Genomic DNA, 230,686 nt, shown 5'->3' with positions numbered 1-230,686 from the left:
CACGCCCTTGGGGGCGCTGGTGGAGCCGGAGGTGTACTGCAGGAACGCCAGGTGGTCCGGGGTGAGCGCCGGGTCCCGCCAGGCGGCCGCGTCACCGACGGGGCCCTGGTCGGTGGGCAGGCAGACCACGTCCGAGAAGCCCTCGGCCGCGAGCCACGCCTCCACCTCCGGGGCGTGCTCGGCGAGGGTCAGCACGGCCCCGACCCGGGCGTCGCGGACGATGCCGGACACGCGGCGGAAGTGCTGGCCCTGCTCGGAGGGCAGCGGCGCGGGCACCGCGACGGCCCCGGCGTAGAGGCAGCCCGTGAACGCCTTCACGAAGTCCAGGCCCGAGGGGTACAGCAGCAGGACCTGACGCCCCGCCAGTCCCCGTTCCTGCAGCCAGGACGCGATGTCCTTGGCCGCACGGTCCAGGTTCCGGTACGGCAGTCGCTCCGGCACCTTGCCCCGCACGCCGTCCGCGAGGAACACGAACGCGTCCGTGTCACCCCGTTCGTCCGACCGCGTCAGCACGACCTCCGCGAATGAACCGAATTCCGCCACCGTCTTTCCCCTCGCCTCGAAGCGACTCGTATCGCGTTGACCTCGGTCGGCCCGGTCGAACCGACTGTCCGCCGGACCCGTCGTGCCGATCGTCGGGTCCGTCTCTAAAGCCCCTCTTGCGGCCGGCGTCACTCCCGCCGGCCGGGGCCATCCTCCACCCGGCCGTGCCCCCACAACTGCGCCCACAGCTCCCGTTCACGCGGGGAGAGCGGCACGTCGGGGACCAGGCGTTCGGGATGCGCGGGCGGTGGCTCGTCGAGCGGGGACGGGCTCGCGCCGCCCGGTCCCCCGGCGCCGGTGTCGTCGAGCCACCACTGCTTGGCCTGCTCCACGGACGCCGGCGGCACCATGCCGAAGATGACGGCCAGGGCGCCGAACCCGTCCACGAAGAACGTGACGACGCCCTTCCTGATCCGCCGCGCCGCAGGACGCACGGACCACCACCCCATGCCGGGCGAGACGGCCACTTCGGCCGCCTCAGGACGAGCGCCGGGTGAAGTCCGTGCTCAGACGGACGTGCGCCGGCGGCGTCGGCAGGTGTTCCTCGGTCAGGTCGTGGCGGAACGACACGGTGCCGTCGGCGTCCTCGCCCGTCTCGGCGAAGCCCATGGACGGGTACAGACCGCGCACCCGGTGGTTCTTGGCCGTCGGACGGTAGCGGGCGTACACGGCGGCCGCCCCCCGGGCCCGCGCCTCGTGCAGCACGGCGGCCAGGCACGCCTGTTCGATACCGCGGGCGAACACCCGGCAGCTCAGCAGCATGTTGTCGATGTGCCAGCCGGCCGCCCCGTCGTCCCCGGCGTCCGTGCCGGCCGCGCCGGCGCCGCTGACCAGGACCGCTCCGACCAGCCCGTTGTCCCCGAACCGGTCCGCGGAGCGGATCGCCAGCACCAGCCCGTCGGAGGACTCGTGGAGGGCCCGCACATCGGCCTGCTGGAGCCGCTCGGTGGTGAGGTTGAACTGGTTGGTGCGCAGCGTCACCTGCGAGACCCGGGGGATCTCGTGGTCCCGCGGGGGCGAGAGGGTGACCTCGACGCCCAGTTCCGCGAGGTAGTCCTCCATGGAGTCCGCGCCCTCCAGGAGGTCCTGGCGGGCCACCTCGGTGCGGTACTGCGTGGACCGGGCCCGGTCCTCGGCCGTCAGCTCCCGTACGTCGAACCAGCCGTCGGCGAGCAGCCGTTCGATGTGCAGGGCGGGTTCCTCGTCGAGCCGGACCACGGCGACGCCGGGCAGGCTGCGGGAGACCAGGCCGCACTCGAACGGCGAGTCGTCCACGAAGACGAAGCTGTCCACGCCGAGGTTGAGCCGCTGGGCGATCTCCAGCAGATTCCGGTCCTTGGGCTCCCAGTTGGCGGTGACCTGCACGAAGTCGGTCTCCCGCAGGGCCATGTCGGGGTGTTCGCGCAGCACGGCGCGGACCGGCTCGATGTCGTTCTTGGAGCACACCGCGAGCAGGACGCCCTGCGCGCCGAGCTGTCCGACGGCCTTCTGGAACCGGCCGAACGCCTCGCCCCGGTAGGTGGTGGCGGCGGCGATGCCGTCCGGGCCGTCGTCGCCGAGGATGCCGTCCCACAGGGTGTTGTCCAGGTCGACCACCAGCACCTTCTTGGTACGTCCGCGCAGCACGCGGGCCAGGTGGCCGACATCCCGGGCGTAGCAGGCGAGGACTTCCTCGCCGAACTGCACCTTGGCGTAGGCGGCGAGCCGGGGCTCGTTGACCGGGCCGCAGGAGGCGGCCAGCGGATCGAGGTCCACGACGTGGACGCGCTCGTGCACGACGGCCAGCCGCAGCAGTCCGGCGTTGAACTCGCGCCAGATCACCCCGAGCCGGGCCCGGGAGCGGGCGTCGACGAGCCGGCGCAGATGGCCCCGGAGCAGGGGCACGGTGTTGAGCACCAGGGTGCCGCCGCCGCGCGTGACATAGCGCTCCACCAGCGAGCTGATCAGGTTGAGCTTCCCGGCGGTGACGCGCTGGACGTCCTCCACCAGCCAGGGGTGCGGCAGTTCGCCGAAGACGATCTCGGCGTCGAGCACGCACAGCGCCAGATCGGCGTCGTACATCTCGCTGGCGGTGTTGTGGAGATCGCGGCGCCAGGAGTCGTAGTCGCCCTCGTGCAGCTTCGACAGCAGGCCGTGACGGGCGAGTTCGGCGGTGAGCGGGGCCGTGAGCCCGTTGAGGGTGGAGCCGCCGGTGACCGCGACGGTGATCGTCTCGGTGCCGGGGTGTTCGCGCAGCACCTCGTCGCGGTCCAGCCGGGACAGCAACTGCCCGGCGCGCGCCAGGTCCGGGGCCGGGGGCCCGGCGGGGTCCCCCGCCGCGGCCAGTTCGGACAGCAGACCGGGCACCTCGTCGTACGCGTCGGCGAGGCGTCCTTCGGCGTGGAGGGCGCGCAGCCGGTCCAGCGGTCCGGTCCGCTCGCCCACGGCGGTGTTCACAACCGTGGCCATGGTGTCTCCATTCACTGAATCGCCCGTCGCTCGGCGCCCGCGGTGTCCCGGGAGCACCGACGCGGGTCCGCGCCCCATCCCGGACACGGACCCACCACCACTGCCGGTGGCCGCACCGAGCGTGCCGAGGGCGTCTTAAGCGGCCCTTGAGCGACCGGGGTTCGGGGGGTGCGTTGTCGGGTGCGGGTCCGGTGGGGGCTTGTCGCGCAGTTCCCCGCGCCCCTGAAGACCCAGGCCCTGCGGGCCTGAAAAGCACGGGGCGCAGCCCCTGCTTTTCAGGGGCGCGGGGAACTGCGCGACCAGCCCCCACTCACCCGCACCCGACAACGCACCGGACCTCGCGCCCACGTCCCGTGACGCGCGGCAGCGCATGTGGCTGCGGGCGCCTGCACGGAGGGAAGCGGCCGCTGTGCCGCGAGTCCAGTCATGTGACTGGTTTTCACAGTGACGCAGAGCACATTGAACGTTGAAGCTGTTTGAGGCGCCACCGCACACCGGTGATGTCGCCCCGCACCTCCGCACGGCGCTCGACCCATGCACCTTTCGAGGCACGTCAGCGTTCAGTAGCCCGAGGCATCTTCTCCCCACACAGCCAGGAGGTCTGTGAAGCATGCCCCTGAGCCATCTGTCCCCTCATGACAGGGCCCTGTTCTGGCAGTTCGGCCAAGGCCCTGACATCCCCGTCCCCGACCCCCTCGTCCACCACGCCTTCGAACGGTGGGCCACCGCCGCACCGCACACGGTGGCCGCCGAGCACCAGGGCACGACGATCACGTACGGCGAACTGGACCGCCGTGCCACCCGCCTCGCGGCCGTGCTCCTGCGGGAGGGCGTACGGCCCGGCGACCACGTCGGCCTCTTCGTCCGCAGGTCCGTCCCCATGCTCGTCGGGCTGCTCGGCACGCTGAAGGCGGGCGCCGCCTACGTCCCGCAGGACATCGGCCTCACCCCCACCGCCCAGCTGCGGCACGTCATCCGCACCGCCGGAACCCGGGTCGTCCTGACCCAGTCGGAGCACACGCCGCGGGTGCCCCTGCCCGGCACCGGACACCGGCTGATCACGCTCGACGACGATCTCGCGGGCCCACCCGCGCCGGTGCCGGTCCGCCCGGAGCGGCCCGTACGCGGCGACGACGGGTGCTACGTCCTGTTCACCTCGGGCACGACCGGCAAGCCCAACGGGGTGAAGGTCACCCACCGCAACGTCGCGAACATCCTCCTCACCGCGCCCGGCGACCTGGGCATCCGTCCCGGTGACCGGGTCGCCCAGCTCCTCAACATCGCCTTCGACATGGCCGCCTGGGAGATCCTCGGCTGTCTCGCCCACGGCGGCACGCTCGTGATCCGCGGCAAGGACGTCGCGGCGGCGGCCCGTACGGCGGACGTGCTGATCGCGACGCCGACGGTGCTGTCCGGAATCGACCCGGCGGACTGCCCCCGGGTGCGGACGGTGGCCGTCGCGGGCGAGCCGTGCCCGCGCCCGCTCGCGGACGCCTGGGCCGGGCGGTCCGCCTTCCACAACTCCTGCGGGCCCACGGAGACGACGATCGTCAACACGATGCGCCGGCACCGCGTGGAGGACCCGCTGCTCACGATCGGCCGCCCCACCCCCAACAACACGGTGTACGTCCTCGACGAGCACCGGCGTGCGCTGCCCATCGGGGAGGTCGGCGAGATGTGGGCCGGGGGCGACTGCGTCTCGGCCGGCTATCTGGACAACGAGGCGCTGAACGCGGAGCGGTACGCCCCCGACCCCTTCCTCGGCGGCGGACACCGCATGTTCCGCACCCGCGACCTGGGCCGCTGGACACCGGACGGCGAACTCGAACACCTGGGCCGTACCGACGACCAGGTCAAGGTCCGCGGCTTCCGCGTGGAACTCGACTCCGTCTCCTCGGTGCTGGAGTCGGTGGCGGGCTGCTCCCGCGCCGTCACCCTGAAACGGGACGCCCGCAGTCTGGTCTCCTTCGTCTGCCCGGCCGACGTCGACCCGGACACGGCACGGCGCGCGGTGGCCGACGCCCTGCCGTACTACTGCGTGCCGGCCACGGTCCTCCCGCTGGCCGCGCTGCCGGAGACGGACCGGGGCAAGGTCGACCGGGCGGCGCTGCTGCGGCTGGCGGAGCAACGGGAGAAGGCCGCGCGGGCGGTGCCGGTCCCGGACGAGGGGGCACCCCTGCTGCCGGTGCCGGCGGTGCGAGAGGGGGCGGCCCGATGACGTCGTCCGTCGAGACCTCGTCGGCCGGGGGTTCGTCCGCCGGAGCCGTTTCCGCCGGGATGCCGTCCGCAGAGGCGGGGGGCGCCACGCCCGTACCGCCCTCGGCCCTCGCCGAACTCCCGCCGCTCACGTCCGCGCCCCGCCGCCTGCTCAAGCACCCCCGCCTGATGCACTACAACCGCCTCGCGGCCCTGGTGATCCTTGCCAATATCCTTCTGCTGGCGGCCAGTTGGGCGCCGGACGCCGGGACCGTCGGCCACGCGTCCCTCGCGAACCTCGCGCTCGCGGTGGTGGTCCGGCAGCAGTACGTCGTCAACCTCTTCTTCCGGCTGGCGACCTGGGCTCCGACGAGCTGGCCGCTGAAGGCGCGGTGGACGCTCGGGAAGGTCTACCACTTCGGCGGACTGCACGTGGGCGGGGCGCTGGCCGGAGCGGCCTGGTTCCTCGCCGGGGCGGTCGCGTCGACCGTCGACGGCGCCGACCCGGCCCTCATCGCCGTGAGCTGGACCCTGGTCGCCCTGCTCGCCGTCATCGTCGCCACCGCCCTGCCGCCGTTCCGTTCCCGCTTCCACGACCGCTTCGAGAAGATCCACCGCTTCGGCGGCTGGAGCGCCCTCGCCCTGTTCTGGACGCACACGCTGCTGGGCGGGCAGGGGCCGGTCGCCCTCGGGGTGCTGGCCGTGGTCACCTTCAGCGTCGCCCTGCCCTGGCTGCGGCTGCGCAAGGTGGACGTACGGATCGAGAGGCCCTCCCCGCACGTCGCGCTGGCCCGCTTCGACCACGGCGTGACCCCCTTCGCGGGCTCCTCCACCGCCATCAGCCGCAGCCCGCTCACCGAGTGGCACTCCTTCGCCAACGTGCCCTCACCCGGCGAACCGGGCTTCCGGCTCACCATCTCCCGCGCGGGCGACTGGACCGGCTCGTTCATCGACGACGCGCCGGCGAAGGTCTGGGTCAAGGGCATCACCACGGCCGGGGTCGCCAACATCGAGACCCTGTTCAGCAAGGTGATCTACGTGGCCACCGGCAGCGGCATCGGTCCCTGTCTGCCGCACCTGCTGGCCGCCGAGGTGCCCTCCCGGCTGGTGTGGGCGACGCGTGACCCCCGCAGGACCTACGGCGACGAGCTGGTCGACGAGATCCTCGCCGTCCAGCCGAACGCGCTGGTCTGGGACACCTCGCAGCACGGCAAGCCGGACATGGTGCGGCTCGCGTACACCGCGTACCGGGACTTCGGCGCCGAGGCGGTCATCTGCATCTCCAACAAGAAGCTGACCTGGCAGGTGGTGCACGGTCTCGAACGGCGCGGGATCCCCGCGTACGGCGCGATCTGGGACTCATGACGACCACCGGAACCGACAGGCGAGGAAGAAGGGGAGAGCCCTTGCACACCCTCAAGATCGAACGACATGACCGCGTGGTCACGGTACGACTCCATCGGCCGCACGTCCTGAACGCCCTCAGCGGAGAGCTGCTGGGCGAACTCCTGGACGTACTGCGCCCGTTGGACCGCGACCCGGAGGTGGGCTGCTTCGTCGTCACCGGTTCGGAGAAGGTCTTCGCGGCCGGTGCCGACATCAAGGAGATGGCGGGGAAGTCGGCCGAGGACATGGCGGCGGAGGACTACTTCGCGGGCTGGGAGGAGTTCGCCGGATTCCGTACGCCGAAGATCGCGGCCGTCAACGGGCATGCGCTGGGCGGCGGTTGCGAGCTGGCGATGATGTGCGACCTGATCGTGGCGGGCGAGTCGGCGGTCTTCGGCCAGCCGGAGATCAAGCTCGGTGTGATCCCCGGCATCGGCGCCACCCAGCGGCTCACCCGCCTGGTCGGCCGCGCCAAGGCCATGGACCTGATCCTCACGGGCCGCACGATGAGCGCCCGCGAGGCGGAGGCCGCGGGCCTGGTGTCGCGGGTGGTCCCGGACGACCGCGTCCTCACCGAGAGCACGGACGCCGCGGCGACCATCGCCTCCTACGGCCGCCGGGCCGTCTCGGCCGCCCGCGAGTCGGTCGACCGGGCCCTGGAGACCGGCCTGCGCGACGGGCTCCTCTTCGAACGGCGCGTGTTCCACGCCCTGTTCGCGACGGCGGACCAGAAGGAGGGCATGAGCGCGTTCCTGGAGAAGAGGACACCCGTCTTCCAGGGCCGCTGACGACGGATCCGCCCGACCCGGCGACCGGGGCGGCGGACGGGGCCCCCTCGGACGGGCTCCCGGTCCGCCGCCCTCGTCGTGCGCGCGGCGCTGCCGGTGGTCGCCACACCGGGCGAGGAGCCGGACGAGGAGCCGGAATGTGACGGTCGCCGGCCGTCCCGTCGGCATCTCGGCCCTCGCGCCTTCCGGCAGCAGCGGGCCGCACCGCGGCGCGGACGCCGCGAAGCCGGTGACGCGGCGGGAGGGCCGCGTCACCGGCGGGGCAGGTCGCCCGTACGACGGGCCGGGCCGCTACGCGGACGTGACCTTGTCCGGCCGGGCGTTCCGGGCCCGCCGCTCGCGGACGAGGGCGAAGGCCACCACGGCCACGGCGAGCAGGGTGGACAGGACGACCTGGTCGCGGCCGCCACCGTCGGCGGTGTCGGTCAGCATGTAGACCAGGACGAAGGTGATCATCGCGATGGTGGCCCAGGTCAGGTAGGGGTAGAGCCACATCCTGACGACCAGCTTGTCCGGCGACTCACGCTGGATGATCTTGCGCATCCGCAGCTGGGAGAAGCAGATCACCAGCCAGACGAAGAGGGCGATCGCGCCGGAGGAGTTCAGCAGGAACTGGAAGACCGTGTCCGGCCAGAGGTAGTTGAAGGCGACCGCGACGAAGCCGAAGACCACCGAGGCCAGGATGGCCGACTGGGGGACGCCGCGCCCGGTGGTGCGGGCGAAGGCGGCCGGGGCGTCGCTGCGACGGCCGAGCGAGAACGCCATCCGGGAGGCGGTGTAGAGGCCGGAGTTGAGGCAGGACAGCACGGAGGTGAGCACGATGGCGTTCATGATCTCGCCGGCGTGCGGGATGCCGATGGAGTTCAGCGCGGCGACGTACGAGCCGTCCTTGAGGATCGCCGGGTCGTCCCAGCGCAGCAGCGACACCACGATCAGGATCGAGCCCAGGTAGAACACCGCGATCCGCCAGATCACGCTGTTGGTGGCCTTGGTGACCGCGGCCCGCGGGTTCTCGGTCTCACCGGCGGCCAGTGTGACGATCTCGCTGCCCATGAAGGAGAAGACCACCATCAGGATGCCGGTGAGGATCGCCCCCGGCCCGTTGGGCAGGAAGCCGCCGTGGTCGGTCAGATGCGAGAAGCCGGACGCCGGGTGGTCCGACCCGGGCAGCAGGCCGAAGATCGCGAGTCCGCCGACCACGATGAACGCGGCGATCGCGACGACCTTGATGCCGGCGAACCAGAACTCGAACTCGCCGTAGGAGCCGACGGAGACGAGGTTGGTGGCGGTGAGGACCACCATGACGAGCAGGGCCCAGCCCCACTGCGGGACCGCGGGGATCCACCCGGCCAGGATCTTGGCACCGGCGGTCGCCTCGACGGCGAGCACGACGACCCAGAAGAACCAGTACAGCCAGCCGATGGTGAAGCCGGCCCAGCGGCCCAGCGCACGGTCCGCGTAGGCGGAGAACGAGCCGGAGGAGGGATTGGCCGCGGCCATCTCGCCGAGCATCCGCATGACGAGGACCACGAGGGTGCCGACGAGGAGGTACGAGATCAGGATGCCGGGACCGGCGGCCGCGATGCCGGAACCGGAGCCGACGAACAGGCCCGCACCGATGACACCCCCGATCGCGATCATCGACAGATGACGGTTCTTCAGCCCGGCTTGCAGGCCGGATCCTCCTGAGGGGCTCTCGGTGGTGATCACCGGATCGGGCGCGGGACGAGGTGTCTGTGTGGTCATCTCGGCATCCAGGAAGCAGGCGGGGACGAGGGAAGGTTCCGGCGGGGCCGGGCGGCCGGCGGCGGGGAGGCCGTCGGGCATGAGGGGTGCGGGCGTGCCGGGTGAACGTGCGGGTGGCGATCACGGCCGCAGGGAGGGCATGGTGGACCGTGGCCTCCGGGCCGGTCCCCGTCGGACCGGTCGCCCCGGTGGCGTTCAGGAAAATAGTTCAGGACGATCGAATAAAACAAGGGGTCCGTCCGCCCCGCCCTGGAGCCGGCACGCCGTCCCGCCGGGCCACGCACACCCCGCACCCGCCCGGCCCGCGCCCTCACCGACGCCCGCACAACCCTCCCGCCAGGGCGCGAATCCCCTGGTCAGGGCAGCGCCGGACCGACCTCCACGTGCGCCCCGCCCGCGCCTTCCGGCCCGCCCACGGCGGGGTCTTGTTTAACTGTTCACCTTGCTCTAATTTTTCCTGCAGCGCGACCCGCTCCTCCCGTCGCGACACCCGTGCCGTGCCGTGCCGCGCGGTGCCAGGCCGTCCCATGCCGTCCCATGCCGCGCCTGCCGCCCGTGCCCGCGCCCGTCGCGGGCCGGATCACCACCTCTTCGGGAGCCCCCATGCACCACACCGCGGTGTCGTCGCGGGAACCACCGGCGGGCCCGTCCGCCCCGCACCGGGCACGCGCCCGCCTCCGACGCCGGTCCGGGGCACCACGCGACGGCCGTCACGGACCGCGACCGCGCTCAGCGGGCCGTTAGGGTGGCGCCGTGGCGAATGCAGCGGGCAAGTTCGGGCCCTACAACCCGCCCGGCCCGGCCCAGACGACGGCGGTCACCGGCGTCGGACACGCCCGCGCCCTGCCCGGCGGGGGCCAGAGCGGATCCGATCTCGTCCGGTCCCGGATCGCCCTGCGGGTACGTCTGCGTTCCGTACGGCCCGGGGACCGGCTGCCGGACGCCGGGGTCCTCGCCGAGGAGCTCGGCATCGGCGAGATCACCGTGCGCCGCGCGCTGGAGGGCATGTGCCAGGACGGCCTGCTCGACCGCCGGCGCGGACGCGCGGGCGGAACCTTCGTCGCACAGGAGTGGGACACCGTCGTGGCCCTGACCCACGACCCCGAGGAGGCGGCCTCGCTGGAAGCCTTCCGGCTCCTGCTCGAATGCGGCCTCGTGGCGCACGCTTCGGGAGAGGTCCCGCCCGCACGGCTGGACGGACTCCGGCCGCTGGTCGAGGAGATGGAGGAGACGGACGACCCGGCCCGCCTGGCCGAGCTGGAGACCCGGTTCCACCTGGACCTCGCGGTGGCGCTCGGCGGCGCCGGGATCCGTGAGTTCGCCGCCGACCTGCTCGGCCGGCTGTGCCTGCTGCTGCCCGTACCGGACCCCGCGGTCGTCCGGGCGCAGAACCACTGCCACGCCGAGCTGCTCGCAGAACTCGGGCGGGGCGCGACCGACGCGGCCGTACAGGCGGTGAAGGCACACCATCGCGCCGGGCACCGCTGACTCCCGGTCCGGGCCGGCCCGGCCGTCGTACATCCGCGTATCCACCCCACCGCCCACCACATGAGGAGTTGCCGCCATGCCCCACCCCGGAGCCGGCTCGCCGTCTTCGCCGGGCCCCGCCGGCGGCGCGCCGCAGCGGCTGCGCGGCGGCGTCCTCGGTATGGCGGACATCGCCGCCGCCACGATGGCCAACGTCGGCCCGGCCATGAGCTTCTTCTTCGGTTTCGCCTTCCTCGCCACCACCGCGGGCGTGGCCTCACCGCTGACCATCCTCGCCGCGGGTGTCGCGGTGGCGCTGCTCGGCAACACGCTGGCGGAGTTCTCCCGGGCCCACCCCTCGGCGGGCAGCTTCATCACCTTCGTCGGCAAGACCTTCGGGCCCGTCAGCGCGGTGACGACGGCACTGCTGGCGGCGCTGGGCTACATCATCGCGATGGCCGGCGTCATCTCGATCTCCGGCGGATTCGTGCAGATCACCCTGTACCACTACACCGGGGTGGACCTGCCGTGGATCATCTGGACGCTGCTGCTCACCGGGCTGGCCGTGGCGCTGATGCTGCGCGGGGTGGTCGTCTCCACCAAGTGGGCCGGCTACTTCTTCGGCGCGGAGATGCTGGTGCTGGTCGTGGTGTCGGTCGCGGCGCTGGTGGAACACCGCGGCGAGCTGTCCTTCGACCCGTTCCTGCCCAGCCACATCAGCGACGGCTTCAGGGGGCTGGCGGCGGGCTTCCCGCTGGCGGTGTACCTGTTCATCGGCTGGGAGAACTCCGCCGCGCTCGCCGAGGAGACGGAGAACCCGCGCCACAACGTCGGCCGCGCGGTGTTCTCCTCCGTCGCGATCATGACGGTGAGCTACATCCTCTTCGCCTACGCCACGGTGACCGGCTTCGGCTACGACGTGACCCGGCTCGGCGCCTCCCGCATCCCCTTCGTGGAGGTGGCCGAGAACACCCTCGGCGTGCTGGCGTTCCTCGCCTACCTCGGTGGACTGACCTCCACCCTCGGTGTGCTGATCGCCGGCATCAACTCCCAGGCCCGCCTGGTGTTCAACGCCGGACGCGAGGGGCTGCTCCCCTCCTTCTTCGGCTATGTGCACCCCATCCGCCGCACACCGAACAAGGCGATCGTCACCTTCACCCTCACCGCTCTGCTGATCATCGGCGGCTGGGGCCTGGGCCACCTGCTGGGCTCCTCCGGCGGCTCGATGAACCCCGTGGTCTTCTTCACCGAGTCCTCGACGCTCGGCGCCATCCTGATCCTGCTGGTCTACCTCGCCTCCAACATCGCCCTGCCGCTGTACTACCGCCGGTACCGTCCGCAGGAGTTCCGGCCGGTCCGGCACCTCGTCCTGCCCGTGATCGGGACGGTGGCCATCCTGATCCCGCTCTACTACCTGGCCAAGCCCGGCCAGCCCGCGCCCTACAACTGGTTCCCGTACGTGGCGGTCGCCGCCCTGCTCGCCGCCGTCTGCTACGCGGCCCTCCTGGTCCGGCGCGACCCGACCCTGGCCGAACGCGTCGGCTCCATCGTGGCCGACGCGGACTGACCCTCGCCTGGCCCACCCCCACTGGGCGGCTGAGGAAGATCGCCGCCCGGCCGCATCGGTGCGCGCCGGACCGGTCGCCGCACTCTGCCGGTCGGCGGGGCGGTGCCCGCCGACCGGCGGGGGCATCACCGCAGCCTGCCGGATGGCCCCCCGACCGGCGGCGACGCGAGAGTCGTCCCATGCCACAGACACCCACCACACCGCTGGACACGTCAGTCCCGCAGGAGAACCCGCCCCCGCAGTCCCGGACCTCCCCCGAGGCCACGGTGCCGATCTCGCCCGGCCCCTCGATGGGACGGCTCGTCGGGGTGGACCTCGCCCGCGCGCTGGCGGTGTTCGGCATGTACATCGTGCACATCGGCCCCCCGCTGTCCGCCACGAGCGGCGTCGCCGGCTGGATCCGGTACATGGCGGACGGCCACTCCTCGGTCCTCTTCGCCACCCTGGCCGGGTTCTCGCTGATGCTGATCGCCGGGCGCCGCGAGCCGAAGACCGGCCTGGCCGGCCGGCAGGCGCGGGCCCGCATCGCGATCCGCGCCGTGATCCTGCTGGCCCTGGGCACCGTGCTGGCGATGGAGTACGGAGGAGTGATCATCCTCGGCTTCTACGGCGTCTACTTCCTCCTCGCCCTGCCTCTGGTACGCCTGAGCGCCAGGACCCTCGCGATCATCGCGGCCGCGTTCGCCCTCGTCACCCCGCAGCTGGCGTTCGCCCTGAACGCGCTGCTGACGCCGTCGGTCCAGGAGAGCGTCAACGCCTACGACCCGCTGCGCCGGCTCAGCGAGGTGGGCGTCCTCGACCTGCTGCTCACCGGCTTCTACCCGGCCCTGACCTGGATGTCGTTCGTGCTCGCGGGCATGGCCCTGGGCCGCCTCGACCTGTCCTCCACCACCGTCCTCAAGCGCCTGGCCGCGCTCGGCGCCGCCCTCACCGCGGCCGCCTACGGCATGTCCCTGCTCCTGGCCGGATCGGGCGCCCTGCGCAGCATGGCGGAAGACGGGCCGTCGTCCGGCGGCTCCGGTTCGATGCCGCCCGACAGCGCCTCGATGCCCTCCGGCGGCGGCTCGTTCCCCGACCTGCCGGCCTCGACGCTGCTGACGGCCGGGCCGCACAGCGGCACCACGTTCGACATCATCGGCAGCGTCGGCGTCGCCATCCTGGTGGTCGTGGGCGCGACGGTCCTGATGGACCGCCTGCCGCGACTGCGCCGCCTGGCCACACCGGTCATCGCCGTGGGCACCATGTCCCTGACCGCCTACGTCGGCCACTTCCTCGCCCAGTCCGCGTTCTCCACGCCCGCCGGAACCGGCACCCAGCAGTCCTGGATACCCGTACTCACCTACATCCTGGGTGCGATCGCGTTCGCCGCGCTGTGGTCCCGCTTCTTCCGCCGCGGCCCCCTGGAGTACCTCCTGAACGCCGCCACCAAGCCGGCGCAGCGCATCCGGTGAGCACCGGCGGATCGGCTCGCCCGCGCTGTCGCGGACAGGTGGCGCTCCTGCTCTGGCGAGGCCCGGGAGACCGCGGTGTCCGTGGGCGGGGAAGGCCGGGCTCATAGGGGGGACAAGCTCTACCTCCCTGATCGGCTGGGCCGCGCTTACGGTGGAGTGCATGGACCAGCAAGGTGACCGTCGGGCCGACATCCGGGACTTCCTCGTCAGCCGACGGGGCAGGGTGACCCCGGAGCAGGCCGGGCTGCCCAGCGGTCCCCGCCGCCGCGTCTCCGGGCTGCGGCGCGAGGAGGTCGCGGTGCTGGCCGGGGTCAGCACCGAGTGGTACATCCGGCTGGAGAAGGGCCACATCAGCGGCGTGTCCGAGGAGGTCCTCGACGCCGTCGCCCGCGCGCTGCGCCTGGACGAGGACGAGCGCACGTACCTGTTCGACCTGGCCCGGGCCGCACGGCCGGTCCGCCGCCCGCTCCGGCGCCGCCAGGCCGCGGACCTCCCGCCCCGTGTCCAGTGGCTGCTCGACTCCATGACACTGTCCGCGGCCTTCGTCACCAACGGCCGCCTCGACATCGTGGCCGGCAACGCCCTCACCCGCGCCCTGTTCGCTCCCCTCCACGCCAGCCCCACCGTGGACGGGCACGGCCGTCCCAACTTCGCCCGGTACTTCTTCCTCGACACCGCCTCGCACCGCTTCTTCGACGACTGGGAGGGTGGCGCCAAGGCCACCACCGCCCTCCTGCGGGCCGAGGCCGGCCGCGACCCGCACGACAGGGACCTGCGCGAGCTCATCGGGGAGCTGTCCACCATGAGCACCGACTTCCGCACCCTGTGGGGCACCCACGACGTACGGATCCACCACGGCGGCGCCAAGCGCTTCCACCACCCCGAGGTCGGCTCCCTGGAACTCACCTACCAGCCGCTGGACCTCCCGCTCTCCACCAACGAGTCGCACGCCCTGACGATCTACACCGCCGAGCCCGGCACCCCCGACGCGGACCGGCTCCACCTGCTGGCCAGCTGGGCCGCCACCGACACCGACGCCGACACCGACACCGGACAGCCGAGCGACACCGGCAGCCGGCCCCCTCCTCCATGACGCTCACCGATGCCCCGGCACTCACCTTGATGCCCGGCGCTCAGGACCGGGCGGGCGCGCCCTCCGTACCGGCGTCGTCGCCCCCGGTACGGTCGGCCCCGGTACGGTCGGCCCCGCTCTCCCCGTGCCGGAGCTTCCGGCGCATGACGAGCAGGGTGGCCGTGGCACCGGTGGCCACGGGGATGAGCGGCCAGAACCGGGGATGTTCGGTGCCGAGGGCCGCGGGTACCAGGGCCAGCGGGACGATCGTGGCAGCTCCGACGATGATGCCGAACAGAATCTCGAAGACGAAGTCGACCGGGTCGCCCACCCGGGCGCCGCCCCGGCGCGCCCTCCAGACACGTGCCGTCACCGTCAGGGTGATCAGGTAGCACATGGCCAGGGGGTAGAACGCGATGAGGATGTTGCCTCCGAGGCCGCTGTGCCACCCTTGCCACACAGAGGAGCCGTCGAGCTCGATGACGTGCCCGTGCCACAGGCCGACCTGGACACGGTCGCCCACGTCGCCGCCGGCCTCCACCCACTGCAGCTCGCCGTTCACCCGCAGTTCGACCGTGACCCTGTCCCAGTAGACCCAGTCCGCATAGCGGTCCTGGCCTGTGCCCCTGGGCGCCTTCCCATGTTCTTCCGTCCGATCGACGACGACGGCGTCCGCCGGTTCCAGGGTCCCCGAGGAACGGGCGTGGGCGATGGCCACCTCCTCATACGTCCGCCAGGCGAACAGCACGATCACCACCGCCATGACCAGACGGAACACCGCCAGACCGATACGGGCCCGTCTCGACCGGCCCTTGCGTGCGCCCTGCATGCCCGCCCCCCGCGTACCTCGCCGCTACTCCGTCACGGAGATCATTGCCCCGCAGGAGGTCGATCGCAGCGTCGCGGCCCCAAGTCCCGTGCCGATGTGCGTGGTTTCACGTGGACCTCGGCGGCGAGTGACCGCGGTCGTGAGGCCGACTTGTCGGCCTCGTCCCCGCCCGTCGTCAGAAGCCGGGCGGCAGGTTGCTGGAGCTCCAGCCGTCGACAGTGTCGCCCTGATCGTGGAAGTGGCCCGCGCTCGCGTTCATCACCCGCCTCATCCGGTGCCCGAACCCCGGGGCGCGGCCGGGGCCCGTTCGATCACGGCCAGGTAGACGGCGTGCACCGTGAGCACGTGTTCGATCTCGTCGATGATCGGCGCGAAGAACCGCTGTCGATGGTCCGCGTCCGTCATCGAGGTGACCGCGAAGTACATGCTGCCGAACGCGGCCAGGAGCGTGGCGTTCCGCAACATCGCGACGGGGATCACGGGGAGAAGGGCAGACATCTGCGGTTTCTCGCCGATCCACTGTTCCGCTGTCCCGGGCGTGACCACCAGCACGCCCAGGGCGAGGAAGAAGGTGAACAGTGCCAGGCCGACCACCGCCGCCTGCACGAGCTGGCGGCTGGCCAGCATCAGCAGCAGGTTGCGTTCCTGCCGTGCGGTCAACGGCATCGCGGGCAGTTGACCGTCGGGCGCCAGCTGCTCGACCGGCACCTCGGCCAAGGGAGTGTCCCGGCACGCCGCCGCGAGCGTGGGACGACTGAGGTCCTGCTCGACCCGGCCGATCTCGTCGCGCAGGCGGGCAGCGGCGGCGAGCACGGTGATCGCGGCGAACAGCACGACGACGAGCACGACCCGCCACCACGCCAGCCGGTTCATCGCCTGCCACAACTCGCCGGTGAAGAACAGGAAGAGCGTGACGAAGAGCAACGCGGGCAGCGCCCGGCCCAGCAGGTGCACGCTGTTGCGCAGGTCGAAGACCGAGTGGCGGACCGCCCGACGGAGCAGCGTGCCCAGACCGTACGTGGTGGCCAGAAGTGTGGCGACGAAGGCCGCGGCGAAGAAGATCACGAAACCCAGCAGCCCGACCACGTTCCCGCCCGGCGGCGTGACGGCTCCGTCGACGGCGAGCTGCAACAGAGGTACGGCGACGGGCATCGTGGCGTACGCGACGAGGATCGCGATGGCGGTCCTGCGCGAGAAACGGCGAAGCCGCCGGACGAGAACGGTACTTGCGCCCCACGCGGCCAGCGTCACCACGGCGACGCCACCGAGGAGGATCCATCCGTGCGAGCCTGCGGATCTGAGCGGGACGAGCCAGGCCAGGCTGGCCAGCGCGACGAAGGCCAGCGACGGCAGCATCCGGGGGAGCGCGTGATCGACGAAGCCGTACCCCTCGATCATCGTGGGTGCGCCTCGCCGGACAAGCCAACGTTCGGTTCGGCGGATCACCGCCTGAGGCACCGTGAACGGCATGATCGATCTGCCCTTTGAGCACTATGGATGAACGGTCCGAACATCGACTCGACCGCACCTTATGCCAAGACCCGTCATCACCTGGGACGGGCACCGGTTCCGGTGCCTCTCCACGTCTGGGTCGACACAGGCATGAACTTGTCTCACATGAACCCGGCGGACAGCTGCGGTGCTGCGGGTTCGTCACTTCCAGATGGACCCCGGCCGCCACGCCCGCAGCGGAGGATCGGGTAGGTGATCACAGCTTCGGAGAGCGTGCGGCACGCCGCGTACGCGACGAAGGTCAGGGCCCGGGCGGTGGGTGGTTGCACATGCCGTAGCGGCATGTGGTGTCGTCGAAGGCACCACAGCACGAAAGGCCCTGTCTGCGATGTACCCCTCCCCCACGCCTCCCCGCGAGGTCAAGATCGGCGATGCCGCCGCCTTCGCCGGAACCACCCCGCGCGCCATTCGTCACTATCACCAGATCGGCCTGCTGCCCGAGCCCGAGCGAGGCGGAGACGGACGCCGCCGCTACGGCTACGACGACATGATCCGCCTGCTGTGGATCCGCAAGATGTCCGAGGCCGGCATCGGCCTGGACGACATGCGGGCCGCCTTCGACGAAGCCCGGGACGTCGAGGACGTCCTGGGCCGGCTGGAGGAGACCCTGGCCGCCCGGGAGGCCGACATCAGGCGTCAGCGCGCGGCAGTTCAGCGCCTGCGAGCCGTGGGCAGCCCACTGGGCCTGCTCTCCTCGTTGGTCACGGACCGGCTCGGCCACCTGCCCTCGGGCGCACTGCGCCCCTCCGACCTGGACGCCCTGCTGGTCACGGAACGGATCTTCGGGCCGCTGGGAGCCGCAATCCAGGCCAGTGTGTTCATCACCCTGGCGACCCATCCCGACCTGCGGGCCGAGGCAGACCGCCTCGACGCGGCCGACGCCGCCCTCGACGACACCGTCGACCCCCACGACCCGCAGGTCGAGGAACTCGCCGCGCAGCACCACGCGCACCACAAGGCCCTGCACCAGGCCATCGAAGCGGCCGGACTGGACGAGGCCGAGGAAAAGCTCTTCGACATCTACGACGCCGAGGCGAGCGGCGAGGAGGAGGTCCGGATGAGCGCGTTCGAAGCGATCACCAAGATGCCCTACGGCTTCTCCGCGGCCCGGACACGGTGCATAGAACTGACAGGACAGCTCCTCGCCGCAGACCTCTCCACAGACAGCTGATCGCCGGTGTGGGCGTGGGTGAGGATCCCGGACCGGGGCGCGCAAAGCAGGATTCGCCGCACCGAACGCGGCGTTCACTGCACGCCGCACACCCTCGGAAGCTCACGCCTCAACAGGTCAGAACGGTTCTTCTCGCGTAGCGAGTGGTGGGGCGGGTGGGACTCGAACCCACGGCCGACGGATTATGAGTCCTTTGAGGATCTTGGCGGCCCTTGCCGATCAACGCTCATCTTTGACGTTTTCGCAGGTCAGATGCGGTTATCCATGTTGGGGCTAGTCAGCCCTTGTCAGTCTGTTCCTGTCCTTGCGGCCTCAACTCGGCCTCAATGAGGCCCGACAGGACCCCGCCGAAGGCATGAAGGGCGATCGCGCCAGCTCAAGGACGGCCTTCGAACCCGCCCGCAGCGGATTTTCATTCCAACGCGCAGAGGCTCCGCCCCTCTGCCCGGGGCGGAGCCTCTGTGGCCTTTTCCGCAGGCCAGACGTTGTTTCGTCAGCCTATCCGGCTCAGCCGCCTTCTTCCAGAGTGAGCTGAAGCGATCGGGCGGGCTGCGGCTTCGGGCGCGCCGTGTGGAGGACGAACCCCCCGCCGGGCGCTCGCCCAGCTTCGTGTCGGTCGAAGGGCGGATCAGCGTACAGGCGGAGCGGCCCGCCGGCGTCGAACCATCCCTCGGGGTACGTCGCGGCCAGATGGAGCGACCAGGTCTTTGAGCCTCTTCGGCTCCGCGCCGGATCGAGGATCGGCAAGGTGCGCCATACGGGGTGGGTGTGGTCGTGGGCGTCCTCGATGGCGGGGTCGCGGCGCGATCGATCGGGACCTTCCCAGGGGCAGGCGAGGCAGGCGCCGCGGTGTATCCATCTGGCGTCGGTGACGATCTTGACGATGGACGTTGCCGTGTGATGGAGGCTGGGTTCTGGAGGGGTTCCGAACTGGGTGGTGAACCCCGGGTCCGCGTATCCGATGGACCAGGTCTGGCGAAGGACTTCTCTGTCCACGTTCCGGAGGGTGGTGTAGTGGCGCTGGCGGGCGATGGCTCCGGTGTCGTTGCTCATGGCGCTCCAGAGGGAGCGCGGCGCGGGCCGCGCTCCCTGGTCGGGTCGTACGTGGTCAGGTGGAGCTGGTCTTCGGGCGGCGGTTGCGGGGGCGTTGTTTCGTGCTGGGGCTGGTCTCAGTTGCCGGTTGAGCATCCACTTCGTCACCGCTCTCGCCGGAGTGCCTCGGCTCCGAGGCGAGGTCGGTTTCGGGCTCGGAACTCGGGGACTGCGCAACTTCGAGGTCGGGTTCCTCGACGGGTGACGGGCCTTCCTCCTGGACCTCTTCAGCTACGGGCGTGTCGGTCTGCTGGTCACCGTCGGGCGCCGAGGTTGGATCAGTCTCGATCGCCGGGTCGCTGTCGGCGACGGTGCCAGATTCGGTGTCGGCCGTGGGCTCGGCGCCTTCACCGACGTCGGGTGGTGTGGTGTGAGCTTCCGGGCCGCAGTCGCGCAGCGAAGTGCCCGTGGCCGGCGGGGCTTCATCCATGACTTGTGAGAGTGCTTTGTCGAACAGATCTATCCAGGGCCGGTGGCCGACGTACCGGGGCTTGTAGTCGAAGGCGGGAAGGAGGTCATCTTCGAGGGTGCGCAGGATGATGAGTTCCGGATCTTCGTCGGCTTCGGTGACGAGGGTGGTCGCCTTGTTGTAACGGTGCCCTTCGGCCAGGCGTGCGGTGAGTTGCGCTTCACGGAGGGCGTGGTCGGCCAGGGTGGCGTCGTCGGGGAGCGGGGGTACGCCGCTGCCGGTGATCCAGAGCTGGACGGTGGTTCCGCCGAAGATTGGGCGGAAGCTGATGCCTCGCCCGTCGCTGTAGACGAGGTGCGCTGCGCCGTCGGCGGGCGCCGTGGTGTCGATCACCCAGTCTCCGCCGAGACTTTGAGCGAGGGTGGCCGCGGCTTCTTGGACTGCGGCGTCGGTGATGAGCATCTGTGGTTCTCCAAGAGGTCTGCGGGTGAAGCGGGGGCCCGCCCCTGCCGGGGCGGGCCTGGTGGCGCTATGCGGGGCGTACTTCGTCGCCGTCATCGAGGAGCATCGAGAGGGTGGAGCCGCTGTCCCAGTCCACGGAGAGGATGGAGAGGTTGGCGTCGAACCGGTGGACGGTGCCTTCGTCGCCGGGCTTGAGTCCGGTGTGCGAGTCGGTGGTGTGCACGAGGGCGATGCGGTCGCCCCTCTTGTAGGCCATCTGCGCTCCAGTCGTGATGTGTGTAAGTCGTGGTGGGCCGGCTGCTAGGCGTCGTGGTCGCACACCTCCGTGGGGCAGGCCCCGCAGTCGAAGCAGTGGTCACAGGCGCAGGCGTCGCAGCCCGGCTCCTGGCACCGGACGTCGTGGCTGCGGCAGTACGGGAATGTGAACGGTGGCTCTTCCATGACTCCCCTCCCCTTCTGGTTCTATTCTATATGCATACAAGGGAGGGTTCAAGATCGACTACGGAAATTCCCGCAGGTCAGGCCGCTATATCGTGCATCAGAGCTTCGACCTTCTGGATGGCCGCGAGGAAGACGGCCTGCGAGTGCAGCCGATCACGGCGTTCCAGGGACTCCAGCGCCTCTCGGGCGGCCCTGGCGTATACGTTGCCCTCATGCAGGGTGTCGCCGCACCCGATGAGCACGTGCGGGCCGAGGTCCCAGAGGATCGCGTTGACGGCGGCGCCCGCCGCCGCAAGGGGGTCGATGTCCGTCAGCGACCAGCCGAACTGGTGCGGATCGATGCCGCGTTCGCGCATGACCTGTACGGCGGCGCGGTACATGCCGCCGGTCCCGCCCGCGGGCTCGTCGAACTTCATGCCGGGCTCCAGTGGCATGCCATCGAGCAGCATCCTGGCCATCATGTAGGCGACGTCCGGCGGCGTGTGTATCTCCGCGAGTGCGTCGTGGGCGCCCTCGGAGCGCATGACGGCAAGCAGCGTTCCGATCACGTCGGTGGTGGAGCGGAGATCGGGGTCATTGCTGGTGGTCAGGTGCAGGAGCCCGTTGGTGATCGCTGCCTCGACGACGGCTCGCACAGCGGCGGCTCGCCGAGCATCAGGCTTCTCGTCGTCGACCCACTTGTGGAAGGGCGTGGCCCGGTCTATGAGGTCGGGTCGCATGATCCACATGCGTGCCCAGCACTCACGGAAGGCGGCCAGCAGCTCGGCATCGTCGAGGCTGAGCCACCAATCGGCGGCGAGGCACGCGTCAGGGCCGCGCAGGGGCCACAGGGCGAGCGCGGCGACCGTACCGATGGGGATTTCGATACTGCTCCCCCCATGCGCGTGGTGCCAGGCGGAGCTGACGGCCTCCGCCAGGTCGAAGGCGTGGGCGTGCGGGTTCCTCTGTGACGGGCGGTAGTGGCCCAGCGTGCGCTTGACCGCAGCGAGCGCGGGGCGGGGCTGGGTGGCGATCGTGACGGGTTGGGGCGCTGGCGGCAGATCGGTGAGGAATCTGCGGGGCGGTGCTGCGGGGGCAGCTGGGGCGGGCTGCTCTTCGGGCTCGCCGGCGTCGGCAAACAGGTCGAGTTGGCTCATGTGGTCTCCTGCATTCGGTTCGATCGAGGCATCCCGTGGCGGCCCTTGGGCCGCCACGGGGGAAGGCCAGCGCGCTGCGCGCTACATGCGCCGGAACGTGGCCTCGGCCTCTTCCGTGTGACCCGTCGCCGAGCGCGCGGCGTGCCACAACAGCTCGGTCAGCTCCTCGGTGGTGACCTGGGCGAGCAGGTCCGTGAGGCTGAGATGCCGTTGATCAGCGAGGCGGTAGGGGTATCCAAAAGCCAGGGTGAGCACGACGCCGGAGACGAGCTGGTCCGTGCATTCACCGCAGAGGCCGAGCTGACGACCGATGCGGTGGATAGCGTCGGCGTCGGCGAGGAGGGCCGTCTTCGGTATGGCCTCGTGGGCAAGCCGGGCCGCTTCCTGCTCCCGCTGTACGAACGCCTCCCAGTTCAGGCGGGCGTCGGCTTCTCTGCCTTCGGCCTTGAGTGCGGCGCTCGCGAGGGTGGCCTCGAAGCGGGGGGTCGAGAGGGACAACAGGACGTACCGATCGGGCGTAAGTCCGATGTTGGCCACGGCGGGGTTGCGGGATTCACCGCTGAAGTGGTGAAGGGTGACCAGTAGCGCGGCCTCGACCGTGGTGGGTCGGAGGCTCAAGCGGGTCACGACGCTCGCGCACAGGTCCTTCAACATGTCGGGGTTCATGTCATTCTCCAATGGGGTTAGCTGGGCGGCTGGTTGGCGGCGATGTACGCCTCAGCGGTTGCGTGGCGCGCCGGGTTGGTGATGAGCTCTTCGGCCCAGATCCGGCCGGCGATCTCTGCGGCAGCGTCTTGGTCGGGCGCGGCGATGACATAGGCGAGCTGGCCGGATGCCTCCAGTTCGGCGCACCGCTTGTCGTGGGCGGCGTCGTCGCTGGGAGGCAGCTCGACAGCGGTGATCGTCATCTCAATGGGGGTCGGTTCGTGGTAGATGACCCACCACTGCGGGTCGGGTGGACTGGTCACGGTTCTCCTTCGGGGTACTGCGCGGGCCAACAGGCGCGTCATGCCTGGGGGTTCGGGGAGGGGTAGCGAGCCTGGACTTCCGCCATCACCCCGGCGATGTAGTCCATGAGGGTTCGGATCTGCTTCCTGTCGCCGCCCAGGAACAGGGCCAGGTCGAAGACTTCGGAGGCGGCGATGTAGTCGAGGAGCTGCCGGTACTGCTCGACGGTGAGGGTGATCAGCTCCTCCGGGCGCAGCGCCCAGGCGGCGACGGCGGCGTTCTCGGCGAGGCTCAGCGCAGCGCGCAACGTGTCGCCGTCCGGCGAGCGGGTCACGAGGATCAGGAACATGGCGCCGAAGTGGTGTTCGGGCGTGTTGAGCGTCGGTATCGAGGGGCGGGCGGACATGGGTGCCTCCGATTGAGAATGCGAACCGCCCCCGAATGCTTCTTTTCTATATGCATTCCGGGTAGGGGGCGGCCACTTTTCGGACAGAGAGGGGGAGGGTCAGGCCTGAACGATGTCCACGACGAGCGCCGTGGCGTTGTCGGCGGATTCGACCGCGCTGGCGGCTATCGCGTCGTCGACAACCAGGACGGCGGCGTCCTTCGCGTCGTCGGCAAGGTCGAGGATTCCGCCGACGTCTTGGCCTCGTTCCTCAAGCGGCGCGTACGCGCCGTCGGTGCACAACAGCAGTCGGCGAGTGTGACCTCTCTCGGTGGTGACCGTGCCGATGTCGCCGTTCATCAGGCAGGAGGTGATGAAGTTCCGGTCGTACGGCCCGGGGGTGCGCCCTCGTCTGCGCAGGTCCTGGGCGTAGTTGTGATCGTGAGTGAGGAGCTGGGATATGCCGATCGGGGCCAGTCGGTAGGCCCGCGCGTCGCCGCACCAGGCGATGTGAATGAGGGGCGACCGATGGTCGGCCACGGCAACGACGGCGACGGCGCTCGGGTCGGTGCGGGGGTCGAAGTCCCACCGCAGTTCGTTGCGGGCCTGTACTCGCGCCGCCGCGAGGGCGCGGGCGGGGCTGCCATGCTGGGCCGCCTCCCGGGCGATGAGGGGAGCAAACCGTCGGGCGAAGTTGCGGACTTGGGGCCCGTCACCGATTCCGTCGAGGACGGCGAAGGCCCATCGGCCCGTGTTCTTGTTCCGTTTGATCGCGTAGGCGTCGCACTGGCAGTTCCGGCCGCCGCGGTGCTGGACCGCGCTCACCTTGAAGCCGATGGCCGTCGCCCCGGAGAGCAGACCTGCTGCACGCTGGATTGCCTCGGCACTGAGTTGGGGCAGCGGCGTGAGGTCGCCGGCATGGTTGGTCGCGCCGGTGATCACGACGGGGCCCCGCAGGAGGGGCGGTCGGCTTCCCCCGGTGATGCTCATCCACGCCTGCCGGGCGACGTCGTTCACCGACTCGGCGCCGTGTCCGGCATGGACGACTGCCCGGCGGCCAAGCCGGTGCGCATGAGGGGCCTGGATGTAGAAGCCGATGCCGTGGAGCTGATCGGCATGCCGCGAGTCGAGCAGCAGTTCTTCGACTTCGCCGTTCGAGGAGACCAGCAGGGCGGGCGTTGTGGCGATCACCTGAGGGGTCCAATCGTGCGAGGGGGGAGGCCCCGGGGGTTGACAGGAAGGGGAACTGCAATGTCACGCGGGTCGGGCAGCGGGTGAACGTAGTAGTAGCCGGGCGGATGCGTCTTCAGGTCGGCGAGCTGAGCGAGGAGGGACACGTCGGCGGTGAGCCTGTCCCAGACGGGGTCCGGCTGCTTGAGCAGGTCATATCGAAGAAGGAGGCGCCCGCCGGTGCCGTGCAGGAGCCGCAGGTCGTAGCCGAGATCTCGACGGGTGGCAACGAGTGTGCCAATGCGGGGCTCGATCTTGATCGCCTCCAAGCGGATACGCCGGAGTAGCGCGAGTGCAAGGCGGCGAGTAGCCGTGCACACTTGCTGATCTGCGGGCGGACAGGGGTCTGGAATTCTCACGTATGGCTCCTTGGCGTAGGTCCGCCCGGCGGCCGGGATGTGCTGATCACCGGCCGCCGGGCGAAATCGTTGGGCTAGTTGGCTCCGCCCATGGCCCAGTGGACGCCCCGCTTCTCGTCCGCCTCCTGGCGGCGGTGCAGCGCAAGGCGAGCGTCGCGCTCCTCGGCGCTCTCCTGCCACATGCGGATGTCGGCGATGTCCACGTGCCGGTACTGATCGGCGACGATCGCGGCGGCAGCCTCCGCGCCGAGGGCTTCCTCGCCGTTGTTCAGGAAGGTTCCCGACCCTCCCGCGTGACGGCCGGGAACCTTGGTCCAGTAGCACTGGGGGTCGCAGGTGCAGCGATAGGTGTAGCTGATCTTCCAACGGCGACTGTTCAGTTGCTCTTCGCGGTTCACAGGAGACCTCCTCTCTCAGCCGACGGGGATGGTGGAGTTCTGCAGGTCCAGGAAGATGCAGGCGGCTGCGGCTGTGGGCATGTGGTCGGCCACGATCTGACCGTCCTCGCCCCACGTGAGGAGTTGGATCACGACGTCGAGCAGGGGTTCGGGGAGCATCTGCCGCCAGTCGTCGTAGTCCCTGCCGGGGAACCACTCCTTGCAGGTCCGCCTGAGCGAGCCCGCGATCGCCTCGGCCAGCCGGTCCGCCTGGGCGGGGCTGATCTGCTCGGCGCTCAGGCGCTGGCGGATTCCCTCGGGGCTGAAGGGGTCTGTCACGGTCTCTCCTGACGGTTGAAGAAGGGGGCCGCTCCCCCTTCCTTCTGGTTCTATTCTATATGCATTTGGAAGGGGGGCAAGATTTTCGGCCGATTTTCTTGATCATCCGAGGGTTTTATTTCCGCAGGTCAGCAGCCATGTCCGCAGGCGTGAGGTCGCGTATGTGGAGGACTAGCCGCGATCCTGCGACCACGTGACCCATGCGCATGTCCGGGCCGACGACGCGCGTGTGGTCGTCGTCGGCCAGGACGCCTTGGTCCACCAGCCCGTCGACGCACGCCTTGAAGCTGGGGTACCAGTTGGCCGGGTCTCTCCTCTGCCTGTCCTCGGGGTGCAGGACGCCGATGATGTGGACCCGTTCCAGATGCGGCACCGCACGCGAGGCGGCCCAGGCCGCGCGCCTCAACACCCTGGTGATCTCCGCGCGTTTGTGGTGGTGGAGCCGCTGGTTGGCGTTCAGGAGCGTCAGTCGGGGCGGCAGCGCGACCCTGAACTGGCGTCCGGGCATCCCCTCGAACCAGTCCGGTTCCCCCTCGCCCGGAACGCCGACCGGGGGAACTGCTGTGCGCGGTGCCGACTCTGTTGTTTCAGGGGCGTATCCGCTCCGGCGGAGCACGCCGGCGTGGGTGAAGGCCGACGCGTGCAAGGCGGAGATCAGCACGAGGCGGCGCCTCCGGCCGGTCGTGGCGTCTGCGACCAGGGCGCGCATGTCCCCCGGCTTGTACTGCTCGATCCGTATGCGGATGCTGTCCCGTGGGTCACAGGCCGCGAAGATCCGTCCGGGCTTGATATGGGTCACCTGCGGCCTCGGTCGACGAGGTCCGACAGGGTCTTCGCCGCCACCGCCGCCGGCCACGCGACGATGACCACTGCGAGGTACAAGGCAACGGCGCCCGGCCGCAGTTGACAGAGCAGCCGCAGGATCGGGTCGTCGGCGAGCAGCCTCCGGAAGGCGTCCGCCAGGATCACGGCCCCCGCTACCCACGCGAGCAGGACAAGCTGGGCGAGCACGCTGGTCACGACTCCACCTTTCTGGTGTCGACGTGAACCCAGACGGTACGAAGGACGCGGGCTCGGGCCAGGCGCAGGGCGAGGGAAGCGGTACGACCGTTCCGGTGCGCGGCGAAGCCCGCGCAGATGGCGGGGGTATCGGTGCCGAGTGTGGCGTGGCAGACGATGTGCCCCTCCTGCGCGATGGCGTTGGCGATCATCTCTGCCACGCGCCCCTCTTCCAAGTGCATCAGGTTGCCCGGCCGGAAGATGCACGTGCCGCATCGCCCCGCGCAGATCCGGACGCTCCATGTCGCCGGGTCAGCAACGTCGTGGCGCAATCCGTCGGACGAGTAGGTAGCAGAGCTGGTCATCGATCAGCCCCCGGAGTGGCGGCGCGCACTGCCTCACCGGTGGTCGCCAACAGCATCTCCAGGCAGTGGGACAGCAGTTCGGGATCTGGTGCGGTGAAAGCGGCTCCGTAGAGGGCGAGCGTGGTCGCGGTGTCCCCGTTGGCGAACGCGGTGATGAAGCGTGCTGCGAAGAGGTGTGGCTGCGGGAGGATGTCCTCGGGACGTCTGCCGTCGGTAGTCAGAATGATCCAGGACGCCGTGTCCGCATCGAGTCCCTGCATCTTCGCCAAGGCTTCTTTCGCCATGAGCGCGAGTCCCGTCGCGACGCCGTACAGCAGCGAGGGGGTCCCGTTCCGTGCAAGGTCCGCGAGGACATCCTGAGCCTGGTCGTGGCGTCCCTCTGTCCAGTGGGAGACCGCCTCGACGAGACGCTCGGCGACCATCGTCTGCGTATCTGGGGTGTCCCCGTTCGTGGGTATGACCGGAACGCACCACGTTCCGTGCTGGCCCGGGACCTCTCTCCAGCCGTTCACCGCGTCCGGGGTTCGGGCGTCGGGTCGGATCATGTAGCCGTGCTCGATCAGCCGGTGACCGGCGCTGGCCGGGCGGAAGCTGTCCCAGTCGAAGAAGAGGTGTACCAAGTAGACGTCGTGGTCCTCGTCCAGAACTCGAATCCGGTAGCCGTCCGGGGTGCCGGTGCATGTGGCGGTCAGGTGCTTCACTGCGATTCCTCTCGGTTGGTCAGGGAGCGTCGGGGAGTTCGAGCTGCTGCGCGGCCTGTTCCTCCGCGTCCAGTGGGTTCGGTCCGGGGCGGTAGTGGGGCAGGCACCGGGGGCACTGCTGCTCTACGGCCCGGCGGTGAGCGCGCGATCCGGCGGCCGTGCCGCACGATTTGCGGATGACCGGGACTGGCAGCTCGGTGGGGTCGGCGTCCGGCAGCTCATGGATGATCACGCCGTTGAGCCAGATCCGGCCGCCGCAGATACCGGTGAACAGGCTTTTGGCTGGGACGACTTGCCGGATGCAGGCGGCCCGGTAGGGGCAGCCGCCGCAGACGTAGAGGACGGGTTCACAGATGGCGACCAGTTCGAGGCCGTTCTTCCATCTGTCGTCGGCAACGGCGAAGTCCTCGTCGCCGAAGCACGGGGCGTGGGAGGTGACGTGGGTGCTGATCAGGGTTCGTGATCCGGTCACAGGACGGGCTCCAATCGCTGGCCTATCCACCGGGCGACGTTGACCGAGACCGCGTTGCCTGCCTGCGCGGTCTGCTCGGCCTGGTTGCCGTAGACGACGTACTTCTTGGGGAACCGCTGCCCTTCGAGCTGTTCGCGAGGCTTGAGCATCCGGAAGTAGCAGTCGTTGATGTCCGGGGCGTTTTGCACCAGAGCGGCTGAGTCGCGGGTGGAGAGGGTGTGGACGGGTTCGGCGGCCGTCTTCACCGCGGCCTTGCGGTACGGCACGACGAGGGTGTTCCGCGCGCGGTCGGGCACTGTGCCGGCGTGCGTGACGAGGCCGTGGTGGTTGCCCTGGGCGGTGACGACGCTGAGCGGGTCGCTCGCGGGGCTGGCGGTGGCGTGGTTTCGGTACTCGATGATGAACGGGTCCATCGTCAGCAGGGCTTCGCTCTCGCGGGTGGTGCGAGTACGCATCGGCACGTCGAGGGGGACGGCGTCGGTGTTCCACGAGCCGCCTGTCGGCACCAGAAGTGCATCACCCTGCTTCACCGTCCGGACGGGCATCGGCCGGTCCTCGACGGCGTACGCCCTGTCCCCGCCGTCTTTGCCGTGGGTGAGCGAGATCGAGTACGGGCGCCAGGGGAACTTCCGGCGGCCTGCGCGGATGCGGTCCATGGTGGTGTCCGCGAGGGGCTTCTTGCGGTCGCCGATCCGCTTCCCGAGGTCGCTGAAGTCGATGACGTCGCTGGCCGGGCGAACGTACGGCTCGACCATGGCGTGGCGGCAACGGGTGTTGGGGCAGCGGTAGATGTAGTCGCGCCGGTACTTCCCGATGCGCAGGCCATCGGTCTTGGTCCACGACTGGACGGCGTGCACGTCCTCACCGCAGTCGACGCAGGGAGCCAGCGGCCTGGGCTCCAGGTCGGGCTTGCGCATGGTCTTGAGGGTGAAGACCACGTACATCCGATCACGCCACTGCGGAGCACGCAGGTTAACCTCGTCACCGACGTGGGCGCTGCTGACGCACACGATCTGGTACTGGTATCCGAGCAATTCCATGGCTTGGAGCCAGGTCGCGAACAGGATCCAGTCCAGGCCGAATTCGACGACGTTCTCGACGACGATGGCCTTGAACCGCTTCGCTTCAGCGGCTCGCACCACACACCAGGCGGTTACCCGGGTCGCCTCGAAGGCGTCCTTGGTCAGGGACTCCCACTCGTCGCGTTCCTCTTCGAGCAGGTCAAGGAGATCAAGTTGGTTGGTCTCTCGGGCCCTGCCGCCCGCGGGGCTGATCTCGGTGCAGATGACGGATGCCCACAGGGCGTCGGCCTTGGGCAGCATGCGCATGGGGAAGCCGTCGCTGAGCGTCATGACGGCGTGTTCACAGTTGGGATGGTTGGCGGCGTGCGTCTCGATCGCCAGCCGCCAGTGATTGATGCCGAGCAACAGCTCGTGCCCGGCTTCGACAAGTCCAGTGCTGCTGCCGCCCGCGCCACACAAAAGGTCAATCCAGGTGGCCATGTAGGTAGTTGTTCTCCAAGAGGTCCTGCGCGCCCGGCCCCGTATCGCGGGGCCGGGCAACGGCCGAGATCAGTGAGTGCGGAATCCGCCGTGAGCCTGCGCGTGGCGCAGGAAGTCGATCCAGATCCGCCATGTCGGGTCACCCACGGGCATCTCTGCGATGGCCACGCCCGGGTGAGCGTCGTAGGTGGCGAGGGCGGCGGTGATCTCGGCGACCGTCACAAGGAAGCCGTCGTTCGAGTCGATCTTGTACCTGGGTATGCCGGTCGGCACGGTCTCGGAGGTGTCCTTGACGGCCTGGTAGGCGGCCCGAAATTCGGCGACGCGGTTCGTCGTGCTCGTGTCGCGCTTGGTGCCGGGCCGGAGGTCTGCGCCCGCCAGCCCATAGGCGGACAGCTCCGGGTACGGCGGGGCGGGCAGCTCGACGAGCATCCCGAAGTTCTTCATCGCGTCGAGGGTGCGCGGCAGCGCGGTGAAGGCGAACCGGAAGTAGGTCCCGCTTCCTTCGGCTCTCCTGCCGTCAGAGGTCTGGATGTAGACGTCGTTTCCCAAGGGGTGTTCTCCAAGAGGTCTGCGGCTGCCCGGCCCGGAGTCGGGCCGGGCAGCGCGATCAGCGGTAGGCGGCGTGGCGGCGGTGGACTTCGCCGTACGTCATGCGGCGCGGGACCCGGCTGCGGGCCTCCCAGCGGCGCTCTTCGATGACGATCACAGCGAGGCCGGCACCGACGCCGAGGGCGAGCACGAGCAGCGCGTACAGCACGATCACCGCTCCACCACCTCGTAGCGAGCCGGGCAGGGCTGAAGGAGCTGCATGCACGCGACGAACACCCCGTGGGCGTCGTTGGTCGCGAGTCCGTTGTCCAACGCGGCCTGGGCTCGGGCTCGTTCGGCCTCGTCCTGCGGATGGGCGATGACGCAGGCGCAGCGGCGCTTGCCGGTCTCCTCCGCCGGATTCGGCGGGACCGCTTCGGTGCCCGGCATCAGACGATCACCTGCCCGGCGGACGCGAGGTAGAGGATGCCGACCTCGTCGTTCAGCTCCCACACGGTGAGCGGCCAGTCCGTGCCGCCTTGCGCGTGGACGCACGTCCAGCCCTTCGCCGCCATGGCGCGCACGGCGTTGCCGTACTCCTTGATGGCCGCGTCGTTGTCAGTGAGAGGGCCGTGGAACACCTTGGACAGCGGCAGACGCTGCGATGTCACACCCCGAAGCCGGACGGAGACCAGGTCGATAACGCGTGGCGCGAGACGCCGCTCGGTGACGAAGGTCGTGATGGCCTGGATGAGTGGGACGGTGTTATTGCCGTGTTCCGACTGCTCTCCGTTCTCCGTGGAGTCGTAGAGCACCTCGTCGATGTTCGGGTTGTCGTCGTGGCGGCGCTTGACGTGGAAGCCCTCCAGCGCGGCCGGGTCCATGGGCAGGTCCTCGACCGAGGAGATCCACAGATGCGAGCCGTCGGTGAGCTCGGCGGTGATGGCGAACATGTTCCCGGACTCGACGTTGGTCACGAGCGGGATGCGGCGCAGCGCGGTGATGACCGGCTCGTACGCGCTCCACAGGGCGAGCCAGAGCGGGTCTTCGGTGTTGTTGTGCACGGGCATCGGGGCCAGCGGCGCCGGGTCGTTACTCACAGTTCCTTCTCCAAGAGGTCGTGTGCAAGCCAACAGTACAGAGTTGGGATCTATCTCAGGGTAAATTGATGCACGTGGACGCGCTCACCACAGGTGGGTGACGAACACCAGGCGGGGGGCCTTGCGCCGTTCCTCTCGCGCCTGCCGGGCGAGGGCGGTCGAAGCCTCCAACTCGTCGGCGCGCTGAATGGCGACATCGGCGATGTCCAGCGCCTGGTGGGCGAGATCGCGGGTCCGCATGAGCGCCTGGTGGTTCTCACGGTGATCGAAGTGGATTTCGGCGCCGCCGACATCGTCGAGAAGTTCACCGACGATCTCGTCTCGCACCAGCTTGGCGCGACCGAGACCGCCGAGGTGGCGCTCACAGTCGACCAGGTCCTTCAGGTCGGCGATCCGGATGAGCATGTCGCCGACACCCTCGGGGTCCTGGCGGTAGAGGTCGGCGAGGCCGTGGATCAACTCGCGGGCGGCAGCGCCGTTGTCGAGCACGAGCGCGCCCTTGTGGCAGCGACGAAGGGTGGGCAGGTAGTTCATGTCGTCCTTCCGATCAAGAGGGGGCCCCTCCCCCTCTTTCTGGTTCTATTCTATATGCATTGCTAGGGATGTCCATATTCCTGGTGAAATTTTCTTTCGGGTGCCTAAGTTTTTCGCTGGCTGTCGCCCTTCCGTGCCCGTACGGCCTCGCGCGCAGCTCTGCGCGCCTCTTCGATCGCTTCCGGGTTCTCCTCGGCCCGTTGGCGGCGCCTGGCGGCGTCCTCGCGCCACTCATCCCAGAAGCGCCCGTGCTCCCGGTGCTCCTCGTCCTTGGCCTCCTCCTGCTCCCTCCGGCGTCCTGCGCGCGGGTTGGTGCCGCACCCACGGCAGGAGGCAGCGGGACGCCCCCGGTGCTTCGTGCAGCCCCTAGGCGGCTCCCCGCGCTCCGGGGCGGAGTCGTCTGGCGGAGTGGACGCGGGCTCCCCTGCGGCGTCAGCCGTGGGGGTAGGGGGGAAAGGAAGGACAGAGGAAGAACCAGGAAAGGAAGGGGTTCCACCGCTGGAACCCAGTGGGTTCCCCCCGTGAAACTCACCGGGTTCCACGGGTGGAACCCGGATGTCCTGCCCGTCTGGGTTCCCCCCGTGGAACCCTGCCTCTCCGTCTGGGTTCCCCACGTGGAACCCTGCTTCGACCTGCGGTGATTCGGCCTTCTCTCGGCGAGCGGCCTCGCGGTCTTCGACGTCCTGATAGGTCATCGCAGGCTTTGCGGGGGCCGAACGTGTGACTCCGGAGCGGGCCTTGTTGGCGTTCTTGGGAGCAGCCTTTCGGGCCTCCAGGCGCTCCTTGAGCTCCGGCGTCGTCGGTGTGGGCGGCACGCCGAGGGGGAAGACCCGGTAGACCGCCGAGCGTCCCGCTTTGCCGGTCTCCACGCGCTCGACAAGCCCTTTGGCTATCAGCTCGGTGACGATGGTGATGGCGCGCTTGTCGGTCACGCCGACCCAGGCCGCGAGGCGGGTAAGGCCGGGGCGCGCGAGACGCGTCTCATCGTCGGCGCTGTCCGCGATCTTCATGAGCGCGAGCTTCTGGCTCTGGCTGAGCACGTCGGGCGGCAAGTACGCCGCAGCGATCATCAGTTGGATGGACACGGTTCCCCTTGGGCGGTACAGGTACAGCGGCAGGACGGGGTGCCCCGCCCGGTCGCTTCCGGGCGGGGCTGGGACTCATGGGGTCCGGTCAGGCCGGCGCGATGCTGATGACCGCGGGCGTCTTCTTGCCGGTCTTCCGCCGGGGAATCGGCAGTCCTGCGTCCTTGAGGTTCTTGACCATGCGGTTGACGTCCGGCGTCATCGGGACCGGGATTCCGGCGACCTCATGCAGGTCGACCATCGCCTCCACGTCGTCCTTCTCCTCGTCGTTGCCCCCACCCCAGGACAGCTTGTTGGGGCCGTAGATCCCCTCCGGGGACCGGTCGAGCTTCTTGCGTGCGAACTTCTTGATCCGGTCGCCCTCGCTGTAGAGCTTGTGTCCGTTCACGTAGTCGATGAGCGCCTGTTCGCGGTCGGCGTCGTTGCGGATGAGCGCCGTCTGCTCGGGCACGCCCGGAGCCGTCCCGGGCCAGCACAGGGAGCGGAACGGGCAGTAGTCGCAGATGGCGTCCAGACCAGGACCGTTGAAGTCACGGGGCATCTCTTCGGGGTTCCCGGTCTCGCGCACACGCTCCACCCACCACTGGGCCTCTGCCGCCCGCTGGGGATCGAAGTCGATCTCCTGGACGTGCTCCGCGCCGGAGTCCCGGTTGATGAACCGAAAGCGAATGCGACCGATGTCCAGTGGCCCCAGGCGGGACAAGTACCGCTGGCCGGGAACGTCCTCGAACCCGACCTCGAACAGCGCGCCCGCATACAACTGGACCTGCCGCAGTTCGGCGGCCGTGGCCCCGTAGCGAAGAACGCGGTCCCACAGGTACGTGGACTTGGTCTTCACGTCCTCCACGGTGAGGACGTCGGCGGGTATCGCTGGTCTGTGACGAGCGGGCAGACGAGCGGCGGTCGCCGCGTCGAGCTGTACGACGTCGACGTGTCCCCGGATCAGGGAGTCCTGGACGCTGCGTTCAACCAGCCATCCGTACTCCGTGCGTGCTGACTCCAGCAGCCCGTGGTGAATGAACGTTCCGAGGATCGCCGCTCGCTTGTCGGGGTGATCGGTCGGCGTGACGCCGTGCAGGATGTAGGCGGCGCGTCGGCCGCATACGGTGTCGGACGCGCCCAGTTGGGTCTGACGAGAGCGGGGGCGGCGGGCGTCCACGTCGTGTGCGGCATCCCAGATGGAAGGTGCGATGCCGTCGACGGTGGCTACGGACATAGGGGGTTCTCCAAGAGGTCAGCGTGGGCGGTCACTGCTCGGCGTCCGCGTCCTGCTCGTCGGCCTTGCGCTGGGCGGCGGCACGGAGCTTGTCGGCGTCGGACAGTGGGCCCTCCCCCATCTCCCGCCGAGGGCTGTCGAGTTCGGCGGCGCGCTGCTCGGCGGCGGCCCGGATGGTGAGGATCTCGTCGTGACTGAGGCGGTTCACCGGATCTGGGACGGCCCGCCACAGCGCCTCAAGGAGCTTCTTGTCCGTCAGGCCAGCGATGCGGGCGAGCCAGGGCTGTACGAGATCGCCAACGAGCGCGGGCATGATGCGCGGCTGGGACTCGACGGAACAGCCCAGCTTGTTGAAGACCAGGTCCTCGATGCTGAAGTCCCGCAGTGGCAGCGGCTTGTTCCGCTCAACGCGCATCCGCAGTGATCGGACCTTGATGACCTGCGGGTCGGCGTTGCGCTTCATGCGCACCCAGCATGACGAGTCGAAGCCAAGGTCCTTCTGGGCCGAGACCTTCCACTCGCTCTTGTTCTGGATCGGCTGGCCGTTGTCGTCCGTGGCGCTGACCTGCTTGCCGCGGGCCAGCACGATGGCGATACCGGGCAGTGTGCGCAGCAGGTAGATGATCCTGTTCCACCGCTCCGTGGCGTCGTTCCACAGATTCCGACCGATGTCGAACGCGGCGTCCGGGTCCTCCTGGAGAAGGGCCCGGTTCTTGCGCGTCCGGCGACCGCGTTCGTAGGTCCAGTTAGTGAGCATCCGCCACAGGGCGGATCCCGAGTCGATCGTCAGGACGACGGGGGGCTCTCCGGCTGCCGCCGCGCGCCTGGCCTCGGCATGCACGGCCTCAACTTGTTCGAGAATGTCTCGGTAGGTGCCGTCGTGCTCGATGATCAGGTAGTTGGTTCCCTCGATGGCCGCGTACTCGTCGGCCGATCCCTCGTCGAGGTCGATCCAGTACATCTGACCGATGCGGTCGCTACTGGAGAACTGTGCCGCCGAGTAGGTCTTGCCCGCGCCCTCCTCGCCCTCGATAAGGAGGAGTGGCCAGGGGACAATTCCCGTCGGCTTGCGTGTCTTGAGTTGGACTGCGGGCGGCATTGCGGTGCCCGCTGGTGCATTCACGATCTGTCTCCAAGAGGTCGTGGTCAGTCCGTGCGCAGAGCCCGGACTTCAAAGAGAGCTGTCCACTCCGGGTGTTCGGCCAGCAGGAGCCGTACGTACCGGGAGCGGTAGTCGTTGTTCAGCGCGAACTCGTCGCCTCGGGTCGCCGCGCCGTACTGGTAGCGCAGGAGCTCGAAGAGCATCCCGATGCCGATGCGGCCGAACCCCTTCTCCGCGCAGTCGGCGGTCATCCGGATCAGCGCCCTGAGAACCCAGGGGTTGAGCGCGTGGAACGCCTCGAATCGCTGCTGGATGGTCAGGCTGCCGACATCGGCGGGGTGGCGAACGGGCTGGATGGTGCCGAACAACGGCGGCTGTTCGATCAGCAAGGCTCCCCCCTCAGAGATAGACCTAACACGCCTGGAGTGTTGGAATCTATCTTTGGATGGAAGGATTGTCGATCGACAACACCACCGACCACCCCCGGCGGCCCCCTGGATCGCTGCATGAACCCCCCCCTGAACGAATGAAGCGCACCCCTTTGGATGCGCTTCCATTCTATATGCATTTAGGGGTTAGATCAAGGCGCTCAAGCCTCTGACCTGGCCTTATTCGGCGGTCTTGTTCGCCGCCTTACCGCGCGGCACGATCCTGGATCCGGGACCGTCATAACTGCCGTCACGCAGGGCCGCCAAGACTTCCTTGTCGATCCCCCAGTCCACTCCGCGCGCACCCGCCTGTAGCGCGGGTGCGTCTGCAACGACCGGTTCCAGAAGCCAGATCGGCGATCCGGACAGGTTGTAGTCGGCGGGCCGGAACCGGCCCGTACTCATGGCCTTCCGCAGGAGCGCGCCGGACGGAAGCCGGAACAGCGTCACCAACTCGGCCTGACCTACCAACGGGGGGAGTTGCTCAACCTCCCTCACCCAGTAGCCCGGATCCTGCTCCTTGGTCAGCCGCTCAAGCTCCGTGTGATTGAGGTGCTTCGGGCGCGGAGTCGTCTCTCCGAAGCCCTTCACGAACTGGAGGAGCCAGTACGGCGACCCGCTGATGATCCTGGCGGCGCGGTAATCGAGGGTGTGATCCCGGCTAATCCACTGGCTGACCTGGAGTGGCCTCACGTCGTACAACGCGGCGAACTCGACCCTGCCGGCCAGGTACGGCTTCCTTCCCGCCGGCGCCTTGTCCTCTGCCACTCCATCGCCTCCAGCTCACGTCACGTCTGCATATAGATTGTAACCAACGTGGAAGCGGAGTCCGAACCCTGCACACAGGCGATAAGGTGGAGTCTCCAAGAGGTCGAAGACCCCCCGTCGCGAGACGGGGGGTCTTCTTCCATCCTGGGCTCTCGGGCCGCTCGACGTCACCTCATCGTGGCTTAGGTACCCGGCAGGGTGAGCGACGTGCTCTCGTACTTCGGCGGACGTGCGTAGCCGAGCAGCCAGCCGAACCGAGGCGACAGGTGCTCCTCGGCGAGTCGGAACACGCCGTAGTAGGCAAAGGTGGCGACCGGGGTCAGGACCCCCGTGACGGCCGTGGCGTCGAGATCGAGTCCGTGCCGAAGGGCGACCGCGACGAGCCAGCCGACCGCAGCCGGGACTCCCGTACGCAGCAGCGAGGCGTAGAGGTTCATGGGGATGTGCTCCTTGAGCTGTTGAGGGAGGTCAGGCGAAGAGACGGCGCCAGGTCTCCGGCCCGGGGTAGCCGTCTGCGTCGGAGCCGCTCCACTTCTGGGCGTGCTGGAAGTCGACGACGTTGAGGCGGTCCGCCTCACCCCAGTCGCGGGACGGACCGACGCGGTAGTGCTTGCTGTAGCCCTTGCGCACGAGTTGCTGGCCCAGCAGGAGAATCGAGGCGTTCGACTTGCCGAGTCCGAAGGCGCTGCGGCCGGGAAACGCCGGCGGGCCGGGCTTCGGCGTCGTCGTGGTCGGCCACTTCGGCATCGGACCCGGGTCCGTGTGCGTGTTCTCGGGCGTCTGGCCGTGGCCGTAGTGCCCGCCCTCCGTCTCCCAGATGTGCTCGCTTCGGTTCGCCTTCCAGGTCGGGGCGCCCATCGGCCAGACGTCCGGCACCCCCCAACTCCGCGCCCAGGCCAGGATCTTGTCGAGTCCCTTGGCCGGGGTGTCCCGGACGGTCGCGTACGACGTCCCGTTCACGCGGCAGTACGGGAAGAACAGCGTCTCGACTTGGAGACACACCTTCCCGGTGCGGTTGGTCCGGGTGCCGCCGGCGGTGTCGACGACCGACTTGGACCGGCTGTTCGCCGGGTAGAACTGGGCGGTCCTGCCTGTGAAGGGATCCCAGAGGAGATGCGGTGCGGCTCCCTTGCCGCCACTGGTGAAGTACTGCACGAGCTTGTCGAACGCGACGAGATCGGCGGGCTTGGTCGCCGTGGCGTTCTTGTCCCACGTGATGTGCCAGATGACGCGTGGGTCGTACTGCGAGTCGGTGGGTGCGATGTCGCTGAGCGGGTGCCGCTCAGCGCCAGGCAGCCAGAGATCAGGCATGGCGCGTTCCTTGTTCTCCCCCGCGCCTGCTGTTCTGAGCCTACAGTCCGAGCTTGCCGGTCACGATCGCGACGATCACTCCCACCACGACCGGCGCCACGAGGGCGGTGAGAGCCAACCGTCGTACGCCGCGGGCCTCTTGGCGCTCCGTCTCGCGCTCGCGCTGCATCTGGGCGATGTCGTCCTCGACGGCTTTGATCCGTACCTCGTCAGTCCGCCGGTCGGCGTCGTACTGGATCTTCGTGACCATCTCGGCGAGCCGTGCGCTGAAGGCAGCGAAGTCGGCGCGTAGGTCGTCGCGCATCTGCTGCATGGCCCGCAGCAGTTCCCACGGCGTGGGGTCCTGTCCCGGCGGCGCGGTCACGGCACTCCCTTCGGCAGCCCCGCGCCGCTGAGGATCAGCCTACGCGTTCCTTCCCTTGTGTTTGCAGCAGTCCTACTCGGATTTCTCGGAACCCTCCTCGCTCGCTCCCGAGATCCCGCCGCCGACGAATACCACGCTCAGCGCGAGGGCGGCTACACCGACGGCTGCCACTGCCCCCATCCCCGCCCAGAGGAAATGCTTGTTCTCGCGGTCCTTCTCGCCTACCCGCCGCACGTTTTCGTCGTAGCGGTCGTGGAGGGACTCCCGCTGTACCCAGCTGAGGTCATCACGACCGAGGTCGGCTCGCAGTGCGTCCCTCTGGTCCTGCGAAGCCTTGAAGAAGTGGTTCTGACTGTTCTCGTTGGCCGCGAGAGTAGACTTGTGGGCCTCTTTGACCGCATCGATATTGTCCTTGCCCAGGTCCTTGAAGGCAGGGAACTGCTCAATGATCTTGAGCCGCACTTTAGTGGGCATCTCGGGCATCGATGCCACGAAATTGAGCACCTTGTCCTTGGACAGGTTCCGCCAGTTCGAGATACCCAACTTCCGTTTGACTACTGCTTCGTCCACGTCGCCCTTTCCCTGACTTCGCCCATCGTCCTGTGAGGCATCCCGGATAGTAGCGGTTCCCACCGACAGGCCGGGGATCGTGTCGGTTGAGCTGCGGGATCACTTGGAACCTGTTACCGCAGCGCCAGCGGCGCTTCCGCAAATCCAGGTCGCCAGCCGTTGTAGGACCGGGATGTGTCTTGTACTTGCTGCACGTGAGGATCGGACGGAAGCATCTGCCGCGCGGCCCCGGTTCAGGCTCGGGCATGACATGGCGGCGCCGACAGCGCATGCCGTGGACCCCGTGACGCTGCCTCAACTCGAACTAGACGACATCCCTCAGATGGCGTAGGCGCAGCCCTACTTCCTGACCCGCACTCGCGCCCCGACAGCCGCCTGACCTGGGAAGTTCGCATACGTCCACCCGAACGGGTGAGTGGTGCGAAAGAACACAAACCCCTGGCCCTCCTGGGACTTTCGACCACGGATAGGCCAAGATCCCTCTAACGACAAGCCCTCGCCACCACGGTGAGGCGATCCGGGCGGACGCCGAATCCTGCCGCCGCCCGGATGACCGGTCGACAGATATATGCATCGGCAGGAGTGGAGGACCCAGCGTGACGGGTCGCCGGGACGGTCACACCATGACCGGACCGAGCAGCCCTTGGGATGAAGCCGCGTGTATGCGGCCGGGCAACTTCGCCAGCCCGAATCCGACAGGTCATCCTCCACAGGCGGCTGACGCGAAGGTACAGCCGTCATGTCAACGACGCAGAACAACCCCCAGCCCTCCGGAACCAGCTCCAACGGAGACGGGGGTGATGGGTCCAAGATCCGCAAGTTTGAAGCCGCAGTCATTGTCCTTGTGGGAATCATCGGTGGTTTCTCCGCAGCGACAGGACGACGGATCATGGACCACGTCTCGAATTTCGAGGCGATTTACACAGGCTGCCTAGCAGCAGCCGGATTGTGCGGCTTCATCATCCTGATGTTGAGGTTCATCCGGGGGCAATCTTGACCCGTTAGCACAGCAGGAGGGGCCTTGGCATCTGGCCAAGGCCCTCTTCCTGCACCCCTCTTGACATGAGGTCATAGCACCGAATTCACGCGGCTATGGCCGATTCAAGATATCGTGGGCGCCACTTGAGATCGGGACAGCTCCGAGTTGCCATGATCGAGCCAGTCAGGTGATCGCCTGGCCGATGTAGTCGTCGGCCGAGCCGCAGTCCTCTACCAACAGATAGGCGACGTTGCTGCTGCTGGCGGCGAGCGTCCATGTCTGTGCGACTCCTCCTTGAGCCCCGGTCCAGCACAGTGCGGCCGTGACGTCGCTGCCTGTCGTGTTGGTCAGGATGGTCTGGACGGAAACGGCTGCGTTCGCTGTGGAGGCTTGCAGATTGTTGACCCGTATCTGGTCCTTGTAAATCGTTCCGGACACGCTGTTCTTGCGGATTCGGTATAGCGCGTAGCTGTCACTGGCCGCACTATGCAGTGCCCAGAGGGAGACGCGGTAGGCGCGGCCGGCCTTGAACGTGATGCTGCCGGTGGCGATGAGGGGCGTCTCCGCGCTGGAGAAGGTGACGTTCGCGGTCAGTGTCTTCTGCGCGACAAATCCGCGCCCCTGGGATTTGCCGTAGACGCTGAGGTCTCGGTCGATCGCGAATCCGCTGGATGTGAGCTTGGCAGTGGCCTGGGCGGATGCGGACGGCGCATCGCGGACGTGCAGTTCGATGGATGATCCGGCGTCCGATGTATCGGCGCCGTAGCCGCTGATGTAGGCAACTCCGTTCCCGCTCAGATCGTTTGCGTAGAGGTTGAAGACTCCTCCCGAATAGCCCGGCACGTGGCTTTGCAGGAACACCCCTGTTTCCTGGATCGAACCAGTCACCTTGGGGGCGCTGAGCGAAACGCTCGGAACTTCGTAGGTGGCGGAGGAATCCGAGGCGTACGCGATGGCGGTATTGAGTTCTGCCGGTGCTGACTCATCGGCGCTGCCGGAATAGAACTCAATCGATCCGGTCTCCGGATTGGTGTTTCCGGGGCTGATGACAACTCGCTGCCCGTTCGCGGCAGTTTGGAGGGTGCTGCCGGTGAGGACGGCTCCGTTGATCGTCCTGCCGTTGATGGCATCGGCGTCGAGCTTGTCCGCCGTGATGGCCCCGGCCTTGATGTGGGTTGCTTCGATCGCGCCCGCCGAGATCTTCGTTGCCGTCACGGCGTTGGCCGCGATCTTGTCCGCCGTGACGGAGAGCGCGTTCAGCTTGTCCGTGGTGATGGACAACGCCGCGACCTTCTCAGCCGTGACAGCCAGGGCCGCGATCTTCTCGGCGGTCACCGCTCCCGCGAGGATCTTGGGCGCGGTGACGGCGCCGTCGGCGATCTGTACACCCGGGACCACCGGTCGGACGACTGCGTTGTCCCACAGCACGGCCCCGGCGGTCGACTGGTATGTCTCGACCCAGACCGTGGCCGCGGTGGTGTTGGCCGGCGCAGTGACCGTAGCGGCAAGGCGCTGCCACGAGCCGCGGGCCGGGACGTCCACCTGGGCGACGCCGAAGCCGACGGTAGCGCCCGCGCCGTCCTGCCACCGGGCGTAGAACTTGAGCGCACCTCCCGCCCAGTCGGTGGACGCGTTGGCGTCGATGGCGAGGTAGAGCTGCTCTCCGCTCAGGATCGGCATCGACGTGAGATTCAGGGACCGTGTCGTGGCGGCCGTCGCCGTGGCGTCGACGCGGAGTGCCTTCGCAGAGCCGTTGCCGCCGGAGACGACGGACCATACGTTCGTGGCGATCGCCGCGGTGTAGGCGCCCTCGAACGAAGGGTCGCCGAGCACGTTGGTGCCGCCCGCGACAACCAGCTTGTCCGTGGAGATCGAGGCCGCCGCGATCTCGGTCGCCGTGACCGAATTCGCGGCGATCTCACGGCCCGTGATCGCATCGGCCGCTACCTTCCCGGCGATCACCGAGTCGGCTGCGAGCGCGGCGGCGGTCACCGAACCGCTCACGAGGTTGGTCGCGTCGACGATCCCGGTCTTCAGCGCCTCGATGGCAACGGCGTCGACCTGCATGACGGCCGGGGAGCCGGAGACGCCCATCGAGGCGTAGTTGAGCCACAAGTAGGGGGTGATGAAGCGGACGGCGTCGTGCACGGTGCCGGGCGAGCGCGGGTCGTTGTTAGGACCGGCGGAGCCTGCGGATGCGCGGTCCTTGAGGTAGCCGACGACTGTGACCCAGCCGTCCGTGGTCGGCAGCGATCGGTACGACGCCGCGACGTAGTAGTGGCTGTTCGGGGCGTTCGCCCCGGCGCGGTTGACCAGGGTGGTCTGGTCTGCGCCCACGCCGAGTACGCCGACGTAGAACGCGTCCGCGCCAACGGCGAGTTGGGCTGTAGCCCTGATCCGGGCACTGATCCGGTATAGGACACCGGGCTCGTAGGGGACGAGGGTCGTGCCACGGAGGCGGACGAAGCCGCGGGCCTCGCCGACGTTCCGGCCGGTGGGAGCGTCCGGTACGCCGGTGAGGTGCGCCCACGTGGCGCCGCTTCCCTGGTCGGTGGTCTGCCAGGCGGCGGCCTCGCCCATGGTGTCGACGAGGCGCTGGCTGGTGGCGTCCGCGAGCGCGCCACCGAGCGAGCTGAGGGTGATCGCGCCGCTCGCGACCTTGCCCAGCGTCACAGAGTTGGCGGCGAGCTTCTCTGCAAGCACCGCGCCGTCCGCGAGCGCGGTGGAGTTGACGGCCCCGAGGGCGAGCGCCGCCTCGGTGACCGCGTTACGGGCGAGTTTGGTTTCGTCGATGATCGCGTTGACGAGGTCGTCGGGGACGGCCTTGCGGGCCTGGCCCTGCGCAGCCGACGAGGGCTGTCCGGCCGTGCCGGAGGTGTTGACCGCGATCAGGCGCACCCAGAGCGGGGTGTAGGTGTCGACGGCGAGGGTGATGCTTCCGCTGGCGGCCATGTGGAAGGCGGCCACCGGGCTGCTGGTGTCCGGTTCGGCGTCGGCGGTCGCCGTCAGGTGGACCTGGACTTCGGCCAGATCGAGCGGGGCGGTCTCGGCGTCCGTCCACGTTCCAGGCCAGGTCACGGTGAGCCCGGACAGCGCGGACTCGACCACGGGCGGCGTCGGGGTGGGAGGCGGCGGCCCGTTGTGGGCGACGAAACCCACGGTGCCGTCGTCTTGGAAGCCCATGCTGCCGCGCAGGGTGCCGTCCTGGTCATAGACCTCGATCGCGCCGTGCTCGACGGACGAGTACGCCATGCGGGCGGTGCGGGTGGTGCGGGCCAACTGCCGTTCCAGGACGGCGACTCGGGCGGCCAGGCGGGCGATGTCGCTGCTCACGCGGTGCCTCCCCCGTAGGTGAAGCGGTCTGCGCGCTGGAGCTGGATGACGGCCTGCTCGGGGGTGTCACCAGAGGCGGGCTGGATCTGCCAGCCGACGATGCGGGACCAGGCGTCGAACTCGGTCCACTGGTCGTGGATGCGGGCCCGTACGTCGTCGCCGATCTGCCAGGAACCGAAGCGGGCCGCAGGGTGGTCGCGGATGGTGATCTCGGTGACCTCGCCGATTACCTGCCGGGAGATGCGCTCCGTTCGCGCCCGGCTGGCGAGCCGGTCATTCGCCTTCTCCTCGGGCACTTCGAGCAGGTGCTCCAGGCGCAGCCGACCGTCCCGTACGGCGTCGACGGCGCGGCGCCGGTTGCGGCCCTCGCCGGCGCCGAGCGCGATGACGACCTGAGCAAGGTTGTCGGCGTCGTACTCGACCGGGACTGCCTTGACGACGTTCACGCCGGACTCGAAGTGGATGTCCATGCGACGGCGGCCGAGGCGCGGCCAGCCGATTCGGACGCGGCCCTGCGGCGTGCCGTTGTGCCAGGTGGCTTCTTCGGTCCACTCGGGCCCGCCCTCGACGGCGACCATGTCGCTGATGACGTCGCCGAGTGAGGGCGTATCCCACCAGTCGATCCGGTAAGGGTCCTCTGGAGTGCCGACGGTGGCCTTGGATGTGGTGTTGTCGACCTGGATGCCGAGCTGGCCGTCCGGCTGCTCCTGGCAGTACGCCCACACGTCTCGGATGACCCTGCACGGGTCGGCGTAGGTGTAGGGGCCGCGCGCGTTCAGCTGGCCGTGGAGGTCGTAGCGCCGGTAGGGGTAGGAACCCCAGCCCGATGCCTCGATGTTCAGCTGCTGGCCCTCAGGGTCGGCTCTCCAGATCAGGCCGCCCCACAGCAGTCGCCCGTCGCGCTCGGCGTAGAGCTTGGTATTGCCCGGGTCGAGCTGGGAGCGGACCAGGTGGGCCAGTCGCGGTTCGACGGCCCCGGTAAGGCTGCCGGTCGCAGACAGCGCGGGGCCGAACTCTACGCCGGACAAGGGCAGGTCCCAGGCGAGGACCTTGTTGGTGAGTGCGTCGGTGGTGAGGTAGCGGTATGACGGCGACGCCATCGGGCGCGTCCTTGCTCTCCCCCGCGCCAGGATGGATTTGCGTTGGTGTTGGTGTCAGAGGACGCCTTCGCTGAACTCGACGTCGGCGATGATCGAGGTCGAGCCGTCCACCGACAGGTCGCCGGTCTCTGCCTTGGACATGTAGGTCTGCAATGAAAGCTTCTGGGTGGTGCCGCGCTGCGCCGCGCTGATCGTGATGTTGTCGGCGACGACGACTGTTTGGCGGCGGACGACCGCACCCTGGTTGTCGTCGATGACCGTGTTCTGGCCGAGGTCGGAGCCGAATTTCGTCTGCATGGAAGCGAACACGTCGGCCCTGGCCATGCGCAGCCCGGCGATGGTCACGACAACCTTGGCCGCGACAGCCCAGGCCGGAATCGGGACCGGCCAGCTCGCCGCTGTCGGCCAGCTGTGCCACTTGTTGTCCTGGTACTTCAACTCGCTCAGGGCGGATGGGTAAGCCGTGTACAGCTTTCGGTCGCGCCGGGGGTTCGCGATCTGCCGCAGGTCCGTGATCATGGCGCTGGTGATCGTGGCCGTGTTCGCCGGGAGGTCGAGCCTGGCCAGCGGGATCGCCGTCATGCCGGACGGAACGGTTTTCGCCGAGGCGGAGACGCCGGAAACGACATGGAAGTATCCGACGTCGTCGGAGGTCGGCTCCCGGTTGCCTTCGTACTCCGGGTCCTCCACCCGCAGGCAGACCAGGTCCGAGCGGGCCGAGGATCCCGTGGGAGCGATCGGTACAAGGGAGTCACCCACGTTGTACTGGGTGTAGGAGCCCTGTCCCCAAGCGGCCCCTGTCACAACGGCCGAGCCGTCACCGACGCGGACGCCGGCACCGGGAGTGGCCCACTGTCGAACCTTGAGGTCGTTGCCCTCGGTCACGCCCTGGTTCCCGGAGGCGAGGTCGCGGATCATCATCCGGAAGGCTCGCGCGGGATGGGTGCCGCCATGGGTCAGCATGGGCGGCTGGATCAGTGCCATCTGGTGGTGCTCTCCTTACAAGGCGGTGTGGGCGTCGCGCCACGACACCGTGAGGCGGGTCGAGCTGGTGTAGTCCGCGCCGGTCCAGCGGACTTCGCTGGTGCCGGGCGGGATCTGGAACAGGTCCAGGCGGGAGGCGGCGGACAGAGCAGAAGAAGCGTTGCCGCCGTTGCGCAGCACCCATCGGGTGCCAGGGCGCGTGTCGATCTGAAGGACATCCCTCTCACCGAGCGTCAGTCCAAGGTCTAGGACGCGCCCGGTCTCCGTGATCCAGATACGTGGATTCACCACCGGGCCGGTGACAGTCAGCGAGGGCCAGGCAGGCAGGTCCCCTGCGTTGACAACCCATCCACGGCGCTCTTCGGGGTCAGCGACGCCAGTCGTAACGGGGGCTGTCACTGGGGCTTTGAAGCCGCTGTTGCCCGTGTAGGCGAGCGGCAGGATGGACTGCTGTTCCGGCTCGCCGTGCCAGCGCGGGTCGGTGGCCGCGAACTCCAGCGTCACCGGAATCCACCCGAAGACGGCCTGCGCCATGGACACGGCTTCCACCCGACGCACCCGCCCGTACAGCCGCTTGATGCCATCGCGGCCGGGCCAGCGCAGGCGAAGGGTCTGGAGTGCTCCTGCTGTCTTCCTCGTCGCCGGATCGGCTGCGGCCTCGTGCAGTGCCGCGAGTGCGTCAACCGCAGCGTGGGCGTCGCCCGGCGTGCGGATTCCTGCTTCTATGGTCACGGTCCGAGGGCTGTAGAGATCGACGCCAGGGAACGCGCCGTCGTCCGTGGGGAGGTCCACGTCCTGCGCGCGGACATCGGGAGTGCCCAGCCCGGTGATCTCGCCGACCGGGTACGCCGTGCCGGGCCCCATGAGGACTCCGGCGAAGTCGAGTTGGTAGTCCTGCGTAATCGTGGCCATCAGATACGGCCTCCTCGCTGGGCGTTGCGCAGCCGCCGCATGATCTCCGTACCGACCTGGCCGGCAGCCTTGGCGTCGGCAGCGCCGTTGACGGTCACGGGCATGGATCCGACGAGCGCGGCGGGCCGCTCCTCGCGGACGACGACGACTTGTACGGGAGCGGGCCGGGCGTCGACGAGTCGTACGAGTCCGTTGTCGCCCGCCGGGGTGAGCCGGTACCCGAACCTGTTCGCCACGTCCGCCAGGACGGTCGTCGCCGATCTCCGCTTGTTGACCCCGAGCGGTAGGTACGCCTCCCCTCCAGTGGAGGGCTCGGCGAAGCGGATGATCCCGTTGTTGGTGGAATACAGACCGGCGCGGATACCGCCGTCCTCGTACGCGAGCTGCTTGTTGGCCTTGTCCAGGTCGGACAGAAAGCGCGTGGCCTTCTTTCCCCGCGCGTCCTTGATACGGGTCCGGCCGAGCGTGGCGATCTCGATGATTCGGTCCTCGTCGAGTTCTGTCTTCTCGGAGACGTCGTGGATGCCGGTCTGGTTGGAGGTGATGGCGGAGATGATCGCCACGAGGTCCGGGAGGTCGTCGTCGGGGATGGCCTTCGAGGCGGCCTTGGCCTGGGTGTTGGCCTTCTTGGCCTTGCTCGGGGATTTGGCGGCTTCGGCGGCGATGTCCTCCGCGTCCTCGTCGCCCTGCTCGGCGAGCATCGTCGCCAGGTCGCCGTAGCCCATGGCCGCGAGCTTGGAAAGGTTCTTCTCGAACGCGGCCTGGTCCTTGATCGCCTGCTTGAGCTGGGCGGTGTAGTCGGACAGCGTGGCCCGCGCGACCACGCCCAGCTTCTCTAGGTCCTTGGTCATCTCCGTGACGTACTTGGAGCTGCCGGTGGCCATCTTGTGGGTGAGCTCCACGCCGTCCTCACCCATGTCCTCCAAGGCGTCGGCGACATCCTGGCCAGCGCGGCGAGCGACGGTGGCGAGGTCCTTGCGCCACCGCCGAGCGCGCTTCACCGCCTTGTCGAGGTTCTTCTCGAAGAGCTTCAGGTCGAAGACCTCGGTCTCCTTGCCGCCCTTCTTCACCGTCCGCATGGAGTCCGAGCGGATCGACGAGATCGAGACCAGCTCTGTCGAGCCGGAGGAATTGTAGGACCAGCCGGTCAGCCCTCCGTCGGCGTACCAGTCGACGCTCTTCCCACCGAGACGCCGGACGACCTCCTCGGTGATCGCCCGTGACCGGGTTCGCTTGTTGTGGGCGAGCGGAATGTACGCCTCGGGGCCTGCGGCTTCTTCGGCCCATACCCGCCATGTTCCCTGCCGCGCGATCTGCGCCACGTGGTTCTCGCGGACACCTCCGGTGGCGTAGAACTCGACAACGGAGCCGTTGGCTTGCTTGCTCGGCGCCTGGATGGAGTCGGGGACACCGTTGGCATCGCGGTCCCAAGATGTGGCCTGCCGTTTGATCAGGAGCGGGACGACGACGGGCGGCGGCTGGTTCGTGGACACGTTGACGGTGACCGACTTGGTGCCGGGGATGTTCTGGACCGACAACCCGATGGCGTCGAGCTGCACCTTGACTGCGGCCATATCGCCGGACAGCAAGGCTGACGTCAGCGCCGTTGCGGCCTCGGTGCCCTTGGTGGCGGCGACCTGTCGGATAAGGTCCAGCGCCCCGGACCATTCGGCGTTCGCGTCCTTTCCGGCCTTGGAGAACGCGGCCACGACCTCCGAGAGTTCGGGGGCCCCGATCGGTACGTCCGCTCCCCAGATGCTCTTCAGGGAGTCCATGGCTCGCTCGGTGTCGCCTGACAGAAGAGCGTCCTGGAAGGCTGCGGCGGCGTCCTTTCCCTTCCTCTTGGCGACCTCTGCGAGGAGACCCATGCCACGGTCGAACTCGCTGCGCGCGTCGCCGACGGACTTCTTCACGGCCTTCCGCAGGTCGACCATGGCCATCTGCTCGGTGACCTTCTGGAAGGCGGCCGGGTCGTTACGCTCCGATGCCTTGGCCCAGGCTCGGCCGATCTCCTGGCCGTACTTCTCGGTGATCTCGGCGGTCTTCTGCAAGCCGAGCCGGTACGCCTCTGTGGACCGTTCCGCGTCCTCGGTCACGATGTCGCGCAGCTCGTCGGCGACCTTCGTCTTGCCCTTCTTCAGCTGCCCGACGAGTTCGTTGAGCATCGGCGCGGCGTCCACGCCAAGTTCCGCGAAGTGGTCGGCCAGGTCGTCGTAGCCGAACACCGCGAGTTCGGACAGGTTTCCCTGGAAGTCGCGTTGTGCCTGAAGCTGCTTGTGCAGCTCCTTCATGTAGTCGGACAGCTTCACCTTGGCGGTGTCGGCGTCCTTTCCGGCTTTGCGCATCGCCTCGGCCGCGGCGGCCTGTGCGTCCCTGAAGGCTCGCGACGGGTCGACGGCGTCGCCGACGGCCTCAGCCAGTGCCTTCATCTCGTCGGTGATCTCGGGCGCACCGGTGCGGTCGATGTTCGCGAGGGAGAACAGGTCGAAGATGCCGCCGCTCGACTTGGCCTGCTGCTTGATCTTCGCCTCGACGATCGCCTTCTGCTCGGCGATCTCCGCTTCCTTCTTGACCGCCTCGGACCACATCTTGTGGCGCTCGTCGAGGGTCTTCTCCGCCTCGGAGTACTTGGTGATGCTCTCGTAGTCGCCGGGCACCTCACCGGCTTTGGCCTTGCCGGCGTACTCGTAAGAGTCCTGCTGAAGGCGGTTCTGGAGGACGGCGAGCTTCGCCCCGCCGGAGGTGATGGCGTCGATGGCCTCTGTCGTGCCGATGCCGACCTTCTCAAGATCCTTCAGGGCGCCGTCGGCGGTGAGCTGGTCGTACAGCTTGTTGATGCTCGGGCCGGTCGTCGCCTGCTCGCGTTCCTGTTGCAAGGCTTGGACGAGCTCGTTGGTGGCGTCCTTCGCCTTCTGCTTGGAGGCGGTGTAAGCGGCGTATCCGGCGATGCCGAGGGTGAGGACGGCGGCGAGGCCGGTGACCGCGAGGCTGCTGCCGGCCAGCACGGCGGGCATCACAGCACCTCCGGCCTGGGTGGCGGCCAGGGCGGTACGGAACGCGGCGACCTGTACGGTGACCTTCGTGTAGGCAGCTCGGAGCAGGAGCAGTCCCGCAACGGACGCGGCGACCATCGTGAGGACGGACTTCATCGGTCCGGGGAGGTCCTCGATGGTGCCGACGAAGGTGTGGACGGCGGACCCGACGGTCTTCAATACCGGCAGCAGGGCTCGGCCAACATCGATGGCGAGAGCGCGGGCCTGGTTGGAGGCCAGCTGCCACTGGCCGGTGACGGTGTCGGTCTGGAGGGCGTACGCCTTCTGCGTGGCTTCGGCGCGTGCCACTTCGTTGGCGATGCCCGAGTAGGTGTTGGCGTAGTTCTGTCCCCCGGCGGAGGCCAAGGCAAGGGCTGCCCGGGTGGCGCGGATGTCCTTCCACATGTTCGCGATGCCCTCGGCGGTGTTGCCCGCCGCCCCGTTGAGCTTGTTCACGACCACGTACAGGCCGTCTTGTTCGACGGCGGAGGCGGCCGACTCGTAGCCCAGGTCCTTGACGGCCTGCTTGAGATCCTGCGTCGGCTTCATAACGCGGGTGAGGAGCATGTTCAGGGCGGTCACGGCTTCGGCCGCGGGGATACCAGTGAGGGTGATTGCGGCAAGCGCGGCGCTCATGTCGTCGAACTCGACGCCGGCGGCGGCAGCCATCGGTACGACGTCGCCGAGTTGCTGCGCGAGTTCCTCGAAGGAGATGACGCCGTAGTTGACGGTCTGGAACATCACGTCCATGACGTCGCTGGCGTCGGACGCCGACAATCCGTACGCGTTCAGCACTCCGAGAAGGGCGCGGGCCGAGGTCTCCGACGTGGTCAGGCCCGCTGCCGCACCCTGAGCCGCGACTTCGAGGATCTCCATGGCGTCCGCGCCGTCGAAGCCGGACGAGACGATCTGATACAGGCCGTCGCCGAGCTGGTCGGCGGTCTGCGGCAGGCGGGTGGACAGTTCGACGATCTGATCGGTGAAGGCTCCGACGTTCTCGGACGTGATCTGCTGGGAGATCGTCAGGACGTTGGCCATCGCCCGCTCCAGCGAGATCGCCTGAGCGACGCCGACGCCGAGTGCGGCACCGATGAGCAGGCCGTTCTTGGCAGTCCGGGCAGCCTGGGCGTTCCGTGCGGCGGCCAACTGGGACTCGGCCCGTGCGACTTGTTGTGCCTGCCGCTGCGTATTGCGCGCGGCGGTGGTCTGTGCCTCGTCCCGCATCCGCACTGCGGACACGGCACGAGCTTGGGCCGACGCGGCGAGTCCGGTGGCGCGCGTCGCCGTAGCCTGGGCCGCTGCCGCCCGCCGCTGGGCTTCGGTGTGCTCCTGGGCGGAACGGGCGGCAGCCGTCTGGGCCGCAGCGGCGGTACGCGTGGCGGCTGCCGCACCGGCGCCAGCTGTGGCCTGGGCGCGCGCGTTCATCGTCTGTGCCAGGGCCTGCGCGCGTGCGGCTCGCTCTCCCGTCGCCGCTACGGCAGCCTGTTCCGCTGCCGCGCGGCGAGCCGCTGTTGCCGCCACAGCCTGCGCACGACCGGCGCGTTCCTGGAGCACAGTGGTCCGCTGCACAGCTTGAGCCACCTGCGCCTGGGAACGAACCATCTGCGCCGACGCGGCAGCTTGAGCGCGGGCCAGGTTGTCGCTGGCCACGCGTACCTGGTTCAGCCGTGTGGCCGTTCCATCCAACTGGCCGTCAAATGCTCGGAGTTGAGTGGCGCCCTGCCGTAGACCGGTGGACAGCCCGCCGGTTGACGCGAGCAGGTTGACGTACAAGGTGTAGGCACCAGCCACGTCAGGATGCCTCTCTGGGCTTCAGCCCGATCTTGAGCCCCCGCGCATCTGGTCCATCAGGAATGTGTTCGCGCTCCATCTCGATGACCTCGCAGCCCACGCAGCGGTAGGGCTCGGCCACGTACGCGAAGCGGTCGCCGCCCTGGCTCTCGTCCCACTCCGCCGACCGGGTCCCGCAGGTCTCGCAGACGCTGCGCTGGTACGCGAGGTAGGCCATCGCCTTCGCCCGATCCAAAGCCGTCCACCGGCCGTCCCCCGCACCCGTGAACTGCGAGTGCGGGAGTCCGTAGGCGTGGCACAGCTCCATCTCGGCCCTGAACTGGGCGTCGGCGATCAGCCTTTTCCCAGGTCGGCCCTCATGGTCTGGTTGACCAGCAGCGCGGCCGTGAACAGGGCCTTGGCGTCCGCGTCGCTCCAGCTGTCGAGGAGTTCCTGTGCCTCCGCCTCGTTCATGCCGTCCACCGAGGAGGCCGAGATGAGTGCGGCGGGGAAGGTCTCGACGTTGTACTCGTGGCCGAGATCCGCCTGTTCCTCCGTGGGAGCGTGCTCGCGAAGCAGTTGCTCCCAGGCGGGTCGCGGCAGAGCCCGGAAGGTGAGCGTGAGAGTCCCGGCCGCCAGGGCCCGCCGGGCCTCGTTCAACGCGGCCTGGGCAGCCAGCACGTCCGGCTGTGCGAGTGCCCAGTTCTCACGCTGGTCGGCTGGCATCTCCAGGTCGGAGGCCCGTCCAACGGCGCTGGTGCGGGCCTTGGCCATGTCGAGCGCCGCATCGGTCACGCTCTGCTTCAGGTCCTGGTCGTCGAGGAAGGACACCGCGCGCTCGGGAAGTCGACGGGCCCGAAGACGGGCCATCTTGGCCGCCCAGTGCGGATCGCGGGCGACGGCATCGGCCGGCGGTTCAACGAAGGTCGTAGTCATGCAGCACCTCCGCCGATCAGGCCGCGGCCGGGACGGCTACGTCCTGGACGGGCTTGCCGGTCACGTTGAAGCTGACCTTGAACTTCGCAGGTTCGGAGGCGGTCGTGTACGTGCTCGACCGGGAGCCGACGCGCACCGGGAAGATGTCCATGGACTGCGACGCCGGGATGTCGCCCTTGCGGAGGATGACCACGTAGCCCTCGGTCCCCTTGGCGAGGAGCGTCTCCAGGGCGTTGTCGACCTTGTCCTCGTAGAAGGTGAGGCTGGAGTTGTCGGCCTTGTCCTCACCGGGGATGTTGCCGGTGAACTCGGTGGCCAAGTCCGGTGTGTCGATGGGGGTGTTCTCGACGGCGAAGCCCTCGATGTCGCTGATGGCCGGGGACAGGTCGGTCCCGTTGGTGCCGCCGAGCTCCGGACGGACCGGGATCAGTTCCTTGGAGACGATGTCTTTCAGGAAGAAGAACTTCGTGGTGCCGCGACGGGTGAACCGCTGCTGTGACACTGATTCTCGCTCTCCGGGAACCGGTGTTCCGGAGCGCGCACACGCCGGGCCGGTCCCCATGAAGGGGGAATCGGCCCGTGCCGGGTGGCCGGGCGTCCGCGAGATGCCTCCGCGGTGAGGTAGCTGGAACGTCAGGACCCGAGAGTGGTCACGGTGAGGACGTACCGCTGCACATAACTGTATACGCCACCGCTGACAGACATCCCTTCCTCCTTGTCCAGTTCTCGGTCGATCACGATGTAGCCGGTGATGGTGATGGTGTTGACGTAGGTCCCGCTCAAGCGCGCGAGGAGCGCGGTGCGGACCTTGTCCGCCATCCACTCGACCTGTTCGGCGGTTGAGGCGACCGAGGTGACCTGGACGAGCACACGGGCGTCAGCGTCGCCGTCACCGTAGGGCGGGCCGCTGGTAGTCACGCCCAGCGGGTAGAGGACGCTGTAGGGGATCGTGGCGCCGGTGGGCGTACTTGATGCCGTGGGGGCGGTCCCGTATCCGCAGCTTCGGGCGGTTGTTGTGGCCAGTGTCTTCTGGATCGCGAGGGACACTTCTCTGCCGGAAACGGGCACTACTCCTCCTCTTCTCCTTCGGGGGCGGTGGTCTGCCGCCCGGCGGCATGGCGGTCACTCACGAGTCGTCGTCGATCGTGTCGCCGAGCGCGGCGATGAACAGCGGCCGGATCTCCTCGACGGCTGGCCCGACATGCGGGTAGGGCGGCTGGTTGTAGACGCGCCCCAGGCTGTCGGCGCCAACGAAGCCATACTCCAGGCGTCGCGCCTGGGGCTTGTTCGTGCCGACAACCGCCGTGACGGAGAACCCGTCCGTGGACACCTCGTGCGTCCAGGAGCGCCTGTAGTCGCCCGTGGGCGCGTTGGGGCCCGGCCTGCCGCTGGCCTTGGCCTTGATCCTGGTCTCCAGCAGCATCGCGTAGTGCTGGACGGTGGCCGTGACCTCGGGCAGAGTGCGCGCAGCCCTGGCGTCGAGCTGCGCGGCGATCTGGAACGCATTGGAGTAGGCGCCCGCCAGAGGGTGGGCGTTGGGGTGCGGATTCAGCGAGGACGCCACTGGCTCACTGCCCGTCTTCCGGTTCCGGCTCGCCCCACTGGCCAAGGGCCCATTCCCGCAACAGGGCGAGCATGGCGCGGGTCAGCTCGTGCGGGCGGCCGTCCATCAGGTCGTGACGGTCGAGCGCAGCCTTCTCCAGCTCGGCGGGACTGATCGCGGAGAGGAAGGCAGCCGCTGCCGGGCCAGGTTCCGGCGGGTCGCCGATGACGACGTGCGCCAGGCCCTCGAACACACCGGTCGCCGTGGATCTCGGGGAGAGTTCGATGACCATCTGCGGTACGTCGCCCGCGCGGTGAGCCAGTGAATAGGCAGCGAGGTCCCGGGAGACGTCGTGACCGCCGATCTCCACGACGGCGGTATGCCCCTGCCCGGTGACGCGCACCGGCAGGGGCTCACCCTCGGAAAAGATAGATTTTGAATTCTGATGTGTTGGCATCTATCTGAGGTTACGGGTATCTGGTGACAGCCCAGCTCGCCAGCCGTCTATGGAGGGGTGATCTCGTCAAGACGGGTCACCCGAACGATCTCGACCGTGGACGCCTCCGACGGATCGAGGACCTGCCACACCCGATTCGCTGTCGCCGCGTGCTCGCCAGCTGCGGCCACGACCTCCACGCGGTCGTACCGCACGGGAACGGGGGCCGAAATCGGCGTGAGGAGCCGATACCAGCTGACCGTGTCGTCCAGCCATTCCCGCCCGAGAACGTGCTGCGCGGTGACCTGGCCATGGCCGGACAAGACAGCCCCCGGTCCCTCGTAGACCGACTCCGCCGGCACTGACCCCAAGAGTCCGGTCGAGGGGTCGAGTTGGGGAGTTCCCGTTGGGCGGGTGATCCGTACCGTGTCCACCAGCAACGTCGACTCCAGCTTCTCCCGCTCCGCCTCGGTGTCGATCGGCGTGCTCACGAAATGGCGCCTGAAGTGCTGGACTGCGTGTTCTGGTCCAGGAACGTCGTGCGGACCACGGCCAGAGTGGAGGTCTGCCCGACATCGAGGACGCGCCACGTACGGCCGATCGCTGCCGGGTCGGCGGCGTTGACGACGCTCACCATGTCCTCGCGCGAAGCCACCGGGGCGTCCAGAGGCGTGATCAGCTTGTACTTCGACGCGGAGTCGTCGACGTACGCCTGACCTTCCAGGTGCAGCACGATCCCGGGATCTCCATTCGGGAAGACCCCGCCGTGCCCTTCGTAGATGATGACGGGCGGGCCGGGCTCGTACTGGCCTGTGTCCGGGTTGAAGACCGGCTCGCCCGCTCTGCTGATACGTACGATGTCGGTGAGGATCTTGCGTTCGATCAGGGCGCTGACGGCCCCGAGGGTCAATCCTTCAGTGAGAGTGCTCATATGTTCGAGCGTAGTCGCGCCTGCCGAAAGCCCAGACTCCTCCTGTCTCGTGTCCGGTGACACTGAACCTTGACCGTTTTCCACTGAAGTTTGACCGGTGCTCGATTACGACGGACCGAGCCGGCTGGTCGTGCGGATGCTGCTGGCCTGCCGTTCCTTGGGGTATCGCCGCGATACGGGTCAAGGGGCAATGATGCCTACTCCTCGTCGTCCTCGTATGGGATGGGCACCAGGGGGAACCGGTCCTTGATGGTCGCCCATGCTTGGCTGCTCATCTCCGCCTTGAGTACGTCAGCGTCACGGGGAGAGTCGTCGAGGTGCGGGCAGTCGATGAGCCGGTACTGCTGGGAGAAGTGCTGCCAGCAGTAGGCCGCTCCGGCAGCGAAAATGTGCTTACCGAGGGGTTGCATGCAGTCTGGGCAGATGGCGACAGGCCCGAGGTACTCGTGGATGTCGAGGGCATCGTCCCCACAGCCGGTGTACTCCATGAGCCCATAGGGCATGGCCATGGTTTGCTCCGTCTCCCGCAGTTCCAGCGTCCGCAGGGTCTCGGTTGCCTTCACAGGCTCGCTGGCCGCCGTGGACGCGAAATTGTCAAGAGCTGCAAGCCACTCCTCGCCGCTTGCGTACGGTTCACGGTTGCGGACGTCGAACCAGAGATCAGCGAAACACCCGACGACAGCTTCGGGCCGATCGAGCAGCGGCGTGAGCGTGATGCAGGAGCCGTCGGTCTCGCCGCAGTTCGGGCAAGTGTCAGGTATCGCCACACCGGTGCAGTGTACGTTGGCGCTCCGTGCTGCCCGTTGCCGTCGCATTCCGGCGGCAAGCTGTAGGCCCGTCCCTCCAGTGTCGCCGCGGTCGCCGGGCACGTCGCCGAACGCGACCCCGCCGCCCGCCGTCGAATTGAACCGGGCACTCAAGGCTTCAAGGTGTCCCGTGGCCCCTTTGTGCTTATCTCGGCGATCTCCCCTCCAAGCCGCCGAGTCCCACGCGGTCAAACTTCAGTGGCAAACGGTCAAGGTCTAGTGTCACCGGACAACTCGCCTGCCACAGCGATCTAGTGACTGCGCCGGGTGGTGAGAAGTCTGCCGTCCCGGAGATGGTGGGCAAGGTCGAGGCCGCTGTCGAGCATCGCGAGGACATCGAGGTGTCTGTCGGCCGGCACGGTGCCCAGGCGCCGCTTGTTGCGACCGACACGGATCAGAGGGTTCGTTGCGCTTGGTGGAGCGATCGCGACCGGCCCGTCAGATGCGCTGGGCGTTAGACGGACCAGGGGGGTGATCACGGTGCGGTCGTCGAGCAGCTTGTTGACCAGGTTCGAGGGTGAACGGACGTAGTCGAGGAGGTCTTCGATCTCGTATTCGTTCGCCTGGTAGTGATTCGTCCACCCGTCGATGTGCAGCTCTGCGAGCCAGCGGCGTAGGTCCGCTGGCCGACGCAAGTGGGCGGCGGCCTCTCGACCGGCGAGGTGGGCCAGGCGGCGGGAGGTGATGCCGGAGGTGAGCAGTGAAAGGGCCTGCTCGGTGTCGACGCCGTGCCGGATGTGCCAGGCAGTGTAGGCGTTCAGCCGCGGCGTGGTGGGGGACAGCAGGGGGCTGTTGTTGACAAGATTGATCAGGGCGCCGGTGACCCAGCTGAAGGCGTGCTCGAAGCCGCTGCTGATGTTGCGCACTGCTTGCTCGAGTGCCCATTCGGCGGGCACATCGGGCAGCCATGAGCGAGCCAGGCCGGGGATGCCGCTGCCGGAGATCCAGTCCTGAATCGCGGTGGCGAGCGGGACGTCCACCGCTGTGCCCTTAACCTCTTGGGTGGTGAAGCGCCAGGTACCAGCGACCTCTGGCAGTTCCAGGAGGCGCTCGAAGATTTGCTGTTCGGCGAGAAAGGCAAGGGTTCGCTCCAGCGTCCACTCCTCTGGTTGCGGTTGGACGAACCACACCTGCTCGGCCGGGTTGTCGTCGTCAGCTGTCTGCTGGGCAAGTTGGCGGGCCAGGTACTGGGCGAGCTGGTCCAGGTCGCGCGCTGACCCGAGGCTGGTGCCGGTGCTGGACCAGCGGCCAGCAAGGTCCCTTTCAGTGGCTTCATGCACCTCTGCCACCCGTCCTGCGAGGCCGAGCCAACGGTTGGTAACCCGCTCGTCGTCGGCCTGGTCCATCGCGAAAAGCGACCGGACGGCGTCGAGACGGTCCCCGTCCAGGACGGGCGTCGTGGCCTGGGTCTGCAGGACCAGCCACACAAAGGCAGCGAAGTCCGCAGCGATGCTGTCCGCTAGGGCGAAGACACCGTCGGCCTGCTCACGCATCTTGTCCTCGGCGTCGGCGAGGGCGGTCAGGGCCTCGTTGGTCAGCAACGCGGAAACGACCTTGAGCTGCTCCGTATCAGGATTGAGGGTATCGAATTCGGCTGGCTTGGGTGGATAGGGGCGGGTCAGGAGGATCCATCCCTCGCTTTCCCGTCCGGCACGCCCCGCGCGGCCGACTGCGTTGACGAGTTCGGCCGGACTCAGGCTGCGCTGGTTCTCGTAGACAAGATGATCCCCCTGGACCTTGCTGTGCACGATGACCGTACGCACCGGCAGGTTCACCCCGTCGGTGAGGGTGCTTGTGCTGGCGATCGCTACGAGTTGGTCGTTCCGCAGGGCGTTTTCGACGGCTTGGAGAACGTCGTCGGGGAGGTCGCCGTGGTGGTAGGCGACGCCGCGACGGGTGCAGCGGACCAGCGGGTGCTCAGGCCCGAGGGTGTCTGCCAGGTACTCGGAGAGCGCGGCGGCCGCGGGGCGGTCTCCGAGATGTTCGGCGATGGCGAGTGCGGTGTTGCGGGCCTCCTTCTTGGTGCCGACGACCATCAGGACGCTGCCGGCCGAGGTGAGCGACGCGGCGCCGGCCGCGAAGACCTTGTAGTCCGCGATGCCTCCGGACAGGCGGGTCTTGGAGTTCCACTCGTTCCGGTAAGCGGAGGCGAACCGCCGCTTGCCCACCTCACCGGTGGTCAGCCGTGCGATCGTGGACGTGGCAGTCGGCCGGACATCCAGGCGGACTTCGACCGGCACAGTGGCACGCCATCGGGAAAGTTGATTGGCTGACGGCGACCGAGGCTCCAGCTCGGCCTCATCGGAGATCAGCTGCGGGTAGAGAAGCCCGTGCAACCGACGAGGGCCTCGCCAGGTGTCGGTGAAATACACCTCGCTCGCTGGACGCTCCGGATCGAGCCACGAGGCGATGTCGCCCCGGTTGCCGACCGCCGCCGACAGCAGCACCAGCCGGACGTTGCTCGTACTCGCCCGCAGGAGCCCAAGCAGACTCTCCAGGATGAAGCCCCGCCGCCCCTGCGCGAGATGGTGCGCTTCATCCACCACGATCAGCCCGACGCCGTCCAGCGCAGCCTCCGGGTCACTGCGGATCATGTGCATGAGCCGCTCCGGCGTCACGATCTCCACATCGCTGCCCTCCGACTCCCGCTCGGAGGACAACGGGAAGTCCGGCTGCTCCGCCGCCAAACGCCGCTCCAGCATGCGCAGTCGGCCCCGCAGGGCCGAGCGCATCTCCCGCCCGAGGCTGCGCATCGGCGACACGTACAGCACGCGCCCAGATCGCTGCGCCAGATGCGAGCAGATCACTAGCTGAGCCATCAGCGTCTTGCCCGCGCTGGTCGGCACACTGATCAGACTGCGCGGCGTCGAAGGGTCGACCGGGTTCCCTCGCTCCAACCTCAGCAGCTGGCGCTGCGGAGGCCACAAGGTCATCACCGGCGGTTGGGACAGCGCGAAACTCCGGGCAACCGCCGGGGGCGTCCCCGGAGGCAGCAGCGAGTACAGGCTGCTGGCCTCCATTTCCGGACACAGGTCAAGGAGATGCGCAGCCACCCACCTTGCCAGCCGGTCACCGTGCCCTGCCCGCTCGTGCATCACGTCCTCGAGCAGGCGCTGTGCCGCCGTAAGGTTCTGCTCCTCCCCAAAGGTCAGAAACTGGTACAGGCGGAAGACTGCGTCTACGACCGCCTCGGCCGGGCCGTACATGGTGCCCGCCAGAGACTCGCGGCGCATCACCTGCCGTAGCTCCCTGAACTGCCGCCGCCAAACGCGCAGCGTTCGACCCAATGTCGGCCGGTCGAAGCCGAGGAAGACCACCCCGGCCCCCACCGCCAGGGTGCCGATATGAGAGCGGAGCGCGCCGCTGTAGTCCACAAGGCCCCGCACCTGACGGTAGACCGCGGTGGCGTTCGGGTCCTGCTCGCTCCGCCGGTAGCCCGCCTGAGCGGCGAAAGCAATCTGAAGTCTGTCGGCAGGGGACCGCCGGTCGTCACCCAGCGCGAGGTCCAGCAGGTGCGCGCTGACCGCGAAGGCCTGCCGGATGCGCCCTGCGTCGAATCCAGGAACCTCCGGATCGAGCGCCGCCAGCCCATGCAGATACCACGCCGTACCGAGCACCTCGTCCGTGATCCCGCGCTCGTCGCGGAACGCGGCGACCTCCATCTCGGTCATCGTCGCCAGAAGATCCTGCGCGCTGGGGAGCACACCACCTGGCCGGTAGTCACCAAGCGCCGACGCGAGCACAGCTGGATCTAGAGTGCGCTCCACACGTACTCCCTCACGTCCTTGGCGAAGTTTTCAAGATCGTCGACCGCTACCACCATGCCTTGCAGTGCCCCGCTATGGGCGTGGGTCGTGAAATGCATGTGAGACCGCTCGAACGCCGTCTCGGGGACGTCCGTGGCATTCAGCGCCAGGCTGACACCACCGCTGCTCGACTCTTGCGCGTACACCCACTGCCGCGTCAGCGAGCTGACGAACGCCTGGGTGTCCGGAGCAAGGCACCGGCCGCCCCAAGACATCTGGCTCAGGTATTTCGCTCCGTTGTTGTTCAGCTGCTGCCAGGCGCCGCGGATGGTGTCGCTCGGCTTGGCAGCGGTGCCGGTGAATTTCTTCATCTCCCACAACCTGAAGACGAAGCCCATCGCGCCATCCTCTACGCGGTGGATGATCAGCCCGTCCGGACCGCTGTCAGTCACCGTCGAAGAAGGCGGATCAAGGATCTCCACGCGTCGTCCGGGCTCCAGGGTGAGGTCCCGTGTCAGCAGGTACCAGAGCCACTCACCTATGTAACCGGTGACGCCAGTGATGTCGTTGGCTTCGAATACCGGAGCCGCGACGTTCAGGATGTACTCTCGGTCCTTGTCGACAAGCTTCACGCCTGTTATGGCAGCCTCACGCCACAACTCAAAGGCGAGCGTGTCCAGATCGGCCCGGGCGAGCATGATCTCATCCGCGATAACCCAGGCCGCCGCTGCTCGGTCTATAGGTTCCTGACCAATGGTCATCACTAGGTCCCACGGGCACACCTGATCCCGGCCCCGCGGCTCGCGTCGCGTCAAATCTATGAGGCGGCCCCCGACCGATTCGGCGCGCTTCATTGCCCGCCCTGCAGAAATTCGCAACTCGCCCTCACCCCCGTCCCCCGGCCCGGTGCCAGGCCGCGAGGGCAAGACACTGTCCACACGATCACCCTACCTACCCGTGAAAGCTCCTTCATCTACTGTCGTGAACACCTGCAGAGGTAAGCGTGGGGCAAACCTTCGGGGCCTCAGGCACGTGGCTATCAAGATGAGCAAGGCGCGGCTGCTGCGGCAGATAGGGCCGGCGCCGCCGCCGGTCGCTGGCGGGGCGCCGACGGGGTGGGCGTCGGAATTACTGAGGTTGAACTCGTGGTGTCGACTGGGGCAGTGCGAATCGGGACGTTCGGATCACCGATCCTTGGCCAGGGAGACGAGCTCAGCGAACAGGCCGTCGGCATGCACCAAGTCCTCGTACCCGCCTTGTTCGATCACCCGTCCTTTGTCCATGACCAGGATGCGGTCGGCGAGCCGTGTGTTCTCGAGTTGGTGTGTGACGACGATCGTCATGCGCTCGGCGGCGATCCGTTTGATCTCCAAGAAGATGGCGTGCTCACCGCGGGCATCCATCTGTGAGGTCGGTTCATCCAGGATCAGGAGCGGGGTCTGCCGGTAGAGCGCGCGGCCGCACACGAGTCGCTGCCACTGCCCTCCGGACAGTTCGGCGCCGCCGAACAGCTCCTTGGCGAGGAGGGTGTCGAGCTGGTGGGGCAGCTTCTCGATCGCCTCGCGCATGCCGATGGCATCGACGACGTCCCACACCGGCCCGTCGTCGTACGTCTTGGGCTGGCCGAGGGTGATGTTCTCGCGGGCGCGTAGGGGCCAGCACGCGAACCCCTGGGGGACGAGCGCGGTGCGTTTCCACACGGAGTCGGGGGTGGCCTGGGCAAGGTCGATGCTGTCCCACAGGACGCGGCCCTTGTCGGCGAGGAGAATGCCGGTGAGGAGCTTGGCCAGGGTTGACTTGCCCGAGCCGTTCTCGCCGACGATGGCCAGGATCTCGCCGCGGCGGAGCGTGAGTGAGACCCCCGCGACGGCTGGTTCCTCCTTGCCGGGGTACTGGTACACGACCTCGTCGAGGCGGATCTCGTCCACACGATCCGGGATGGTCAATTCCCCGCGCTTGGGGGCGCGTTCGGTGGCCATGTCCAGGAAGGACCTCATGTCGGCCAGGTAGAGGGAGGTGTGGAACATCGCGGCGCCGTGGATGACGAACTGGGCGAGCGAGGCCAGTGTGGTCTGGACAGCGACCAGGGCGGTGGCCGCGACCGGCAAGGCGACCCGGCCGGTGGTGGCCAGCCAGGCGAGCGTGGCCCAGGTGCCCAGCTGGAAGATCCCGCCCAGCGCGCTGGTGGCCAGGACGATGCGGAGCATCCGTGGGGCTGCGGTCAGGGTGCGCTGGTCGATCCGGTCGGACAGCGCGCGATACCAGTAGATGAGGTAATCGGTCATGCCGTTGGCGCGGACCTCGTCGCCGTAGCGGGAGTACGTGGCCCACCAGCGCATCATCGAGCGCACGTTGCGGTCGCCGACGTTGAGGTAGTGGGTCTCGTAGTCGACGCGTGCGGACAGCACCGCCCCGGCGCCGGCCGGGAGCACGGCCAGCAGGAGCAAGGGCAACATCAGTGGGTGCAGCGCGGTGATGACCCCGCTCGCGGCGATCATGCGGATCAGGGCGGACAGGAACCGCTGGGCATCCTGCACCATCATCCGGGTCCGGGTGACGCCGACTTCGGCCGCCTCCTGCCGGTCGGCGAATCCGTCCTCGCCGTACGCGGCTGACTCCACGCGGCACACGGCGGCGACGAGGGCAACGTCCGCCTCGGTCATCAGCAGAGGTGTGATCCGCCCGTCCGCGTACGAGGACAGGGCTCCACTGATGCGGCCAATGCCCGCAGCTGTCGTCACCACAACCAGGGCCGGCAATGCGGCGTGCAGACGTCCGGAAACCGTCCCGGTGGCGAGGAGGTGGGTCATCGCCTGGGCGGTGAAGGCGAGGACGACACCGGCCGCGATGCCGGTGAGCAACTGGCAGACCAGGAGCAGTACGACGCCGGTCCTGTCGACGGCCCACGCCATCCGCGCGGTGTGCCCGAGCACGGAGGGAAGGCGTCGGCACATTGCTCCGAAACTGGCATCTGCCAGCGGGTTCTTCCCGTACTTGCCCTCGAAGGTGATGCTGGCCGGGGGTGGAGGGGGCGGCGTCTCCTCGTTTGCAGTCGAGGCGTCAGTCACAGTCACCTGTATCCCTCCTTGGGGGCCGTGCCGCACCTGGTGGCTCGGCATGCACGGCATAACGACATGCCGCGGGATTCGAACGCGCTCGCTTTCGGACGTGCAGGGGCCCTTGAACCGCAAGGGGTGAACCTGTGACCGCCATACCGGGGCGGCCCATGGCCGGTGCAGATATGACCGAATCGCCGATGGCTGTGGCACCTGTGACGCATGAGGTTTCGGGCGGTGATCGGCTCGCGATGACACCAAGGGACTCGACAAACCAAGATCATCCTTACCCAATTGGGCAAGGATGATCTTGGAGGGCAACGCTTTCCCGGATTGTGTGATCGCTGGTACGCACCGCATGGTCCAGTTGGTCACGCAGCTCATCGGGGATGGTTCCTGCTCCGAGTGCGCAGGCGGTGAGGAGAGTTCGGCAGTCCTGTGCCTCTCGATCCGTGGCGAGGGCGGCACACTGGGGGTGTGCCAGGATCTCTCGCGCGGCATAGCCGTCGGAGGTCTTGATCGCCCTTCGGTGCAACTCCTCGACCGCGAGGCGTGCTTCAGGCCCTTCGGGCAAGGTGAACAGGTCCAGCGTGGCGAGCCCGAGCCGCGTGTTGAACACGGTCAGGTCGTCCCCGTCTAGAGCCCCGAGGTGCTTGGTCACCAGGTTCTGCAGGGTGTGTTGCCAAGGCAGTCCTGCCGTTCGGTGGCACACGATGCTCAGGCAGTCGGTCACGGCGACTTCCCAAGGTTCGCCAGGCTTCGTGTCGGCCAGGAGGCTGTTGGCGCGGACGGTGTCTCCGGCGGTGAGAGCGGCGAGGACGGCGACCTGGCGGCCGTCGAGCATGCGCTGTCCGACTCCGTGGTGTGCTTCGACGTGGGCGAGTGCTTCAGTCCAGCGGCCGGCAGTGGTCAGGGCGCGCGTTCCGTCAGCGAGTAGAACTCGCCATAGCCAGGCTCGGACCTCTTGGCGGTCTCGGGCTGTTGAGGTGAGGCCGGATGGCACGGCCACGTCCTCGAACAAGGTGGTAGGGGCGTTGGTGCTGACCGCATCGAACAGCTGGAGGAGCGTACGGCGGCCGTCGTCGTGTTGCCCGGCGCGGATGGCGAGGCGGGCAAGGTTGATGATGGGTTCTAGGGCTCGGATCGCGGCCTTGCCGGGCAAGGGAGCGGCGTCTAGGTAGGCGGCTGCGTGCTGGTGGCACAGCGTCTGGGCCATGTCCGGCACACCGGTGTCGGAGGCGATCAGCGCGGCCTGGTTGTAGACCGTGGAGGCCATGCTCGGGTCGCCCGTCTTTGCCGCGCTGTCGGCGAGTTCGGCGAGCGCACGAACACGCTGGGGCAGGGGGAGGCAGGCCGGGCGGGGGCGAGCGATGAGGGGGAAGCGCCGGGCCAGGGCGTCAGGGAGTATCCACACGGTCCGCGACGCTCCTTTCCGTGGTGGGGTCCGGGCCGAAGACAACGGTTTTCGCGGCGGCGGCAAGGGCGGCCTGGGTGGCGTAGGGCAGGCCGATGCGGTTCCAGGCAAAAAGCGTGTGATGGGCGAGCACGGCGCGCAGCCCGCGGTGAAGCAACCCCAGCTCCATGAGGTGGGCCAGATCCCGCCCGGCGTCGCGATAGGCGCGGGCCCAGTCCGCGAGGTGGGCCAGCGGCCCACCTGTACGCATCAACTCGTCCCCGTTCACGGAGATCAACCGGTGTACGGCAGCTTGGAGTTGCTCGCGGCTCTCCGGTGTGGCACCTGGGGGCGTCTCGCGGTGGGCGCCGACGCGGGCCCAGACGTCGCCTTGTTCGTACCAGTCCAGCCCGGCGGAACGCATCAGGATGCTGCACAGCATCAGGGACGTCTCGCGCCGGTGCGGGCCGCCCTTGCGCTGAAGGTGTTCGAGCAGACTGCGGCTGTCCTGGTGGAAGAGGCGGTGCGCGCTGGCCATGGCTTTGGTGCCACCGAATGCATGCTCTTCGGGTTCGTAGACGATCTCTGTCCACGCAGTGATGGCTCCCTCGGCAACCAGCGTGTCGAAACCCTGGGCTATGTGCTCCGCTCCTCCGGCGGCGGGCAGGTAGCGCACCCGCCAGCACGGGTGCTTGCGGATGATGAACCACCGGGCCAGGGCGCCTTCGTCCTCGCCCACGCGCAGCATGGGGGCGAGTCGGGACACAGCGATGGTCTCGGCGTTCTCCCATTCCGGGAACACGAGATTGGCCTGGCGCCAGGCCGGCAGGGTCATCGGAGGGCCTCCGCAGTGTGTGCAGCGGCCAGAGGCAGTGTCAGCACGCGCTCGAGGCGCACCCGGTAGAAACGCAGGATCAGCAGGGAGTGGTCGGAGGCTTCTCTGGTGTCGTCGTTGTCGACGACTTCGACGCTGTGCAGAGCGGAGGCGAGGCCGCCTGTCCCGTAGGCGCGGTCAATGCGCTGGGGACCGCCTTGGTCGGGCTTGCACTGTCCAGCGGTGGCGTTGAGGGCCTCGGGCTGGCCGAGATGGTCGGCGGCATAGCGGGCGAGGTCGAGGTAGCCGGCGTCGGTCAGGGCGGCGTCGGGGCGGGTGTCGCTGCGGCGGTGTCCGTCGGCGTCGAGGTAGGTCCGGTGGACCATGTGTGCTCGATCGGTCACCGTGGCCCAGTCGGGCAGGGCGAGGCGTTCGGGATTGCGCGGGTAGCTGTTGGTATCCCCGGCGGCGAGAGTGACTGCTCCTGCGTGCATGGCCGTCCAACACGCCTCCGTTAAACGCTGGTTGGCGTCGAAGCAGCACATGTGGAGGGAGACGAGGTTGAGTGGCACCGGACATGTGCCGAGCCGCGCGACCACGTGGCAGGGGTGCAGCCACCACGGCTTGGCGCGGGGGCGTGCTTCGACGACGTCGAACATCGTGGGGCGGAGGTAGACAGCGGTCGCGACGTCGGCGTCCGCGTACGGGTTGGGCGCGGAGAGGAAGCCTCGCAGGCTCAGCCGCTTCTCCGTGGCGTGCAGGAGTTCGCTGCCCCGCTCGCGGCTGAACTTGGCCTCCTGTTGGAGGAAGATGTCCGGCTCGTACTCGGTGAGGACGTCGAGTGCGAGATGCCGGCGTTCGCCGTTGCGGCCGCCGTCACCGTCGATGTTCCACACGGCAGCGGTCACGAGGTCTGTCACTTCAGACCTTTCGGTATCGGTACGGATTGGCGCGGTATCACGCCAGAGCGAGGAAGGTGTCCCAGTGCGGGGCGGGCGCACGGCCCGTGCCCACGGTGTGCAGAGCGAGTGCTGCTCCGGCTGTTCCATCGAGGAGTTCCGGGTTGGGGTCGCTCTGGCTGAGCGCGGTGATCAGGCGGTCGGTCAGCCGCGGCAGCTCGGCGCTGATCTCGGGGTTGTCCGTCTCGGTGGCCATCCGCCATGCCGCGTGCAGGAGTCCCGCCATGCCGTGGCACAGCCCGGTCTCGGGGAGCGTGTCCAGTTGGAGGGGGTCTTGCAGGGCGGCAAGAATGGCGTTCTCGGCCATCGCGACGCGTGCCGCGTCTCCGAGGGCGAGTCCGGCCAGTTGCTGGGCACGGGCGGTGCCGCTGACGCCGTAGCACCAGGACGGCCGGGGCCGAAGCGAGGAATGGACCTGGTCGTCGGTCACCTGCTGGATCGAGAGGTGTCCCGGCCACCAAGGCGCGGCCTCGTCGCCTTGCCGCCACTGGTCCGTCCAGGAGCAGATCGTCGCGATCGCGTCGACCGTGCCCGGCACGGTCAGTCCGCCGAGCAGGGCCTGCGAGAGGACGGCGAGGGTGGAGCCGATGCCGTGGGCGAGCCCGATGTTGCCGTGCCCGCCGGGGTAGTCGGGGTGAAGGACCCCGCTGGGGGCGACGTCTGTCCACCACGGCGGCAGCCCGGCCGGGTCGGGGATGTGCTCGGTCAGGCGTACCAGGTAGGCGATGACGTCCGAGGTGATTGCGTGGTGCGGGTGGCGGCTGAGGTGATAGGCGCCCAGGCCGGACAGGCCGCGGATCAGGTCGAACTCTTCCATGAGGGGGCGCTCGGCACGGGTGATGCGCTGGTGGGCGGCGGCCAGCCGGTTGCGGGTGAGGGTGAGAGTGGCGGTGTCCAGACGGGCAAGGACTGGCAGGTAGCCGCTCGATGTGCTGACCGCCCGATGCATCACGTACGCGAGGGCGGGAGCGCCGAAATACAGATTCGCGTTGGCTGCGGCGCTGACTTCACCGTGCACGGCCGCCGTCAACCAGGCGTGTGCGGTGGACCAGTCTCCGTGCCCGGTCCGGGCGCGCTCGATGTGCAACAGGGCGATGCCCGAGGCTCCTCCGGCCAGCGACTGGGGCCAGGACCGGCCACCGTAGGGACGTCCGCCGGGCCACGTGGTGGTCGGGTCGGCCAGCGCGGCGGCCAGACGGTCGACGGTTTCCAGTGCAGTGAGAGCGGGAGCGGTGGTGATCACGGTGTACTCCTTGCGCGGGCAGTCCAGCTGAGGGCAGCGGCTCTGGCCAGGTGAAGGTGGGTGCGTTCCTCGGGCAGTCCCGGCCCGCGCATCCGGACGTGGTGGAGGTGCAGCAGGTCCGGCAGCAGTTCGTCCGGACGGAAGGCCGTGTCCGTGAGCGCGCGGCGGTAGTCGGCAAGTGCCCCACGCCGCGCTGACCAGGCAGCGGTGACGTGCTCGCTCAGGCCGGCCGAGGGCATGTTCACCAAGTCGACGGCTTGGCGGTAGACGGTGCGGGGCGGGGCGTCCGGCTCGGTGCGCGTGTGCTCGATCAGCCAATGCATCGCCGCGGTGCTGTCGCCGAGCACGCCCACGGCGATGTCCACCATGCTCGCGGCGGTCACCGCGTGAAGGTCGGGGACCTCCGTTCCGGTCTGGGCAGCGAGCTGGGCTACGGCGGCGGCGGAGTCGGCGGCGAAGTACCGTTCGGCCGCGTCGAGGGCGGTGGGGCCGCCGAATCGGGCGGTCTCCGGGTGGTAGGTCTCCACACCGGCGTGCGTGATCAGACCGCCTTGCCGCAGGCGGCGCGTCCACTCGCCGATCGACTCGAAGGCGGCGCCGAGGGTCCCGGGCTGGTAGGTCAGGCGGAGGCGAAGGTGGTCGTCAGGGTCGCGATAGCGGATAAACCACCATGGAGGATCGCCCAGTTCGTCCAGCAGGGCCGCCAGGTGCCGGGTCAGGATGGGGTTCTGCCGGTCGCGATGGCCGTGGAGGTGAAGGGAGATGCGGTTCTCGCATCCGGGCAGGTGACCGTGCTCTCGATTGACCGCGCAGCCCGCCACGCGGACGGGGATGATGTTCTGCTCGGTGCTCAGGGGGATGACGACTTCGTGGGCACGGCCTCCGGTCCAGCCCAGGTCCTTCGCACGTGGTGCCGGGCACAGCGTCACAGTGCCGTCGCGGTCCAGGTGGACGCGCAGCAGGGCCCGGTGGGACGGCTCCGCCAGGTCCAGGGCCATGCGCTGGTCGTCCTCGCTCAGGTACACCCGCTCAGGCAGGTGGACCTCGCGGCGCCATCGGGTCAGGGCCTCGTCCCACTGCGGCCATGGTGCGGATGCGGGAGGCAGGTCCTCTCGCGTCAGGAGCCAGCGGGCCGGGGACAGGATCGTCCGGCCGTAGCGCAACGCGGGCAGGAACGGCAGGCTGGACGCGGCCGTCCCCCACCTGAATCCGGTGCACGGGACGGCCAACGCAGCGGGCGCCTCCGTCAGGAACCGGCACAGCGGGTGGGAGTGGTGGCCCAGGTCCACGGCGTTGAGCAGCAGCGTGTGGACGGGACGGCGGTGGGACAGCGAGACAAGGTGCAGCTGTTCGGCATCGGCGGTGACCGCGAGGTCTGTGACGGGAACGAGGCGGGTGTCCGGGCTGTGGTAGTCGCCGAGCGAGATCACCCACTCGGTCGCCTGCGGGGCGCGGGCGACATTCTCGGTTGGCGCCGACAGAGGGGTGGAGCTGATCTGCGCGCTGAGCGCGCCTTGATGCACTGGGGGTAAAGCGCCGTAGGTCTCGGTCATGCGGCGGCGGTCTTCGTCGTCGAGCAGATGCAGAAAGCGTCCGGTGGTCGCTCCGGCCGAGCGCGCCACCCCGACCACGTGCAGGGTGAACTCCCCCTGGTGGAGATCGGCGACGCTCTCGGCATCAATACGGACGGTCAGCTCCGCGCTCGGCTGGACGGGACGGCCCGGATCGACGGTGGACAGGTCCTCGATCGCCGCATCGTCGAGCTGGATTTCAAGGCGGCGCTGCATGCCGGCGGTGTGCGCGAGTTTGATGAGGCGGCCGACACGGTCGGGCAGCGGGGAAGCCGTCGGCGCGGTGGTGGCACCGAGGAACCCGGGCGGATAGCCGAGTACGTCGATCGCGTCCAGGACAGGGACGGCCGCCCGCGGCCCGTACCGGTCCAGGAAGCGGCGATGCCACTCGGCCCAACCGGTCAAGGACGCTTGTGGTGCGAGGCGGATGAGCGCCTTCGCTGCCGCTGCCGCCTCCTGCACGACGGCCGTAGGTACGGTCAGGTCCCAGTCCACCCGCAGGTCGCGCGCGGACCTGGGGGTGGACCGGATCTCTGCTGCCTCCGTGGGCGGGAGGTGGGCTGCCTGTTCGACGAGAGCGGTGAGCGGGTCGGCGACCGTCATCGCCGGGCGGAGACTCGTGAGCAGGACCCGTTGCCTGACCAGGTCTGCGATAAGGCGGTCGATCACGGAGGGCGGCGCGCTCGGGAAGCTGGTCGACAGCTTCACAGCGAGGTCGCTCCACAAGACCGGAGTCTGTGCCCCGCCCAGGGCCTCGCGGACCGGTGCGGTCAAGCGGACCTGCACGTGGTCTGGACGTCGATCGAGGGTTCCGCTCGGGCGGTGCTCGATCACCACGTACCCGTCGCGTTCGACGAGGAGGCTGGAGGCGAGCAGCATCAGGCGGGGCCGCAGCGCCGGGTGCTGCTCGAAGTAGTCGATGAGGGCCGTACTGTGTGCCGCCTCTGCTCTGGCGGTGGCGCGGTGATCGGTGCCGACGCGGAGCGCGGGCACCGTACCTATTCGTACGGCCGCAATGCCGGCGAACAGGCCGAACGGAGTTGCCCGAGTGCGAGCACGCAGCAGATAGCGCAGCACGGCGACAACCGTGCGCCGCACGGCAGGGACCGGGACCAGCTGGCCCGCGCAGATCTGCTCCACCCGGGTCGCAAGGTCGGGGCTGGCTGCCCTGACGGCGGCCGCGAAGTCGGTGTCGTTCCAGGTTCGTTGGAGCCATGCCTGCCAGGACGTCGGGTCCGCGAACGCGCCGGTAAGGTCCGGCCATACCGTCGGGCGGTCGGGATGCCATGCAGATGCCCGGACCAGTGCCGCATCAACGTGGCGATACATACGCCCCTCCTGGGACTGCGCGGTGCCCGGCCGCGCTCATGGTGCGGCCGGGCACCGCGGTGGACGCGGTCGGTGTTACGCCGGGCAGCTCGTGCACGCGGTCGCGCACGTGGAGTTGCAGCCGTCGTCCGTCATCCTGATGAGCTGGTCCGCGGAGGGACCGCCCTCGACGATGGAGATGTCCAGGGCGAAGTCAGCGAACTCCTTCGCTTCGGCGACCGGTTGCGTGGATATGGCCGGTCGCTCCAGTTGAACGGTCATGTGTGTCTCCTTGAGGTAATGGGGGATGGTGCAAAGGTCCCGGAGCCCTCGCTGGGCCCCGGAGTCTCAGGTCCAGGACGCGGTGACGATCCCGTGCCGCCGCAGTACGGCGTCCTGCGGCAGAGGCGACGGAGCGGGGCCCGGCAGGTACCGGAACGTCGCAGCTCCCCGCCGACGGTGGTGTTCGGCCCAGCGGCGCAGCAGCTCCGCGTACTGGTCGGCGAGGGCTTCGGCCTGCGGACCGTGGGCAATGACGCCGCTCTCGAAGCCGCCGGTGGCCTCGTTGTCGCGGCGGGTGCGGTAGGCGATGCTGTCCTCGCTGACCAGGGCGGGCACCCCGAACTGGACCGCCGGTGTCACCAGCCCTCGCTCGACCACGTCCTTGGCCGCGTGCAGCCGCACCGCACGCGGCAGGTTGAGCGTGAGGTACAGGTCCAGCTCGTCTGGCAGGTCCCATGCCGCACCCGACCAGCGCACCAGCTGGGGGGTGTCCAGGGCATGGTTCAGCGCCTGCGCGTTGAGGGGCACCCGCACGTCATCGGTCTGCACGACGACGCCCTCCCGCAGCAACACCTTGCGTTCCTCGGCGGCGCCCTCGCCCTGCATCGGCACGAAGTGCGCCAGACGGTAGGAGCGGCTGAGCAGGCCCGCACCGTCACGGTCGAAGGCGATCGAGCGGGTCGTGCCGCACACCGTCAGCGGAACGACGAGCCTGCCCTTCTCCGTGAGCCCGTCGATCCACGACGGGGGGATGTCCCACGCCGCCGCGGTGACGATGATCCGGTCGTAGGGCGCTCCGTCGGGGACACCCCTCTCGCCATCGGCGAGCACCGTCTTCACCTGCCAGTATCCGGCCTCGTCCAGGCACAGGCGGGCACGGTCCACGATGTCGCGGTCGATGTCGACCGTGGTGACCTCACCGTCGCTGCCCACGAGTTCCTGGAGGTAGGCGGCATTGACGCCCCCCGAGCCGATCTCCAGGACCTTCATCCCGGGCGCGATGTCGGCCTGCTCCAGCATCACACCCTGAAGGTGGGCAGCGGACATGACGCTGACGTTCAGGCCGCTTTCGTCCTTCTTGACCGGCACAATCCGGTGGAGATCGTAAACGACCTCCAGGGACGCCTCCGGCGCGAACCGGTGCCGGGGCACGGCGGCGAAGGCCGCAGCAACCGGGGCGGACGTGATCGCGTCCTGGTCACGAAGGGCGCGGACCATGTCCGCACGCCACGCGCCGGGATCGCGATCGGTCGAGTCATCGATAACAGGCATCCGTTTACCTATTTCTGTTGAGGGGTGTTGCTGGCGATGGCACAGATGGGCCCGGTGGTCAGCGAGGACGCTAACGAGGACGCCGTCGCTGGGGGCGGTTACGCGCCGGTCACTCACGCACGGTCGAACCACCGTTCCCGCTCGACGTCGGTGACTTGTCTGCGGTGTTCGGCGATCTCGGCCTCGGCTGCGATGGCGTAGTGCCGCACTACCTCGGCTCCGAGCGCGCTCGTCGCGAAGTTGCTGCCGCCGAAGTACGCCAGCGCCTCGGCGAGGTCACGTAGAACAGGCACCGCCTGCCGGTCTGCGTAGGCGTCGCCCCGGCAGGGTGCGGGCGGGTTCAGCTTCTCGGTCAGGCCGTGCACGATCGCAGCGATCGAGGCAGCTGTCAACGGCCATTTCGTTCTCCCCGTAGGCGGCCAGAAGTTCGCCCCGCTGGCGGCCATCGAGATGTCCCCGGTGGCGGCCAGATAATTCCCCGCCCTCGGGTCGGTCGGGTCAGCTGAAGGGCTTCACCCCCTGTCCGCTGGTGGCCTGGGTGAGCCGGTAACTGTCACCCTGAGTGACGACGATGTGAGCGTGGTGCATGAGCCGGTCGACCGTCGCGGTGGCCAGGGTCTTGGGCATGATCTCGTCGAATCCGGAGGGGTGAAGGTTGCTGCTGACGGCGACCGACCGGCGTTCGTAGGCGGCATCGACCAGGCGGTAGAAGCCTTCGGCAGCGTCCGGCGAGACCGGCAGGAGGCCGATGTCGTCGACGATGATCAGGTCCGAGCGGATGATCTTCGCGAGGGCTCGGGCGATCGAGTCGTCCGCGCGGTGCCGACGGACCAGGGCTCCGAGGTCCTCGATGGTGAACCAGGAGACGGTCAGCCCGGCCTCGATGGCGGTCTGGCCGAGGGCCTCGGTGAAGTGGCTCTTGCCGGTGCCGGAGGGCCCGCAGATGCAGAAGTTCTCCCGCCGGCCGATCCATTCCAGGGACTTGAGGGCGTCCTGGGTGGGGCGGGGGATGGCGGACTTGGTCTCGTCCCAGTCGCCGAAGGTCTTGCCGGTGGGGAAGCCGGCCCGCTTGCGGCGGGTGTGGAGGTTGGCCCGGTCGCGGCCGGCGGCCTCCTCGGCCAGCAGGACGCGGACGACCTCGGCCGGGTCCCAGCGTTGGGCCTTGGCGGTGGGGATCAGGTCGGCCAATACCCGACGCAGGTGCGGGAGTTTGAGCCGCCGGGTCAGCTCGATGGCCTCGGCGAGCGGGTCGCCGTTGGTGCCGGGAACGGTGCGAAGTGGGGTGGCCATCAGGCGGGATCGCTTTCGTCGTGCTCGGAGACGTCGGAGGCGGGCTGGGCGGGCAGGCCGAAAGAGGACCAGGCGGAGGTGCCAGGCTGCAGGGAGTGTTCCTCGCTGCGGCGGACGGGTTCGGTGTGCTCGCGGGTGGCCTGGTAGTCGACGATGGACAGCAGGTCCTTGTCCGCGAACCGGCCGGTGACCGCGGCGGTGCCCAGGGCTCGGTCGACCTCGGCCACCGAGTAGAGCTTGGACAGGGCGACGGCCTCGGCCATCTTCGCCTTGATGCGGCGGACCCCGCTGGCCCCGGCTTCAACCAGCCAGGACGCGGCCCCGGGACCGAGCTGGAGGAAGGCAGCCTCCTCAGCCGAAGTGGCCTTCGGGGTGCGGTCGTTGTCCTTGTTCTCCCGCGGCGGGTAGTGGGCGTCGTCCAGGACCGGGGTGCCCGGCTGCCCGCGGCGGTGGCGGGCGGCCTCGAGGGCCGAGCCGTCCTCGCCGACCGCGGTGACGATCAGCTCGTCGCCGTGGAACCGGGCCCAGACCCGGTTGTCGATCAGTTCGTGCGGAACCGAGTAGCGGACCCCTTCGACCGAGATAGTGGACTCCCAGTTCACCCGCCGGGTGGTGCCGAACGCGGCGGTGAACGGCCTCCTCGGCAGTGGGTGCAGCCGCTGTCGTTCCTCGGCGAGCCGCTCGATGGGCTTGCGCCGAGTCGCCCGGTGGGTGCGGGAGTTGACCTCGTCGCAGAACGCGCGGCAGGCCGCCTCCAGCTCGCCGAAGGTCTTGTAGTGGTCGCGCAGGTTGACGTCCTTCGGCACCAGGTCGGCCTTCGCGATCCGGACCGTCGCCTCGGAACCGCCCTTCGTCTCTGGGTCCGCGGGCAGGCAGGTGCGTATGGTCGTGCCGTAGTGCCGGGCGACCTCGACGATCTCCGGGTTGCGGACGGCGATCCCGGCAACGTGGTCGGTGGTGACCGTCTTCTCGTTGTCCGTCAGGACGTAGGGCCGGCACCCCGCCGATCCGGCGGAACGTCGCGTCCAGACACGAGGTGACCGTCGGCAGCGTCTTGTCCCAGATCGGGATCACGATGCGGAAGCGGGACCAGGCCAGCCAGGCGCACCACAAAATGGTCTTGCGGCCGGCGATGGTCGGTCCGTCGCCGAAGTCGTACTGAATCCACAGCCCCGGCTCGGTCACCCACGGTCGATAGACCCGCCGCCGACCAGCCCTGAACTGGGCTTTCGCCTCGGCAACGGTGCGGCGGGTGGTGCGTTCCCCGCCGGTGAAGCCCATCGCGACGATCCTCTTGTGCACCACGTCCGCGCGGATCTTGCCGTGCGAGCGGACCACCAGTTCCTCGATCTTCGGCAGATAGTCGTCGATCGCGCGGGCCCGGTGACGGCGCTGGTCCGGGTGCTGGCCGGCGGCCCGCATCTTCACATAGCGGGCCACCGTGTGGTGGTCGACGCCGGTCAGTTCGGCCGCAGCGCGGTAACTGCCCGTGAGGTCGTACGCCTCAAGGATCTCCATGATCTCCCTGCTGTTCTTCACCCGCCCGAGCCTCGCTGAGCGGGATGCGTCCAATGCGAGCGGGGAGATATCTGGCCGTACGTGGGGAATCCCGTGGCCATCAGTGGGGCGGTAAATGACCGCCTATGGGGAGCTTGTCATGGCCGCCGTCAGGCAGCCAGCGCGAGGTAGGGGTTGGCGTCGGCGCCAGGTAGGCGGATCTCCAGGTGGGTGCCCTCGCCGTGACCGGTGACCCGGACGGCGCACCCACGGTTGTCGTGGCCCCAGTTCATGTACTGGGGTGCGAAGGAGTGCGCCGTCGCGTACCGCTTGTAGGAGTTGGGGTTGGGCGCATACAGCGGGGCGAGGTGCGGCATTCCGGAGAGCAGTCCGGCGATGCTGTGGCGCATCGTCTCGGGCAGCTCCTCGCCGGGGACCGCGTCGAAGGCTGGGGCGCCGTCCTTCCAGAGGGACAGGTGCAGGTGCAGCCCGCTGCCCACGCCGGTGAACGGTGCGCTCATGAACGTGGCCGACAGAGCCTGGCGTCTGGCCAGGTGCTGCACGGTCTGCTTGTAGACGGTGTAGGCGTCGCAGGCTCGAAGCGCCGGGCCATAGGGGAACGTGATCTCCACCTGGCCGGGAGCGCCCTCTGTCTTGGTCGCCTCGATCGGTACGCCGGCCTCGGGCAGAGCGTCTTCCAGGTACCGGAAGAAGTCGCTCAGCGCCGGCGGATGGTCGAGGGCGTAGTCGAGGTTGTGCTGCACCATGGGCTGAAGGCCGTTGCAGAGAACGAACTCACTCTCCAGACCCACGCGCGCCTCGAAGCCGAGCTCCCCCAGCCGATCGAGCTGAGTGCGGAGCATGCGGCGCGGAGCGATCTCCAGGGGCGTCCCGTCAGGTTGGACGGCCTCGCAGTGAACCAGCGCCAGGCCGGGCATGTAGGGCAGGACACGCAGCGTGTCTAGGTCGGCGACCATGCCGAGGTCCTGAAAGCCTTTGTCCCAGCCCGTGAGGTCGAAGCCGCCAAGAGGGTCCATGCCCACGTTGGTGGCCAGAATGTAAGCGCAGGCTTCCGACACGTTGAGCCCGTCGGCGATCCGGTCGAGAAACACCCGGGCGCTGAGGCGCTTGCCTTTGAGACGCCCCATCATGTCGGGGACGCAAACCATGACGGTGGTGACGTCCTCACGATCCACCGCGGTCCGGAAGTCCTCGGCGGAGATGTGACCGGCGAGCTGGGACATCTCGTAGTTCGGGTCAGTGTGCTGGCTGCTCATCAGACCACGTCCTCCGCCAGAGAGGCGTGCGTGGCGGTGTTGCCCAGGGCGGGGATGCGGTAGTTGCGGCGGCCCTGAGTGGTCCACAGGATCCAGGCCAGCGTGAGCACGGCGATCAGGGCGACACCCGCGTAGTTGAACGATGAGGTGGTGATCGGGGAAACCTGCGGCAGGCAGAACAGGACGGTTACGAACCCGACCCAGGCGACGGCCGTCCAGCCGATGGGCTTGCTCCACCGGCCAAGGTTCCACGGTCCGGGCTTGAAGTGGTCCCCCGCGCGCAGCCGCAGGTAGACGGGGATGGCGTAGGCGGGGGTGATGCCGATGACGTTGATGGCCGTGACTGCGGCGTACGCGGTCGGCGAGTACAGCGACGGTGCCGCCAGGACGAGCGCGACTCCTACCGACAGCCACACGGCGGCAACCGGTGTCTTGGTGCGGGTGCTGACGCGGCGCCAGGTGGCGGCGAACGGAACCGCGCCGTCGCGGGAGAACGCGAACACCATGCGGGAGGCAGCGGCGGTCTCTGCGTTGCCGCAGAACAGTTGGGCCACGATCACGATCAGCAGCAGGGCCTTGGCACCGGAAAGGCCAACGACGTCAAGGAAGATCTGTGCAGGCGGCACGCCGGTGGCACTGCTCTGCGTGCCCGCGTAGTCCTGGATGGAGAACGTGAGCCCGGCCAGCAGGACGAACCCGGCTATCCACGAGACCCAGATCGAGCGGACGATCCCCCTCGGCGCCGATATCTGGGCCTGAGTGGTCTCCTCGGACAGGTGGGAGGAGGCGTCGTAGCCGCAGAAGGTGTACTGCGCCAGCAGCAGCCCGAGCGCGGTCACGTACAGGCCGTTGCTGAAGCCGGTGTCGTTGTTGAACGTGGTGAACACGAAGTTGGCGCTCTGGTGATCGGCCGAAGCGAGGATCAGAACGCCGACGATGACTGCGACGCCGACGAGGTGCCACCACACCGAGACCGAGTTCAAGAGGCTGACCAGACGGACGCCAACCACGTTCAGCAGGGCGTGCAGCAGCAGGATCCCGGCGAAGATCATCATGGTCTTCTCGGGTGTCGGCGTGAAGCCCCACTGGAGGTTGGCGAACGCGCCGACGAACGTGGCGGCACCGTAGTCGATGCCGGCGATGGCGCCGAGCAGCCCGAGCAGGTTCAGCCAGCCGGTCACCCAGGCCCAGCGGGGCCCGCCGAGCCGGTGCGCCATGTAGTACAGGCCGCCCGAGGTGGGGTAGGCAGAGGTGACCTCGGCTAACGACATACCGAGCAGCAGGACCATCAGACCGACGCCGACCCAGCCCCACATGATCACGGCCGGTCCGCCGGTGTTCAGGCCGAAGCCGTAGAGAGTCATACATCCGGACAGGATGCTGATGACGGAAAAGGAGATCGCGAAGTTGCCGAACGGGCCCATGCGGCGCGCCAGTACGGTCTGGTAGCCGAGCCCTGTCAGGACGGCATCGTCGTCGACCAGCCGGTGGGCGGCACTTCTCGGAGACACCGAAAGAATCCTCTGGGTCGAAAGGAAAACAGGGATGGGGTGGTGCTGGGAACCGCCTCGCGGTGGGGGTGCTCGACTTCTCATCTGCCGTGCCGCTCGTGCTTCATCGCGTAGTTGCGCGCCTGTAGGAAGTCGTCCTGCCACCACCGGCTTTCGCTGACGTGCTGCCAGGGCGCGGGGGTGGCGAAGGGGCCGATCGCCGTGAACACCTCTGCGGCGCCGGGCAGGCCACAGGCGGTCAGCGTGTAGGCCAGATGGTTCAGATCCAGCAGGGAGCAGGTGCTCATGTCGGTGACGTAGGTGAACCATCCGTCTCTCGCCAGCTCGACGTAGTGCCGGACCTGGTCGTTGGTCCAGAACCCGAGTGTGCTCGCGACCTGTCCGCCTGCCGTCCGCATCCGGTAGTCCTCGACGTAGGCGTACAAGGGCAGGTTCAGCAGTACGGCTCCCGGCTTCGCCTGGGAGGCCACCCACCGCGTGAAGTCCACGGCTCCGCTGCCGCGGGCCTGAAAGCACTGGAGCATCCGGTGATACGCCTCCCTGTTGGACCAGTCCCGCCGGTCTACCTGCCACAGCAGCGGCCACGGTCCCCGCGGCAGCATGGCCTCCGGCGGATTCGCCCAGTGGTCAACGGAGTGCCACTGCCTGTGGTCGACGTCCAACTGAGCGAGTGCCAACAGGCACACCCAGGGAACGGGGTCAGCCGGCCAGCGGCGTGCGGCGTCCCCGCATGCCGCACGAGCGGCGCTGACCCTGGGGAGCAGGGTGTGACGGTCTGCCGTGCTGCGGTGAGCCGCTAGAACCCGGTGGGTCATGACGCGGGCCCGCATCATCAGGGCGTTCGCGTTTCCGGGTTCCTCTGCGCACCAGGCCGTGACGGCGTCACCTTTGGCGGCGCCAGCCGCCAGGACCTGACTGCGGGATGTGCGCAGCGCCCAACTGCGGGTGTGGGCGAGCAGAGCCTTGGTGGAGAGCCACCGGTCGAGCAGGAGGTCTTCCAGAGCCAGGCGCAAGTCTTCGTCGTATCCCGCAGGATGAGGAGTCAGGGGCATGTCAGTGTTCACCATCGGAGCACCCCGCGTTGTGGAGCTGGTGGTGAGCAGGGTGAAGAGCAGGCGTGCCTTGAGCACGTAAGAGGGACATCAACGCCTCGTGTGGGGGTTGGAAGACCGCCGGGCGGCAGTCGGGCACAGACCTTGGGGAGGTAGGCGGCTGCGGCCCGGCGGCCGCTCAGGGGGCCTCGACGGTCGGGAACGTCGGGCTGTGCTCGCCGGGCTGCATTCGGACCCGGATGGTCTTGCCGCTGCCGGACTCTGCGGGGAACCAGACGACCTCGCCGCCCAGTTGTCGCACGAGCCACAACCCCGTCCCGTCGCTTCCGGCAAGGGCTTCGTCGAGGCCATCGCGCCCGGGGCGCGGGTCTGTCACGTCAAGGAGCAGCACGTCGTCCTCGTCAACGTGCATGGTCAAGGTGACCATGCCTCTGCCGACGTGCTGGACAGCGTTCTGGACGATCTCCGTGATGACCCGTACGGCGGCCTCTTGTGTCCCCGACCAGCCCATCATGCCCAGGCGGGTACGGGCGTGCAGGCGAGCAAGCCTGGGGACGCAAGACTCCATGGCCCAACTGTGCGTCCAGATCTGCGGACGGACAGGGGCCGGCTGCGCGTCAGAAACACGTGCCCGACCACGCTCTCGCTCGGCGTTGAAGGACTGAGCCTCGGTTGTGCGTGCGTCCGCTGGGGGAAAGGCGAGAGCGGCGCTCACCATCTGCGCGTTCACGGGGACCTCTGTTTCCACGATTGTGCTCGCTCGGGCACTCTCTGCGAGGGCTGGTACGAGCGTTGCAGCCGTGGCCTTGCGGATCCATCCCCGTCTGCCTCTCGGATCTTGGTACAGCGGCGACCTGGCTTCTCGCCTGTTTCTCGGATCCTTCTCGGATTAGCTAAGTACCGTCTGTACTGGGCAAGTTGTTGGGGTGGAGCACTTACCTTCGTGCTTGAGACGTGCTGAATGAAGCGGATGGGAGGCACCAGGTGGTCACGTTCTTCCAGCATTGGCTCAACGAGCGCGAACTGCGTGACTGCAAGGACTTCCTCCCCCCGTTCAGCAAGGCGGCCGAGGGGCTGGGGCTGAAGGGCCTGGAGCCCGCCCAGTCGACCTTTTTGGCCTGGTACTACGGGAAGCGGAAACCTCAAGGCGACTTCCGCAGGGTGATCGTCGCCATGACCAACTACAGCATCGACACGCTGTGGACGGAGGTCCCCGAGGGAACCACGCCGGACTTCGCCCCGCTGGCTGGCACGTCGTCCACTGCACATGCCAAACCCGGCATGGACCTGAGAGACATGAAAAGGAGCGGCGAGATGGCCGTTCGACGTGCGAGGCAGTACGTTCTCCACACGGATCGGGACAGGCTGGGAGAGAACACGCTCCCCTTGCTTCACGACCAGGTGGCGCAGCTCGTTACCGACTACCCCCGGGTACCTCTCTCGGAGATCTGGGACTCCCTCCTGGACGTGCAAGACGAGATCATCTGCAACCTGGAGACCGGTAAGCACCGGCCGTCTCAACTCCGCGACCTCAACTTCATGGCCGCTATCACGGCGTTCCTCGTGGCCAAGGGCTTCAACGACATGGAGGACCGCGATCAGGCGCGGACGATGAGTCTCCTGGCTGCGGCATTCGCCAAGGACGCCGAACACACGGGACTCATGGCCCTCGTCAGTGGACTGCAGTCCCTCATCGAATACTGGGCGGACCGGCCCGGCGACGCCCTGTTCTACGCCCAGAAGGGCGCGGCCCTTGCCACGGACCTCAGAAGCACGGTCGGCCTGTGGCTCCATGGCCTCCAGGCTCGCGCGGCAGCCGTCCTCGGCGACAACGAGACGGTCCAGGCGTCGAACCGAACGGCTGACGACCTACGAGAGCACGTCATACCCGACGAGCTCGATCAACTCGGCGGCCTCCTCACCTACTCTCTGGAGAAGCAGCGGTACTACGCCGTGGAAGCCTCGGCCCTCCTCGGCGACGGCAACGCGGACCTCACCGCCCAAGCGGAGCTGGCCGTGCAAGGCTTCCGCAACCCTGAGAACCCCAACTGGGCGTTCGGCGATCTGGCCGGCGCGCAGTGCAACCTGGCCCTCATCCACATCCACAGCGGCGACGTCGACGGAGCCGCGCAGGCCATCCGCCCCGTGCTGGACCTCCCTGCCAGTTTCCGGAACAACGGCATCGTCGTCTCGGCCCTGCGCGTCCGCCAAGCCCTGACGACGAGCGGCGCGCGCACCGCTCTCACGGCCCGTGACCTGCGAGAAGAGCTCGCGGTTTACCCGCCCCGACGACCAGCACTCCCCGGCGGAACACAGCGGTAGGGTTCCTGCCATGTACCCGGTCCAGCGTTCCAGCCAGCGTCTCGGCCTCCGCGAACTCACCATGGATGATGTGGACGGGGTCTTCGCGATCTACGGCAATCAGGAAGCGACGGAGCACCTGTCGTTCGAGCCGCGGACCCTCGAACAGGTTGGCAACATCGTGGCCCGCTCTATCGGTGCCGCAACCGAAGAGCCGCGCGGCGAGTACGCGCTCGCCGTAGTCGAGCGAGCCGCGAACGACCTGATCGGGTTCGGCAGGATCGCAACAGACCCCCACCAGCAGCGCGCAGCCATCATGGGGTTCGCGCTGCGCCCGGATGCCTGGGGCGTTGGCTACGGCCTGGAAACCGTGCGACTACTCCTCGGTCTCGGGTTCGAGGACCTCGGCCTACACCGCATCTGGGGCGCCCGCTCCCCGCTCAACGAGGCCTCAGCGAAGACCATGACAGCCGCAGGCATGATCAAAGAAGGCACCATCCGCGAGCACATCTACAAGGCCGGACAGTGGCGTGACTCAGTCGTGCACGCGATGCTCGATCACGAATGGCTTGATCTTCATGCCAGTCGACCCGTTAACACGTTCTGAATTCCAACGGATAAGGCTCCGGGTCAGGGTTCGGCCGTCACTCATGGAGGGTTAGGCAGTTTGCTTTACTCGGCCAACCTGGCACCGGCCGCATTCGGGTCGAAATTATCCGGCCACCTTGTCGAGCTGTCATAAATTGCATTCGAAATATCGGTCGCAATTAGATGCGCTCCGGTCAGATCAGTGTCGCGAAGATCAGCCCCTCTCAGGGACACCTGACTCAGAGTTGAGTGCTCAAGGTGCGCGTCCTTGAGGCTGGCATTCGCAAGATCGGCATGTGATATAGCCACCCCGTGAAGATCGGCGGAACTCAAGTCAATACGAGGTGGACTGACTACGTCAGTTACGTTGCTGAGAGCAGAGACAATCGCTTGCGCCACTGGAGAACGTACCGCTGCCGCTGCCTCACCAGAACTCAGGGATCGAGCTGCGACACCGAGCAGGTCGACAACGGCCGCAACCCGTGACCCTGCCTCTTCGGCGATGCGGTTGAGAGTGTGGATGGCGCTAATCTTTGCCATTACTTCGCCACTCCTGAGTTGATCCGCTGCAGCTGTAACACTCGCTGGCACATTTGCCTGTTTCAGGGTTATAGCGCGCATGAATTCCAGTGCAGATTCCACCGGCCGGATAAGCGGGATGCGAGTCGCCGGATTTGGGGATCGCTCACTGAAAGGGAGACTCCCCCAGGAAGCGAAGGCGTATGCATTAAGTCCTCTGAGTACTTCGTACGTCTTCTCAGGGGAGGAGGACGTGTCGCCGAGCAAGGCACGCACTATGTCTACTTCTACCCTATCTTGAAGTTGGATCCGTAGGTGGTCCGTTGCGGCGCCCGGGCGGTGGAATTCTGCGACTTCCCTGGGCTTACACCAGATGCCGTACCCTAGGAAGGGAAGTTCAGTGAGCGCATCGAGTCCCGATTTCGTGAACTCGTCGAAGGAGAATGAGAAATCGTAGGAGGATGGAGAGTCAGACCTAAGCATGATCTCCAGCTCGGCGAACTCGCCCGCGAAACCGTCGTCCGAGAGTACGTCGCGCCTTAGACAAGCCACTCCGCGGCCACGAGAAGTGATTACCTCCTGGCCGCACTCCCATTGCAGGTCACTGTAGGCGACTCTACCTCTCAATCGTGGCGTAACTGCATAAACGGCATCGAAGAACGGGCGCACATATGTGACGTTAGGACTCATTGGAGCTCCGATCCAGCACCTGGGTCATGCAATGGTTGGATCCAAACCCATTTCGAATGTTGGTAAAGTTCACAGCCCGATAAGAGATTCCGAAGTTTGCGAATATCTCTTCATACTTCTCGCGCTGCTTCTGGCCTTGCTTCCCAGAATAGGAGCCGATCACATGACCGTTGGCCACGCATAGCACATTACAGCCGTAAGCGAACTGATCTTCGAGAGTTAGAGGAAGGGCAATCATGCCCAGATCGCGTGAGATAAATTCACCGAAAGGGATGTCGCGCCTCTCCAGCTCGTAAGAGTCATCTATTTTCTTGCGGTAAACGGTGACCCTTGGTTGACGATTCTCTGGAGCCCTGCCGTACTTCTCATCGGGGACGCTCTCCAGATAGATACCATCTCGCAACCTGCTGGCTTCAACGATACATGTGTCGTGGCGCACCACCATAAAGTATGTATCGAGATGCATCTCCTGTTGCTGCCAGAGCTGCTCCTTCTCTGACGGGTCATCAATTGCACCCATCGGGTCTTTAACTACTGCGAGGTGCTTATAACCAAGACTCTTGGCTCCTGGGAGTGTGAGGAGTTCCGCTACCGCCAATTCGTTTGTTCTGGGTCCCACACCGATGAGGGCCCAGTCGCCCACTGGTATAAAGTCACCTCCCTCCAGGACGGCTCCTGGTTGCTTTAGCTCGTAGGCTGGTTCTACTCCGAGAACTGCGAGCGCCAACTTGACGACCGTCTGTTCATCTTCCCGGACCTTGCGCCGAAAACGGCCGACGACGACGCCCCGATCGGTTGTAATGACTTGGTCTCGCAGGAAATAGAGGTTGGGGAGCGCCCGCGTCTTCAACTCGACAATCGATTCTCCTTGCTCAAAGCCCATAGTCGTCAGCGTGGGCCGTTCAAGCAATATACGAACGAGATCCGAGTTGCCTAGCCCTTCAAGGGTGGCTTGGAGCTCATCAACGGGCGGAACCTCGGTGAAGGTCAAAGATTCCTTAGCCTCTTCGAGGAGGCGACCGTGACCTTTCAAAAGTTCACTCAGGTGCAGAACATTGAGACCTGCATCCTCTAGCATCTTGCAGAACTCTTGATGCTCACTTCGCGCTGCAGCGGAGTCGTAACTACGTTCAAACGAGGATGCCGTCGGCGATAGCAGAGCACCGAAGATCTCGGGGCCTGGCTCGTGGACTAGTACCGTCCGCGCAATGTCATACTCGGCGCGGACTCTGGGGACGATTCCACTCTGTGCCATTCTTCGACGGTACGCTGGCGGGTCCAATCGCTCCACTTGACCTGCGGGCCCTATCTCCGCCCGCGACTTACCGTCTGGGAACGCTTTGCTGGGAAGACACTGAGCTGTCGCCGGCGCGGCCAGCCCCCGGCGCCCGAGCGCGTTTGGCGACGGATCCGCCACCGGGTCAGACCGAGATGCGCATACACGCCCTCGAGAAGCCCGACGAGTGGTCTGAGGTCGTCGTGCCACGGCTCGAACTACAGGCCCGCATAAGTACGGTTGTCAGACCGTACGGTCCTACTTCGGTTGGGTCCGCGAGGTACTCAGGTAGCCAGGAAGCTGTCCACCTCCAGCTCGGCTCGCAGACGCGAGATGAGCCGTTCACGGGTGCGTTTCTCGACCTCCAAGTGCCGCGTGTATTCGGGGTCGTCACTCGTCTCCGGAATGATTACCCTGCCATAGAACTGCTCAGCGTGACCACCTTCGAAGGTCTCAGCAGCGAGGTGCAGCGCCGCGTCTGCTGCCCTGCCCCACAGGTCACGGATCTCCTCCGAGGCGAACAGGGCAACGCGGGCCCCCAGCTCTTGGCGCAGCTGATAGTCCTCCGCGGTCTTAGGCCCGTACCCGATGAGGAACTGATCAGAGTCTGCCGCGAAGGAGACTCGGCCACTCAGGTGGGCTAGCAAGTCGAGGTAGAGGCTGACTCGTCGATCCCAAAGATCCTTGTCGCGGGCCTGTTTGCGCTGGTGCCGTGCTTGGAGAGAGACCGCACCGACACTACCGACAAGCGTGAGCACGCCACCAAGTAGTACTCCCAGCAACTCGTTCACCACGCCTCCAAAGGGATTGCCTGCGAATGTAGCTGGGCAGGTGACAGCGCCCTCAGAAGCCACGCCTAAGGCGCAGCTAGAGCCCGCCACGTCGACATCGGTGGAGCCGGCCGTTCCCCACACGCACCGGGACCGAACAGACTTCCGGACACGTCAGATCGAGTTCAGATCTGGCCGTGGGCCGAACCCCCGCCGACAGCGCGGATGGGAGATCGGCCACTCCGCAGCATCCTCAATGGTCCGCACTGTGCGGTTGGCCTTGTCGGTGTCCTGATGGGTGGTCCAGCCGCAGTCGAGCCCATCGAAGACTTCGACCCTCGTGACGCCCGCCTGGCGGGTCCGGTTGAGGGTGCCGGCGTTGTAGGCGACGGCTGACTTGGCGAGGGTGGCGGCCTCGGCCCAGGCGCGGACTGGGACGCGAGCGCCGTTGCGGTAGACGACGTGGGTCAGGTTGTGCTCGGCGGCGAGTCTGACCGCCAGATTCTTCGCGGCCTGTTTCGCTGTCATGTTGCCCGCCGCGAGCAACGGGACCTCTCGGCGGGCCGCCTCTCGTGCCGCCCGATAGAACTGGTTCGCCATTCGCTCTGCTTCCTGGGAGCGGCGCAGGAAGTCGGCGTAGGAGTCGGACGCGAGCGACTGTAGGGCCTCGCGGTGGAAGGTGGTCCAGGTGAAGGTCACGTCGAGGGCCTCGGAGGCGGCTTGAGCGCCGGCGGCGTAAAGGTGGGGTAGCTGCCGTTGGACGAACTGCCGGGCCTCTTGGTCGACGCGCTGGCGGAAGGCGTGAATCGCCTGCTTGAACTCGTGCAGTGTCGCGACGGTGTGCAGCGTCCTTGGATTGTCGGCGGCGAACTGGGTGAGGACAGCGCGCTGTTTGGCGGCAAGCCGCTGCCAGGCGTCCTCGAGCACCGCTGCGACGCGGCGCGCGATCTCGTCAGGATCTCCGGGCACCAACGGTGACCACTCGTACGGCATGCCGGTCTACCGGCCCCGACGAGCGCGTATCAGCGGCGCGGTCACCAGGTCGGTTCTTTCCTCTCCCTCGGCCAGTTCGTCCGGCGCGACCAGGTCCACGAGCGCCATGATCTGGCGTTCGAGCCCTACGAGGTTGTTGCTCTGGTCGATGGTGACCACGCCGTCCACGGTCATGCGGAGCGGTTCGGCGAGCAGCTGCGCGCGCCGTTCGGCCAAGACCTCGTTCGCGACAGCACGAGCGGAGGCGAGCCGCGCGTAGCGTGCGTCGAGGTCTGAGGTGTCAGTGGTCGGACCGAGCTGAGCCAGCAACCAGGCGCGAACAGCGACGTCCATCCGATGCTCCTGTCGTACGAGGGGAGGCTCGACACCGTGGCGGTGCCGAGCCTCCTGGTAATGGGCCGCTACCTACGCACCCGCGCCGACTGCCTTCGGGGCACGCCGTCTCGGACCCTTGGCCGGCTCCGGCTCCGGCTCCGGCTCCGGCTCCGGCTCCGGCTCCGGCTCCGGCTCCGGCTCCGGCTCCGGCTCCGGCTCCGGCTCCGGCTCCGGCTCCGGCTCCGGCTCCGGCTCCGGCTCCGAGGCAGGATCCGTCACGGTCGGCGGCTCGCCCGCCTCACCGTCCCCGCCGATCGGGTTCGGGATGATCTCCTCTACAGAGGGAGCCTCCCCTGATGACCACGCGGCCGGGTTCGAGATGAGCAGGGCCAGTCGCTCGGGAACCTCCTCCCCTGCTTCCAGCCGGATCGGGCCCTGCTCGGGGTCTCGTACGAATACCGTGCGCGCCAACTTCGCCATGACCAGCCCCCTTTAGAAGACCGTCGCGGCGATGTGGATGTCCGGCACGTACAGCACGGGCATCGCAGCAGCAGCGGAGATCGTGGACAGCTGGACTGGGGTACGCGTCTGCACGTGGGTGGTGATCACGATGCCGGGAGCCTCCTCGGCAGTGATGACTCCCTTGCCGCGGAGCTCGATCGCCTCGGCGGTCAGACCGTACTGCGTCTCGCCCCACTGTTCGCGGCGGGGCGGGATCATCGCCCACAGCGACTCCGGGGTCGTGCGCACCAGGTTGTCACTGCTGTCGTACGCCTGCACGTCGTAGGTTGTCACGGGCGGCAGGTTGTACTTGGCGCGGACCCGGTTGACCTCCTCCGGAGCGAGCATTCCGCTCGGGATCTGCTCGGTGGAAGGCGAGTTGTGGAAGGCGGCCCGGTACTCCGCTGTGGACCCGAGTAGCGACAGTGCCTTCTCCGAGCTGATAACCCGCTCAGGGCGCGGCGCGCCGATGCTCTTCAGGTACTGGATCCACGCCAGCTCGTCAGTGATCGGGGTGGCCACATCCGACTGGGACCACGGCACCGCCACCATCGGCCGGTTGGCGGCCGGCACCTTCCAGTCCACGTCGAGGGCGACCCCGGGCAGGGACACCACACCGGTGGACAGCATCTGTCCGGCAGCGATCTCCATGGCGGCCTTCGTGGCTTCCACGTGCTGTTCGAGGTCGTCGTAGAGCAGGTCGAGGAACTCGCTGGTGTCCTGACCGCGGTCGACAGCAGCCAGGATGATCTGAAGCTCGGAGAAGGGCAGTTCCTGGCCGACCCAGGGCAGCATGCCTTCGTTGATGACCTGCTCGGCACGCCGCCTGGCGAGAGTCGGCGCGGCTTCCCACGCTCGGAACTTCGCCGCGTTGACGCGTCGCTTGCTGCTCTTCGTACGGAACTTGACGTTGTCGATGCTCCGCTCGGCGAACACTTCGCGCGTGAGGAGGTAGTCCTCCGGCGTGGTGATCGCTCGGATGAAGGCCTGGATGTCCTCGGGGACGATCGCCTCGAGAAGCTTCTCAAGAGCCATAGGGGGCCTGCCTCCTTACCGGTAATGGATGAACGCCGTCGTGTTCGCGGCGGTGGGGGGCGCGAAGGCGACGGGCAGCTTCGACGCGTACACCTCGCCACGCCACAGCAGTGCGCCTGCGGTCTTCGCGGAGCCGGGGGTGAACGTGGTCTCGGCAACCAGGAATCCGGCGAGGACCTGAGTGCCGTCGCTCGCTGTGGAGTTGTACGGGGCATACAGACCAGACGCGGTGATCTTGCCGAGCGGGATGCCGGACTTGATGATGTGGCGAGACTGATTCTGCGTGCCCGCCGTGTAGTGGGTGCCTGCCGTCAGCTTGCTGATGTCGATGGTGATCGTCTGGGCTTCGTGGACACCGTCCAGCGAAGCGAGCCATGTCCGGTCGTCGGTGATCGTCGTGGCGGTGGTGAGGACCTGGTAGTCGCTCACGGTGTCTCCCTCGTGGGTGCGGATCGGATTCCTCCCGCACCCGCGCGCAGCAGGGGGCGGTGTCCACGAAACGACGACGGCCGAGCCGCGCCAGGGCGTGGTCCCTGATCGGCCCGGCCGGGTTCCGGAAGGGCGTCCACGGTTGGCAGGGCGTGGTCCCAGGGCCTTGTCTCGTCGGCGTGGTCAGTCGCTGATGAGCCCTCGCCGCCGGGCCATTTCGAGACCCGCCGCTCCGCGCCGGGGTGGAATGCCTCCGCGCTTCGGCGGGCCGCCGGCGGGAGATCCGCCCGGAGCGGGCGGCACGGTCTCCCGGGCCTGGCCGAACAACTCCGGCCGCCGTTCCTTCAGCTGCTCAGCGGCAGCGATGACAGCCTGCTCGTCGGCGTCGGCCTGGTCGTGAAGGGCACGGTCGATCAGAAGCACCGCGTCATCAAGGTCTTCCCCGGTGGCCCCGAGACCTCCGAGGGCGGCACGCCGGATGGCGGCATGCTCCCTGGCCAGGGCCTGCGCCTCGCGTGCCTCGGCTGACCTCAGCTTCTCCTCGGCGGCCTGCTCGCGGCGTTCGACCTCGGTCAGCGCGGCCTGGTCGGCGTCGCGCCTCGTGGTGATGAATTCGGTCAGCGCGTCGGCGTTGTCGAAGCCTAGGTCGCTGAGCATCTTCTTCACGGCCGCCCGGCCGCCCTGGGTCTTCTCTCGGGCAAGCAGCCGCGACAGGTCTTCCTGCGTGACGCTGCTGGTCGGGGCGTCGCCCTCGTCGCCGGGCTTGTTGGAGTCGTCGTCGGGCGAGGCCCCGCGGATCGGATAGATCGGCCGCCCGTCACGGCGGTGCCCGACCGGTTCGAGCGGGTTGGGGAGCGAGGGGCGCATCATGCGTGAACCATCCACAGGTCTTCAGCGCCCCCGCGCCAGTGAACAGTGTAGCGATCAGCCGGACTGGCCCGTTTCCTTATGGGGCCATACCGCCATCCGACGAAGACGGCGTACATCTGACTTCGCCGGTCGACCGGGGTCGCCCCGACAGCAGGGGGTCGGTGACTCACGGGGCCGGTGATGCCTGAAACACCAACGGGTCTGGAGCCGGATATCTCTCCCGGCTCCAAGGCACTTGGGGATGGACCGTGGTTAGCCGGAAAGAAGCTGCCTACGGTACGAATCTCTCAGCTCTGCAAGCGTGGTCGTGGCGCCGTTGACGTTGAGCGTCCAGAAAGTCCAGCCGTCGATATCCTCTCGCCCAGTTACGGCCCGAGCAGCTGATGTTGGCGTGGACCAGACTCGCGCGTCACAGCTGATTCGTCCATCAACTAGCACCTCCGCCGTGCGGAGGTCACCGTCATGCTCCGCCGTGAGTATGAATCCGGGTTTCAGAACTTGGGCCGAGACCAGGAAGTCTAGGTCGGTTAGATCTATTTCACGTCCTGAGGCAGGGGCGAGTGGCGCTGGATTCTGTGGGGACGAAACAGGAGGTATAAGTCTCTCCGCGGCTTGAGGATGCATGTGAAGGGCTTCCAATGCTGCGGTGCTCCAGTCGGATCGAATCCCAATCTTGCGTTCGATCATTTCCCGCGCCACCGGCGCAGCCGCGGCAATAGTGAGGAGAGGTGCGAGGCCACTGATGTTATCCATCGTGGTCTTCCTGTCGTCTACTAGGAGTTCTCGATTCAGATCGAGGATGCGAATCGTCTCGTCCGCGCGGCATATAGATCGGCTGACCTCGGCCGCAGATCGGGGAACTCCTGAACGTCGGCGAGCATAGCCCTTTATGTCGAAGCCGATCAGGCGCGCATCTCGGCCATCTGCTGGGTCGAGGAGGACCCGCTGCTCCTTGGCGCAGTCGGACAGCTCTTTTGTGGCCCGAGTTGATTCGTCCAGCAGGGGGAAGTGGTTGCTCTTAGTACGCCGACCACGCTGCCCGTTGGTCTGCGCACCGCCGCTGTTGCAGAAGCCACACGCCAGACGGTAGTTCGACGGAGCATAGGCGAGCCACCAGTAGCCGGGGCCCTTGACGCCAATGATGGCAGACTTTGGCCGGAAGTGGTCCACGTCAGGGTTATTGCCATGGACTGGAGTCTCGCAATACCAGCACTTAGGGCCCACGAGATCAACAAGAGCCTGCCTGAGCTGGGGGTCCGTCCAGTGACTCGGAAATTCCGGCTTCTCGCCTGAGGAGATCGCCTCCCGAACAGCCTTGACTGTGTTGGCAATCTTTGTGTTCCACGTGGCGGGAACCACCAAGGAGTTCATGTCAACGTGGCGCATAAGCCCTCACAGTCCGCGCGAGAAGCGTTCGTCGAAGAGGAGACGAACCATCTCAGCAACTTCGTGCGGATCGGGCGGTGTGTCGCTTCCAGCTGCCTCGATCAGGTTGCGACGTCGGCGGGCCAATTCGGCCAGGAAGAGGGCGACTGTGTGATCACGACGAGCCGTGGCGAAGCCAAAGCCGTCCAGCGTGAATGTGATTCTCTCCAACTCGGCTCGTGCGCCCTCGTCTTCCTCGGCGAGAGGCAGCAACTCGTACTGTCTGTCGATCAACAGCTGAGTCTGCCGGTCCAACTGAGTTTCGAGGCCGTAGAGTTCACTAGTCAGCAGGTCACCAATACTATGGCCGCGTGGATCGGTCTCCGGCGCATGCGCAGTCGTCCGGCCAGCGGAGGTTTTCCGTACGATCCTAATCTGCTCTCGGGGCACATTGGCCACAAGCGTAGGGTCGTGGGTGGCGGCGATGAATTGCGATCGCTGCCCGTCATCGAGCATCTCTCGGACGGACTCATACCATCCCTGACTCCATGCGGGGTGGAAGTGCGCAGCCGGCTCGTCGAGAAGGAACAGTGACTCACCTCCGCGCTGCAGCCGGAGGAGCCCAAGCACAGTCAGTATCTGCTGTTCTCCGGCGCTGAGATCGGCAGGAGACAGGTTTGCCCCGCCTACGGTGGCAAGCTGAACGTCAGCAGTCAGCACCCCCAGGGTCTGGAGACGCTCCAGCGCAGCAAACATGCTCAAGTCTGACTCGAAGAGACTGCAAAAAGCATCGACATCTTGGCCAGCGATGGAGATCCGGAAGCTTGCGTAGCGTCCAGGCACGGCGCCATCGGGAACGGGACCGAACCTGCCTCTCGAGGCGATGCGCTCAAACAGATCAGCCGTCGCGCCGGTTAGTCCCCAATACGGAGGCCACTGCCTGTCTCGGAGGTACCGGTTCGTTGCCCATCCTGGACGCCGGATCACGAGCTCCGCGCTGGCGATTCTCAGTACCCCCGCTGTCTCTGCGGCAAAGGGCCCGAACTTCTCCGCCCACTGGGGCACCAAGGCCAGCAGGATCAAGGGGAGTTGATCGACACGCGACTGGACGAGGGGACGAAGCTGAAACCCCTCCGTGTTGTCCTCTGCACGGAGGATCTCAGCATCGCTCACGACGTGCTGCTGGAACATTGAGTCCCAGGGGGATGCGTAGATCGCCTGGTATCCAAAGAGGTGATCGGGGAGGTAACCGGGCCAATCGGCCTTGCGAACCCGAACCTCACGAGATCCATCGGAAGCTGTCACGGCTGCGGCGCGCCCTCCCACCGACTGGGAGACCGTTACAACGCTCCCTCGGAGCTCGTAGCGGAGGCGGAAGGCAAAGTCTGCGGGCTTGCCGAGCCTGAGATTACCGAAGATCTCTACGAGGGAGTGAAGGACCCGGGACTTACCCGCGCCGTTGCGTCCGATGAGCACCGTTACGGGATGCTGGGGCTCATGCAGTCCGCCGGTCAGGTTCAGTCCAAAGTCGCGGAGTCCCCGGTAGTCCGGAAGATCAAGCTCCAGTAGCTCCATGGAACCCCCCTCTGCCGCCGGCCTGTCACCCCGTCACCCAGCACGTGATCGAACAAGGAGCGTAGCGGATCACTCGTTATTCACACCGGGTTCGGTGACGGGTCCCTTGGGGCGGAGTGCCTCGGCTACCGAAGCGAACTCAGAGAGGGCTGCTTCGAGCTCGTCGACGATCTGGCGAGCGAGGGCATGCGGCTCCACGTTCAGATCGGTGACTTCGAGGGTGTTGTCCTTTAGGTCTGCGAAGAGGTCGAGGCTGACCTTGTCGCGACTCAGTAGTTCTTCAACCGGGTACGGCTTGAAGGAGGGGGTTCTCCTCCGCTGGTCTCGTGGCTCACCAGGCCTGTACGCCTTGACGAAGTCGTTGAGAGCGTGACGATGAAGGGGGTTCTGCTTAAGGGTGAAGCGTTGATTGGTCCGGAAATCGTACACCCAGAGAGTTTTCGTGAGGGGCTTTCCGTCCTGGCGCGGAGGGGGTTTCTCAAAGAACAGGACATTGGCTTTGACACCACCGGCATAGAAGATGCCTGTAGGTAGTCGCAGCAGAGTATGAACATCGCATTGCTGCAACAGACGCCTACGAACTGTCTCCCCAACTCCGCCCTCAAACAGAACATTATCCGGGACGACAACTGCTGCTCGTCCATATGTTTCGAGCAGGGTGTAGATGTGCTGAACAAAATTCAGCTGCTTATTTGTTGTGGTTGCCCAGAAATCACGGCGAGAGTAGGTAAGTTCCTTGCGCTCAAAGTCGTCTTCTTCATCGCTGATGATAGTGACAGACGACTTCTTACCGAAAGGGGGATTCGCGAGAACCAGCGAGGCGTGCTGCTTGGGCGGTTCAGCCAGGGCATCACCCACCGTGATGGGTGATGTCTTGGCACTCGACGGTGCGATGCCGTGGAGCACCATGTTCATTGCAGCAAGTCGAGCGGTCGCGTCAACGAGTTCATTGCCCAGGATCGCACCCGAGGTAAGACGGTCCTTCTCTTCCTGCGAGGCGTCTACAGGGAGGTGATGCTGGATGTATTCAAATGCTTTGAGGAGGAACCCGCCTGTGCCGCACGCCGGATCCATTACCGTGTCGTGGATAGTCGGCTGACTGCAGTCGACCATCGTCTCGATCAGGGCGCGCGGCGTGAAGTACTGGCCCGCCCCTGACTTGACGTCCTCGGCGCCCTTGGCGAGCAGCTCCTCGTAGGCATCGCCCTTGACGTCGGTATTGGTCCCGGCCCAGACCTCTTTGCCGATGAGCTCTCGGATGAGCCGCTTGAGCTTCGCCGGGTCCTGGATCCGGTTCTGTGATTTCTTGAAGATCCGCCCGAGAACTCCTGGGCGTCCCGCTAGTTCGCCGAGAATCTCCGTGTACCGGACTTCCAGCTCCACACCTTCGAGATCTAGCAGTTCCTGCCAAGCATCAAAGCCGAGGATGTCAATGGGCATAATGCGCCGGTGCATCTGTTCGTGTGCCATTTTCAGGAACACGAGGAAAGTGAGTTGCTCGATATAGTCGAGCGCGGAGACGCCGTCGTCGCGCAACACATTGCAGTAAGACCACAGCTTGTTGACCAGTGCCCTGGCGTCGTTGGACGCCGGCACCAGCGGAGCTGGCGGTGATTGAGGCATTGCCTCCTTAGACGCGGTCACAGCAAACTCTCCTGTACTGCATAGGGCGCATTCAAGCTCGATCGGTTTCTCTGTCGTGGGCGCTTCGTCCCGAGATCGCGTCGCGCATGGTTCAACAGTTCCTCGGCCGGAGCATCGCTGGGATCCTGCTCGGTGAGCTGACCCTTGAACGCTGCTGACAGCACGACGAGACGAAGATGTTCAGCACGCTTCTTAGCCATCTTGGCTGCCTCACTGAGGCGGAGTGCATCCTGTCGCCACTGGATGATTTCCTCTACCAGTTCCACTTGCCTCTGCATCGGAGGAAGTGGGATGGGACAGCGACGCGCATCGGCGAGATTGAGGGTCTTGCGCGCCACCTCATTAGAAGCCCGCTCGAGGTGCTGGCGGAAGGTCCCGCTCTGCAGGACAGTCAACACCCATCGAGGATCAACACGATCCGCGTCAAGGGGGAACACCCCAATGGCCCGGGCCACGTTGGCTCCCGCGAGGTGTTCAGTCGCGAGAGCTGCGCGACCGATTGTTCCCACCAGTGAGAGGAGCAACTCCCCACCTGAAAGGGTGGTGCGCGGGTAACGCCGTGCCACATCCGTCTGGATATGCTTCAGACCGTCCTGATTGACGCGGCCGTCTACAAGGTCTCCGACGCGTACAAATGGCACCCCATCAATGGTGTCTGGACCTGGAACAAGAACCCCGTAGGCGGGCTTCCGTCCAACAGTTACGAGTTGATCCAGAGTGGCAGAATACCAGCCTGCGGGAAGCTCATATCCTTCGACCTTGTGCTCGGACTCAACGGAGAAGAGGGTGTCACTCGTCGCCAAATCGAGGGTGTCAGGAATAGACGTAGAGAGAGGAAGATCTCGTAGGGCGCGTTCCACGTTTAGACGCTCAAGGCGCTCCAGGATTTGCTGGCTCTTCCGAATTGATTGAGCTCCAGAGTCCAGCCGCGAAAGATGCTCTTCGAGCGTGCTCACGATGCGCAGTTGCTCGTCCAGCGGAGGGAGCAGGATCGGATACTCGGAGATCTGCTGCCACTTTACGCGTGGACGATCTCCAGCATTAAGACTGATAGCGAAACTAACGAAATCCGGTGCCAGCAGGCGGTACATCAAAAACCGTGGCGCGAGCCAAGGATGCGGGGGCAACGTGATGAATTCCCCTGAGCACAGTCCGCTGAAATTGGCCTCGGTCACTTTGTTGAGATTCGGGCGGAGTCGGCCGTAGAGCGTATAGCCCGGCCCGACCACGGGAGAGGCACTGGTGATGCCGCTCGACTCCGACAAGCCCGTCACACGCCCGGTGCCTGACTGGACGTTCTCCATGCCCAGGTAAGGGCGCTCGTCACCAGGAGCCGGCACCTGCCGCTCAGAGCTGGGCTGCGTAATCTCCCCGAGAGTGGTGTGTACCCATCCCGGCGGGATATCGGTCATGCGGTCAGTTCCCGATCCAGTCGTTCAAGAAGGTCCACGGCGCGATCATCACCGAAGGTGCGAAGGAATCCATCAATCCCGCCACGCTCGGTGAAGGGTACTCGCTCGAGATCCTCAGCATCGAACCGCACGCTGACCGCCATCGTGTCGACGATGCGCTCCAGCCACCACAGCTCATCAGGTGTGAACGTCACACCGGCCTGAGACTGGCGGGCGATGAAGTTGGCGAACCGATCTTCCACCGCAGAGCGGTATGGGCGGAGCTCCCCATCCAGTCCCAGCTCGTAACGGATGATCGAGACCAAGTCGGGAGGGCCATGCATCGCGCCGGGCGCAGCTGTCGCCTTGCCTAGTTGCTCGTAGGCGCGCCACAGACGGGCGATGGTCCATTGGTGTGGGGGCCGGGCGATTCGCGAAGCTAGATCCTTCAACTGCTGGTACGCCTCGCGAGGCGTGATGTCCCGGCCGGTGTCCCCTGTCAGGGCGATCTGCAGCGCCGTGATCTCGTCTCGGTGATCCTGGATGTACTGCTGCCAGTCGTTGACCACTGCAGGCGCGTTCTCCACGTGTGACGCAGAGATCAGAGTGTCTTGGCTGACCTCGTCGTAGACGATCCTCTGTTCGGTACGAATGTTGATCAGGAGTGATCGCAGATCTCGATTTGACGCGAGTGGTGCAACGGCGTCTTGCACTGCCCAATAGACGGCATGGTCTGGGTCATCGCCGGCGGCTTCTGCTTCACCGCGCATGGCGACTACCCGGTCTACATCAACAGTTCGCATGATCTGGCCGGCGATGCTGTCCAAGCTTTTACCATCGGCCAGGCGTGCAATTTCTTCTTGATCGTCTTGCGTCAGTTTTCGGGAAAGCCGAGTGAGCCGGAGCGCAAGTTCTTCGGCCTCATCCTCTGTGACCCCGTCTCCAGCAGTTTTCTCCAAGAGTTTGCGCAGTGCAAGGCGCTTGACGTCGCGCTCGTCGGTGATAGATCGAGTCTCACGCTTGTGGGACTCGGTGACTCCAATGGCGTCGACGACGATGAAACGTGTTTTCTCTTCTACATCCGGTGTCACGGCCCGGAGTTCATTGGAGTCGATTACGCGCGACCCTCGGCCGCGCATCTGTTCAAAGTACGACCAGGATCGGATATCTCGCAAGAAGAAGACGCACTCGATAGCGCGGACATCAGTCCCTGTCGCGATCATGTCGACAGTGACGGCAATGCGCAGTTCGGGCGTATTTCTGAATTCCGACAGAAGCCTATCTGGGGCCTTCGCTTTTCCGGTGATTTTCTTACTGAAGTCGTCGCCCTTACCGAAAATGGTCCGGGTCATTTCTACTACTTCGTCAGCGTGATTGTCATCTTTGGCGAAGATGAGAGTTTTGGGCACCATGGGGGTACTGTTAGGCCTGGATACCCGGTCCGGGAAGATGACGGATAGGTTGTCACGGAATGCCGCGAGCGCGACTCGAAGCTGATCGGTGCTGATCACCTTGGATCCGATTTGCTGTCCGGTATACGTGAAATCGTCGTCTAGCTCTTCGTAACGTGTACGCCGCGTGCGTCGATTCTTAATCGGCACGAACGTATCAACAGGGATTACAGAGCCTTGCTCTGCAATCTCTGTCCTAATCCGGTATGTGAGGTAGTCGACAGCGACCCCGTCGGCCACGGCTTGCTCGTAGGTGTACTCGCTGACAAGACCTTCCTCACCGCCGAAAAAGGCGAACGTCTGCGCGACGGGAGTGGCAGTGAGTCCAAGGAGGTGGGCGTCGAAGTACTCGAGAACAGAGCGCCACTTTCCGTAGATTGATCGATGACACTCGTCGATGATGATCAAGTCAAAGGACTCTGGAGCTAGCCGCCGATTATATGACACGCCAATCGGCCGGTCCTCATCCTCCCCCTTCTCCTCGGACTCGAAAGCGGAAGGTTCGGTGTAGTCGCGTGCGTCGACGTTTTCCTGTCCGGATAGAATCCTGGAAAGTCGCTGGATCGTTGACACGACGATCTTCGACGACGCAAGCATTCCCGTACCGGTAAGTTGGTCAACATTATACAGCTCGGTGAATTTCCGCCCATCATCCGGTGTGGTGTAGCTCGAAAACTCCGATAGAGCTTGATTTCCCAAGTTATTGCGGTCGACGAGGAATAGGATCCGTTCAGCTTTCGCGTATTTTAGTAGTCGATAGCAGGCTGTGACAGCAGCGTAGGTCTTGCCGGCACCCGTGGCCATTTGGATCAGTGAACGAGTCCTGTTGCGGCGCAGTGCCGCTTCCAGCCCGTTGACTGCGTCAAACTGTGCGGGGCGCAGCCGACCGGATGCTACTTCAGCAGGGTCAAGCGCAGGTAGCTCCGATCGCAAGCGCGCACGGTATGTGGGGGCTTCCCGGTTGGCTTCCGCTTCACGCATCCAACGAGCCACTGTTTCTGGCCGCGGGAAGCTGAAGATGTTACGCGTGCGGGAATCGGGGTCTTGAGTGTTGCGAAATAGAACCCGGTTACCGTCGCTTACGTAGCGGTACGGCAGAGGAGTGCGCCAAGCACGCATCGTCTGGGTGTTGGTCAGGCCTTCTGCATAGCGGTCAGCCTGCTCCTGAGCGGCTGTGAGGTCGGCCCCTTCTTGCTTCGCCTCGATAACTCCGACGAGCTTCCGATCCACGTACAGCAAGTAGTCTGCACGTCCGGCAGCAGTGGTGACTTCGCGGACCGCAACACCTCGTGAGGCGAACAGGTCTTGCTGTCCCTTAGCGTCCTGGACCACCCAGCCGGCGTCGTTGAGCATCTCGTCGATCCGCTCGCGGACCTTGACCTCGCTCAGGGGCTCTTGCGCGGCCAGTCGGGCACGGGAGACGAGTTTCTCGCGCTGCGTTGCGGTGGTTCGCTTTGGCGGCTTCCGTGCCTCAAACCCTGATTGGAGGAGCTCTAGTTCCGCGTCGAGCGCGCTGGCCTGTGAGACCAGCTTCGGCTGTATCTCAGTAGCCCGCTGCAATTCGATGGCAGCCGTCCGACGTGCTCTCTCCTCGGCGGCTGCACGATCTCGCTCACGATCTGCAAACGAGAGCCGAGCTTGTTCCAGGGCGCGCCGGGACCGCTCCACCGCGGCAAGAACCGTCGGTCCGACAGTGGACGGCGGCTGCGGAGGGATGAACGGGATCTGTTCTCTGTCACCTGTGCGAAGGCGGAAGAACCAGACCCCGAGCTGGAAGCAAGTGTGAACGGCCTGGAAGGCGGCATGTTCGATGTCGTCGTGTTCGGCGGCCGGTGTGCTGCTGAGTCGTCGCAGGTGCTCGAACAAGCCACGGATCCGTGGGTCGAGCACGCCAGCTCGCGTGAGGAGGTGGAGGCGGCTCGCCTGCTCTCCGCCGTGGAGGCTCATCCCTGCCAGGCGTGTGAGCTCTGTGGCGAGCACGTCACCAAACTGCCTAGCCTTGTTGCAGGCTGCGCGAGGGTCGATGTACAGGTTGGCCTCGGCGCCGGCCCCGAACAGCACGAGCAACGGTTCGATTGGCTCCAAGAACCCGAAGTTCGCTGAGCTGGCAGCCAGGTCCTTGATACGCGCCTGCGTTTCGCCGCGTACCTGGCTCACGTGACCCTCCGCATCTGTTCCCTCGACATCCGAAAGCTACCTGGCCTTGCTCGTTTCTTGCCACCCGTCTCATCAGAGTGGCCCAGGTATGTGAGTGTGCAGCACCCGTCTCCGGCGGAGTGAGCGACGAGCCGGGGCGATTGAGGTACGTGAGATCGGATGGCTGCTTGAGCGTCACCACACTGCTACGCATCGTCCTCCGGCTGGGCCGAGACCTCGATCAGGGGCACCGAGGTGAAATCCGACTTCACTGCAGGAAGGCCCAGGTACTCGCGGACGGCGGCGTTGTCGCCGGTGGCGTCAGCAAGACGGGCTGCGGCTTCGAAGGCACGGGCCTGGATTCGCTCGATCTCCACTTGGGCGTCGTCGATGGGGTAACCGGCGTCAATGAGCATCCGGACCCCGGTCTCGACGGAGATCACACCGGCGCCCACCCCCTTGACTACTTCATCGAGGACGGCGGCTCGGTCGGTCGGGGTGTGCGGTCCCCACATCAGCCGTGCGGGAAACGACTCCCCCGCGGGCCAGCCTTCGGCCTGTCCAGCTTGGTGAAGGCGCTGCACCATGCGCAGAAGAACGACGTACTTGTGGTTGCGGGCCAAGCGCATGGCGGCGACAAGCGAGTCGAGCGGGCCGAGTGCGAGCTGTAGCGCATAGCCGGACGGTAGGGCGGTCGGGTCTAGTGTGCCGAGACCGGCGGCGGTGAGGCGGCTGTTCGCGGCGATGCGGTCGAGGATGTGGTCGACGCGGGCACGGAGTTCGGCGAGTTGGGCTGAGGTGTCGAGCACGTCCATGCGCCCGTTGTCGTTGAGCTGCCATACCGTCCCGGCCCGTACCTTGATCGGGAGGGGTTGACCGGTGGCGCGGTCGATGGGCAGTCGGGCCCCGGCTAGACCGATGATCGGCGAGCCGGTGGTAGCCGAAGCGCCGGAGCTGTCCGTGTCTGTGGCAGACAGTTCGTCGAGGGCCTGGAGGACGGTGGCCACGGTGGGCTTGCCCCAGTGCTCTCCGCTGGCAGGGATGCTGTTCGTGATGTGGATGACGGGTATGAAGTCCGCCATCAGGTCGAGCCTGTCGAGGACTTCCCCGTCCGAGCGGACCCGGTACCTGGCTTTGTGCATCGGCAGGTCGTACAGCAGGTCGGCGTACTTAAGGTCGTCTAGGTCCCATTCCGCGTCGGTCAGGTAGCACGTCCACGGGGAGGGCCGGGTGGATGCCCACGGATAGGTACGGCTGATGAGTCCTGTGTCGGCGTTGCGCGCGTCGCCCGTGACGAGGACCGGATCGCCGCTGTCGGTGTACAGGTACTCACGTGTCGGGCTTCCGTCCTTGGCTCCGCCGCGCCGACTGGCCGGTCCGATCGCTCCGAGTTCGTAGGTGACCCGCCGAAGCCTTGCTTTGAGCCCGCGCCGTTTGTCTTCGGGCAGTTCCCACGCCAGGTGAACGCGGAGTGGGAACTCGGCACCGTCCTGCTCGCCGTCCTCCGGCCACTCCGGGAAGTACAGGCCCGGGTCCCAAGTGCGCAGAAGAACCCGGCCCTTCCCCGGGTCCCAGGCCAGGGTGTAGACGGCGTCGCCCAGCAGGATCGCGGTTCGCTCGGCCTGCTGAAGACGCAGCGGCAGCATTTCCTTCTCCGCCCAGGCCCTCAGCCTGTCCTGGACGGCCAGCGCCGCGACTGCCTCGGCGGTGGGCTCGTCGTCTGTGCGCTCCGCCCCCGCGACGCTGATGACCTGCTGGGAGCCGAGGAGGTAGCCGAGCGCGGTGTCGACCAGCTTGGAGGCATCGCCCAGTTCCCTCCGTTCGATGCCCGCCTCGTCGTCGCCTGTCACGGCGGCGACCTGGCCGGCCTGGTTGGAGTCGTACGCGGCCAGCAGCCGGTAGGCAGCCAGGCGTCGCAGGTCCTCGTCGGGCACCCAGGATCGGGTCAGTTCCGCCCAGGTGTTACGGCCCGGTCGACGCGGGTCGGCCATGGCTGGCTTGTAGTCCAGCCAGCTCCAGACGTCGGTGATCAGCTCGCGCAGGCCCACAGTGCTCCTCCGGCAGTCGGCCCCGCGCCGCGCCTCCAGCCTACGAGACGTCTTCTACGTCGGACTTCCGCAGTTCCTAGCGCCTCGGGATCCGGAATTTCCGAGCAGCCGAAGCCTCCGGGGTCGAAGATTCCGTCATGAACAGCAACCTGCCGGATGATTGGTCCCCAGCGGACAATCCGTACTCGATCGCGCTCTCGGAATCGAGCTGGCTGCGTGCCACGGTCGCCTTGACCGTGGCACGCATGCACGGTGACGACGTCCAAGTCGGCTGGTTCAGCTCCCGGCAGATCGACGCACGGACACTGGTCGTCGCCCTGCGCCAGCTCCTCGCCGCGGTCAAGCTCGAACGGATCGCCCTCACAGACCTCGGCGTGGATCCCGCGGTGATCACTGCACTCGATGACGCCGAGCAGGTCTTCCTTGACGCCCTGCCGAACATCAAGCACGTCCGCGACGGCCTCACTCACTTCGAGGACTGGGCCCGCGGCAGGGGCAGCGGGCCGCAGAAAGACGCCCGCAAGACCGCTGACCCACGCGACGTAGCCCGCGACTTTTGGAGCTTCGGCTACGACCCGCTCACCGACACCGTCACCATGGGGCCGTTCACCATCTCCGTCAGCGCGGCAGTCCCCGCCGCCAATGCACTGTGCGATGCGATCTACGCCGCGACACGCGAGGTCGACCAGCGCAGCACGGCCGAACTACGGGACCAAGTCGTCCAGGCGCTGACCGACGCGACGATTCCCTGTACTCCCCCACAGGACCCGGTCCTCGTCTCGCAGGGCCACGACATGCGGGTCTGGCTCTCCTTCAATCTCAGCAGCGTTCCGGGCGGAGAACACAAGGAACTGGCAGAGCGCGTTGCCACGGTAGCGGCCCACGCCGGGCTGCGGCTGACGTCGTCGGCGTTCCCGGAGGCACAGAACATCGCTGAACGCCTGGTCGCTGGCGAGCCGCTGCGCGTGGAGAGGAACAGCCCGTAGATCAGCAGCCCCAGGCAGACCACCACGGGCCATATCCTCATGGGCCGTTTCCTCTTGGGGCAGTTTCCGGTCGTACGTACTGCCCTCGCCAGTTCAGCGGCGGCCGTCGAAACGGTCGTCGTCGGTATCGGTGGGCAGGGTGTCGAGCTGGTCGGGGTCGGCCAGTTCCGTCAGTCCGTGCACGGCAGCGTCCATGCGGTCGGGGCTGTCCATTCCCTCGACCCAAGTGACCATCTGGCCTTCCAAGTCGGGGTATTCGCCGACATGGTGCACGAGCTGCTGTTCGTAGAGCTGGGCCACGGGAGCGGCGCGCAGGCGTTTGCCGACCTTGGCGGTGACCTCCAGGATCATGGGCATGAGGAGCCCCTTGGTGACGTCCTCGCGGCGCAGCTGCTCCCACGCCTGGGTGACGATCTGTCGCGCCATGTCTCCGCCGTAGTTCTTCTCGACCACAATCGCGTCGGCCTTGAGTTCGAGGGCGAGACGGCATGCGGCCAGGCCCCAGTCGTTGGCGCCCATGGATCCGGATCGGTCGGCCAGGACGTACAGCTGCCGGTCGAAGTCGCGGCCAACGCCGATGACGCCCGTCTCGTCGCCGATGGTGGACTCTCCGCCGGCGGGGTCGACGGCGACGACGATGCGCGCCATGTCGAGGCCGGAGAACTGGACGGCGTTGATACGGGCGGTCTCGATCCACTCCCGCCTCCAGACTCCTCCCTCCGGCGGCCGGGGCTTCTGCAAGTACAGGGCGGCCCAGACGCGTTCACCGACTCGCTTGCGGGTCTTGGCGTGATGGGTGACGTCGAAGCGTTCGGGCCACAGCGCCTCACCAGGAGCGCGGCCGAGCGGGTCGTCGAGACTGTCGGCGATGGCGGGCAGGTCGATGACCCGCCAGGCGTCGCGCTCGGTGGCGAGAATGCGTCCGGCGAGGTCGTCTTCGTGCCACCGGGTCTGAATGAGGCAGATGGCGCCGACGGGCTCGAGTCGGGTCTGCAGTACCGAGGTCCACCAGTCCCAGGCGCGCTTGCGCATGGTGGGGCTGTCGGCGTCGGCCATGTCCTTGACCGGGTCGTCGACGATGGCGATGTGTGCGCCGCGTCCGGTGAGGCCGCCGCCGATACCGGCCGCGAGGAGGCCTCCTTCGCCGCCGACGATGTCGAAGCGGTTGGCGGCCTGGCTGCCTGCCTTGAGTTGGATGCCGAGGTCGTTGCCCCAGGTGTTGATGGCGTCCCTGATCCACCGGCCGTGGTCGTCGGCCAGGTCGGCGGAGTAGCTGGCGATCATCATGCGGTGGCCGGGGTTGCGACGCAGGTACCAGAGGGGCGCCCAGCGGGAGGCGCGTCGGCTCTTGCCATGCCGCGGGGGCATGGTCAACATCACGCGGTCGCACCGGCCTGCGGCCATGTCGATGAACGCCTGGTCGATGAGATCCAGGTGCGGGGCCTGCATCTCGCGCCCGCCAGTGAGGACGGCGGCGAGCGCGCCTGGCGAGCGGTCCATGGCGAGTTGGCGCTCGACGCAAGCCAACTCCGCGCGCAGAGCAGGAGACGCGGACCGTGCGATGGTGCGGCGCTGTGCTGGCGAAAGGGTCTTGTAGTGGGCGATGACGCTTTCGTGGTCTCGCGGAGTCATGCGCCGTCCGGATCGGTGAGCGCGATCAGGGCGTCGAGTTCGTCGACGGTCGCGTTCTCGACCTGGACCGGTCCGCCGTCCAGGCCGGTCAGTTCCGTGCGGACGGGCATGTCGAGGCCGAGCAGTCTGGCTCGGCGCTCCATGATCCGCAGGGTGCGGTCGATGGCGGCGAGGTCCTGGTCCCGGACGGCCTTCTTGTAGGCGACGAAGAACAGCCGGTCGAGGCGGTCGGCTTCCAGCGCGCGCAACTCATCTACGTCGTCGTTGAGTTCGGCGCGGCGGTCAGCGAGTGCTGTGCGGACGTCCCGGCACGCGGCGTGGATCATGGCCTCGTTGGTGGGCGGCTCCTGGTTCTTGCGGTACCGCTCGACTCCGTAACCCTGCGGGTAGGCGATGCCGTCAGAGTTGACGGTCGGGTCGGCGGCGAGCTTGCGGGCGATCGTCAGCCAGTCCACGCCGGCGAGGCGTAGGTCGATGGCGTCCGAGCGGCGGCGCGCGATGGCCGCACGCGCGGCTTTGTCGGGGCGGCCCACGGCGGGGATCCTTCACAGCTCGGGTGCGCCCCCGCGCCCGGGTCCATGATCGCACCGTCGGTGGGAGCCAGTGCTCCGCCTCTTCGTCTGATCCCCAGACAGCGACCCTGCGGCCTACTACCCTGTCGGCTGGAAGTCTGGGAAGCGCCCCTAAGTGTTGAAGGGCGTGCACTCCCGGGTGCTCCGAGAAGTCCGGGCGGATCCAGCGACCTGCCTGACTCGTCACGGTGCACGGACGAGCGACCACTTTCGCAACGCCACGAGAAGCCAGAAAAGCCTGAACGTCCTGAGTTTCTATCGCTGGTACGGAACTCAGTTCAGCCACGAGTTGTGGCCGAGCTGAGTATGCGTGCCCGCATTCAGTTCGGCCCTGTACAGAAAGGGACCGAACGGTGGACTCGACCGTCATCCTGTGGATCTTGGCCTGGGCCGGAGTGCTCTCCGTCGTCATCTTCGTGGCCAAAGGGCTCCTCGACCAGCTACCGCCTCTCGTCGATTCATGGCGGGCGCTGGTTCGTACCGTGCGCGGCGAGGAGACGACCAGAGCGGCAGATGAGGCCAGGCGGGTCCAGGAGACGGCAGTGGGGCCAGACGACGTTCACCCAGCCCCACCAGCATCACATCAGTGACATCTGCTCGCCCTCACTGGGCCGCTTGGGCGACACGTACTCGGGTGGCGCGTCGGGCGCGTTGCGCTCGGTCCGCAGCCACCAGGCGAACTGATAGTTGCGGCAGGTTCGGAAGCGCACCGACTTCCGGCGCGGCTCGTTCTCGGGGATGTTGTGCTCGCCCCATCCGGTGATGGGGCGAGCGTTCTCCAGATGCACATACAGGCCCGGCACCAGGGCGGGCCCCTCCCACCGCTCTCCAGGTGCACCCTCAAAGGCAAGGTGCGCGTTGTCGCTCCACTTCCACGGATTGGGCAGCGCGCACAGATACCAGGCCAAGGGCGGTTTGCCCTCGGGGAGTTCGATCGTCTGGTGCCGGCGGCTCACGTCCAGCCGGGGGCGGTCGGGCTGGCCGAAGCTGCGCAGGCAGTGCTGGTCGAGGGCTACGTGCCGCACGCCTGCCAGCCACATGATGTGGTATCGAGTTCGTGATTCAATTTGGACCTGTATTCGCTGCGACATCCGCTCCCCATTTACCCGTTTTAATTGGCGAGAGATTCATTTCTCTCTACTACCAATTTTATCAAATTTCCCACCAATTCCAGATGCCTGTCATGACGGAAGCCATTCGGGTAAGGCATATTGAATTCCTCTTCAAACGCCTTCTCGTATTCCTCTTTGGGGAGCGCGATGGGGCGTCGGCAGGTGGCCTTGATGTTGGAGCCGCTGAGGTCGGTGACTTGCACGTCCTTGAAGTAGCGGCGGAGCAGCGGCTCCAAGGTCTCGGGGGTGTGGAAACGCAGCTTCTGCCACTTCCCCTTGACGAAGTTCATCTCTACGTTGTCCTCGTCGAGGAAGCTCATCTTCGTGGTGGCGGTCTGGGAGGTGACCCGCTTGGCCTGCTCGTCCCGGAGTTCGCGGGCGAGGTTGCGGGTGCCGAGGCACACGACCCCGTCCGCCGAGCAGAGGGCGTTGACGGTGGTCATCACCCAGTGCTGGTAGTCGAGGGTGGTGGTGGCGTTGATGACGGAGTCGAGGACCACCACGTCGTACAGGCCGTTGGTCTGGATGTCCTTGTCGATGTCGCGGATCATGCCGACGACGGTACGGATGTCGACGGCGTACGAGCCGTCCCGGCAGCGGTAGGGCTCGTAGTCGTGGATGTTGAAGCCCTTGGCGCGCAGGTGCTTGGCGTAGTCGCCGTACCCGGCGCCGAAGTCCACGACCCGGTGGGTGGGCTTGAGCCAGGGCGTGACCAACTGGTCCCAGGTCTCGGAACCGTAGGCGAGCTTTCCGGCCTTGGCCTTGGAGGAGAACTTGCGGAGCCTCTTGGGCTGCACGATGTGCTGGTTCCACACCGGCGCCTTGCTCTCGATGGCGGTCCAGTCGTAGACGCCGTACTCGCCGGTGAGGTCGGCGTGGAGTTGGGCGGCATCGGCAGAAGTGACGGTCCAGGCGAGGAGGTCGAAGCGGTTGATGGAGGCGACAACGGCGTATTCGGCGTTGAGGACGATGCGGCCCTGGTCGTCGATGACGACGCTCCCCCACGGGCCGTGGCCGGCGGTCATGTGCCCGATCGCGTTGACGAAGGAGAGGTTCCTTCGTTCCGCCACCCGGATTGACTGCCATGGAATCCACGACCAGGCGCCGATGACGCCGGCCTCGGCGTAGACGACGCTGGCCTCGGTCTCGACTCGGTTGTGCAGCAGGTTGAACTGAATCTCGTCCTGCAACCTGACCTTCGTGCCCAGCATGACCGCGGGCGTGTGCGTCAGGCCGATGGCCTGTAGGCCCTTGGTTCTCTGGTGGCCTGCGACCAGCGTGCCGTCGGCGTTGAGGATGACGGGCTTCACGACACCGTGGCGGCGCAGTGACGCCTGAAGCCTGATGAACGCCTCCTCGCTGAGGCGGCGCGGGTTGTAGTCGGCGGGGCGAAGCTGATCGAGAGGGTACGCCTCGTAGAACGTCGTGGTGGGCGCGCTGCTCATGCCACCTCGCCCTCCTCGTGGGCCTGCTGCAAGACGTGCCAGCCGAAGCCGAGGTCGCTGTTGGTGTCGTCCACGAACTTCGTGTAGATGGCGTTGAGGGCTTCGACCTCTTCGGAGGTGATCCGGACCCGCTTGGACTCCCACTGGAGGTAGCCCCACTGGAGGTAGTCGACAGTGGCTGCGGCGCCGGTGCCTGCGCCGTCGGAGGTGAGTTCCAGCGTCTCGGGAAGGGAGGTGTCGTCGAGGAGCCGGTCTACGCTCTCGCGGTCGTAGCCGGTGCCGGCCAGGTCCGGGATCTCGGAGAGGATCTCGGCCAGGAGCACGCTGTCGTATCCGGCGAGGTCGTTGGTCCGGTTGTCGACGATGACGATGCGGGCTGCCGCGTCGTCATCGACGTCGACCCAGGTGACGGCGATCTGGTCCCAGCCGAGCTGCTGGGCAGCCGCGTACGTGTGGTTGCCCGCCAGGATCTCGTTGCGGCGGCCTGTGTGGGTGCCCTTGTTGACGACGATCGCGCGGTACTGGCCGTTGACGGTCAGTGATTCGGCGATCGAGGGGAGGTCACCGTTGCGGGGGTTCCGGTAGTACGGAACGAGGTCCTCGGTGGGGACGGCGAGCGGCAAGAGCAGTTCGGGGATGTTGGCGGGGGGCGGGGTCGGGGTCACTGGGCGTCCCTTGTGTAGGCCGTTCCCCGCGCCCTACAGCTAGTTCAGACTAGACGATCACGCCGGGCCGCTGCCGTCGCCAGGGTGAGGGTTCGGCTGGTGCGTCAGCCGCCGACTGCACGCCCATCGCTGAACGTGGTGGATGGCGTCGGCGAGTAGCCCGCAGGCAGGGAAGGCCAAGAGGCTGGCAAGAAGGACACCGCCGCCGCCGAGTTGTACAACGACCCAGACGACAACGGCGATGACCGCCATGAGCACGACGGCCATCACGTCGGCGACCAGGCACAGAAAGGCGTGCATCACCGGTTGTTGCAGCCGCAGATGCCGGTTGGCAGGCACCAGGAGTCGCAGGATCGGCACCACACCGCACCGGGGACGGGAGGTGTCCGGTGCTCCGGCTCTACGGGCGATGTCTGCTTGGCGGTCATGCTTCATGTCGCTTTCGTCGTCGGGGAGTTGTGGCTGCATCAAGGCCCGCGGGGTGCCGGGTCGCGTCTGGATCGGGGTCTGCCGGTACTTCGAGGCCCGGGTCACGTTCCGCGAGGGCCCTGATCGGCGTCCCGTCCCGCTCGACGAGGAGACGTTCGTACAGCTCGCGATCCTCTGGGTGCCCGGCGAAGTCCTCTGTGTTCATGGCGCTCCTGAGTGCACGGGGACCCGCCCCCGGCGTGAGGCGGGGACGGGTCCGGTCGTGATCGTGGATCTTGGCGGCGCTCCGGTGGCTCCGCTCAGGTGCGGGGCCGGTGCCTGGCGGGTAGGGCGCGGGGGATTGGCCACCCGCCAGGCACCGAAGGGGAGTGCCGCATGCCACGGCACGTTGGTGAGCCGGTTCCTCGGCTAAGGCCGCACTCACCAACGAGATAGAACGTATCACGCATCAGTGTTGGGATCTATCTCTAGCCATGGTGCAGCCCCGTACTCGAACCCGTCGAAGGGCGCAGTGCCGTGCGCCGTCGGCGCGTCCGTGAAGAACAGACCCTGCTGGGCCGCCGCAGGCCTCGTGGTGAAGTCCTCGGGCCTGGGCGCCCGGGGGTTGAAGCGTGGAGGCGGCGCGGCCTCCCGGGCCGGGATGACGGCAATCACCGTACGCACACCCACATCCGGGAAGGCGTCGTCAGGCAGGTCCGTGATGGTCCCGCGCGCCTCCTGCACACGGGTCCTGAAGTCCTTCGTCAGACGGTCGGTCCGGAAGGAGAGGCTGCCCAGCATGACCGCGACGACCAGGCCGCCCGGCTGAACGAAGCGCAGTGCCCGTTCAACGTGCCGGATGTCCTGCCGGTCAGCGAACGGCGGGTTCATGATGACCCTCTGGTAGCGGCGCTCCACCTTCACGCTGAGGAAGTCGGCGTTCGTGACCTCACGGGCGTAGCCGTCGGCGCGGATGTGCTCGGCGCGAGCGGTGTCGAGTTCGATGCAGTCGACCACAACACCACGAGCAGCTGCGGCCTTGGCGATGGCACCGCGTCCGGCCGACGGCTCCAACACCTCGCAACCGGCTTCGAGTTCCGCCAGGTCCAGAAGCTGTTCGACAAGGGGTTTCGGTGTGGGGAAGTACCCGCGGTCGACGTCGGTGATCACCTCGCCAGTGGCGAGCAGTCCCGCGATGGCGTCGGCAGCGGCGAAGGGGAAGATGTGAGCGCGCTGGTAACGGTTCCAGGTGCCACCGACCGCCTGAAGGGCCAGTTTGACCCGGTCGTACAGTTTGCGGTCGAGCGTGCCGTTGAGACGGAGCGTCAGGCCGTCGACCGTGGCGGAGCGGATGACCTTGAGAACGTCGGTATCTATCTTCACGGTCGTTTCCTCACTCGCTGGCAGTCTTGGCCTCGGCGGCGAGCAGGGCCGCTTCGAGCTCGACCAGGCGGGCAGTGACCATGAGGTGGGTACGCACGTACACCGAACTACCGGCGCCCTTCATGAGGTCGGAGGCGGCGATCAGGGTGAGGTTGTATGCCTCGTTCAGGGCGGCTCCGTCGTTGTCGCGGCGCGCCTTGAACAGGTGCCTCGCAGCCTCGCGCACGAGTTCGGCCACGTCGGAGTCGTACTCCTCAAGGGCATTGGCCGAGGCTGGCACGTCGAACAGGTTGCGGTTGATGTTGCGCATGGTCGGGATGGCGTTCATCACTGTGGGGCTCCATCGAGATGGGGGCGGCCCTCTTGGGCCGCCCCGGGACGGACGGGTCAGGCAGCGACGGCGACCGGCTCGGCCGCCGCCTCAACCTCGGCGCCGTCCTCCTCCGGCTCCGCCGGGCTCTCGGTCTCCGCGTCGGCATCGGCCGGGGCGACCTCCGACTCCGGGCCGGGCTCGGCCTGCGCCTCCGACTCGGCGTCGCCCGCAGCCGGGTCCACCTGGGCGAGTACGGCCTCGGCCTCGGCCACCAGGTCGGGCGCTGCGGCGTCGGGGTTGACCATGATCTCGCTGGCGTCGGCGTGCGCCTTCGCCTGACGGAGCTGGAAGCGGGCCTTCTGCAAGACGTCCGAGACTCGGTCCATCTGCTCAAGCCGCTTGCCGACCTCCCCCGCCAGGGTGCGGGCCAGTTCCATGGGGTCCGCCTTGCCGATGCTGTCCAGCAGCTCCCACATCCCCTCGATCGCGTCGAGGTCGCTCTTGGTCTTGGCCTGTGCGCGACTCCGCTCGGCCTTCTCCTCGGGGGTCATCTCTTCGACGTCGACCATGGAGTCCTGCTTGGCCGCCTTCTCCTGCTTGCGCATGGCGTAGGCGATGTGGACGAGCTGGTTGTCGCTCTTGTCGCCCTTCTTCCAGTCCTGGAAGACCGCCTTCTGGTTGTCCTTCGAGAGCGCGGCGATCTGGACGGCGGCCTGAGTGCCGATGTGCCCGAGGTCGACGGCCGCCTGGATCTCCGGGCGCAGGGCGAGCAGGGTCAGGCGCTGGTTGACGAACTGGACCGACTTGGAAAAGGTCTTGGCGACTTTGGCGACGCAGGCAGGGTCTCCGTCGTACTTCTCGTCCAGGACCTTCTTGAAGCCGCGCGCCTCTTCCAGCGGGAGCATGTCCTCGCGGTTGAGATTCTCGGCCATGGCCTTCTCGAAGGAGTCCATGTCGCTGATCTCGGACTCACCGTCGGGCAGCAGGATCTTCGCCTCGATGGTGATGTTGTCCGCGAGTTCGTTAGCGCGGAAGCGGCGCTCGCCGGCCACGAGCTCGTAGCCCTCCGCCACCTTCCGGACGACGATCGGCTGGAGCAGGCCGTGCTGCTTGATCGACTCGGCCAGCTCGTTCAGCGCGTCCTCGTCGAAGGTCTTGCGGGGCTGGTTCGGGTTGCGGTGGATCTGGCGCATCTTCAGGGTGGCGAACTTCTGCGACATTTTGATCTCCAAGAGGTCGACGGGGGTTTCTTCTTTCCCCCTCCTTCTGGTTCTATTCTATATGCATTCAGGTGGGAGGTCCACAATTTTCGGGAAGTTTTTGCAGGTCAGACGCGCAGGAGCGGGCCCCCACGGGACCCGCTCTCGACTACTCGCGTAGATCAACTCGCAGCAGCGTCGCTCGCACACTCCACGCCACAGCCGACCCGTGTCGGGTCGACGATCGCTAAGGCCCCCAGTGCGGCGAACGCAGCCTCGTCATCCAGGATGACGTTCTCTGCGCCGCCCGACTCCTTCAGTCGGGCTAGCACTCGATCCAGCTCGATCCCCACCCGTACCCTCCCGCGTTGCAGCGTTCCGCCTCCGTAACGAGCCCGGCCCACTTAGATCCCCACACAGGCGAGTTAGCGGCACACATCGAGGCCCAGATGGATGCCCGTCATGATCCTGCACCCAAGGAGGCGGTAGAGGGGTGGAGGCCCCGCATGCCGAGCACGCGCTTACTACGCCTGACGTTCTAGATCTTGCTTCGAGCGTTACCTATTGTCAACCAACATAGACATTGCGCTGTCTCGCCAGCCACTCACGCCCCTCGGTGATACTGAGTGCGCACCACGTCCATCGTCCCGCGCCAGGTCGGGCCTGCCGCACCACTAGGAGTAGCCAGCACCATGCCGTTCGGCCCGGACATCCCCCTCTCCAGCAAACTGGCTGTCCTTGTCAGCAGGAAGCGCAGAGCTGACGGGAAGACCCCGAGCACGCGCGACATCGCTGCCGCCACGGCCGAGTCCCCTGGCGGCAAGCCCGCGATGACGCACCAAGTCGTGAACGAGCTCCTGAACGGCGTCAAGTCGAACCCCACGAGCGCCCAACTTGGCGGCCTCGCAAGGGCGTTGAACTCTCCGGTAGCTTACCTACTCCCCGGTTACAACGGATTGACGTCCCTGTCGGTCTATGAGGAGTACCAAGACGCACGCGAGGCACTTCGACTCATCCATGATCTGGGTGACACCGGAGCTGCCGAACTTCTGGAGGCCGCACGTGAGATCCGTCTGCGACACGGGCACAGTGATCTCGCCGTCCCAGAGGTGCCCGAGCCTCTTCCGCCTGCCCCGGAACCACCGCGGCCTGGCCGGCGGAGGCGCCTCAGCTTCGCCGAAGCGGCTGAGCGTGCCGTCTCTGACTTGGAAGGAACCTGAACCAAATGGACGGCCTAGTCTTCGGCCTGTGCGCTCTGATCGGCCTGGTGGGCACCGTGCTCTCCGCTCGGGAAGCCTGGCGTCAGCGTGACCGAAGCGACTACCGCGTAGCCCGTTTCACCCGAGCTGTGGCCATCGGCATCTGCACGGTGGGTGTCACCTTCGCCGTCCCTGCCATAGAGGACGCGATCGAGTCTGCGACGGGGATGAACAACGCCGCCAAGCTCGGAGCGCATATCTGCGCAGTCGTGTGGTGCGGCAGTCTTCAGCTGATGATGGTGGACTGGTCCTACAACCACGAGGTGTTGAAGGCCAGCCTGTACGCACGCATCGCATTGGCGGTGTGCGTCCTGACGGCGATGCTGCCGCTGTTCGTCAACACCACCGATGAGAGCGTGGAGTTCACGACCGAATTCGCCGTCGTGCCAGGCGTCACCGTCTACCTCATGATCTACCTCGGCTATGTAGCGATCACCTGCGGCGAGATCGCGTTCCTCTGCACCGGGATGGCTCTCGTTGCCCGACGCGCCGGACACGCCTGGTCAGCCCGGGGTCTCGGCCTGTCGTCGATCTCCGCACTCCTCGGCGTGGCCTACGCCGCCAGCAAGGGGTCATACCTGGTGACCCACTACTTGGGCCACCCGTGGCCGCTACGGTACGAGGAGATCGTCTCCCCACTCCTGGCCGGACTCGCCGTGATCTCACTGATCACAGGGCTGACCATGGCGATGGTAGGCAGGCGGCTCGCATCGCGCGTGACAGCCTCAGCCGGCTGACATGCCGGACAGCTTGCGCCAGTGGAGGACAACCCGCCCCGGCTCGATTGTCCGGACGCCGCGGGCACTCGCGGGGAACACCTCGATCTTCTCCAAGAGGAGCAGCGTAATGGCCTTCTTCGACGCGGTGGGTGCAGAGTGCCACCACTTCACCAGATCCTTGGCATGGCCGAGTGAGAAGTTCGCCATCTGTTCCGCGTACCGGAGGCGCGAACGGATGTCCTTGAGATTGGCCGCGATCTCGCGCTCTCCGGCCACCAGCGCCTCGCTACTGATCTCGCGGTTGCCGTAGAGCCTCCCCAGCTCCGACTGGCGGCCTTCCAGGTCCTCGATGTCCTGCTTGAGGTTCTCAACCTGCTTGCACACGGCGGCCTGGGCCTTGGCGATCTGGGCTCGGATGCCGGGCTTGAGGAGTTCCGCCACGACGTTCTCTCCGACGTGATCCTCCAACAGCTCAGCATCAATCCGGACCTCACCGCAGCCTCCGTGCCCGCTCTTGCCCTTCGGGCGACAGCGGTATCCGGGCGTACCCGAATTCGTGCGGGCCCCTCCGAGGTCCTGTGTGCACTTGCCGCAGGTGCAGCCCCCGCCAATCAGGAGATAGTCGTACGCGGGCTCTGCATCCTTCGTACTGCGAGCCTTCTCCCGTTCCAGGAGGGCTTCGAACTCCTCGCGCGTGATAGCTCCGGGGTGACCCGCGTCGACGAGTTCGCCGTCATCGTCGTAGCGCAGCCCAGCGATCGCTGGGTTGCGAAACAGACGTCCAACCGACGCGTCCTTCCACTCCCCGCCAAGCGTTCCCCGGTAGCCCTCACCGTTCGCCCAGACCGCAACGTCCGCGTTGGACACAGACAGGTCTGCCAGCGCCCGGCTCACCATCTGGCGGAGCGGGTCCACTTCGTCGTCACGTAGCCGACGACGTGAGGCGTCATCGAAACCGTAGAGCCGTGGCATGCGGTGGTCCGTTCTCGTCTCGTGCGCCCGTAGCCGCCTGATCCTAGGCCACAGCACATGTCCGAACTATGCCCCAGCGAGACCGGCAGACTCAGGGCTCCACAGATCACTGCACCAGGGGCGTCACCCCAAGCACTTGCCAGAGTGCAGCGGTAGGGACTCTCACCGTGCCGCCCAGAGGGAGCGTCTGCACGGGGAAAGTCCCCTCCTTGATCAAGTTGTAAGCCTTGTGCGTGCCGATCCCCAGCGCCCGCGCAGCCGTCACGACGTTCACGGTCGGCGGCAGCGCGAGTAGTTCCTCCAGGGTCATCGAACTGACCCCGGCGTCCGTAGCTACAGATGCGTCCTTCGTTGTCATTCCCGTTGTCGCGTTCTCCCCCACGCCAACGTGCCATAAGAATACTCCAACACTGGAGTGTTGGGGCAAGATAGACATCGGTTCGACAAGGACCGACACAGAAGGTCCACAACCGAAGGCCACGAAGGGGAGATACGTGTTCAACCCCACCTATTACCGGCGCTGCGCGTGCCAGGAACCAGCCGTCAATACCGACGGCACTCCGAAGCTCGACGACGCCGGCGCTCCGAAGCTGCGCATGCTCGGAGCAAGCTGCCCGAAACTCCGGCGAAAGGGGCACGGCACCTGGTACTTCACCATGGAACTCGAAGCGGGCGAGGGCGGAGAGCGTCAGCGCGTGCGGCGCGGGGGATTCGCCACGAAAGACAGGGCGGAGACCAAGGCGGCTGAGGTCTACCGTGATCTGATCGGTGGCGCCGACGTCCTCAGCAACGCCACGGTCGGTGAGGACCTGGGCGCGTGGCTCAAGCGTAAGAAGGGTCTGGCCCGTACGACGCGCCATGGGTACGAGGAGCACGTGAGGCTCTACCTCAAACCTCACCTCGGCCACATCAAGCGGCGCGACCTCAAGCTGCGCCACGTCGAGGCCATGTACGACGCGATCGAGCGGGAGAACGCCGAGCGGCTCATCCACCACGCGAGGGTGATCGAGCTGCAGGAGGCTCGCGACGCCGCCTACACAGCCTGGGTACGTGCCGCGGGGAGGAAGCAGGAGCGCCGCGTCGCGCGTCAGGCCTACCTCGACGCCAACGCTGCCTTCCGCGAGGGCCGCAAGGGCAAGGAGAAGATCACCAGCGCCCCGACGATGCACCGCATCAACGCCACCCTCAGCTCGTTTCTGGGCAGCGGGATCAAACGCGGCGAGTATGCGACCAACCTGGCCGCGCTCGTCGAGCTGCCGGCGGTCAAGCGCCCCAAGGCTCTGGTCTGGACAGCGGAGCGGGTCGAAGAGTGGAAGCGGACAGGCAAGAAGCCCAGCCCTGTCATGGTCTGGACGCCGGAGCAGACAGGCGAGTTCCTCGATTTCGTGAATGACGACCGCCTCTGCGCCATGTGGCACGCGTTCATCTTCCGTGGCCCTCGGCGCGGCGAGATGTGCGCTCTGCCCTGGCCGGAGGTGAGTCTCACCGGCTCGTGGTTCCGCATCTCCGCGCAGATCGTTGAGATTGCTTACCAGCAGTACGACGAGGCTCCGAAGCAGGACAGCGTGCGCACCGTCACCCTCGACTCTCAGACGAACAGGCTGTGGGCAAGATGGCGAGTCACCCAGGCCACGGAGCGCGAGCAGTGGTCCGGGGAGCTGGCGTGGGTCGAGAGCAACCGGGTCTGGACGCACGAAGACGGCGAGCCCCTGCACCCCGACTGGATAAGTCGTCGGTTCAACCGACTCGTCGAGCTGTCCGGCCTCCCTCCGATTCGCCTGCACGACACCCGGCACCTGTCGGCAACGCTGGCTCTGCTGGGCAAGGCAGACATCAAGGTCGTCCAGGAGCGGCTGGGCCACAGCTCCCGTCAGATCACCTCGGACACGTATACGAGCGTCCTGCCTCAGCTCATGACCGCCGAGGCGGAATCCACGAATGCAGTCGTGCCTCGGTCACGGAAGCAAGATCCCAAACAGGGTGAGCCCTCCGAGCTGAAGGACCAGCGCGACACCTCGGAGAGCGACCCCGATGTCGATGACGATGGCCCAGATGAGGGAATGCGCGCCGCCGCGTGACCTCCGGCCTCAATCCGGCCTCAGGATCATGAATCCATGATCAACTAGGGCCGCCAAGATCCCCCAACTCGCCCGACCTGCCAGCAAAGTTGCTGGTCAGATCGATTCTCCACGGGTATTGCAGGGTGGGGCGGGTGGGACTCGAACCCACGGCCGACGGATTATGAGTCCGCTGCTCTAACCGGCTGAGCTACCGCCCCGTACGGCGTGTCGCGTACATGTGTGCGCGCCGTCTGCCGCAGCATAGCCGCTCATACGATCTCCTGCTTCGGATGGTCGGCCTTCGCATGCGCTTCTTGACCTTGAGGACTTCGGCGGCGCGCACGCGGTTCCCCCGGACATGAAAAAGGACCCCGACGGGGTCCTTCCTCACTGCTCTCCCGACTGGACTCGAACCAGTAACCTGCCGGTTAACAGCCGGCTGCTCTGCCAATTGAGCTACGGAAGATCGAAGCTCCCCCGACTGGACTCGAACCAGTAACCTGCCGGTTAACAGCCGGCTGCTCTGCCAATTGAGCTACGGAGGATTGCCTCGCTGCATCGAACGTACCTCCCTGGGTATTCGCCAGGGGGCGTGCGCTCGCTGCGACACATACATTAGCGCAAGCAGGGGGGTGCTCCGCCAATCGGTATCCCCCGCGCCCGTCGCCCGCGCAGGGCACGCAAGGGACCGACGCAGACGTAAGGGAAGGGTGGCCGCCATGCGCTATCGGCTCACGTTCTTTGCCGGACTGGCCCTGGGCTACGTACTGGGCACCAAGGCCGGACGCGAACGCTACGAGCAGTTGAAGAAGTCCGCGCGCCAGGTCGCGCAGAACCCCGCGGTGCGCAACACCGCCGAGTCGGCCGCCCAGCAGGGGCGCGTCTACGCGGGCAAGGCGTACCACGTGGTCAGCGAGAAGGTCGGGGACCGGATGCCCGACCTGGTCGCCGAGCGGGTGCGCTCGCTGCGGGAACGCAACGCCAACGGCTCCGCCGCGGACGACTGGGGAACGAGCAATACCTAGGGACCGGATCGAGTCGGCCGGACCGTCTCGCGGCGCCCCCACCCCTTCCGGTGCGGCAGAATTTCTGCCATGGGGATAGTCGCCGGGCTGGACAGTTCGCCCGATTTTACGCGCATTGTCGTCTGTGACTCGGACACAGGGGCCGTGCTCAGGCAGGGGTATGCCCCGCACCCGTTGGAGCCGGCGGAGCACGGGGGGCGTCCGGCGGACGTCGACCCGCAGGCCTGGCTGCTGTCCCTGGGCGAGGCGGCCGGCGGCGGGCTGCTGGAGGGGGTGCAGGCCATCGGGGTCTCGTCCCAGCAGAACGGGCTGATCGCGCTGGACGCCCAGGGCAACAGCGTGCGCCCGGCGATGGTCGGCGGCGACAAGCGGACCCAGGTCGCGGCGGCCGACCTCGTCGACGCGCTCGGCGGGCGCGGCGCGTGGGCGGAGGCGGTGGGCTGCGTGCCGGGGGCGGCGCAGCCGGTGACGAAGCTGCGCTGGATGAGCCGTACGGAACCGGACGCCGCGATGCGGACGGCCGTCCTGCTGCAGGCGCACGACTGGCTGGTCTGGCAGTTGCTGGGGCGGCCTGTCAGGAGGACCACCGACCGGGGCGGGGCGTCCGGGACCGGGTACTGGAACGCGGCGACCGGGCAGTACCGGACCGATCTGGTCGAGATGGCGCTCGGGCATCAGGTCATGCTTCCCGAGGTGCTGGGCCCCTCGGACGCCGCCGGGACGACGCCGGAGGGGCTCCTCATCTCCGCCGGCACCGGGGAGACCATGGCCGCCGCGTTCGGGCTCGGCATCGGGCTCGGGGACGCGGTGGTGTCGCTGGGGGCCTCCGGGTCCGTCATGGCCGTGCACACGCAGGCGCTCGTCGACTCCTCCGGGATGATCACCTCGCTGGCCGACGCCACGGGGATGCATCTGCCGGTCGTCACCACGCTCAACGCCGTACGGACGTTGCGCGGGGCCACCGAGCTGCTGGGCGTGCCCGATCTGGAGGCGCTGTCCGATCTGGCGATGAAGTCGACGCCGGGGGCGCACGGGCTGGTGATGCTGCCCTACCTGGAGGGTGAGCGGACGCCGAATCTGCCGCACACGGCGGGAACGCTGGCCGGCCTGCGGCGGGAGTCGATGAAGCCGGAGCACTTCGCGCGGGCCGCGTTCGAGGGCATGCTGTGCGGGCTCGCGGACGCGCTGGACGTGCTGCGCGGCCGGGGCGTCGACGTACGGCGGATCTTCCTGCTGGGCGCGGCGGCGGAGTTGCCGGCCGTGCAGGCGGCGGCGCCGGCGCTGTTCGGGGTGCAGGTGGTGGTGCCGCAGCCGGCGGACTACGCGGCGGTGGGCGCCGCGCGTCAGGCCGCCTGGGCGCTCGGGGTCTCGCAGGGAGCGCTCGATCCGCGTACACCACCGATGTGGCCGGGAGCGGCGGCGCAGGTGCTGGATCCCGGGGACGAGTTGGCGGTGGGGCAGGCGGTGCGGCAGCAGTACGTGGCGGTGCGCGAGCAGACCCACCCCGGGGCGTTCAGGGCCTGAGCCAGGGGCAGTCAGGGCCTGAGGACGTGGTCGCGGCGATGGCCCGCGGCCGCTGCGCGCTTCGGTCATCAAAGCGTCAAGGCTTCACCGTCGGGTTAATTCGGTTGAGGTAACGCGGGGGGAGTGTCCGACGATGGGGGGTGGTGCGTCCCGAACCCCTTCCTCGACCCCGAGAGATCTCGCGTGCTCATACGATTGCTGAGAAGTCATCTCCGTCCTTACCGGACACCGATCACCCTGCTGGTGCTGCTGCAGTTCGTGCAGACGTGCGCCACGCTCTACCTGCCCACGCTGAACGCGGACATCATCGACAAGGGCGTGGTGGAGGGGGACACGGGCTACATCCTGTCCTTCGGCGCGCTGATGATCGGTATCTCGCTGGTGCAGGTCGTCTGCAACATCGGTGCCGTGTACTACGGCGCCCGCACCGCCTCGGCGGTGGGCCGGGACATCCGGGCGGCCGTGTTCGACCGGGTCCAGTCGTTCTCGGCGCGTGAGGTCGGTCACTTCGGGGCCCCGTCGCTGATCACGCGGACGACGAACGACGTCCAGCAGGTGCAGATGCTGGTGCTCATGACATTCACGCTGGTGGTGTCGGCGCCGATCATGTGCGTCGGCGGCATCGTGCTGGCGCTCGGGCTGGACGTGCCGCTGTCGGGGGTGCTGCTCGCCGTCGTACCGGTGCTCGGCATCTCGGTCAGCCTGATCGTGCGGCGGCTGCGTCCCCTGTTCCGTGCCATGCAGGAGCGGCTGGACACCGTGAACCGGGTGCTGCGGGAGCAGATCACCGGCAACCGGGTGATCCGCGCGTTCGTGCGGGACGACTACGAGAAGGACCGGTTCCGGAAGGCGAACGTCGAGCTGACGGAGGTGTCCCTCGGTACCGGGCGGATGCTGGCGCTGATGTTCCCGATCGTGATGACCGTCATCAACCTGTCGTCGATCGCGGTGGTGTGGTTCGGTGCCCATCGCATCGACAGCGGCGGGATGGAGATCGGCGCGCTCACCGCGTTCCTCGCCTATCTGATGCAGATCGTGATGGCCGTGATGATGGCCACCTTCATGTTCATGATGATGCCGCGCGCGGAGGTGTGCGCCGAGCGCATCCAGGAGGTGCTCGACACCGACACCAGTGTGGTGCCGCCGGTCGCACCCGTCCGGGAGCTGCGCAGGCACGGGTTCCTGGAGGTGCGGGGCGCGGGCTTCCGCTATCCGGGTGCCGAGGAGCCGGTGCTCCGGTCGATCGAGGTCGTCGCCCGGCCCGGTGAGACGACCGCCGTCATCGGGTCGACGGGCAGCGGGAAGTCGACGCTGCTCGGGCTGGTGCCCCGGCTGTTCGACGTCACCGAGGGCGAGGTGCTGGTGGACGGCGTCGACGTACGGACGCTCGATCCGCGGCTGCTGGCCAGGACCGTGGGGCTGGTGCCGCAGAAGCCGTACCTCTTCTCGGGGACCGTGGCGACGAACCTGCGGTACGGCAATCCGGACGCCACCGACGAGGAGCTGTGGCACGCGCTGGAGGTGGCGCAGGCCAAGGAGTTCGTCGAGGGGCTGGAGAACGGGCTCGACTCCCCCATCGCACAGGGCGGGACGAACGTGTCCGGCGGCCAGCGGCAGCGGCTCGCGATCGCGCGGACGCTGGTGCAGCGGCCGGAGATCTATCTGTTCGACGACTCCTTCTCCGCGCTGGACTACGCGACCGACGCCGCCCTGCGCGCGGCGCTGGGGCGGGAGACCGCCGACGCGACCGTGGTGATCGTGGCCCAGCGGGTGGCGACCATCCGGGACGCCGACCGCATCGTGGTCCTCGACGAGGGCCGGGTCGTCGGCACCGGACGCCACCACGAGCTGATGGCCGACAACGAGACGTACCGGGAGATCGTCCTCTCCCAGCTCACGGAAGCGGAGGCAGCCTGATGGCCGGGCCGTTGGCACGGATGGCGGGGGCCGGGGCCCCCGACCAGCACTCCATGGACTTCAAGGGGTCCGGGAAACGGCTGCTCGCGCAGTTCAGGCCCGAGCGCCTCACCATGTACGCGATGATCGTGTGCGCGGTGCTCAGCGTCGGTCTGTCGGTGCTGGGGCCGTACATTCTGGGCCGGGCGACCGACCTCGTCTTCGCGGGTGTCGTCGGGCGGGAGATGCCGGCGGGCGCGACGAAGGCGGAAGTGCTGGCCTCCATGCGCGAGCGCGGGGACGGCGCGGTCGCGGACATGCTGTCGGGCACGGACTTCACCCCGGGCAAGGGCATCGACTTCGACGCCGTCGGCACGGTACTGCTGGTTGCCCTCGGCATCTTCCTGGTGGCGGGGCTGCTGATGGCGGCGGCGACCCGGCTCTCCAACCGGGCGATCAACCGGACCGTCTACCACATGCGCGAGGAGCTGCAGGCGAAGCTGTCGCGGCTGCCGCTGTCGTACTTCGACAAGCGCCAGCGCGGCGAGGTGCTGAGCCGGGCGACCAACGACATCGACAACATCGGCCAGACGCTCCAGCAGTCGATGGGGCAGCTGGTCAACTCGCTGCTCACCATCATCGGCGTGCTGGTGATGATGTTCTGGGTGTCACCGCTGCTGGCGCTGGTCGCGCTGGTGACCGTGCCGGTGTCGTTCCTGGTGGCCACGCGGGTCGGCAAGCGGTCGCAGCCGCACTTCGTGGCGCAGTGGCGGGTGACGGGCAAGCTCAACGCGCACATCGAGGAGATGTACACCGGGCACACGCTCGTGAAGGTGTTCGGGCGTCAGGAGGAGTCGGCGCAGCAGTTCGCCGAGGAGAACGAGCGGCTGTACGAGGCCGGGTTCAAGGCCCAGTTCAACAGCGGGATCATGCAGCCGCTGATGTTTTTCGTGTCGAACATCAACTATGTGCTGGTCGCGGTGGTGGGCGGACTGCGGGTGGCCTCGGGTGCCCTGTCCATCGGTGACGTGCAGGCGTTCATCCAGTACTCGCGGCAGTTCTCGATGCCGCTGACGCAGGTCGCCTCGATGGCGAACCTGGTGCAGTCCGGGGTCGCCTCCGCCGAGCGGATCTTCGAACTGCTCGACGCGGAGGAGCAGGAGGCCGACGCGGTGCCCGGCGTGCGCCCGGAGGAGCTGCGGGGGCGGGTCGCGCTGGAGAACGTCTCCTTCCGGTACGAGGCCGACAAGCCGCTGATCGAGGATCTGTCACTGACGGTCGAGCCGGGGCACACGGTCGCGATCGTGGGGCCGACGGGCGCGGGGAAGACCACGCTGGTCAACCTGTTGATGCGGTTCTACGAGGTCACCGGGGGGCGGATCACGCTCGACGGCGTCGACATCGCGTCCATGTCGCGGGACGAACTGCGGGACGGCATAGGGATGGTGCTCCAGGACACCTGGCTGTTCGGCGGGACCATCGCGGAGAACATCGCGTACGGGGCGTCCGCGTCGCGGAAGGTGACGCGCGGGGAGATCGAGGAGGCGGCCCGGGCCGCGCACGCGGACCGGTTCGTGCGCACGTTGCCGGACGGGTACGACACCGTGATCGACGACGAGGGGACCGGGGTGAGCGCGGGTGAGAAGCAGCTCATCACGATCGCTCGGGCGTTCCTGTCGGACCCGGTGATCCTGGTGCTGGACGAGGCGACGTCCTCGGTGGACACGCGTACGGAGGTGCTGATCCAGAAGGCGATGGCCAAGTTGGCGCACGGGCGGACCTCGTTCGTGATCGCGCACCGGCTGTCGACGATCCGGGACGCGGACACGATTCTGGTGATGGAGAACGGGGCGATCGTGGAGCAGGGGGCGCACGAGGAGTTGCTGGCCTCAGGTGGGGCCTATGCGCGGCTGTACAAGGCGCAGTTCGCGGAGGCGGTCGCCGAGGTGGACTGAGGGGGTGGGCGGAGAGGTGCGTCGTCGGGCGCGGGTGGGTGGGGGCTGGTCGCGCAGTTCCCCGCGCCCCCAAGGACACGGGCCCTGCGGGCCCGTGGAAAGGCAGGGGCGCGGCCCCGCTTTTTCAGGGGCGCGGGGAACTGCGCGGGAAGCCCCACCGGGCCCGCGCCCGACGACGACACCCCTCAGTCCAGGTAACCCCGCAGCTGGTCCGCGAAGGCGTGGTCGCGGAGTTTGTTGAGGGTCTTGGACTCGATCTGCCTGATGCGTTCGCGGGTGACGCCGAAGATGCGGCCTATCTCCTCCAGCGTGCGGGGGCGGCCGTCGGCGAGGCCGTAGCGGAGCTGGACCACCTTGCGTTCGCGCTCACCGAGGGTGGACAGGACGGCCTCCAGGTGCTCCCGGAGCAGCAGGAACGCCGCCGACTCCACGGGGCTCGCCGCGTCGCCGTCCTCGATGAGGTCGCCCAGGGCCACGTCGTCCTCCTCGCCCACGGGGGCGTGCAGGGAGACCGGTTCCTGGGCGAGGCGCAGTACCTCGCTGACCCGCTCGGGGGCGAGGTCGAGGTGGGCGGCCACCTCGTCCGGCGTGGGCTCGTACCCGCGTTCCTGGAGCATGCGGCGCTGCACGCGCACGACCCGGTTGATCAGCTCGACGACGTGGACGGGGACGCGGATCGTGCGGGCCTGGTCGGCGAGGGCGCGGGACATGGCCTGGCGGATCCACCAGGTCGCGTACGTCGAGAACTTGTAGCCGCGCGCGTAGTCGAACTTCTCGACGGCCCGGATGAGGCCCAGGTTCCCCTCCTGGACCAGGTCGAGCATGGTCAGGCCGCGGCCGACGTACCGCTTGGCCACCGACACGACGAGCCGCAGGTTCGCCTCGATGAGGCGGCGTTTGGCCATGCGGCCCATGACGACGAGCCGGTCGAGGTCGAGGGCGAGCCGGGTGTCGAGGTCGGAGGCGGTGCCGAGCCGCTCCTCGGCGAAGAGGCCGGCCTCGACGCGGCGGGCCAGCTCCACCTCCTCCACGGCCGTCAGCAGGGGGATGCGGCCGATCTCGCGCAGGTACTGGCGGAACAGGTCCGAGGACGGGCCGCTGGTGTCCGGGCGCACGCGCGGCAGTTCCACCGGGTCCGGCTCGGCGACGTCGGCCGGCCCGACGGCCTCCGGCCCGGCGGACGGCGGCCCGTCGAGCTCGGGCGGGTCGTCCGGGGTCGCCTCGGGGTGGTGCGCGGCGCGGCTCTGGGCGGGCACCGCGGTGATCACATCGGTCTCCGGGTCCGGCTCCGCGCCGCCGGTACCGATGGCCGTACCGGTGTCGTTCTGTACGAGGGTCTGGGTCTGCACGGGGGCGACCTCCAGGAATGTCGCTGCCCGGACGTGCGGCAGCGGTACGTCTGGGATGGCGCGGGCGGCCTCTCCGCCGTCCATCCCCAACTCATCGAGCGGAACCGCGGGGATCTCGGACCCATGGGGGACGGGTCGGCCGCGCTCCGAGGACTCAGGCACCGGAACCCAGTGTGGAGTACGACACACAGCCGAAACGAGGGGCGTGCGGTGACTTTTTGCGTCCGGTCCGTGACCGCACGGTTACCGTGCCGTAGGAGTGCGCTGCTGAGAGGGCCGTACGCCGCTCGTGGGCCGGACGGGCGGGGGTGGCTCCGGCGCGGATTGGCATGTGCTGCGGGGACGTGCCCGGCCCGGGGCGCGTGCCGGCCGGGCTCAGAGCGCCTCCGCGCCCCGCTCCCGCAACGCCTGGTCGTACTGCTGGAGCACCCACAACTCGTTCTGCACGGCGGCCAGCTGGGCGGGGTCGCCCTGGGCGGCCGCGCGGGCCAGGCTGCCCTGGACGTCGCGCACCCGGCGCTCCACGGCCCGGCGGCGCACGGTGACCAGTTGTGCGCCCGCGTACACCTCGTCGACCGTCTTGCGCATGATCGCCTCGACGGCCAGCTCGGTCACCATGGCCCGCACGGTGTCGTCCGGCGCCGCCTCGCGGACCTTGACCAGGTACTCCTGGGGGTCCTCGGCGCCGTACTCGACCCCGCCGGCCTCGATGATCGCCACGCGGACGGCCGCGTAGGGGGCGGCGGTGAACTCGTCGACCCCGTAGGCGTCGAAGGCGGGGGCGACCAGCTCCGGGCGCTGCAGGGCGAGCTTGAGGAGTTCGCGTTCGGTGGCGAAGACCGGGTTGCGCAGGGTGAGGGCCGGGCCGGAGGGGGGCCGGGCGGTGGACTCGTACGGCTGGGCCGTGTGCCGGGCGGCGGGTGCGGGGCCTTGGCCGCCCCGGTCGCGGGCCCAGCGGGCGAGCTGGGCGACGCGCTTGACGACGAACTGGGTGTCGAGGATGCCGAGCATGCCGGCGAGCTGCACGGCGACCTCGTGCTGCGCGCCGCTGTTCTTGATGCGGGCCACCACGGGCGCCGCCTCGTCGAGGGCGGCCGCGCGGCCCGCCGGGGTCTCCAGGTCGTAGCGGGCCACGATCTGGCGGAGCGCGAACTCGAAGAGTGGGGTGCGGGGTTCGGTCAGCTCGACCACCGCGTCGTCGCCCTTCGCCAGACGCAGCTCGCAGGGGTCCATGCCGTCCGGGGCGATCGCGATGTACGTCTCGGCGGCGAACTTCTGGTCGTCCTCGAAGGCGCGCAGGGCGGCCTTCTGGCCGGCCGCGTCGCCGTCGAAGGTGAAGATCACGCGGGCCGAGCCGTTGTCCATGAGCAGCCGGCGCAGGATCTTGATGTGGTCGCCGCCGAAGGCCGTGCCGCAGGTGGCGATGGCCGTGGTGACCCCGGCGAGGTGGCAGGCCATGACGTCCGTGTAGCCCTCGACCACGACGGCCCGGCTGGCCTTGGCGATGTCCTTCTTGGCGAGGTCGATGCCGTAGAGGACCTGGGACTTGCGGTAGATCGCGGTGTCCGGCGTGTTCAGGTACTTCGGTCCGTTGTCCGACTCGTAGAGCTTGCGGGCGCCGAAGCCGACCACGTCGCCGCCGATGTCGCGGATGGGCCACATCAGCCGGCCCCGGAAGCGGTCGATCGGGCCCCGGCGGCCCTCCTGGGACAGCCCGGACAGCAGCAGCTCCTTGTCGGCGAAGCCCTTGCCGCGCAGGAAGCGGGTGAGGTGGTCCCAGCCCTGAGGGCTGTAGCCGACGCCGAAGTGGACGGCCGCGGCCTGGTCGAAGCCGCGCTCGGCGAGGAAGATCCGGCCGGTGTCGGCCTCGGGGCTGGTGGCGAGCTGCTGCGCGTACCACTCGGCGGCGAGCTTGTGGGCCTCGACCAGGCGGATGCGCTCACCGCGCTGGTGGGTGGGGTTGTACCCGCCCTCCTCGTAGCGCAGGGTGATGCCGGCCTGGCCGGCGAGGCGCTCGACCGCCTCGGAGAAGGAGAGGTGGTCCACCTTCATCACGAAGGTGATGGTGTCGCCGCCCTCCTGGCAGCCGAAGCAGTGGAAGAGTCCCTTGCTGGGGCTGACCTGGAACGACGGCGACTTCTCGTCGTGGAAGGGGCACAGGCCCTTCAGGTTTCCGCCGCCCGCGTTGCGCAGCTGGAGGTACTCGGACACCACGGCGTCGATCGGGACCGCGTCCCGAACCGCCTTCACGTCCTCGTCGTTGATCCGTCCTGCCACGCGGAGATTCTACGGTGGCCCACCGACAGGGCTGTGCTGCGGAAGGGGCGCGGGGGACCGCGCGACCGGACCTCGGCGGCCCGCGGTCGCCCCGCGCCGCACATCCGGCAGACGCTAGGCGACCAGGGTCTCCAGGGGCACCTGGGGATTCGACAGCGCCTCGGCGTCCACCCGCGCCCGGGTCCTGATCAGCTGCTGGATCGGCTCGGTGACATCCCACACGTTCACGTTCATCCCGGCCAGCACCCGCCCCTCCTTCAGCCAGAACGCGATGAACTCCCGCTTCCCCGCGTCGCCCCGGATCACCACCTGGTCGTACGACCCCGGCGGCGCCCACCCCGAGTACTCCATCCCCATGTCGTACTGGTCCGAGAAGAAGTACGGCACCCGGTCGTACGTGACGTCCTGCCCGAGCATCGAGCGGGCGGCGGCCGGTCCGCCGTTGAGCGCGTTGGCCCAGTGCTCCACCCGCAGCCGGGTGTCGAACAGGGCGTGCGGGAAGGAGACGACGTCTCCGGCGGCGTAGACGGAGGGGTCGGACGTGCGGAGCCCCGCGTCGACGACGATGCCGCCGCCGTGCGCGCGGTCGGCGATCTCCAGGCCGGCCGCTTCGGCGAGACCGATGCGCGGGGCGGCGCCGATGGCCGCGAGGACGTCGTGGGCCGGGTGCTCCTCCCCCGTGTCGGTGCGGGCCGCGAGGACCATGCCGTCCTGGCCGACGATCTCGGTGAGCCGCGCGCCGAAGTGGAAGCGGACGCCGCGCTCGCGGTGCAGCTCGGCGAAGAGGTTGCCCAGCTCGGGTCCGAGCACGCCGTGCAGCGGGGTGGGTTCCGGTTCCACGACGGTGACCTCCGCGCCGTACTCGCGGGCCGCGGCCGCCACCTCCAGGCCGATCCAGCCGGCGCCGGCGACGACGAGGTGGCCGTTGTCCCGGCCGAGGGCGGCGAGGACGCCCTTGAGGCGTTCGGCGTGGGCGAGGCGGCGCAGATGGTGGACGCCCGCGAGGTCCGTGCCCGGGATGTCCAGGCGGCGGGGCTCGGCGCCGGTGGCGATCAGCAGCTTGTCGTAGTGGACGAGGGTGCCGTCGTCACCGAAGCGGACGGTTCTGGCCGTGCGGTCGATCGCGTCGACGGTCTGGCCGAGGTGCAGCTCGATGTCGTGGCGCGCGTACCAGGAGGGTTCGTGGACGAAGACGCTGTCGCGCTCCTCCTTGCCGAGGAGGTAGCCCTTGGACAGCGGCGGGCGCTCGTAGGGGTGGTCCCGTTCGTCGCAGATCAGTATCACGCGGCCGGTGAAGCCCTCCGCTCTGAGCGTCTCGGCCGCCTTCGCGCCGGCGAGACCGCCACCGACGATGACGAATGTCTGATCCGCGTCGACCACTTGATGCCTCCTGCCAGGGGGTCTGGGGACGGACCCCAGATGAACCTTGCGGATGTCGCCCTTGCGAGCGTCCCGCACGGAGCGTGATGCGGGAAGAGGGAGTGACCCGATCGGGCCACAGCGGGTCACATCCGGGGGACTCCCGCCGAGAGCAGACGGTGACGAGGAGCCCGAGGCGCAGAACGCGGAGGGACCACCGCCGGAGGGGTCGGTTCCGTGTCGCCGGACCGGCCAAGTGGCCCCGCCCGCAAGGAACATGCGGGGCCAAATCGGCGAAACCGAACACGAGTTGCACGAAAACCCTTCTGGTGATCCCTGCGGCTCGCTAGCGTCCCTTGCACCTCGTTCGCACATCCCTGGGGAAGGACCTCTGTGAACGCATCACCCAAGGCATCGTCTCGCTCGCGCAGACCCGTCGCGGCCATCGCCGCCCTCGCGCTCGCGGCACCGCTGCTGATCGTCTCCGCCGGAACGGCCGACGCCGACAGCAACGACAGCAAGCCGGCCAAGGACGCCAAGAAGCTCTCCCGGAAGCTGGTCAGGGAGTCGTCCACGAAGGACGCGTACAAGCACCTGAAGGCGCTGCAGGCGATAGCCGACGCCAACGGCGGCAACCGCGCGGCCGGTACGCCGGGCCACGACAAGTCCGCCGAGTACGTCTACAACGTGCTGAAGAAGGCCGGCTACAAGGTCTCGTACGACACGTTCGAGTTCGCCTACATCGAGACCCTCGCGGAAAAGGCGTCCGTTCTCTCGCCGACACCGCGCGGTCTCGGCATCGCGGCGATGACGTACACCAAGTCGACGCCGGTGGGCGGCATCACGGCCCCGCTGGCGGCCGCCGCGGTGGACGCCACCTCGGGCTGTGAGGCCGGTGACTACGCGGCCGGTGCCTTCACCGGCAAGATCGCCCTGATCAAGCGGGGTGGCTGCACCTTCGCGCAGAAGCAGCTCGTCGCCTCCGAGGCGGGAGCCGTCGGCGCGATCATCTACAACAACACCGCGGGTGCCCTCGCCGGCACCCTCGGCGACCCGGCGAGCGCGAAGATCCCGACCGCCGGACTCAGCCAGGCCGAGGGCGAGGCCCTCGCCGCCGACGTCGCGGCGGGCGTGGTCACGGTCGGCTTCGAGGTCCGCCAGCTCCAGGAGAACCGCACCTCGAAGAACGTCATGGCGGAGACCCCCGGCGGTGACGCGGACAGCACCGTGATGGTCGGCGCCCACCTCGACTCGGTCACCGCGGGCCCCGGCATCAACGACAACGGTTCCGGCTCGGCCGGCATCCTCGAGGTCGCCGAGGAACTCGCCGAGAACCTCAAGCCGGGCAAGCAGCAGCCCAACAAGGTGAAGTTCGCCTTCTGGTCGGCCGAGGAGCTCGGCCTGGTCGGCTCCGAGTCGTACGTCGAGCGGCTCACCGAACAGCAGCGCGAGCAGATCAAGCTCTATCTGAACTTCGACATGATCGCCTCCCCGAACCACGCCCAGTTCGTGTACGACGGCGACGACTCGGACGGTGTGGGCGCGGGCCCCGGCCCCGAGGGCTCGGCCCAGCTCGAACGTGACATCAACCGGTTCCTCGACTCCAAGGGCGAGCCGCACGAGGGCACCGACTTCTCCGGCCGCTCCGACTACGGGCCGTTCATCGCGGTCGGTATCCCCTCCGGCGGCACCTTCACGGGCGCCGAAGGCATCAAGACCGCGAACCAGGCCGCGGTGTTCGGCGGCACCGCCGGCGTCGCCTACGACGCGTGCTACCACGCCGCGTGCGACAACCTGAAGAACATCAGCATGAAGGCGTTCGGCATCAACATCGGTGTCATCGCCAACGCGGTGGGCACCTACACCCACGACCTCAGCTCGCTCGCCGAGCCGGTCGTGTCCAAGCCCACCACGGGCGGCGACACCAGCGGCGGCGGCCTCCACTCCGACCACGACGAGGTCGCGGAGTAACCACCCGCACACACGCCGGCCCGGACATCCCGCTGTGGATGTCCGGGCCGGAACCCTTCAGGCGTGCCCCGTCAGGCGCCTGTGCAGGGAGCGGGCCGAGGCGTCGGTGAGCGAGGCGATCTGGTCGACGATCACGCGCTTGCGGGCACGGTCGTCCGGTGCCGCGTCGAACAGCGCTCGGAACTGGGGTTCGAGCCCCTCCGGCGCGCGGGCGGTGAGCGCCTCGGCCAGTTCGGCGACGACGATCCGCTGGTCGGCGCGGAGCCGTTCCTGTTCGGCGCGCTGCATCACGTACCGGTCGGCGACGGCCTTGAGGACCGCGCACTCCAGCCGCGTCCCGTGCGGGACGACGAGTTCGGCGGCGTACCGGGTGAGGGGGCCGCCGCCGTACGCCTGCCGGGTGGCGCCCTCGGCGGCGAGGCAGAAGCGGCCGATGAGCTGGCTGGTGGCGTCCTTCAGCCGGGCCTGGGCGACGGCCGTCCCGTCGTAGCCGTGCGGCCACCACTCCTGGTCGAGGAGGCGGTCGAGGGCCGCGGCGAGTTCGGCCGGGTCGGTGCCGGCGGGGACGTACCGGCCGCGCGCGACCTCGAACACCGCCTGCCGTTCGGGCTCGGCGTGCAGGCAGTTGGGGTCGATGTGGCCGGCGTGCAGGCCGTCCTCGACGTCGTGGACGGAGTACGCCACGTCGTCGGACCAGTCCATGACCTGGGCCTCGAAGGTCGTGCTGGTGCCGGGGGCGTCCTTGCGGACCCAGTCGAACACCGGACGGTCGTCGTCGTAGACGCCGAACTTGGGGGAGGCCGGGTCGGTGGGGTGGGCGCCGCGCGGCCAGGGGTACTTGGTGGCCGCGTCCAGGGCGGCACGGGTGAGGTTGAGGCCGACGCTGACGAGGTCGCCGGTGGTGTCCGAGGGGACGAAGCGTTTGGGTTCGATCCTCGTCAGCAGGCGCAGGGACTGGGCGTTGCCCTCGAAGCCGCCGCAGTCCTCCGCGAACTCGTTCAGCGCCTGTTCGCCGTTGTGTCCGAACGGGGGGTGGCCGAGGTCGTGGGAGAGGCAGGCCGCCTCCACGAGGTCCGGGTCGCAGCCGAGGGCCGCGCCCAGCTCGCGGCCGACCTGAGCGCACTCCAGGGAGTGGGTCAGCCGGGTGCGGGGGCTGGCGTCCCAGGCGAGGTTGCGGGTGCCGGGGGTGACGACCTGGGTCTTGCCGGCGAGTCTGCGCAGGGCCGCGGAGTGCAGGACGCGGGCCCGGTCGCGCTGGAAGGCGGTGCGGCCGGGGCGCTTGTCGGGCTCGGGGGCGTAGCGCTCCGCGGAGGGCGGGTCGTAGGCGGCCGGGGTGTCATGGCCGGGGTGGTGGGCGTCGGGGGGTGTGGTGCCTTCCATGATTCGACAGTACGGGGAGGGTGTGACAAATGGGTGCCTACACGTCTGCCGGGGGCGGTTCGTGGGCGAGTGCGGGCGCGCCGTGGCTCGCCGCGCAGTTCCCCGCGCCCCTGAAGGGGCGCTGCTGCGGCCCGGGGGCTTCCACGGCCCTCTATGCCGTCGCCAGCGCCGGCAGGGGCCTCGTCCCGCTCGTCAGGGACTCGTCGTAACGGTGAAGGAGCAGGGTTGCCATGGCCGGGTGGGCGCCCAGGGGGGCCGCGGTGATCCAGGGAGCCGCTTCGGCGCATTCTCGGGCGAAGCGGCCGGGGGCCGTGAAGTAGGAGGCCACGGCGATGCGGGTGCGGCCCGCGGCGGTCAGGGCGCGGACGGCCTCGGCGACGGTGGGGGCCGCGGCGGAGGCGTAGGCGGGGACCACCGGGACGCCCAGGCGGTCGGCGAGGAGCCGGGCCGTGCGGGCGGTGTCCTCGGCGGCCTCGGGGTCGCGGGAGCCCGCGGCGGCGAGCACCACGGCGCCGGTGCGGCGGGCGGCGGCGTTCGTCCGGGCGGGCCAGCCGGCCTCCACGAGGCGGGCGTGCAGGGTGTCCACGAGGAGGGGGTGCGGGCCGAGGGGGGCGGCGAGGCGGGTACGGGCCCCGGCGGCGGCCGCCGTCTCGGGGATGTCCCGCTTGACGTGGTAGCCGCGGCTGAGGAGCAGGGGCACGAGGACCGCCTCCCGGTCGCCGAGGTCGGCGAGGGTGTCGGGGAGCAGGGGCTCGTTCAGCTCGATGTGGCCGAGGCGCACGGACAGGCCGGGGCGCTGCTCGCGGACGCGGTCCATGAGGGTGCGCACGGTCGCCAGGGCGCGCGGGTCACGGCTGCCGTGGGCCACGAGGACCAGGGCGGGCGGTGCGGGACGCCGGGTTCCGTCGCGGGAGACGCGGCTGAGCTGGGCGGCCAGCTGGTCGGTGATCAGGTTCATGATGTGCGCCGTACTGTCGAGGTCCGCGTTCGACTTGTTCGTCGTCGCCGTCATGGGTCCATGGTGCCGGGGGGAGGTTGCCTCCCCGTTGCGTGGTGGTCACAGGGGTTTTCCGGCGCTTCACCGTGCGGAGGGAGGGCCTGTGAACCGACGTGACCTGCCTTTTCTCCTCGTACGAGTGAACCTTGTCACGCCTGGCGGTGAACCGGAGCGCAGCGGATGACGTCTTCGTTGGTCGGAAGGACGGGCGCGGTGGGGTGCGTCCGAAACAAGCAGGACACAAACGAGCAGGACACGGTGCGGGACGCCTTCGGGGGTCCGGGATACGGGGGTGGGCCGCCGTGAGGCGTGTCGGGCGGATGGTGCGGCTGCCGCGTACGCGGACGGGCCGACGGCGGACCGTGCAGGCGGTGATGCTGCTGTGTGTGCTGGCACTGCTGCCCTCGACCTGGATGTTCACGGCGGCGGACGACCGGCTGCGGACCACGGGCGACGTGCCGCGCACCGACGTCGCGATGGTCTTCGGCGCGGGGCTGTGGAAGGGCGAGCCCTCCCCGTACCTCGCGCGCCGGCTGGACGCGGCGGCCGAGCTGTACCGGTCGGGGCGGATCAAGGTGGTGCTGGTCACCGGCGACAACAGCCGTGTGGAGTACGACGAGCCGGACGCGATGCGCGGCTATCTCACCGAGCACGGCGTGCCCGACGACCGCATCGTCAGCGACTACGCCGGGTTCGACACCTGGGACTCCTGCGTCCGCGCCAGGAAGATCTTCGGGGTGGACCGGGCGGTGCTGATCAGCCAGGGCTTCCACATACGCCGGGCGGTCGCGCTGTGCCAGGAGGCGGGCGTCGAGTCGTACGGCGTCGGGGTGCAGGACCGGCACGACGCGACCTGGTACTACGGGGCCACCCGCGAGCTGTTCGCGGCGGGCAAGGCGTCCCTGGACGCGCTGTTCGACCCGGACCCCCATTTCCTCGGTCCGGAGGAAACGGGGGTCTCGAAGGCGCTGGCGTCAGCGGGTTAGCGCGCGGGGTCGGTGCGCGCCGGGCCGGTGCGCGGCCCGTCAGTGCTGGACGGTGCCCCAGGTGCCCTGGTCCACGGCGCAGCCCCACTTCTTGCCGTCCGTGGTCTTGCCGTGGACGGCGAACTTCACCTCGTAGAGGTCGGTGCGCAGCATGCGGGTGCTGACCTTGAAGGCGGCGCTCTTGCCGGGCTTCAGGGTCTTGGCGGAGATCTTGACGATCTGGTTCGTCTTCTGGGTGATCTTGGTGCCCTTGGTCGTGACCGTCGCCCTGCCGAAGCGCAGGCTCTTGGTGTTGGTCACCTTGAGGCTGACGTCCTTGAAGGTCACCTTCTTGCTGGAGTTCTTGAGACCGAACCGGAGACCGCCGTTGGTCACCCAGTTGTTGTTGTCCACATAGAACTTCTTCAGGTAGGTGATCTTGATCGGGCAGCTCGCGGCGACCTGCGTCCCGACGCTGGGCCGCGAGTCGGTGGACGCGGCGGACGCGGCACCGGCGAGGCCCAGCTGAGCGGCGGTGAGGGCGCCTGCGGCCCCGAGGACGGCGACGGTGGTACGCATACGGTTCACGGTGGTTCCTCTTCCCCCTACGGCCCTCGATCGGGCCCTGTGACAGGACGTACGCCACCCGGGGTGCACGGCACGGCCCCCGTCGTCTGTGGCGCCTGTAGTTCTTAGCACGCACGGGCCGAACACGTGGACGGTAAGTGCTTGTACCGCCGCCTACGGTGACAGAACCGGGACATCGGCGCGCCGTCCGTTCACCCCTGCGGGGCCCCGGAGCCCGGCCCTCACGCCCGGCCCGTGGGCGCCGGGAGGTTGCCGTGCCGGTCGCGTAACGGGGGGCGCCCCGGCGCGTAACACGTCCGACGCACGCTGGGCGGTATGCCGAACTCCGCGACGCCCACCCACTGCCCGTACTGCGCCCTGCAGTGCGGAATGAACCTGACGCCCGGTGCGGACGGGACCGAAGGGGTCGTAGTGGTCACGGAGCGCGCGGACTTCCCGGTGAACCGGGGAGCGCTGTGCGGCAAGGGCCGTACGGCCCCGGCGGTGCTCTCGTCCCGGGTCAGGCTGACCGGTCCCTTGGTCAGGCGGGCGGGCGTCCTGGAACCCGCCTCCTGGGACGAGGCACTCGACCGGATCGCCGAGGAGCTCACCCGCACGCGTACGGAGCATGGCCCGGACGCGTGCGGTGTGTTCGGCGGCGGCGGACTCACCAACGAGAAGGCGTACGCGCTCGGCAAGTTCGCGCGGGTGGTGCTCGGCACCTCGCAGATCGACTACAACGGCCGTTTCTGCATGTCCTCGGCGGCGGCCGCCGGGATGAAGGCGTTCGGGCTCGACCGGGGGCTGCCGTTCCCGCTGGAGGACATCCCGAGAACCGGGTGTGTCGTCCTCGTGGGCTCCAACCTCGCGGAGACCATGCCGCCGGCGCTGCGCTACCTCACCGAGCTGAAGGAGAACGGGGGCACGCTGATCGTCATCGATCCGCGCCGCACCCGTACGGCCGAACAGGCCGACCTGCACCTGTCCCCGCGCCCCGGTACCGATCTGGCCCTGGCCCTCGGCCTGCTGCACCTGATCGTGGCCGAGGGGCGCACGGACGAGGAGTACATCCGCGAGCGGACCGGCGGCTGGGAGGAGGCCCGGGCGGCCGCCATGGCGCACTGGCCGGAGTACGTGGAACGGATCACGGGGGTGTCCGTTCCCGAACTCCGCGAGGCGGTACGGCTGTTCTGCGAGCCGGAGCACGCGATGGTGCTCACCGCGCGCGGCCCCGAGCAGCAGTCCAAGGGGACGGACACCGTGGGCGCGTGGATCAACCTCACGCTGGCGACGGGCCGGGCCGGCCGGCCGCTGTCCGGGTACGGCTGCCTCACCGGGCAGGGCAACGGGCAGGGCGGGCGCGAACACGGACAGAAGGCCGACCAGTTGCCCGGCTACCGCAAGCTGGCCGACCCCGAGGCGCGGCGGCACGTGGCCGAGGTCTGGGGCGTGGACCCCGACAGCCTGCCCGGACCGGGCCGCAGCGCCTACGAGCTGCTGGACGCGCTCGGCGGCGACATCAAGTCGCTGCTGCTGATGGGCTCCAACCCGGTGGTGTCGGCGCCGCGCGCCGCGCACATCGAGGACCGGATCCGGTCGCTGGACTTCCTGGCCGTGTGCGACGTGGTGCTGTCCGAGACGGCGGCGCTCGCGGACGTCGTGCTGCCGGTGACGCAGTGGGCGGAGGAGACCGGCACGACGACGAACCTGGAGGGCCGGGTGCTGCTGCGGCGGCGCGCGATCAGCCCGCCCGACGGGGTCCGCAGCGACCTGGAGGTCATGCGCGAACTGGCCGACCGGCTGGGCGTGGAGAAGGGCTTCCCGACCGACCCCGAGGAGGTCTTCGAGGAGCTGCGCCGGGCGAGCGCGGGCGGCGCCGCCGACTACTCGGGGATCACCTACCGGCGGCTGGCGGAGGAGGACGGGGTCTTCTGGCCCTGCCCCGCGCCGGCGGCCGAGGCGGGGGCCGCGTCCTCCGCCGAGGTGCACCCCGGCACACCGCGCCTCTTCCTCGACCGGTTCGCCACGGAGGACGGCCGGGCCCGGTTCGCGCCCGTCTCGCACCGGGCCGCTGCCGAGGAACCGGACGCCGAGTACCCGGTGCTGCTCACCACCGGGCGCGTGGTCGCCCAGTACCAGTCGGGCGCCCAGACCCGGCGGGTCGAGGAGCTGAACGCCGCCGCGCCCGGCCCGTTCGTGGAACTGCACCCGCGGCTGGCCGAGCGGCTCGGCGCGGCGGAGGGCGATCCGCTGGCCGTGGTCTCCCGCCGGGGCCGGGCCGTGGCCCCGGCGCGCATCACGACCGCCATCCGCCCCGACACGGTCTTCATGCCGTTCCACTGGCCCGGCGAGGGCCGCGCCAACACCCTCACCAACCCCGCCCTCGACCCCACCTCCCGCATGCCGGAGTTCAAGACCTGCGCCGTGCGGGTGGAGACCGTGGGCGAGGCGTAGCAGCCGTCGGGCGTGTCCGCGCCCCGGCCGCCGGTTCCCTACGCGGACGGCGGCAGGCGGCGCGCCAGCCAGTCGCCGTCCTCTATCCGCGTGCCCCGGGCGCGCAGTCCGGCGGCGACGGCCGGGGCGGCGACGTACACCCAGGCCCGTACGGTCGTGCCGTCGTCGAGGGTCGCCGGGCGCTCCACCCGTTCGTACAGGTTCGCGGGGTCCCCCGGGGCGTACTCCTCCAGTTCGTCCAGCAGGCGCAGGAGTTCGGCGTACGCCTCCGGCCGGGCGGTGACGAGGTCACCGGTCACCGCGCCCCCTCCCCCGTGGTCCTCGCCGGTCTCCTCGACCGCGTAGGGGTATCCGGGGCCGTCGTACAGGGTCAGGCCGGGCATGCGAGCCCGCTGCTCGGCGCGGGTGCGGCCGCGCAGGAAGAGGTCGTGGTTGACCTCGCCGGGGCGGAGGGTGCCGTAGACGAAGAAGGGGAGCACGGTGTCTCGTCTCCAGAGGTGCGGAGGCGCCGGACGAAGGGGCGTGGGCGGTCAGGAGGCCGGGAGGGGGAGGCCGTCCGTGTAGTCGTTGTAGGGGCGGGGGACCTTCTTGATGCCATGGGCGTCGAGGGCCGCCGCGGCGGAGCCGGTTCCGAGGGTGCCGGCCCGGTGCCAGGTGCCGGTGAGGGTGACCCAGGTGTCGGCGGGCGGGGCCGGGGTGTCGTGGACGCGCACCTTCACGAACTGGGCGTCGGCGGCGCAGCAGCTGAAGATGACACGGGTGAGGTACCAGCCGCCGTCCCCCTTCCCGCCCGCGGTCGCCTTGTCCGGGGTGACGAAGCCGGTCAGCTGGACGGTGCGGCCGTCGATGGACCGGGCTCGGTCCTGCTGCACCCGGCGGGTGAAGTCGGTGAGGGTCATCGGGAGCGGTGACGTCCTGGGCAGGGGGTCGAAGTCGCCCTGTTCGGTGACCGTCACCGCCTTGGGGGGCTCACGCGAGGCGGTGTACGCGCCGATGGCGGGCGGGGCGTAGAGCAGCAGGCTCAGGGCCGGGAGGAACAGGAGCCAGGCGACCCGGGGCGGGGCGGAGTGGTCGTGGCCGTGGTCGTCGTCGTGGCTGTCGTGGCCGTGGTCGCTGTCGTGGCCGTGGCCGTGGTCGCTGTCGTGGCCGTGGTCGCTGTCGCTGTCGTGGCCGTGGTCGCTGTCGTGGCCGTGGCCGTGCTCGTCGGTCTCGCCACGGAGGTCGTGGTGCTCCCGGTCGCCGGTGCCGCGCTGCCTCCACAGCGACCATGCCTCGGCCGCGGCCAGCACGAGCAGCAGCGCGCCCGAGGCCACGAGGAGGGGGTACATGCCCTTCCTGACGTAGCGGAGGTAGTGGTCGGTCAGGAGGGTGGCGTGCAGGAGGCCGAGGCCGCTGAGGAGGAGAAGGAGCGCCTGCAGGGGTCGTTTCACAGCAGGACGGCTCCGATCAGGGCACTGCACAGGATCGCGACGACGACCGTCGCGGTGGAGAAGCGGACCGCGAAGGCCCGGCCGAAGGTGCCCGTCTGCAGGGCGATCAGCTTCAGGTCGACCATGGGCCCGACCACCATGAACGTCAACCGCGCGGTGGGTGAGAAGCCGGTGAGGGACGCGGCGACGAAGGCGTCGGCCTCCGAGCACACCGACAGGAGGATGGCGAGCGCGGCGAGGAACAGCACCGACAGCCAGGGCGAGTCGGCGAAGGCGTCGAGCACGGTCCGCGGGACGAGGACGTTGAAGGTCGCCGCGGCCATCGCGCCGACGACGAGGAAGCCGCCCGCGTGCAGGAAGTCGTGCTGGAAGCCGGTGCGGAACTCGTTCCAGCGGCTCTGTCCGGGCCGGTGTCCCGTGTGCCGGGCGACCGGCTTGAGCCATTCCGCGCGCCCCAGCCAGAGCCACAGCCAGCCCATTCCGGCGGCCGTGACGAGGGAGGCCAGCAGCCGGGCCAGCACCATCTCGGGACTGCCGGGGAAGGCGATGGCCGTGGCGGTCAGGACGATCGGGTTGACGGCGGGGGCGGAGAGGAGGAACGCGAAGGCGGCGGCCGGGTCGACCCCCCGGCGGATCAGGCTCTGCGCGACCGGCACCGACGCGCACTCGCAGCCGGGCAGGATCACCCCGGCGGCACCGGCGACCGGGACCGCGAGCGCGGGCCTGCGGGGCAGCACCCGGGTGAACACCCGCGCCGGCACGAAGGCGTTGATGGCACCCGACAGGGCCGTTCCCAGCAGCAGGAACGGCAGGGCCTGGACCGCGATGGAGAGGCAGACGGTCCGCCACGCCTGTACCGCCGGGTCCTCCATCCACCTCACCGCGGCGAACAGGGCGAGGCCGGGGACGACGGCCGCGCCGAGGAGCAGCAGGGGCCAGTGGCGGGGCCAGGGCCGGTCGGCGGGGGCGTCGGCGGTCCCGTCGGGTGTCAACGCCCCGGCGGCCGGCTGTTCCGGCTCGGCCGTCACCGCCTCTTCGGCCGTTTCATCTGTCTTCTGCATGCCCACTCCGCACATCCGGACGCTCGGGTCGAACATAGCGGGCCGCTCCGAGCCGCCCGTCTCAGACCCCGTCCAGCAGGGACGCGAGGCCGTCGTCGAACGCCGGACCCAGGTCCTCGCCGCCGAGGGGGACGACACCGTACGAGCGGCGCAGGAAGCGGCGGAGAGTGGGGGTGTCGAAGCGGATCATGGCCATGCCGTGCGGTGAACGGAGCTCCACGACGGTGTGGGCCGGGCCGCAGGGCCACAGGTGCACGTCTCCGATACCGGCGGCCGCGGTCAGTCCCTCCGCGAGGAGGGCGCGGGCGAAGGCCCAGGTCACGCTCACGTCACCGGCGGAGACCCCGGCCGGGAAGTCGATGTGGACGGCGAGGGGGTCGGCCGGCGTGTAGCGCAGGGTGGTGCGGACCGGGACCTCCTCGTAGGCGGGCGTGATGAGGCAGGCGCGGGCGCGCTGCTCCAGGGCGGGGGGTGTCGGCATGGTGGGCTGGGCGGGGTGCATGAGCGGTCTCCAGTTCGAGCGCGGCTGCGCTTCGGGGCCCTTCGGGTGCTTCGACTTCTTCGCGGGGCCCGGGCGCTTCGGATGCCCGGAGGGCGCGGGTTCGTGTGTTCGTCGGTTGGTCCTTCCGGTGACGCGCGGGTCCGGATCGCGCCAAGACCCCCTGTATTACGCCGCCTTCGAAGTAACCCGCTGTGATGCACATCACTTTGTGTGATTACTTGAGATTTTTGTCATCGCTACATACAAAATCAGCCACACCCCATCAGCAGGTGACTGGAGAGCGTTCCTGCCATGACCGACGGCCCGACCTCGTCCGCGTCCGCCGCGACCGCCGCGACCGCCGCGTACACCCGGATCTTCGAGGAGCAGCACCCGCGCCTCGTCGCCTACGCGCGCTCCCTCACCAGGAACTCCTGGACCGCCGAGGACCTCGTCGCGGAGGCGCACTTCCGCGTGTGGCGACGGCTGTCGGCGGGGCACGAGATCGACAACGTCCCGGCGTACCTGACGACGACGGTGCGGCACCTCGCGACGGCCGAGGGCACCGCCGCCGCGCGGGAGACGCCGCTGGACCCGACGGCTCCCGAACGGGTCGAGGCCGGCGGACGCGGGGGCGACGTACGGGGGGCCGGCGCCGCCGACCCCGCCGAACAGGTTTCCTCCGTCGACCTGTTGGTGCGCGTACTGGGCCAGCTGCCCGAGCGGTGGGTACGGGCGCTGTGGCTGGCCGAGGCCGAGGGGCAGCCGCTGGAGACGGTCGGCCGGCGCATCGGCGCCAAGCAGGGCGCGACTGCGGTGCTGTTGCACCGGGCGCGCGAGGGGATGCGCCAGGCTTTTCTGCGCGAGCAGCCCGGGGCGCCGGTCGATCCGGCGTGCCAGGTGCGGTGGGGGCGCATGCCGGCGTACGTGCGCGGTACGGCGACGGCGCGGCAGTCGGAGCAGCTGCTCAGCCATGTGGACGCGTGCGACGACTGCCGGGCACGGCTCGCGGTGCTGATGCGCACCAACGACCGGCTGCCCGCGCTCGCCGGTCCGGCGCTCCTGGTGTTCGTGGCGGGCGGGGGCGGCGGGAAGCTGCTGCTCTCCCTCACGGCGGGCTCCGCGGGTACCGCCGGGCTGGGCGGGGCGGGTGGGGTGGGCGGGGTGAAGGTCCCCGCGGTCGCCGCCGTGGGGGTGGCCACCGCGGCCGTCGTCGTGGCCGGGCTCGTCCTCGCGCCGCTCGACTCGGACGCGGTGCCGGCCCGGCGGGCGCCGGTCGCGCAGGCTCCGGCGCCCCATCGGCCCGAGGGGCGCTCGCCGGAGGTCGTCGAGCGCCGGGGTGGGGTGGCGGGGGCGGTGGTCTCGCGTCAGGTGGTGGCGTGGGAGGTGGGCGGTGGGGGGCCGCGGGGTGAGCGGGTGCCGCCCGGGGAGGGGGTGCCGCCGGTGGAGGAGGCTCCGCCGGTGAAGGACGCGCCTACGGTGCAGACGCCGCCTGCTCCGGAGGCGCCGCCGGTGGAGGAGGCCCCTCCCGCGCGCGAGGTGCCGCCTGCCCCGGAGGCGCCGCCGGCGGAGGAAGCGCCACCCGCGCAGGAAGCACCGCCTGCTCCCGAGGCGCCGCCGGCGGAGGAAGCGCCACCCGCGCAGGAAGCACCGCCTGCTCCCGAGGCACCGCCGGCGGAGGAAGCGCCACCCGCGCAGGAAGCACCGCCTGCTCCCGAGGCACCGCCAGTGGAGGAAGCACCTCCCACAGAGGAGGCACCGCCTGCTCCCGAGGCACCGCCGGTGGAGGAAGCGCCGCCGGTGCAGGAAGCGCCGCCGGTGCAGGAGGAGCCGCCCGCTCAGGAGGCGCCGCCGGTGGAGGAAGCGCCTCCCATCGAGACGGCGCCACCCGTGGAGGAAGTGCCTGGGGGGCCTGGGGGCGGTTGCTGAGACCGGGGCGGGGGGCGGTGTCGGGTTGGTGGGGGGTGCGCCCTGCGGATTCTCGCCCCCGCCGCCCCTACCCATCCCTCCCCCAGGGGCTGCGCCCCTTCGACCCCCATGCGTCCGCCCGGTGGGGGCTTCTCGCGCAGTTCCCCGCGCCCCTGAAAGGCAAGGGCTACCGCCCCCGTCCACCCCCCCACCGGCCCGACGGAACACCTCACACAGTCCCCCCGCAGCCCTGAAAAGCAGGCGCCACGCCCCCTCGACCCCCACGCGCGGGTCCCGTGGGGCTTCTCGCGCAGTTCCCCGCGCCCCTGAAAGGCAAGGGCTACCGCCCCCGTCCACCCCCCCACCGGCCCGACGGAACACCTCGCGCAGTCCCCCCGCAGCCCTGAAAAGCAGGGGCTAACGCCCCCCATCCACCCCCACCCACCAGCCCGACGGAGCACCTCGCACAGTCCCCGCAGCCCTGAAGCGCGTCGAGCCCGTCTCACCCCCCGTACGGGCGGCGTTTCTTCGCCTCGCGGAGGGCTTGGGCCCACCAGGACAGTTGGTCCAGCATCACCCGGGCCGCTGCGTCCGGTGCTGACGGGTCCTTGAGGTGGCCGGTCTCGTCGAAGGCGGCGTGTGCCTGGTGGAAGGAGACCGTGTCGCGGACGGTGACGGCGTGGAGTTCGGCGAAGACCTGCCGGAGGTGTTCGGCCGCGCGGAGACCCCCGGACATGCCGCCGTAGGAGACGAGCGCGACCGGCTTGGCGCGCCATTCGTGGTAGTGCCAGTCGATGAGGTTCTTGAGGGCCGCCGGATAGGAGTGGTTGTACTCGGGCGTGAGCACGATGAACGCCTCCGCCGCCGCCAGCTTCGGCGTGATCCCCGCCAGCCGTGCCGTGCTCTCGGGGGTCGTCGCCAACGTGGTCGGGAGGAGGTCGGCTTCGGCGACGTCCACCACCTCGACCTCGAAGCCGTCGTGCCGGCGCACCCTGTCCAGCATCCACTCGGCGATCACCGGGCCGAAACGGCCGGTGCGGTTGCTGCCGATGAGCAGCGTCACCCGGACCGGGGTGGCGGAGGAGGAGCCGGGCGTCGGGTCGGTCGTCGTGCGTGTGCGCGTGTTCGTTGTGGTCTGCATGGGGAACACCCTCGTACCTCGACTTCGCTTGAGGTCAAGCCGCCGCTTCCCCCGGCCGGTCACCCGTTCACACCTCCGGGCGCCCCTCATCGCGTTCTTCTCCGCCGCACCCCCACCCCACCCCGGTGACCTGCCCGAACGCCCCTCCATCCGCCCTCTTCCCCCACTCCCCTGACACCCGTTCACCTCATTTCTGACGGATCATCAGCAAGCGCGCGGGCCACTGTGCCACTTATCTCGGAGGGGCACGGAGGACTTCTCGGAGGAGCCAGCACGATGCGACGTACCGCCCGGCCGCTGACCGCAACCGCGCTCGCCGTCGCCTTCGCGGCGCTGGCCGCGGCACCCGCGTACGGCGGCCCGTACGACGGTGGAGGCTCCGGCCGGCTCGTCGTCTCGCCGGCCGGTGTCGTCCCCGGCGACGAGGTCACCGTCCGCACGACGGCCTGCGGGCCGGACGGTACGGCGACGGGGGACGCCGGAGCGGTCGGCGCCGGGTCCTTCTCGCTGGCGTCCGGCGCCGGGGAGCAGCGGCTCGGCGGACGGTTCGAGGTACCGCCGAGCGCGCAGCCGGGGACGTACGAGATCGTCGCGACCTGCGCCGACGACGGACGCCGGGTCACCGGCGACCTGGTGGTCTCGCTCACCGGCACGCGTACCGCGCCGCCGGCGTATCCGAGGGGAAGTGTGAAGACGGGGGTCGGTGGCGCACTCGGTCCCGACCCCGTGCAGACCGCGGCGGGCGTGGCGGCTCTGGCCGTCGCCGCCGCGGGCGGTACCTGGCTCCTGCATCGCCGGGCGAGAGGCGACGGGATCTGACGGACACCCTCCGCCGTCCGTCCGCCGGTACCGCCGTCCCCCTCCCCTCCGGGTCCGATGCCCCTCGGCCCGGAGGGGAGGAACAAGGGACGTCCCACAGGAGAGGAAACAGGGGCCCGTTCCGAACGCCCGTACGGCCGTGAGGAGATCCTCGTGCGACGGCTCCCCGACTCCGCCATAGCCGGGGTCACCCTGGTGGCCCTCTTCTGCGGCGTGTGGCTGCTGCGCAGCGGCACCGCCTCGCACCCGCCTCCCCAGCCGTCGGCCGCGCAGGCCCACCTCCGGCCCGGGACGCCGGGTGTCCCCCCGGAGCCGGGCGGCGCGTCCGGAACCCCCGCGGCCCTCCCGCTGCCGCCCTCCCCGCCCGACCGCATCCGCATCCCCTCCCTCCACGTGGACGCGCCGCTGACGGGTCTCGGTCTCACGGCCGCCGGCAGCCTGGACGTGCCGCCGGCCGCGCGGGCGAACCTCGCGGGCTGGTACGAGGCCGGGACCAGCCCGGGGGAACGGGGGACCTCGATCGTCGCCGGGCACGTGGACAACGCCGAGGGGCCCGCCGTCTTCTTCCGCCTCGGCGCGCTGAAGCGGGGCGCCGTCGTCGAGGTGGACCGGCGGGACGGCGGGACGGCCGTGTTCACCGTGGACGCGGTGGAGGTGTACGACGCGCGGGACTTCCCCGACGCGAAGGTGTACGGGGCGGCGACGAGGCCCGAGTTGAGGGTCATCACCTGCGGCGGAGGGTACTCGCGGGCGACCGGCTACCGGGGGAACGTGGTCGTCTTCGCCCATCTCACGGGCAGTCGGCCGAGCTGATCACCCGCGTCCGCGTGCCCGGCACCGGGGGACGGCCGCGCCGGCACGCCTCTCGCCCCCGCTCACGCCACCCACTGTTCGTACCCCATCTTCGCCACCAGCGTGAACACCACCGTCAGCAGGACGATCCGGACGAAGCCGCTGCCCTTCTTGAGGGCGGTGCGGGCGCCGACGGTGCCGCCGACGAGGTTGAAGACCGCCATCAGGGCCGCCAGCTGCCAGTACACCGTGCCCTTCCAGGCGAACATGGCGAGGGCGCCCGCGTTGGTGCAGCAGTTGACGATCTTCGCGGTGGCGGAGGCGGTGACCAGGTCGAGGTGGAGCAGGGCGGTCAGGGCGAGGACCAGGAACGTGCCGGTGCCGGGGCCGATGAGACCGTCGTAGAAGCCGATGCCGACGCCCGCGAGACCGACCGCCGCGAGGACGCGCCGCGCGGAGACGGGGCCCGTGCCGGGGGCCGTGGTGCCGAAGGAGGGGCGCAGGATCACGAACGCGCCGACGGCGAGCAGGACGACCATGACCACCGGCTTCAGGGTCTCGGTGCTCAGTCCGGCGGCCACGAGGGCTCCGGCCGTCGAGCCCGCCAGCGCGGCCAGGCCGATCCGTACGGCGATCCGCACGTCGACGGGCGTGCGGCGGGCGTAGGTGACGGCCGCGCCCGTGGTGCCGACGATGGCGACCGCCTTGTTGGTGCCGAGCGCGTACTGCGCGGCCGAGGCGCCGTTCGGCAGGCCCAGGAGGAGGGCGGGGAGGAGCAGAAGTCCGCCGCCGCCCACCACGGCGTCGATCCAGCCGGCGGCGAGGGCGGCGAGGCAGAGGACGACGACCATGGTCAGCGATATGTCGGGCACGGACGCGACCCTATGCGGTGGGATAGGTGTGCCGTCCATCGACCTGAGGATCATCTGAGGTTCGCCGCCCCGGGCCTCCGCCCGGCCCTCGTCCGGCCCCGTCCGGCCCTCGTCCCGACACGCCCGGCCCCTCCGCGCATGTTTCGCCGTGGTGCCCGCCCGGCGTGACCTACGGCACCGCGCTCCGCCGCGCCCCCGTCTCCCCGCGCCCCGCCCGGCCCTCCCGTATACGCCCGCCCGGCCCTCGTATCGGCAGGTCAGCAGCGTGATCGCGGGGGTCCTCACACCCCACCGCGCCCTTCCGGAAACCCCTCACACCCCGCGCGGGGCCACGGGGAGGGCAGCGTTCCTCGTGGGAAACAGACGCGATGCGGTCGGGTAACACCGGCACCGCAGGCTCAAGGACATGACCTCGAATGAGCGTGTGGTGGTGATCGGCTCCGGCCTCGCGGGCGTACGTCTCGCCCGGCGGCTCGGAGAGCTGGGCATGCCCGCCACGCTGGTCGGCGAGGAGGAGCACACACCGTACAACCGGGTGCTGCTCGCCGAGGTGCTGGCCGGGCGGTACGCCCCCGAGGTCATCGCGCTGCCCGCCCCCGCCGAGCCCACGCGGACGGTGAACGGCCGGGTGGTCCGCATCGACCGCGAGGTGCGAGCCGTACACCTCGCGGACGGTACGGAGATCCCGTACGACAGGCTGGTCCTCGCGACCGGCTCCAACCCGGTGCTGCCGCCGCTGCGCGGCCTCTGGGACCCGGAGCGGCACGAATTCCCCGACGGGGTGCACGCCTTCCGGACCATGGACGACTGCCTGCGGCTGTCCGAGGCCGTACGGCCCGGGGCGCGGGCCGTCGTCATCGGGGGCGGGCTCCTCGGGGTCTCCGCCGCCCGCGCGCTCGCCCTGCGCGGCGCCCAGGTCGTCCTCGCCCAGCAGGGCGAGCGGCTGATGGAGCGTCAACTCGACCCGTCCGCCTCGAAGCTGGTCCGCCGCCACCTCACCGACCTCGGGGTCGAGGTGCACACCGAGACGCGCGTCCGTGCCGTGCGCAGCGTCGGCGGGACCGTACGGTCGGTGTCGATGGCGGACGGCTACACGCTCGACGCGGACCTCGTCGTCATCGCCTGCGGGGTCCACCCCCGAGTGGGTCTCGCCCAGGAGGCGGGGATCGCCGTGCACAAGGGCGTCATCGTCGACGAGGAACTGCGCAGCTCCGACCCCCGTGTCCACGCGATCGGCGACTGCGCCCAGTTCGAGGGCACGGTCTACGGCCTTGCCACCCCGGCGCTCGAACAGGCCGACGTGCTGGCCGAGTTGATCGCCGGGGACGCCGCGTCCCCGGCCGCCCGCTACACCGGCACCCGGGCCCTGACCCGGCTGACGCTCGCCGGAGCCGACTTCCTCGACCTCGCCGCGTTCGGCGAGCCCGAGCCGCTGCCCGGTGACGACGTCATCCAGCTGGCGGACGCCACCCGCGGCACGTACCGCAAGGTCGTCGTCCGCGACGACCGCCTGGTCGGCGGGGTGCTCGTCGGCGAACTCGGCACCGTGGGCGCGCTCGCCCGCGCCTGGGAGGGAGCAGAGCCGCTCCCCGCGGACGGCGCTCCCCTGCTCCACCTGCTCACCAACGATGGAGGCTCCTGAATGTCCGCCACCCTGGGGCCCACCCCCACGATCGTGCTCGTCGGCCACGGCATGGTCGGCCAGCGCTTCCTGGAGGCGCTCGCCGAGCGCGGCCTGACCGCCACGCACCGCGTGGTCGTGCTGTGCGAGGAGCCGCGCCCGGCGTACGACCGGGTGGCGCTCACCTCGTACTTCGCGGGCAAGACGCCCGAGGACCTGTCGATGACCGACATGGGGTTCATCGAGACGCACGGCATCGAGCTGTTCGTCGGTGACCCGGCCGAGACGGTCGACCGCGAGGCGAAGAAGGTCACCGCCCGCTCCGGGCAGGTCTTCGAGTACGACATCCTCGTCCTGGCCACCGGCTCCTTCCCCTTCGTGCCGCCGGTCCCGAACAAGGACGCCACCGGCTGCTTCGTGTACCGCACGATCGAGGACCTGCTCGCGATCGAGGAGTACGCGAGGACGGCCGAGGTCGGCGCCGTGGTCGGCGGCGGTCTGCTCGGCCTGGAGGCGGCCGGCGCGCTGAAGGGTCTCGGACTCACCTCCCACATCGTGGAGTTCGCGCCCCGGCTGATGCCCGTGCAGGTGGACGACGGCGGTGGCGCCGCGCTGCTGCGCACGATCGAGAACATGGGCCTGAGCGTGCACACCGGTGTCGGCACGCAGGAGATCGTGGTCGACGCGCAGGGTGCCGTCACCGGGATGAAGCTGTCCGACGGCAGCGAACTCGCCACCGACATGGTCGTGTTCAGCGCCGGTGTCCGCCCCCGCGACCAGCTCGCCCGCGACTGCGGTCTGACGGTCGGCGAGCGCGGCGGCATCAGCGTCGACGAGCAGTGCCGGACGGTGAACGACCCGCACGTGTTCGCGATCGGCGAGTGCGCGCTGGCCGCCGACGGCCGGGTGTACGGCCTGGTCGCCCCCGGTTACGAGCAGGCCGAGACGGCCGCCGCGACGATCGCCGCCGACGAGGCCGCGTTCACCGGCGCGGACCTGTCCACCAAGCTGAAGCTGCTCGGCGTGGACGTCGCCTCCTTCGGTGACGCGCACGGCGCGAGCGCCGACTGCCTGGACGTCGTGTACTCCGACTCCCGTTCGGGTGTCTACAAGAAGCTGGTCATCGGCCGGGGCGGCGAACTGCTCGGCGGCATCCTGGTCGGCGACGCGGAGGCGTACGGCACGCTGAAGGCGTTCACCGGGTCCGTCCCGCCGGTCTCGCCCGAGTCGCTGGTGCTGCCGGCCGGCGCCGGGGAGTCCGTGCAGCTCGGCCCGACCGCGCTGCCGGACGACGCGATCATCTGCTCCTGCAACAACGTCCGCAAGGGCACGATCCGCGCCGCGGTCACCGAGCACCGCTGCACCACCGTGCCCGAGGTGAAGAAGTGCACCAAGGCCGGTACGACCTGCGGCAGTTGCGTCAAGGTCCTCGGTCAGTTGGTCACCGCCGAACTGGAGGCGTCCGGCGTCGAGGTCGACAAGGGCCTGTGCGGCTGCTTCTCGCAGACCCGCGAGGAGCTGTACGAGATCGTCCTCGCCCTGCGCATCAACACCTACCAGCAGCTGCTGGACCGCTACGGCCGCGACGAGGCCCGGGGAGGCGACGGCTGCGAGGTCTGCAAGCCCACGGTCGGTTCGATCATCGCCTCCCTCGCCCCGACGATCGGCGCCAGCGGCTACGTCCTGGAGGGCGAGCAGGCGGCCCTGCAGGACAGCAACGACCACTTCCTGGCCAACCTCCAGAAGAACGGCTCGTACTCCGTCGTCCCGCGCATCCCCGGCGGTGAGATCACTCCCGAGGGCCTGATCGTGATCGGCGAGATCGCCCGCGACTTCGGTCTCTACACGAAGATCACCGGTGGTCAGCGGATCGACATGTTCGGCGCCCGTGTCGAGCAACTCCCCATCATCTGGGCCCGGTTGGTGGACGCCGGCTTCGAGTCCGGCCACGCCTACGGCAAGTCCCTGCGCACGGTGAAGTCCTGTGTCGGGCAGACCTGGTGCCGCTACGGCGTCCAGGACTCGGTCCGCATGGCGATCGACCTGGAGCTGCGCTACCGGGGCCTGAGGTCGCCCCACAAGCTGAAGTCGGCGGTCTCCGGCTGCGCCCGCGAGTGCGCCGAGGCCCAGTCGAAGGACTTCGGCATCATCGCCACCTCGGGCGGCTGGAACCTGTACGTCGGCGGAAACGGCGGCGCCACCCCCCGCCACGCCGACCTGCTGGCCCAGGACCTCGACGACGCCCAGCTGATCCGGCTGATCGACCGGTTCCTGATGTTCTACATCCGCACCGCGGACCGTCTGGAGCGGACCTCGACCTGGCTGGAGCGGATCCCCGGCGGCCTGGACCACGTGCGGGACGTCGTCGTGGAGGACTCCCTCGGCATCTGCGAGGAGCTGGAGTCCCTGATGGCCGACCACGTCTCGGCCTACGCGGACGAGTGGGCCTCCACCATCAACGACCCCGAGAAGCTCGCCCGGTTCGTGTCCTTCGTCAACGCCCCGGACACCCCGGACCCGGTCGTCGGCTTCGTCCCCGAGCGCGACCAGATCAAGCCCGACCTGCCGCTGCTGTCCATCGGCCTGCGGCCCGCCGATGTCCTGGAAGGAAGCGCCCAGCGATGACGATCGCCCCCGAGAAAACCGATGTGAAGGTCCAGCTGCGGCTGGCGGACGGCTGGTTCACGGTCTGCGACCTGACCCTGCTGACCCCGGGCCGCGGCGTGGCCGCCCTGCTCCCCGACGGCAGCCAGGCCGCGCTGTTCCTCGACCGCGCGGGCAGGCTGTACGCCATCGACAACCGGGACCCGTTCGGCGGTGCCGCCGTCCTCTCCCGCGGCCTCACCGGCAGCCACCAGGGCCGCCCGTTCGTGGCCTCACCCCTCCTGAAGCAGCGCTTCGACCTGGCGAACGGGCAGTGCCTGGACGACGAGACGGTACGGATCACGGCGTACGAGGTGCGTGCGGCGTAGCCGGACCTCCCCGTCCGTCACGCCTTCAACTCCGAGCACCTGACGCCGGTCAGGTGCTCGGAGGCGTTCCAGAGGCGTTCGCCCGCCCGGTCGTCGAGGGTCCAGGGCGCCCGGGGTGACGGACGCGGGGCGCCCCACATCCCGAAGGCCGGGCCGATGAAGGAGTCGGGGCGTACGGCGGGGGCGGTCGCCGCGTACAGCGTGGGCAGGGCGCCTCCTTCGGGGGACTGGGCGAAGAAGCGGTTGCCGACGCGCATGAACCGTTCGACGCCCTTGCGGCCCTCGGCGCTCGGCCCGGCCGTCTGGAGGTTGGTGGACGCGTATCCGGGGTGCGCGGCGGCGGCCACGACCTCCGAGCCGTTCGCCGCCAGCCGCCGAGCCAGTTCGTGGGTGAAGAGCAGGTTGGCGGTCTTGGAGCGCCCGTAGGCGAGCCAACGGCCGTAACTGCGCTCGGTGTTGAGATCGTCGATGTCGATGTTCGCCCGCAGGTGCATAAAGCTGGAGACGGTCACGACGCGGGCGCCGGGCGTGGCCAGGAGCGTCGGCAGCAGCAGGCCGGTCAGCGCGAAGTGGCCGAGGTGGTTGGTGCCGAACTGCGTCTCGAAGCCGTCGGCCGTACGGCCCTCGGCGACGGCCATCACGCCCGCGTTGTTGACGAGCAGATCCAGGCGGTCACGTGCGCGTGCGTACGCCGCCGCGAACTCCCTTACGGAACCGAGGTCCCCGAGGTCGAGCCGGATCAACTCCACACTGCCGTGCGGGACTTCGGTGGTCATCCGCTCCAGTGCGGCGGCTCCGCGCTGCTCGCTGCGGCAGGCGAGGACGACGTGCGCGCCGCGGCGGGCGAGTTCGCGGGCTGCGGCGTACCCGATGCCGCTGTTGGCGCCGGTGACCACCGCGGTACGGCCGCGCTGATCGGGAATGTCGTGCACGTTCCAGCCGCTGGTCATGACGCCGCCTTCCCGGAGCGCTCCTGATCGAATTCCACCCTAGTCTCGCCGAGGGGGGGTGCGGGAGGTGGTGGTGGGTTTCGGTGCGTTGTCGGGTGCGGGTGCGTGGGGCTTCTCGCGCAGTTCCCCGCGCCCCTGAAAAGCCGGGGCTGATGCTTTTAGGGGCGCGGGGAACTGCGCGATCAGCCCCCACGCACCCGCAGGCGTCCTACGGGCCCGGCGGTCCGAGGGGGCGGGTGTCCAGGTAGAACCACTCGGCGTCCGGGCCGGGGCCGGCGCCGGGCGGCAGTGGGCCGGTGCCTCCGACCGCCGCCGAACCGACCGTCGCGTAGTCCCACACCCCCGCCGGATCCTCCGGCACGTCCACCCCCCGCCCGACCGCCGCAGGCACCCCGGTGAGGTCCGGCATGAGCAGTTCCACCCGCACCCCCGCCCCCCGCTGCTGGGCCACGAACTCCTCGATCTGGCTGCGGCACGCATGGTCGAGGTGGGTCACCCCGAGCAGGTCGAGCCGGATGCGCGGCTTGCCGGAGGCGGCCGCGCCCTCCAGCGCGTCGATCAGCCTCGGCAGCCGCAGGAACGTCGCGTTGCCCGCCATCACGACCTTCGCCGTGTCGTCCTCGACGTGCTGCCGGACGACGGTCCGCGACATGCGCAGCGCGGCCAGCACCACACCCGCCGCCAGCCCGAACAGCACCCCTTCGAGCAGCGCGGTCACCGTGATGACCAGCGTCGTCAGCGTCATCACCGCGAACTCGCCCCGGTCCTGCCGCCACATCTTCGGGAACTCGTCCGGCGCGAACAGCTTCCACCCGCTGTGCACGAGGACACCCGCGAGCACCGAGATCGGGATCAGTGCCAGCACCTGCGGCAGGAGCAGCGCGAAGGCCAGCAGCCACAGACCGTGCAGGGTCCGGGAGAGCCGGGTCTTCGCTCCGGCCTGGACGTTCGCCGAGCTGCGCGCGACGACCGCGGTGACGGGCAGCGCGCCGAGCAGGCCGGCGATCGTGTTGCCCGCGCCCTGCGCGACCAGCTCGGTGTTGTAGCGGGTCCGCGGCCCGTTGTGCATCCGGTCCACGGCGGCGGCGGTGAACAGGCTCTCCGCCGACGCGATCACGGTGAACGTGAGGATCGCCGTGATCACCCCGGCACTGGCCAGCCCGGACAGCTGCTCCGGCCCCGGCACGTCCACGGACGCCGCCAGATCGCCGACCTGGAGCGTCTTCACCCCGACGCCCGGCAGGGCGGCGACCGCGATCCCGATCCCGACGGCCACCAGCGCGGCCGGCACCTTCCTGACCGGCCCCGGCACCCGCTTCCACAGGAAGCTCAGCACGATCGTGACGATGCCGAGCCCCGCGGCGACGAGGGCCTGCGGGTCGGTGACGGTGCCGGCGATCAGCCCGGGGACGCCGGCCATGTTCTCCAGGGGGGTGCCCGGCGCCCTGGCGTCGGACATCGGGTAGAGCTGGCTGAACATCAGGGGCAGACCGATGCCGGCGAGCATGCCCTGGACGACGGCGAGGGAGATCGCCTGGAACATCCGGCCCAGCTTCACCAGGCCCAGCACGATCTGGAGGATGCCGGAGAAGAGGACGATCACGCCGAGCATCGCGACGCCGAACTCCATGACCGTCTCCGCGACCAGGGCCGCGAGACCGGCGGCCGGCCCACTCACCTGGAGCGTGCTGCCCCGCGCCGCCCCGACCACCAGACCGCCGATCACACCGGAGATGATCCCCAGCTCGGCCGGCACACCGGAGGCCACGGCCACACCGATGCAGAGCGGCAGCGCCACGAGGAACACGACGAGGGACGCGGTGATCTCCGTACCCAGGTCGATACGGCCACGAGGGGGCGCGGTGCGGTCGGCCGGGGGGCTGTCGGGCTTCGGCGGGACAGCACCCGGACGCCGTCCGTGCGCGCCGCTCATGAGTCGTGCACCTGGAAGTCCCCGTGGGCATCCAGTTCGTGGACCCTGCCGGTGTCGATCTCGTAGTACCAGCCGTGCAACCGGAGGCGTCCGGCGTCCAGTTGCCGCCGCGCGCCCGGATAGTCCCGCAGGACGGCGAGCTGGTTGCGGATGTTGAGCTGAACGACCTCGCGCAGGGCGGGGCCCTCGGACGACGGGACGGCGCCCCCGCCGCCGTCGGTGCCGCGTTCGCCGAGGACCGGTTCGAGCGCGGGGCGGGCGTAATCGAGCCAGGCGTCCACGCTGGGCAGGCCGGAGAGGTCGGCGCCGTACGTCAGGGCGCCCATCGCGCCGCAGTGGGAATGGCCACACACCACGATGTCCTGAACGCCGAGCGCCTCCAGCGCGTACTCGATGGTGGCGGCCTCACCGGAGGCGGCCCCGTACGCGTCGTGCGGCGGCACGATGTTGCCCGCATTCCGCAGCTCGAATATCTCGCCGGGCCGCGCCCCGGTGATCAGGGCGGGAATGACCCGCGAGTCCGAGCAGGTAATGAACAGCGCCTCGGGAAATTGCCCGACGGCGAGTTTCCGGTATTCGTCGCTCTCGAAGTCGACCCGGCGCCTGAACGACCGGGCGCGATCCAGCAGCGCCTTCATCCTGCCTCCCTGAAACGGTTCCGACCAGCACGTACGACCGTAGGGCGGCGATGACCAGAGAAAGGTTAAGCGAACACTAAAACGCCGCCAGGTTTTCCACAGATTTCGGCCACGCGCCTCTTCTCCGCAGGTCGGGACGTCGAATACGAGCAGTTTCTGAGGGTCATTTCACAATGCTTCTCATTCCCTGCACGTTCTTGTTCGGTGTCTTGTAGCGTGGCGCCCCACAGCACGGGCCCCGTGCTGTCCCGACTTTCTGGAGAGACAGGCGGCCATGGGCGTACGCGTGCTGCTCATCGAGGACGACGAGACGATCGCCGAGCCGCTCGCCGACGGGCTGCGGCACTTCGGCCTGACGGTCCACCACGTGGCCACCGGCGCGGACGGGTTGAGAGGTCCGTACGGCGATGTCGTCCTGCTGGATCTCGGCCTGCCCGACATGGACGGCATCGACGTCTGCCGCGGCATCCGCCGCACCTCCGACGTCCCCCTCATCATCCTCAGCGCCCGCGGCGAGGAGGCCGACCGCGTCCTGGGCCTGGAACTGGGCGCCGACGACTACCTGGCGAAACCGTTCAGCATCCGCGAACTGGTCGCCCGCATCCGGGCGGTGTCACGTCGTCACCAGCAGCCGGGAGGGGGCACCGCGCCCGACGTGGTCGCGGGGGTCGTGGTGGCCGAGGCGGGGGTGGGGAAGGGGACCGGCTTCGGGGCCGAGAACGACTTCACCGCCCCGAGCGCCTTCGAGGCGGGCAACGGCCCCGGGAGCGGCGACACGAGCCGTGCCGGGGACGAGGAGCCGGGCCGGGGCGGCGCCGGGTACGCGGGCCGTGCGGCAGATCCCGGCGACAGGAGCGCGGGCCGCCACAGGGCCGGTCCCGGCGTGGGGGCGCACTGGGCGCAGTACGACTGGTCGGCCGAGGACGAGACACCGGCGCAGGAAGCGGGAGCCGGCCGGGGGTACGGAAGCGGGGCGTACGGAGGCCCAGGGAACGGCGGCGCGGGGAACGGCGGCCCGGGGTACGAAAGCCGGGCGTACGGAGGCCCAGGAAACGGCGGCCCAGGGTACGGAGGCCGAGCGTACGGAAGCCGGGCGTACGACGCGTCCGGCTACCGGACCCCGCCCCACGGCACGCCCGCCGTCACGAACCCGGCCTACGGCACTCCGGTTCACGGCACTCCGGCGCACGGCAACCCCGTCTACGAACCCCCCGCCTACGAGCCTTCCGTCCACGAGCCCTTGGCCTACGCACCCTCCGCCCCCCAGCCCCCGGCGTACGAACCTCCCGTGTACGAGCAGGCCCCGCCCGAGCCTCGGCCCCCCTCCGGGCCGGCCTCCGGCGACGACGGCGCCGGCGATGGCGACGGCTCGGCTCAGCCGCCGCCCGGTCCGCTGGTCGTGGACCGGCGGACCCGGCAGGTCTGGGTCGGCGAGGTGCCCGTCGCGCTGACGCCGAAGGAGTTCGAACTGCTGGCCCTGCTCACCGAGGACCCCGGCGCGGTCTACTCCCGGCAGCAGATCCTCAACCGCGTCTGGGACGACCACTACCAGGGCCCGACCAAGACCCTGGACGTCCATGTCGCCACCCTGCGCCGCAAGTTGGGCGACCCGGCCTGGATCCAGACGCTGCGCGGTGTCGGCTTCCGGCTGGCCGTACGCACCCCCGGGCAGGCGTCGGGTCCGGGCCGGGGCAGGCCGCCGACTCACGAGCAGGGCACCGGCCGTGGGCGGGGCGCTGGTTCCGGGAGGCATCGCACGCCCGAGGCCAGGGCGTCATGACCCGCCGCCTGCTGCTGAGCTACCTCAGCCTCGCCGCCCTGGTCCTGCTGGGCCTGGAGATCCCGCTGGGCTTCGTCTACTCACGGGCCGAACGCGAGCGGATCGTCAACGCGGCCAACGACGAGGCCGAGTCGGTGGCCGCGTACACCGCCCTCTCCCTCGCCGCCGGCCGCCAGGACGAACTCGCCGAGCGGGCCCGGCACTGCGCCGCGCGCATCGGCGGGAAAGTCGTCATCGTCGACGGGGACGGCCGGCTGCTGGCGTCCTCCCACTCCCTGTCCGACGACGAGGAGGAGACCCTCCCCACCCAGCCCGAGATCTCCGCCGCGCTCCGCGGCCGCGCCACCACGGACGTCCGTACGACGACGACCGGCGGCGTCCACTACCTGGCCGTGGCGGCTCCGGTGGGCCACCCGACCCCGGACCCCGGTCCCGGCCGGGGCGCCGACCGCGCCCCCGGCGCCGGCTCGGTCACGATCGCCGACTCGGCCCCGAGCACGACCTCGGCCACGGCCGCCGGCACGGCCGCCGGAGCGACCACCGTCACCGCGCAGGGCGCCGTACGCATCACCCTCCCGACGACCATGGTCCACGCCCGGGTGTTCGCGGTCTGGCTGCTGCTGGCGCTGGTCGGGCTGGCGGTGCTCACCGGCGTGGCCGCGGTGGCGTTCGCGTTCGCGCGCTGGACGGGGCGCCCCATCCGGCAGTTGGAGGAGGCCACGCACCGGCTGGCCGAGGGCGGCAGGGCCACCAGCGTGGTGGTCACCTCGGGCCCGCCGGAGGTACGCAGCCTCGCGGCGGCCTTCAACACGACCGCGGCCCGGCTCGAACACCTGCTGGCCTCCCAGCGGGCGTTCGCCGGCGAGGCCTCGCACCAGCTGAAGACCCCGCTGGCGGCGCTCCGGCTGCGGCTGGAGAACCTGGAGCCGGACATCGCCCGCCGCGCCCGGCCCAGCCTCGACGCCGCCGTCACGGAGACGGACCGGCTGGCCCGCATGGTCGAGGGCCTGCTGGCGATGGCCCGTCTGGAGGAGGCCGCGGCCATCCCGGCCCAGGTCGACCTGGGCGCGATCTGCGCGGAGCGGCACCGTACGTGGGGGCCGCTGTTCGAGCGCGGCGGGGTCTCGCTGGTCCTCTTCGCCGGAGTGGTCGGCCCGGTGACGGCCGTCCCGGGAGCCGTGGAGCAGATCCTCGACAACCTCCTCTCCAACGCGCTGCGCGCCTCCCCCGCGCACAGCACGGTCACCATGGAGCTACGGCTCCACGTCCCCGCCCGCCGGGCACTGCGCGAGGCCCGGCCCCACTGGGTCGACCTCCATGTCACCGACGAGGGCCCCGGGATGACGCCCGAGCAGCGCGCCCGCGCGTTCGACCGCTTCTGGCGCGCCCCCGGCGCCCCCAAGGGCGGTACCGGTCTCGGTCTCTCCCTCGTCCAGCGCCTCGCGCACGCCAGCGGCGGAGAGGTGACGCTGAGGGAGGCGGCCACGGGCGGCCTGGACGCGGTGGTGCGCCTTCCGTCGGCGGAGCACTCCGGCCAGGCCCCCGGCAACGGGAACGGTCAGGGACAGGGGCACGGTCAGGGACAGGGGCACGGTCAGGGACACGGGCACGGACACGGACACGGGCACGGCTTCGGAGGGCGGCCGGGGCAGCGCCGCCGAGAGGCACCGCCACTGCCGGCCTGAGCACGCCACACGCCACGCACCACGCACCCGCCATCGCCATCGCCATCGCCATCGCCATCGCCATCGCCAGGCGGGGAACGCCGCCGTAGAGTCACGAGTTGTCCATGCTCTGTCAATCAGAGTGTCCTAAGGTCCATCAGCGCGCGACCCCGCCGCCGACCGGCAGGCGGGCCGTTCGAGGTACCCCTTGGAGCGACAGTGGAACGTCGTACTCTCCTGCGCGCGGCCGTGCTCGGCGGCACGTCGGCCGCCTTCGGCGGAACTCTCTGGCGGGGCGCGGCGTACGCGGCGCCCGCCCAGCCCGGCGCGGGCCCGTACGGGGCACTCGGTGCGGCCGACGCGAACGGCGTCAGGCTCCCGAGCGGCTTCACCAGCCGGGTGATCGCCCGCTCCGGGCAGACGGTCCCCGGCACCTCCTACACCTGGCACAACGCGCCCGACAGCGGCGCCTGTTACGCGGACGGCACCGGCTGGATCTACGTCTCCAACTCGGAGATCAACCCCTCCGGCGGCGCGAGCGCGGTGCGGTTCTCCTCGACCGGCGCGGTCACGTCGGCGTACCGCGTCCTGTCCGGCACCCGGCAGAACTGCGCGGGCGGCAGGACCCCGTGGAACACCTGGCTGTCCTGCGAGGAGGTGGACCGCGGCTACGTCTACGAGACCGACCCGTGGGGCGTGAACGCCGCCGTCCGCCGGGACGCGATGGGCCGCTTCAAGCACGAGGCGGCGGCGGCCGATCCGGTCCGCCGGGTGGTCTATCTGACCGAGGACGAGTCGAACGGACGCTTCTACCGCTTCGTCCCCACGACCTGGGGCGACCTGTCCGCGGGCACCCTCCAGGTCATGGTCGCCGGCACCGCAGCCTCCGGCTCCTACACCTGGGTGAACGTCCCCGACCCGGACGGCTCCCCCACCAGCACCCGCACCCAGGTCTCGGGGTCGAAGTCCTTCAACGGGGGCGAGGGCTGCTACTACGCCGACGACACGGTCTGGTTCACCACCAAGGGCGACAACCGTGTCTGGCAGCTCAACCTCACCGCCGGCACCTACGAGTTGGCGTACGACGACTCCCTGGTCACCTCCGGCACGGCTCCCCTCACCGGCGTCGACAACATCACCGGCACCTCCTCCGGCGACCTCTACGTCGCCGAGGACGGGGGCACCATGGAGATCTGCCTCATCACCCCGGACGACGTCGTCGCCCCCTTCCTCCGCGTCGAGGGCCAGTCCGGCTCCGAGATCACCGGACCCGCCTTCTCCCCCGACGGCCGCCGCCTCTACTTCTCCAGCCAGCGCGGCACGAGCGGCAGTTCGTCGGGCGGCATCACGTACGAGGTGACGGGACCGTTCCGAAGCTGACCGTCACCCCCGTCGCCCGGCCCCGTGAATGACCGGTGCGGAATTCATCGAACTCATTATCACGCACAACTCGTTCGAATTCACTTCTGCTAGGTTCAGCGCGTGGTCATGCCCAAAGAATCGGGGTCGGAAAGCCTCGGAGCCGGTGCTCGCCCGCGCAAGGTTCTCCTGGCGGCATGCGGTACTCGCGGGGACGTGCAACCCTTTCTCGCACTGGCCGTGGCGTTGCGACGCCACGGCCATCACCCTTTATTGGCGGCTCCTTTCGCATACGCGTCCGACGCCGCCGCGTACGGGGTGGAATTCGCCGCCATCGACGACGGCCCGACCAGGATCCTGGACGAGCCGGCGACCCGCGGAATCATCGACGACGGTCTGACAGGGGTGCGCGGCGGCGTCACGGCCGCCCGGACCGTCGCCCGCCTCAAACACCTGCTGATCGCTCCGCTGCGCGATGTGGCGGCCATCGCCCACGACCACGGCGACCTGGCGGCGGTGGTGCATTCGGCGGCGTTCCCCGCCCAGTACGTGGCCGACATGCTGGACGTGCCCGCGGTCGTCGTGGCGCTGCAGCCGGGCTGGATCCCGTCCGGCTCGTTCCCCTGCCGGCTCGTCCCGCTCCCCCGCGTGCCGCGCCTGCTCAACCGGAGCACCTACGCCCTGGTCACCGCCGCGCAGCGGTCCCGCGAGGTGGAGCGCTGGCGCACGTCCGAACTGGGTCTGGCCCCGCGCCGCCCCGGGGCCCGGCGGTGGCTGCGGGACCCCGGGGGCAGACGGCGTCCGGTCCTGCAGCCGTTCAGCCGGCACATCACTCCGGTCGACCCGGCGTGGGGCGGCGCCGTGCGCACCACGGGGTTCTGGTACCTGCCGGCCCGCCCCGACTGGACGCCCCCGAGGGAGCTGGCCCGCTTCCTCGACGAGGGTCCGCCCCCGGTCTACATCGGCTTCGGCAGCATGGCCGGCACCCACGCCCACCGCAACAACGCGCTGGTCACCGAGGCGGTCCGGCTCACCCGCGTACGGGCGGTGGTCGCGACCGGCTGGGGCGGCATCGGCGCGGTGACGGGCGGCTCCGGCTCCTCGTCCCCCGACATCCTGGCGATCGAACAGGCCCCGCACGACTGGCTCTTCCCCCGTACGGCCGCGATCGTCCACCACGGCGGCGCCGGCACCGTCGGCGCGGCACTCGCCGCGGGCCGCCCCCAGGTCCTGTGTCCCCACATGGGCGACCAGACCCACTGGGCGGCCCGCATGCGGGCCCTGGGCGTGGCCCCCGCCCCCCTCACCGCCCGGACCCTCACGGCACACGGACTCGCGGAGGCGATCACCGCGGCGGTGAGGGACCGGCGCCTACGGCACCGGGCGGACCAGATCGCCCCGCTGGTCCGTGCCGAGAACGGTGTCGACACGGCGGTGAATTCCCTTGCGCTCCACCTCACTTGAACGCGCTCGGCCCCGCCCGTCTTCTCTCCATCGGCAGCTTGCCCCTCCTCCCCTCCAGGGGGAATTCACGAACCGACAACCCACGAACCCGTAATCGTCACTTCAGCAATTCACGAACAGAAAGCACCCGCGTGCTGCAGATTCCTTTCTCCGACGCCGCCGTCGCACCCGGGACCGTCATCTCCTGGTCCCTGCGCACGAAGAACTCCCCCCGTGACGGAAAGGATTCCTCTCCCGAACCGTCCTCCTGCCCTTCCCCCACGTCCTCTCCGGCCCCCCTCACATCGGCGTCCTTCAACCAGGACAAGCACCACTCGTCGTCCGAGGCGGCGCGCAGTACGAGCGACGGGATCGCCAGCTCGATCACGGTGACCTTCGAGATCACCGGCACCCTGGACACCGGGGCCCTCGAATCGGCGCTGCTGCTCCTCGTACGGCGGCACGAGGTGCTCCGCAGCGAGTTCCGGCGCCTGGCCGGTGATCTGAACTGCACGGCACTGGCGCCCGAATCCATCGTCCTGGAGGCGGAGCGGGTCGGCGACTTCCCCACCGGGGACGAACTGCACACCCATCTCGACAAGACGTTCAAGAGCATCGACACGCTGTCCTGGCCGCTGTTCCTCATGGGCGCGGTGGTCCGGGAGACGGGCGCGACCGTCTACCTCTGCTTCGACCACATCGTCTGCGACGGCCTGTCCATGCCGGTCGTCGTGAACGAACTCCAGACCGCCTACGCCGATTTCACCGGCGGACGGACTCCCCGGCTCCCCCCGGCGGGCAGCTATCTGACCTTCGGCGACGACCAGCGCCGCCGCTACACCTCCCTCGGCGCCGACGATGAACGCCTCACCTACTGGAAGGACTTCATCCGCGGGAACGGCGGCTTCTTCCCCCGGTTCCCCTTCGACCTGGGTGTGCCGGAGGACCACCTCTACCCCCTGGTCAACCGGGCCCTCCCCCTGCTGGACGCCGCTCGCACCGAGGCGCTCGCGGCGGGCGCCCGCGCGTCGGGAGGCAGTGTCTTCACCGCCGTACTGGCCGCCGCGGCGACGGCTCAGCACCGCTTCGGCGGGCCGGGGGTCTACCGGGGCCTGCTGCCCATCAGCGAACGGGCGGACGAGGGCGACGGGACGTACCAGCACTCCATCGGCTGGTTCGTGAACACGATGCCGATCGAGTTCCGCGTCACGGAGGGCGGGGCCGACCACGCGGCCACGATCGCGCGGGCCCGCACGGCCTACGGAGAGCTGCAGCGGCACGCCGACATCCCCTTCGTACGGGCATGGGAGCTGCTGGCCCCCGAGTCGTTCACCCTCCACCACTGGCCGTTCCCGGTGAACTTCTTCTCCTACATCGACTTCCGCCGGACCCCCGGAGGGCACCGGCACCCGCTCTGGAAGCCGATGCTGCACGTCTGGGCCGCTCGCGGCAACGGCATCAGCCACTGGTTCCACCGCACCGCCACGGGCCTCCACGTCAACATGCTGCACGTCGACACCCCCCAAGCACATGAGATCAGCGACGCCCTCCACGACGAGCTGGTCCGGGTCCTGCTGGAGATCGCGGGCGACCGTGACGCGGGCCGTCGGCCGGTGTCCATTCCCAGGCCGTCCCGCACGGCGACGACCGTGAGCGGCTGACCCCGGCGACGAGGTACCGAGGGCCCGGCGGGCGGCGGGCGGCATCCCGCCGCCCGCCGCCGCGCGGGCTCATCGGAACTCGTGCACGACCTCGATCGCGCCGACCATGTGCGCGTTGAACTCCTCCAGCTCCTCCGCCGGGACCCACAGCTCGAGAATGGTCCGGCCGCCGGCCTGCCGTACCGGGTACCGGCGCAGGAACCCGGACTCGACCTCGAACCGGGTGACGAACCCCGCCCCGTCGTGCTTCACGTTCCAGTCCCGCGCGATCCGCACCGCGTACGCCTCGTCGAGCACCGGGTAGAAGATCGGCTGCTCGGGCAGCCGGGGCGGCCAGGCCCGCCACCCCGACTCGCGCACCAGGTCCAGCTCCACGGGACCGGTGGGGCGCCACAGGGTCGTCGTCCCTCGCTGCGCGTTCACGGCTTCCTTCGCTCTCCGGGCCTACGGCGACCGCGGGTTCGGCCGGCCGGGGTCACCGACGGTATCCAGGGACCCGGTGCACCGGCCACAGGATTTGCCCGGCGAGCGCGCTGCCGTGCCGCTCAGTCCCGCCGGATCAGCTCCGGGTCGATCCGGCGCCCGACGAGGGGCAGCGCCCCGGCAGCGGCCACCGCCACCGCCCCGACCGCGCAGGCCAGCAGCAGGGGGATTCCTTCGCCGTCCCAGTAGACGGCACCGCCCCCGGTCACGAGATAGCTGGACTCGGCGAGCTTGCCCAGCACCACGGCCAGGACGAGACCCACGGCCAAGGGAACGACCACCTGGGCGACCTGGACGGCACGCAGCGTACGCGGCCGGGCGCCGAGCAACGACAGAGCGGTGACCTGGGGCTTCCGCTCGACGGCACGGTCGGTGGCGGCGACGAGGTAGGCGGCCACGCCGATGATCAGCCCCAGGACCATGCCGATGCCCAGGAGACTCTTGACCACGGTGATCTGCTGAAGAGACGTGACGACCACCCCCGGCGTCCCGACCTCGGTGGTGGGGTCCACACCGCCGATGCCGTCGAGGACCTGGCGGACGGTGTCGGGGGCTGAGCTGCTGAGGAGGGTGAGGGTGGCGGAGTCGGGACGGAAGCCTTCCGGCAGGGCTGAGGGCGGCATCAGCACGTCGCCGCTGTTGAAGATCGGCCAGCCCGGGTACCCGCTGAACCGTACTTTCTCTCGCGGCACCTCCACCTTCATGGCGTGCCGTCGTTCTTCTCCTCGGGAATCGAAGAGGAAGGTAGCTCCGGGCTTGCTCTCCTCGTTGTACAGCTGGTCCGGATCCCAGAGCCGGGCCGGGCGGCCGTCCACGCAGCTGTCCACTCTCGTCAGGATTCCGCGCAGTTGGTCGCATGTGGCCACCACGGCACGGATGGTGGGCATCATGTGGTCGATGTCTCCGCTGTCCCGCGAACCCATGACCACCGCGTGCGCGCGGACACCCCTCACCCGCTGGAAGGCCCGCTGCTTCTCGTCGGTGACGCCCTTGAGTGGAATGGTGTACTCCTGAACGGGCAGGGTGTTCTTGCTCACCTGGTCCAGTTCGATCAGCACTCCCTGTACCAGCGACGCTGCGAAGACCAGGATCACCAGTCCGGTCGCCACCCGCAACGCGCCCCCGGCTTCGACCTCGTTGCGCCGCATGGCGAGGCCCAGGGAGACCGAGCGGGTGGCACATGCCACCTTCTGGGCAAGGGTTCGCGAGAAGACCGGCAGCAGCATCACCAGCCCGATGCCGACCAGAACGACGGCAAGGGGCATGAGGATCGAGGAAAGTCCCGTTTCCCGAGGTGCGTTGTCCGTAGCACCGGCCACGCAGTAACCGATCACAATGCCCAGCCCCGGAACGAGCGGGAGCAGACCCCACTTCCCGGGCGCCCTCTCGACCGCGCTGCGGCGGACAGCCAGCGGATTCTCCGCCGCCTTCCTCGCACTGGCCCGGCCCACGAACCACGCGAGGGTCGGACAGCCGAGGAGGCAGACCAGGGCCGTGGACGGGGACAACGATCCGTCCGACGGGTACCACTTGAAGCCCGGCACTCCCACGCGTGAGACGAGTTGGTTGGCGACCTCGTAGATGCCGAGACCGAGCACGGCGCCCAGCGAGGCTGCCGCGACCGTCTCGGCGGCGTTGACCCGCTGAGTGCCTTTCCTACTGAGTCCCAGGAGTCGCAACGCGGCAAGTCTCCTGGTGCGAGCGGCTGCAGAGAGCCGTGCGCACACGGAGAGGAACACGGCCAAGGGCAGGAGGACAACGCCGGCCAAGGTGAAACGGACGATGTCGAGAGTAGAAGGGTCCACCGTGGGCGAGTCGGCGTACTCGCTACCGAAGAACCCCACGGGATCGCCGCCGCCCTCCAGTTCGTCCCGGGTGACGCCGACATACGCGTACAGCTCATCGGGATGAGCGAGCCCTTCGGCTCCGATGACACCTCGCTGCTCGCCGGGCAGCAGTTGAGCCAGGCCAGGTTCCCGCCGCAGAATCTCACTCAGCCGCGGAGAGACGAACAGTTCGCCCGGACCGGGAAGTTCGAACAGGCCCGGCGGTGGCTCGACAGGCTTCTCCCCTCGGTCCAGAAAGACCCGGGTGAGGGGTTCCCCAGCGTAGGGGTCGATCCTGGTGAGCAGGGAGGAACCGCCCGCAGGTACGACGCAGGCGAATCGGTACGGGTCAGTGACGCAATCCCGCTCGCGTGCCGCCTTGCGTCCGTCCTGTGCGGCCAGAATTCCCGGGATCGTGAGAACCATGGCCAGACAGCTCACCCCGATGGCACTCCCCGCGACCATGAGCAGGAAGCGCACTCGGCTGCCGCGCCCCCCTCCCATCAACAGCCGCACTCCCAGAAGGAGTTCCCTCACGACACCTCCCGCACCTGAGCCGAGAGGGTGCCGTCACGCATCGCGTAGCGGCTGTCCGCCCGGTCCGCGACCTCGGAGTCGTGAGTCACCAGCACCACCGCGGTCCCCTGCGAGCGAGCGAGGGTCAGGAACTCGTCGAGAACGGCTGTGGCATTGGAACTGTCGAGCGAACCCGTCGGCTCGTCCGCGAAGACCACGGCGGGGCGGTGCACCAGCGCGCGAGCCACAGCGATCCGCTGGCTCTGCCCCCCGGAGACCTGGGAAGGCCGTCGCTCGCGCAGATCAGCGAGTCCGAGTCGGCCGAGCACCTCCCCGGCGGCGGCATGGGCTTCCTTCTTGCGCTGTCCGGCGAGTCGCAAGGGCAGCGCGGTGTTCTCCTCCACCGTCAGCTCGGGCAGAAGCTCGCCGTACTGGAAGACGAACCCGAACCGTTCCCGCCGTAGTTCGCTCAACTCCTCGTCGTCGAGATCGGCGAGCAAGCGGCCCTCGAACCTGACCTCGCCACGGGCCACCGGCAACACCCCGGCCAGGCAGTACAGCAGGGAGGACTTCCCCGAACCGCTCTGCCCAGTGATCGCTACGACCTCCCCGCGACTCAGGGTGATCTCGGCGTTCCTGACTGCGGGGGTCTCACCGTAGAGAAGGTCGACTCCCGTGGCACACAGGACTTCTGATGTCTTGATCTCATTCCCCTAAGAAGAGCACGAGCCCAGGCGACGGCGCCTGGGCTGTGGATGCCGGCTGACTCAGCGGAGCTTGTACGAGAAGTACTTGGTGGGCGAGCAGTTGTCGGGCCGCAGGGAACCCCGGTCACGGCACACCCGGAACTTCGCGTTGTCCGTGTACTGCTGCGCTCCGCTCCAGTCCGAGTGGCGCATGCTCACCGTGCTGCGCTGCCGCCCGTAGTACCGGGCCCATCCGTGCCCTTCGACAGCGACCTGCACGTACACGTTGTGGCCGTCTCGCGGATACGCGTCCGTGAGCTTGCCGGCCCACTCGAATGAGCCGTGATCGGTACCAGGAGGGTTGAACTTGTACTTCCCGGCCGCGAATTCGACACCGTCCGACCTGAGCTGTGGGATCGACCCCTTCTGCGCCGCGAGCGCGGCCCCCGCACCCGAGAGGATCAGTCCGGCCGCCACCAACCCGGCCATCGCCTTCTTCATACGCACCTCCGTGATCATCAGCAGCTCACCAGCCACCAGTAACCACGGACTGTAACGTCGCAACTTCGCACAGAAACGATCGATCTACCCAATCACCACTGAATCAGGTGATCTTGGAGCACGCCCCCGCGCAAGCCGAAAGGGCGGCACCCCCCGCACGGGGTGCCGCCCTCTCTTCGTGGTCCGGAACCGCCGCCCATCGGTGAGGGTCGGTCGGGGACGAGCTGCGGTTCCGGGGTCTGGGCCCGGCGGGGCTCAGCGGTGGTCGCTGCCGATCGACTGCGACGCCGCGCGCCCGGCCTCCAGGCGGGCCACGGGGATGCGGAAGGGCGAGCAGGAGACGTAGTCGAGGCCCACCTCGTGGAAGAAGTGGACGGACTCCGGGTCACCGCCGTGCTCACCGCAGACGCCGAGCTTGAGGTCGGGGCGGGTCGCCCGGCCCGCCTCCGCCGCCAGCTTCACCAGGGAGCCCACCCCGTCCTTGTCGATCGTCTCGAACGGGCTGACGCCGAAGATGCCCTTCTCCAGGTACGCCGTGAAGAAGGACGCCTCCACGTCGTCGCGGCTGAAGCCCCACACCGTCTGCGTCAGGTCGTTCGTGCCGAAGGAGAAGAACTCCGCCGCCTCCGCGATCTGACCGGCCGTGAGGGCGGCGCGCGGCAGTTCGATCATCGTGCCGATCGACAGCTTCAGGGACACGCCCGTCGCCGCCTCGACCTCCGCGATCACCGCATCCGCCTCCTCGCGGACGATCTCCAGCTCCTGGACCGTGCCGACGAGCGGGATCATGATCTCGGCGCGCGGGTCGCCCTTGGCGTTCTTGCGCTCGGCGGCCGCCTCCGCGATGGCGCGGACCTGCATCGTGAACAGGCCGGGGATCACCAGGCCGAGACGTACGCCGCGCAGACCCAGCATCGGGTTCTGCTCGTGCAGGCGGTGGACGGCCTGCAACAACCGCAACTCGTTCTCGTGGGGCTCCTGGCGGGACTCCGCGAGAGCCACGCGGACCGACAGTTCCGTGATGTCGGGGAGGAACTCGTGCAGCGGCGGGTCCAGGAGACGGACCGTGACCGGGAGGCCGTCCATCGCGGAGAAGAGTTCGACGAAGTCCTGCTTCTGCAGCGGCAGCAGCGCCTTCAGGGACTCCTCGCGCACCGCCTCCGTGTCGGCCAGGATCAGCCGCTCGACCAGCTCGCGGCGGTCACCGAGGAACATGTGCTCCGTACGGCACAGGCCGATGCCCTGGGCGCCGAAACGGCGGGCGCGCAGCGCGTCCTCGGCGTTGTCGGCGTTGGCCCGCACCCGCAGGCGGCGCTTGCGGTCCGCGAAGGCCATGATCCGGTGGACGGCCTCGACCAGTTCGTCGGCGTCGTTGGCGCCGGCGTGCATCCGGCCCTCGAAGTACTCGACGACCGGGGAGGGGACGACCGGGACCTCGCCCAGGTAGACCTTGCCGGACGAGCCGTCGATGGAGATGAGGTCGCCCTCCTCCACCACGTGGCCGCCGGGAACCGTCATGCGCCGGCGCTTGGTGTCGACCTCCAGCTCCTCCGCACCGCAGACACAGGTCTTGCCCATGCCGCGCGCGACCACGGCCGCGTGGGAGGTCTTGCCGCCGCGCGAGGTGAGGATGCCCTCGGCCGCGATCATGCCGTCGAGGTCGTCGGGGTTGGTCTCCCGGCGGACCAGGATGACCTTCTCGCCCGAACGCGACCACTTCACGGCCGTGTACGAGTCGAAGACCGCCTTGCCGACCGCCGCGCCCGGGGAGGCGGCGATGCCGCGTCCGACCTGGGCGACCTTCGCGTCCTCGTCGAAGCGGGGGAACATCAGCTGCGCGAGCTGGGCGCCGGTGACCCGCTGGAGGGCCTCCGCCTCGTCGATCAGGCCCTGGTCCACCAGCTGGGTCGCGATACGGAAGGCCGCCCCGGCCGTGCGCTTGCCCACCCGCGTCTGCAGCATCCACAGCTGGCCGCGCTCGATGGTGAACTCGATGTCGCAGAGATCCTTGTAGTGGTTCTCCAGGGTCTCCATGATCTGCATCAGCTGGTCGTACGACTTCTTGTCGATGGCCTCCAGCTCCGCCAGCGGGACGGTGTTGCGGATGCCCGCCACCACGTCCTCGCCCTGCGCGTTCTGCAGGTAGTCGCCGTAGACGCCCTGGTGGCCGGAGGCGGGGTCGCGGGTGAAGGCGACGCCAGTGCCGGAGTCGGGCCCCAGGTTGCCGAAGACCATCGAACAGACGTTGACGGCCGTGCCGAGGTCGCCGGGGATGCGCTCCTGGCGGCGGTAGAGCTTGGCGCGGTCGGTGTTCCAGGAGTCGAAGACCGCGTGGATGGCGAGGTCCATCTGCTCGCGCGGGTCCTGCGGGAAGTCCCGGCCGGCCTCGGTCTTGACGATCTTCTTGAACTTGGTGACGAGCTTCTTGAGGTCGGCCGCCTCCAGTTCCGTGTCGACCGTGACCTTCTTGGCCGCTTTGGCCGCCTCCAGCGCCTCCTCGAAGAGGTCGCCGTCGACGCCGAGCACCGTCTTGCCGAACATCTGGATGAGGCGGCGGTAGGAGTCCCAGGCGAAGCGGTCGTCGCCGGCCTGCTTGGCCAGGCCCTGGACCGACTTGTCGGAGAGACCGATGTTGAGGACCGTGTCCATCATTCCGGGCATCGAGAACTTCGCGCCGGAACGGACCGAGACGAGGAGCGGGTCGTCGGCCTGGCCGAGCTTCTTGCCCATCCTCGCTTCGAGGGCCGCGAGGTGGGCGGTGACCTCGTCACGGAGTGCCGGGGGCTCGTCGCCGCTGTCCAGGTAGACCTTGCATGCCTCGGTGGTGATGGTGAAGCCGGGAGGCACGGGGAGACCGAGGTTGGTCATCTCGGCGAGGTTCGCGCCCTTGCCGCCGAGGAGGTCCTTGAGGTCCTTGTTGCCTTCGGTGAAGTCATAAACAAACTTCACGCCCTCAACGCTCTGAGCTACGTGGCCTACGTGGGGATCTTTGTTTTCCGACACAGGTCCCAACTCCTTGAGGACGCGGTGGCTGCCCTGACGGCCAGGAACATACCCAGATCGAAGGCACCTGGGTACGTCCACTTGCGCGTCATGCGCCCGTAACCACCCGTCCGCCAGGAGATCGAAAGTCAAGGCTTGGCAAGGAACCGCGCGGGAATGTGTTCACCTCTTGAACGCTCCCCTGCCCACCAGGCCCCCTAGCCGCTCAGATGAGCGGCATTCCACACGCCTGAGTTCGCTCGATGAACGATCAAAGGGTGGCACCGAGTGCCACCCTTTGAAGTCGCGGAACCGCTCATGATTCGCTCATCTGAGCGCAAGCCCTATCAGGGGTGGCGAGAATCACGCCCTCCGGGGAGCCCGGATTTCACGATGCGGACCGAAGACCGGGACGGAAACACGCTCGTCATACGGGCGCGAGGCGCACCCCCGGCCCGCTCGGACGAGCGGCACCGACGCCTCACCGCTCGACGGCACCCGACGCCTCACACGCCCGGCACCTCACACGCCCGGCACCTCACACCCCCAGCGCCGCCAGCCGCTCCTCCGCGCGCTCCGGCGCGTACAGGTGCTCGACGACCTGCGCGCCCGCCCCGATCAGGCCCGCCCGCTCCCCCAGTCTGGAGGTCACCACGTCCAGGTGGGCGGTGGAGCGGGGCAGGGCCCGCTGGTAGAGCAGTTCGCGGACGCCCGTGAGGAAGGGGGTTCCGGCCAGATCTCCCGCGATCATCAGGACGCCCGGGTTCAGCAGGGTCACCACCGTCGCCAGCACGTCCCCGACGGCCCGGCCCGCCTCCCGCGCGAGCGCCGTCGCGCCCGGGTGTCCGGCGGCCAGCAGCTCCCGTACGTCCGAGCCGGAGGCCGCGGGCACCCCCGCCTCCGCCAGCCGTCGGGCCACGGCGCCGCCGCTCGCGACCGCGGCGAGACAGCCGTACGAGCCGCACTTGCACAGCGCGTCCGCTCCCTGCGGGATCCGGATGTGGCCGATGTCGCCGGCGCCGCCGTCGACGCCCCGGTATATCGAGCCCCCGACCACCACGCCCGCGCCGATACCGGTGGACACCTTGACCAGCGCGAAGGCCGAGCAGTCGGCGTACCCGGTGCGCTGTTCGCCGTACGCCATGAGGTTGGCGTCGTTGTCGACGAGGACCGGGACCTCGGCCGGCCCGGACGCGTGTTCGGCGAAGGCGCGGGCCAGGCGTGCTCTTATGTCGTAGCCGTCCCAGCCGGGCATGATCGGCGGCTGGACGACCCGGCCGGTCTCGCTGTCGACGGGGCCGGGCACGGCGAGGCCGATGCCGCAGACCGCGTGCGCCGGGCGCCCCTCCTTCGCCAGCAACTCGGCGAACCAGCGGCCGAGTTCGTCCAGTACGGCGTCGGGGCCGTCCTCGATGACCAGGGTGCCGGTGTGCTCGGCCTGGATCTCGCCGGTGAGGGAGAGGACGGCGGCACGGGCGTGGCGGGTGTCGAGGTCGGCGGCGAGGACGAGGGCGTGCGCGTCGTCGAACTCCAGGGTGATGGACGGGCGTCCGCCGAGCGGGGAGCCGACGGGTCCGCCGGCGCCCTCGCGGAGCCAGCCCGCGCGGAAGAGACGGTCCAGACGCTGGCCCACGGTCGCCCGGGACAGGCCGGTGGCCTGCTGGAGCGCGCCACGGGTGGTCGCCCGGCCGCTGCGGACCAGCTCCAGCAGATCTCCGGCACCGGCATGACTGCCCACCCTCACACCCCTTCCGCTCATGCCGCCATTGTCGCGGCTTCTTCCGCATTCACTCCCGCGTACCCTCTTGCGTTCACCAACTCTGCATTACATATTGGGTTTTGCATGTTAAGTAGACGTAACCCTACGGTAGCTACTGCCGAACCGGTCGGCACCTTGTCCTCAGGGAGCCCTGCGTGGATCGCACTACCCAGCTCACCGCCCGTCGGTCCGGGACGGACGCGCACGTCGGCGGCGATGTATACGATCCGGTCGCGCCGACCGCGGTGACCGGCTCCGCCGCCTGTGCGGGCTCGCTGCATCGGGCCGCGGCGCGGGTGCTGGCCGACAACTGGACGGGGCGGTCCACGGTGCCGTCGCGCACGCTCTACCCCCACCAGTGGTCGTGGGACTCGGCGTTCATCGCGATCGGACTGCGCCATCTGTCGCCGCTGCGGGCGCAGACCGAGCTGGAGACGCTCCTCGGCGCGCAGTGGGGCGACGGACGGATCCCGCACATCGTGTTCAACGCCGCCGTGCCGCTGGACGCGTACTTCCCGAGCCCCGACTTCTGGCGCTCCTCGACCGCGGGACGCGCCGCGGGTGCCCCGCACTCCCCGCAGACCTCGGGGATCGTGCAGCCGCCGGTGCACGCGCTGGCGGCGTGGCTGGTGCACCGGGCGGACCCCGGGCTCTCACGGGCGCGCGGTTTCCTGGCCCGGGCGTACCCGCGGCTGGCGGCCTGGCACCGCTATCTGCTGCACCGCCGGGACCTGGGCGGCGGCGGCCTGGTGTCGGTCGTCCACCCCTGGGAGCAGGGCATGGACAACAGCCCGGCCTGGGACGCGCCGCTCGCCCGGATCGCCCCCGCCCCGGCCCGCTCCTTCCGGCGCGCCGACCTCGACCACGGCGCGGCCGAGGACCGGCCGACGGATCTGGACTACGGGCGGTACGTGCGGCTGGCGGCGGACTACCGGGACGCCGGGTATGCCGACGGCCAGGGCGAGTTCGCCGTCGAGGACCCGGCCTTCAACGCCCTCCTCATCGCCTCCGAGCACGCCCTCGCCCGCATCGCCAGGGAGCTGGGCGCGCCGGCCACCGCCCGGCACGCGCGGGCCGAGCGCCTGACGGCGGCGCTGGTGGAGCGGCTGTGGGACCCGGCCGAGGAGATGTTCCTCTGCCGGGACGTCACCACGGACGCCCTCGTTCCGGAGCGCTGCGTCTCCGGCCTGCTCCCCCTGCTGCTCCCCGGCCTCCCCCGCGACCTCACGGCCGCGCTCGTCCGGACGGTCCACGGGCCGCGCTTCGGACTGGGCGCGACCACCCGGCTCGTGCCGTCGTACGACCTGACCGGGGACGCCTTCGATCCGCACCGGTACTGGCGCGGGCCCGCCTGGTTCAACACCAACTGGCTGCTGGAGCGGGGGCTGCGGCTGCACGGGGAGCAGGACCGGGCCGACGCGCTGCGGGCGGCGCTGCTGGAGACCGCGGGTGCCTCCGGGTTCGCCGAGTACGTGGACCCGTACACCGGCGAGGCGTGCGGGGCGCTCGGCTTCGGCTGGACCGCCGCGCTCACCCTCGACCTGCTGCACCGGGGCGGCGGGCACACCGGCCGGCACCACGATCGTGACCAGGGCCACGAGCAGGGCCACGAGCAGGACCACGAGCAAGACCACGACCATGACCGCGGGCCGCACCACGGTCCGTACGGCGAACGGCAGCACGACGACGAGGTCGTGTTCGGCATGAGTGACCAGGGAGGGGACCGGGGATGACGGACCGGCAGCACCTGCTCGTGCGCGGCGGGACGTTCGCCGCCGTGGGCGACGGCGGTGACATCAGCGGAGTACGGGGCGGCAGCGCGCCGGACGGACTGTTCGTGCGGGACGCCCGGCATCTGAGCCGGTGGCAGCTGACCGTCGACGGCGCGGTCCCCGAGACGCTCACACCGGTCGCCGGCGGTGACACGGCCCGCTGTGTGCTCGTGCCCCGGGGCGGGCGCCGGGAGCCGCCCGCGTACACGCTCTTCCGTGAACAGGCCGTCTCCGACAGCGCGTTCGTGGAGACACTGCGGATCACGAGCAACCGTCCGGAGACGACGACCGTACGGATCGCCATCACCGCGGACGCCGACTTCACCGACCAGTTCGAGCTGCGCTCCGACTTCCGCACCTACGCCAAGAGCGGTGTCGTCCGGAAACGTGAAGTCCTCGACGACGGGGTGGAGTTCACCTACCGACGGGGCGAGTGGCGGTCGTGCACGACCGTGACGGCCGAGCCCGCGCCGGACGGTGTGGAGGAGACCGGCACGGGGGCGCGGCGCCTGGTCTGGACCCTCGATGTCGCGCCGCACGGCTCGGCGGAGCTGACCTGCCGGGTGATGGCGCGGCCGCACGGTGACCGGCGGGCCCTGCGGGTGCCGCGCTCGCCGGGCGCCGTGCGGGACCGGCTCCTCGCGGCGGAGGGCGAGTTCATGGAGGGCGTGGCCTTCCCCACCGGCTGGCCGGAGCTGGCCGCCGCGTGCGCGCGCGGGCTCGCCGATCTGGCCGCGCTCCAGGTCCCGGCGACCGGGCCGGAGGGGGAGAACCTGCGGGTGCCCGCCGCCGGAGCGCCCTGGTTCCTCACGCTCCTGGGCCGGGACGCCCTGCTGACCTCCCTCTTCGCGCTCCCCTACCGCCCGGAGCCGGCCGCCGCCACGCTGCTCGCGCTGGCCGCGGCGCAGGCGACGGAGGTCGGCGTCGGCTCGGTGGCCCAGCCCGGCAAGATCGTGCACGAGGTGCGGCACGGTGAGCTGGCGCACTTCGGGCAGGTGCCGTACGGGCGTTACTACGGCTCGGTGGACGCGACCCCGCTGTTCCTGGTGCTGCTCGGCGCGTACGTGGAGCAGACCGGGGACGTCACCCTGGCCCGCCGCCTCGAAGCCCAGGCGCGGGCGGCGGTCGGCTGGATGCTCGACCACGGCGGCCTCACCTCCCGCGGGTATCTGGTCTACCGCGCCGACCAGGGCGGTCTCGCCAACCAGAACTGGAAGGACTCCCCCGGCTCGATCTGCTCCGCCGACGGCAGCCGGCCCGCCGCCGGGCCGGTGATGGCGGCGGGCGCGCAGGGGTACGCCTACGACGCGCTGCGCCGCACCGCCGTGCTGGCCCGCACGGTCTGGGAGGACGAGGTGTACGCGGCGCTGCTCGAACAGGCCGCGGGTGATCTCCGGGACCGTTTCCAGCGGGACTTCTGGATGCCCGGGCACGGGTTTCCCGCGCTGGCGCTGGACAGCGAGGGGCGGCAGGTCGACGCGCTCGCCTCGGACGCGGGGCATCTGCTGTGGTCGGGGCTGCTGGACAAGGAGTACGGGAAGCAGGTGGGCCGACGGCTCCTGGAGCCGGACTTCTTCTCCGGCTGGGGGGTGCGGACGCTGGCCGCCGGGCAGCCCGCGTACCACCCGCTGTCGTACCACCGGGGGTCGGTGTGGCCGCACGACAACGCGCTGATCACGCTGGGGCTGGCGCGGTACGGGCTGCACGACGAGGCACGGGCGGTGGCCTCCGGCATGGTGGACGCGGCGACGGCGACGGGGCACCGGCTGCCGGAGGTGCTGGCCGGGTACGGGCGGGACACGCATCCGGAGCCGGTGCCGTATCCGCACGCGTGTGTCCGGGAGTCGCGCTCGGCGGCGGCGCCGTTGGCGTTGTTGACCGCGGTAGGCGGCGTCTAGTAGCTCGGGAGTGGGGGTTCGTCGGCGGGTGCGGGTCCGGTGGGGCTTCTCGCGCAGTTCCCCGCGCCCCTGGAAAGCAGGGGCTGCGCCCCTTGCTTTCCGGCCCGCACGCCCTCCGGCAGGCTTCCCGCCACCCTCTCGGGGGCCCTAGCCCCCGGACGTGTCCAGTTCGGCTTCCTCACCCACGCCTGCGCAGTCGTAGGGGTCCTTGAGCCAGCCGTCCGGGAGGACCACGCGGTTGTTGCCGGAGGTGCGGCCGCGTGGGCCGTCGGCTCCCGTCGGCCAGGGCTGGTCCAGGTCCAGCTCGTCCAGCCCGGCGCGGAGTTCGGCGAGGGAGGAGGTGACCGCGAGGCGCTTACGCATCTCGGAGCCCACCGCGAAGCCCTTGAGGTACCAGGCCACGTGCTTGCGGAAGTCGACGACACCCTTGGCCTCGTCGCCGCTCCACTCACCGAGCAGGGTGGCGTGCCGGACCATGACGTCGGCGACCTCCCGGAGCGCGGGCCGCGCGAGATCCTCCGTGCGCCCCTCGAACGCGGCCACCAGGTCCGCGAACAGCCACGGCCGCCCGAGGCACCCGCGCCCGACGACCACCCCGTCGCAGCCGGTCTCGCGGACCATCCGCAGCGCGTCCTCGGCCGACCAGATGTCGCCGTTGCCGAGGACGGGGATCTCGGGGACGTGCTCCTTGAGGCGGGCGATGGCGTCCCAGTCGGCCGTGCCGCCGTAGTGCTGGGCGGCGGTGCGGCCGTGCAGGGCGATCGCGGTGACGCCCTCCTCCACGGCGATACGGCCGGCGTCGAGGTAGGTGATGTGGTCGTCGTCGATGCCCTTGCGCATCTTCATGGTGACCGGCAGGTCACCCGCCCCGCTCACCGCCTCGCGGAGGATCGCGCGCAGCAGGTTCCGCTTGAACGGGAGGGCCGAGCCGCCGCCCTTGCGGGTCACCTTGGGGACCGGGCAGCCGAAGTTGAGGTCGATGTGGTCGGCCAGACCCTCCTCCGCGATCATGCGGACGGCCTTGCCGACGGTCGCCGGGTCCACGCCGTACAGCTGGATCGAGCGCGGCGTCTCGGTCGCGTCGAAGCGGATCAGCTGCATGGTCTTCTCGTTGCGCTCGACCAGCGCCCGCGTGGTGATCATCTCGCTGACGAACAGGCCCTTGCCGCCGCTGAACTCCCGGCACAGGGTGCGGAAGGGCGCGTTCGTGATGCCGGCCATGGGGGCCAGGACGACGGGCGGGGTGACGGTGTGCGGGCCGATCCGCAGGGGGGCGGGCGCGAGGGACACGGGCGTGGACATTCCCCCATTGTCACGCACGGGGACACCTGCCCGCGATTCATTAGTTAGGCGCACTACAGACTCGGGCGTACGATGGGCCGCATGCCCGAGCTGAGCCGCCGCCACCGTCTGCTCGTGCTCGCGATCTGCTGCACCAGCCTGCTGATCGTGAGCCTGGACAACACCGTCCTGAACGTCGCCCTGCCCTCGATGCAGCGCGACCTGGACGCGAGCCTCGCGGGCCTGCAGTGGACCATCGACGCCTACACCCTGGTCCTGGCGGCCCTGCTGATGCTGGCGGGCTCCACCGCGGACCGGATCGGCCGCAGGCGGGTCTTCATGGCGGGCCTGGTCGTCTTCGCCGCCGGTTCCCTGCTGTGCTCCCTCGCGCCGAACCTGGAGTCCCTGGTCGTCTTCCGCATGGTGCAGGCCGTCGGCGGTTCGATGCTCAACCCGGTGGCCATGTCGATCATCACCAACACGTTCACGGACCCCCGCGAGCGGGCCCGGGCGATCGGCGCCTGGGGCGCGGTCGTGGGCATCTCGATGGCCGCCGGACCGATCATCGGCGGGCTGCTGGTGGAGTCGGTCGGCTGGCGCTCGATCTTCTGGATCAACCTGCCGGTCGGCCTGGCCGCACTCCTGCTGACCTGGCGGTACGTCCCCGAGTCCCGCGCCCCGAAGGCCCGCAGGCCCGACCCGGTCGGCCAGCTCCTCGTCATCGCGCTGCTCGGCTCCCTCACCTACGCGATCATCGAGGCGCCGACCGCGCCGCTCCCTGGGACCCTCGCCCTCGGCGCGGTCGCCCTCGCCGCGCTGCTCGGCCTGCTGCGCTACGAGCCCCGCCGTGCGGAACCCCTCATCGACCTGCGCTTCTTCCGCTCGGCCCCGTTCAGCGGGGCGACGGTGATAGCGGTCAGCGCGTTCGCCGGGCTCGGCGGCTTCCTGTTCCTGTCGACGCTCTACCTGCAGAACGTGCGCGGCCTGGACGCCCTGCACGCCGGCCTGTGGATGCTGCCGATGGCGGTCCTGTGCTTCGTCTGCGCGCCCGTCGCCGGCCGGCTGGTCGGCAGCCGGGGGCCGCGGCTGCCGCTGCTGATCGCCGGGATCTCCATGACCGCGAGCGGGGTGCTGTTCGCGGCGTTCGAGGCCGAGACCGGGAACGTCACCCTCGTCATCGGCTACGTCCTGTTCGGCCTCGGCTTCGGCTTCGTCAACGCGCCCATCACCAACACGGCCGTGTCCGGGATGCCGCGCGCCCAGGCCGGGGTGGCCGCGGCGGTCGCCTCCACCAGCCGCCAGATCGGCCAGACGCTGGGGGTCGCGGTGATCGGAGCGGTCCTGGCGGCGGGCATCGGCGCGTCCTCGTACGCCGACGCGTTCGTGTCGGCCGCCCGTCCCGCCTGGTGGATCGTCGCGGTGTGCGGCTTCGCCGTCCTGGTGCTGGGCGCGGTCACCACGGGCGCGTGGGCGCGGGAGACCGCCGCGCGGACGGCGCGGCGGCTGGAGTCGCCGGAGGTACGGGACGCGGCGGGCGTGGGGTCGTAGGGCAGCGGGGTCGTAGGGCAGCGGGGTCGTAGGGCAGCGGGGGCTTGGGGCGCGTCGGCGGAGTGCCGGTACGGGTGTGTCGGCGGGTGCGGGTACGTCGTGGTCGCTCGCGCAGTTCCCCGCGCCCCTGAAGGCAACGGCCCCTGCGGGCCGCACCCTCACCTTGTCCCCTAGTGGTCCCCGGCCCTCCCCCGCTCCTGCTCCAGGGCCCTGGCGTGCAGTTTCTCCAGCCGCCTGCGGGTCTCCTCGTCGGCCGGTACGTACGTCACCATGCGCGGGCCGGGGCGGGGGCCGAGCCAGAGGTCGGTGTGGTCGACGTCGAGGAGGCCGACGTGGGCGTTGCGGTACTGCTTGCGCTTGTTGAAGTTCTCGACGACCTCGTGCCGCTCCCAGGCCGCGCGGAACTCGGCGGACTCGGTGCGCAGCCGCTTGAGCAGCGTCTTCCAGGCCGGGTCGGCGAGGTGGTCGGCCATCGCGGCGCGCAGCTTGCCCGCGAGGAAACGGGTGGTCTCCTCCAACTGGACCATGGAGGCACGCCATTGGGGGTGGGTGTAGGCGAGGATCATGCAGTTCATGTCCTCGGGCGGCACCTCGGAGAGGTCGCAGAAGAGCAGTCCGAAGGTGCGGTTGTGGGCCAGGATGTCGTAGCGGCTGTTCTGGATGGACGCCGGGATGGGCTCCAGCTGTTCCAGCAGGGCGTACTGCGCGTCGGTGATCGTGTGGCACCGCGCCCCCGGCGCCGGGTCGGCGGCCCCGGCCAGGTTGAAGAGGTGGGCGCGCTCGCCGGGGTCCAGCAGCAGGGCGCGGGCCAGGGCGTCGAGGACCTGGCCGGAGACATGGATGTCGCGGGCCTGCTCCAGCCAGGTGTACCAGGTGACGCCCACCGCGGAGAGCTGTGCGACCTCCTCGCGGCGCAGTCCCGGCGTGCGCCGGCGGCGGCCCCGGGGCAGGCCGACCTGCTCGGGGGCGATGTGCTCACGGCGGTGGCGCAGGAAGGCGGCGAGTTCGTGCCGCCGGATCACCGACTCGGGTGCGGCGGGCGGGCGTTCGAGCACCCCGGCCCCGGGGCGGGCGAGTGTCTCCGGTGCGGACGTGGTCGTCATGCCTCCAGGGTGCCGCCCCGCGCATCCTGTTGCCAGGTACCGCCAGTACCAGGATGAAGAGACTCTGGTACCCGTCTGAGCGACGCGCGAACCTGGCTCCTGTGACCGAGAGCCTTACACCACCGACAACGGCACCGTCCGCCGCCCGCTCCCCCGTCTCCCCCGCCGCCCTGGGCGATCTCGGGCTCTTCACCGTCCTGCTCGGCGCGGCGCTGCCCCTCATCGACTTCTTCATCGTCAACGTCGCCCTGCCGACGATCGGCCGCGACCTCGCCGCGAGCGAGGCCGTGCTGGAGCTGGTCGTCGCCGGGTACGGCGTCTCGTACGCCGTCCTGCTCGTGCTCGGCGGGCGGCTGGGCGATCTGTTCGGCCGGCGGCGGCTGTTCCTGTGGGGCATGGCCGCCTTCGGGGTGACCTCGCTGGCGTGCGGGCTGGCGCCGGACGCCTGGAGTCTCGTCGCCGCGCGGGTCGCGCAGGGCGCCGCGTCCGCCGCGATGCTCCCGCAGGTGCTCGCCACCATCCAGTCGGCGACGGCCGGAGCCCGCCGGGCCCGTGCGATGAGCCTGTACGGCGCCACGGCCGGACTCTCCATGGTCGCCGGCCAGATCCTGGGCGGGGTGCTCGTGTCGGCCGACCTCGCCGGCACCGGCTGGCGCTCCGTCTTCCTGGTCAACGTGCCGGTGGTCGTCCTCGGGCTGCTCCTGACCGTCCGCTCGGTGCCGGAGACCCGCTCGGCCCGCCCCGAACCGGTGGACGGGCCCGGCACGGTCCTGCTGGCGGCCTCCCTGCTGACCCTGCTGGTCCCGCTGACCGAGGGCCGGGCGGCGGGCTGGCCGCTGTGGACCTGGCTGGGGCTGGCCGCGTTCCCCTTCGCCGCGACCGCCTTCTATCTCGTCGAGCGGCGTGCCGACCGTGCCGGCCGTACGCCCCTGGTGCCGCCGAGCCTGTTCCGGCTGCTCTCGCTGCGGCGGGGGCTGGTGATGATCCTGCCGTTCTCGATCGGGTTCAGCGGGTTCATGTTCGTCATCGCGGTGGCGCTGCAGGAGGGTGCCCGGCTCGGGCCGACGGCGGCGGGCCTCGCGCTCTCCCCGATGGCGGTGGTGTTCTTCGTGGTCTCGCTGGCCGGGCCGCGTCTGGTGACCCGGTACGGCTCCCGCGTGGTGACGGCCGGCGGCCTGGTCCAGGGCGTGGGTCTCGCCCTCGTCGCCCTCGCCGTAGGGCGGGCCTGGCCCGAGCCGCACTGGCCGCTGCTGCTCACCGGGGTGGCGGTCGCGGGCGGTGGTCAGGCGCTCCAACTCCCCATCGTCTTCCGGATCATCCTCTCCGAGGTCCCGCCGGCGCGGGCCGGTGTCGGCAGCGGCGTGATGATCACCACCCAGCAGTCGGCGCTGGCGCTGGGCGTGGCCACGCTCGGTTCGCTGTTCCTGGGGCTGGTACCGGGGATGGGGATGCGGGACGCGCTGGTGACGACCCTGCTGGCGCAGCTGGCCGGAGTGGCCCTGACGGTGGGCCTGAGTCTGCGGCTGCCGCGCGCGGTGGTGTGACTCCTGGTCCGGGACCGCGCCCGAGGTAACACCTGGGTCAACTCCTGGGACGATCGACCCTGTTGACGCGGGTCCTGCCGGACACTCCTCATGGACCTCATGGACCTCATGGACCTCATGGATCGCACGGACGGCACGGACGGCACCGGACCGTACGGACGGCACGGACCAACGGACCCTACGGCTGGAGACGTCATGCAGCGGATCGACACGAGCAAGGTGACCCGCTGGGACCAGCACGGCCGGGAGCACACGGTGCGGGTCCGGCGTTCGGGAGTGCAGCGCACGATCAGCTGCGAGACGTGCGGCTGGCGCAGGGGCGCGCAGTTCCTGCCGTGGCTGAAGGCCGGGGAACACCTCGCCGAGGTCCATCAGGCGACGGTGGACCCGGCGGGCCGGTGACCGCGCCCGGCCCTCAGGTCTGCCGGTCCAGCGCCTCCACGACCTGCCGCATCACCCGCCGCCAGTGCGCCCGTTGGCGCTCCCGCTCCTCGGGGCCTGCCATGCGCTCCTGATGGAAGACGAGCACCGACCGGCCGCCCCCGGCGGCCGACACGGCGACCTGGACGGTCGTGTCGCCGTAGGTGACGCGGATACGGTCACCGGGGCGGTAGCCGCGCACCTCGCCCGTGGCACCCGTGTCGGTCTCGTATCCGGCGCCGCGCTCGGGGGTGAGCCGCGCCCCGGCCCCGAGCCACAGTGCCAGCCCGCGCGGCCCGCTGATGAACTCCCATACGGTGGCGGGCGATTGGCGCAGGGTGCGGGAGACTCCGACCTGCCATCCGGCGTCCCTGGTGAGTCCGGTGGATCGAGCCGACATGGGGATCACCCTTTCTTCAGGACCTTCTTCAGGACTTCTTCAGGACTTCTGGCGTACCCGGTGGGCGCGGACCTTGTGGCGGTTGCCGCAGTGCTCCATCGAGCACCAGCGGCGGCGGCCGGGGCGTGAGGTGTCGACGTACAGGAGGTGGCAGCGGTCTCCGGCGCACATCCGGATCCGCTGTGCGTACGGCCCGGTGAGGAGGTCGACGGCGTCCCGGGCGACCGTGGAGAGGAGCCGGGTGCCGGTCGCCGTGCCGGGGGCCCAGCCGCGAGTGCCGTCCGCACGGATTGCCGGAGCCAGCGGGGGGTGGGCCGCGGCCTCGTTGACGAGGTCCAGGTCGGCGGTGTCCGCCGGGTCGATGCCCAGCTCGGGGAGCCCGGCGCCGCCGACGACATGGGAGACGACCGTACGGGTCAGCGCGTCGCGCAGCCGCCGGGCGTACGCCACCTCGTCGTCCGTGACCGACAGGGCGGGCGGCGTGGGGGTGAGCCGGGACTGCTCGGCCCAGGCGACCAGGTCACCGGGGGTGTGCAGCACCTCGTAGCGGATCAGGGCGCCGGGGCCGCCGGTGACGAGCAGTTCCAGGCAGAGGGCGCCCGGATCGAACCGGAAGGCGTTCCCGGAGTAGGAGCGCAGCCGGATGCCCGACACTCCCGGGGCCTCCCCGGAAGCCGATGCCCTGGACGACGTACCCATGTAACCAATATAACCGGTTACATGACAGCCGCACTGCACTGGAAACTGGTCATCGACTCCCGGGACGCCCAGCACCTGGCGGACTTCTGGGCCGCGGCGCTGGGCTACGTGGTGGAGGATCCCAGCACGCTGATCAGCCAGCTCCTGACCAGCGGGAATCTGCCCGAGGCCGCCGTCGCCGAGCACGACGGCCACCACGTCTTCCGCGGCTACGCCGCCGTCCGCCACCCCGACGACCCGTACGACCCCTTCACCGGCATCGGCAAGGGCCGCCGGCTGCTGTTCCAGGACGTCCCGGAACCCAAGTCGGGGAAGAACCGCCTGCACATCGACGTCCACGCCGGTGCGGAGGGACTGGAGGCCCTGGCGGTCCGCATGGAGACGCTGGGGGCCACCCGCGTCGAGGAGTTCGACCGGGGCCCGGCCGGGCACTGGTGGGTGATGCGGGACCCGGAGGGCAACGAGTTCTGCGTGGCGTAGCCGCGGGGCCTCCCGCGTCAGGCCCGCAGGCCCCGGACCACCAGCGCCACGACCGCCTCGAACTGGGCCTCGATGTCCGGCTGCCGCCAGACGGGGGCGTAGGAGGGGTCGTGGAAGCGGGCGGTGGCGTGGAACACCGCGCGCGCGGTGGCGGCGGGGTCGGCGGCGGCGAAGACACCGGTGTCGGCGCCGGCGCGGACGATGTCGGCCAACTGGCCGGTCAGGTCGGCGATGTGGGCGCCGACGGCCTCACCGTTCTCGTCCGTCAGCACCCGGTACGTGGCGAACAGTTCGGGGTCGTCCCCGGCCTTGCGGCGCTTGGCCTCGAAGAGGGCGGACAGCCAGGCGCGCAGCCGGGCCTCCGGGTCGCGGTCCCCGGCTGCGATCGCGGTCAGGACCGCCGTCGTACGGTCCAGCCAGCGCTTGGTCACCGCCTCCCGCAGCACCGCCTTCGTACGGAAGTGGCGGTAGACGCTGCCGTGGCTGACGCCGAGCGCGCGGGCCACGTCGACCACGGTGGCCTTGGCGGGCCCGTGGCGGCGCAGGACCTCCTCGGTCGCTTCGAGGATGCGCTCGGCGGTCAGGGTCTCGGAGGTCGGTGACATGGGGGGAACCGTACCGGGCCCGCGGATCAGCGCTCGCTGTCGAGGTGTGCCATCTGGGCGGCGGGGTAGCGCTCGCCGGCCGCGGCGCCGGCGGGGACGGCGCCCTCGATCGCCGCGAGGTCGGCCGCGTCCAGGGTCACCTCCAGCGCGCCCAGCGCCTCGGCCAGCCGGTCCCGGCGGCGGGCCCCCACCAGCGGTACGACGTCCTCGCCCCGCGACAGCACCCAGGCGATCGCGATCTGCGCGACCGACGCCCCCTTGCGCTCCGCGATCTTCCGCAGCGCCTCCACCAGGTCCAGGTTGCGCCGCAGGTTCTCGCCCTGGAAGCGGGGCGAGAAGGCCCGGAAGTCCGCCGCCGCCAGCTGCCGGTCAGGGGTGAAGTGGCCCGAGATCAGGCCGCGCGAGAGGACCCCGTACGCCGTGATCGCGATGCCCAGCTCGCGCGTGGTCGGCAGGATCTCGTCCTCGATGCCGCGGGAGAGGAGGGAGTACTCGATCTGGAGGTCCGCGATCGGGGCGGTGGCGGCGGCGCGGCGGATCGTGGCCGCGCCGACCTCGCTCAGGCCGATGTGCCGGACGTACCCCTTCTCGACCAGTTCGGCGATGGCGCCGACCGTCTCCTCGATCGGCACGTCGGGGTCGATCCGCGCGATCCGGTAGACGTCGATGTGGTCGGTGCCGAGGCGCTGGAGGGAGTACGCGGCGAAGTTCCTGACCGCCGCCGGGCGGCCGTCGTACCCGGACCAGGCTCCGTCCGGGTCCCGCAGGGCCCCGAACTTGACGCTGACCAGCGCCTGTTCCCGGTGCGCGGCGGGCGCGGTGCGCAGGGCCTCGCCGATCAGCAGCTCGTTGTGGCCCATGCCGTAGAAGTCGCCCGTGTCCAGCAGGGTCACACCGGCTTCGAGGGCCGCGTGGATCGTCGCCAGGGACTCGGCCCGGTCGGCGCCGCCGTACAGCGCGGACATGCCCATGCAGCCGAGGCTGAGGGCGGAGACCTGGGGGCCGGTGGAGCCGAGGGTTCGGGTTCGCATCGTCATGCGGATCAGCCTCGCATGACAGCTGACAGATTTCAATATCTGTCAGCTGTCATTCTCTTATCTGTCATGCACCCTCCGCCGGGTCGACGAGTCGCGCACACCGAGGACAATGAGAGATGTCGGTGCGCAGTCACCTCGGCGGCGCCTGCGGCCGACCGAGCGGCCCTTCGCGCCGCCATGGAGGCTGCCATGAGCATCCGCATCGCCACGTTCAACATGGAGAACCTGTTCCGCCGACCCACGGCCTTCCGCATCGAGGATCCGGCGAAGCGCAAGGAGATCCTGGACGACTTCGCCGCACTGGTCGCCCTCCTCGACCTGAAGGAGTACGGGGACGGGGACAAGACGAAGATCGAGCAGATCATCAAGAAGCACCGGGCGTACGACACCGACCCGGACAAGCCGCCGCCGATCTTCGTCAACCAGCCCCGTTTCAGCGAGGAGTCCAGGCTGTTCAACAAGTCCGGGTCGGGGAAGAACGTCACCATCAAGGTCATCGCCGCCGGCCGCGCCGCGTGGGCGGGCTGGGCCGAACTGGGGCGTGACGACCTCGACCTGGACGTGGTGCACAACACCGGCCGGGTGGTCTCGGAGGTCGACGCCGACATCATGCTCACCGTGGAGGTCGAGGACCGTCTCACTCTGGAGCGCTTCAACACGCAGGTGCTCGGCGGGGCGCTGGGCAGGCGGCCGTACCCCTACGTCCTGCTGATCGACGGCAACGACCCCCGGGGCATCGACGTCGGAATCCTCAGCCGACACCCGATCACGTCCGTCCGGACCCACGTCTTCGACACCCATCCGGCCCGCCCCAGCCAACGCCTCTTCAGCCGCGACTGCCCCGAGTTCGAGATCCAGCTCAACGGCACACCCCTGGTGATCCTCGGCAACCACCTGAAGAGCAAGTCCCAGGACGACCCGGAGTTGCGGCTGGCCCAGGCGAAGCGGGTCGCGGAGATCTACCGGGCCGCGCTGGAACGCACCCCGCACGTCATCGTGGCCGGGGACCTCAACGACCACCCGGACAGCGACGGGGTCGCGCTCCTCCGGGACGCCGATCTGCGAGACGTGATGAGCCACCGCTCCTACCGCGGCCTGCCCGGCACGTACGGCGAGTGCAAGAGCGAGCAGAACAAGATCGACTACCTCCTGCTGTCGCCGACGCTGTGGCCGGAGGTGCAGCACGTCGGCCTGGAGACCCGTGGCATCTCGGCGGACGGCATCAAGCCCTTCGACACCGTGACCTCGCCGGTGAACGCGGCCTCCGACCACGCGGCGCTCTACACGGACGTCGACCTGTAGGCACGTACCGGGACCGGTCCGGTCCTGACGCGACGCCGCGGCCGGTCGGCGGCGGCCGGGAGTGGCAGGCCGATCCGGCGGGGCTGCGGCCGGCGACCGCCGATGAGCGGCTGAGCGCGGGGGCGGGCGGCGAACCGGCGGGCCCGGACCGACGCGCCGTTCATGGTCGGCATCGGCACGCCCCGGCCGCCCGTGCCGGAGCCGGGTCGTGCCGAGCGTGAGGACCCGGCGTCACGACGGGAGAGAGCCCGCGCCGCGCACGACCGGAGCGCGGAGACGGACGCCGATGTGCCGGCGCGGCCACCGGCGGCGGGAGCACGGGAACGCGGGAACGACGGGTGCCGGGCCCCCGAAAGGGACCCGGCACCCGTGCGTACCGAAGAGGAGACGCGAGGTCAGCAGCCGATCAGACGGCCGGCGAGGTACCCCTCGATCTGGTCCAGCGACACCCGCTCCTGCTTCATCGAGTCGCGCTCGCGCACGGTGACCGCGTTGTCGTCGAGCGTGTCGAAGTCGACGGTGACGCAGTACGGCGTACCGATCTCGTCCTGGCGACGGTAACGGCGGCCGATGGCACCGGCGTCGTCGAAGTCGATGTTCCAGTTCTGCCGGAGCGCCGTGGCGAGCCCCTTCGCCTTCGGGGACAGCTCGGGGTTGCGGGAGAGCGGGAGCACCGCGACCTTCACCGGCGCGATGCGGTGGTCCAGGCGCAGCACCGCGCGCTTCTCCAGCTTGCCCTTGGCGTTGGGCGCCTCGTCCTCGGTGTAGGCGTCGAGCAGGAACGCCAGCATCGTGCGGCCGACACCGGCGGCCGGCTCGATGACGTACGGCGTGTAGCGCTCGCTGGACTCCTGGTCGTAGTACGACAGGTCCTGGCCGGAGGCCTTGGAGTGGGCGGAGAGGTCGAAGTCGGTGCGGTTGGCGACGCCCTCCAGCTCACCCCACTCGTTGCCGCCGAACTGGAAGCGGTACTCGATGTCGGCGGTGCGCTTGGAGTAGTGGGAGAGCTTCTCCTTGGGGTGGTCGTACCACCGCATGTTCTCCTCGCGCAGGCCCAGGCCGGTGTACCAGTTCCACCGCTCCTGCATCCAGTACTCCTGCCACTTCTCGTCCTCGCCCGGCTTGACGAAGAACTCCATCTCCATCTGCTCGAACTCGCGGGTGCGGAAGATGAAGTTGCCGGGCGTGATCTCGTTGCGGAAGGACTTGCCCATCTGGGCGATGCCGAACGGGGGCTTGCGGCGCGAAGTGGTCTGCACCTGGGCGAAGTTGGTGAAGATGCCCTGGGCGGTCTCGGGGCGCAGGTAGGCGACGGAGCCGGTGTCCTGCGTGGGGCCGAGGTGCGTGGAGAGCAGACCCGAGAACTGCTTGGGCTCGGTGAACTGGCCCTTGGTGCCGCAGTTGGGGCAGTTGACGTCCGCGAGGCCGTTCTCCGGCAGGCGGCCCTTCTTCGCCTCGTACGCCTCCTCCAGGTGGTCCGCGCGGAACCGCTTGTGGCAGGAGGTGCACTCGGTGAGCGGGTCGGAGAAGGTGGCGACGTGGCCGGAGGCGACCCAGACCTCGGGGGCCAGGATGACGGACGAGTCGATGCCGACCACGTCCTCGCGCGACGTCACCATGTAGCGCCACCACTGACGCTTGATGTTCTCCTTGAGCTCGACACCCAGCGGTCCGTAGTCCCAGGCGGCACGCTGACCGCCGTAGATCTCGCTGCACGGGAATACGAAGCCACGGCGCTTGCTCAGGCTGACGATGGTGTCGATCTTGTCGGCGGCCACGGTGCTCTCTTCATTACGACGACGGGCGACGAAGCGATGCGCCCCTGGAGGGAAGCGAACGCGCTTCAGAGCGAATGCTTCAGATTACCGGCGCAGGCCGCCCTGCAATCAAATCGGTTCGGTGCCAGACCGGACATAGGCCTTACCAAGGGCTTACCACCAGGCTTGTTGACAATCGTTTCCAGATAAGATGAAAATGACTGTCATGAACGTAGTACGACGACGACTTCTGATACCCGCGGCGGCGACCGCGGCGGCCGCTCTCGGTCTCACCACTCTCACGGCCTGCGGCGGCGACAGCGCGGCCGCGGGCAACACCGGCAAGTTCGACGTCGTCGCGTCGTTCTATCCGATGGCCTTCCTCGCCGAGCAGATCGGCGGGAAGTACGTGAACGTCACCAGTCTCACCGAACCCGGCCAGGAGCCGCACGACCTGGAGATCAGCGCCAAGCAGACGGCCGCGCTCCAGGAGTCGGACGCCGTGCTCTACCTCAAGGGCCTGCAGCCCTCCGTCGACGACGCGGTCGCGCAGTCCGAGGTGAAGACGAAGATCGACGCGGCCGGCCTGACGTCGATGGAGCACCACGGCAACGAGGTGGGCGGCCACTCCGCCGAGCACGACGACCACGAGAACGAGGAGCTGGAGGGCAAGGACCCGCACATCTGGCTCGACCCCGTGAAGTACGCGGAGGTCGCCAAGGGTGTGGGCGCCGCCTTCGAGAAGGCCGACCCCGACCACGCCTCCACGTACAAGACCAACACCGAGGCCCTGGTCATGAAACTGGGCGCGCTCAACGACCAGTTCGAGAACGGACTGAAGAACACCGACACCAAGGTCTTCATCACCACGCACGCCGCCTTCGGCTACCTCGCCGAGCGCTACGGTCTCACCGAGGAGGCCATCTCGGGCCTCGACCCCGAGTCCGAGCCGAGTGCCGCGCGGGTCAAGGCGCTGGAGAACATGGCGAAGGCCGACGGCGTGACCACCGTGTTCTACGAGACACTGGTCAGCGACAAGACCGCGAAGACCATCGCCGCCGACGCGAACCTGAAGACCGACGTCCTCGACCCGATCGAGGGCATCACCTCCAAGTCGCGCGGCAAGGACTACTTCGCGGTGCAGGAAGCCAATCTGAAGGCCCTCCGGGCAGCCCTGGGAGCCAAGTGACCTCGTCGACCGTCCGGAGGCAGCAGGCATGACCGAGCCCGTCATCTCGTTGCGCGGCGTCCGTGCCGAACTGGGCTCGCGCACCGTGCTGCGCGGCATCGACCTCACCGTGCACCGCGGTGAGGTCGTCGCGCTGCTCGGCGCCAACGGCTCCGGCAAGTCCACCGCCGTACGCGCGGTGATCGGGCAGGTGCCCGTCAGCGACGGGGAGATCGAGCTGTTCGGCACCCCGCGCCGCCGCTTCCGCGACTGGCGGCGCGTCGGGTACGTCCCGCAGCGCACCACGGCCGCGGGCGGTGTCCCGGCGACGGTGACGGAGATCGTGGCCTCGGGACGGCTCTCCCGCACCCGTCTCGGCATCCTGCGCAAGGCCGACCACGAGGCGATCCGGCGCGCCCTGGACCTGGTGGGCATGACGGACCGCGCCAAGGACTCGGTGAACGCCCTCTCCGGCGGCCAGCACCAGCGCGTCCTCATCGCCCGCGCCCTCGCCTGCGAACCCGAACTGCTGATCATGGACGAGCCGATGGCGGGCGTCGACCTGGCCAGCCAGGAGGTCCTGGCCGCGACCCTGCGCGAACAGGTCGCCAAGGGCACGACCGTGCTGCTCGTCCTGCACGAACTGGGCCCGCTGGAGCCGCTGATCGACCGCGCGGTGGTCCTGCGCGACGGCTGCGTCACCCACGACGGCCCGCCCCCGGAGGCCGTCGGCCAGCACGCGCTGCCCGGCCACGACCACGTCCACCCGCACGCGGCCCCCGGCATCGAACCGGTCCGCACCGGCCTGCTGAGCTGAGAAGGCACCCACGATGGAAATCCTCGACTACGCCTTCATGCAGCGGGCCCTGCTCGCCGCCGTCCTCGTCGGCGTCACCGCCCCCGCCATCGGCGTCTACCTCGTCCAGCGCCGCCAGGCCCTCATGGGCGACGGCATCGGCCATGTGGCGATGACCGGCGTCGGTCTCGGGTTCATGCTGTCGTGGTCCCCGGTCTGGATGGCGACGCTCGTGTCCGTGGTCGGCGCCGTCCTGATGGAGCTGATCCGCTGGTACGGGAAGACACGCGGCGACATCGCCCTCGCCATGCTCTTCTACGGCGGCATGGCGGGCGGTGTGATGCTCATCAACCTCGCGCCCGGCGGCACCAACGCCAACCTGATGTCGTTCCTCTTCGGCTCCCTGTCGACCGTGTCACAGGAGGACATCACCGCGATCTGCGTCCTGGCCGCGTTCGTGATCGTGATGACGCTGGCCCTGCGGCGGCAGCTGTTCGCGGTCAGCCAGGACGAGGAGTTCGCGCGGGTCACCGGCCTGCCGGTGCGTGCGCTGAACCTCCTGACGGCGGTCACGGCGGCCGTCACGGTGACGGTCGCCATGCGCGTCGTCGGCCTGCTGCTGGTCTCCGCGCTCATGGTCGTCCCCGTCGCCGCCGCCCAGCAGCTCACCCGCAGCTTCGCGGCCACCTTCGCCGTCGCCGTCGCCATCGGCGTCACCGTGACCATCGGCGGCACGGTCACCTCGTACTACCAGGACGTACCGCCCGGCGCGACGATCGTGCTGCTCGCCATCGCCGCGTTCATGCTGCTCACCGCGCTGGCGACCCCGCTGGCCCGGCGCCGCGCCAGGGCGCTGGAGGCTCTGGCCGGCGACCCCGCGGAGTGCGTGATCCCGAAGCCCGGCGAGGCCGCCGGGCCCGTCGCCGGGGCGGGAAAGCCCCGGGACACGGTGCCGGCCAGCCGGGGCTCCGCCGAGGGGTCCCGGGGCTGACCGGTGTCCGCCGCAGCCCGGCGGGCCCGCGCGGGCTGGCACAATGGCCCGGCAGGACCGCTACGTGAGGAGGCAACGGTGACGACCGCCGGACCCGTACGAGGTCGTTCCACCCGGCAGCGGGCGGCCGTGGCCGCGGCACTCGACGAGGTCGACGAGTTCCGCAGCGCGCAGGAACTCCACGACATGCTCAAGCACAAGGGCGACTCGGTCGGGCTGACCACCGTGTACCGCACGCTCCAGTCCCTCGCCGACGCGGGCGAGGTCGACGTCCTGCGCACCTCCGACGGCGAGTCCGTGTACCGCCGCTGCTCCACCGGGGATCACCACCACCATCTCGTCTGCCGCGTCTGCGGCAAGGCGGTGGAGGTGGAGGGCCCGGCGGTCGAGAAGTGGGCCGACGCGATCGCGGCGGAACACGGCTTCGTGAACGTCGCCCACACGGTGGAGATCTTCGGCACCTGCGCGGAGTGCGCGGCGAAGACGTCGTAGGGCGCCACGGGCCCACCGGCCCGTCTGCCTCCCCCTCCCCTCCCCCTACAGCCGTGTCAGGCCCTCGCGGGTCAGGACGGCGCGGAGCCGGTCGGCGTCGGCGGGGGTCGCCAGGCCGCGCTTCGGGAGCACCGTGAGACGGGGCGCGTGGGCGCCGCCGAGCAGGACGAAGGTGTGCGGCGTCTCCGCGTACCGGGAGACCTGGGACCAGCGAGCCGGACGCTCGGTGCCCCGGTCGTGCGCGACCGTCACGCCCCACGGGTCCAGTACGGCGCGGTGCAGCCCGAGGGCCGCCGCCCGCCGGTGCAGGAGGCGGGCCTGGAGCCGGGGCAGCAGGACGAGCCCGCCCGCCGCCGCCACCGGCATCACCAGGGCCCGCGCGTCGGGCACGGCACCCAGGGCGAGCGTCACGGCCGTGACGAACAGGCCCGCCCCGGCGGCGAACAGCAGCAGACCCCGGCCCCACCGGCCGACGGGAGAGGCACGCGTGGACGCGCGGACCGCCTCGCGGAAGTCCCCGGCCGTCGCCCGGTACACCAGCTCCACGTTCTCCCCGCCGGCCTGGGCCAAGGCTCAGTCCTCCGTCCGGCCCTCCATGGCCAGCAACTCCTCGTTCGGGATCGCTCCGCCGAAGCGGCGGTCGCGGGAGGCGAACTCCACGCAGGCGCGCCACAGGTCACGGCGGTCGAAGTCGGGCCACAGCACGTCCTGGAAGACCATCTCGGCGTACGCGCTCTGCCAGAGCAGGTAGTTGGAGGTGCGCTGCTCGCCGCTGGGGCGCAGGAACAGGTCGACGTCCGGCATGTCCGGGTAGTACAGGTACTTCGCGAAGGTCTTCTCGGTGACCTTGGAGGGGTCGAGGCGGCCCGCGCGGACGTCCTCGGCGAGGGCCTGGGCGGCGTCGGCGATCTCGGCGCGGCCGCCGTAGTTCATGCAGAAGTACAGCGTGAGGCGGTCGTTGTCCTTGGTCTGCTCCTGGGCGACCTGGAGTTCCTTGGCGACCGACTTCCACAGCTTGGGCATCCGGCCCACCCAGCGGACCCGGATGCCGAGCGCGTCGAGCTGGTCGCGGGTCTTGCGGATGAAGTCGCGGTTGAAGTTCATCAGGAAGCGGACCTCGTCGGGCGAGCGCTTCCAGTTCTCGGTGGAGAAGGCGTACAGGGAGATGTTGCGCACGCCGATCTCGACCGAGCCCTGGAGGACGTCCAGCACGCGCTCGGCGCCGACCTTGTGGCCCTCGGTGCGCGGCAGCCCGCGCTCCTTGGCCCAGCGGCCGTTGCCGTCCATGACGATCGCCACGTGCTTGGGGACCAGCTCGCCCGGGAGCTTGGGCGCGCGGGCGCCGGACGGATGCGGCGTCGGCGCCTCGTACTCGCGGCGCTGACGCCCCAGGAACCCGCGTACCACCATGTGCTTCTCGTCTCCTCTGTGCTGCTCTGTGGTGCTCGACTCTGACTGCTCTGTGGTGCTCGACTCTGTGGTGCTGTGTGGTGCTGCGACGCCGGTGGTGCCGGCTCCGCCGCGCGAGGGCCGTGCGCCCGCCTACGACTTCTCCACGTACCGAAGAGAGCGCAGGCCGCGCTCCAGGTGCCAGTGCAGATAGGCGGACACCAGCCCGCTGCCCTCCCGCACGTGCCGCGGCTCGCTCGTGTCCGCGGTCTCCCAGTCTCCCGTGAGAAGCGCGGCGAGCAGCCGCAGCGTCTGCGGTGAGGGTACGACGCTGCCGGGCACCCGGCAGTCCACGCAGACGGACCCTCCGGCGGCGACGGAGAAGAAGCGGTTCGGGCCGGGCATGCCGCACTTGGCGCAGTCGCCGAAGCTGGGGGCGTAGCCGTTGACCGCGAGCGAGCGCAGCAGGAAGGCGTCGAGGACGAGGTGGGGCGCGTGCTCGCCGCGGGCGAGGGTGCGCAGGGCGCCGACCAGCAGCAGGTACTGCTGCACGGCGGGCTCGCCCTCGTGGTCGGTGAACCGTTCGGCCGTCTCCAGCATGGCCGTCCCGGCGGTGTAGCGGGCGTAGTCGCTGACGATGCCGCCGCCGTACGGGGCGATGGTCTCGCTCTGGGTGCACAGGGGCAGCCCGCGCCCGAGCAGTTCACTGCCCCGCGCGAAGAACTGCACGTCCACGTGCGAGAAGGGTTCGAGCCGCGCGCCGAACTTGGACTTGGTCCGGCGCACCCCCCGGGCCACCGCGCGCACCCGCCCGTGCCCCCGGGTGAGCAGGGTGATGATGCGGTCCGCCTCACCCAGCTTCTGGGTGCGCAGCACCACACCGTCGTCCCGGAACAGACTCACCACGCACCCCCGCGGCCTGTCCGCTGCGGGAGGCACGAGGGGCCTCGCCCGGAGGGCGGCGGCAGCGCGTCCGCCGCACCCGGCGTCCGGGTGCGCGGGACGACGCCGTCGTCGCGGAACAGGCTCATGCCGCCCATTCTCGCCTACCGTCACCCCTTCAAGGGACCTCGCCCCGGCTGCGGGCGTTCTCGTACGCGGTGGCCGCGCGGAGCCGTTCTATCGTCGTGGCGGCCCGGACGGTCTCGGGGGCGCAGTCCCACTCCCTCCCGCCGCCGACCGGCCGCAGCTGGACGTAGGGACCCTCGTGGCCCATCACCCGGCCGACCCGGCCCGTGCGGGTGTCGACCGCGTAGGTACCGACCGCCGGCTTCTTCCCGTGACCGCTCACCGCAGAGCCGCCGCCCAATTACCCGGCACCGGAAGAACAATTCCCGCTTTTCCGGCTTTCCGCCGCAATTCCTCCACCGCATCCTCCGCCTCTTCGGCACACCCGCCGGATCCCGCCCGCCGGGCCTTCTCGCACCGCCTCCACGGTGCTCCCCCGCATCGTCGGGTTTCACTCTTCGCATCCCCCCGGTGACCTGCGGTGTCTACACTCGGCTGGAGTCTGTCCCGGGCGATCGCGGGGCGGCGCGAAAGCGCTGCGCCGGGGCGCCGAGACCGAGGGAACCGGGCGTGGAAACCGAGGGACCGGGGCATCGAAACAGCTGGAGCGGAAAGGCCGCGGGCGAGAAGCGGCGCAGTCCTCACAGCATCGTCACAGGTGGTCCTCACACAGGTGGGGAATCTCCGCGTTGTCCACCTAAGATTCCCTTTGGTTCCCCCGTTTTCCGGCAACTCCTCGACGCATCACGCGTCATGGGAAACCACCCGGCGTACATGAGCGTCGAACGTTGCGTGAGCAACCGCTGTCCCGGCGGTCCGACAGCACGGAAGATGGGGACCCGTGGAGCTGGAATTCCGACTGCTCGGTCCGGTCGAGGCGTGGCACGGTGACAGACCCCTGCGGCTGGGCGGGCCGAAACCGCGGGCCCTGCTGGCCGTGCTGCTCCTGCGGGCCGGCCAGGTGGTGCCCGCGGACGCGCTGGTGGACGTGATCTGGGGCGACGAGCCTCCGGACACCGCGCGGGCACTGGTGCAGACGTACGTGTCGGCGCTGCGGCGGGCCCTGCCCGGCGAGGCGGCGGAGGCGATCGAGACCCGGCCGCCGGGATATGTGATGCGGCCCGGGACCGGCCGGGTCGATCTGCTGGAGTTCGAGGCGGGCACGGCACACGCGCGCCGGGCCGCCGCCGAAGGGGACCACACGGGGGCCGCCCGGCTGCTGCGGGAGGCGCTGGAGCTGTGGCGCGGCCCCGCGCTCGGCGGCGTCGGGGACGCGCTGCGCGGTGAGGCCGGCCGGCTGGAGGAGGCCCGGCAGGCGGCGCTGGAGGAGCGGATCGCCGCCGAGCTGGAGACCGGCGGGCACGAGGCGGAGCTGGTGACGGAGCTGACCTCGCTGGTCGAGGCCCGGCCGACCCGGGAGCGGCCGCGCGGCCAGCTGATGCTGGGGCTGTACCGGCTGGGCCGGCAGGCCGACGCGCTGGCCGTCTACGCGGAGGGCCGGGCGGTGCTCGCCGACGAGCTGGGGCTCGACCCGGGCCCGGAACTGACCAAGCTGTACGAGGCCATCCTGCGGGCCGACCCGGCGCTGCTCACCTCCACCACGGCCGCCGCCCCGCAGCCCGTCACCGCACCCCGGCCCGTGTCGCTCCTGCCGCCCGCGATCGGGGACTTCACCGGACGGGAGGAGGAACTGGGGCGGGTGGTCGGGGCGTTGACCGGCGAGCGGGAGGCGATGCCCGTCGTCGTGGTGTCGGGGGCGGCCGGGGTCGGCAAGTCGGCGCTGGCGGTGCAGGCCGCGCACCGGGTGGCCGGCGCGTACCCCGACGGGCAGCTCTACGCCGAACTGCACGGCTTCAGCGAGCCCGTACCGCCCGCCGAGGTGCTGGGCCGGCTGCTGCGGGCGCTCGGCGCGGACCCGCCCGAGGACACGGCCGAACGCGGCGACCTGTTCCGCAGCCTCGTCGCCGGACGGCGGATCCTGCTGGTCCTGGACGACGCGGGCGGCGAGGCCCAGGTACGGCCGCTGCTGCCGGGCAGCGCCACCTGCGGGGTGCTGGTGACCTCCCGGGCCCGGCTCGGGGGGCTCGTCGGGGCCCGGCGCACCGACCTGGACGTCCTGGACGACGCGCGCGGCCTGGAACTGCTCACCCGGGTCACCGGCCCGGAACGCACCCCGGACGACCCGCGCGAACAGGCCGCGGCGCGGCGCATCGTGGAGCTGTGCGGCGGGCTGCCGCTGGCCCTGCGGATCGCGGGGGCCCGGCTGGCGACCCGGCGCCACTGGACACCCAGCGTGCTCGCCGAGCGCCTCGCCGACGAGCACCGCCGCCTGGACGAGCTGTCCGTGGGCGACCTGGAGGTACGGGCCGGTCTCGGCCTCAGCTACCGGGCGCTCGACGCGTGCGCCCGCCGGGTGCTGCGCCGGATCGCCACCCTCGGCCCGGCGGACGTCGCCGTGTGGACGGTGGCCGCGCTCTCCGGCATGCCCGAGGACGAGGCGGAGGAGGTCCTCGAACGGCTCCTGGACGCCCAGCTGATCAACTGCCCCGGCACCGACCAGGTCGGCCAGCCCCGCTACCGGCTGCACGACCTGGTCCGGGTCTACACCGCCGAACGCGCCGAGGCGGAGGACCCGGTGGAGGACCGTACGGCGGCGGTGGGCAGGGCGTTGGGCGCGGGCCTGTGGCTGATGGACCGGGTGACGGAGAAGTCCCCTTCGGGCGCGGTGACCCTGCGGCAGGGCTTCGCCCGGAAGGGGCACGGGCAGCCACGGCGGACCGGAGGCCGCGCACCGGCGGACGCCCCCGCCCCGGTGGGCGCACGCACCACGCGCCGGGCCCTGGAGGACCCCTTCGCCTGGTTCGACGCGGAGGCGGACACCCTGACCGCCGCGGTCGAACGGGCGGCGGCCCTCGGCCTGCACACCCTCGCCTGCGAAGCGGCGGCGGCCCTGTGCTCCTCCTCGTTCGCCATCAAGAACCGCTTCGACGCCTGGTGGCGCAGCCACGACGCCGCCCTCGCCGCGGCCCGTCGCGCCGAGGACCGCTCGGGCGAGGCCCTGCTCATCATCGGCCTGGGCCAGCTCCGCTACGAGCAGGACCGTATCGCCGAATCCCAGGAGTACTTCCGCACCGCGGAGCGCGTCTGCACCGAGCTGGGTGACGTGCTCGGCCGGTCCGCCGCCCTCGCCGGCCTCGGCAGCGCCTGCCGCGAGGTCGGCGAACTGCGCGAGGCGGAACGGGCCCTGACCGACGCGGCCGAGGGCTTCCGGCGCGTCGGCGACGACACCGGGGTCGGGGTGGCCTGCCGGTACGGCGGTTCCGTACGTCTCGAACTCGGTGACCAGAAGGGCGCGTTCCCGCTGCTCGACGAGTCGCTGCGGGCGTACCGGCGGCTCGGCAGCCGGCGCGGCGAGGCCCTGGCGCTGCGCACGCTCAGCCTGGTGCACCGCTCGCTCGGCGCCTACGAGGAGGCCGCGCGCGTGGCCGAGCAGGCGCTGGAGATCCTGCGGGAGATCGGCGACCCGCACATGGCGGCGTACGCTCTGCGGGCCCGCGCCAAGGCGCGGCTGCGGCTCGGGCACGTCCGGGAGGCGGAGGCGGAGCTGCGCGAGATCCTGGAGGTCTGCCGGGCCCACGAGGACCGCTTCGGGGAGGCCCTGACGCTGCGCACGCTCGGCGAGTGCGCGCTGGCCGGCGGACGGCCGGCGGACGCGGAGGGGCTGCTGACGGCGTCCGCCGCCCTCTGGGGGGTCCTCGCGCTGCCGCTGCCCCGGGCGCGCGCCCTGCGCAACCTGTCCGTCGTACGGGCCGCACGGGGCGACCGGGCGGGCGGGGAGGCGCTGCGGGCCGAGGCCATGGCGGTGTTCGACGCCTGCGAGGCCCGCGAGCGGGACGAGCCCTGGCCCTGGGTGTGATCCCGGCCAGGCCGAAACCCGCTTGCGGCGGACTTGCAGAGAACTTCCAGCGGGGTGCGCCATTCTCGGTGCTCTCGGGGGAACAACGGATCGGCCGGGCGACCACCGCCCGGCCGGTCGGCCCACCGGAGCGCACAGGGGACGGACCGGTGGGAACGTGACGACAGTGGGTTCGGAACAGCAGGACGGACTGGGGGACCACCCCGGCCCGGACCGCAGACCACCACTCAAGGGGGGAAGCCCCCGGGGAGGGACATCAGGGGATCAGGTCCCTCCCCGGGGTGCTGCCGCACCCTCCTCCGCCGCACACCCGCCGCCCGGTGGAAGACGACCCATGCCTTCGATCATCCTCATGAGCGACCCCCGGGTCGCCGGTGTCCCGGTGCAGGAGTGCGGTGAGCCCCTCGTCGATCTGAGGGAGCTGCCGTTCGTGGTGGTCGACTCCCGTCAGGCCGACGCCGAGGGGTCGTACGCGCATCTGCGCGAGGGTGTCGCCTGGCGTCTGGCGCGGGCCGCCCGGCTGCTCCCCGAGGGGCTGCGGCTGCTGGTCACCGAGGGGTACCGGCCGCTGGCCCTGCAGATCGAGTACTTCGAGGCGTACGCCGCCGAGCTGCGGCTCGCCCACCCGGAGTGGACCGAGGAGCACCTCCGTGTCCAGGCCAGCCGTTCCCTCTCGCCGCCGGAGATCGGGCCGCACGTGGCGGGCGCCGCGGTCGACCTCACCCTGTGCACCACCGCGGGGGAGGAACTCGACATGGGCACCCGTCTCGACGCGAGCCCCGAGGAGAGCGACGACGCCTGCTACACGGACGCGCCGAACATCTCCGACGCCGCCCGCCGCAACCGCCGCATCCTGAGCGCGGCCCTCACCACGGCCGGGCTGGTCAACTACCCCACCGAGTGGTGGCACTGGTCGTACGGGGACCGGTACTGGGCGCTGATGACGGGCGCCGCGAACGCCCTGTACGGGCCCGCCAGGACCGCCGGCTAGCCGGGCCGGCCGGAGCCGGTCAGGTCCCGAAGCGCCGTACGTACCGCCGCTGCCAGGGGGTCTCCACGGCGTGCCGGTCGTAGTGCCGGCGCACGTACGTCACGGCCTCCTGCGGCGGTACGCCGTCCAGCACCGCCAGGCAGGCCAGCGCGGTGCCGGTACGGCCCCGGCCGCCGCCGCACGCCAGCTCGACCCGCTCGCCGGCCGCCCGGTCGAAGGCGTCCCGCAGCACCCGGGCGGCCTCCGTCCGGTCGGCGGGCAGCCGGAAGTCGGGCCAGCGCAGCCAGCGGGACGCCCAGGGAACCGCGGGCGGGTCCTGGCCGAGGCAGTACACGGCGTAGGTGGGGACGGGGCCGTCCGGGAGCGGACGGCGCAGCCCCCGGCCGCGCACCAGCCGCCCCGAGGGCAGGCGCAGGACACCGGGCGCGGCCGGGTCCCAGGGTTCGGTCGTCTCCGCGGGCATGCGCCGCATCGTACGCGCGTCCGGACACGCGCCGCAGGGCGACGGAACGGTTCGCGGCGCGGAGACCCCACGGGTGTTCTCGGCCGAGTCGGCCCCCGGCCGCCGCCGCGGCTGCCACCATCCTGTGCGGGAGCAGGAGTGACGTGTGACCGGGCCCGGCCGGGCGCCGGGCCGCGTCCGCGCCGGGCTCCGTACGCGATGCACAGCGCCGAAGGAGCCGCCATGCCCGTGCCCGCCCCGCTGACCGGTGTCGTCCCGCCCGTCTGCACCCCGCTGACGCCGGACCGCGAGGTGGACGTCCCCTCGCTGACGCGGCTCGTCGACCACCTGGTGGCGGCCGGTGTGGACGCGCTGTTCGTGCTCGGCTCGTCGTCGGAGGCGGCGTTCCTGACGGACGCGCAGCGGCGGCGGGTCGTGGAGACGGTCGTCGGGCATGTCGGCGGCGGGCTCCCCGTGCTCGCCGGGGCGATCGACATGACCACGCCCCGGGTGCTGGACCACGTCCGGGCCGTGACCGCCGCCGGCGCGGAGGCCGTGGTGGCGACGGCTCCCTTCTACACCCGGACCCACCCGGCGGAGATGGCCCGGCACTTCCGGCTGCTGGCCGCCGGCTCCCCCGTCCCCGTCCTCGCCTACGACATCCCGTCCGCCGTGCACACGAAGCTGCCCGCCGACGTGGTCCTGGAACTGGCGGCCGAGGGGGTCATCGCCGGTCTCAAGGACTCCAGCGGCGACCTGGCCGCCTTCCGCACGGTGGTCACGGGCGCCCGTACGGACCCCGCGATCAGCGGCTTCGGCGTCCTCACCGGTTCCGAACTCGTCGTCGACTCCGCCCTCGCCCTGGGCGCGGACGGCGCGGTGCCGGGGCTGGCGAACGTCGACCCGGCCGGGTACGTCCGTCTCGACCGCCTCTTCCGGGCCGGCGACCGGGACGGGGCCCGTGCCGAGCAGGAGCGCCTGTGCGCCCTCTTCGGGCTGACCGGTGTCGGCTCCTCCGCCCGCATGGGCGGCGGCTCCTCCGCCCTCGGTGCCTTCAAGGCGGCTCTCCACCTGCGCGGTGTGATCGCCTGCCCGGCGACCGCGGAGCCGCAGGTCCCGCTGTCGCCGGCGGAGGTGGAGCGCGTCGGGACGTACCTGGCGGCGGCGGGGCTGCTGTAGGCGGCCGCGGGCCGCGCGCGGGCTACGAGGGCGTGCGCGCCGCCGCCAGCAGGCGGGTCACGTCGTCCGAGCAGATCGTCAGGGCCGCCCCGACCGTGGCGAGCGCGTCCCGTTCCGCCGGGGTGTACGGGCCGTCGGCCAGGGCGATCCGGGCGCCCTGGAGGAGGATCGCCTCACGGCCGGTGGCGGCGAGGTGAGGGGCCAGCGGGTCGAGGGCCTCGTGGAGCTCTATGGCGAGGCCCGGGCCGCAGGGCTCGCTGTGGACGCGGCCGGTGTCGGCGGCCAGGGCCTCGACCAGGGCGTCCAGCTGGTCCTCGGTGCAGTCGTCGAAGCCGGCGGAGCGGACGGCGGAGGCGGCGACGGACAGGGAGGTGCGGGAGCGGCTGCCGCCGGCCGCGAGGACGGCCAGGGCGACGGTGTGGACGGCGTCGCGGAGCATCGCGGAGAAGCGGGTGGTGGTGGGGTGGTCGAGGACGTCCGTGGCGTAGTGGTGGCGGCAGGCCGCGCACTCCACCACGGGGCCGGTCTCGCCGCGCGGCAGGACCGGGACACCGAGGAGGGTGAAGCGGCGGCGGCCGGTGAGGCGTTGGTAGTTGCGGTCGCCTCCGCAGCCGGGACAGAAGAACTCGCCGTCACCGACGCCCGTCCACGCGATCCGCGTACCCATCACCCGCGACAGACCGGTGGCACGGCTGGTGCACCCGGCGCGGGCGGACGCGGCGGCGTCGCCGATCGGGTCCCGTCCTGGCAGCACGCGGCACCTCCGTAACTCCCCCACACACGGCCCTCTTGGGCGCGGGAAGTGCCCCCTCGGCAACATTGCCGCGCTTGGTGATGTTAGCCACATCCGTGAGGCGCAGTCAGTACTCCGGACGAGCCCTACCCGCGACCTGCACAGGGTTTGGCCGGTAAACGACGGGCCCCGTCCGCCGGATTTCCGGTGAACGGGGCCCTTCGAACCGCCGGTCGGGCTGGTCAGCGAGCCGCTCGGTTGACGGCGGAGACGACCGCCTTCAGCGACGCACGCGTCGTGTTCGCGTCGATACCGATGCCCCACAGGACCTTGTCCTCGATGGCGACCTCGATGTACGAGGCGGCCTGCGCGGAGGCGCCCTCGCTCATCGTGTGCTCCTGGTAGTCCAGCAGCCGGGCGTCGATGCCGACGCCCTGCAGCGCGTGGAAGAACGCGGAGATCGGGCCGTTGCCGGTGCCGACCAGGGTGGTCGGGGCGCCGTCGACCTCGGCCTCCACGGTCAGGGTGTCCACGCCGTCCTTGTCGGTGGTCGACTGGTTGTTGCGGACCTGGACCCGGCCCCACGGGTTGTCGGGGTTCGGCAGGTACTCGTCCTGGAAGACGGCCCAGATGTCGGAGCCGGTGACCTCGCCGCCCTCGGCGTCGGTCTTGGCCTGGATCAGCTTCGAGAACTCGATCTGCATCCGGCGCGGCAGGTCCAGCTTGTGGTCGTTCTTCAGGACGTAGGCGATACCGCCCTTGCCGGACTGCGAGTTGACCCGGATGACGGCCTCGTAGGAGCGGCCGACGTCCTTGGGGTCGATCGGCAGGTACGGGACGGCCCACTCGATGTCGTCGACCGTCCTGCCCTGCTCCTTCGCGGACGCCTCCATGGCGTCGAAGCCCTTCTTGATGGCGTCCTGGTGGGAGCCGGAGAAGGACGTGTAGACCAGGTCGCCCACGTACGGGTGGCGCGGGTGGACCTCCATCTGGTTGCAGTACTCCCACGTGCGACGGATCTCGTCGATGTCGGAGAAGTCGATCTGCGGGTCGACGCCCTGCGAGAACAGGTTCATGCCCAGGGTGACCAGGTCGACGTTGCCGGTGCGCTCGCCCTGGCCGAACAGGCAGCCCTCGACGCGGTCGGCGCCGGCCATCAGGGCCAGTTCGGCGGCGGCGACGGCGGTGCCGCGGTCGTTGTGCGGGTGGATCGACAGCACCACGTGCTCGCGGCGGGAGATGTTGCGCCCCATCCACTCGAAGCGGTCCGCGTGCGTGGACGGGGTCGAACGCTCCACCGTGGCGGGCAGGTTGAGGATGATCTCGCGGCCCGGTCCGGGCTGGTAGACGTCCATCACCGCCTCGCAGACCTCCAGCGCGAAGTCCAGCTCGGTGTCGGTGAAGATCTCCGGGCTGTACTGGTACCCGAACTCCGTCTCGGGGCCCAGCAGCTTCTCCGCGTACTCCATCACCAGCCGCGTACCGTCCACGGCGATCTGCTTGATGTCGTCCTTGGAGCCCCGGAAGACGACCCGGCGGAAGACGGGGGCGGTGGCGTTGTACAGGTGGACGGTCGCGCGCCTGGCGCCCTTCAGCGACTCCACGGTCCGCTCGATCAGGTCCTCACGGGCCTGGGTCAGTACGGAGATGGTGACGTCGTCCGGGATCGCGCCCGGCTCCTCGATGATCGACCGTACGAAGTCGAAGTCCGTCTGACCGGAGGCGGGGAAGCCGACCTCGATCTCCTTGTAGCCCATCTTGACCAGCTGGTCGAACATCCGGCGCTTGCGCTCGGGCGACATCGGGTCGATCAGGGACTGGTTGCCGTCGCGCAGGTCGGTGGAGAGCCAGCGGGGGGCGACGGTGATCCGGTTGTCCGGCCACGTGCGGTCCGGGATGTCGACCTGGTCGTACTGCCCGTACTTGTGGATCGGCATGGACGTGGGCTGCTGGTGGTTCGCCATGATGCGTGGGCTCCTCGATGGTCCGGAAAGGACGGCCGACGACGCAACGCCAAAGCACCGCGGGGAGGGGGTCGGCCTCGACTACAGGCCCTCGCCGCGGCAGCTAAGGAGAAGCAGCCCGAAACGCATGATGCGGAGCAGCCTAGCCGAGCCGTCCCTGCCGCGCGGGGTCGTATCAGTATGCGGGACAGTGACGCCAATAGGGACAAAAGGTGCGCAAGACCACACCGGGTGCGGGCAGCGCCCCGTCAGGGGCGCGGGGAACTGCGCGAGAACCCCCACTCACGGACAGCCCGATTCCCACCCTCCGTAACACGGCGATGACGTTCCACAACCCATACGGCGACATTTCACCAATCATGGTGGCCCCTAGTGACACGCCCCTAACGGAGTGCGATCGTGCGGAACATGACGACCAACGGGGGCCACGAGCCCGTCTTCTGCACCGTCGTACCACCCCACGTCCTCGACAAGCTCTCCCGAGCCGAGGACCCCGTGCTCGCCGGCGCCGCGCGCAAGACCCTGGAGCGCGACGCCTTCGAGCGCACCCACCGCCGGCTGACCACGGTCGTCGGCGCCCCGAGCATCGCCGCGCCCGTCGGCGCCGAGGCGGGCCGGCCGCACCGCACGATCCACGACGCCCGCCACGGCACGGACCTGCCCGGCAGGAAGGTGCGCGGCGAGGGCGACGAGCCCGGCAAGGACGCCACGGTCAACCGCGCGTACGCGGGCCTGGGTGCCACGTACGAGCTGTTCTGGCAGTCCTTCGCGCGCGACTCGATCGACGGCAACGGCCTGCCGCTGGACGCGACCGTGCACTACGACCGCGACTACAACAACGCCTTCTGGAACGGCGAGCAGATGGTGTTCGGCGACGGCGACGGCGAGATCTTCCTCGACTTCACCATCCCGATCGACGTCATCGGCCACGAACTGAGTCACGGCGTCACCCAGTACACGGCGAACCTCACGTACTTCGGGCAGCCGGGCGCGCTCAACGAGTCCATGTCGGACGTCTTCGGCGCGCTCATCAAGCAGTACACGCTCGGCCAGACCGCCGCCGAGGCGGACTGGCTGATCGGCGCGGGCCTGCTCGCCCCGCGGGTCACCGGCACCGCCCTGCGCTCGATGAAGGCCCCGGGCACGGCGTACGACGACGACGTCCTCGGCAAGGACCCGCAGCCGGCGACCATGGACGGCTACGTCCGCACGGGCCGCGACAACGGCGGCGTCCACATCAACTCCGGCATCCCCAACCACGCGTTCTACCTGGTGGCCACCGCGCTCGGCGGTCACGCCTGGGAGCGCGCCGGGCAGATCTGGTACGACGTCCTCACCGGGGGCGAGCTGAGCAAGCAGGCCCTCTTCGTCGACTTCGCCACGCTCACGGTGAAGGCGGCGAAGGACCGCTACGGGCAGGGCGACGAACTGACGGCCGTGCTGAAGGGCTGGGAGCAGGTGGGCGTGCGGACGCTGTGAGGGCCGGGTCCGGCCACGCGGTGCTGCGGCCGGGCCCCGATCCGTACTAGACATGACCCATGCGTATCGAAGTGCGGCGCACGGGCGGTTTCGCGGGCATCGAGCGGCACGCGGTGGTGGACACCGCCGGACGGCCCGATGCCGAGGAGTGGAGGGCCCTGGCCGCGTGCGCGCTCGCCGCCGGCCGGGACTCACCGCCGTTCGGGGTGCCGGACGGCTTCCGTTACGAGATCACGGTGGACGGGAGGACCGTGCACTGCGCGGATCCCGGACTGACCGAGGAGCAGCGGGAGCTGATCAGGAGGGTGCTGAAGGAGGGGGCGTGAGCGGCCCCGCCGGGGCGCCGGGGGTGCGTAACGGGCACTTCACCCTGGGGCGTTGACTTCCGTTACCCGTGGTACGGATGATCCGCCCATGGCGACGATTCCGACGAACCCGATACCCCAGTTCCCGGCAGGCTTCCTGTGGGGCGTCTCGACCTCCGCGCACCAGATCGAGGGGGCCGCGGCCGAGCGCGAGCCGTCCGTGTGGGACGCCTTCACGGCCGGGGCGGGGCACGTCAAGGACGGCTCGACGGCGGAGGTGGCCTGCGACCACTTCCACCGCTACCCCGAGGACGTGGGCCTCCTGCGCGACCTGGGCGTGGGCGCGTACCGCTTCTCGGTCTCCTGGACCCGGGTGAACTCGCCCGGCGGGCTCGACTTCTACGACCGCCTGGTGGACGAGCTGGTGGGCGCGGGCGTACGCCCCGTGCCGACCCTCTTCCACTGGGACCTGCCGTCGTCGCTGGAGGAGGCGGGCGGCTGGCTGAACCGGGACACCGCCGAGCGGTTCGCCGAGTACGCCGCCGTCGTGGCCGCCCGGCTCGCCGACCGCGTCACCAAGTGGATCACCATCAACGAGCCCGCCGAGCACACCCTGCTGGGCCACGCCCTCGGCACCCACGCGCCGGGCAAGCAGCTGATGTTCGACGCGCTCCCGGCCGCCCACCACCAGCTGCTGGGCCACGGCCTGGCCGTCCGGGCCCTGCGCGCGGCCGGGATCACCGACATCGGCATCGCCAACTCGCACGGGCCGACCTGGGCGGCCTCGCGGGAACAGGCCGACGTCGAGGCGGCCGGCTTCTACGACCTGCTCCTCAACCGCCTCTTCGCGGAGCCGATCATCCTCGGTGAGTACCCGGAGGGGCTGGGCGAGATGATGCCGGGGACGGACGTCGGCTCCGATCTGAAGACCATCTCCGAGCCCCTGGACTGGTACGGCGTCAACTACTACGCGCCGACCCGGGTCGGCGCGCCCGAGGGCGAGGACATCGAGTTCGGCGGCATCACGATCCCGGCCGAACTCCCGTTCACGGTCAAGGAGGTCGAGGGCGCCCCGACGACCGACTTCGGCTGGCCGGTGGTCCCCGCGGGCCTCACCGAACTCCTCACCACGTTCCGCGAGCGCTACGGCGACCGGCTGCCCCCGATCGTCATCACCGAGAACGGCTGCTCCTACGAGGGCCTCGACGACCAGGAGCGCATCGCCTACCTGGACGGCCATGTGCGGGCCCTGCACGAGGCGGTCGCGGCGGGCGTCGACGTCCGCGGCTACTTCGTGTGGTCCCTGCTCGACAACTTCGAGTGGGCCGAGGGGTACGCGCGCCGGTTCGGTCTGGTCCACGTGGACTTCGAGACGCAGGAGCGGACCCCGAAGGCGTCGTACGCCTGGTACCGGGACCTGCTGCGGGCCCAGAGCAGAGCATGACGACCACACGGCCGACGGAGGCCCTCGCCGAGCCCGTCGAGCGGGTCGGCGGGGGCTGGACCTCCGCGCTGGCGCTGGCCAACGGGGCGATCTGGGTGGGCTGGTACGGCCCGCTGCAGATCCTGCTGGCCTCCCAGGCGGAGGACTTCGCGCCCGGCGCCGGCATGTCCAAGGAGACGATGCTGGCGTGGGTGACCGGCGCCGGGGCGGTCGTCTCGCTGCTGGCCACCCCGCTGTTCGGGGCGCTGTCGGACCGGACGACGTCCCGCTGGGGCCGCCGGACGCCCTGGATCGTGGCCGGGTCGGCGGGCGGGGCGGTGTCGCTGCTGCTGCTCGCGGGCGCGGGCGGGCTGTGGACCATGGCGGTCGGCTGGTGTCTGGTGCAGCTGACGCTGAACGCGTCCTGGGCGGCGGTCACGGCGGCGGTCCCGGACCGGGTGCCCCGGCTGCAACGCGGCGCGGTGGGCGGCTGGCTGGGGGCGGCGCAGATCGTGGGCGTGGTCGGCGGCACCGGGCTGGCGACGCTCGGCGGGGGCGTCGGCGCGGGGTACGCGGCGTGCGCGGTGTTCACCCTGGCGGGCGTGCTGCCGTACGTCCTGGGACACCGGGACCAGCGGCTGCCCGTGGCGGCGCGCCCGGTGTGGTCGTGGCGGGCGTTCCTGCGGGGCTTCTGGCTGAGCCCGCGGCGGTACCCGGACTTCGCGTGGGCCTGGCTGACGCGCTTCCTGATCAACCTGAGCAACAGCCTCGGTCTGCTCTACCTGCTGTTCTATCTGCGGGACCGGGTCGGGTACCCGGACCCGGAGGAGGGCGTGCTCATCCTCACGGTGGTGAACGCCTCGACGCTGCTGGCGACGGTGGTGGTCTCCGGGGTGTGGTCGGACCGGGTGGGGCGGCGCAAGCCGTTCGTGTACTGGTCGGGGATGCTGATGGCGGGCGCGACCGGGCTCATCGCCCTGTGGCCGACCTGGCCGGGCGCGCTCGTCGCCTCGGCCCTGCTCGGCCTGGGCTTCGGGGTGTTCACCTCGGTCGACTTCGCCCTGATGACCGACGTGCTGCCCAAGGCCCTCGACCGGGGCAAGGACCTCGGCGTCATCAACGTGGCCAACTCCCTTCCACAGGTGGCCGCCCCGGTGCTGGCCGCGCCGATCGTGACGTATCTGGGCGGCTACCGGGTGCTGTACGTGGTGGCGGCGGTGATCGGGCTGGCGGGGGCGGTGTTCGTGGGGCGGATCCGCGCGGTGGAGTAGACCCCGCCGACGGGGTGCGAGGGCTCGCGCGGGCGGAGTGCGGAAGATCACCTGTTTCACAGGGGGTGCACAGACAACGGATCCGCCCGTTCCCCCGTCTTCCGTGCTGACCACGCTCGCCGCCGAAGGGACGCTCTGTGCCTACGCGTTCAACCAGACCACTCCGAACCCGCCCCGCACGGCAGGCGATAGCCGTGCTGGCGGTGTCCGGCACGCTGCTCGCGACGCCCTCGCTGGCGGCGCCCTCGGCGTTCGCGGACGGGGCGCCCCCGACCGATCTGCGCGTGGACACCAACCGGGACGGGACCGTCGACGTCACCGGTACCACCGACACCGCCGGCGAGAACGGCTGGACCGTCGCCCGGGGCGCGCTGATGCTGCCCAACATCGACGACGACACCAAGCGCTGCCCGGTCACCGGCCCGAACGGCAAGCCCCTCTCGAACGCCAAGCTGGCCGCCTGCAACGACGCCTCCGACACCAAGGTGAACGGCACCGCCGACGCCGCCGACCTGGCCCGTGTGCGGTCCGTGCCGATGGCGGGCGTCCCCGCCGGGGCGCAGGGCACCGTGAAGGTCACGGCGGGCGCCGCGCAGACCCGGGTGTTCGTCAAGCGGGGCACCAAGTGGGAGCCGGTCACGGCCAAGACCCGGCTGTCGCGGGCCGAGCTGAAGGCCGGCGTCGAGTTCGGCGTCGAGGCCCGTGACGTGATCCGGGACACCGCGAAGTGGGACGGCACGGCCCGGGTCCGGCTGACCGTGACGTCCTCCAAGGGCACCACCGCCGACTCCGTCACCCTGCGCGTGGCCCCGCTGCTGACCCACCACCACCTGCAGAACGCCCAGCAGATGCTGGTCACCAAGATCTCCGGCAGCGACCACGGCGGCTACGCGAAACTCAACCGCGTGTTCCGCGAGGGCCTGGACAAGGCCGCCAAGAGCGCCGGCATCACCAAGCCGACGGTGAACTTCACCAAGTACGGCGACATCTGGGCCCAGGACTTCGTCGAGCCGGCGTACGTCAGCATGACCGGCGCGGACGGCAAGCGGCAGGCCATGCGGGTGATGCTCCGCTCCGCCCAGCTGGACCGGGAGGCCGGCCGGGAGCTGTTCGAGAAGATGCGCGGTCCGAACATCGGTGCCGTGCAGGTGACGGGCGCCAAGGACTCGGAGGAGTGGACGCTCAACTCCATGGGCAACCTGGAGACCATTCCGCCCTACGCGCAGGGCGACCGCTCCTACCCGGCGGGCCGGATCATCATGGGCCAGCGCCCGGACACCGGCTCCAAGCCGGCGAAGGTGATGCGGACGTTCCTGAAGTCGCAGGGGCTGCAGGACCCGCTGTTCCTCGATACGTCCTGGCTGCACGTCGGCCACGTCGACGAGTTCGTGCAGTTCCTGCCCGCCGACACCCCGCGCGGCTGGAAGATCGCGATCGCCGACCCCGCGGCGGGCCTGAAGCTGCTGCGTGACGCGAAGGCGGCGGGCCACGGCTCGACGTCGATGTTCTCGCTGCCGGACGTCCCGTGGGAGAGCATCTCCGAGGCGCTCGGCTCCAAGCACCTGGTCTCCGACAACAACCTCGCCACGCGCCGCATCGAGGAGAACCTCGCGGTGCTCCAGCGCGAGACGGGCGTCACCGACGCCGAGGTCGTCCGCGTCCCGGCCCTCTACACCCGGGGCCGGGAGATGGCCGGCGAGTCGCAGTCGGGCGGTGACGAGAAGATCCGTCTGCCCCGGCTGACCCGCCTCGGCGCCGGAGCCGAACTCCCGGAAGCGGCACGGGACTACGGCCAGCAGCGCCGGCTCGACGACCAGGCGGACAAGGGCGCCCTGACGCCCGACAGCACGGCGGCGGCCTCCCCGGCGGCCCCCGCGCCCTCCGTCATGACCAGCGCCTACGTCCCCGGCGCCGTCAACGGCATCGTCCTGAGCCGTACCCACTACCTCGCCCCGCGCCAGTGGGGTCCGGTCATCGGCGGCAAGGACATCTTCACCGAGGCGGTGACGGCCGCGTACACGAGCGCCGGCATGAAGGTGTCGTACCTCGACGACTGGGAGACGTACCACCTGGGCATGGGCGAGATCCACTGCGGTACGAACACGCTGCGCAGCACCTCGGCGGCCTGGTGGACGCGCTAGCCCCCACCCCCGCCCGACCCGTGTGAGACACCCGCCGCCGCCCCGGAGTACCGGGGCGGCGGCTCTTCTCACACCGGGCCCCGCCCCCGCAGGTCCTCCAGCCGCGCCAGCGCGTCCTGGACGGTGTCCCGCTGCCCGGCGGTGAGCGGGACCGCCCCGGCCCGTTCGAGCACGGCGGCGGCCGTCCCCTCGTCGCCGAGCCGGACCGCGATGTCGCCCCGCAGCACGAGCAGCCGCAGCAGCAGGGGTGCGGCCGGCAGGTCGTCGAGCGCCAGCACCCGGTCGATGACGCGTGCCGCGGCCGCCGGGTCGTCCTTGGAGTCCGCCAGCAGGGACGCGTGGTGCAGGGCCCGCGCGAAGGTCTCCTTCGGGGCGGGCCGGTGGCTCTGGTCCGTACTCGTCGGCTGTCCGACGCGGACGCAGTTGCCGCCCGGGTCGGTCATCAGGAACTGCCGCATGCCGTACGACATGTCCTTCAGCGGCCCGAGCCGGGGCAGCCCCCGGGTCGGGATCCGCCCGTACGTCTGCCTGAGCCCGGCCCTGAAGGCCGCGTACAGGCCGTCGACGTCGTCCGTGACCACATAGCACGTGCTGAACGACCGCGCGGGATCGAACGACTTCAGCCCGAAGAACTGCAGCTCCACCCCACCTCGTTCCACCACCGCGTACGGGTTGGGACTGCGCTGTTGCAGGGTCACCTCGAAGCCGAGGGCCTCGTAGAACTCCAGCACGGGCTGGAGGGTCCGGCAGGGAAGGATCGGGATCGTCTTCTCGCCCATCCCTTCACTCTAGTCAAATTTGACCAGCAGGGGGAAGAGCAGGGGCGCCGGTTTCGCCACGGCGCCCCTACGCGTCCACGTTCCGTCAGAAGCCGAGCTTGCGCAGCTGGCGCGGGTCCCGCTGCCAGTCCTTGGCCACCTTCACATGGAGGTCCAGGAACACCGGAGTGCCGAGCAGCGCCTCGATCTGCTTGCGGGACTTGATGCCGACCTCCTTCAGGCGCTTGCCCTTGGGGCCGATGATGATGCCCTTCTGGCTGGGGCGCTCGATGTAGACGAAGGCGTGGATGTCCAGCAGCGGCCGGTCGGCCGGGCGGTCCTCGCGGGGCAGCATCTCCTCGACGACCACGGCGATGGAGTGCGGCAGCTCGTCGCGGACACCCTCCAGGGCCGCCTCGCGGATGAGCTCGGCGATCATGACCTGCTCGGGCTCGTCGGTGAGGTCGCCCTCGGGGTAGAGCGCGGGTCCCTCCGGCAGCAGCGGGACGAGCAGGTCGGCCAGCAGGTCCACCTGCTTGTCGGCGACCGCCGAGACGGGCACGATCTCGGCCCACTCGAAGCCCAGCTCCTTGCCGAGCTGGTCGATGGCGATCAGCTGCTCGGCGAGCTGCTTGCTCTCCACGAGGTCGGTCTTCGTGACGATCGCGATCTTCGGCGTCTTCTTGATGGACGCCAGTTCCTTCGCGATGAAGCGGTCGCCGGGGCCGAGCTTCTCGTTCGCCGGCAGGCAGAAACCGATCACGTCGACCTCGGCCCACGTCGTGCGGACCACGTCGTTGAGGCGCTGGCCCAGCAGCGTGCGCGGCTTGTGCAGGCCGGGGGTGTCGACCAGGATCAACTGGGCGTCCGGCCGGTGCACGATGCCCCGGACCGTGTGCCGCGTGGTCTGCGGCTGATCGGCGGTGATCGCCACCTTCTGGCCGACCAGAGCGTTCGTGAGGGTGGACTTGCCCGCGTTGGGGCGGCCCACGAAGCAGGCGAAGCCGGCGCGGTGGGCGGCCTCGGCCGGCTGCTCGGATGACTGGGTACGGACGCTCATGGCGCCCATTCTCCCTGATCCACGAAGCCCCGCGGCACCCGGCACCGACGGTGAGCTTTCCGAAACCCCCACGCAACGAAACGTCACCGAAACACACCTGTACGCGTCCGGAAACGCACGCCGATCACCCTCTGACGAGCCCCCGCCCGCCCGAGAAAGGTCCTGCCGACCGTGACCCTCGCCGCGCCCCTCGCCGTGCCGCTCGCCGCGCCGGCCATCGCCGCGCCGTCCGTCGACACCGGCGACACCGCCTGGCTGCTCGCCGCCACCGCCCTCGTCCTGCTGATGACCCCGGGCCTGGCCCTCTTCTACGGCGGCATGGTGCGGACGAAGAGCGTCCTCAACATGCTGATGATGAGCTTCGTGTCGATCGCGCTGGTCACCGTGGTGTGGCTGGCCGCCGGTTACTCGCTCGCCTTCGGGGACGACGCCTTCGGCGGACTGGTCGGCGGCCTCGACCATCTCGGCATGGCCGACCTCGGCCCCGCCGACGTCCACGGCACCGTCCCGACCCTCCTCTTCGCCACCTTCCAGCTCACCTTCGCGGTCATCACGGCCGCGCTGATCAGCGGCGCGATCGCGGACCGGGCGAAGTTCGGGGCCTGGCTGGTCTTCGTGCCGGTGTGGACGCTGCTCGTATACGTTCCGGTCGCCCACTGGGTGTGGGGGCCGGGTGGCTGGATCCTCGACGGTCTCGGCGCCCTCGACTTCGCGGGCGGCCTGCCGGTCGAGGTCACCTCCGGCGCCTCGGGACTGGCCCTCTGCCTGGTCCTCGGGCCGCGGCTCGGCTTCAAGAAAGATGCCATGCGCCCGCACAACCTGCCCATGGTCATGCTGGGCGCGGGCCTGCTCTGGTTCGGCTGGTTCGGCTTCAACGCCGGCTCGGCGCTCGGCGCCAACGGTCTGGCCGCCGCCGCGTTCCTCAACACCCTCGCCGCCGGCTGCACCGGTCTGCTCGGCTGGCTCTTCGTCGAGCAGAAGCGCGACGGCCACCCGACGACGCTGGGCGCGGCCTCCGGCGCGGTCGCGGGCCTGGTCGCCATCACCCCGTCCTGCGGCTCGGTCTCGCTGCTGGGCGCGCTGGTCATCGGCCTGGCCGCCGGTGTCGTCTGCTCCTACGCGGTGGGCTGGAAGTTCCGGCTGAACTACGACGACTCGCTCGACGTCGTCGGTGTCCACCTCGTCGGCGGGATCATCGGCACGGTCCTGATCGGTGTCTTCGCCGCCCGGTCGATGACCGGCGGGGCCGAAGGGCTGCTCTACGGCGGCGGGTTCGGCCAGCTCGGCAGGCAGCTGGTGGCCGTGGCCGCCGTCGGGGCGTACGCGTTCGCCGTGACATACGGCATCGGGAAGCTGATCGACAAGGTGCTGGGCTTCCGTGCGGAGGAGGAGCACGAGCACACCGGTCTCGACCTTACGGTGCACGCCGAGACGGCATACGATCACGGCGTCCTGGGCCACGGCGCCCCGGTCGGCGCGTCCGTCTCCTCGCCGTCGTCCACGTCCTCCACTCATAAGGCCAAGGCATGAGACTCATCACCGCGATCGTCAAGCCGTACCGCCTCGACGCGGTCAAGACCGCCCTCCAGGAGATGGGCGTCCACGGTCTGACCGTCAGCGAGGCCAGCGGCTACGGCCGGCAGCGCGGCCACACCGAGGTGTACCGGGGAGCCGAGTACCAGGTGGACCTCGTCCCCAAGGTCCGGATCGAGATCGTCGTCGAGGACGCCGACTCGGACGCCGTGATCGACGCGATCGTGAAGGCCGCCCAGACCGGGAAGATCGGCGACGGCAAGGTGTGGGCGCTGCCGGTGGAGACGGTCGTACGGGTGCGGACGGGCGAGCGGGGTCCCGACGCGCTCTGAGCGCACGGAACGGATCGAGGGGTGGTGCCGCCGACGGGCGGCACCACCCCTCACCCGTCGCCCGGGGTGTGCGGGCGGATCAGTCGAAGACGAACGGTCCCGGCGACTGGGCCGCGCCCGCGGTGCACGTCACGGGGAACCCGAAGATCACCATCTGCAGCGAGCCGCCGAAGGCGTCCAGGGAGTCCCCGGGGGCGACGGTGCCGGTGAGGGGCCCGACCTGCACGCCGTCCCCGGCGGCCAGCGCCGGGTTCTCGGTGCCGGTGAAGGCGACGGTGCCGCCGCTCGCGTTCACCAGGGTGAGCGTGGACTGGATGGAGTCCTCGGCGAGGGCGATCGGAGCGGTGATGTCCTCGGAGGTGACGGTGACGGTGGCGGAGGTGACGGTGACGGTGGCGGAGGTGCCGTCCTGGGTGGCCGTGAGCGTGGCCACTCCGGAACCGCCGATCGTGCAGGTGGCGTTGATCGTCGCGACGTCAGGAGTGACGGCCGCGGCGGTGGGGGCGAGCGCGAGGCCGCCGACGGCCAGCGTCCCCGCGAGGAGCGCCGAGCCGGCTCCGAGTCGTATGCGTCTCATCGAGCGAAGTCCCTTCCCTGGTACGGGAGGCGCGCGGGGGCATGGGGGAGCCCCCGTACGTCCCGGTACGGGCGTTGCCATGTGGGGGCGGTGCACTGCGCGGCCGCACAGCGGAATATGACGGTCCGTCAGGAGAACGGCTCCATTGAGACGCGGGCGGCTCAATATTGCAAGGGGCGCTCCGCCGCTCGTGCCGGGGCGGGTGAAAGTGGCCGAACCCGTTCGCCGACGGCCCCGGCCACGCGCCCGAGGCCCGGCGCCGGCGCGCCGATCTGTCCCGTCCCGCGCACTTTCGCCGACGCCCCGGCGGGGAGGTCCACTCGCCCGCGCACGGTTTTCGAACAGCCCGAAGGGCCGTTACCGGCCGTAACACGCTACGGCGAACGCCCCGACCTCACCCACCGGCCAGGACCGGACTCCCCGTGCCGGCCCCGCCGGGCGTGCGGTCGCCGTTCCCGCCACCTGCCGGACCAGGAGGGGCAGCCGGTGGAGGGGGTGCCGCGGTGTACCGCGGCGACCGGTACACGTTCATGGCGCGGCTCAGGCGCCCGAAGGACCGGTCCCGACACGGCACCCGCGGCCGACCGCTCGGGCCCGCGCCTCGCGGCAGCAGCCGCTCGGGCCCGCCCGCGTCACGGGTGGCTCCTCGCCCCGCTCGTCCCGCCGACGGGGTCCGGGCGGGCGCACCGGCCGGCCGCGGTCACCGTTCCCGCCACCTGCCGGACCAGGAGGGGCAGCCGGTGGAGGGGGTGCCGCGGTGTACCGCGGCGACCGGTCCACGTTCGCGGCGCGGCTCAGGCGCCCGAAGGACCGGTCCCGGCACGGCACCCGCGGCCGACCGCTCGGCCCGCGCCTCGCGGCAGCGGCCGCTCGGGCCCGCCCGCGTCACGGGTGGCGCCTCGCCCCGCTCGTCCCGCCGACGGGGTCCGGGCGGGCGCACCGGCCGGCCGTCGAAGAAAGCGGGCCCGCACGGCCCGGCGGCGGTCCCCCGGTGGCGTTCAGCCCGCCCGGAGCGTCGTCCGGACGGATCCGTCGGGGCCGGCCAGGAGGACCGGGGTCTGCGGGCCGCCGAGGTCCCGTACGGCGGCACGGTCCTCGTCGGAGACGGTGTCGGCGGCGGTCACCACGGCCGCCGCCTCCAGGGACGTGGCGCCGGAGGCGACCGCCATGGCGACGGCCGTGCGCAGCGCGCTCAGCCGCAGGGAGTCGAGGGCCACGGTCCCGGCGACATACGTACGGCCCGTCTCGTCCCGGACGGCCGCCCCCTCGGGCACCGCGTTGCGGGCCCGCGCGGAACGGGCCAGGGTGACGATCTTGCGGTCCTCGGGGTCGAGGTCGAGCGCGCTGCTGTCGGTCATGAGCCGAGCATACGGTTCACGCCCGGTCGAGCCGGAGCCGGTCCGCGCGGGGCAGTCCGGCCACCACCAGGTCGTACGAGTCCTCGATCAGCTCCCGGGCCAGCCCGTCGGGCAGGCCCGCGTCGAGGGTCACCGTGTTCCAGTGGCGCTTGTTCATGTGATAGCCGGGGGCGATCAGGCCGGGGTGCGCGGTGCGCTGCCGGATCGCGTCCTCGGGGTCGCACTTGAGGTTGACCTTGAGGGGACGCTGGTCGATCCAGCTGAGGGCGAACATCTTGCCGAGGACCTTGAAGACGGAGATCTCGGGACGGAAGGGGAAGTCCTCGACGGCCTCGTCGAAGGAGAGGCAGAAGCTCCTCAACTCCTCGGGAGTCACTCGGACTTCGCCTCCTCCGGCGGCCCGGCGGGGCCGATCGGCTCCACCAGCACCGTGACGATCTTGTTCCGGCGGCCGGCCGCGGCCTCCGCCGTCAGACGCAGTTCCCGCTCGTCGGGCAGCGCGACGACCGAGGAGGCCCCGGCGATGGGGACGCGGCCCAGGGCCTTGGCGAGGAGGCCGCCCACGGTCTCCACGTCCTCGTCGTCGTAGGCCTCCAGGCCGTACAGCTCGCCGAGGTCGGTGATGTCGAGGCGGGCGGTGACGCGGTAGCGGTCCTCGCCGAGTTCCTCGACGGGCGGGAGTTCACGGTCGTACTCGTCGGTGATCTCGCCGACGATCTCCTCCAGGATGTCCTCGATGGTGACGATCCCGGCGGTGCCGCCGTACTCGTCGATGACGACGGCGACGTGGTTGCGCTCCTGCTGCATCTCGCGGAGCAGGTCGCCGGCGTTCTTGGTGTCGGGGACGAAGACGGCGGGGCGCATGGCCGTGGAGACCAGTTCGCTCTCGGCGTCCCGGCTGATGTGCGTCTTGCGGGCCAGGTCCTTCAGGTACACGATCCCGACGATGTCGTCCTCGTTCTCGCCGGTGACGGGTATGCGGGAGAAACCGGAGCGCAGGGCGAGGGTGAGGGCCTGACGGATCGTCTTGTAGCGCTCGATGGCGACCAGGTCGGTGCGCGGGACCATCACCTCGCGGACGAGGGTGTCGCCCAGCTCGAAGACCGAGTGCACCATGCGGCGCTCCTCCGCCTCGATCAGCGACTCCTTCTCGGCCAGGTCGACGAGCGCGCGCAGCTCCGCCTCGGAGGCGAACGGGCCGCGCCGGAAGCCCTTGCCGGGGGTGAGCGCGTTACCGATGAGGATCAGCAGGTTCGGGATCGGGCCCATGATCCTGGCCAGCGGCAGCAGCACGTACGCCGCCGCCGTGGCCGTGTTCAGGGGGTGCTGGCGGCCGATGGTGCGCGGGGAGACGCCGACGGCCACGTAACTCACGAGGACCATCACGCCGATCGCGACGACCAGCGCCTCCCAGGTCGCGTCGAACTCCTGGAGGCAGGCGTACGTGACGAGCGCCGCGGCGGCCATCTCACAGGCCACGCGGAGCAGCAGCGCGACGTTCAGATAGCGGGTCGGGTCGGCCGTGATCTGGGCGAGGCCGGCGCTGCCGCGCCGCCCGGACCGTACGGCCTCCTCGGCGCGGAAGCTGGAGACGCGCGCGAGGCCCGCCTCCGCGCAGGCGGCGAGCCAGGCGACGACGACCAGGGCGACGGCACCCCCGATGAGAGTCGCGCTCATGACACGGTCGGTGCCGGGGAGGGGCCGGTGAAGCCCTTCTCCGCGCGCCAGCCGTCCACGATGGCGGCCTGGAGGCCGAACATCTCGGCCTTCTCGTCCGGCTCCTCGTGGTCGTAGCCGAGCAGGTGCAGCACCCCGTGGACGGTGAGGAGCTGGAGCTCCTCGTCCATGGAGTGCTGCGTCTCGGCGTCCTTGCCCTGCTTCTCGGCGACCTCGGGGCAGAGCACGATGTCGCCGAGCAGGCCCTGCGGCGGCTCGTCGTCGTCCTTCGACGGCGGCCGCAGCTCGTCCATCGGGAAGGACATCACATCGGTCGGACCGGGGAGGTCCATCCACTGGATGTGCAGCTGCTCCATGGCGTCCGCGTCCACCACGATCACCGACAGCTCGGAGAGGGGGTGGATGCGCATCCGTGTCAGCGCGTAGCGGGCGATGTCGAGGATCGCCTGCTCGTCGACCTCGGTTCCGGACTCGTTGTTGACGTCGATCGACATGGTGCGGTGTCTGTCTACTTCCCCTTGGGCCCGGACTGCCTGCCCCGGCCGCCCTGGTGACCGCCGTTCTCGGTGCCGTGCTCGCTGTCGTACTTCTCGTACGCGTCGACGATACGGCCGACGAGCTTGTGCCGGACGACATCCTGCGACGACAGCCGGGAGAAGTGCACGTCGTCCAGCCCCTCCAGGATGTCCTGGACCTGGCGCAGACCGGACTTCGTGCCGTTCGGCAGGTCGACCTGGGTCACGTCACCGGTGATGACGATCTTCGAGTCGAAGCCGAGGCGGGTGAGGAACATCTTCATCTGCTCGGGCGAGGTGTTCTGGGCCTCGTCGAGGATGATGAAGGCGTCGTTGAGCGTCCGGCCGCGCATGTACGCCAGGGGTGCGACCTCGATGGTCCCGGCGGCCATCAGCCGCGGGATCGAGTCCGGGTCGAGCATGTCGTGCAGCGCGTCGTACAGGGGGCGCAGATAGGGGTCGATCTTCTCGTAGAGGGTGCCCGGGAGGAAGCCCAGGCGCTCGCCGGCCTCGACCGCCGGGCGGGTCAGGATGATCCGGTTGACCTGCTTGGACTGCAGGGCCTGGACGGCCTTGGCCATGGCCAGGTAGGTCTTGCCGGTGCCGGCGGGGCCGATGCCGAAGACGACGGTGTGCTTGTCGATGGCGTCGACGTACCGCTTCTGGTTGAGCGTCTTGGGGCGGATCGTGCGGCCGCGCGAGGACAGGATGTTCTGCGTCAGCACCTCGGCCGGGGTCTCCTGGCCGTCGCTCTTCCCGTTCTCGCTCGCTCTCAGCATGGCGATCGAGCGTTCCACTGCGTCCTCCGTCATCGGCTGTCCGGTGCGGAGCACCAGCATCATCTCGTCGAACACGCGCTGGACGAGAGTGACTTCGGGGGCCTCGCCGACCGCGCTGATCTCATTGCCCCGGACATGGATGTCGACCGCCGGGAAGGCCTTCTCGATCACGCGCAGGAGGGAGTCGCCGGAACCCAGCACGGTCACCATGGGGTGCGCCGCGGGGACGGTGAACTGCGCTCTCGCCTTGCCCTGCGCGGAGGTGTGAGCTGTGCGTGTCTGAGTCATGGGCCGGCTCTGTAGGCCGCGGTTCCTCCTCTTGGCCGTGGGGCTCGTGTTGCCCTTCCCAGGGTACGACGCGGCGGTGACAGTGCCGTAGGGCTTTTACCGGGAACGGCTGGGGCCACGCCCCGGGACCCTTCCGGCCGCGGGCCCGGCCGCTCAGCGCCAGACCGGCGCTCCCGCCCCTCCCGGGACGGCCGCCTCGATCTTCGCGCGGATCTCCCGCATCACCTCCACGATGCGGCGCTCGTGCTCCGGGGTCAGCCGGGCGACCGGGACCGAGCAGCTGACGGCGTCCTCGGCCGGGGTGTCGGTGCGCAGGGCGAAGCCGAAGCCGACGATGCCGGTGACGCCCTCCTCGCGGTCGACGGCGTAGCCGCGGGCGCGGACGGCGGCGAGGTCGGCGGCGAGGGCCTCGCGGGTGGTGCGGGTGTTCGGGGTGAGCGCCCGGTAGGGACCCTCGGGGAGGTCCGTGTCGGGGCGTTCGGCCAGGAGGGCCTTGCCGAGGGCGCCGGCGTGGGCGGGCAGGCGGCGGCCGACGCGGCTGATCGTGCGCAGGTACTCGTGGGACTCGCGGGTGGCCAGGTAGGCGACGTCCGTGCCGTCGAGACGGGCGAGGTGGATGGTCTCGCCGAGGGCCTCGGACGCCTCGTCGAGATACGGCCGTACGGCACGCACGCGCGGGTCGGAGTCCAGGTAGCCGGTGCCGGTGAGCAGGGCGCGGATGCCGATGCCGTAGAGGGAGCCCGTGGTGTCGGTGCGGACCCAGCCGCGGCCGATCAGGGTCTGCAGCAGCGCGTACATCGAGCTGCGCGGGACCCCCAGCTCGTCCGCCAGCTCCTGGAGGCGTGCGGGGCGGTCGCCGCGCGCGGCCAGCAGTTCCAGCAGGTCGACCGTGCGGGCCGCCGACTTCACCTCGCGGACGCCCCCGGCGCCGTCTGTCTCCGCCATGGGCCGATCGTATGCGGGCCGCCGACCCCGCCCGCGGGCCTCTTGACGCTCCTCGTTCAGTTACCTAATCTCCATTCTCATACATGAATGACGTCTCCATAGGAAGATGATGCGTGTGGGCATCGACACGGACTCAGACCCGGACCCGGCGACCCGAGCGGCGGCCGGCCCGGTCACGGACCCCTTCCCGGACACGGTCCGGCGGCTGCGGCACGGCATGGCGGAGGGCGTCCTGTCGTTCCCGCTCACCAGCTTCCGCGCCGACGGCTCCCTCGACCCCGACGGCTTCCGCGCGCACCTCGACGCGCAGGTGGCCACCGCTCCCGGCGCCGTCTTCCCCGCCTGCGGCACCGGCGAGTTCTTCTCGCTCGACGAGGACGAGTACCGGCAGGTCGTGACCGCCGCCGTGGAGGTCACCGCGGGCCGGGTGCCCGTCGTCGCGGGCATCGGCTACGGCTGGGCGCAGGCCGTACGGTTCGCGCGGATCGCCGAGGAGGCGGGCGCCGACGCCCTGCTCGTGCTGCCGCACTACCTCGTCGCCGCCCCGCAGGAGGGCCTGGTCCGGCAGTTGGAGGAGATCGCCGCCCGCACCCGGCTGCCGCTCGTCGCCTACCAGCGCGGTCAGGTCGCCTTCACCGCCGCGTCGCTGCGGCGGATCGCCCGGATCCCGCACGTCGTCGGCCTCAAGGACGGCCACAGCGACCTCGACCGGCTGCAGCGCCTCACGCTCGCCGCGCCCGAGGGCTTCCTCTTCTTCAACGGCGCCGCCACCGCCGAGATCCAGGCCCGCGCGTACGCCGCCGTCGGCGTCCCCGCCTACTCCTCCGCCGTGCACGCCTTCGCGCCCGAGATCGCCGGCGCCTTCTTCGACGCGCTGCGCGGCGGCGACGACGCGACGGTGGACCGGCTGCTGCGCGGCTTCTACGTGCCGTTCGTCGAGCTGCGCGACCGCCGCCCCGGATACGCGGTCTCGCTGGTCAAGGCGGCGGCCCGGCTGCGCGGACGCCCCGTCGGCCCCGTACGCGCCCCGCTCACCGATCCCTCGCCGGCCGACCTCGCGGACCTGGAGAAGCTGCTCGCCGACGGCCTCGGCCTGGTCGGCCCGCCCGCCTCCGGCCCCGCCCGCACCGTGTCCGCCGCACCGACCGCCGGAGCCGCCCTGTGACCCGCGACCTGACCGTCACCGACGTCCGGCTGACCCCGATCCTGGTCGCCGACCCGCCACTGCTGAACACGCAGGGCGTGCACCAGCCGTACACCCCGCGGCTCGTCGTGGAGGTCGTCACCGCCGACGGCACCACGGGGGTCGGCGAGACGTACGGCGACACCAAGTACCTGGAGCTGGCCCGGCCGTTCGCGCGGAAGCTGGTGGGCCGCCGGGTCGGCGAGCTGAACGCGCTGCCCGTCCTCGCCGACGAGGTGGCGGTCGACGGGGCACGGGTCTCGCGGCAGGTCGACGTGGGCGGGCTGCGGGGTGTGCAGACCGCCGACAAGCTGCGGCTGTCGGTCGTCTCGGCGTTCGAGGTCGCCTGTCTCGACGCGCTCGGCAAGGCGCTGGGGCTGCCCGTGCACGCCCTGCTCGGCGGGAAGCTCCGGGACACCGTCGAGTACAGCGCGTACCTCTTCTACAAGTGGGCGGAGCATCCCGCGGGGGTCGCCTGCCAGAAGGACGACTGGGGAGCGGCGGTCGACCCGGCCGGGGTCGTCGCGCAGGCCCGGAGGTTCAAGGACCGGTACGGGTTCAGGTCGTTCAAGCTCAAGGGAGGTGTCTTCCCGCCGGACGAGGAGATCGCGGCGGTCCGCGCGCTGGCCGAGGCGTTCCCCGGTCACCCGCTGCGGCTGGACCCGAACGGGGCGTGGACCGTCGCGACCTCCCTGCGGGTCGCCGACGCGCTGGCGGACGTGCTGGAGTACCTGGAGGACCCGGCGCTCGGGACGCCCGCGATGGCCGAGGTGGCGGCGGGGACGTCCGTGCCGCTCGCCACCAACATGTGCGTGACGACCTTCGCGGAGATCGAGGAGGCGTTCACGAAGGGGGCCGTGCAGGTCGTCCTCTCCGACCACCACTACTGGGGCGGTCTGCGCAACACGCGTGAACTGGCCGCGATCTGCCGGACGTTCGGTGTGGGGGTCTCCATGCACTCCAACACCCACCTGGGGATCAGTCTGGCGGCGATGACCCAGGTGGCCTCGACCGTGCCGAATCTGCACCACGCCTGCGACTCCCACTATCCGTGGCAGTCGGAGGACGTCCTCACCTCGCGGCTCACGTTCGAGGACGGGGCGGTCCGGGTGTCGGACGCGCCGGGCCTCGGGGTCGAACTCGACCGGGACAAGCTGGAGTTCCTGCACCAGCGGTGGCTGTCGGACGACGGTTCCCTGCGGGAGCGGGACGACGCGGCCGCGATGCGCGCGGCCGACCCCGGCTGGGTGACACCGCGGATGCCGCGCTGGTAGCCGCCGGGTGCGTTGTCGGGTGTGTTGTCGGGTGCGTCTTCGGATGCGTCTTCGGGTGCGGGTGCGTGGGGGCTGGTCGCGCAGTTCCCCGCGCCCCTAAAAGCACCGGCCCCGCGCCCCTAGAAGCACCGGCCCCGCGGGCCTGAAAAGCACGGGGCGCAGCCCCTGCTTTTCAGGGGCGCGGGGAACTGCGCGAGAAGCCCCACGCACCCGCACCCGACAACACACCCGAGCCCCCCACCACCCCGACCCCGCCCCCGAGCGGAGCGCCGTGGTGCAGACTGGCTGGATCCGCACCACGCCAGGGAGCACATCGTGACCGCGTTCAAGGGAGAGCGACCGCACCGGCCCCAGGTCGACCCGCTGAGGGCCCTGCGCGCACCGGACGACCCGCCCTGGGACGTCTACCTGACGGGCACCGTCTTCCTCGACATCATCTTCACCGGCCTCGACTCCGCCCCGGTGCGCGGGACGGAGTCCTGGGCGCGCGGCATGGGATCGAGCCCCGGCGGTGTGGCCAACATGGCCACGGCCCTGGCCCGGCTGGGCCTGAGGACCTCCCTCGCGGCGGCCTTCGGCGACGACCACTACGGCGAGTACTGCTGGGACGCCCTGGAACAGGGCGAGGGCATCGACCTCTCCGCCTCCCGCACGGTCGCCGGCTGGCACTCTCCGGTCACGGTCTCCATGGCCTACGAGGGCGAACGCACGATGGTGTCCCACGGCCACGCGGCACCCCCGGAGCAGTCCGAGCCGGAGTACCCGCCCCACGCCCGCGCCGCCGTCGCCTCCCTCACACCCGGCGTACGCGCCCCCTGGATCGCGCGCGCCGCGAGCGCGGGCACCCGGATCTTCGCGGACGTCGGCTGGGACGAGACCGGCGCCTGGGACCTGGCGGGCCTGCCCGACCTCGCCCACTGCGAGGCGTTCCTGCCCAACGCGGCCGAGGCGATGCGCTACACCGGCGCCGAGTGCCCCCGGGCCGCCGCCCGCGCCCTGACCGACCACGTCCCGGTGGCCGTGGTGACCCTGGGCGCGGAGGGCGCGTACGCCGTGGACGGCCGGACCGGTGAGACGGCGGAGGTCCCGGCCATCGCCGTGGAGGCCCTGGACCCCACCGGCGCGGGTGACGTGTTCGTGGCCGGCTTCGTCACCGGCACCCTGGCGGACTGGCCCCTCGCGGACCGGCTGGCCTTCGCCGGCCTGACCGCCGCGCTGTCGGTGCAGGAGTTCGGCGGATCGCTGTCCGCTCCCGGCTGGTCGGAGCTGGCCGCGTGGTGGCGCCGGGTGCGGTCGCTGGAGGACCAGGACCCCGAGGCGCTGCGCCGGTACGCCTTCCTGGCGGACCTGCTGCCGACGGACCACGTCAGCCCCTGGCCGCTGCGCCGGGCGGTCCCCACGATCGGCTTCCGCCGCTCGGCCTGACGTTCCCCGCCGGGCACGTCCCCCGCCGGGCACGGCCCCCGTCTCAGCCGAACTCGTACGCGTCCACCTCGGCCAGATACCGGGCCCGCCGCTCCTCGTCGTCCTCCAGGAAGGACGCGGTGAAGGAGTTGCGGGCCAGTTCGCGCAGCCGCTCCTCGCTCAGGCCGAGCGTGCGCCGCACGGCGTCGAAGTTGTCACCGACGTATCCGCCGAAGTAGGCCGGGTCGTCGGAGTTGACCGTGCACAGCAGGCCCGCGTCGAGCATGGCGGGCAGGGGGTGGTCGGCGAGGGTGTCGACGGCCCGCAGCCGGACGTTCGACAGCGGGCACAGCGTCAGCGGGATCCGGTCCCGCACCAGCCGCTCGACGAGGGCCGGGTCCTCCACGCACCGCAGCCCGTGGTCGACGCGTTCGACACCGAGGACGTCGAGGGCCTCGGTGATGTACTCCGGCGGCCCCTCCTCCCCCGCGTGCGCGACCCGCCGCAGGCCCAGCGCGGCGGCCGCCTCGTACACCTCGCGGAACTTCACCGGTGGATGCCCGACCTCGGCGGAGTCCAGTCCGATCCCGGTGATCCGGTCGAGATACGGCCGCGCGGCCTCCAGGGTGGCGAAGGCCGACTCGGCGGACTCGTCGCGCAGGAAACACATGATCAGCCGCGTGGAGACGCCGTGCGTCTCCACGCTCCTGCCCAGCGCCCGCCACAGTCCCTCGACGACCGTCCCCATCCCCACACCGCGCGCGAGGTGGGCCTGCGGATCGAAGAAGATCTCCGCGTGCCGTACGCCCTGGGCGGCGGCGCGGGCCAGGTAGGCGTCGGCGAGGTCGGCGAAGTCCCGCTCGGTGCGCAGGACGGCCATCAGCTCGTAGTACAGGTTCAGGAACGACTGCAGGTCCTCGAACTCGTACGCTTTGCGAAGCGCGTCCGTGTCCGCGTACGGCAGCGCCACCCCGTTGCGGGCGGCCAGCGCGAACGCCAGCTCCGGCTCCAGGGTGCCTTCGATGTGCAGGTGCAGTTCAGCTTTGGGGAGGGGCATCAAAGCATCGTACGGCCGCTCTACCGCCGTTTCGGAAGCGCCACCCGCATGAGGTCGTGTGCCACAGTCAGCTCCCCCTCGAACCCGGCGGCGCGTGCCTGCCGTTCGAACTCGGCGGGCTCGGTGTACCGCTGGCTGAAGTGGGTGAGCACGAGGTGCCGTACGCCGCAGTCGCGGGCCACCGAGGCGGCCTGTCCGGCCGTCAGATGCCCGTGGTCCACGGCGAGTTGCACGTCCTCGTCGAGGAACGTGGACTCGATGACGAGCATGTCGGCCGCGTCGGCGAGGGCGTAGACCCCGTCGCACAGCCGGGTGTCCATGACGAACGCGAACCGCTGTCCGCGCCGCGGCTCGCTCACGTCGTCCAGCGTGACGTCGCCGACCGCGCCCTCCCGCTGGATCCGTCCGATGTCGGGCCCGGCGATCCCGCGCTCGGCGAGCCGCTCGGGCAGCATCCGGCGCCCGTCGGGCTCGACGAGCCGGTAGCCGTAGGACTCGACGGGGTGCGAGAGCCTGCGCGCGTCGAGGGTGTACGAGGAGTCGGCGGCCAGCGTCCCGCCCTCCCCGTCGACCGGCGCCTGGACCAGTTGGACCGTCTCGCGGTACGCGGTGGCGTACCGCAGACGGTCGAAGAACCGCTGCCCGGAGCGCGGGTAGTGCGCGGTGACCTCGTGCGGGACCCGGTCGAGGTTGATCCGCTGGATGACACCGGCCAGCCCCAGCGAGTGGTCCCCGTGGAAGTGGGTGACGCATATCCGGTTCAGGTCGTGTGCGGCGACCCCGGCGCGCAGCATCTGCCGCTGGGTGCCCTCGCCCGGGTCGAACAGCAGCCCCTGCGCGTCCCAGCGCAGCAGATAGCCGTTGTGGTTGCGGTGCCGGGTCGGGACCTGGCTGGCGGTGCCGAGGACCACCAGTTCACGTACGGACACGGCGCGCTACCCGGGGGGCCACTGCAGACCGCGGCCGCCGACGACGTGGGCGTGCGCGTGGAACACGGTCTGGCCGGCGCCGGTGCCGGTGTTGAAGACGATGCGGTAGCTCTCCAGCTTGTCCTCGTCGGCGACGGCCCGTGTCTCGCGCAGGACGTCGGCGGCGAGGTCCGGGGCGGCGGCGGCGAGGGTCGCGGCGTCCTCGTAGTGCGCCTTCGGGATGACCAGGACGTGCGTCGGTGCCTGGGGGTTGATGTCCCTGAACGCGACGGTCGTGTCCGTCTCCCGCACGATGGTCGCCGGGACGTGTCCCGCCGCGATCTTGCAGAACAGACAGTCGTCCTGCGGCTCCCCAGCCATGCGTGCCTCCCAGCCAGCGGTGATCCCTTACCGGGGGCATGGTAGCGCCAGGGGGTGACGGGGGTGCGGGTGTTGGTGCGGGTGCGTGGTCGGGTGGCTCTGGAAAGCAGTGGGCGCAGCCCCTGCATTCCAGGGGCGCGGGGAACTGCGCGACCAGCCCCCACCCACCCGCACCCGACCACGCACCCCCGCGCCGCTACGCCTCCGGCAACGAGGGGGCCACCTTCGCCGGTGTCGTCTCCAGTCCGGCCAGCGCGATCCGGATCGCCTCGTCCAACTGCGGGTCACGCCCCGCCGCGTGGTCCTGCGGCGCCTGCACGACCTCCACGTCCGGATCGACCCCGTGGTTCTCCACGCCCCACCCGTACCCCTCCAGCCAGAACGCGTACTTCGGCTGTGTCACGAGCGTCCCGTCCACCAGCCGGTAGCGGCTGTCGATCCCGACGACACCGCCCCACGTCCGCGTCCCCACCACCGGCCCGATCCCGAGCGCCTTGACCGCCGCGTTGACGATGTCCCCGTCGGACCCGGAGAACTCGTTGGCGACGGCGACGACGGGCCCCCGGGGCGCGTCGTCGGGGTAGCTGGTCGCGCGCATCCCGCGCGGCAGGTCCCAGCCCACGATCCGCCGCGCCAGTTTCTCCACGACGAGCTGCGAGGTGTGCCCGCCCCGGTTCTCCCGGACGTCCACGACGAGCCCCTCCCGGGCGACCTCGACCCGCAGGTCGCGGTGGAGCTGCGCCCAGCCGGAGCCGACCATGTCGGGCACGTGCAGGTACCCGAGCCGGCCGCCGGACCTCTCGTGGACGTAGGCCCGCCGGTCGGCCACCCACGCGTGGTACCGCAACGGCTCCTCGTCGGAGATGGGCACCACCACGGGATGCCGCAGGTCGCCGCCGCCGGCCGGCAGGACGGTCAGCTCGACCGCCTTGCCCGCCGTGCCGACGAGCAGCGGTCCGGGCCCGGCCACCGGGTCGACCGGCCGGCCGCCCACGGCGACGATCGTGTCCCCGGCCCGCACGGCCACGCCGGGCGCGGCGAGCGGGGAGTGCGCGTCGGGGTCGGAGGTCTCCGACGGCAGCACCCGGTCGATGCGCCAGCCGCCGTCCTCGTGCCGGGAGACGTCCGCGCCGAGCAGCCCCTGCCGCCGGTCGCCGGAGCCGCCCCGGCCGCGCGGGGTGACGTACGCGTGCGAGGTCCCCAGCTCGCCCTGGACCTCCCACAGCAGGTCCACGAGGTCGTCGTGGGTGGCCACCCGCTCCAGGACCGGGCGGTAGCGGTCCAGGACGCCGTCCCAGTCCACCCCTCCGAGGTCCGGGCGCCAGAAGTTGTCCCGCATCAGACGGCCGGTCTCGTCGAACATCTGGCGCCACTCGGCGGCCGGGTCGACGGTCAGCCGTACGCGCGAGAGGTCGACGGTGATGTTGCTGTCGCTCTCGTCGTCGTTCGAGGCGCGCCGGTCGCTGGGGACGACCTTGAGCTTGCCGTCGGTCCACAGCAGGACCCGTTTGCCGTCGCCGCCGACGGCGAAGTGGTCGGCGTCGGAGGCGAGGTGTTCGAGGCGCCGCTGGGCGAGGTCGTAGCGGACCAGGGAGGTCTTCGGGTCGGGGTCGTCGGGGGTGGCCCGGGAGTGGCCGAGGACGCCGGTGACGGGGTGGTGCAGCCACAGGACGCCGTCCTTGGCGGCCCGGAGCGTGGAGTAGCGGCCGGCCTCCACCGGGAAGGGGACGATCCGGTCGGCGAGTCCGTCCAGGTCGATCCGGGTCGCCGGGGCGCCCTCGCCGTCGGGGGTCTCGTCCTTGTCGGGTGCCTCGAACGGGCGGCCGTGCCGCTGCGGCCCGAAGGGCGAGGGCGTGGTCGCGGCGAGCGTGATGAGGTGCGGCCGGGCCCCGCTGACGAAGTGCAGGTCGAAGACGTGTTCGTCGTAGACGGGGTCGAAGGCGCGGGCGGAGAGGAAGGCGAGGTGCTTGCCGTCGAGGGTGAACGTCGGCGAGAAGTCCTGGAAGCGCAGCGGGGTCGCCTCGGTGACGGACAGGTCGGCGGTGTTGGCGAGCTTGAGCTGGCGCAGCGGGCGCGGGCCGGGGTGCGACCACGCGAGCCAGGCGGAGTCGGGCGAGAAGACCAGCCCGGACACCTCGCCGTCCTCGCTGCGGTCGACCTCCCGCACCTCCCCGCTCTCCCGTTCGACGAGCAGGACCCGGCCGTCGTGCGCGGCGACGGCGACCCGGCTGCCGTCGGGCGCGACCGAGAGCCCGAGGACGCGGCCCAGCTGCCCCGCGGCGAGCCGGCGCGGTGTGGCGCCCGGGGCGGCACCGGTGGCCGGGGCGAACTCCAGCGCGTCGTCGCCCTCCGCGTCCGTCACCCACACCACCCACTCCTCGCCCTCCACCCGGAAGGTGCGCGGCAGCCGGGCCCGTACGCCCTGCTCGGCGGCGAGCGCGCGGGCGGGGCCGGAGCGGTGGGTGATCCAGTGGATCGAGCCGCGTACGGAGACGGCGCTGCCCCGGGCGGTGTGGTCGGGCGAGGCGGAGCCGAACCAGCGGGCCGCGTTCACCGGGAAGGGCTGGAGATCGACGCGCTGCCCGCCGAGCCGGATGTCGAGCCGACGCGGTTCGGCGCCGTCCAGGTCGTCCAGCAGCCACAGTTCACCCGCGGCCGTGTACACGACCCGGGTGCCGTCGGTGGCCGCGTGCCGGGCGTAGAAGCCGTCGAGCGGGGTGTGCCGGCGTAGGTCGGAGCCGTCGGCGAGGGAGGAGTACAGCGCCCCGACGCCCTCGTGGTCGGAGAGGAACCCGATCCGGTCCCCCACCCACAGCGGGTATTCGAGATTGCCGTCCAACTCGGCGTGCAGACGGGTGAATTCCCCGGTGTTCTCGTCACCGTCGTCGTGGCGGTCGATCCACAGCTTGCCCGCCGTGCCGCCCCGGTAGCGCTTCCACCAGGCGGCCTCGCGGCCCATCGGCGCGGACAGCAGCACGGTGGCGGGGCCGTGGGCGACATCGCCGACCGGCCCGTACGGCAGCGTGGTGGCCGGGCCGCCGTCGAGCGGGACGGCGCGGGCCCAGCTCCGCCGGAGACTGGCCTGCCCGTGGGTGCTGAGCGCGAGGACCCGGCCGTCCGGCGTCCAGCCGCGTACCTGGGTGCGCCAACTCCCCCAGTACGTCAGGCGCCTGGACGATCCGCCGTCGACGGGCGCCACATGCACCTCGGGCGCGCCGTCCCGCGTGGAGGTCCACGCGAGGGTGCTGCCGTCCGGGGAGATCCGCGGGTGGTTGACGGGTACGTTGTCCGCGCTGACCCGCCAGGCACGGCCGCCGTCCAGAGGCGCGAGCCACACGTCGTCCTCGGCGGTGAAGGCGACCAGGTCGCCGTGCAGGTGCGGATACCGGAAATACGCGAGCTGAGTCACCCGGTCACTTTAAGCAGCGTTCGGTCCGATGGGGAGGGGTTTGGATCATGTCCCTCGCCCCGGGCCCGAGTTGCCGCGGGGCCCGGCCTCACTTGCCCTCGGGCACGCACGCGGGGTCCTTCTGACACCAGATGGTCTGGGTGACGGTGACCGTCACGGTCGGTCCCGGCCCGCCCTGACCGCCCGGCCCGGTGCTCGGGGCGGGGGCGTCGCAGTTGCCGAGCCCCTCGACGTGGAACCACTCCTTGCCGCCGACCTTCGCGGTCAGGTCCCCGCGTACGCACCGGCCGTTGACCCCTCTCGTCACCTTCCCGGTGAGGCTGATGTCCCGGCCTTCCTTGTCCTCGCCCGTGCAGTCGACGTGCGCGACGGTGGCGGCGGACGCGGACGGCGACCCGGACTTCCGCGCGCCGTCGCCGTCGTACGAGGCCGTGCAGGTGAGCCACCGGACGTCGAGGCCCTCCCGCTCCAGTTCCTTGGTCGCCAGCTGGTCCGTCGTGAACGCGACCGCGCCGGTGTTCAGCCCGCCGCCCTCACAGGCCACCAGGCTCATGACGGCGCCGACTCCGAGCCCGGCTCCCAGCAGGAGCCGGCGCCCGCCGGTCCGGTGCGCCCTGACACGCCTCCATACCCGCATGCACGGCAGCCTGCCACCGGCCGCCGCGCCGCGGAAGACCGCGTGCGGCCATGCCGCCGGGAAGGGTGAACCGGGGGTGCGCCGGGCGCACGCGGCCTCAGCCGCGCATCAGCAGCCATTCCTGCAGCTCCACCAAGTTCCCCTCGGGGTCTTTGAGATGGGCCACGCGCATCCGGTCGGTCATGGGTGCGGGTCCGTGCAGCAGGTGTGCGCCGCGCTCGGTGATCTGCTCGCAGTACGCGTCGAGGTCGTCGACCCGCAGGACGACGAGCGACCGGTGCCCGTTGGCCGTGCCGGCCAGTTCGCCGAGGACCTCCGCCATCATCGCCCGGTCCTGCAGGGCGATGCCCGCGGACCCGACCGCCGGGCTGAACTTCTCGTACGGCCCCTCGGCCGCACCGGACTGCGGCTTCAGCCCGAGGACGTCGGCATAGAAGCGATAGCAGGCGGCGAAGTCCGAGACGAGCAGTCTGACCTGGGCGAGTTCCACGATGCTCCCTGGGGTCGGGGGACGGCGGCCGGGACCGGGGCGGTCAGGACCAGCGTCCGGTTCTGCCCAGCAGCAGCGCCCCGGCCGCCGTTCCGGCGGTCGATGTGCGCAGCACACTGGGCCCGAGTCGGTACGCCCCCGCGCCCGCCTCGCCGAAGAGCGCCAGCTCCTGCGGTGAGACACCCCCCTCGGGCCCCACGACGAGCACGATCTCCCCGGTCGCCGGCAGCTCGGCCGTCGCCAGGGTCTCGTCGCCGCTCTCGTGCAGGACGGCGGCGAAGTCGGCCTTCGCCAGCAGTGCCGCGACCTGCTTGCTCGTGGCCGCGTCCGCGACCTCGGGGAACCGCGTCCGGCGGGACTGCTTGCCCGCCTCCCGCGCGGTGGCCCGCCACTTGGCGAGCGCCTTCAGCCCCCGCTCGCCCCGCCACTGGGTGATGCAGCGGGCGGCGGCCCAGGGCACGATCGCGTCGATGCCGACCTCGGTCATGGTCTCGACGGCCAGTTCGCCCCGGTCGCCCTTGGGCAGCGCCTGGACGACGGTGAGGCGGGGCTGCGCGGGCGGCTCCTCCCGCAGCTCCCCCACGTCCATGACGACCAGCCGGTCCTTGCCCTCGGCGGCCTTCACCACGCCTTCCACCCACCGGCCCCGCCCGTCGGTGAGGACGACGTCCTCACCGGGCTGCAGCCGCTTCACCGAGACGGCGTGCCGGCCTTCGGGGCCGTCGAGCACGATTTCCGAGCCCCGGCCGTCGAACCGGTCCACCACGAACACCGGCGCGGTCATCGCTCCTCGCCCCCGGTGCGGCCCCCGCCCGTCCCGCCGACCCGTGCGGCGGCCTGTTCGGCCCGCGCGGCGGCGATCTCGGCGGCCAGCACCCCGACCAGCTCCCCGGCGGGCAGCTTGCGGGCCATGCGGTGCCCCTGCCCGGCCCACAGCGCCATGCCCTGCGCGTCCCCGGCCGTGGCGGCGGCCTTGCGCAGCGGCGAGGTGAGGTGGTGGACCTCGGGGTAGGCGACCGGCGCGTACGGGCCGTGCTCGCGCAGGAAGCGGTTGAGCAGCCCGCGGGCCGGGCGGCCGGAGAAGGCGCGGGTCAGCTCGGTGCGGACGAAGAGGGGGTCGGTCAGGGCCTGCTTGTGGACGGCGTGCGCGCCGGACTCCTCGGTGGCGAGGAAGGCCGTGCCGAGCTGGGCCGCGCTCACGCCCGCCGTGAGGAGGGCGGCGATCTGGCCGCCGCGCATGATGCCGCCGGCCGCGACCATCGGCAGGGCCACGGCCTCGCGGACCTGGGCGACCAGGGAGAGCAGGCCGATGCCGGCGCAGTCCCGTTCGGGGTCGTCGCGGTGGGTGCCCTGGTGGCCGCCCGCCTCGACGCCCTGCACGATCACGGCGTGGGCCCCGGACCGCTCCACGGCCTGGGCCTCCTCCGCCGAGGTCGCGGTGACCAGGGTGAGCGTGCCCTTGCGGGCGAGGGACTCCACGACCTCGGGGGTCGGGCAGCCGAAGTGGAACGACACCACCGGTACGGGGTTGTCGAGCAGCACGGCGAGCTTGGCCTCGTAGCCGTCGTCGCGTCCGCTGTCCGGGTCGCCCAGCTCGGCGTCGTACCAGGTCGCCTCACCGGCCAGCTGCTCCGCGTAGACGTCGACGGCGGCGGGCTCGGAGTACTCCGGCTGCGGCATGAACAGGTTGACGCCGAAGGGGCGGGAGGTGAGGGCCCGGAGGGCCTTGATCTCCTGGTACATCCCGTCGGCCGTCTTGTACCCGGCGGCGAGGAAGCCCAGCCCGCCCGCCTCGGACACGGCGGCGGCCAGCCGGGGCACGGAGACACCGCCCGCCATGGGGGCCTGCACGATCGGCAGCGGGACGAGATCGGTCAGCGCGGAGGACATGACGGCATGGTGCCACTGTCCTCCGGACATCGCCGAATCGGGTGCGGGCGGTTGTTCGAGTGCGGGTCCGTCGTGGGTGGTCGCGCAGTTCCCCGCGCCCCTCAAGACATCTTTTCAGGGGCGCGGGGAACTGCGCGAGAAGCCCCACCGGACCCGCACCCGACAACGAACCCGCTCAGCGCCCGTTGAACGCGTCCTTCAGGCGGGAGAACAACCCCTGCTGCCCGGGCTGGAACTGCCCCGTGGGCCGCTCCTCCCCGCGCATCGCGGCGAGCTGCCGCAGCAGGGCCTCCTGCTCGGGATCCAGCTTCGTCGGCGTCTGCACCTCGACGTGGACGATCAGATCGCCCCGGCCGCCGCCCCGCAGATGCGTGACACCGCGGCCGTGCAGCGGGATCGACTGCCCGGACTGCGTCCCGGGCCGGATGTCGACCTCCTCCAGACCGTCCAGCGTCTCCAGCGGCACCTTGGTGCCGAGGGAGGCCGCCGTCATCGGGATGGTGACCGTGCAGTGCAGATCGTCACCGCGCCGCTGGAACGTCGAGTGCGGCAGCTCGTGGATCTCGACGTAGAGGTCACCGGCGGGACCGCCACCCGGCCCCACCTCGCCCTCACCGGCGAGCTGGATCCGTGTGCCGTTGTCGACACCGGCCGGGATCTTGACCGTGAGCGTCCGCCGCGACCGCACCCGCCCGTCGCCCGCGCACTCGGGGCACGGGTTGGGGACGATCGTGCCGAACCCCTGGCACTGCGGGCAGGGCCGGGAGGTCATGACCTGACCGAGGAAGGACCGCGTGACCTGCGAGACCTCACCGCGGCCGCGGCACATGTCACAGGTCTGCGCGGTGGTGCCCGGGGCCGCGCCCTCGCCGCTGCACGTCGTGCAGACGATGGCGGTGTCGACCTGGATGTCCTTCGTGGTGCCGAAGGCCGCCTCGTCGAGGTCGATCTCCAGCCGGATCATCGCGTCCTGTCCCCGGCGCGTACGCGAGCGGGGACCCCGCTGCGACGCCGTGCCGAAGAAGGCGTCCATGATGTCCGAGAAGTTCCCGAAGCCGCCGGCGCCGAAGCCGCCCGCACCCCCGCCGCCCGCCTGGGACAGGGGGTCGCCGCCGAGGTCGTAGACCTGCTTCTTCTGCGGGTCCGACAACACCTCGTAGGCGGCGTTGATCTCCTTGAACCGCTCCTGGGTCTTCGGATCGGGGTTGACGTCCGGATGCAGCTCGCGCGCGAGCCTCCGGAACGCCTTCTTGATCTCGTCCTGGGACGCGTCGCGGCGCACGCCGAGCACGGCGTAGTAGTCCGTGGCCACTCAGGACTCCGCCAGGATCTGTCCGACGTACCGTGCCACCGCTCGTACCGCTCCCATCGTTCCCGGATAGTCCATGCGCGTAGGTCCGACCACGCCCAGCTTCGCTACTGCCTCACCGCCCGAACCGTAGCCGACGGAGACGACGGACGTGGAGTTGAGTCCCTCATACGCGTTCTCATGACCGATGCGTACGGTCATGCCCGAATCCCCCGCCTCACCAAGCAACTTGAGGAGGACGACCTGTTCCTCCAAGGCTTCCAGAACGGGCCGGATGGTGAGGGGGAAGTCATGTCCGAAGCGGGTGAGATTGGCGGTTCCGCCGATCATCAGCCGCTCCTCGCTCTCCTCGACGAGTGCTTCGAGGAGGGTGGAGAGCACCGTCGCGACCGTGCCCCGGTCCTCCAGGTCGAACGCCTCGGGCAGGTCCTCGACCAGCCTCGGCACATCGGTGAAGCGGCGGCCCGCGACCTTGCTGTTGAGCCGGGCCCGCAGGTCCGCGAGTGACGTTTCTCCGAACGGCGCCGGGCAGTCCACCAGCCGCTGCTCCACCCGTCCCGTGTCCGTGATCAGCACGAGCATCAGCCGGGCGGGCGCCAGCGACAGCAGCTCCACGTGCCGCACCGTCGACCGTGTGAGCGACGGGTACTGCACGACGGCGACCTGCCGGGTGAGCTGCGCGAGCAGCCGCACGGTCCGTGCCACCACGTCGTCGAGGTCGACCGCGCCGTCCAGGAAGTTCTGGATGGCGCGCCGCTCGGGCGGGGTCATCGGCTTGACCCCGGCGAGCTTGTCGACGAAGAGCCGGTACCCCTTGTCGGTGGGGATGCGGCCCGCGCTGGTGTGGGGCTGGGCGATGAAGCCCTCGTCCTCCAGCGCCGCCATGTCGTTGCGAACGGTCGCCGGGGAGACGCCGAGGTTGTGCCGCTCGGTGAGCGCCTTGGAACCGACCGGCTCCTCGGTGCCCACGTAGTCCTGGACGATGGCGCGCAGCACCTGCAGCCTGCGTTCACTGAGCACCGCGCACACCTCCCGTTCGCGCTCCTGCGGCTTCCCCTTGGCACTCACCCCGGGCGAGTGCCAACACTCCCCGCCCAGTGTACGGCGGTGGGGTACGCCCCCGGCAAGGCCGGGCTCCGGCCGGGGGCTGTTTCCTACCGGGGAGTACACGACGACGCCGTCCCCGGAGCTACGGCTAGCGTCGGCGCATGACGGTGACTTGGGAAGAGTGCGGGTGGCAGGAATTGACGTCCGGGGTCGGACGATGCCGCCTGCCCGGCTGGGACTGCACGGCCGGGCTGGTGGTCGGGGAGGGCTCGGCCCTCGTGATCGACGCGGGTTCGAGCCTGCGGGAGGGCGCGCGGTTGCGCGGCGAGGCGTGCCGGCTGCTCGGTGGCGCCCGTGTGACACATCTCGCGCTCACCCACCCGCACTTCGACCATGTCTTCGGGGCGGCCGCGTTCGCCGGGGTGGAGGTCTTCGGCGCGGTGGGGGTCGACGGCGTCCTGAGCCGTGACCACGAGGCCCTCCGCGCGGACGCCGTGCACCACGGCCTTCCCCCGGCGGACGCCACCGAGGCCGCCGACCTGCTGGTACGTCCCCGTCACCTGGTCTCCGGGGAGTGGACGCTCGACCTCGGAGGCGATGTCCGGGTGCTGCTGGCGAACGTGGGCCCCGGGCACACGGGGCACGACCTGGCGGTCCTGGTGTCAGGGGGCGCTCGGGAGGTGGTGTTCTGCGGGGACCTGGTCGAGGAGTCCGGCGAGCCGCAGGCGGGCCCCGACGCGATCCCGTCCCGCTGGCCGGCCGCGCTGGACCGGCTGCTGGACCTCGGCGGCGAGGACGCGCTGTACGTGCCCGGCCACGGGGCGGTGGTGGACGCGGCGTTCGTCCGGGCCCAGCGCGACGCCCTGGCACGCCGCTTCGGCGTGTCGGACTGAGCACGGGGGCATCCGGGCGCGGCTTCTCCTATCGTCACTCGAATGCGCCAGTACTCACCCGACCTGACCCCGCCGTGGAAGAAGCCGAAGCCGGTCCCCGAGGTCCCGGCCGATCCCGGTCTGGTCGTCGAGGAGCCCGCCACCGGCTTCTGCGGCGCGGTCGTCGGCTGCGAGGCGGGCACGGTGACGCTGGAGGACCGCTTCGGCAAGCACCGGGTGTTCCCGCTGGAGCCGCGGGGGTTCCTGCTGGAGGGGCAGGTGGTGACGCTGGTCCGCCCCGCGTCGTCGGCCCCGGTCCGTCCCTCCCGCACGGCCTCCGGCTCCGTGGCCGTGCCGGGCGCTCGCGCGCGGGTCGCCCGCGCCGGGCGCATCTACGTGGAGGGGCGCCACGACG

At 69.7% G+C, this 230,686-nt stretch carries 206 protein-coding genes, 3 tRNA genes, 4 pseudogenes and 1 riboswitch (2 of these 214 cut by a window edge); of the genes and pseudogenes, 60 read left to right on the top strand and 153 right to left on the bottom strand.

What is annotated here, in order from left to right; all coding sequences use genetic code 11:
- The 3 genes from PYR72_RS32790 to PYR72_RS32780 all read right to left on the bottom strand — a co-directional run.
- A protein-coding gene (locus tag PYR72_RS32790; RefSeq protein ID WP_275458635.1) for a fatty acyl-AMP ligase crosses the window boundary here: on the bottom strand, positions 1–543 show its beginning. It extends 1,266 nt beyond the left edge of the window; the window shows 543 of its 1,809 coding nt (coding positions 1–543); the start codon lies at positions 541–543; its stop codon lies off the left edge, out of view.
- 128 nt (positions 544–671) lie between these two features.
- Positions 672–1,010 carry a DUF6059 family protein gene (locus PYR72_RS32785; protein ID WP_275458634.1) on the bottom strand — a complete coding sequence of 113 codons (339 nt, stop codon included), beginning with the start codon at positions 1,008–1,010 and terminating at the stop codon, positions 672–674.
- A gap of 10 nt (positions 1,011–1,020) precedes the next feature.
- On the bottom strand, positions 1,021–2,991 hold the full coding sequence (locus PYR72_RS32780; protein WP_275458633.1) for an HAD-IIIC family phosphatase: 1,971 nt from the start codon (positions 2,989–2,991) through the stop codon (positions 1,021–1,023).
- A 610-nt stretch (positions 2,992–3,601) separates the two neighbouring features.
- Here PYR72_RS32780 and PYR72_RS32775 point away from each other — a divergent pair.
- Genes PYR72_RS32775 through PYR72_RS32765 form a run of 3 tightly spaced genes read left to right on the top strand, consistent with a single transcriptional unit; the run spans position 3,602 to position 7,361 of the window.
- On the top strand, positions 3,602–5,209 hold the full coding sequence (locus PYR72_RS32775; protein WP_275458632.1) for an amino acid adenylation domain-containing protein: 1,608 nt from the start codon (positions 3,602–3,604) through the stop codon (positions 5,207–5,209).
- A complete protein-coding gene (locus PYR72_RS32770) occupies positions 5,206–6,552 on the top strand; it encodes a hypothetical protein (protein ID WP_275458631.1) in 1,347 nt (448 codons plus the stop codon). The genes PYR72_RS32775 and PYR72_RS32770 overlap by 4 nt, the downstream gene beginning before the upstream one ends.
- A 41-nt stretch (positions 6,553–6,593) precedes the next feature.
- On the top strand, positions 6,594–7,361 hold the full coding sequence (locus PYR72_RS32765) for an enoyl-CoA hydratase-related protein (protein ID WP_275458630.1): 768 nt from the start codon (positions 6,594–6,596) through the stop codon (positions 7,359–7,361).
- A 291-nt stretch (positions 7,362–7,652) separates the two neighbouring features.
- On the opposite strand, the gene PYR72_RS32760 is transcribed toward PYR72_RS32765, so the two are convergent.
- Complete coding sequence (locus PYR72_RS32760) at positions 7,653–9,107, bottom strand: amino acid permease (RefSeq protein ID WP_275458629.1); 1,455 nt, start codon at positions 9,105–9,107, stop codon at positions 7,653–7,655.
- A gap of 753 nt (positions 9,108–9,860) precedes the next feature.
- Here PYR72_RS32760 and PYR72_RS32755 point away from each other — a divergent pair.
- The 4 genes from PYR72_RS32755 (at position 9,861) to PYR72_RS32740 (ending at position 14,685) form a co-directional block, all read left to right on the top strand.
- The gene (locus PYR72_RS32755) at positions 9,861–10,595 is read left to right on the top strand and encodes an FCD domain-containing protein (protein ID WP_275458628.1); all 735 of its coding nucleotides are present in this window, start codon (positions 9,861–9,863) and stop codon (positions 10,593–10,595) included.
- A gap of 76 nt (positions 10,596–10,671) precedes the next feature.
- Positions 10,672–12,141, top strand: coding sequence for an APC family permease (locus tag PYR72_RS32750; protein ID WP_275458627.1), 1,470 nt, complete (start codon positions 10,672–10,674; stop codon positions 12,139–12,141).
- Positions 12,142–12,431: 290 nt separating this feature from the next.
- Complete coding sequence (locus PYR72_RS32745) at positions 12,432–13,592, top strand: DUF418 domain-containing protein (RefSeq protein WP_275460584.1); 1,161 nt, start codon at positions 12,432–12,434, stop codon at positions 13,590–13,592.
- A 160-nt stretch (positions 13,593–13,752) separates the two neighbouring features.
- Positions 13,753–14,685: a helix-turn-helix transcriptional regulator gene (locus tag PYR72_RS32740; protein ID WP_275458626.1), complete on the top strand. Its 933-nt coding sequence runs from the start codon at positions 13,753–13,755 to the stop codon at positions 14,683–14,685.
- Positions 14,686–14,725: 40 nt separating this feature from the next.
- Here the strand turns inward: PYR72_RS32740 and PYR72_RS32735 are convergent, their stop codons facing one another.
- Positions 14,726–15,493: a hypothetical protein gene (locus PYR72_RS32735; protein ID WP_275458625.1), complete on the bottom strand. Its 768-nt coding sequence runs from the start codon at positions 15,491–15,493 to the stop codon at positions 14,726–14,728.
- Positions 15,494–15,760: 267 nt separating this feature from the next.
- Complete coding sequence (locus tag PYR72_RS32730; protein WP_275458624.1) at positions 15,761–16,891, bottom strand: hypothetical protein; 1,131 nt, start codon at positions 16,889–16,891, stop codon at positions 15,761–15,763.
- A gap of 442 nt (positions 16,892–17,333) precedes the next feature.
- On the opposite strand from PYR72_RS32730, the gene PYR72_RS32725 reads away from it, so the two are divergent.
- Positions 17,334–18,176, top strand: a complete 843-nt coding sequence (locus tag PYR72_RS32725) for a MerR family transcriptional regulator (protein WP_275458623.1) — start codon at positions 17,334–17,336, stop codon at positions 18,174–18,176.
- A 507-nt stretch (positions 18,177–18,683) separates the two neighbouring features.
- Here PYR72_RS32725 and PYR72_RS32720 read toward each other — a convergent pair.
- From PYR72_RS32720 to PYR72_RS32565, 32 genes are all read right to left on the bottom strand, one after another.
- The gene (locus PYR72_RS32720) at positions 18,684–19,229 is read right to left on the bottom strand and encodes a DUF6349 family protein (protein WP_275458622.1); all 546 of its coding nucleotides are present in this window, start codon (positions 19,227–19,229) and stop codon (positions 18,684–18,686) included.
- A 55-nt stretch (positions 19,230–19,284) separates the two neighbouring features.
- Positions 19,285–20,139, bottom strand: a complete 855-nt coding sequence (locus PYR72_RS32715) for a hypothetical protein (RefSeq protein ID WP_275458621.1) — start codon at positions 20,137–20,139, stop codon at positions 19,285–19,287.
- A 67-nt stretch (positions 20,140–20,206) separates the two neighbouring features.
- Complete coding sequence (locus PYR72_RS32710) at positions 20,207–20,395, bottom strand: DUF4314 domain-containing protein (protein ID WP_275458620.1); 189 nt, start codon at positions 20,393–20,395, stop codon at positions 20,207–20,209.
- Positions 20,396–20,439: 44 nt separating this feature from the next.
- Positions 20,440–20,580: a hypothetical protein gene (locus tag PYR72_RS32705; protein ID WP_275458619.1), complete on the bottom strand. Its 141-nt coding sequence runs from the start codon at positions 20,578–20,580 to the stop codon at positions 20,440–20,442.
- 77 nt (positions 20,581–20,657) lie between these two features.
- The gene (locus PYR72_RS32700; protein ID WP_275458618.1) at positions 20,658–21,716 is read right to left on the bottom strand and encodes a hypothetical protein; all 1,059 of its coding nucleotides are present in this window, start codon (positions 21,714–21,716) and stop codon (positions 20,658–20,660) included.
- An 81-nt stretch (positions 21,717–21,797) separates the two neighbouring features.
- Positions 21,798–22,382 (bottom strand): hypothetical protein, encoded by a 585-nt coding sequence (locus PYR72_RS32695; RefSeq protein ID WP_275458617.1) that lies wholly within the window; start codon positions 22,380–22,382, stop codon positions 21,798–21,800.
- Between the two features lie 17 nt (positions 22,383–22,399).
- A complete protein-coding gene (locus tag PYR72_RS32690) occupies positions 22,400–22,684 on the bottom strand; it encodes a hypothetical protein (protein WP_275458616.1) in 285 nt (94 codons plus the stop codon).
- Positions 22,685–22,722: 38 nt separating this feature from the next.
- Positions 22,723–23,070 (bottom strand): hypothetical protein, encoded by a 348-nt coding sequence (locus PYR72_RS32685; RefSeq protein ID WP_275458615.1) that lies wholly within the window; start codon positions 23,068–23,070, stop codon positions 22,723–22,725.
- Between the two features lie 99 nt (positions 23,071–23,169).
- Positions 23,170–24,240, bottom strand: a complete 1,071-nt coding sequence (locus PYR72_RS32680) for a protein phosphatase 2C domain-containing protein (protein WP_275458614.1) — start codon at positions 24,238–24,240, stop codon at positions 23,170–23,172.
- Positions 24,237–24,548: a hypothetical protein gene (locus PYR72_RS32675; RefSeq protein WP_275458613.1), complete on the bottom strand. Its 312-nt coding sequence runs from the start codon at positions 24,546–24,548 to the stop codon at positions 24,237–24,239. Before PYR72_RS32675 ends, PYR72_RS32680 begins: the two co-directional genes overlap by 4 nt.
- 164 nt (positions 24,549–24,712) lie before the next feature.
- Positions 24,713–25,036, bottom strand: coding sequence for a hypothetical protein (locus PYR72_RS32670; RefSeq protein WP_275458612.1), 324 nt, complete (start codon positions 25,034–25,036; stop codon positions 24,713–24,715).
- Between the two features lie 15 nt (positions 25,037–25,051).
- Positions 25,052–25,354, bottom strand: coding sequence for a hypothetical protein (locus PYR72_RS32665; RefSeq protein ID WP_275458611.1), 303 nt, complete (start codon positions 25,352–25,354; stop codon positions 25,052–25,054).
- Positions 25,355–25,469: 115 nt separating this feature from the next.
- Positions 25,470–26,153 carry a hypothetical protein gene (locus tag PYR72_RS32660; RefSeq protein ID WP_275458610.1) on the bottom strand — a complete coding sequence of 228 codons (684 nt, stop codon included), beginning with the start codon at positions 26,151–26,153 and terminating at the stop codon, positions 25,470–25,472.
- Positions 26,150–26,374, bottom strand: a complete 225-nt coding sequence (locus PYR72_RS32655) for a hypothetical protein (protein WP_275458609.1) — start codon at positions 26,372–26,374, stop codon at positions 26,150–26,152. The genes PYR72_RS32660 and PYR72_RS32655 overlap by 4 nt, the downstream gene beginning before the upstream one ends.
- Positions 26,371–26,574: a hypothetical protein gene (locus tag PYR72_RS32650; RefSeq protein WP_275458608.1), complete on the bottom strand. Its 204-nt coding sequence runs from the start codon at positions 26,572–26,574 to the stop codon at positions 26,371–26,373. The genes PYR72_RS32655 and PYR72_RS32650 overlap by 4 nt, the downstream gene beginning before the upstream one ends.
- Positions 26,575–26,714: 140 nt before the next feature.
- Positions 26,715–27,419 (bottom strand): hypothetical protein, encoded by a 705-nt coding sequence (locus tag PYR72_RS32645; protein ID WP_275458607.1) that lies wholly within the window; start codon positions 27,417–27,419, stop codon positions 26,715–26,717.
- Positions 27,420–27,438: 19 nt separating this feature from the next.
- Positions 27,439–27,891: a hypothetical protein gene (locus tag PYR72_RS32640; protein WP_275458606.1), complete on the bottom strand. Its 453-nt coding sequence runs from the start codon at positions 27,889–27,891 to the stop codon at positions 27,439–27,441.
- Positions 27,888–29,393, bottom strand: coding sequence for a DNA cytosine methyltransferase (locus tag PYR72_RS32635; RefSeq protein ID WP_275458605.1), 1,506 nt, complete (start codon positions 29,391–29,393; stop codon positions 27,888–27,890). Before PYR72_RS32635 ends, PYR72_RS32640 begins: the two co-directional genes overlap by 4 nt.
- A gap of 69 nt (positions 29,394–29,462) precedes the next feature.
- Entirely contained in the window at positions 29,463–29,945 is a 483-nt protein-coding gene (locus PYR72_RS32630) for a hypothetical protein (RefSeq protein WP_275458604.1), read from the bottom strand.
- A gap of 58 nt (positions 29,946–30,003) precedes the next feature.
- Entirely contained in the window at positions 30,004–30,159 is a 156-nt protein-coding gene (locus PYR72_RS32625; protein WP_275458603.1) for a hypothetical protein, read from the bottom strand.
- Positions 30,156–30,374, bottom strand: coding sequence for a hypothetical protein (locus PYR72_RS32620; protein ID WP_275458602.1), 219 nt, complete (start codon positions 30,372–30,374; stop codon positions 30,156–30,158). Before PYR72_RS32620 ends, PYR72_RS32625 begins: the two co-directional genes overlap by 4 nt.
- On the bottom strand, positions 30,374–31,024 hold the full coding sequence (locus tag PYR72_RS32615; RefSeq protein WP_275458601.1) for a hypothetical protein: 651 nt from the start codon (positions 31,022–31,024) through the stop codon (positions 30,374–30,376). The genes PYR72_RS32620 and PYR72_RS32615 overlap by 1 nt, the downstream gene beginning before the upstream one ends.
- Positions 31,025–31,108: 84 nt before the next feature.
- The gene (locus PYR72_RS32610) at positions 31,109–31,558 is read right to left on the bottom strand and encodes a hypothetical protein (protein ID WP_275458600.1); all 450 of its coding nucleotides are present in this window, start codon (positions 31,556–31,558) and stop codon (positions 31,109–31,111) included.
- A gap of 104 nt (positions 31,559–31,662) precedes the next feature.
- Positions 31,663–32,643: a helix-turn-helix domain-containing protein gene (locus PYR72_RS32605; RefSeq protein ID WP_275458599.1), complete on the bottom strand. Its 981-nt coding sequence runs from the start codon at positions 32,641–32,643 to the stop codon at positions 31,663–31,665.
- An 88-nt stretch (positions 32,644–32,731) separates the two neighbouring features.
- Positions 32,732–33,859, bottom strand: coding sequence for a PD-(D/E)XK nuclease family protein (locus tag PYR72_RS32600; protein ID WP_275458598.1), 1,128 nt, complete (start codon positions 33,857–33,859; stop codon positions 32,732–32,734).
- 31 nt (positions 33,860–33,890) lie between these two features.
- On the bottom strand, positions 33,891–34,982 hold the full coding sequence (locus PYR72_RS32595) for an AAA family ATPase (RefSeq protein ID WP_275458597.1): 1,092 nt from the start codon (positions 34,980–34,982) through the stop codon (positions 33,891–33,893).
- A 23-nt stretch (positions 34,983–35,005) separates the two neighbouring features.
- On the bottom strand, positions 35,006–35,350 hold the full coding sequence (locus PYR72_RS32590) for a hypothetical protein (RefSeq protein ID WP_275458596.1): 345 nt from the start codon (positions 35,348–35,350) through the stop codon (positions 35,006–35,008).
- 219 nt (positions 35,351–35,569) lie between these two features.
- Entirely contained in the window at positions 35,570–36,157 is a 588-nt protein-coding gene (locus tag PYR72_RS32585) for a hypothetical protein (RefSeq protein ID WP_275458595.1), read from the bottom strand.
- A 182-nt stretch (positions 36,158–36,339) separates the two neighbouring features.
- A complete protein-coding gene (locus tag PYR72_RS32580; protein WP_275458594.1) occupies positions 36,340–36,594 on the bottom strand; it encodes a hypothetical protein in 255 nt (84 codons plus the stop codon).
- 31 nt (positions 36,595–36,625) lie between these two features.
- The gene (locus tag PYR72_RS32575; protein WP_275458593.1) at positions 36,626–37,468 is read right to left on the bottom strand and encodes a peptidoglycan-binding protein; all 843 of its coding nucleotides are present in this window, start codon (positions 37,466–37,468) and stop codon (positions 36,626–36,628) included.
- Positions 37,469–37,508: 40 nt separating this feature from the next.
- Entirely contained in the window at positions 37,509–37,832 is a 324-nt protein-coding gene (locus PYR72_RS32570; protein ID WP_275458592.1) for a hypothetical protein, read from the bottom strand.
- Positions 37,833–37,904: 72 nt separating this feature from the next.
- The gene (locus tag PYR72_RS32565; protein WP_275458591.1) at positions 37,905–38,402 is read right to left on the bottom strand and encodes a hypothetical protein; all 498 of its coding nucleotides are present in this window, start codon (positions 38,400–38,402) and stop codon (positions 37,905–37,907) included.
- Between the two features lie 46 nt (positions 38,403–38,448).
- Between PYR72_RS32565 and PYR72_RS32560 the strand changes: the two are divergent.
- Together PYR72_RS32560 and PYR72_RS32555 are read left to right on the top strand one after the other, a co-directional pair.
- Positions 38,449–38,662, top strand: a pseudogene (locus tag PYR72_RS32560) (IS5/IS1182 family transposase); the annotation flags it as partial.
- 256 nt (positions 38,663–38,918) lie between these two features.
- A riboswitch (cyclic di-AMP (ydaO/yuaA leader) is annotated at positions 38,919–39,134 on the top strand.
- 7 nt (positions 39,135–39,141) lie between these two features.
- Positions 39,142–39,399 carry a hypothetical protein gene (locus tag PYR72_RS32555; RefSeq protein WP_275458590.1) on the top strand — a complete coding sequence of 86 codons (258 nt, stop codon included), beginning with the start codon at positions 39,142–39,144 and terminating at the stop codon, positions 39,397–39,399.
- 165 nt (positions 39,400–39,564) lie between these two features.
- Here PYR72_RS32555 and PYR72_RS32550 read toward each other — a convergent pair whose 3' ends face one another.
- The 31 genes and pseudogenes from PYR72_RS32550 to PYR72_RS32400 all read right to left on the bottom strand — a co-directional run bounded on the left by PYR72_RS32550 (position 39,565) and on the right by PYR72_RS32400 (position 78,003).
- On the bottom strand, positions 39,565–42,714 hold the full coding sequence (locus PYR72_RS32550; RefSeq protein ID WP_275458589.1) for a hypothetical protein: 3,150 nt from the start codon (positions 42,712–42,714) through the stop codon (positions 39,565–39,567).
- Positions 42,711–43,814, bottom strand: a complete 1,104-nt coding sequence (locus tag PYR72_RS32545; RefSeq protein ID WP_275458588.1) for a hypothetical protein — start codon at positions 43,812–43,814, stop codon at positions 42,711–42,713. Before PYR72_RS32545 ends, PYR72_RS32550 begins: the two co-directional genes overlap by 4 nt.
- Positions 43,815–43,868: 54 nt before the next feature.
- Positions 43,869–44,798: a hypothetical protein gene (locus PYR72_RS32540; RefSeq protein ID WP_275458587.1), complete on the bottom strand. Its 930-nt coding sequence runs from the start codon at positions 44,796–44,798 to the stop codon at positions 43,869–43,871.
- A 15-nt stretch (positions 44,799–44,813) separates the two neighbouring features.
- Positions 44,814–45,710: a phage tail domain-containing protein gene (locus PYR72_RS32535; RefSeq protein ID WP_275458586.1), complete on the bottom strand. Its 897-nt coding sequence runs from the start codon at positions 45,708–45,710 to the stop codon at positions 44,814–44,816.
- Positions 45,710–49,981, bottom strand: a complete 4,272-nt coding sequence (locus tag PYR72_RS32530) for a phage tail tape measure protein (RefSeq protein ID WP_275458585.1) — start codon at positions 49,979–49,981, stop codon at positions 45,710–45,712. The genes PYR72_RS32535 and PYR72_RS32530 overlap by 1 nt, the downstream gene beginning before the upstream one ends.
- 553 nt (positions 49,982–50,534) lie before the next feature.
- On the bottom strand, positions 50,535–50,768 hold the full coding sequence (locus PYR72_RS32525; protein WP_275458584.1) for a hypothetical protein: 234 nt from the start codon (positions 50,766–50,768) through the stop codon (positions 50,535–50,537).
- 98 nt (positions 50,769–50,866) lie between these two features.
- A complete protein-coding gene (locus tag PYR72_RS32520; protein ID WP_275458583.1) occupies positions 50,867–51,448 on the bottom strand; it encodes a hypothetical protein in 582 nt (193 codons plus the stop codon).
- A gap of 16 nt (positions 51,449–51,464) precedes the next feature.
- The gene (locus PYR72_RS32515; protein ID WP_275458582.1) at positions 51,465–51,950 is read right to left on the bottom strand and encodes a hypothetical protein; all 486 of its coding nucleotides are present in this window, start codon (positions 51,948–51,950) and stop codon (positions 51,465–51,467) included.
- A 131-nt stretch (positions 51,951–52,081) separates the two neighbouring features.
- On the bottom strand, positions 52,082–52,366 hold the full coding sequence (locus PYR72_RS32510) for a hypothetical protein (protein ID WP_275458581.1): 285 nt from the start codon (positions 52,364–52,366) through the stop codon (positions 52,082–52,084).
- A 208-nt stretch (positions 52,367–52,574) separates the two neighbouring features.
- Positions 52,575–53,012, bottom strand: coding sequence for an HK97 gp10 family phage protein (locus PYR72_RS32505; RefSeq protein ID WP_275458580.1), 438 nt, complete (start codon positions 53,010–53,012; stop codon positions 52,575–52,577).
- 4 nt (positions 53,013–53,016) lie between these two features.
- A complete protein-coding gene (locus PYR72_RS32500; protein WP_275458579.1) occupies positions 53,017–53,448 on the bottom strand; it encodes a hypothetical protein in 432 nt (143 codons plus the stop codon).
- Positions 53,449–53,495: 47 nt separating this feature from the next.
- The gene (locus tag PYR72_RS32495; RefSeq protein WP_275458578.1) at positions 53,496–53,918 is read right to left on the bottom strand and encodes a DUF6093 family protein; all 423 of its coding nucleotides are present in this window, start codon (positions 53,916–53,918) and stop codon (positions 53,496–53,498) included.
- Complete coding sequence (locus PYR72_RS32490; RefSeq protein WP_275458577.1) at positions 53,915–54,358, bottom strand: DUF6093 family protein; 444 nt, start codon at positions 54,356–54,358, stop codon at positions 53,915–53,917. Before PYR72_RS32490 ends, PYR72_RS32495 begins: the two co-directional genes overlap by 4 nt.
- A 197-nt stretch (positions 54,359–54,555) precedes the next feature.
- Positions 54,556–55,125 (bottom strand): hypothetical protein, encoded by a 570-nt coding sequence (locus PYR72_RS32485; protein WP_275458576.1) that lies wholly within the window; start codon positions 55,123–55,125, stop codon positions 54,556–54,558.
- 290 nt (positions 55,126–55,415) lie between these two features.
- Positions 55,416–58,835, bottom strand: coding sequence for a DEAD/DEAH box helicase (locus PYR72_RS32480; protein WP_275458575.1), 3,420 nt, complete (start codon positions 58,833–58,835; stop codon positions 55,416–55,418).
- Positions 58,836–58,915: 80 nt separating this feature from the next.
- On the bottom strand, positions 58,916–59,671 hold the full coding sequence (locus tag PYR72_RS32475; RefSeq protein WP_275458574.1) for a hypothetical protein: 756 nt from the start codon (positions 59,669–59,671) through the stop codon (positions 58,916–58,918).
- A 423-nt stretch (positions 59,672–60,094) separates the two neighbouring features.
- A complete protein-coding gene (locus tag PYR72_RS32470; protein WP_275460583.1) occupies positions 60,095–61,978 on the bottom strand; it encodes an ABC transporter ATP-binding protein in 1,884 nt (627 codons plus the stop codon).
- A 274-nt stretch (positions 61,979–62,252) separates the two neighbouring features.
- The gene (locus PYR72_RS32465) at positions 62,253–63,380 is read right to left on the bottom strand and encodes a hypothetical protein (protein ID WP_275458573.1); all 1,128 of its coding nucleotides are present in this window, start codon (positions 63,378–63,380) and stop codon (positions 62,253–62,255) included.
- Positions 63,364–64,194 carry a thiopeptide-type bacteriocin biosynthesis protein gene (locus PYR72_RS32460; protein WP_275458572.1) on the bottom strand — a complete coding sequence of 277 codons (831 nt, stop codon included), beginning with the start codon at positions 64,192–64,194 and terminating at the stop codon, positions 63,364–63,366. The genes PYR72_RS32465 and PYR72_RS32460 overlap by 17 nt, the downstream gene beginning before the upstream one ends.
- Positions 64,191–65,093, bottom strand: a complete 903-nt coding sequence (locus PYR72_RS32455; protein ID WP_275458571.1) for an endonuclease/exonuclease/phosphatase family protein — start codon at positions 65,091–65,093, stop codon at positions 64,191–64,193. The genes PYR72_RS32460 and PYR72_RS32455 overlap by 4 nt, the downstream gene beginning before the upstream one ends.
- A 37-nt stretch (positions 65,094–65,130) precedes the next feature.
- Complete coding sequence (locus PYR72_RS32450; protein WP_275458570.1) at positions 65,131–66,375, bottom strand: lanthionine synthetase C family protein; 1,245 nt, start codon at positions 66,373–66,375, stop codon at positions 65,131–65,133.
- Complete coding sequence (locus PYR72_RS32445) at positions 66,372–69,275, bottom strand: lantibiotic dehydratase (RefSeq protein WP_275458569.1); 2,904 nt, start codon at positions 69,273–69,275, stop codon at positions 66,372–66,374. Before PYR72_RS32445 ends, PYR72_RS32450 begins: the two co-directional genes overlap by 4 nt.
- A gap of 75 nt (positions 69,276–69,350) precedes the next feature.
- Positions 69,351–69,536 carry an FxLD family lanthipeptide gene (locus PYR72_RS32440; RefSeq protein ID WP_275458568.1) on the bottom strand — a complete coding sequence of 62 codons (186 nt, stop codon included), beginning with the start codon at positions 69,534–69,536 and terminating at the stop codon, positions 69,351–69,353.
- A gap of 66 nt (positions 69,537–69,602) precedes the next feature.
- Positions 69,603–70,808, bottom strand: coding sequence for a methyltransferase, FxLD system (gene fxlM, locus PYR72_RS32435; RefSeq protein WP_275458567.1), 1,206 nt, complete (start codon positions 70,806–70,808; stop codon positions 69,603–69,605).
- Positions 70,809–70,921: 113 nt separating this feature from the next.
- Complete coding sequence (locus tag PYR72_RS32430; protein ID WP_275458566.1) at positions 70,922–71,200, bottom strand: hypothetical protein; 279 nt, start codon at positions 71,198–71,200, stop codon at positions 70,922–70,924.
- A 106-nt stretch (positions 71,201–71,306) separates the two neighbouring features.
- Complete coding sequence (istB, locus tag PYR72_RS32425) at positions 71,307–72,098, bottom strand: IS21-like element helper ATPase IstB (RefSeq protein WP_137311230.1); 792 nt, start codon at positions 72,096–72,098, stop codon at positions 71,307–71,309.
- Positions 72,098–73,637, bottom strand: a pseudogene (gene istA, locus PYR72_RS32420) (IS21 family transposase). The gene istB and the pseudogene istA overlap by 1 nt, the downstream one beginning before the upstream one ends.
- 128 nt (positions 73,638–73,765) lie before the next feature.
- Positions 73,766–74,872, bottom strand: a complete 1,107-nt coding sequence (locus PYR72_RS32415) for a glutamine synthetase family protein (protein WP_275458565.1) — start codon at positions 74,870–74,872, stop codon at positions 73,766–73,768.
- Positions 74,872–76,383, bottom strand: a complete 1,512-nt coding sequence (locus PYR72_RS32410; protein WP_275458564.1) for an amino acid permease — start codon at positions 76,381–76,383, stop codon at positions 74,872–74,874. The genes PYR72_RS32415 and PYR72_RS32410 overlap by 1 nt, the downstream gene beginning before the upstream one ends.
- Positions 76,384–76,463: 80 nt before the next feature.
- A complete protein-coding gene (locus PYR72_RS32405) occupies positions 76,464–77,396 on the bottom strand; it encodes a hypothetical protein (protein ID WP_275458563.1) in 933 nt (310 codons plus the stop codon).
- A 217-nt stretch (positions 77,397–77,613) separates the two neighbouring features.
- Positions 77,614–78,003, bottom strand: a complete 390-nt coding sequence (locus PYR72_RS32400; RefSeq protein ID WP_275458562.1) for an ATP-binding protein — start codon at positions 78,001–78,003, stop codon at positions 77,614–77,616.
- A gap of 416 nt (positions 78,004–78,419) precedes the next feature.
- Here PYR72_RS32400 and PYR72_RS32395 point away from each other — a divergent pair, with 416 nt between their 5' ends.
- Together PYR72_RS32395 and PYR72_RS32390 are read left to right on the top strand one after the other, a co-directional pair.
- A complete protein-coding gene (locus tag PYR72_RS32395; protein WP_275458561.1) occupies positions 78,420–79,757 on the top strand; it encodes a hypothetical protein in 1,338 nt (445 codons plus the stop codon).
- Positions 79,758–79,767: 10 nt separating this feature from the next.
- Positions 79,768–80,343 carry a GNAT family protein gene (locus PYR72_RS32390; protein ID WP_275458560.1) on the top strand — a complete coding sequence of 192 codons (576 nt, stop codon included), beginning with the start codon at positions 79,768–79,770 and terminating at the stop codon, positions 80,341–80,343.
- A gap of 65 nt (positions 80,344–80,408) precedes the next feature.
- Here PYR72_RS32390 and PYR72_RS32385 read toward each other — a convergent pair whose 3' ends face one another.
- From PYR72_RS32385 to PYR72_RS32315, 15 genes are all read right to left on the bottom strand, one after another.
- Complete coding sequence (locus PYR72_RS32385) at positions 80,409–80,864, bottom strand: pentapeptide repeat-containing protein (protein ID WP_275458559.1); 456 nt, start codon at positions 80,862–80,864, stop codon at positions 80,409–80,411.
- A gap of 658 nt (positions 80,865–81,522) precedes the next feature.
- Entirely contained in the window at positions 81,523–82,788 is a 1,266-nt protein-coding gene (locus tag PYR72_RS32380; RefSeq protein WP_275458558.1) for an arginine deiminase family protein, read from the bottom strand.
- A 305-nt stretch (positions 82,789–83,093) separates the two neighbouring features.
- Entirely contained in the window at positions 83,094–83,600 is a 507-nt protein-coding gene (locus tag PYR72_RS32375) for a hypothetical protein (RefSeq protein WP_275458557.1), read from the bottom strand.
- A 153-nt stretch (positions 83,601–83,753) separates the two neighbouring features.
- Complete coding sequence (locus tag PYR72_RS32370) at positions 83,754–84,572, bottom strand: hypothetical protein (protein WP_275458556.1); 819 nt, start codon at positions 84,570–84,572, stop codon at positions 83,754–83,756.
- Positions 84,573–84,578: 6 nt separating this feature from the next.
- Positions 84,579–84,905, bottom strand: coding sequence for a hypothetical protein (locus PYR72_RS32365; protein WP_275458555.1), 327 nt, complete (start codon positions 84,903–84,905; stop codon positions 84,579–84,581).
- 72 nt (positions 84,906–84,977) lie between these two features.
- Positions 84,978–85,367: a hypothetical protein gene (locus tag PYR72_RS32360; protein ID WP_275458554.1), complete on the bottom strand. Its 390-nt coding sequence runs from the start codon at positions 85,365–85,367 to the stop codon at positions 84,978–84,980.
- 12 nt (positions 85,368–85,379) lie between these two features.
- Complete coding sequence (locus tag PYR72_RS32355; RefSeq protein ID WP_275458553.1) at positions 85,380–86,423, bottom strand: major capsid protein; 1,044 nt, start codon at positions 86,421–86,423, stop codon at positions 85,380–85,382.
- A gap of 15 nt (positions 86,424–86,438) precedes the next feature.
- Positions 86,439–86,852 carry a head decoration protein gene (locus tag PYR72_RS32350; protein ID WP_275458552.1) on the bottom strand — a complete coding sequence of 138 codons (414 nt, stop codon included), beginning with the start codon at positions 86,850–86,852 and terminating at the stop codon, positions 86,439–86,441.
- Between the two features lie 183 nt (positions 86,853–87,035).
- Entirely contained in the window at positions 87,036–87,722 is a 687-nt protein-coding gene (locus tag PYR72_RS32345) for a hypothetical protein (RefSeq protein ID WP_275458551.1), read from the bottom strand.
- 252 nt (positions 87,723–87,974) lie between these two features.
- On the bottom strand, positions 87,975–89,093 hold the full coding sequence (locus PYR72_RS32340) for an HNH endonuclease (RefSeq protein ID WP_275458550.1): 1,119 nt from the start codon (positions 89,091–89,093) through the stop codon (positions 87,975–87,977).
- Positions 89,094–89,114: 21 nt separating this feature from the next.
- Positions 89,115–90,662 (bottom strand): AAA family ATPase, encoded by a 1,548-nt coding sequence (locus PYR72_RS32335; protein WP_275458549.1) that lies wholly within the window; start codon positions 90,660–90,662, stop codon positions 89,115–89,117.
- 69 nt (positions 90,663–90,731) lie between these two features.
- Complete coding sequence (locus PYR72_RS32330) at positions 90,732–92,306, bottom strand: class I SAM-dependent DNA methyltransferase (RefSeq protein ID WP_275458548.1); 1,575 nt, start codon at positions 92,304–92,306, stop codon at positions 90,732–90,734.
- Positions 92,303–93,718 carry a restriction endonuclease subunit S gene (locus tag PYR72_RS32325; protein ID WP_275458547.1) on the bottom strand — a complete coding sequence of 472 codons (1,416 nt, stop codon included), beginning with the start codon at positions 93,716–93,718 and terminating at the stop codon, positions 92,303–92,305. The genes PYR72_RS32330 and PYR72_RS32325 overlap by 4 nt, the downstream gene beginning before the upstream one ends.
- Positions 93,715–97,305, bottom strand: coding sequence for a DEAD/DEAH box helicase family protein (locus PYR72_RS32320; protein ID WP_275458546.1), 3,591 nt, complete (start codon positions 97,303–97,305; stop codon positions 93,715–93,717). The genes PYR72_RS32325 and PYR72_RS32320 overlap by 4 nt, the downstream gene beginning before the upstream one ends.
- 185 nt (positions 97,306–97,490) lie before the next feature.
- Positions 97,491–99,332, bottom strand: a complete 1,842-nt coding sequence (locus PYR72_RS32315; protein ID WP_275458545.1) for a hypothetical protein — start codon at positions 99,330–99,332, stop codon at positions 97,491–97,493.
- 137 nt (positions 99,333–99,469) lie between these two features.
- Between PYR72_RS32315 and PYR72_RS32310 the strand changes: the two genes are divergently transcribed.
- Complete coding sequence (locus tag PYR72_RS32310) at positions 99,470–100,318, top strand: hypothetical protein (RefSeq protein WP_275458544.1); 849 nt, start codon at positions 99,470–99,472, stop codon at positions 100,316–100,318.
- Between the two features lie 93 nt (positions 100,319–100,411).
- Here PYR72_RS32310 and PYR72_RS32305 read toward each other — a convergent pair whose 3' ends face one another.
- The 10 genes from PYR72_RS32305 to PYR72_RS32260 form a co-directional block, all read right to left on the bottom strand.
- Positions 100,412–101,950 carry a terminase family protein gene (locus tag PYR72_RS32305; protein WP_275458543.1) on the bottom strand — a complete coding sequence of 513 codons (1,539 nt, stop codon included), beginning with the start codon at positions 101,948–101,950 and terminating at the stop codon, positions 100,412–100,414.
- The gene (locus tag PYR72_RS32300; protein WP_275458542.1) at positions 101,947–102,483 is read right to left on the bottom strand and encodes a hypothetical protein; all 537 of its coding nucleotides are present in this window, start codon (positions 102,481–102,483) and stop codon (positions 101,947–101,949) included. Before PYR72_RS32300 ends, PYR72_RS32305 begins: the two co-directional genes overlap by 4 nt.
- Before the next feature lie 617 nt (positions 102,484–103,100).
- Positions 103,101–103,562 carry a hypothetical protein gene (locus tag PYR72_RS32295; protein WP_275458541.1) on the bottom strand — a complete coding sequence of 154 codons (462 nt, stop codon included), beginning with the start codon at positions 103,560–103,562 and terminating at the stop codon, positions 103,101–103,103.
- Between the two features lie 71 nt (positions 103,563–103,633).
- On the bottom strand, positions 103,634–105,079 hold the full coding sequence (locus tag PYR72_RS32290; RefSeq protein WP_275458540.1) for a methyltransferase domain-containing protein: 1,446 nt from the start codon (positions 105,077–105,079) through the stop codon (positions 103,634–103,636).
- Positions 105,076–105,744 carry a ParB N-terminal domain-containing protein gene (locus PYR72_RS32285; protein WP_275458539.1) on the bottom strand — a complete coding sequence of 223 codons (669 nt, stop codon included), beginning with the start codon at positions 105,742–105,744 and terminating at the stop codon, positions 105,076–105,078. The genes PYR72_RS32290 and PYR72_RS32285 overlap by 4 nt, the downstream gene beginning before the upstream one ends.
- A 57-nt stretch (positions 105,745–105,801) precedes the next feature.
- On the bottom strand, positions 105,802–106,179 hold the full coding sequence (locus PYR72_RS32280) for a hypothetical protein (RefSeq protein WP_275458538.1): 378 nt from the start codon (positions 106,177–106,179) through the stop codon (positions 105,802–105,804).
- Positions 106,180–106,614: 435 nt separating this feature from the next.
- Complete coding sequence (locus tag PYR72_RS32275; RefSeq protein WP_275458537.1) at positions 106,615–107,535, bottom strand: class I SAM-dependent methyltransferase; 921 nt, start codon at positions 107,533–107,535, stop codon at positions 106,615–106,617.
- A gap of 10 nt (positions 107,536–107,545) precedes the next feature.
- Positions 107,546–107,863 carry a hypothetical protein gene (locus tag PYR72_RS32270; protein WP_275458536.1) on the bottom strand — a complete coding sequence of 106 codons (318 nt, stop codon included), beginning with the start codon at positions 107,861–107,863 and terminating at the stop codon, positions 107,546–107,548.
- 59 nt (positions 107,864–107,922) lie between these two features.
- Positions 107,923–109,068: a ParB/RepB/Spo0J family partition protein gene (locus tag PYR72_RS32265; RefSeq protein ID WP_275458535.1), complete on the bottom strand. Its 1,146-nt coding sequence runs from the start codon at positions 109,066–109,068 to the stop codon at positions 107,923–107,925.
- Between the two features lie 161 nt (positions 109,069–109,229).
- Entirely contained in the window at positions 109,230–109,400 is a 171-nt protein-coding gene (locus PYR72_RS32260; protein WP_275458534.1) for a hypothetical protein, read from the bottom strand.
- Between the two features lie 872 nt (positions 109,401–110,272).
- On the opposite strand from PYR72_RS32260, the gene PYR72_RS32255 reads away from it, so the two are divergent.
- Entirely contained in the window at positions 110,273–111,043 is a 771-nt protein-coding gene (locus PYR72_RS32255) for a hypothetical protein (protein WP_275458533.1), read from the top strand.
- Here PYR72_RS32255 and PYR72_RS32250 read toward each other — a convergent pair.
- Both PYR72_RS32250 and PYR72_RS32245 read right to left on the bottom strand, forming a co-directional pair.
- On the bottom strand, positions 111,032–111,997 hold the full coding sequence (locus PYR72_RS32250) for a recombinase family protein (protein ID WP_275458532.1): 966 nt from the start codon (positions 111,995–111,997) through the stop codon (positions 111,032–111,034). The two genes, PYR72_RS32255 and PYR72_RS32250, sit on opposite strands and share 12 nt — an antisense overlap.
- 106 nt (positions 111,998–112,103) lie before the next feature.
- On the bottom strand, positions 112,104–112,307 hold the full coding sequence (locus PYR72_RS32245) for a DNA-binding protein (protein WP_275458531.1): 204 nt from the start codon (positions 112,305–112,307) through the stop codon (positions 112,104–112,106).
- A gap of 184 nt (positions 112,308–112,491) precedes the next feature.
- On the opposite strand from PYR72_RS32245, the gene PYR72_RS32240 reads away from it, so the two are divergent.
- Positions 112,492–114,075: a site-specific integrase gene (locus tag PYR72_RS32240; protein ID WP_275458530.1), complete on the top strand. Its 1,584-nt coding sequence runs from the start codon at positions 112,492–112,494 to the stop codon at positions 114,073–114,075.
- Positions 114,076–114,201: 126 nt separating this feature from the next.
- On the opposite strand, the gene PYR72_RS32235 is transcribed toward PYR72_RS32240, so the two are convergent.
- The 3 genes from PYR72_RS32235 to PYR72_RS32225 all read right to left on the bottom strand — a co-directional run bounded on the left by PYR72_RS32235 (position 114,202) and on the right by PYR72_RS32225 (position 114,602).
- Positions 114,202–114,275, bottom strand: a tRNA-Ile gene (locus PYR72_RS32235).
- A 175-nt stretch (positions 114,276–114,450) separates the two neighbouring features.
- Positions 114,451–114,523: transfer RNA gene (locus tag PYR72_RS32230), tRNA-Asn, on the bottom strand.
- A 6-nt stretch (positions 114,524–114,529) separates the two neighbouring features.
- Positions 114,530–114,602 (bottom strand) — tRNA-Asn (locus PYR72_RS32225).
- 174 nt (positions 114,603–114,776) lie between these two features.
- Between PYR72_RS32225 and PYR72_RS32220 the strand changes: the two genes are divergently transcribed.
- From PYR72_RS32220 to PYR72_RS32205, 4 genes are all read left to right on the top strand, one after another.
- Positions 114,777–115,082 carry a YtxH domain-containing protein gene (locus PYR72_RS32220; protein ID WP_275458529.1) on the top strand — a complete coding sequence of 102 codons (306 nt, stop codon included), beginning with the start codon at positions 114,777–114,779 and terminating at the stop codon, positions 115,080–115,082.
- 69 nt (positions 115,083–115,151) lie between these two features.
- Positions 115,152–116,606 (top strand): FGGY family carbohydrate kinase, encoded by a 1,455-nt coding sequence (locus PYR72_RS32215; protein WP_013003831.1) that lies wholly within the window; start codon positions 115,152–115,154, stop codon positions 116,604–116,606.
- Positions 116,607–116,789: 183 nt separating this feature from the next.
- Positions 116,790–118,523, top strand: a complete 1,734-nt coding sequence (locus PYR72_RS32210) for an ABC transporter ATP-binding protein (protein ID WP_275458528.1) — start codon at positions 116,790–116,792, stop codon at positions 118,521–118,523.
- Positions 118,523–120,457, top strand: a complete 1,935-nt coding sequence (locus tag PYR72_RS32205) for an ABC transporter ATP-binding protein (protein WP_275458527.1) — start codon at positions 118,523–118,525, stop codon at positions 120,455–120,457. The genes PYR72_RS32210 and PYR72_RS32205 overlap by 1 nt, the downstream gene beginning before the upstream one ends.
- Before the next feature lie 185 nt (positions 120,458–120,642).
- On the opposite strand, the gene PYR72_RS32200 is transcribed toward PYR72_RS32205, so the two are convergent.
- The 3 genes from PYR72_RS32200 to PYR72_RS32190 all read right to left on the bottom strand — a co-directional run bounded on the left by PYR72_RS32200 (position 120,643) and on the right by PYR72_RS32190 (position 125,463).
- Positions 120,643–121,968, bottom strand: a complete 1,326-nt coding sequence (locus PYR72_RS32200; RefSeq protein WP_275458526.1) for an RNA polymerase sigma factor — start codon at positions 121,966–121,968, stop codon at positions 120,643–120,645.
- A gap of 213 nt (positions 121,969–122,181) precedes the next feature.
- Positions 122,182–124,083, bottom strand: a complete 1,902-nt coding sequence (dnaG, locus tag PYR72_RS32195) for a DNA primase (protein WP_275458525.1) — start codon at positions 124,081–124,083, stop codon at positions 122,182–122,184.
- A gap of 114 nt (positions 124,084–124,197) precedes the next feature.
- Positions 124,198–125,463 carry an FAD-dependent oxidoreductase gene (locus tag PYR72_RS32190; RefSeq protein ID WP_275458524.1) on the bottom strand — a complete coding sequence of 422 codons (1,266 nt, stop codon included), beginning with the start codon at positions 125,461–125,463 and terminating at the stop codon, positions 124,198–124,200.
- A gap of 372 nt (positions 125,464–125,835) precedes the next feature.
- Here PYR72_RS32190 and PYR72_RS32185 point away from each other — a divergent pair, with 372 nt between their 5' ends.
- Positions 125,836–127,413 carry a M28 family metallopeptidase gene (locus tag PYR72_RS32185; RefSeq protein ID WP_275458523.1) on the top strand — a complete coding sequence of 526 codons (1,578 nt, stop codon included), beginning with the start codon at positions 125,836–125,838 and terminating at the stop codon, positions 127,411–127,413.
- 57 nt (positions 127,414–127,470) lie between these two features.
- Here the strand turns inward: PYR72_RS32185 and PYR72_RS32180 are convergent, their stop codons facing one another.
- Positions 127,471–128,793: a deoxyguanosinetriphosphate triphosphohydrolase gene (locus PYR72_RS32180; RefSeq protein WP_275458522.1), complete on the bottom strand. Its 1,323-nt coding sequence runs from the start codon at positions 128,791–128,793 to the stop codon at positions 127,471–127,473.
- A gap of 151 nt (positions 128,794–128,944) precedes the next feature.
- Positions 128,945–129,805, bottom strand: a complete 861-nt coding sequence (locus PYR72_RS32175) for a sirohydrochlorin chelatase (protein WP_275458521.1) — start codon at positions 129,803–129,805, stop codon at positions 128,945–128,947.
- 305 nt (positions 129,806–130,110) lie between these two features.
- Between PYR72_RS32175 and PYR72_RS32170 the strand changes: the two genes are divergently transcribed.
- Positions 130,111–130,776, top strand: a complete 666-nt coding sequence (locus tag PYR72_RS32170; RefSeq protein ID WP_275460582.1) for an ElyC/SanA/YdcF family protein — start codon at positions 130,111–130,113, stop codon at positions 130,774–130,776.
- Positions 130,777–130,815: 39 nt separating this feature from the next.
- Here the strand turns inward: PYR72_RS32170 and PYR72_RS32165 are convergent, their stop codons facing one another.
- Entirely contained in the window at positions 130,816–131,343 is a 528-nt protein-coding gene (locus PYR72_RS32165; RefSeq protein ID WP_319363347.1) for a hypothetical protein, read from the bottom strand.
- 315 nt (positions 131,344–131,658) lie between these two features.
- On the opposite strand from PYR72_RS32165, the gene PYR72_RS32160 reads away from it, so the two are divergent.
- Positions 131,659–133,776 (top strand): molybdopterin oxidoreductase family protein, encoded by a 2,118-nt coding sequence (locus PYR72_RS32160; RefSeq protein WP_275458519.1) that lies wholly within the window; start codon positions 131,659–131,661, stop codon positions 133,774–133,776.
- 38 nt (positions 133,777–133,814) lie between these two features.
- Here PYR72_RS32160 and PYR72_RS32155 read toward each other — a convergent pair whose 3' ends face one another.
- From PYR72_RS32155 to PYR72_RS32140, 4 genes are read right to left on the bottom strand one after another with little or no spacing between them, the layout of a single operon-like run.
- Positions 133,815–134,255 carry a gamma-glutamylcyclotransferase family protein gene (locus PYR72_RS32155; protein WP_275458518.1) on the bottom strand — a complete coding sequence of 147 codons (441 nt, stop codon included), beginning with the start codon at positions 134,253–134,255 and terminating at the stop codon, positions 133,815–133,817.
- A 51-nt stretch (positions 134,256–134,306) separates the two neighbouring features.
- Positions 134,307–135,206 carry a TIGR03943 family protein gene (locus tag PYR72_RS32150; protein ID WP_275458517.1) on the bottom strand — a complete coding sequence of 300 codons (900 nt, stop codon included), beginning with the start codon at positions 135,204–135,206 and terminating at the stop codon, positions 134,307–134,309.
- On the bottom strand, positions 135,203–136,303 hold the full coding sequence (locus PYR72_RS32145; RefSeq protein WP_275458516.1) for a permease: 1,101 nt from the start codon (positions 136,301–136,303) through the stop codon (positions 135,203–135,205). Before PYR72_RS32145 ends, PYR72_RS32150 begins: the two co-directional genes overlap by 4 nt.
- Before the next feature lie 25 nt (positions 136,304–136,328).
- Positions 136,329–136,769, bottom strand: a complete 441-nt coding sequence (locus tag PYR72_RS32140) for an SsgA family sporulation/cell division regulator (RefSeq protein ID WP_275458515.1) — start codon at positions 136,767–136,769, stop codon at positions 136,329–136,331.
- 291 nt (positions 136,770–137,060) lie between these two features.
- Between PYR72_RS32140 and PYR72_RS32135 the strand changes: the two genes are divergently transcribed.
- Complete coding sequence (locus PYR72_RS32135; protein WP_275458514.1) at positions 137,061–138,677, top strand: sigma-70 family RNA polymerase sigma factor; 1,617 nt, start codon at positions 137,061–137,063, stop codon at positions 138,675–138,677.
- A 481-nt stretch (positions 138,678–139,158) separates the two neighbouring features.
- Here the strand turns inward: PYR72_RS32135 and PYR72_RS32130 are convergent, their stop codons facing one another.
- Entirely contained in the window at positions 139,159–139,797 is a 639-nt protein-coding gene (locus tag PYR72_RS32130) for an NAD(P)H-dependent oxidoreductase (protein WP_275458513.1), read from the bottom strand.
- 276 nt (positions 139,798–140,073) lie between these two features.
- Here PYR72_RS32130 and PYR72_RS32125 point away from each other — a divergent pair, with 276 nt between their 5' ends.
- Positions 140,074–140,616, top strand: coding sequence for a hypothetical protein (locus PYR72_RS32125; protein ID WP_275458512.1), 543 nt, complete (start codon positions 140,074–140,076; stop codon positions 140,614–140,616).
- 153 nt (positions 140,617–140,769) lie between these two features.
- Complete coding sequence (locus tag PYR72_RS32120; protein WP_275458511.1) at positions 140,770–141,429, top strand: class F sortase; 660 nt, start codon at positions 140,770–140,772, stop codon at positions 141,427–141,429.
- A 62-nt stretch (positions 141,430–141,491) separates the two neighbouring features.
- Here PYR72_RS32120 and PYR72_RS32115 read toward each other — a convergent pair whose 3' ends face one another.
- Complete coding sequence (locus PYR72_RS32115; protein WP_275458510.1) at positions 141,492–142,280, bottom strand: TSUP family transporter; 789 nt, start codon at positions 142,278–142,280, stop codon at positions 141,492–141,494.
- Between the two features lie 406 nt (positions 142,281–142,686).
- Here PYR72_RS32115 and PYR72_RS32110 point away from each other — a divergent pair, with 406 nt between their 5' ends.
- Genes PYR72_RS32110 through nirD form a run of 3 tightly spaced genes read left to right on the top strand, consistent with a single transcriptional unit; the run spans position 142,687 to position 146,873 of the window.
- Entirely contained in the window at positions 142,687–143,922 is a 1,236-nt protein-coding gene (locus tag PYR72_RS32110; protein WP_275458509.1) for an FAD-dependent oxidoreductase, read from the top strand.
- The gene (nirB, locus tag PYR72_RS32105; RefSeq protein WP_275458508.1) at positions 143,923–146,526 is read left to right on the top strand and encodes a nitrite reductase large subunit NirB; all 2,604 of its coding nucleotides are present in this window, start codon (positions 143,923–143,925) and stop codon (positions 146,524–146,526) included.
- On the top strand, positions 146,523–146,873 hold the full coding sequence (gene nirD / locus PYR72_RS32100) for a nitrite reductase small subunit NirD (protein ID WP_013003808.1): 351 nt from the start codon (positions 146,523–146,525) through the stop codon (positions 146,871–146,873). Before nirB ends, nirD begins: the two co-directional genes overlap by 4 nt.
- A 17-nt stretch (positions 146,874–146,890) precedes the next feature.
- Here the strand turns inward: nirD and PYR72_RS32095 are convergent, their stop codons facing one another.
- From PYR72_RS32095 to PYR72_RS32085, 3 genes are all read right to left on the bottom strand, one after another.
- Positions 146,891–147,823, bottom strand: a complete 933-nt coding sequence (locus PYR72_RS32095) for an oxidoreductase (RefSeq protein WP_275458507.1) — start codon at positions 147,821–147,823, stop codon at positions 146,891–146,893.
- 208 nt (positions 147,824–148,031) lie between these two features.
- Entirely contained in the window at positions 148,032–149,756 is a 1,725-nt protein-coding gene (locus tag PYR72_RS32090; protein ID WP_275458506.1) for a SulP family inorganic anion transporter, read from the bottom strand.
- Positions 149,753–150,394, bottom strand: coding sequence for a carbonic anhydrase (locus PYR72_RS32085; protein ID WP_275458505.1), 642 nt, complete (start codon positions 150,392–150,394; stop codon positions 149,753–149,755). Before PYR72_RS32085 ends, PYR72_RS32090 begins: the two co-directional genes overlap by 4 nt.
- A gap of 274 nt (positions 150,395–150,668) precedes the next feature.
- Here PYR72_RS32085 and PYR72_RS32080 point away from each other — a divergent pair.
- From PYR72_RS32080 to PYR72_RS32055, 6 genes and pseudogenes are all read left to right on the top strand, one after another.
- Positions 150,669–151,022 (top strand): annotated as a pseudogene (locus PYR72_RS32080) (response regulator); the annotation flags it as partial.
- Positions 151,023–151,778: 756 nt separating this feature from the next.
- Positions 151,779–152,174: pseudogene (locus PYR72_RS32075) on the top strand (winged helix-turn-helix domain-containing protein); the annotation flags it as partial.
- Positions 152,171–153,859: a HAMP domain-containing sensor histidine kinase gene (locus PYR72_RS32070; protein ID WP_275458504.1), complete on the top strand. Its 1,689-nt coding sequence runs from the start codon at positions 152,171–152,173 to the stop codon at positions 153,857–153,859. The pseudogene PYR72_RS32075 and the gene PYR72_RS32070, both read left to right, overlap by 4 nt.
- A gap of 198 nt (positions 153,860–154,057) precedes the next feature.
- Positions 154,058–155,218, top strand: coding sequence for an alkaline phosphatase PhoX (locus PYR72_RS32065; RefSeq protein WP_275458503.1), 1,161 nt, complete (start codon positions 154,058–154,060; stop codon positions 155,216–155,218).
- 108 nt (positions 155,219–155,326) lie between these two features.
- On the top strand, positions 155,327–156,661 hold the full coding sequence (locus tag PYR72_RS32060) for a glycosyltransferase (protein WP_275458502.1): 1,335 nt from the start codon (positions 155,327–155,329) through the stop codon (positions 156,659–156,661).
- Between the two features lie 131 nt (positions 156,662–156,792).
- Complete coding sequence (locus tag PYR72_RS32055) at positions 156,793–158,301, top strand: condensation domain-containing protein (protein ID WP_275458501.1); 1,509 nt, start codon at positions 156,793–156,795, stop codon at positions 158,299–158,301.
- Positions 158,302–158,370: 69 nt separating this feature from the next.
- Here the strand turns inward: PYR72_RS32055 and PYR72_RS32050 are convergent, their stop codons facing one another.
- The 6 genes from PYR72_RS32050 to PYR72_RS32025 all read right to left on the bottom strand — a co-directional run bounded on the left by PYR72_RS32050 (position 158,371) and on the right by PYR72_RS32025 (position 167,054).
- Positions 158,371–158,724 carry a hypothetical protein gene (locus PYR72_RS32050; protein ID WP_275458500.1) on the bottom strand — a complete coding sequence of 118 codons (354 nt, stop codon included), beginning with the start codon at positions 158,722–158,724 and terminating at the stop codon, positions 158,371–158,373.
- A 122-nt stretch (positions 158,725–158,846) separates the two neighbouring features.
- A complete protein-coding gene (locus PYR72_RS32045) occupies positions 158,847–161,147 on the bottom strand; it encodes an FtsX-like permease family protein (protein ID WP_275458499.1) in 2,301 nt (766 codons plus the stop codon).
- On the bottom strand, positions 161,144–161,830 hold the full coding sequence (locus tag PYR72_RS32040) for an ABC transporter ATP-binding protein (protein WP_275460581.1): 687 nt from the start codon (positions 161,828–161,830) through the stop codon (positions 161,144–161,146). The genes PYR72_RS32045 and PYR72_RS32040 overlap by 4 nt, the downstream gene beginning before the upstream one ends.
- A 63-nt stretch (positions 161,831–161,893) precedes the next feature.
- Positions 161,894–162,349, bottom strand: a complete 456-nt coding sequence (locus PYR72_RS32035; RefSeq protein WP_275458498.1) for a hypothetical protein — start codon at positions 162,347–162,349, stop codon at positions 161,894–161,896.
- A gap of 219 nt (positions 162,350–162,568) precedes the next feature.
- Positions 162,569–165,262, bottom strand: coding sequence for a pyruvate, phosphate dikinase (gene ppdK, locus PYR72_RS32030; RefSeq protein WP_275458497.1), 2,694 nt, complete (start codon positions 165,260–165,262; stop codon positions 162,569–162,571).
- Positions 165,263–165,833: 571 nt separating this feature from the next.
- Positions 165,834–167,054, bottom strand: a complete 1,221-nt coding sequence (locus tag PYR72_RS32025; RefSeq protein ID WP_275458496.1) for an ROK family protein — start codon at positions 167,052–167,054, stop codon at positions 165,834–165,836.
- A 155-nt stretch (positions 167,055–167,209) separates the two neighbouring features.
- On the opposite strand from PYR72_RS32025, the gene PYR72_RS32020 reads away from it, so the two are divergent.
- Positions 167,210–168,787 (top strand): hypothetical protein, encoded by a 1,578-nt coding sequence (locus PYR72_RS32020; RefSeq protein ID WP_275458495.1) that lies wholly within the window; start codon positions 167,210–167,212, stop codon positions 168,785–168,787.
- On the top strand, positions 168,784–170,724 hold the full coding sequence (locus PYR72_RS32015) for a glycogen debranching N-terminal domain-containing protein (RefSeq protein WP_275458494.1): 1,941 nt from the start codon (positions 168,784–168,786) through the stop codon (positions 170,722–170,724). Before PYR72_RS32020 ends, PYR72_RS32015 begins: the two co-directional genes overlap by 4 nt.
- Before the next feature lie 147 nt (positions 170,725–170,871).
- Here PYR72_RS32015 and dusB read toward each other — a convergent pair whose 3' ends face one another.
- A complete protein-coding gene (gene dusB / locus PYR72_RS32010; protein WP_275458493.1) occupies positions 170,872–172,026 on the bottom strand; it encodes a tRNA dihydrouridine synthase DusB in 1,155 nt (384 codons plus the stop codon).
- Positions 172,027–172,107: 81 nt separating this feature from the next.
- Here dusB and PYR72_RS32005 point away from each other — a divergent pair, with 81 nt between their 5' ends.
- A complete protein-coding gene (locus PYR72_RS32005; RefSeq protein WP_275458492.1) occupies positions 172,108–173,553 on the top strand; it encodes an MFS transporter in 1,446 nt (481 codons plus the stop codon).
- Positions 173,554–173,723: 170 nt separating this feature from the next.
- Here PYR72_RS32005 and PYR72_RS32000 read toward each other — a convergent pair whose 3' ends face one another.
- Positions 173,724–174,656 carry a helix-turn-helix domain-containing protein gene (locus PYR72_RS32000; protein ID WP_275458491.1) on the bottom strand — a complete coding sequence of 311 codons (933 nt, stop codon included), beginning with the start codon at positions 174,654–174,656 and terminating at the stop codon, positions 173,724–173,726.
- A gap of 101 nt (positions 174,657–174,757) precedes the next feature.
- Here PYR72_RS32000 and PYR72_RS31995 point away from each other — a divergent pair, with 101 nt between their 5' ends.
- Entirely contained in the window at positions 174,758–176,200 is a 1,443-nt protein-coding gene (locus PYR72_RS31995; RefSeq protein WP_275458490.1) for an MFS transporter, read from the top strand.
- A 195-nt stretch (positions 176,201–176,395) separates the two neighbouring features.
- Positions 176,396–176,602 carry a hypothetical protein gene (locus PYR72_RS31990; protein WP_275458489.1) on the top strand — a complete coding sequence of 69 codons (207 nt, stop codon included), beginning with the start codon at positions 176,396–176,398 and terminating at the stop codon, positions 176,600–176,602.
- 13 nt (positions 176,603–176,615) lie between these two features.
- On the opposite strand, the gene PYR72_RS31985 is transcribed toward PYR72_RS31990, so the two are convergent.
- Positions 176,616–177,020: an SRPBCC domain-containing protein gene (locus PYR72_RS31985; RefSeq protein WP_275458488.1), complete on the bottom strand. Its 405-nt coding sequence runs from the start codon at positions 177,018–177,020 to the stop codon at positions 176,616–176,618.
- Positions 177,021–177,059: 39 nt separating this feature from the next.
- Positions 177,060–177,719: an ABATE domain-containing protein gene (locus tag PYR72_RS31980; RefSeq protein ID WP_275458487.1), complete on the bottom strand. Its 660-nt coding sequence runs from the start codon at positions 177,717–177,719 to the stop codon at positions 177,060–177,062.
- Positions 177,720–177,740: 21 nt separating this feature from the next.
- Between PYR72_RS31980 and PYR72_RS31975 the strand changes: the two genes are divergently transcribed.
- Entirely contained in the window at positions 177,741–178,199 is a 459-nt protein-coding gene (locus PYR72_RS31975; protein ID WP_275458486.1) for a VOC family protein, read from the top strand.
- A 17-nt stretch (positions 178,200–178,216) separates the two neighbouring features.
- Here the strand turns inward: PYR72_RS31975 and PYR72_RS31970 are convergent, their stop codons facing one another.
- A complete protein-coding gene (locus tag PYR72_RS31970; RefSeq protein WP_275458485.1) occupies positions 178,217–178,804 on the bottom strand; it encodes a TetR family transcriptional regulator in 588 nt (195 codons plus the stop codon).
- A gap of 26 nt (positions 178,805–178,830) precedes the next feature.
- Positions 178,831–179,841 carry an aldo/keto reductase gene (locus PYR72_RS31965; RefSeq protein ID WP_275458484.1) on the bottom strand — a complete coding sequence of 337 codons (1,011 nt, stop codon included), beginning with the start codon at positions 179,839–179,841 and terminating at the stop codon, positions 178,831–178,833.
- Between the two features lie 189 nt (positions 179,842–180,030).
- Here PYR72_RS31965 and PYR72_RS31960 point away from each other — a divergent pair, with 189 nt between their 5' ends.
- Positions 180,031–181,143 (top strand): endonuclease/exonuclease/phosphatase family protein, encoded by a 1,113-nt coding sequence (locus PYR72_RS31960; protein WP_275458483.1) that lies wholly within the window; start codon positions 180,031–180,033, stop codon positions 181,141–181,143.
- Between the two features lie 395 nt (positions 181,144–181,538).
- On the opposite strand, the gene PYR72_RS31955 is transcribed toward PYR72_RS31960, so the two are convergent.
- The gene (locus tag PYR72_RS31955) at positions 181,539–182,921 is read right to left on the bottom strand and encodes a glycine--tRNA ligase (protein ID WP_275458482.1); all 1,383 of its coding nucleotides are present in this window, start codon (positions 182,919–182,921) and stop codon (positions 181,539–181,541) included.
- Positions 182,922–183,126: 205 nt separating this feature from the next.
- Between PYR72_RS31955 and PYR72_RS31950 the strand changes: the two genes are divergently transcribed.
- From PYR72_RS31950 to PYR72_RS31935, 4 genes are all read left to right on the top strand, one after another.
- Positions 183,127–184,089 carry a metal ABC transporter substrate-binding protein gene (locus PYR72_RS31950; protein WP_275458481.1) on the top strand — a complete coding sequence of 321 codons (963 nt, stop codon included), beginning with the start codon at positions 183,127–183,129 and terminating at the stop codon, positions 184,087–184,089.
- A gap of 28 nt (positions 184,090–184,117) precedes the next feature.
- Entirely contained in the window at positions 184,118–184,885 is a 768-nt protein-coding gene (locus PYR72_RS31945) for a metal ABC transporter ATP-binding protein (RefSeq protein WP_275458480.1), read from the top strand.
- 13 nt (positions 184,886–184,898) lie between these two features.
- On the top strand, positions 184,899–185,855 hold the full coding sequence (locus tag PYR72_RS31940) for a metal ABC transporter permease (protein WP_275458479.1): 957 nt from the start codon (positions 184,899–184,901) through the stop codon (positions 185,853–185,855).
- A 78-nt stretch (positions 185,856–185,933) separates the two neighbouring features.
- On the top strand, positions 185,934–186,347 hold the full coding sequence (locus PYR72_RS31935) for a transcriptional repressor (protein ID WP_220648872.1): 414 nt from the start codon (positions 185,934–185,936) through the stop codon (positions 186,345–186,347).
- 45 nt (positions 186,348–186,392) lie between these two features.
- Here PYR72_RS31935 and PYR72_RS31930 read toward each other — a convergent pair whose 3' ends face one another.
- The 4 genes from PYR72_RS31930 to PYR72_RS31915 form a co-directional block, all read right to left on the bottom strand.
- Positions 186,393–186,917 carry a YcxB family protein gene (locus tag PYR72_RS31930; RefSeq protein WP_275458478.1) on the bottom strand — a complete coding sequence of 175 codons (525 nt, stop codon included), beginning with the start codon at positions 186,915–186,917 and terminating at the stop codon, positions 186,393–186,395.
- Positions 186,918–186,920: 3 nt separating this feature from the next.
- Positions 186,921–187,757 carry an isoprenyl transferase gene (locus PYR72_RS31925; protein WP_275458477.1) on the bottom strand — a complete coding sequence of 279 codons (837 nt, stop codon included), beginning with the start codon at positions 187,755–187,757 and terminating at the stop codon, positions 186,921–186,923.
- 132 nt (positions 187,758–187,889) lie between these two features.
- On the bottom strand, positions 187,890–188,639 hold the full coding sequence (gene recO, locus PYR72_RS31920; protein WP_037723881.1) for a DNA repair protein RecO: 750 nt from the start codon (positions 188,637–188,639) through the stop codon (positions 187,890–187,892).
- 157 nt (positions 188,640–188,796) lie between these two features.
- Complete coding sequence (locus PYR72_RS31915; RefSeq protein ID WP_275458476.1) at positions 188,797–189,027, bottom strand: hypothetical protein; 231 nt, start codon at positions 189,025–189,027, stop codon at positions 188,797–188,799.
- A gap of 558 nt (positions 189,028–189,585) precedes the next feature.
- On the opposite strand from PYR72_RS31915, the gene PYR72_RS31910 reads away from it, so the two are divergent.
- Positions 189,586–192,660 (top strand): BTAD domain-containing putative transcriptional regulator, encoded by a 3,075-nt coding sequence (locus PYR72_RS31910; RefSeq protein ID WP_275458475.1) that lies wholly within the window; start codon positions 189,586–189,588, stop codon positions 192,658–192,660.
- Positions 192,661–192,994: 334 nt separating this feature from the next.
- Entirely contained in the window at positions 192,995–193,651 is a 657-nt protein-coding gene (locus PYR72_RS31905) for a M15 family metallopeptidase (protein ID WP_275458474.1), read from the top strand.
- A 19-nt stretch (positions 193,652–193,670) separates the two neighbouring features.
- On the opposite strand, the gene PYR72_RS31900 is transcribed toward PYR72_RS31905, so the two are convergent.
- Positions 193,671–194,114, bottom strand: coding sequence for a protein phosphatase (locus tag PYR72_RS31900; protein WP_275458473.1), 444 nt, complete (start codon positions 194,112–194,114; stop codon positions 193,671–193,673).
- Positions 194,115–194,336: 222 nt separating this feature from the next.
- Between PYR72_RS31900 and PYR72_RS31895 the strand changes: the two genes are divergently transcribed.
- Entirely contained in the window at positions 194,337–195,272 is a 936-nt protein-coding gene (locus PYR72_RS31895) for a dihydrodipicolinate synthase family protein (RefSeq protein WP_275458472.1), read from the top strand.
- 22 nt (positions 195,273–195,294) lie between these two features.
- On the opposite strand, the gene PYR72_RS31890 is transcribed toward PYR72_RS31895, so the two are convergent.
- Both PYR72_RS31890 and leuA read right to left on the bottom strand, forming a co-directional pair.
- The gene (locus tag PYR72_RS31890) at positions 195,295–196,026 is read right to left on the bottom strand and encodes a TerB family tellurite resistance protein (protein ID WP_037723875.1); all 732 of its coding nucleotides are present in this window, start codon (positions 196,024–196,026) and stop codon (positions 195,295–195,297) included.
- Between the two features lie 221 nt (positions 196,027–196,247).
- Positions 196,248–197,969, bottom strand: a complete 1,722-nt coding sequence (leuA, locus tag PYR72_RS31885) for a 2-isopropylmalate synthase (RefSeq protein ID WP_275458471.1) — start codon at positions 197,967–197,969, stop codon at positions 196,248–196,250.
- Between the two features lie 408 nt (positions 197,970–198,377).
- On the opposite strand from leuA, the gene PYR72_RS31880 reads away from it, so the two are divergent.
- The 5 genes from PYR72_RS31880 to PYR72_RS31860 all read left to right on the top strand — a co-directional run bounded on the left by PYR72_RS31880 (position 198,378) and on the right by PYR72_RS31860 (position 204,588).
- On the top strand, positions 198,378–199,448 hold the full coding sequence (locus tag PYR72_RS31880; RefSeq protein WP_275458470.1) for a M4 family metallopeptidase: 1,071 nt from the start codon (positions 198,378–198,380) through the stop codon (positions 199,446–199,448).
- Between the two features lie 59 nt (positions 199,449–199,507).
- Entirely contained in the window at positions 199,508–199,774 is a 267-nt protein-coding gene (locus PYR72_RS31875) for a protealysin inhibitor emfourin (RefSeq protein WP_275458469.1), read from the top strand.
- 88 nt (positions 199,775–199,862) lie between these two features.
- Entirely contained in the window at positions 199,863–201,197 is a 1,335-nt protein-coding gene (locus PYR72_RS31870) for a GH1 family beta-glucosidase (RefSeq protein ID WP_275458468.1), read from the top strand.
- Entirely contained in the window at positions 201,194–202,447 is a 1,254-nt protein-coding gene (locus PYR72_RS31865; protein ID WP_275458467.1) for an MFS transporter, read from the top strand. Before PYR72_RS31870 ends, PYR72_RS31865 begins: the two co-directional genes overlap by 4 nt.
- Before the next feature lie 194 nt (positions 202,448–202,641).
- Positions 202,642–204,588 (top strand): protein-arginine deiminase domain-containing protein, encoded by a 1,947-nt coding sequence (locus tag PYR72_RS31860; protein ID WP_275458466.1) that lies wholly within the window; start codon positions 202,642–202,644, stop codon positions 204,586–204,588.
- 68 nt (positions 204,589–204,656) lie between these two features.
- Here the strand turns inward: PYR72_RS31860 and PYR72_RS31855 are convergent, their stop codons facing one another.
- Positions 204,657–205,367 (bottom strand): VOC family protein, encoded by a 711-nt coding sequence (locus tag PYR72_RS31855; protein WP_275458465.1) that lies wholly within the window; start codon positions 205,365–205,367, stop codon positions 204,657–204,659.
- 85 nt (positions 205,368–205,452) lie between these two features.
- Complete coding sequence (era, locus tag PYR72_RS31850; RefSeq protein WP_013003760.1) at positions 205,453–206,415, bottom strand: GTPase Era; 963 nt, start codon at positions 206,413–206,415, stop codon at positions 205,453–205,455.
- 162 nt (positions 206,416–206,577) lie between these two features.
- Here era and PYR72_RS31845 point away from each other — a divergent pair, with 162 nt between their 5' ends.
- Together PYR72_RS31845 and PYR72_RS31840 are read left to right on the top strand one after the other, a co-directional pair.
- A complete protein-coding gene (locus tag PYR72_RS31845) occupies positions 206,578–207,936 on the top strand; it encodes an ammonium transporter (protein WP_275458464.1) in 1,359 nt (452 codons plus the stop codon).
- Positions 207,933–208,271, top strand: a complete 339-nt coding sequence (locus PYR72_RS31840; RefSeq protein WP_059081079.1) for a P-II family nitrogen regulator — start codon at positions 207,933–207,935, stop codon at positions 208,269–208,271. Before PYR72_RS31845 ends, PYR72_RS31840 begins: the two co-directional genes overlap by 4 nt.
- Positions 208,272–208,350: 79 nt before the next feature.
- Here PYR72_RS31840 and PYR72_RS31835 read toward each other — a convergent pair whose 3' ends face one another.
- The 7 genes from PYR72_RS31835 to PYR72_RS31805 all read right to left on the bottom strand — a co-directional run bounded on the left by PYR72_RS31835 (position 208,351) and on the right by PYR72_RS31805 (position 214,410).
- A complete protein-coding gene (locus PYR72_RS31835; RefSeq protein ID WP_275458463.1) occupies positions 208,351–208,848 on the bottom strand; it encodes a hypothetical protein in 498 nt (165 codons plus the stop codon).
- 998 nt (positions 208,849–209,846) lie between these two features.
- The gene (locus tag PYR72_RS31830) at positions 209,847–210,206 is read right to left on the bottom strand and encodes a hypothetical protein (RefSeq protein ID WP_013003756.1); all 360 of its coding nucleotides are present in this window, start codon (positions 210,204–210,206) and stop codon (positions 209,847–209,849) included.
- 16 nt (positions 210,207–210,222) lie between these two features.
- Positions 210,223–210,582, bottom strand: coding sequence for an MmcQ/YjbR family DNA-binding protein (locus tag PYR72_RS31825; protein ID WP_275458462.1), 360 nt, complete (start codon positions 210,580–210,582; stop codon positions 210,223–210,225).
- The gene (locus tag PYR72_RS31820; RefSeq protein ID WP_275458461.1) at positions 210,579–211,883 is read right to left on the bottom strand and encodes a hemolysin family protein; all 1,305 of its coding nucleotides are present in this window, start codon (positions 211,881–211,883) and stop codon (positions 210,579–210,581) included. The genes PYR72_RS31825 and PYR72_RS31820 overlap by 4 nt, the downstream gene beginning before the upstream one ends.
- On the bottom strand, positions 211,880–212,377 hold the full coding sequence (ybeY, locus tag PYR72_RS31815) for an rRNA maturation RNase YbeY (protein WP_059081074.1): 498 nt from the start codon (positions 212,375–212,377) through the stop codon (positions 211,880–211,882). Before ybeY ends, PYR72_RS31820 begins: the two co-directional genes overlap by 4 nt.
- 14 nt (positions 212,378–212,391) lie before the next feature.
- Positions 212,392–213,465: a PhoH family protein gene (locus tag PYR72_RS31810; RefSeq protein ID WP_059081073.1), complete on the bottom strand. Its 1,074-nt coding sequence runs from the start codon at positions 213,463–213,465 to the stop codon at positions 212,392–212,394.
- 153 nt (positions 213,466–213,618) lie between these two features.
- Positions 213,619–214,410, bottom strand: a complete 792-nt coding sequence (locus PYR72_RS31805; protein WP_275458460.1) for an IclR family transcriptional regulator — start codon at positions 214,408–214,410, stop codon at positions 213,619–213,621.
- Between the two features lie 106 nt (positions 214,411–214,516).
- Between PYR72_RS31805 and PYR72_RS31800 the strand changes: the two genes are divergently transcribed.
- From PYR72_RS31800 to PYR72_RS31790, 3 genes are all read left to right on the top strand, one after another.
- Positions 214,517–215,575 (top strand): 5-dehydro-4-deoxyglucarate dehydratase, encoded by a 1,059-nt coding sequence (locus tag PYR72_RS31800; RefSeq protein WP_275458459.1) that lies wholly within the window; start codon positions 214,517–214,519, stop codon positions 215,573–215,575.
- Positions 215,572–216,867, top strand: a complete 1,296-nt coding sequence (locus tag PYR72_RS31795; protein WP_275458458.1) for a glucarate dehydratase family protein — start codon at positions 215,572–215,574, stop codon at positions 216,865–216,867. The genes PYR72_RS31800 and PYR72_RS31795 overlap by 4 nt, the downstream gene beginning before the upstream one ends.
- Before the next feature lie 315 nt (positions 216,868–217,182).
- Positions 217,183–218,292, top strand: coding sequence for a PfkB family carbohydrate kinase (locus tag PYR72_RS31790; RefSeq protein ID WP_275458457.1), 1,110 nt, complete (start codon positions 217,183–217,185; stop codon positions 218,290–218,292).
- A gap of 43 nt (positions 218,293–218,335) precedes the next feature.
- On the opposite strand, the gene PYR72_RS31785 is transcribed toward PYR72_RS31790, so the two are convergent.
- From PYR72_RS31785 to hrcA, 10 genes are all read right to left on the bottom strand, one after another.
- On the bottom strand, positions 218,336–219,328 hold the full coding sequence (locus PYR72_RS31785; protein ID WP_275458456.1) for an adenosine deaminase: 993 nt from the start codon (positions 219,326–219,328) through the stop codon (positions 218,336–218,338).
- 20 nt (positions 219,329–219,348) lie between these two features.
- The gene (locus PYR72_RS31780) at positions 219,349–220,257 is read right to left on the bottom strand and encodes a ribonuclease Z (protein ID WP_275458455.1); all 909 of its coding nucleotides are present in this window, start codon (positions 220,255–220,257) and stop codon (positions 219,349–219,351) included.
- A gap of 6 nt (positions 220,258–220,263) precedes the next feature.
- Positions 220,264–220,617 (bottom strand): HIT domain-containing protein, encoded by a 354-nt coding sequence (locus PYR72_RS31775; RefSeq protein ID WP_275458454.1) that lies wholly within the window; start codon positions 220,615–220,617, stop codon positions 220,264–220,266.
- 196 nt (positions 220,618–220,813) lie between these two features.
- Positions 220,814–224,026 carry a S41 family peptidase gene (locus tag PYR72_RS31770; RefSeq protein WP_275458453.1) on the bottom strand — a complete coding sequence of 1,071 codons (3,213 nt, stop codon included), beginning with the start codon at positions 224,024–224,026 and terminating at the stop codon, positions 220,814–220,816.
- Between the two features lie 88 nt (positions 224,027–224,114).
- A complete protein-coding gene (locus tag PYR72_RS31765) occupies positions 224,115–224,579 on the bottom strand; it encodes a hypothetical protein (RefSeq protein WP_275460580.1) in 465 nt (154 codons plus the stop codon).
- 181 nt (positions 224,580–224,760) lie between these two features.
- The gene (locus PYR72_RS31760) at positions 224,761–225,153 is read right to left on the bottom strand and encodes a VOC family protein (RefSeq protein ID WP_275458452.1); all 393 of its coding nucleotides are present in this window, start codon (positions 225,151–225,153) and stop codon (positions 224,761–224,763) included.
- A 43-nt stretch (positions 225,154–225,196) separates the two neighbouring features.
- A complete protein-coding gene (locus PYR72_RS31755) occupies positions 225,197–225,937 on the bottom strand; it encodes a 16S rRNA (uracil(1498)-N(3))-methyltransferase (protein ID WP_275458451.1) in 741 nt (246 codons plus the stop codon).
- Positions 225,934–227,043 carry a nitronate monooxygenase gene (locus PYR72_RS31750; protein WP_275458450.1) on the bottom strand — a complete coding sequence of 370 codons (1,110 nt, stop codon included), beginning with the start codon at positions 227,041–227,043 and terminating at the stop codon, positions 225,934–225,936. The genes PYR72_RS31755 and PYR72_RS31750 overlap by 4 nt, the downstream gene beginning before the upstream one ends.
- Before the next feature lie 175 nt (positions 227,044–227,218).
- Positions 227,219–228,355, bottom strand: a complete 1,137-nt coding sequence (dnaJ, locus tag PYR72_RS31745) for a molecular chaperone DnaJ (protein WP_275458449.1) — start codon at positions 228,353–228,355, stop codon at positions 227,219–227,221.
- Positions 228,356–229,372, bottom strand: a complete 1,017-nt coding sequence (gene hrcA / locus PYR72_RS31740; protein ID WP_037723896.1) for a heat-inducible transcriptional repressor HrcA — start codon at positions 229,370–229,372, stop codon at positions 228,356–228,358.
- A 188-nt stretch (positions 229,373–229,560) separates the two neighbouring features.
- On the opposite strand from hrcA, the gene PYR72_RS31735 reads away from it, so the two are divergent.
- Together PYR72_RS31735 and PYR72_RS31730 are read left to right on the top strand one after the other, a co-directional pair.
- The gene (locus PYR72_RS31735; RefSeq protein WP_275458448.1) at positions 229,561–230,292 is read left to right on the top strand and encodes an MBL fold metallo-hydrolase; all 732 of its coding nucleotides are present in this window, start codon (positions 229,561–229,563) and stop codon (positions 230,290–230,292) included.
- A 42-nt stretch (positions 230,293–230,334) separates the two neighbouring features.
- Positions 230,335–230,686 carry the start of a DUF3097 domain-containing protein gene (locus tag PYR72_RS31730; protein WP_275458447.1) on the top strand. It continues 464 nt past the right edge of the window, so the window shows 352 of its 816 coding nt (coding positions 1–352); it begins with the start codon at positions 230,335–230,337; the stop codon falls past the right edge of the window.

Origin of the sequence: Streptomyces sp. VNUA24 (assembly GCF_029167005.1) — a bacterium.
Lineage (GTDB): Bacteria > Actinomycetota > Actinomycetes > Streptomycetales > Streptomycetaceae > Streptomyces > Streptomyces scabiei.
This window is presented reverse-complemented; position numbering and strand designations above follow the sequence as displayed.

Excerpts from the sequence above, each read along its gene's own strand:
- PYR72_RS31900 (WP_275458473.1), bottom strand. The coding sequence starts at position 194,114 with ATGCCCGCGGAGACGACCGAACCCTGGGACCCGGCCGCGCCCGGTGTC.
- PYR72_RS32310 (WP_275458544.1), top strand. The coding sequence starts at position 99,470 with ATGAACAGCAACCTGCCGGATGATTGGTCCCCAGCGGACAATCCGTAC.
- PYR72_RS32600 (WP_275458598.1), bottom strand. The coding sequence starts at position 33,859 with ATGTCCGTAGCCACCGTCGACGGCATCGCACCTTCCATCTGGGATGCC.
- PYR72_RS32750 (WP_275458627.1), top strand. The coding sequence starts at position 10,672 with ATGCCCCACCCCGGAGCCGGCTCGCCGTCTTCGCCGGGCCCCGCCGGC.
- PYR72_RS32345 (WP_275458551.1), bottom strand. The coding sequence starts at position 87,722 with ATGATGCGCCCCTCGCTCCCCAACCCGCTCGAACCGGTCGGGCACCGC.
- PYR72_RS32715 (WP_275458621.1), bottom strand. The coding sequence starts at position 20,139 with ATGCTCATCACCGACGCCGCAGTCCAAGAAGCCGCGGCCACCCTCGCT.
- PYR72_RS32335 (WP_275458549.1), bottom strand. The coding sequence starts at position 90,662 with ATGGAGCTACTGGAGCTTGATCTTCCGGACTACCGGGGACTCCGCGAC.
- PYR72_RS32780 (WP_275458633.1), bottom strand. The coding sequence starts at position 2,991 with ATGGCCACGGTTGTGAACACCGCCGTGGGCGAGCGGACCGGACCGCTG.
- PYR72_RS32440 (WP_275458568.1), bottom strand. The coding sequence starts at position 69,536 with ATGACCGTTCAACTGGAGCGACCGGCCATATCCACGCAACCGGTCGCC.
- PYR72_RS32280 (WP_275458538.1), bottom strand. The coding sequence starts at position 106,179 with ATGAAGCATGACCGCCAAGCAGACATCGCCCGTAGAGCCGGAGCACCG.
- nirD (WP_013003808.1), top strand. The coding sequence starts at position 146,523 with ATGACGATCGCCCCCGAGAAAACCGATGTGAAGGTCCAGCTGCGGCTG.
- PYR72_RS32520 (WP_275458583.1), bottom strand. The coding sequence starts at position 51,448 with ATGACTACGACCTTCGTTGAACCGCCGGCCGATGCCGTCGCCCGCGAT.
- PYR72_RS32745 (WP_275460584.1), top strand. The coding sequence starts at position 12,432 with ATGGGACGGCTCGTCGGGGTGGACCTCGCCCGCGCGCTGGCGGTGTTC.
- PYR72_RS32535 (WP_275458586.1), bottom strand. The coding sequence starts at position 45,710 with ATGGCCACGATTACGCAGGACTACCAACTCGACTTCGCCGGAGTCCTC.
- PYR72_RS32140 (WP_275458515.1), bottom strand. The coding sequence starts at position 136,769 with ATGCACCCCGCCCAGCCCACCATGCCGACACCCCCCGCCCTGGAGCAG.
- PYR72_RS32760 (WP_275458629.1), bottom strand. The coding sequence starts at position 9,107 with ATGACCACACAGACACCTCGTCCCGCGCCCGATCCGGTGATCACCACC.
- PYR72_RS31820 (WP_275458461.1), bottom strand. The coding sequence starts at position 211,883 with ATGAGCGCGACTCTCATCGGGGGTGCCGTCGCCCTGGTCGTCGTCGCC.
- PYR72_RS31940 (WP_275458479.1), top strand. The coding sequence starts at position 184,899 with ATGGAAATCCTCGACTACGCCTTCATGCAGCGGGCCCTGCTCGCCGCC.
- istB (WP_137311230.1), bottom strand. The coding sequence starts at position 72,098 with ATGGCCACCCCACTTCGCACCGTTCCCGGCACCAACGGCGACCCGCTC.
- PYR72_RS32720 (WP_275458622.1), bottom strand. The coding sequence starts at position 19,229 with ATGAGCAACGACACCGGAGCCATCGCCCGCCAGCGCCACTACACCACC.
- PYR72_RS32385 (WP_275458559.1), bottom strand. The coding sequence starts at position 80,864 with ATGGCAAAGATTAGCGCCATCCACACTCTCAACCGCATCGCCGAAGAG.
- PYR72_RS32400 (WP_275458562.1), bottom strand. The coding sequence starts at position 78,003 with ATGGAGTCTTGCGTCCCCAGGCTTGCTCGCCTGCACGCCCGTACCCGC.
- PYR72_RS32015 (WP_275458494.1), top strand. The coding sequence starts at position 168,784 with ATGACGGACCGGCAGCACCTGCTCGTGCGCGGCGGGACGTTCGCCGCC.
- PYR72_RS31880 (WP_275458470.1), top strand. The coding sequence starts at position 198,378 with ATGACGACCAACGGGGGCCACGAGCCCGTCTTCTGCACCGTCGTACCA.
- PYR72_RS32295 (WP_275458541.1), bottom strand. The coding sequence starts at position 103,562 with ATGTGGCTGGCAGGCGTGCGGCACGTAGCCCTCGACCAGCACTGCCTG.
- PYR72_RS31855 (WP_275458465.1), bottom strand. The coding sequence starts at position 205,367 with ATGGGCGAGAAGACGATCCCGATCCTTCCCTGCCGGACCCTCCAGCCC.
- PYR72_RS32555 (WP_275458590.1), top strand. The coding sequence starts at position 39,142 with ATGTCAACGACGCAGAACAACCCCCAGCCCTCCGGAACCAGCTCCAAC.
- PYR72_RS32775 (WP_275458632.1), top strand. The coding sequence starts at position 3,602 with ATGCCCCTGAGCCATCTGTCCCCTCATGACAGGGCCCTGTTCTGGCAG.
- PYR72_RS31975 (WP_275458486.1), top strand. The coding sequence starts at position 177,741 with ATGACAGCCGCACTGCACTGGAAACTGGTCATCGACTCCCGGGACGCC.
- PYR72_RS32220 (WP_275458529.1), top strand. The coding sequence starts at position 114,777 with ATGCGCTATCGGCTCACGTTCTTTGCCGGACTGGCCCTGGGCTACGTA.
- PYR72_RS31840 (WP_059081079.1), top strand. The coding sequence starts at position 207,933 with ATGAGACTCATCACCGCGATCGTCAAGCCGTACCGCCTCGACGCGGTC.
- PYR72_RS31970 (WP_275458485.1), bottom strand. The coding sequence starts at position 178,804 with ATGTCACCGACCTCCGAGACCCTGACCGCCGAGCGCATCCTCGAAGCG.
- era (WP_013003760.1), bottom strand. The coding sequence starts at position 206,415 with ATGGGCGCCATGAGCGTCCGTACCCAGTCATCCGAGCAGCCGGCCGAG.
- PYR72_RS32540 (WP_275458587.1), bottom strand. The coding sequence starts at position 44,798 with ATGGCACTGATCCAGCCGCCCATGCTGACCCATGGCGGCACCCATCCC.
- PYR72_RS31805 (WP_275458460.1), bottom strand. The coding sequence starts at position 214,410 with ATGGCGGAGACAGACGGCGCCGGGGGCGTCCGCGAGGTGAAGTCGGCG.
- PYR72_RS32125 (WP_275458512.1), top strand. The coding sequence starts at position 140,074 with ATGCGACGTACCGCCCGGCCGCTGACCGCAACCGCGCTCGCCGTCGCC.
- PYR72_RS31990 (WP_275458489.1), top strand. The coding sequence starts at position 176,396 with ATGCAGCGGATCGACACGAGCAAGGTGACCCGCTGGGACCAGCACGGC.
- PYR72_RS31800 (WP_275458459.1), top strand. The coding sequence starts at position 214,517 with ATGATGCGTGTGGGCATCGACACGGACTCAGACCCGGACCCGGCGACC.
- PYR72_RS32145 (WP_275458516.1), bottom strand. The coding sequence starts at position 136,303 with ATGTTCGACCCGAGCGTCCGGATGTGCGGAGTGGGCATGCAGAAGACA.
- PYR72_RS32205 (WP_275458527.1), top strand. The coding sequence starts at position 118,523 with ATGGCCGGGCCGTTGGCACGGATGGCGGGGGCCGGGGCCCCCGACCAG.
- PYR72_RS32110 (WP_275458509.1), top strand. The coding sequence starts at position 142,687 with ATGACCTCGAATGAGCGTGTGGTGGTGATCGGCTCCGGCCTCGCGGGC.
- PYR72_RS32500 (WP_275458579.1), bottom strand. The coding sequence starts at position 53,448 with ATGCCAACACATCAGAATTCAAAATCTATCTTTTCCGAGGGTGAGCCC.
- PYR72_RS32215 (WP_013003831.1), top strand. The coding sequence starts at position 115,152 with ATGGGGATAGTCGCCGGGCTGGACAGTTCGCCCGATTTTACGCGCATT.
- PYR72_RS31895 (WP_275458472.1), top strand. The coding sequence starts at position 194,337 with ATGCCCGTGCCCGCCCCGCTGACCGGTGTCGTCCCGCCCGTCTGCACC.
- PYR72_RS31765 (WP_275460580.1), bottom strand. The coding sequence starts at position 224,579 with ATGAGCCTGGTGGCCTGTGAGGGCGGCGGGCTGAACACCGGCGCGGTC.
- PYR72_RS31875 (WP_275458469.1), top strand. The coding sequence starts at position 199,508 with ATGCGTATCGAAGTGCGGCGCACGGGCGGTTTCGCGGGCATCGAGCGG.
- PYR72_RS32340 (WP_275458550.1), bottom strand. The coding sequence starts at position 89,093 with ATGAACTCCTTGGTGGTTCCCGCCACGTGGAACACAAAGATTGCCAAC.
- PYR72_RS31735 (WP_275458448.1), top strand. The coding sequence starts at position 229,561 with ATGACGGTGACTTGGGAAGAGTGCGGGTGGCAGGAATTGACGTCCGGG.
- leuA (WP_275458471.1), bottom strand. The coding sequence starts at position 197,969 with ATGGCGAACCACCAGCAGCCCACGTCCATGCCGATCCACAAGTACGGG.
- PYR72_RS32580 (WP_275458594.1), bottom strand. The coding sequence starts at position 36,594 with ATGAACCTCTACGCCTCGCTGCTGCGTACGGGAGTCCCGGCTGCGGTC.
- PYR72_RS32710 (WP_275458620.1), bottom strand. The coding sequence starts at position 20,395 with ATGGCCTACAAGAGGGGCGACCGCATCGCCCTCGTGCACACCACCGAC.
- PYR72_RS32370 (WP_275458556.1), bottom strand. The coding sequence starts at position 84,572 with ATGCCGTACGAGTGGTCACCGTTGGTGCCCGGAGATCCTGACGAGATC.
- PYR72_RS31865 (WP_275458467.1), top strand. The coding sequence starts at position 201,194 with ATGACGACCACACGGCCGACGGAGGCCCTCGCCGAGCCCGTCGAGCGG.
- PYR72_RS31835 (WP_275458463.1), bottom strand. The coding sequence starts at position 208,848 with ATGAGACGCATACGACTCGGAGCCGGCTCGGCGCTCCTCGCGGGGACG.
- PYR72_RS32095 (WP_275458507.1), bottom strand. The coding sequence starts at position 147,823 with ATGACCAGCGGCTGGAACGTGCACGACATTCCCGATCAGCGCGGCCGT.
- PYR72_RS32060 (WP_275458502.1), top strand. The coding sequence starts at position 155,327 with ATGCCCAAAGAATCGGGGTCGGAAAGCCTCGGAGCCGGTGCTCGCCCG.
- PYR72_RS32770 (WP_275458631.1), top strand. The coding sequence starts at position 5,206 with ATGACGTCGTCCGTCGAGACCTCGTCGGCCGGGGGTTCGTCCGCCGGA.
- PYR72_RS32730 (WP_275458624.1), bottom strand. The coding sequence starts at position 16,891 with ATGATCGAGGGGTACGGCTTCGTCGATCACGCGCTCCCCCGGATGCTG.
- PYR72_RS32390 (WP_275458560.1), top strand. The coding sequence starts at position 79,768 with ATGTACCCGGTCCAGCGTTCCAGCCAGCGTCTCGGCCTCCGCGAACTC.
- PYR72_RS31750 (WP_275458450.1), bottom strand. The coding sequence starts at position 227,043 with ATGTCCTCCGCGCTGACCGATCTCGTCCCGCTGCCGATCGTGCAGGCC.
- PYR72_RS32620 (WP_275458602.1), bottom strand. The coding sequence starts at position 30,374 with ATGCCGGGCACCGAAGCGGTCCCGCCGAATCCGGCGGAGGAGACCGGC.
- PYR72_RS32360 (WP_275458554.1), bottom strand. The coding sequence starts at position 85,367 with ATGGCGAAGTTGGCGCGCACGGTATTCGTACGAGACCCCGAGCAGGGC.
- nirB (WP_275458508.1), top strand. The coding sequence starts at position 143,923 with ATGTCCGCCACCCTGGGGCCCACCCCCACGATCGTGCTCGTCGGCCAC.
- PYR72_RS31950 (WP_275458481.1), top strand. The coding sequence starts at position 183,127 with ATGAACGTAGTACGACGACGACTTCTGATACCCGCGGCGGCGACCGCG.
- PYR72_RS31870 (WP_275458468.1), top strand. The coding sequence starts at position 199,863 with ATGGCGACGATTCCGACGAACCCGATACCCCAGTTCCCGGCAGGCTTC.
- fxlM (WP_275458567.1), bottom strand. The coding sequence starts at position 70,808 with ATGCCTGTTATCGATGACTCGACCGATCGCGATCCCGGCGCGTGGCGT.
- PYR72_RS31945 (WP_275458480.1), top strand. The coding sequence starts at position 184,118 with ATGACCGAGCCCGTCATCTCGTTGCGCGGCGTCCGTGCCGAACTGGGC.
- PYR72_RS32290 (WP_275458540.1), bottom strand. The coding sequence starts at position 105,079 with ATGAGCAGCGCGCCCACCACGACGTTCTACGAGGCGTACCCTCTCGAT.
- PYR72_RS32460 (WP_275458572.1), bottom strand. The coding sequence starts at position 64,194 with ATGACCCTGCCGGCCTGGCGCCAGGCCAATCTCGTGTTCCCGGAATGG.
- PYR72_RS32380 (WP_275458558.1), bottom strand. The coding sequence starts at position 82,788 with ATGGCACAGAGTGGAATCGTCCCCAGAGTCCGCGCCGAGTATGACATT.
- PYR72_RS32545 (WP_275458588.1), bottom strand. The coding sequence starts at position 43,814 with ATGGCGTCGCCGTCATACCGCTACCTCACCACCGACGCACTCACCAAC.
- PYR72_RS32355 (WP_275458553.1), bottom strand. The coding sequence starts at position 86,423 with ATGGCTCTTGAGAAGCTTCTCGAGGCGATCGTCCCCGAGGACATCCAG.
- PYR72_RS32445 (WP_275458569.1), bottom strand. The coding sequence starts at position 69,275 with ATGTATCGCCACGTTGATGCGGCACTGGTCCGGGCATCTGCATGGCAT.
- PYR72_RS32740 (WP_275458626.1), top strand. The coding sequence starts at position 13,753 with ATGGACCAGCAAGGTGACCGTCGGGCCGACATCCGGGACTTCCTCGTC.
- PYR72_RS31985 (WP_275458488.1), bottom strand. The coding sequence starts at position 177,020 with ATGTCGGCTCGATCCACCGGACTCACCAGGGACGCCGGATGGCAGGTC.
- PYR72_RS32180 (WP_275458522.1), bottom strand. The coding sequence starts at position 128,793 with ATGGAAGGCACCACACCCCCCGACGCCCACCACCCCGGCCATGACACC.
- PYR72_RS32245 (WP_275458531.1), bottom strand. The coding sequence starts at position 112,307 with ATGACCCTGGAGGAACTACTCGCGCTGCCGCCGACCGTGAACGTCGTG.
- PYR72_RS32250 (WP_275458532.1), bottom strand. The coding sequence starts at position 111,997 with ATGCCACGGCTCTACGGTTTCGATGACGCCTCACGTCGTCGGCTACGT.
- PYR72_RS32700 (WP_275458618.1), bottom strand. The coding sequence starts at position 21,716 with ATGAGCCAACTCGACCTGTTTGCCGACGCCGGCGAGCCCGAAGAGCAG.
- PYR72_RS31830 (WP_013003756.1), bottom strand. The coding sequence starts at position 210,206 with ATGACCGACAGCAGCGCGCTCGACCTCGACCCCGAGGACCGCAAGATC.
- PYR72_RS32090 (WP_275458506.1), bottom strand. The coding sequence starts at position 149,756 with ATGAGCGGCGCGCACGGACGGCGTCCGGGTGCTGTCCCGCCGAAGCCC.
- PYR72_RS32735 (WP_275458625.1), bottom strand. The coding sequence starts at position 15,493 with ATGCAGGGCGCACGCAAGGGCCGGTCGAGACGGGCCCGTATCGGTCTG.
- PYR72_RS32135 (WP_275458514.1), top strand. The coding sequence starts at position 137,061 with ATGACCGACGGCCCGACCTCGTCCGCGTCCGCCGCGACCGCCGCGACC.
- PYR72_RS32305 (WP_275458543.1), bottom strand. The coding sequence starts at position 101,950 with ATGACTCCGCGAGACCACGAAAGCGTCATCGCCCACTACAAGACCCTT.
- PYR72_RS32265 (WP_275458535.1), bottom strand. The coding sequence starts at position 109,068 with ATGTCGCAGAAGTTCGCCACCCTGAAGATGCGCCAGATCCACCGCAAC.
- PYR72_RS32490 (WP_275458577.1), bottom strand. The coding sequence starts at position 54,358 with ATGAGCACTCTCACTGAAGGATTGACCCTCGGGGCCGTCAGCGCCCTG.
- PYR72_RS32270 (WP_275458536.1), bottom strand. The coding sequence starts at position 107,863 with ATGAACGCCATCCCGACCATGCGCAACATCAACCGCAACCTGTTCGAC.
- PYR72_RS32480 (WP_275458575.1), bottom strand. The coding sequence starts at position 58,835 with ATGACCGAGATGGAGGTCGCCGCGTTCCGCGACGAGCGCGGGATCACG.
- PYR72_RS32255 (WP_275458533.1), top strand. The coding sequence starts at position 110,273 with ATGGACGGCCTAGTCTTCGGCCTGTGCGCTCTGATCGGCCTGGTGGGC.
- PYR72_RS31905 (WP_275458474.1), top strand. The coding sequence starts at position 192,995 with ATGCCTTCGATCATCCTCATGAGCGACCCCCGGGTCGCCGGTGTCCCG.
- PYR72_RS32000 (WP_275458491.1), bottom strand. The coding sequence starts at position 174,656 with ATGACGACCACGTCCGCACCGGAGACACTCGCCCGCCCCGGGGCCGGG.
- PYR72_RS32005 (WP_275458492.1), top strand. The coding sequence starts at position 172,108 with ATGCCCGAGCTGAGCCGCCGCCACCGTCTGCTCGTGCTCGCGATCTGC.
- PYR72_RS32130 (WP_275458513.1), bottom strand. The coding sequence starts at position 139,797 with ATGCAGACCACAACGAACACGCGCACACGCACGACGACCGACCCGACG.
- PYR72_RS31755 (WP_275458451.1), bottom strand. The coding sequence starts at position 225,937 with ATGACCGCGCCGGTGTTCGTGGTGGACCGGTTCGACGGCCGGGGCTCG.
- PYR72_RS32725 (WP_275458623.1), top strand. The coding sequence starts at position 17,334 with ATGTACCCCTCCCCCACGCCTCCCCGCGAGGTCAAGATCGGCGATGCC.
- PYR72_RS31925 (WP_275458477.1), bottom strand. The coding sequence starts at position 187,757 with ATGGTGGTACGCGGGTTCCTGGGGCGTCAGCGCCGCGAGTACGAGGCG.
- ybeY (WP_059081074.1), bottom strand. The coding sequence starts at position 212,377 with ATGTCGATCGACGTCAACAACGAGTCCGGAACCGAGGTCGACGAGCAG.
- PYR72_RS31980 (WP_275458487.1), bottom strand. The coding sequence starts at position 177,719 with ATGGGTACGTCGTCCAGGGCATCGGCTTCCGGGGAGGCCCCGGGAGTG.
- PYR72_RS31965 (WP_275458484.1), bottom strand. The coding sequence starts at position 179,841 with ATGACGATGCGAACCCGAACCCTCGGCTCCACCGGCCCCCAGGTCTCC.
- PYR72_RS31775 (WP_275458454.1), bottom strand. The coding sequence starts at position 220,617 with ATGGCTGGGGAGCCGCAGGACGACTGTCTGTTCTGCAAGATCGCGGCG.
- PYR72_RS32070 (WP_275458504.1), top strand. The coding sequence starts at position 152,171 with ATGACCCGCCGCCTGCTGCTGAGCTACCTCAGCCTCGCCGCCCTGGTC.
- dusB (WP_275458493.1), bottom strand. The coding sequence starts at position 172,026 with ATGTCCACGCCCGTGTCCCTCGCGCCCGCCCCCCTGCGGATCGGCCCG.
- PYR72_RS32085 (WP_275458505.1), bottom strand. The coding sequence starts at position 150,394 with ATGAAGGCGCTGCTGGATCGCGCCCGGTCGTTCAGGCGCCGGGTCGAC.
- PYR72_RS32610 (WP_275458600.1), bottom strand. The coding sequence starts at position 31,558 with ATGAACTACCTGCCCACCCTTCGTCGCTGCCACAAGGGCGCGCTCGTG.
- PYR72_RS32170 (WP_275460582.1), top strand. The coding sequence starts at position 130,111 with ATGGTGCGGCTGCCGCGTACGCGGACGGGCCGACGGCGGACCGTGCAG.
- PYR72_RS32705 (WP_275458619.1), bottom strand. The coding sequence starts at position 20,580 with ATGGAAGAGCCACCGTTCACATTCCCGTACTGCCGCAGCCACGACGTC.
- PYR72_RS32175 (WP_275458521.1), bottom strand. The coding sequence starts at position 129,805 with ATGACGGCGACGACGAACAAGTCGAACGCGGACCTCGACAGTACGGCG.
- PYR72_RS31960 (WP_275458483.1), top strand. The coding sequence starts at position 180,031 with ATGAGCATCCGCATCGCCACGTTCAACATGGAGAACCTGTTCCGCCGA.
- PYR72_RS32575 (WP_275458593.1), bottom strand. The coding sequence starts at position 37,468 with ATGCCTGATCTCTGGCTGCCTGGCGCTGAGCGGCACCCGCTCAGCGAC.
- PYR72_RS32160 (WP_275458519.1), top strand. The coding sequence starts at position 131,659 with ATGCCGAACTCCGCGACGCCCACCCACTGCCCGTACTGCGCCCTGCAG.
- PYR72_RS32685 (WP_275458615.1), bottom strand. The coding sequence starts at position 23,070 with ATGTCCGCCCGCCCCTCGATACCGACGCTCAACACGCCCGAACACCAC.
- PYR72_RS32415 (WP_275458565.1), bottom strand. The coding sequence starts at position 74,872 with ATGAGCAGCCAGCACACTGACCCGAACTACGAGATGTCCCAGCTCGCC.
- PYR72_RS32475 (WP_275458574.1), bottom strand. The coding sequence starts at position 59,671 with ATGACCATTGGTCAGGAACCTATAGACCGAGCAGCGGCGGCCTGGGTT.
- PYR72_RS32365 (WP_275458555.1), bottom strand. The coding sequence starts at position 84,905 with ATGGACGTCGCTGTTCGCGCCTGGTTGCTGGCTCAGCTCGGTCCGACC.
- PYR72_RS31785 (WP_275458456.1), bottom strand. The coding sequence starts at position 219,328 with ATGCCCCTCCCCAAAGCTGAACTGCACCTGCACATCGAAGGCACCCTG.
- PYR72_RS32025 (WP_275458496.1), bottom strand. The coding sequence starts at position 167,054 with ATGAGCGGAAGGGGTGTGAGGGTGGGCAGTCATGCCGGTGCCGGAGAT.
- PYR72_RS32695 (WP_275458617.1), bottom strand. The coding sequence starts at position 22,382 with ATGAACCCCGACATGTTGAAGGACCTGTGCGCGAGCGTCGTGACCCGC.
- PYR72_RS32635 (WP_275458605.1), bottom strand. The coding sequence starts at position 29,393 with ATGGCCACCTGGATTGACCTTTTGTGTGGCGCGGGCGGCAGCAGCACT.
- PYR72_RS31810 (WP_059081073.1), bottom strand. The coding sequence starts at position 213,465 with ATGACTCAGACACGCACAGCTCACACCTCCGCGCAGGGCAAGGCGAGA.
- PYR72_RS32325 (WP_275458547.1), bottom strand. The coding sequence starts at position 93,718 with ATGACCGATATCCCGCCGGGATGGGTACACACCACTCTCGGGGAGATT.